Origin of the sequence: Fodinicurvata sp. EGI_FJ10296 (assembly GCF_040712075.1) — a bacterium.
GTDB lineage: Bacteria > Pseudomonadota > Alphaproteobacteria > DSM-16000 > Inquilinaceae > JBFCVL01.
Genome location: NZ_JBFCVL010000008.1, coordinates 57,672 through 288,357 on the forward strand (window position 1 = coordinate 57,672; position 230,686 = coordinate 288,357).

Sequence of the window (230,686 nt, forward strand, 5' to 3'; positions counted from 1 at the left end):
CGGCGCCAATACCGATCCCTATCAGCCGATCGAGCGGCGCCTGGAACTGACGCGCGGCTGTCTGGCGGTTCTCAGCGATTGCCGGCATCCGGTTTCCGTCATCACCAAATCAGCCCTCGTCGAGCGCGATATCGATCTGCTCTGCGAACTGGCACGCGACGATCTGGCGACTGTCTGCCTATCGATCACGACGCTGGATCGGTCGCTGGCGCGCATCATGGAACCGCGGGCTGCGACCCCGGCACGGCGGATCGAAACGGTCCGGCGGCTTTCTGCTGCGGGGATACCCGTTTTCGTGCTGGTGTCGCCGATCATCCCCTTCATCAACGACCATGAAATCGAAGCGATCGTCCGCGAGGCCAGCGCGGCCGGTGCGGTTGGCGCGAACGCGCTTCTCGTCAGGCTGCCCCATGAGGTCGCACCGATTATGGAGGCGTGGCTGCGTCAGCATTTTCCCGATCGGGCGGATCGGGTCCTGAACACACTGCGCGGCGCGCGCGGCGGCCGATTGAACGACCCGCGCTTCGGCAGTCGGATGCGCGGCGAGGGTCCGATGGCGGAAATGATCATGGCGCGCTTTCGCAAGGCCCGCGACAAGTCGGGCCTCGGCACCCGGCGCTGGGAACTGCGCACGGATCTGTTCACACCGCCGGGCAGCCAGAGCCAGTTGTCATTGTTCTGATGGGGTGGGCGGATTCCGGGCGCTGCGGCTACAGGTCCGACGGCGCCAGGGTCAGCTTCAGGCCGTTCAACTCCGGGTTGAACAGCAACTGGCAGGAGAGCCTGGAACTGTCCTCGACCTCGAACGCATCGTCGAGCCGCTCCAGTTCCTCGTCGCGCGGCTCAAACAGGCGCCCGGTCCATTCGTCATCGACATAGACGTGGCAGGTTGCGCAGGCGCAGGCGCCGCCGCATTCGGCCTTTATCGCCAGGCCATGGTCGCGGATGATTTCCATGACCCGCCAGCCCTCGACCGCCGCCAGCTTGTGTTCAACACCTTCATGGTCGGTGACCATGATGAAATAGTCTTGCTCTGCACTCATGTCCGCACCCTGCGCCCGGCCGTGATCCGGCCTATGCAACCCCCAGCTTTTTCTGAAGGTTGGTGGACGACGTCGTATATTCGAATCGCAGGCGCTTGTCGGGATGGATGAGGCGGAATGCGGCCTGCGCCATCAGCGCCCCTTCGTGGAATCCGGAAAGGATGAGCTTCAGCTTGCCGGGATAGCTGTTGATGTCGCCGATGGCAAAAATACCCGGTACATCGGTTTCGAACTTCTCGGTATCCACCGGGATCAGATTCTCATTCAGATTGATCCCGAAATCGGCCACCGGCCCCAGTTTCATGGTCAGCCCGTAAAACGGAAGCAGGGCCTCGCAGTCAACCGAATATTCGCCGTCTTCCTTGCTCTTGAGCCGGACGCCGCTCAACCGGCCGTCCGCCCCCTCAAGGTCGGTAATCTGGGCGACCTTGAAGTCCATTCTTCCGGCCGCGACGAGATCGCGCATCTTGTTGACCGAATCCGGCGCCGCGCGGAAATCGTCCCGCCGATGCACAAGAGTGACGTGTTTTGCTACGTCATTCAGTGCCACCGTCCAGTCGAGGGCGCTGTCACCGCCACCGGCGATCACGATCTTCTTGTCGCGGAATTTTTCCACCCTCCTGACCGCATAGAAGACGCTCTCGTCTTCGTATTCCTCGATCCCCTTGATCGGCGGCCGCTTTGGCTGGAAGCTGCCGCCGCCGGCGGCGATCACCAGGACCGGCGCCGTCAGCGTGGTGCCCTCGTCCGTCGTCAATTGCCACCGGCCGTCGTCGCGTTTGATCAGCGAGATTGCCATCTGACCCAGATGGAACGTTGGCGAGAACGGCTTGATCTGTTCCAGCAGCCGGTCGGTCAGTTCCTGGCCGGTGCAATAAGGCAGGGCCGGAATGTCGTAGATCGGCTTTTCCGGATAAAGCTCGGCGCATTGTCCGCCCGGCTTGTCCAGGATATCGACCAGATGCGATTTCAGATCGAGCAACCCCAGTTCAAACACCGCAAACAGGCCCACCGGCCCGGCGCCGACAATGATGACATCCGTCTCGTGCTCGCCACCCGGTTCGGTGGCAGGAACCGGCGACTGGCTGAGTGACTGTGGGTCGATCTGGCTGTTCATTATTCGAAATCGTCCATATTGCGACACGTTACAGGGTGAAACAGGAACCCGGGCTTTTGTGGATACCGACACCCGAACGCTAACCGTCGGCGGATAAAACGGCAAGGAATGGCCGACCTGCAGTCAGCGGATACGTACAAAGCGTGGTGTGTATAAACTACATATTTCCAGTCTTCAACGGTAAATTATCCAATTCCATCACGCGAACACCGGAATTGGGGCCTGCGACAGGCGGACGGTTTGACCCCGGTGCCGGAGGACGGCATATAAGCAGCCGGGCGGCGCGTTTAAACCCGCAGGCTTGCCCCCAACAACGCGCCCGCCAGGAACGAAGGGACATTCGACCGTGGCCACTATCGAACGCCGCTCCCTGATGCCCATCGCCGCCGATGCGCAAGGTGAAGCTCTCTCGACCGGCACGCGCCGCGCGATCACTGCGTGGCTGCTGGTTACCGCCGCTGCGGTGCTGATCATGGCCGTGATCGGCGCGATCACGCGGCTGACCGGCAGTGGCCTCAGCATGGTCGAATGGCGCCCGCTGATCGGCGCCATTCCGCCCCTGACCGATGCCGAGTGGCAACGGGTATTCGATCTCTACCGACAGTCGCCGGAATATCGCGTCGTCAATGCCGGAATGTCGCTGGACGATTTCAAGTTCATCTTCTTCTGGGAATGGTTTCATCGATTGTGGGGCCGGATGATCGGCGTCATCTTCGCAGTTCCGCTGGCATTCTTCTGGCTGACCGGACGTTTGAACGGACGACTGAAATGGGCCTTGAGCGGGCTGTTGGTACTGGGCGCGCTCCAGGGTGTCATGGGATGGGTCATGGTAATGAGCGGCCTGGTCGACCGGCCGTCGGTGAGCCACTATCGCCTTGCCGCTCATCTCGGCCTCGCCTTCGCCGTCTTCGGCCTGCTGCTGGCGCTGGCGCTATCAGTGCTTCGGGGTCAACGGCGAATCGGCGTCGACGAGACGGGTCTGCTGGGTCATGCCTGGACGGCGCTGGCGCTGCTGAGCATTACCATTGTCTATGGCGCGTTCGTCGCCGGCATGGATGCGGGGCTTTCCTATAACACCTTCCCCCTGATGCAGGGCCGGATCCTGGCCGGCGACGCCCTCGCTTACAGCCCGCTCTGGGTCAATTTCTTCGAGAACATGGCGATGGTGCAATTCGTCCATCGCTGGCTGGCGGTCGGCACCGGGATTGTGATTATCGCCTTGTGGTGGCGCGGGAGGACAAGACCGCTGAATTCGGCAAGCCGCACCGCACTCGGGTTGTCAGCAGCCACGGTTGCCGTTCAGATCGCCCTCGGCATCACGACGCTGTTGCTTGTCGTGCCGCTGACCATCGCCACGCTACATCAGGCCGTCGCCTTTGTACTGGTCGGCGCCCTAGTCTGGACCGTGTTCGAGCTGACCCACGACCGGACGGCGATGCTGGCCCATACCGTCGCCGACCACGCCGCCCCTGCGACAAGGGCGGTGTGAGCCTCTCGTCTTCTTTTGGAAGGGACCAGAGGACAGCGCCGCAGAGCCCCAAGCCCCGGACGCTATGCGGCTGCTTTGCGGGCCGAGACTCATAACCAGTAGCTGGCAATGGCGGCAATCTGGACGGCAGCCAGAAAGTTGACGGCGAGGCGATCGTATCGAGAGGCAATGCGGCGGAAATCCTTCAACCGCCCGAACAAGCGCTCCACAGCGTTGCGGCTGCGGCACAGGTAGGGCGAGAAGCAGCTTTTCCAACGGCGATTGACCCTGGACGGGATGTTGGGCGCCGCGCCTCTGGCTTCGATTTTCCGTCGCACGGCGTTGGTGTCGTAGCCCTTGTCCCCGTGCACCAGGTCGACGGTCGTCATCTCGTCCAGCAGCCTGTCGGCGGCCCTGCAATCAGCCACTTGCCCACCGGTCAGCAGAAAGGCGACGGGGCGGCAGGCCGTGTCGGTCAGGGCGTGGATCCTGGTGGTCCGCCCGCCGCGCGACCGACCGATTGCCTGACTCCGCTCCCCCCTTTTCCGCCGGAGGCGCAGCGGTGCGCCCTCACGGCTGAACTGTCGATCAGTAACTCGGCCGGTGGGCCATCGGCTGTCGCCAGCGCATGGAACATGTTGGCCCAGACGCCTTCGGCGGCCCACCGCTGAAACCGGTTGTAGAGGGTCTTGCGCGGGCCGTAGAGCACGGGTGCATCCTTCCATCGACAGCCGGAGATCAGCACATGGATAATCCCGCCGATCACCCGCCGGTCATCGACTCGCGGCTTGCCTCGGGTATCCCGTGGCAACAGCGGTTCAAGCCGCGAAAACTGCTCGTCGCTCAGCCAGAAATAGCCTTGATCCATCAATGATCTCCCTTCGGAGTCATTGAATCAAAACATCGCCGCCGGGGGAATCCCCTTTATGGGTCCTGGCCCTAGGAGAAAGTTGTATGCGCTGCCGTAGCAATTGCAAAGACAATCATTGCCAACCCACTGAGTACAGTAATGAGTCTTCCACCAGGAGAGTCCTCCCTACACCCTGCTATGCGAATAGCAATGTAGCCATATGCCGCCATTATGAAAATTCCTATCAAGCACTGAATGGAAAATAATAATAGAAACTGTTGATATATATAGATAGAATACAATGAATTGGGTGTAGAACGACGTATAAAATACGATCATTTTAGGGTTCAGTATGTCGATTATAAATCCCTCTGCAAAGCGACTATTTAGGATTACTTCATTATCTCTAGTGGTTTTTGACCCTATCACCCTTATTGCAGATATTAACATTTGATATCCAAGGTAGATCAGGTAGATGGCGCCTGCCATCTGGATCGGAGATTTCAAAGTCGGGAATGAATCAAAGAAGGCCGAAACACCTAACCACGCTGCAAGCGCCCAGATTAGATTGGCAACCACTGCGCCAAGATAGGTTGGAAACACTGAGCTATAACCATATCGGACAGCATTTCTCATGGTTAACGCCATAAGGGGGCCAGGCGTCGCAATTAAAAGCGATATTATCACAACATAAGTGAGCAACAGTGAAATAATCATGATAGTTTCCGTGGTCATCGTTGAGAATGGCGATCTTTTCTTTTTTCTTCTCAAACTAGTTCCGCGATTGAAGCAATCTTCGGCCGGCGCCAAAGCAGATCCACCTGACGATTTAACTCGAAGGTTTTGTTAATCGCTTGGACGATTAAGATCTATTGAATAGAATGGCTCATGATGGCAAATAAATTAGAAATCTGTGCAAGTTTTTCTTCTTTAAAAATATTATTCCAAATATATACTATGTTGTTCGATAATTTTCCGTCGCTGCATATTTAAAGTTTATCTGACTCATTCGTCTTGTGCGAGAACTAACGTAGCATCCTCACATCAGCCTTACCGTTGCTGCTCTTAGGAATTTCTTCAAGAAACTTAAAATCCCTTGGTACCGCAATAGCGGGTAGGCAATCAAGCATAAAGGTGCGAATTTTGGCAGTCATCTGAGTTGTGTTCAAATTTCATACACCATTGGTGAGTAGACAATAAGCAATTAGATTGAAAGAATCTCGTGTGGGCCGCATTACGTCAATGACGCAACTTTGAATAAGAGGATGGGGCCGGACGGCTTCCGCAACTTCAGCGACCTGGACACGCTCGCCGCCCAGATTGAGGCAATCGTCTCCACGGCCTAGGGCCGAGACTCATAACCAGTAGCTGGCAATGGCGGCAATCTGGACGGCAACCAGAAAGTTGACGGCGAGGCGATCGTATCGAGAGGCAATGCGGCGGAAATCCTTCAACCGCCCTAACATGCGCTCCACAGCGTTGCGGCTGCGGTACAGGTAGGGCGAGAAGCAGCTTTTCCAACGGCGATTGACCCTGGACGGGATGTTGGGCGCCGCGCCTCTGGCTTCGATTTTCCGTCGCACGGCGTTGGTGTCGTAACCCTTGTCCCCGTGCACCAGGTCGACGGTCGTCATCTCGTCCAGCAGCCTGTCGGCGGCCCTGCAATCAGCCACTTGCCCACCGGTCAGCAGAAAGGCGATGGGGCGGCAGGCCGTGTCGGTCAGGACGTGGATCCTGGTGGTCCGCCCGCCGCGCGACCGGCCGATTGCCTGACTCCGCCCCCCTTTTCCGCCGGAGGCGCAGCGGTGCGCCCTCACGGCTGAACTGTCGATCAGTAACTCGGCCGGTGGGCCATCGGCTGTCGCCAGCGCATGGAACATGTTGGCCCAGACGCCTTCGGCGGCCCACCGCTGAAACCGGTTGTAGAGGGTCTTGCGCGGGCCGTAGAGCACGGGTGCATCCTTCCATCGACAGCCGGAGATCAGCACATGGATAATCCCGCCGATCACCCGCCGGTCATCGACTCGCGGCTTGCCTCGGGTATCCCGTGGCAACAGCGGTTCAAGCCGCGAAAACTGCTCGTCGCTCAGCCAGAAATAGCCTTGATCCATCAATGATCTCCCTTCGGAGTCATTGAATCAAAACATCGCCGCCGGGGGAATCCCCTTTATGGGTCCTGGCCCTACTCCGGGGCTCACAATTCCCACGATCTCGTTGCCCGTGTGGACCCCTGTGTGTCGCGCTTTTGCTATCATGATGGGAGCGGGCGGGAGATCGTTGGACCCCTGGTCATCAAGACCGTTATCCGGCACTGATCCCCGCCGGATGTCGCTGCGCTCCTCCGGGGATGGGATTGGGGGCGGATGCTGCATCAATAAACACAGTTGCCCGATCGATGCCGGGGGCGATCCGTAGATGGGACTCGCCGTCCAACCGCCTGTCACCGAAAAAACCGCGGATCTGAATACGTGGGTCAGCGTCCGGCCACGGTCATACCGTCGACGCGAAGGGTCGGTGCGTCGACACCGGTGCGCAATTCCAGGTCGTCGGCCGGCGTGATCGCCTTGAACATGTCCTTCAGGTTGCCAGCGATCGTGACCTCGTTGACCGGATACGCGATCTGCCCATTCTCGATCCAGAACCCCGAAGCGCCACGGCTGTAGTCGCCCGTCGTCATGGAAATGCTCGAACCCAGCATCTGGGTGACCAGCAGCCCCTGCTCGACGCCGCCGATCAGATCGCTGCGGGTCGTCTTTCCTGCGGCCATATGAAAATTCGCCGGTGACGGGCTCGGTGGGGAGCCCGCGCCGCGCCCGGCATGGCCGGTGGGGGCGAGCGAAAGCTGGCGGGCGGACCGCAGGCTGAGCAGCCACGATGTCAGGACGCCGTCGTCGACGATCGACATCTTGCGCGGCGCCAGCCCCTCGCCGTCAAACGGCCTCGACCGATGGCCGCGGGGAATGAAGGGATCGTCGATGATGGTAATGCCGGGCGCAAAAACCGGCTGGCCGAGCCGGTCGATCAGAAAGCTCGTGCCCCGGGCGACCGCGGCGCCGTTGATGGCGCCGAGCAGGTGGCCGAGCAGGCTGCTGGAAACCCGCCGATCAAAGATGATGGGCACACGGTTGGTGTTTACCTTCCGCCCGCCGACACGGCTGACAGCGCGCTCGCCCGCCCGCCGTCCGACATCTTCCGCCGGATCCAGGTCTTCTGCGTAGACGGCCGTCGTATAGTCGTAGTCGACCTCCATCGCAGTGCCTTCTCCGGCGATGACGGCACAACTCAATCCCCGCGAAGACCGTGTATAGGCGCCGCTGAACCCGTTCGAGGCCGCCAGGGATATGCCGGTACGGCCCCATGACATTTCGGCACCCTCGGAATTGGTGACACCGCTGACGGCCAGTGCGGCTTCCTCGGCCCGGCGCGCATAGTCGATCATACCCTCCGCCTCGGGTTCGGCGGCGTCGTTCAGGTCGAGATCAGGGAAGGACGAGGCGATCTGCTCCGGATCCGCCAAACCGCTATAGGGGTCTTCCGGGACCGAGCGCGCCATGGAAATTGCCCGGTCGACCAACTCGGCTATGGTCGCCTCGCGGCGGTCGGATGTGGAGACGATGGCGGCTTGCCGGCCTATGAGCACCCGGAGTTCGACGTCGGAGGATTCGGCCCGCTCAAGCTTTTCCGGTTTGCCGAGGCGCTGCGACACCGAAAGCGCCACGCTGTCGGCAACGATGGCATCGGCGGAATCGGCGCCGGCTTTTAACGCCCTGTCGATCAGGTCGCCCAGAAATCCCAGATTATCCGACGTCGCTGGCGCCATTGCCTTCTCCCACCTACAAATAATTGTATTGCGGCGTTCCACCGCGCGTTCCCGATACGATATCCCCGACTATCAGACTCCGGCGACCGCGCCAAGCCCTCGATAGCGGGTTGACGTGACGGGTTACCGTACCGGTCTGGCAGAACCCGGCCTGACTGTGCCGTTTCACCAGCGGGCGCCTGACGAGACCCCGTCCGCCGGAGGTTCGGCCGTGTCGGCCTGCCTTCCCTGAGCCTTACGGGTGTGGATGTGGGCGCCGACGGCGCCAAGGGAAACCGCAACGATGACAATAAGCATCGGCAGCGCGCTGGTCGTAACGAGGATACCGACGATGACGCTGACCGCTGCGCCGATGCCCATCTGGATGAAGCCCGAAAGCCCGCTCGCGGACCCGGTCAGGCCAGGGCTGACGCTGATCGCGCCCGCCATGCCGTTGGGCAGCACCAGACCGTTGCCAAATGTCATCATCACCATCGGCAGAAAAAGGGCCAGCGGATGGTTCATTCCGGCCAGCGCCGGCAGCAGCATCAACACCGCGCCGGAAAGCGTCACCGCCACACCCCACGCCATCATGCGATCGACGCCCAGACGCTGCGAAATGCGACCGGCGGTGAAATTTCCAGCCATATAGCCGATCGCCGTCATGATGAAATAGAGGCCATAGGTGCCGGGCGACCGGTCCATCAGTTCGACCACGACATAGGGCGCGCCCCCGAGGAACGCGAAGAAGCCGGCCGTCATCGCCGCCGTCTGCGCGGTATAGCCGAGGAATACGGGGTTGCGCAGCAGTTTGGCATAGGTAGCGGCCATCCGGCCGATTCCCGGCAACATGATACGCTCGTGGTTGGTCTCAGGCAGGCGCCGCCAGGTGAGAGCAAGGACAGCGCAGGCAGCAACGAGCAGCAATGCGAAGCTGGCCCGCCAGCCGAATGCCGTGTCGATGAATCCCCCCATCAGCGGAGCGACCATGGGCGCGACGACCATCGCCATGGTGACATAGGCAATCATGCTGGCGGCTTTGTCCCGCTCATACAGATCTCTTACAATGGCGCGCCCCAGAACGATGCCGGCCGAGCCACCGATGGCCTGCAGGAAACGCGCTGCGATCAGGATTTCGATCGTCGGCGCCAGAAAGGCCGCAAGCGTTCCGGCGAGATAGACCGCCAATCCGGCGAGCACCAGCGGCCGGCGCCCGAAGCGATCCGAGAGCGGACCGTAGATGAGCTGGGATACCGCCATCCCGACCAGATAAACCGACAGCGTCAGTTGTACGGCGCCATAGGGAGCGCCGAAATATTCGCCCAGCCCGGGCATCGACGGCATGAAGATATTCAGGGCCAGCGGCCCCAATGCCGTCATCGAGACCAGAAGGAACAGCGAAGGCCGGCGAACGCCGTTGGTGCCGGCCCCGACCCCGGCTCCGGATGTGCCGCCGGCGCTCACGCGCTTGCCACCGCTGCTGCCCGACGCTGCTGTTTGGATCTGGGGCATTGGGTCGACACCGTTTCTGACATCGATGGAGGGCGCACCGGAGGTTGATCGGGAAAGCTTCTTAGCATAGATAGTTAGAAAAATGATTAGCTGAAAACACATTCTATTACAACCAAGGATTTTTAATCAGGCCGGGTTTCTGCGGATGCGATAGCGGCGCCGGCACTGGTTCGTGCGCCCGGCATGGGATATAGCCACCCTGCACAGCCCATTGCGCCGCTGACCCCGCGGCTGCCGGCAATCCTGAGCCGCGCAGCCGGCAACCCTGAAAGGCAACGCCGACCCCATGACGTCAACTGACCATTGGTCCCGCCATGCTCCCGAACTCCTGAACAGGGACGGGCCTGAACACCGGCCGGAAGAACGGCAGAACCGGCTTGACCGGGCGTTCGGCTATCCCTATCCGGCACCGGAACACAGCTATCTGTTCGTCGATGGTAACGCCCAGCCGCTGGCCGCTCATTTTCAGGCAGACATCGAGCGCGACGGCCGCATTCCCGTGCTGGCATTCGGGTCTAATCGGGCGCCGGCCCAACTGGCGCGGAAATACCAGGGTTGGCCCACCGGCACGACAATCCCGGTGACACGGGCGCTGATAACCGGTTGGGACGTCGTCTACGGCAGCCATATCGCGAGCTACGGTTCCCTTCCGGCCTGCCTGTACCCGTCGCCGGGAACCATGGCCACCATCGCTGTCAACTGGCTGACGCCGTCGCAACTGGATCGCATGCACGAGACCGAAGGGCCGCACGACTATGCGTTCTCCAGTGTGGAAGCCGTCGATCTCGCCATCGACGCCCTGCCGACACCGGAAACCGTCTATTACTATCGCCCGCTGCACACGCCGTTCATGCATGAAGGTGCCCCGGTCGCGTTGTCCGCCGTTAGCGCGCGCGGCCGGCGCTGGCGCGAAAGCGACCAGCGCGGCGCCCAGATGCTGCTTCGCGACGTGCTGGCACCCGACTCGACCCTGGAAGATTTCGTTTGGGCGGGCATCACTGATGCCGAGGTCCGGCGCGACAGAACCCGGCGGCTCAGAGCGAAGCCGATCAAGTAGCTGACTGGTGACCGGAAGCGGAATCGACCGCTTGCCGAAAGCGACATTCGATGCCAGTTATTGGCCTGCTAATTAGTAGCTCGCTAATAATATTGGAATAAGCAATGTCGGATTCACCTGGCATCGGGTTCCTGCTGAACGACATCGCCCGGCTGATGCGGTTGTCGTTCGAGCGCAAGGCCGGCCCCGGCAGCCTCAGCCGCGCCCAATGGTCCGTGCTGGCCAATCTCGATCGTAATGACGGCATCAGCCAGGCCGAACTGGCCTGCCTGCTTGAAGTCGATCCGGTGACGGTCACCCGGCTGGTGGATCGGTTGGTCGCGGCCGAACTGGTGGTAAGATCGCCGGACCCCGACGACCGGCGGGTTCACAGGCTGTCGCTCACGGCCCATGCGCAACCGCATCTGGCGAGAATGGCGGAAATCGCCGGCATCGTGCGCTCCGAGGCGCTGGACGGCCTGGAGCCGGAGGAAGTCGAGCGTTTCACCCGCGTCGCCGACCATATCCGCAGCAATCTGTCCCGAGCCAGAACCCAGCATGCTGGGCGCGAGAAGGCAGCCGGCCGATGACCCCGGGGACCCGGTCCGATCGCGACGCCGCATCGGCGGCGGATCAGGACCTTTTGTCGCGCCACGGTCTGACAGTGGGCGGCATCACGGCGTTGACGACACTGTTCACGGCCCTCGGCCCGATTTCCATGTCCATGTACGCCCCGGCGATGCCGGCTCTGGCCCGGACACTGGACACGACCGTGGGCATGGTCCAGCTGACGCTGACGATCTATCTGATCGCCTTTGCTGTCGCCCAGCTGGTCCACGGCCCGCTGTCGGACCGGTTCGGACGCAAGCCGGTGTTGATGGCAGGGCTGGCCATTTTCGTCACCGGCAGCCTGGCCGCGGCCCTGGCACCGAGCATCGGATGGCTGATCGCGGCCCGGTTCGTTCAGGCAATCGGGGTGTGCGCCGGTGCGGTCATCGCGCGTGCCATCGTGCGCGACCTGTTCGACGGCGCGGCCGCCGCGCGGGTCATGGCCGCGATCGGCATGGCGCTGACCATCGCGCCGGCAATCGGCCCGATCCTGGGCGGCTATCTGACCGCCTGGCTCGATTGGCGGGCGATTTTCGTTTTCCACACGTTATGCGGCCTGCTGCTTGCCGCGCTGACTTATCGGTCGCTGCCTGAAACCAATGTCCACAAGGACCCCGGCGCCCTGGACCCCACACGCATGGCCGGAAATTTCGCCACCATGCTGGTGACGCCGCAATTCGTCGGCTTCGCCGTCATCAACGCCTGCATGCTGGCCGGATTGTTCCTGTTCGCCGCGGTCGGTCCATTCGTGTTCATCGATGTGCTGGGCGTCCATACCGCCAATTACGGCTGGCTGACCCTGCTGACGACCAGCGCTTATTTCGCCGGGGCGACGATCGCGCGGCGGCAATCCGGCCGATGGGGCATGCGCAGGATGGTGCTGATCGGCGCCGGCTGTTCGTGTCTCGGCTGCGCCCTCCTGGTCGGCGCCGTCGCCACCGGAATCGTTACGGTCGTATCGATGATCACGCCGATGATGATGTTGACGCTCGGTATCGGCCTGTCGATGCCGGGCGCGATGGCCGGTGCGCTGACACCGTTTCCGCATATCGCCGGCTCGGCCTCGGCATTGCTGGGTTTCCTGCAGATGGGTCTGGGCTCGGTCGCACTGGTGATCGCCGGGATCATGGGCCAGAACACCGTGCTCGCGCTTGCCGCCATTCCCACCGGGGCAATGATCATCGGTCTGACCGTTTTTCTGACCATGGTACCGGCGTCGGCCGATCTGGAGAAGTCCGCCTCGTGACGGACCCGATCGCCTCTTCCGGTAGCGACCGGCGTATCTCTCCGGGCGCCCGGCTGGCGCTTTTCGGCTGGCCCGGTATCGGCGTTCTGGCAGCGCTGACGCTGGCCGGGGCCTGGTATGGCATGACGGCGGTGACACTGCTGGGGGCGCTGGTCGCCGGTACCGGTCTGATCGCCCGCGGCTGGGCCGCCCTGGCACTGACCGGCCTTACCGCCGAACGCAGCCTCTCCGGCCGGCGCGCGTTTCCCGGCGACACTGTCACGCTGACAATCACTCTGGACAACGCCAAGCCGTTGCCGCTCAGTTGGGTGCGCGCGGAACAGATCCTGCCGCGCGCGCTCTCGCCCGCCCCGATCCCCGGCAAGGACGACACTGGCCCCGATCCTGCCCTGACCGACGGTCCGACGGCCGAGACGCGGCGACTGACGGTGGAGACACCTCTGGGGTGGTATCAGACGGCGACCTTGACCCGCAGGTTCGCGTGCCACAAGCGCGGCTGGTATCCGCTGCCGGGTCTGGAAGTCGCCAGCGCCGACGTATTCGGCCTGTTCGTGCGCAGCCGCACCACGACCGGCGACGACGCCGTTATTGTCTATCCGCGCATTCAGGCACTGGGCGATCTGGGCCTGCCTGCGCGCCATCCGCTGGGCAACACGCGCGACCCGCGCCGACTGTTCGAAGATCCCAGCCGCCCCATGGGCATTCGCGAATATGGGCCGGAAACGCCGTTCAAGGCGATTCACTGGAAAGCGTCGGCACGTACCGGCCAGCTTCAGGCGACGGTGTTCGAGCCGACCGTCGCGCTGGAAACGGTGGTGCTGCTGGCAGCCGACGGCTTCGCCGGTCCGGAGGCCGATCGCGCCTTCGAGATCGGCGTAAGCGCAGCGGCCTCGCTGGCGCATCGCGAACTCGGCCGCCGACGCGCCGTCGGGCTCTATTCCAACGGCCATCAGGCACCCGACCGGGGCGCGATCCTGATCCCGCCCGGCCGCGAAGCCGACCGCGAAATGATGCTGCTGGAGGCCCTGGCCCGCCTGCAGCGCCGACCGACCGAACCGCTGGCCGCGTTTCTGGATGAACGCGTCGGGCGATTCGGCGCCGGTGCGACGCTGGCGGTGATCGCCGACACGCTGCCGATCGCGGCCCTTGCCCGGCTGGACGCGATCAATCGCCGCGGACGACCGGTCGTGCTGCTCCGGACCGGTGACGGCACTATCCCGGCGGTCTCGTTTCCGGTCCGCCAACTGTCGCTCGATACCGGCAACGGAGTGGCCGCATGATCGGGCTGGCGCTGTTCATCGCAATGGAAATGGCCTGGATCGCCGCCGTCGCCCTTTTGACGGACGGCTTCATTACCGGCACGCCTCACACGATGCTTGCCGCCGTGGTACTGGCTTATCCGGTGGCGACCGCGGCCAGTGGGCAGATCGACCGCCTGAACCGCCCGGTCTGGCGCGTCGCCGCTACCACCCTGGCATACGCAGTTGTGGCGTCCGGCGCCATCGCCTTGCTGGTTCCCGATCTCACCGCCCCGGCATCGCTGCGGCTCGGATCGATCGGATCGTGGCTGGCTGACGACCGCGCGGCCCATCGCTCCATTGCCATCGCGGCCATTGTCGGTTTCTGCTGGGTTCGCGGCACCATGCTCGCCGGCCGGCAGATCGACGGCTATGTCGTCGGATTGGGCTTCCAGATCGGGCTGGCCGCCCTGCTTGCCGTCCACGGGCTGGCGGCACTGCGCGGCATCGACCTGCCCGGCGCTGTGGCGGTGACCGTCGTCTTCGTCTGCACCGGGCTTCTGGCGCTCTGGCACACGCGGGCGGGCAGCCGCGACGGTCGCCGCCGCGACCCCGCCGGCGCCATTCTGGGCCTGGCGCTGGTGCTGATTTTCGCCGGCGCGGTCATGGTCGCCCTCAACCCGGCGGTGCTGCAGGCCGGGCTCGACCTGCTCGCCCGGTTGTGGTCGGCCGTCGTAGCCGTTGTTATCTGGTTTCTATCGTTGTTCCCGGACCCCGACACCGAACCGATGGACCTGCCGCCGCCGGACGCGGCGCCAATGTCAGGCCGACCCGAACCACAGGCGCCGGTCTTTCAACCCATGGCCTGGATGCGCACGCTGTTCGGCATTATGTTCTTCGGCGGCTTCGCCGTAATGATCGCCTTGATGCTGCTGGTCAATCTGCGCGACCTGATCGCTTGGCTGCGCCAGCGGATCCAGCGCACGCCGGGATTGGCCTATGACCGATCCCGACGCCGCTTCGGTGCCACATTCCTGGCCATATGTGCGGCACTGATCGAGGGGCTTGCGGCGTGGGCGCGGCGCTGGCGCCAACGGCTCACGTTCGGCTGGACGCGCAGCGAACGGCCGACGGCCGAGCGGCGCTTGTATCGAACGCTCCTGGCCCGACTGACGGCACGCGGTTGGCCCCGGCGGGCCAGCGAAACGCCGCTGGAATATGCCGGCCGGATGAAGGGCACCTGGCCCGGCACCGGCGGCGACATGCATGTGCTGACCCGGCGTTTCATGGCCGATCGCTATGGCGCCGTCACCCGGCATCCGAGCGCCCGTCTTGATCGTCTGTGGAAGAAGATCCGGCGCTCCCTCGACAAGGTACCCTATCGCCCCGATTCCCCGCCAACTGACCAGCCATCCGGCCAGCCAACCAATATGGACCAAGACGATGCCCGACGCCGATGACCTGACGCACCGAGCCGCCGCCGAAATGCCGACCGGCGAGGACGCCGCGGCGGCCGTGAAACCCGCGGCGCACCAACTGATCGATGCCGTTGGCCAGGTCATCGTCGGCCGGCGCGACACCATCACGCTGGTGGTCGTTGCCCTGCTATGCGAGGGGCATGTGGCACTGGAAGATATTCCCGGCATGGGCAAGACCCTGCTGGCCAAGGCCGTGGCCCGGTGCCTGGACGGCAGCTTCAAGCGCATCCAGTTCACGCCCGATCTGCTGCCGTCCGACGTGACCGGCATCAATGTCTACGATCAGCGCGACGGCGCGTTCAAATTCCGCCCCGGCCCGGTGATCGCAAACATCGTGCTCGCCGACGAAATCAACCGCGCGACACCCCGCACCCAGGCCTGCCTGCTGGAAGCAATGGAGGAGCGCCAGGTGACGGTCGACGACACCACACACACGCTGCCCCGCCCGTTCCTGGTCATGGCAACCCAGAACCCGGCGGAACAGGAAGGCACGTTCCCGCTGCCCGAAGCCCAGCTCGACCGCTTCCTCGTTACACTCGGCCACGGTTACCCGACCGAGGAGGAGGAAGAAGAGATCATCCTGAGATTCGAACGCACCAACCCGCTGGACGGCCTGTCGCCGGTGATGACGGGGGAAACGCTGCTGCGCCTGCGCGAACTCTGCCGGTATGTGCGGGTCGAGGAAACCATCCGCCGCTATCTGGTCCGCGTCGTGCGCGCCACCCGCGAGCATCCCGCCATACGCCTTGGTGCCAGCCCGCGCGCCGCCCAAAGGCTTTATACCGCCTGCCAGGCGCTGGCCGCCATCCGCGGGCGCGGCTATGTGATCCCGGACGACGTCAAGGATCTGGCCGTTCCCGTGATGGCCCACCGTATTATTCCCGGCGCCGAGGCAGGACTGAAGGGCATCACCCGCCCCGACCTCGTCCGCGCCGCCGTCGACACCGTGGCGGTCCCTGTAAACTGAACAGCGCCGTCAGAACCGCAGTGTTGCCTGCGCCGAAAGGCCGTGGTCGGTCTCTTCGGCGTTGAAGCGGCCGCGATAGCTGGCGCCGATATCCGCGATTCCTTCCCATCTCCAGGTCAGATCCAGGTCGAATGCCGCCGTATCGGGCGAGCGTTCAGATCCGCGCACCGCGAACCCGCTGCCGGGCATGGCGGCGAAGGCGGCATCGAAGCTGTCGGGATCGCCGTTGAGGTCGCGCAGCCAGGCGACACGCCCCGACGCCCGCAGGCTCTGGCCGTTGCCCCAGTCGACCCGTTCCTCGATCCGGAGACCGATATCCGATGTCAGACGCTCCGAGCCACCGCTGATGCGCAGTGCCGCCCCGGTGCCCGCGTCCCGTTCCTCGAACGCCTGATACCGGCCGCTGGCAAAGCTCAGCCCGGCATAGGGGGTGGTGATCGTCGTCGCGGTCAGCGCCAGCTCGTGACCGGCCTCGGCGCCGACCGACCAGGCATCGGCATCGAATTCGCCCGTCAGGACGCCTTCTGCCTGCCCGGCATCGATCGCGCGATGCGCACTGCCCCGATAGCTGCCATAGCCCGCCATGGCGCGCAGATAGCTGGCGCCGAGATCCATCTGCCCGAAAATGCCCAACTGAGGGCCGTCATAGGACAGCGACCCGCCGTCATCGATGAAATCCAGATCCGCCGAATAGTACCCACCAACAAATCCGGCCCGGATCGACGGGGTGAATTGATGCTCCACGCCGGCTTGCAGCCCGAAGCGGGCGTGATCGAAGCCGGGCGCCTCGACATCGCCATCGATCTCGGCCCACGACCCCTGGGGCGCGATCCACATGGCGCTGAGCCCGTCGCGGCTGGTTGCGGTCGTGCTACCGCTGTCGTCCCGCGCCTCGTCGCCAGGCGGGGTCGCTGTCAGCGGCCCGCGATCCAGACGGTTGGCCGCCGCACCGGCAAGCAGGTCCAGCGACGTCGCGATCGAGTACATGCCCTGCGCATACTGCGACCCATGCAAATCGTCGATCGCCTCGCGGTACTGGTCGGCATCGAGTTCGAACAGGCCCGCCACCAATGCCGCATAGTCCGAGGCGGCGTTCGCCCCGGACAGCAGTTGGCCGTAGCTGCCCTCCAGCCCCTGGCCCGCGGCCCGCTGGTTGCGGGTCAGGCCATCGACCGCGTCGAATCCGACACGATCCAGACTCAGGATAAGGTTTCCAGCCGATCGGCCGCCCCTGTTATCGCGGGCGACAAGCAACGGCGTCGCTGAGGTGATCGACTGCCAGCGCCCGGTCAGGGCACCGGTGGCGGTAACGACGTTCTGATAGCTGACGACGTTGCCATACAAACCGGCGCGGGGTCTGATCTGAGCGGCGCCGTCCAGCGAGACGGTATTGGCGTTGATCTGGCCGATGACATTGCCCGGCGGACCGGCAGCGGCGCTGCCGGCCGCCGGTGCGATCTCGAATATCACGGTGCCGTCGGGACCCTGCTCGAAACGGTCGACATTGATTTGCGACGCACCGTTGACGTCGTCCAACGACAGAAGGAACGCACCACCATCGCCGATGGCCATCGTGCCCCGCCTTACCGGATTGTTCACCACGCCGCCGAACTGCGTCAGCCCATTGGTGACCTCGATACGGTCCTGCGGCCGGATATTGATCTTGCCGAAGATCGTTGCCGGACCCTCGGACCCCATCAGCCTGATCGTGGCGGGCGCGCCGGGAAGCGGGTCGCCGTCAGAATCGATCAGGGTTATCGCGATGCCATGACGCACCGCTTCGCCCGGTCCGTCGGATCGTCCGGCGATCAAGCGTGCACTGTCGTTTACGATCATCGTACCGGCACCGATCTCCGTGTCGTCGGCAAAGCCGATGGCGACCGACTCCGTGGTCGCCCCCTCGGCAAGGGTTAACAGACTTGCGCCCGCGCCTTCGTTTCGGATCTCGCCAGCAAACAAGTCCAGATCGATATGGATGCCCTGTGCCGCGCCCCCGCCGTCCGCCGCGCGGGCTTCGACCCACAATTCACCGGTATTTCCGATGTCACTGTCCGCATCGGCCGCATCGCCTTCGACGACAATACCGCGCGCCGCTGCCACGGCGTTCGCCGCCCCGGTCGTCGAGCTCTCAGCATCGGCGCTGACGGACAGGAAACCGCTGTTGAGGAACCGGGCCGTGCCGGTGCCCATGGATTGCCGGACGCCCGTGGCGCCGGCCACGGCGATTGCTGGACCTTCGGAGATCGCCCGCGACGACGCAGCGATCGTCATCCGGCCGGAGTTGGCGCCGCGTATCGAGACACCGTCGCCAAACGCGTCCTGGTTGATACCATACACTTCTGCATCCGCCGCGGCCGCCATGGCGCCGCCGAACGCCCCATCCGTCTCGGCTCGGGCCCGGCCTTCGACGAAAAGAATGCCGCTGTTGTCGAGGGTTGCCGAAGCCCCGTTCGACGAATCGGCGATCTGGTCGATGCCGAAGATGGCGTCGGCTCCGGCTGCAGCCAGTGCGCCGTCCGTGACGGCGTCGGATTGGGCCGTTGCCTGCGCGTCGAGATCGGCACGAACGGTCAGCCGGCCGCTATTCTCTGCGACGGCCACGGCCCTGCCTGTTTCGGTAGAGGCTTCCTGCCGGATGCCCGCACTGGAGGAGACAACAGCGCCCGTTGCCGAGCCGGCATCGTCGCCCCTTACCAGGGACCGCGCCACGGCGGAAAGGTCGAGAGCGAGCGACCCGGAATTGACCACGGATCCGACGCTGTCGCCGTTTTCAGACTCCGACAATTGCGCAAGGGCCCAGGCATCGAAAATTGTGGCGACCGATTGCGCGCCCGAAAACTCGGCATCTGCCTGGGTTCTGGCGTCGGCCATGGCCGAGACCCGGACCGACGCCAGGCCGGCATTGTCGATGGCGGCGAACGTATCGCCGTCCTCGGACAGGGACGATTGACCGATACCGAAAATCCGTCTGGAAATCGCCGCTGCGGTTGCTTCGGCGTCGGCGCCCCCGGCCAGGGCCTGTGCCCGGCTGTCGAGTTCCACCTCGACACGGCCGCTGTTCGAGACAACCGCAAGTCCGTGGGCGTCGAGTGATTCCGCCCGCTGGGCAATACCGCCGAATTCCCGAATGGTCGCGATCGCGGTCGCCGTAGAAAGATCGCCGTCGGTGGCCGCCGCATCCGACCCGGCCGTCGCCCCGGCAGCCACACGGCCGCTGTTGTCGACATTGGCAATACTGTCGCCGGCCCCGGTTGCGGCTACCTGCCCGGTTGCGGCTACCTGATTGATCCCGCTGCTCGCAGCGATCAACGAACGGGCCCTACCAGTCACCTCGTCGTCCGAACCGCCAAGCCCCCTGGCATCGGCGGCGGCGTCGGCAATGATCTGCGTCTCGACAGTGCCGGTGTTGTCCAGCTGCGCGAGGCTGTCGCCGTTTTCGCTCTCGACTCTCTGGCGCGTACCCCGGATTCCCCCATGCAACGATGCCGCCACCGCCCGGGCAGTGGTCGCTTCTGCCCCGGCCGTGGCCGATCCCGCATTCACGGCCCGAACGACGCCACGGTTGTCGAGGATGGCAATACTATCCCCGCTTTCCGAAAGAGAGAGTTGGCGAATGGCATGAATGCCCGCGGCGCCGGCGATTGCCCGTGCGCGCGCGAACCCGATCGGGCCGCTTCTCGTCGCGACTGAACTGCTGACGGAGGTTGTCTCCACACCGATCACGCCATTATTCAGCAATGCGCTCAGGCTCAGACCGGTTTCCGAGTGCGCATACTGGTGCAATGACCGGACGTTGAATAACTGGGCAGCATCGTCGATTGTCCGGGCCTTGGCAACCAAGCGCAATTCGGCTGAATTCCGGATCGTACCGGAGGCCACGTCATCGGCGGAAAGAGATTGGCAGAATGCAAACGCCTCGTCCCAAACAGAATGGTCGTGGGAAATGATCACTGAAACGACTTGATCCGGGCCGCCAGACGTCCGGTCTGCGCATACCCCATCGCCGGGGGCTGCGTCGGCATTCCGGGTACTGCCGACGGCGGCCAGGGCGAGCGCCATCGCAGACCCCGCCAGAAGGAACCGAGACACAAAGGTCGTTTTTTTCATGGGAGGACTGCCGCGTTCCGGGTCGGGCAATACCTCCTTGTTCTCGTCATTGTGGAAGCGTGCTGCCCATCACGGCGAACACTCGCACGCGGCCATCAAATTTTACAACTACTTTTTAAATCAAATCCATTGGAACTGAAGGATCCCGTCAGAGTTCTCCGACGAGCACTTCGGTATTTGCGAACACATGCCCGGTCAACCGGTACAGAAAGTTGCCGTGGCCGACTACGGCGATGCGCTGCTCGGGCCGCGCCTTGAGCCAGAGCGCGAACGCCTCGATTCGCCGGGCGTAGACATCCTGCGGCTCTTTCTCATAGGGGGCCGTGCTTGCGGAATCGACATACCACCAGGGATTCGGCAGATGATCGAACGCCAGCATCCCGAACTCGGCCGCAAGTTCGGCAGGCGCCCGGCCGACGTCGCAGTAATTGTCCAGATACTCCCGATGCGTATCGATGATCAGTTTCGGCGCCGAGTGACCATCGAAGGCACAGAGTGCTGTCTGAATCGCCCGCGTAAGGGGAGAGATGACGACGAGTTCAATATCATCGACGCCGCAGAAGCGTTCCTGCAACGCCCGTGCCTGCTCGTGACCGAGATCGGTCAGCGGCGCATCGCGGACCATCGGATCGCCGATCGACGACTCGGCCAGAGCGTTGTGCATGGACTGTGCATGACGAATGAAATGGAATCTTTGCCGGGACAAGGGGACGCCTGTATCTGCGAAAGTCAAAGGTGACGCTAGCATACCGACTTCCGCATCTCCACCACCGTGCCGCCGCCGTCCCCCTTCCGCTCGGGCACTGATGTGACCGGAGCACCCGTCAGGCCGTCTCCGGTTTGACAGAGGTGTGGTTTTTTGGATCCGATCGCGCATGCGCCTCCCGGAACGACACCAGACGGCGCTCATCCTCGTCCCAAAGCACGAGCCGGACGCACCGGAAGCTCTCCATCATGGTAAGGCGGCCGATCGAGCGCAGTTCGGCGTGATCGCGCATGACGTCGGGAAGACGGTAATACGGAATCCGGCTCGACAGGTGGTGGACGTGGTGGACGCCGATATTGGCCGTGAACCACCGTAGAATGCCCGGCAGTTCGTAGTAGGAACTGCCATGCAGCGCGGCGTCATGAAAACGCCAGTTCTCGTCGTGCTCCCAGAACGTCTCCTCGAACTGGTGCTGAACATAGAACAGCCAGACGCCGATGGAGGCGGCGAGCAGCGTGATCGGCACCTGAACCATCAGGAAGGTCGCCGCCCCGCCGAACCACATGACCGCCCCCGCCAGCAGGGCGATCGATGCATTGGTTGTCATCGCGCTTATCAGCACACGCCGATCGCTGTTCATCGAGCCTGTCGGCAGCCGGTGGCTGAACACGAAGAGATAGGCCGGTCCGATGCCGAACATGACGAACGGATGCCGGTAAAGCCGATAGTAAAGTCGCCGCAGAGGCGTACGGGCCTCGTACTCGCGCACCGTCAGGGTATCGATATCCCCGATGCCCCGGTGATCCAGATTGCCGGAATTCGCATGATGCAGGGCATGCGACCGCCGCCAGAAATCATATGGTGTCAGTGTCAGGACGCCGATGATCCGGCCAACCCAGTCGTTGGCCCGTCGGTTCCGGAAAAAGGAGCCGTGCCCGCAGTCATGCTGGATCATGAACAGGCGCACCAGAAAGCCGGCTGCCGGTATCGTCAGCAGAAAGCCTGCCCAGTACCCCGCATCCAGGGCGGCCCACATGAGCGCCCATAAAAGCACGAAGGGTATGAAGGTGATCGCCAGTTCGACGAGGCTGCGGGTGTTGCTGGAAACCCGATAGGGGGCAAGGGCACGGATGAGTTGACGGGGGTCGGGCGCTACCTGGTCACTCGACACTTGTTCAGACATTCACGGTTTCCTCAGTGACCGCACCGACCGGCTTGCTACTGCAGAACCGGCGATCGGCCACTCGTCAAGGTTTGCAGGGACGACGCTGCATACTGTCACCATAGTATGACCATGGTATGATAAGGGAGCGTAGGGTGTGCGGTGTGAACCTACCCATCCTGCAGTATGCCAAAACCGAATCCCAATGGTCGGAAAGCCGAAATCGCGGATTCGGGAGCGGGAACAAACCACGGGCGCGCGGAGATGTCTGAGCAATATTGAACACTTTCCCCAGACCGGCAACTTATTAGCATCCGAGCAGCCGGATTGAAAGGATCGACGACCATGCCGACAGACCCTGGCCGGGATTTCGATGCCAAAACGTTTCTTGCCAAGGTGGGGGACGGCCGCAGCGTTGCCGACTATCGAAAGGACGAGACCGTCTTTTCTCAGGGGGACGCCTGCGATGCGGTCTATTTCATCCAGCAGGGACAGATCAAGATCAGCGTCGTGTCGGAACAGGGCAAGGAAGCCGTGGTCGCCATGCTCGGCCGGGACGATTTCTTCGGCGAAGGCTGTCTCGCCGGGCAGCATCAGCGCATCGCTACGGCCCGCGCCATGACCGAAGCCGTCGTAACCCGCATCGAGAAGGAGACCATTCTTCGCCTGATCCGGAACGATCCGGCGGTCTCGGAACTGTTCACCGCCCATCTGCTTGGCCGGGCGGCCCGGGTCGAGGCGGACCTCGTCGATCAGCTCTTCAATTCCAGCGAAAAGCGCCTGGCCCGGACACTGCTGCTACTCGCGAAATTCGGCCAGGAAGGAAAGCCCGAGCCGGTCATCGCGAAGATCAGCCAGGAGACGCTGGCCCAGATGATCGGAACGACACGGGCGCGGGTCAGCTATTTCATGAACAAATTCAGGAAGCTCGGCCTGATTTCGTACAATGGCGGGATCGAAGTGCACAGCTCGCTGTTGAACGTGATCCTCTATGATCAGCCGCCCGATGATGTCTCTCCGGACTCCTGAACCGCTTGCCGCCCCCGGCCGGAATCAGGCCGTAGCCGCGAGCGGGAAAAACCGGATCTGCGGCACGCCGTCGCCCCCGGCGATCACGTCGGCCCCGACCTCGTAAACCTCGGCGATTCGCTCGGCGGTAAGCACTTCCGTCGGCGTCCCGGCGGCCACGACCCGACCGTCGCTGAGCATGACGATCCGGTCGCAATAGCGCGCCGCCAGGTTCAAATCGTGCAGCGCCGCCAGCGCGGTCACGTCCAGACGCCGTATCAGCCCCAGAAGATCGAGCTGATAGCGGATATCCAGGTGATTGGTCGGTTCATCCAGGACCATGAACCGGGCGCGCTGCGCCAGGGCCCGCGCCATCAGCACGCGCTGCTTCTCACCCCCGGACAGACTCATGAATTGCCGGTGCCGCCGGTCGTGCATACTGACGAGATCAAGACAGCGATCAACGATCTGCTGATCCTCGGCCGTGTCTGAGTCGAACATCCCCTGGTGGGGATGCCGCCCCATGAGAACCAGTTCCCCGACGGTGAAATCGAATTCGCCCATGCGTTCCTGTGCGACGACGGCCACGCGCTGGGCAGTTTCCCGGGCGCTGAGGGCCCAGATATCCTCGCCATCAACGGTCACTCGGCCGGTGCGCGGCTTCAATACACGATAGATCGTGCGCAGCAGGCTCGATTTGCCGCTGCCGTTGGGACCGACCAATCCGACGAAGGTGCCGGACTCGACGTCGAGATCGACGGCGTCGACGATCCGCTGACCGTCGATGTCGATGGAGATATTCTGAGCAGAGACGCGGCTCATGACGTCCCCTTTGGCTGCCAGCGGCGCGTGGCGAGCATCCAGATGAAGAACGGCCCGCCGAGCAGCGCCGTGATGACACCGACCGGCAATTCGACCGGCGCGAATACCATCCGCGCGCCGACATCGACCCAGACCAGGAAGATCGCCCCGACCAGAATTGCCACCGGCACCACGCGCCGATGATCCGACCCTACCAGCATGCGCGCCATGTGCGGGATGACGAGGCCGACGAACCCGATCGCACCGCTGACCGCGACCATGATTCCGGTCAGCAGCGACAGGACGACGAAAAGGACCCGCCGCAGGCTGTGGACGTCGACCCCCAGCGTCGCCGCCGTCTCGTCGCCCATCAGCAGGGCGTTCAGCGATCGCGCCGAAAATCGCAGATAGATGGTCCCGGCGATCAGAACAATGGCTGGCAGTCCCAGATCGGCCCATCGGGCGCCGCCGAGACTGCCCAGCAGCCACTCCATCGCCGCCCGCGCCAGTTCGCGGTTGTCCGATGTCAACACGATCAGACTGGTCAGGCCGGCAAGTGTATAGGAACACGCCATACCCGCCAGGATCAGCCGCAGCGGCGACATCTGGCCACCGGCATTCGCCACCAGAAAAACGAGGACGAAAGCGGCAATCGCGCCCAGAAAAGCACCGACGGAAACCCCGTAGAGCCCCAGCGCCGAAAGCCAGCCCAGACCCAGCACGGCCACCGCACCCACCGAAGCCCCGGATGAGATGCCCAGAATATAGGGGTCGGCCAGCGGGTTGCGCACCACGGCCTGCATCGCGACCCCGACCGCCGCCAATCCGGCGCCGACCACCGCCGCCAGCAGCACACGCGGCAAGCGCAGCATCATGACGATGTTGGCCTCGGCCGTGCTCCAGTCGCCTGCTTCGCCGGTGATCCTGGCCAGCGCGATCCGCCAGACCGTTGTCATCGGTACCTGGACCGGCCCGATCGTGACCGCCAGTGTGATCGACAGAAACAACACAGCGGCGAGCGCCGGCACGACGAACGAGATCGGGACAGTCTGGACACGCGCCCACGCCGGGCGCCCCGCTGCCGGTGTCTGTGCCGCCGTTGTCGGTGCTGCCGCCGTTCCTGCGGTCACCGGAACAGGTCCGGATAGAAGCCCTCGGCAAGGGTGCGCACTGCATCGGCATTGCGCACGCCTTCGAATGCGCCGGGAAGCGGCAGCACAACGAAGCGGTCGTTTTCTATGGCGGGAATACTCGCCAATGCCGGGCGGTCCTTGAGCATGGCGATCTTGGCTTCGGCGCTGGTCTCGCCATAGTCGTTGATTACGATGACCTCCGGATTGCGCACGACAGCCTCTTCCCAGCTCACCATGGCCCAGGTGTCATCGATGTCGTCGAAAATGTTGCGGCCGCCGGCAAGCTCGATCAACGCGGTCTGAAGCGCCTGTCCGGTAGTGTAGATGCCGTCATGACCGCTGTCGTAAACCAGAACGTCGACGGGGTCCGCTACCTCGGCGAGCGTTGCCTGCACCGCGCTGATTTCTCCTTCGATGCTGTCGATCAGCGCCGTCGCGCGCGGCTGAACATCGAATATCAGTCCCAGATTTCGGATATCCTCGTATACGTCGTCCATCGTCGCGCCGTGGATCACGGTGCCCTTGACGACATAGGCGTTTATGCCGACAGCACCGAGGCGCTCGACCGAACCGACAGCCGTGTCGCGATAGGCACTGTCGCGGCCATAGGTAAAGTCGGCGCCGGCCCCGAGCAGGACTTCCAGCGATGGATAGCCGGTACCGTCGGAAAGCACCGGGACTTCGTCATAGGCGGCTTCGAGCGGTTCAAGTACGGGATAGTTCATATAGGCGGTGCCGACCATCCGGTCGCCGAGACCGAGCGTCAGCATCAGCTCGGTCGTATGGCCGTTGAGGCTGACCGCCCGTTCCGGCGGTGCGTCGATGATCAAGGTATGATCGCCGTTCTGGATGGTGACCGGGTAGTCGGTTTCCTGCGCGTCGGCGGGCACGGCGGCAGAGATGGCAATGGTGAGAGCGCCGGCACCGATAGCGGCCAACCCGGCCATGGAACCTGAGGACATGGAAGGTATCTCCGTCAGCATTCGATTGAAGAATGAAAATGAATTGTTCGGGTGTCGGCTGGATCACCGGACCGGCACTGTCGCCGGTGTCGCCGGTGTCGCCGCCCGGATCGCCGCCCGTCCCGTCTCTGGCGGCTGCGCGGCTGGCTCCGGCGGCGGCACTGTATGGATCAGAAGATCGTCCAGCGACTCTCCCGCCACCAGAACCCGCGAAACGAACCGTTCCACCGATTGCTGATCAGGCAGACGATACCACTCGCCGCGCGGATAAACGGCCACGATAGGGCCCCGATTGCAGGGAAAAAGACAGCCGGTCGTTGCAAGCAGGCAGTCCCGGTCGGCACCAGCCGCTATCAGCGCCTCCTTCAGCATCGTGCGGAGATCAGCGGCATCGCGAAAATGGCAGCGCGGGCCCGAGCACACCAGCAGGTGATGCTTGAACGCCGGTGGCTCCTGCCAGCCGGGCTTGCCAAGCCGTGCTTCGGCGGGATCGATCCGCCTTGCCGTTTCGCCAGCGGTCGCGACGTCGCTTATGACGCCGGCCATGACGGCCTCGCTGCCACTCTGATCGTCGCCAAGCAGTACCCGGGGACAGCGGTCCGCCCTGTGCTCCCGCTCCTGCAGCCAGTGTGCGAGTGCGCCTGGCAGCCATGCGGCCAGACTTTGGGAGAACGGCAGGCCCAGCGGCTGGACCAGGATGACACCGTGGCCCTCCGCTGCAACGTCGTCCAGCACCCGGCCCAGCGCCTGCCCGGTCCCCTGCAGTCGGACCAGCCGCCATGGCGGCCCCCCGGCGGCATCGATGGACGCGGCGAGTCGGCGCTGTTGTGCTGAATTCAGGTGAAGTTCGTTGATTGTATAGATTATGGCGTCAGGCTGCATTTCCCTCTCTCCTGTCAGGAGAGGGCCACACAAAGCCATCGGCCACGAATGTCGATTCGCGAGTCATTACTGCCCCCTGCCGGAACCCCTCGTCCGGCGCAATGGTCCTGGGTCGCGGCAGGTCTCCTGGCTTGCGGTTCGAACGTGGCGCTGCCGCCTTCCCGGCTCGATCGGCCAGTGGCGTTGGCAGCGGCACTCACCGCTCACAGTTGCGAGGGCAGCCACGGCATTGTCCCCTGATGGGTAATCCGCACCGTGTTCCCTATTAATCCGTCCCAATGGCGGAACCGCGACAGGCCCAGACTTACCTGAGAGCGGTTCTGCGGGCAAGCGCCGCGTTCGCCGGCATCCACCTTCGGGGTGGCCGCGCAATCGGGCATTGCAATAAGGCAAAGGATTCGCATATTAGTTTAATTTGAGGAAAATTATGCTCAACAGCACGGAGGGGGCGGCCGCCGTGCGATCATCATTGCAACCCAACAACACCTAGGGGCGAATATCCATCGGCAGACCCCTTGTATTCCTGTACTGGAACGCTGCTATCGGACCACCGCCCAGCCGGAGCCGTCGAATGAGTCAGAATGGTTTTGGCCGCCGAATCCGCCCACTCGGGGGGCTGGCGGCGTCCGGCATGGCACTGGTCGCGGCCGGATCTCTGGCGATGTCCGCTTCCGCCCAACCGCTGCAGGCGCGGCCCGACGCCGGAACACTGCTGCGCGACGGACTGCAAACGGAACCAGCCCACCCTGAATCTGAAATCGACGACCATCAAACCCCCGATTCCAGCCCCCCCGACTCTCACGCGCCCACCTCTCCAGCAGGCCAGTCCACCGACCGGGCGCGAATTGCAATCACCTCGATCTCGATCGCCGGCAATAGCGTCTTCGACGACCAGACGCTGCTGGCGGAACTGGAAGGCTATCAGCATCGGCGATACGAGCTTGCGGGCCTGCAAGCCCTGGCCGGCCAGATTGCCGCCCATTACCGCGACAACGGCTATCCGTTCGTTCGTGCGATGCTGCCACCACAGGAAATCGGCGACGGCAGCCTGACGATCGAGGTCGTTGAAGGCCGGTATGGGCAGGTACGCGCCACCGGGGACGACGCGGCGCTCGCCCGCGCGGCCCAACGTTATCTGGACGGCCTGAGACCGGGCGCCGTCATTGCCGAAACCGGCCTGGAGCGGGCAACGCGGATTCTCGACGACCTGCCGGGAATGGATATCGCGCCGGTGCTGCGGCCCGGCCAGTCACCGGGTACCGGCGATCTGGAGGTCGAGGTCGAACCCGGCCGCCGCTGGGCCGCCGTTGTCTCCGCCGACAATTACGGCAACCGCTATTCGGGTCCCCATCGGGCACGCATCGCACTGACCGCCAACAGGCTATTGATGGTTGGCGACGAAATCGCCTTTTCGGCCGTCTATACCGACGAAGACCTTTGGCTCGGGAGTCTCGACTATAGTGTGCCGGTAGGGATCTCGGGCCTCAGGGCGTCGGCCGGGTTCGCCCGCACCGAATATCGGCTGGGCGACACATTCAGCGGATTCACCGGCACCGCGACCGTTGGCTCGTTGGGGCTGAGCCATCCCGTCATCCGGCGCCAGTCCGGCAATCTGACGGTTTCGGCAGAAGCACGCTACAAGGTCCTGGAGGACCAGCTCTTCGGTCGCACTTTCGACCGCAAGGACGCCTATACCGGAACGCTGGGATTGACTTTCGATCGGCGCGACCGGATGGCGGGCGGCGGCGTCACCTACGGCGGCCTGTCCGCGACCGGCGGCGTCATCGACAACAAGCTGCCGGGACGCGACGGCGGGGCCTTCCTCAAACTGAACGGCAGAGTGGCACGGCTGCAGCACCTGCCCGGCCGGTTCTCGCTGCAGGGTTCCGTCCGATTTCAGGCCGGCGATGACCTGGATGGATCGGAGAGCTTCTCCCTCGGCGGACCGAACGCCGTCCGCAGTCACCCGGCGGGCGAAGCATCGGCCAGTGCCGGAATCCTCGGGCGGACCGAGTTGCGTTATACCATGGAGACTCTTGCACCGTACCTGTTCGCCGATTTCGGCCACAGCACGGGCCTGGGTTCGGGGAGCCCCCGCAGCCTGGCGGGCGCCGGCTTTGGCATCCGGGCAACCCACGAAAGCGGCATCGAAGCAGACGCCGCCGTCGCCTGGCAGATCGGGAGCGACGATGCCGTCTCTGATGACCGTCAGCATCCACGTGTGTGGCTGTCGGTACGCTATCGGTTCTGACCGCGCATTGCGCCCGACGGCAGCGGCGCTTGCCGGAATTTCCCACAATGGACCCAAATTCCACGTCAAATGTTCATCAAGAGGGCGTGAATCACTGCTGATCGACGGCTACCATTGGCGAAAGGCGCGCGCCCGGTCGTCAACATGAGCAGCGCTCTTCGATTTCTGCTGGAGCCGGCGTAATGAATATATTGATGGTCACGAATTCGTTTGCCCCATTGGTCAGCGGGGTCGCCCGCTCGGTAGCGGATTATGCCCGAGAGTATCGCCACCGGGGACACGGGGTGCTCGTCGTCGCGCCGGAATTCGATAACCAATCCGAGGACGAAGCCGGCGTCATGCGCCTGCCCGCCATTCAGCATTTCAACGGCAGCGATTTCTCCGTCGCACTGCCGTTCTCACGCCTTGTCAGATCCGAGATCGACGAATTCCGGCCGCAGATCGTCCATTCACACCATCCGTTCCTGCTGGGCGCGACCGCGGTCCGCATCGCCCACCATTTCGACTGCCCGCTGGTCTTTACCCATCACACCATGTACGAGCAGTACACGCACTATGTTCCCGGCGATTCGCCGCCCCTGAAAAGGTTCGTCATCGATCTCGCCACCCATTACGCCAATCTCTGCGATCAGGTAATCGCGCCGAGCGAGAGCATCGCGGCGATCCTTCACCGCCGCGGCGTCCACACACCGGTGGACGTCGTTCCGACGGGAATTCGAGTGCGGGACTTCGCCGACGGGGACGGCGCGCAGTTCCGCAAGGCGTATGCCATTCCCGAGGATGCGCCCGTATTCGGCCATGTCGGAAGACTGGCGCCGGAGAAAAATCTGGGTTTCCTGTCCAGAGCCGTCGCCCTGGTTCTCGCCAACCACCCCGATGCCCATTTTCTGGTCGTCGGCTCCGGCCCGAGCCGTGTTGAACTGGAACGCCTTTTCAGCGAGCGGGGGCTGTCGGGACGTGTTCATGCGACCGGCACGCTCGAAGGCAGAAAGCTGGCCGACGCCTATCACGCCATGGATGCGTTCGTCTTCGCATCGTCGAGCGAGACGCAGGGGCTCGTCCTGGTCGAAGCGATGGCCGCCCGGCTGCCGGTCATCGCCATCGACGGCACAGGCGTCCGGGAAACCGTCGTCGATCAATACAATGGCCGCCTTGTTCCCGATGACGTGAGCGAGCAGGACTTCGCCGACGCGATGAAATGGCTTCTGGCGCAACCGCCGGCCGAGCGCAATCGCCTTTCAAACGGCGCTTTCGAAACGGCAGACCGGCTGTCGATCGAACGGTCGGCGGCGCGCTGTCTGGAGCTTTATCATCGGCTCCTGGACCGCGACGGCAGCGATCGGAATGCCGAGGCCTATCGGCTCTGGGCAGCGACGCGGCGCCGCGTGGCCACCGAATGGGCCTTGTTGCGAAGCCTATCGGAATCGATGCAGTCGGCGCTTCAATCGCGTCAGTTCACCCATGATGATGAACCGTGAGGCGGAACCGTGCGCCGCTGCAACAGTTAGGAGCAGGACCGGAGGCGGGAACGACCCGAAAGGGCGAAACGGTCTCCGCCGCATGACGCCAATCGGAGGTCGCAGAATTGTTCAAATTTATCGGCGGTACGGCCCTGATCATCTTTCTGATCGGCCTTCTTGTGGTAATCGGAATCCTTTCTCTGATTTTCTGATGACCGACAGTCTGCAGGCGGCCGGGCCGTTTGTGCCTATCTGGCCAGCTAGTCCCGACAAGCGCGCCAGATTGTCGTCTGCTTGACGACGGTCGTTTCCAGATCGAGCGACGTTTCCAGACTGTACGTGACGACCGGCTCGAACCCGGAGGCACTGCCGTCGGCCACGGGGCCGAATTTTCGGCTCGGATCGGCCAGATAGACGGCTTTGCCCAGGCGGGCAAGCGCCTTCAGCCAGTCCTTGAACCTGTTGGCGGTGTCGAACTCGTAGCAGACATCGCCAATCAGGACGACCTCGGCCGTTACCCGTTCCGGCGGCCAATCCGTCAGATCGCCTTCCAGCAGATTGACCACCAGACCGTTGAGCTCGGCCGCCAGCCGGATCGCCGTCAGCGCATGAGGATCGATGTCGTTGGCGCTGACCGCCGCTGCCCCGGCCCGGGCTGCGACCAGCGCCGCCAGACCGCAACCGCTTGCCACATCCAGCACCCGCTTGCCCGCCACGATGGCCGGATCGTCACGCAGCAGCAGCGCGAAGGCGCGGCTTCCGGGCCAGGCAAAGGCCCAGTATGGCGGCGCCACTCCGCCCTCGGTCAGGGCGCTGTCGGTCACTTCCCACAGCGGCGTGATTTCGTCAGCCAGGTAGAGCGTGATATCCGGTGCTTCGGCCACGGTGAGCGGCCGGGTGTTGTCCAGCACGAAGGCCGTCGCGGTCATGTTCAGCCGACACCAGCGCCTGCGGCGCCCCCCACACCGGCGGCACCAACGAGAATCGCCACCAGTACCAGCGCGGCGAACCAGCCATTGGCCTTGAAGGCGGTCAGGCAGCTCCGGGGGTCCTCCGGGCGCCATCGGGCGATCACCACGGCCAGAAACCCGCCTGCGACCGCAAGACCGATCAGATATACCACGCCAAGATCGGCACTGAGTCCGGCGGCCGCAAGACCGGACAATGCCAGCCCCGCGAAGACCCCGATCATGGGTTTGCTGTGATCGCCGAGACGCCGGGCTGCGGATTTCACGCCGACCTTGATGTCGTCCTCGATATCCTGATGCGCATAGATGGTATCATAGGCGAGCGTCCAGGCGATGCCGGCGGCATACAGGATGACCGGCGGCAGGGCGAGCGATCCTTCGGCGGCGGCCCACCCGACCAGCGCGCCCCAGTTGAAGGTCAGCCCGAGGAACGCCTGCGGCCACCACGTCACCCGCTTCATCAGCGGATAGACGATGACCAGCCCCATGGCGGCCAAAGCCATCACGACCGCTACCACATTGAACTGGACCAGAACGATCAGCGCCAGCCCCAGAACCCCGCCGAGCAGCGCAAAGGCACCGGAAAGCGAGACCGCGCCGCTGGCAAGCGGCCGGCCAGCCGTGCGCTCGACCCTGCGGTCGATATCGCGATCCCACATATCGTTTATGATGCAGCCGGCGCCGCGCATCAGCAGACCGCCGATCAGGAACAGCACACCGTACCAGACCGCTCTGACCGGGTCGGATACCGGCAAACCCGACAGCGCCAGCGACCACAGGCACGGGAACACCAGCAGCCATGTGCCGATCGGCCGGTCCAGACGCATCAGGCGTATGTAGGGTTGCAAACTCGCGCGCCATGCCTCCGGCGTCAGACGGTCGATCAGCGGCGTCTTGCGAATGTCGGTATGGGCTTGCCGGGTCATCGGGCGGTAGATCACACTTGCCGTTTCACGTTATTCATCCATCGTCTGACTTACACCGTCCCTCCTTCACCGGTTAAGGTACACGGGTTGGAATTCACTGGGGGGAGCTTATCCCAGAGATCATGGAAACGACCAAGTCCAAATGCCGTCTTTTCGTCGCGGCCGAGCTAGACGCCGGCGCCACGATCGAAACCGACCCCGGCCACGCACATTACCTCCGCGCCGTGCTTCGCGGCAAACCCGGGGATCCGGTGACCCTGTTCAACGGACGCGACGGCGAGTGGTCGGCCGAGATCGCCGCGCTGGCGAAGACATCCGCGCAACTGACAGTCCGTGCCCAGCGACGACCGCAAACTGTTTCCCCGGATTTGACACTGTGTTTCGCGCCGCTGAAGAAGGCCGCTCTGGACGTGTTGATCGTCAAGGCCACGGAACTCGGCGCCACACGACTGAAACCGGTTTTCACCGACCACACCGACGTCACGCGGCTCAACACCGAGCGCATCGCCGCCAATCTTCGTGAAGCCGCCGAGCAGTGTGAACGCCTGGATGTCCCGGCAATAGACGATGGGCGGCGCCTGGAGGATCTGCTTCGGGACTGGCCACGGGAGCGGCCGCTGCTGGCCTGCGCGGCCCGGCGCGAGGCGCCGTCGATCGGAACCGTCGCGAGCGAAGTCGGCGCGCCGGCGGCGATCCTGGTGGGACCGGAAGGCGGCTTCGCCGAGCGGGAGCTTGACCTTCTTGCCGAACTGCCCTTTGTTCACCCTGTCGGCCTCGGGCCGCGAATCCTCCGCGCCGAAACGGCGGCGATCACGGCTCTTGCCTGCTGGCAGGCCGTCGCCGGCGACTTCCGATAAGAGGACCCGCGCCCGAAAGCCGACACGGCTTGCAACTTATGCCCCTTCAACTGATTACGGACCGGCGCCATGTCCGCCCCGCCGATTGCTTCGACCGAACCGGTCACCTCGAAGGATGATCTGGTTGCCCATCTGGATTCCGGCAACAAACCGCGCGAGCGGTGGCGAATCGGTACCGAGCACGAGAAATTCGCGTTCGACCGCGACACGCTGCGGCCATTGCCCTTCGACGGCGATCGCGGAATCGAAGCACTGCTGAAGGGCATGACCCGCTTTGGCTGGATTCCGATCGAAGAAGGCGGCCGGACCATTGCGCTCAAGGACGATGCCGGCGGCTCGGTCACGCTCGAACCGGGCGGACAGCTCGAACTTTCCGGCGCCGCGCTGCAGACGATTCACCAGACCTGCGCCGAGGTGCAGGAGCATCTGCGTCAGGTGCGGACCGTCAACCGCGACATCGGTGCCGGCATGCTTGGGCTTGGTTTTCAACCGAAATGGCGCCGCGACGAAATCCCGTGGATGCCCAAGGAACGCTACGGCATCATGGGGCGCTATATGCCCAGGCGCGGCAATCTCGGCCTCGACATGATGACCCGGACCTGCACGGTCCAGGTGAACCTGGATTTCGCCAGCGAAGCCGACATGGTGCGGAAATTTCGCGTCAGTCTGGCGCTGCAGCCGATCGCGACCGCTCTTTTCGCCAATTCGCCCTTTACCGAAGGCCGCCCGAACGATTTCATGTCCTATCGCAGCCATATCTGGACCGACACGGATCCAGACCGCTGCGGCGACCTGCCGTTCGTCTTCGAGGACGGTTTCGGCTTCGAGCGCTATGTCGACTATGCGCTCGACGCCCCGATGTATTTCATCTATCGCGACGGCCGCTATATCGATTGTGCGGGCGAAAGCTTCCGGGCCTTCATGGACGGCAAGCTGCCGCAGCGTCCGGGCGAGCGCCCGCTGATGTCGGATTGGAGCGACCATCTGACCACGCTGTTCCCCGAAGTCCGGCTCAAGAAGTTTCTGGAGATGCGCGGCGCCGATGGCGGACCGTGGCGCCGGCTGTGCGCCTTGCCCGCCTATTGGGTCGGCCTTCTCTATGACGACGACGCCCTGTCAGCGGCTGAGGACCTGGTCCGCGACTGGAGCGCCGAGGAACGCGCCCATCTCCGGGCCGAGGTGCCGCGCCGGGCGCTGCAGACGCCGTTCCGCGACAGGTCGGTCCGCGAGATCGCCCTGGAAACGCTGAAGATCGCCGAGACGGGCCTGCAGAACCGCGCCCGGATCGACGGTTTCGGCGAGTCCGAGGCCCATTTCCTCAGCGCGCTCTGGACCATCGCAGAGACCGGCCGCACGCCGGCGCAGGAACTGCTGGAGAAATACCACGGCGCCTGGGGCGGGTCGGTCGATCCGGTGTTTACCGAATACGCCTATTGATCGGCTTGTGATCCGCTTGATCGGCCCCGGAGAGAGGTAGTGACGATGTTCGAGCACACAAACTGGCCATGGGTCCGGTCATGGGCGCAACGTCTGTTCGCCGCCGTGTTCCTGCTGATGGTGTTCACCTTCATGACCGCGTCACCCGTGCTGCGGCCGGGCGGCGCGATTGCGACCCTGCCGGACGCGTTGTGGTTCGCCAGTCTGGTTTCGCTCGGCGTCACGCTGGCGGCCGGGGTCGCGCTGGCAGCTTATTCCCATCAAAAGGGCGGCCGGCACCAGAACCACTGACCGCCGGGTTCAGCCGTGGATGAGTTTCCTCGCCCCACCACCACAGCGCGGCGCCCGACAGAAACATCGAGATCGCGACAAACCAGAACGCCGCCTCGGTCGCGCCGGCGACATGCGCCGCGATGCCAAGGCCGAGCGCGCCGATTCCGTAGCCCAGATCGCGCCAGAACCGGTATATGCCGATCGCCGAACCACGCCAGTTTGGCGGCGTAATATCGGCCACTGCAGCCGACAGGTTGGGATAGAGCAACGCCATCCCGAACCCGATGATGCCGGCAGAGAGCGACCACCACAGGACGCCGCTGCCCAGCACCACGAGCGCCACGCCCGCGCCACAGATCCACATGCCGAGCACATTGAGCCGGAATCGCCCGACGTGATCGGAAAGCCGCCCGGTGAAAAGCTGCGCCCCGCCCCAGACGAATCCATAGACGCCGACGATCCAGCCAATCTCGGTCAGGCTGGCGTCCCGGCCGATCAGGAACACCGGAAACATGACCCAAACCAGAGCGTCGACGAATTTCTCAACGAGGCCTGCCTGAGACACCGCAGCCAGACGGGGGTCGCGCCATGACATGACGGCGAACACTTCCCAGGTTCCCGGCGTATCGGACACACCCGGCGGATACCGGGGGCGAAAGGCGTCGTCGCCAGCGGCGCGACTGCTGGCGGCGGCCTCGGCCCTGGCCCAGGGCAGCGTGTCGCGGCCCCAGAGCAGGGTCAGCACGATCCCGGCGGCAACGACAGCCACGCCGAAAATCAGCAGGCCCACCCGGGGACCAAGCAGGCTCGCCGCATAGGCGGTGACGATCCCGGCGAGCGCCACCCCGACATAGCCCGAGAACTCGTTCAGGCCCAGGGTGAGACCACGCTGATCGGCCCGCGTGATGTCGAGCTTCGAGGTCTGCGTCATCGACCATGCCAGGCCCTGATTGATACCCAGCAGCACCGTCGCCGCCACGATCCAGCCCCAGCCCGGCGCAAACCAGATCATGAAGGGGATCGGAATCGCGACGACCCAGCCGATCAGAAGAACGTTCTGCCGGCCGATCCGTTCGGACAGCCGTCCGGCAACGAAGTTCAGGACGCCCTTGACGACACCGAAAGCCACCACGAACGAGGTCAGCAGTATGAACGACCCCTCGGCCACGCCGAATTCGCTCTCGGCCAGGGCGGGAACGACGGTCCGCATCATACCGATGGCAAAGCCGACCAGCAGCACCTGCACGAGCTGGTGAATGAACTGACTCATGTTCTCGCGGATGCCGAGGGAATAGGCAGGCGTGGAACGCTCTTTCCGGCCCTCAAGGGTCATGGGTTCATCCTTTTCGACGCTATCGCATTTTCTCGCCGGTCTCGCCCCCGCGCAAGAGGTCCCGGCCTTCAGCCGCCTCGTCCGCATAGCCGGCTTCATGACAGGGCAGGATTCGTTTTCCGGCTTCATTTCTGCCGAGTCGGGAATTTTTATTGACGCCGATTCGACCCATGCGCCACTTTGAGCCGGTGAGTCGAGAAACCCGGAACGCCAAATCCACAATGCTGGCCGAAGACCGAATCCTGGTCGGGGATTGCATCGCTGCGATGCAGTCGCTTGAGCCTGGCTCGATCGATTGCGTCTTTGCGGACCCGCCCTACAACCTGCAGCTCGGCGGTGATCTGCATCGGCCGAACAATTCGCGCGTCGACGGCGTGGACGAGGATTGGGACCGGTTCGAGAATATCGGCGCCTATGACAAGTTCACACGCGAATGGCTGTCCGCCGCAGCGAACGCTCTCAAGGCCGACGGCACGCTCTGGACCATCGGCTCCTATCACAACATTTTTCGCGTCGGGGCCATTCTTCAGGATCTGGGCTTCTGGATTCTGAACGATGTCATCTGGCGCAAGACCAACCCGATGCCGAACTTTCGCGGCACCCGCTTTACCAATGCGCACGAGACCCTTATCTGGGCCGCCAAGTCACCGAACGCCCGTTACACGTTCAACTACGAAGCGATGAAGAACCTCAACGAGGATCTTCAGATGCGCAGCGACTGGCTGCTGCCGGTCTGTTCGGGCGGCGAGCGCCTGAAAACCGACGCCGGTTCAAAGGCACACCCGACGCAAAAGCCGGAATCGCTGCTATACCGGGTCATTCTGGCGTCGACCCGGCCGGGCGAAACCATCCTCGACCCGTTCTTCGGCACCGGAACGACCGGCGCCGTCGCGCGCCGGACCGGACGCCGGTTCGTGGGTATCGAGCGCGATGACGACTATGCCGCCGTGGCGCGGGCACGCATCGAGGCGATCACCGAGCCGGCGGACCTGACGCTCTATCAGACATCGGGCCGTCGGCAGGCGCAGCGCATCCCCTTCGGGACCGTGGTCGAACGCGGACTGATCCGCCCCGGCACCGTCGTAACCGATCAACGCCGCCGGTATACCGCGCGGGTCAAGGCCGACGGCACCCTGATCTCGGTATCGGAATACGGCCACCACAAGGGCTCCATCCATCAGGTCGGCGCTGCGCTGCAACAGGCGCCAAGCTGCAACGGCTGGACATTCTGGCATGTGGAAGACGAAGACGGCAGCCTGCTATCGATCGATATCTATCGCCAGCGCGTGCGCAGCGAGTTGGACGGCGCCGCACTCTGATTTGCCGTAACGGCGCCTTCCGCGCCACGCGGAGCGCGGGTCAAAGCCGGCGACGAAATCAGTTCATTCCGCGATGCGGGTGCCATGGGCCAGAGCGTGGCGCACGACCTTGCGCATGACCGTCGGCAGGGCTTCGTCGCCCAGAGCCTCCAGGGCAACCCACCGGCCATTGGCGACCGGCGCATAGGGAATCCGCGCGACGGCGACCTTCAGTTCCAGATGGAAATGGGTAAAGGTATGCCGGACCATGCCGGGCAGCAGCCGCCATCCCGCCGGCAGCGGTGCCTGCTTTGCGGCGGCATCCAGAGCCGGAAAATCCGCCTCTGCCAACCATTCGCTGCTCGGCACCTCCATCATGCCGCCCAGCAGACCCTTTTCCGCCCGGCGGCGCAGGAACACGTCGCCTTTGCCGTTGACCGCCCAGAAGACGATTCCCCGGCGGACAGGTTTGGGCGGCTTGGCCTTTTTCGCCGGCAGGCCGGCTTCGGTTCCGGCCAGTCGCGCCGCGCATTCCGCCGACAACGGGCATAGAATGCAGCGCGGCTTGCGCGGCGTGCAGATCGTCGCGCCGAGATCCATGAGCGCCTGGGCGACATCGCCGGGGCGCTCGCCCGGACTGTCGGGAAAGAACGCCCCCGCAAGCCGTTTGAGTTCGGGCTTGGCCCGGGGCAGCGGCGTGGCGACATTGAACAGCCGGGCCACGACCCGCTCGATATTGCCGTCGACCACCGTGGCCGGCCGGCCGAACGCGATCGCCGCTACTGCAGCGGCCGTATAGTCGCCGACGCCTGGAAGCTGCCGCAATTCCTCGACAGTATTCGGGAATACGCCGTCATGGCGCTCGACAACTGTACCGGCGCAGCGATGAAGGTTACGAGCCCGTGCATAATAGCCCAGTCCGGCCCAGGCTTGGAGAACCGAGTCCAGTTCGGCGGCGGCCAGCCCCTCGACCGTGGGCCAGCGCGACACGAACGCTTCGAAATACGATTTCACCGTCGCAACCGTCGTCTGCTGGAGCATGATCTCGCTCAGCCAGACGTGATACGGGTCGGGATAACCGCCGGGCAGCGCGCGCCAGGGCAACGCCCGCCGGTGATGGTCGTACCATGTCAGCAACCGGACACGCCGGTCGCGCGCCACAGCCTGGTCCACCGCCCCGGCATCCTCGTCCTGCGCGCTCTCGACCGTGTTTCCCATCGTTCCCGGCACTATCTCCTCCCTTACCGCGCCGACCGTCGGCGTATGGATCGTCACGGCCCGTTGGCGGCGGCACGACGATCATGCTATCGGATCGGCGTCGGATTCGGACCGTCCCTTGCTGCCGCCGACGGCTCCGGCTGTCCACATACGAGGTATCCATGGCCGGCCCCCGCTCGCTGACCTATATAGCGCATCCGATCGCCAGACGCGCCCTCGGTAAAAAGCATGCCGATCTGGGATTGCTGCTGGACCACTGGGACGATATCGTCGGCGGCGACCTGGCACGATATGCGGTTCCCGACCGCATCGCCAAGGGTCGCAAAGGCGGCGCGACGCTCCATGTGCGCGTTGCCCCCGGCGCGGCATCCCGTTTGCAGCACGACATCCCGCGCCTGATCGAGCGACTGAACGCGGTCCTGGGAACCGGCGCGGTCGAAAGCGTCCGACTCACACAAACGAATGTCGGCGCCGGCCCCAAACGCAGCCGGCGCCCGCCGCCGTTACCGGCGCAAGAGGCCGCGACGCTGGACAGTCTGATGCTCAGCGTTCAGGACCCGTCCCTGCGTGCGGCACTGAGCGCGCTGGGCGAAGGCATCTTTCGCCGGTCCGCAACCGCGCAAAGGCCGGAGACCGCTCGAAACGCCCCGCGAAAAACACAATGACTTGACAGACAGACCATTGAAACCCCAACATTTTGTGCGAGGAGACAGACATGCAACGACGTAGCCTTCTGAGAACGGCCGGTCTGGCCACCGGCACCGCAGCATTCGGCGGGTTGGCCGGGGTATCCGGTATTGTCGGGCGGCAGCCCGTGGGCCTGATCGGCTCCGCCGCCGCGTCCGACGCCTGGCCGCCGGCCGTCGGCGAATACGACATGGTACTGGGCGATGACGACGCGCCGGTCACGATGATCGAATACGCGTCGTTCACCTGCGGCCATTGTGCCAATTTCCACACCGAAAGCCTGCCAACGATCAAGGAAGACTACATCGACCAGGGCCATGTTCGGCTGATCTTCCGTGATTTCCCGCTCGACGGGATGGCGCTGCGGGCGGGGCTGATTGCCCGGGCCGCCCCGAAAAGCCGCTATTTCAGTGTCGTCGACGTCATGTTCCAGCAGCAGTCGCGCTGGGTTCAGGCCTCCGATCCGATCGCGGCCCTGTCGAATATCGCATTGATGGCTGGCGCCAGTCAGGAAGACATCGACGCCAACCTGCAGAACGAGCCGCTCGCGGACGCCCTGATCACGCTTCGAACCGAGGGCGAGTCGCGGTATCAGGTCAGCGCGACGCCGACCTTCGTGATCGAAGGAGAGGTGATCTCCGGCAACATGCCGCTGGCCGACATGCAAAGCACGCTGGACAGTCATATTTAGCACCGGCCGCGGCTTATCAGCCCCCGGCTTTACGCCTGCGGCCTAACGAGCAAGGTGGTCGCCGTTGCGCTTTTTGAAATTGCGGCTTTCCGGTTTCAAGTCCTTCGTCGATCCGACGGAATTGGCGTTGGAACAGGGAATTACGGCGATCGTCGGCCCGAATGGCTGCGGCAAATCGAACCTCGTCGAAGCGCTGCGCTGGGTCATGGGCGAAAGCTCGGCCCGGCGTCTGCGCGGCGGCGATATGGACGATGTGATTTTCGGTGGAACGGTGTCGCGTCCGGCCCGCAACATCGCCGAAGTCTCGCTGCAGATCGACAACAGCGCCCGCACCGCGCCGGCCGGATTCAATACCGACGACACGCTTCAGGTCGTCCGGCGCATCGAGCGTGACAAAGGCTCGGACTACCGTCTCAACAATCGCTCGGTCCGGGCGCGCGACATTCAGACGCTGTTCCAGGACAACGGCGCCGGCGCATCGTCCGTTGCACTGGTCAGCCAGGGCAGCGTCGGCGCCCTGATCGCCGCCCGCCCCGGTGAGCGGCGCCGCATCCTTGAGGAAGCGGCCGGCGTCGCCGGCCTTCATTCGCGCCGGCAAGAGGCCGAGGGCCGGCTGAAAGCGGCGGAAGACAACCTTTCTCGCACCGAAGATGTCCTGAACGCGGCCAGATCGCGCATCGATGGACTCCGCCGTCAGGCTCGCCAGGCCGAGAAATACCGCCAGATATCAGAGCGAATTCGCCATCTCGATCACCTGTTGATCCATCGCCGCTGGCGCGACGCGACCGAGGCCCTGAATGCCGCCCGCCGGTCATACGAGGCGAACGAGCGCTCGATCGGCGAAGCCATGGTTGCCCTGGACCGGGCCGACGCAGCCCACAAGGCTGCCGAGAACGCCGTTGCGCCGGTCAAAAAGCGCGAGGCCGATACGGGAGCCACTGTTCAACGTCTGGTGGTCGACTCCGACCGCCTGGACCGGGAAGCCGAGAAGGTCGGGGAGACCCGCCGTGACATGGAAGCCCGTCTGAAGCAGATCGACCGCGACGCCGAGCGCGAAAAGAGCCTGATGGCGGATGCCGATACCGCGACCGCAGTTCTGCTCCGCGAACGCGATCAACTTCAGAACGAACTGGCCGGGTTGCCGGACGAGCGCGATCAGGCCGACGCCGCGCTCCAGAGCGCCCGAAATGCGCTCGCAGCCGAGGAAGAGGCCGTCGGCGCCTTGACGGCACAAGCCGCCGCCGCCGACGCCTCGGTGACGGCGGCCGATCGCCGGATCAAGGAACGCGACGCCGAGGCCGCCCGTCTGGCGACCCGGCTTCAGGCCGCGCAGAAGGCGCTGGCCGATGCCGAAGCAGCGGCCGGCGAACTGGCCGATCCCGAGCCATTAACCGCCCGTGCCGAAGAGGCCGAAGCGGCCATCGATCAGGCGCGCCGCGATGCCGAAACCGCTCGTCAGGAGACCGAGGCCGCCGAAGCCGAGCGGCGGCGCGCCGACGACGATGCCGCCGCAGCCGCCGGACCGGTCCAGAAGCTCGAATCCGAAGCCGCCGGCCTGCGCTCGATCCTCGACCGGCCAAGCGCCGGAAAGGGCGGCAGCAAGACCTCGGCCCAACCCGGTCCGGACGCGGGCGGCGCCATCGTCTTCGACCGATTGAGCGTTGCGCCGGGATACGAATCGGCGGCGCCTGCCGCCTTGGGCGATGGTATTCGCGCCGTGCTGGGGGATGGCGGACCGTGCTTCTGGCGCGACCTGTGCGCCGGCGGATCGGGCAATGACCCATCGGACGGTTCAGGGACGGACGCCCCGCCCGCTCCGGACGGCGACAGCGGCCAGCTCCGGCCTCTGAAGATGGTCGTCGACGGACCCGAGGCCATTCGGCGGCGGCTGTCGGCGACCTGGGCGGCGGAGACACTGGACGCTGCGCTTTCCTGGCAACCGGCGCTGAAGCCCGGTCAGCGGATCGTGACCATGGACGGGGCCGTCATCGACTGGGACGGTTATGTTCGAGCCGCCGACGCCCCCGCGCCCGAAGCGGCACTGCTCAGGCACCGGAATCGATTGGCCGAAATCGATGACGAACTGGCGGCGGCACGACAGGTGCTGGCCACCTCGCGCACACGTCAGGACACAGCGCGCACCTCCCTGGCCGACGCCAAAAGCCGCGAACAGGCCACACGCGAAGCAGCGGCGCGATCGGAAGCCGAGGCTCGCGCAGCGCGTGACGCCGCCGCGGAGGCCGTCCGCGAGGACGATCGCCAGCGCGCCCGCATCGACGCGGCCCGCACGGCGCTGGAAAACACCGACGAGGCTGCCGCCGAAGCCCGGCGCGCGGCAACGGCGGCACACAGCGAACGCCAGGGGCTGGAGGATCCGGCAGCCTTGCGCCGGGATCTCGACGCCCGGCGCAAGGCCCGCGACGCCGCGCGGCGGGATGAAGAACATCGGCGCGAGTCCGTTCAGACGCTCGAACGGCGGATCGGTGGCAAAAAACGGCGTCTTGCAGCGATTGCCGAGGAATTGGAAGGCTGGAACAAACGCCGCGCCACGGCAACAGAACGGGTCGCCGATGTCGACCGGCGGGCCGGTGGATGCCGCAAGACCCTGGCGGATCTTGAGGGGCGACCGGAAGCGATCGCCGCGGAGCGCACCGCGATTGCCGACCGGCTGGAAGCCGCCCGCGCCGATCAGCGGGACGCCGCCGACGCCGCGGCAAAGGCGGAAGATACCGTCCGCGAAACGGCCAGGGCCCATCGCGATGCGGAGCACCACCTGGCCGGCCTGAAGGAAACACGCGCGAGGCTCGAAGGCGATGTCCGCCACGCCCGTGACCTGCTCGCCGCGATCCGCGACCAGTCCGAAGAGAAAATGGGCGCGCCGCCGGAGTCGCTACCCGAACCGGCTTCGATGCTGCGAAACGACGGCAGCACGCCGTCTGGCGAATCACCCGCCAGCGACGTCCCCGAAAGTGTCGAAGCAATCGCAGCCGAAGGTGAAACGCTGCGCCGGTCCCGCGATGCGTTGGGGCCAGTCAACCTGCGCGCCGAGCAGGACCTGGCCGAAGCCCTGCAGTCGATCGAAACCATGGAAGCGGACCGGCAGGACATCATGGACGCCATCGCGCGACTGCGCGACGGAATAGCCAGCCTCGACCGTGACGCCCGCACGCGTCTGACGGCGGCCTTCAAGGAGGTCGACGCCCATTTTCAGTCCCTCTTTTCACGGCTGTTCGGCGGCGGCAGCGCGGCGCTGAAGCTGACCGACATGGACGACCCGCTGTCATCGGGGCTGGAAATCCTCGCCAGCCCGCCGGGCAAACGGCTGCAGCACCTGTCGCTGCTGTCCGGCGGCGAGCAGGCGCTGGCGGCCCTGGCGCTGCTGTTCTCGGTGTTCCTGACCCGGCCATCGCCGATATGTGTGCTGGACGAGGTCGATGCGCCGCTGGATGACGCCAATGTCGACAGGCTCTGTTCGCTGCTGGAAGAGCTTGCCGATCAGGACATTTCGCGGTTCGTCATGGTGACCCACCACCGGCTTTCCATGGCCCGCGCCCACCGCCTCTATGGCGTCACGATGCGCGAACAGGGCATCTCCAACCTGGTATCGCTCGATCTCGGCCGGGCCGAGGCGCTGCGGCAACCGGAACTCGCCCTGGCCTGAGGGCGCTGCTGCTGTTTCTCTTTCCTTGACATTTCGTCGGGTGTCTCACTAATTTGCGGCGCTTCTCCGACCCAGGCATGGGATGGGGATACGAGATTATCATGAGCAACGGGGTACTGCACCACCGTGGCAGACAATGGCCGGGGTCCGGGCGACCATAGCCGGGGCGACCAGAATCCAGGCAACCCGGATCCGGTTGACCCAAATCCGGGTGATCGGGATCCGGGCGACGGGTTGCGCAAGCTTGACCGCCGCCTTAGGGAAGTGCGGGCCCGCCGTTCTGCGGCGAGCGCGCCTTCCGCCTCCAACCGGGGGATGGGCGCCGGGATGCGGATCGCTGTCGAGTTGTCGGCCGCCATCGTGGTCGGTACGGCGATCGGTATCGGTCTGGACCGATGGCTGGGCACCACGCCGTTGTTCCTGATCGTGTTCTTTGTGCTCGGCTGCGGCGCCGGTTTTCGCAATGTCATGGCGACGGCGAAGGAACTGGACCGACGGGCGCGTGAAGATCGGGCCGGCCAAAAAGGGTCGGAGCCGAATGTCGAGCGGTCCCGCGTCAATGATGGCGATCGGGATCAAGGCTGAACGAAAACGGGAGATGCCCCGTGGCGGGTCCTTTGGAGCAGTTCGAGGTCGAGCCGATCGTCCCTATTCAGGTCGGCACGTTGGATCTGTCTTTTACGAATGCGAGCTTGTGGATGGTCATTTCGGTGGTTCTCATCACCGGAATGCTGACCGTTTGCATGCGCGGACGGGCTCTCGTGCCCACGCGAATGCAATCACTTGCGGAAATGTTCTACGAAGTCATCGCGAACATGATCCGTGACAGTGTCGGCAATGACGGCCGCAAATATTTCCCCTTCGTGTTTTCGCTGTTCATGTTCATCCTGTTCGGCAATCTGCTGGGGATGATACCAGGCAGCTTTACGTATACCAGCCATATCATCGTAACATTCGGTCTTGCGGCGGTCGTCTTCATCGGCGTCACCGTGATCGGTCTGGTACGGCACAAGGCCAGGTTCTTCACCCTGTTTTTCCCCCATGGTGCGCCCGTCTGGACGGCGATCATTCTCGTTCCGATCGAATTGATCTCCTATCTGTCCCGGCCGATCAGCCTTTCGGTGCGGCTTTTCGCCAATATGACCGTGGGCCACCTGATGCTGAAGGTGATCGCCGGATTCGTCGCGGCCATGGGCGTTTTCGGAATTCTGCCGATCGCCGGTCTGGTCGCCGTAACGGCGCTGGAGTTCCTGATCGCCGCCATTCAGGCATATGTTTTCGCGATCTTGACTTGCATCTATCTCCACGATGCGCTTCACCTTCACTAGCCAACCACCCATGGGGGCTGCTGATGGCGTCTATCCAGGGCGCTTGAGCGGTTCCCTATCCTGCCCCTACCAGTCACCACCTTCAGAAACCACCTCCTAGCAACCGACGTAAAAAGGATTTCGTCTCATGGAAGCAGAAGCTGCACGCTTTATCGGCGCCGGTCTGGCCGCCATTGGTATGATCGGCGCCGGCCTGGGTGTCGGTAACGTCTGGTCGTCCTACTTCCAGGCCATTGCACGGAACCCGGCCGCCAAGGAAGACATTGGACCGAGCGTCTTCATCGGCTTCGCCGTTACCGAGGCCATCGCGCTGTTCGCCCTGATCATCGGTCTGATCGCGCTGTATGGATAACATTCCGGTTTGGCCGGATTTCCGGACGGACCGCCGGACGGAACCACGTCAGGTGCGATGAGGAATCACCGCCCGAGGGCCACATATGTCTTCGGGCGGCCCCCCTTCGACCGCCCCAGCTACCGGAAGACGGCGTCCGGATCCTCCCCGTGCCAGCCCTTGGCAGTCGGAGACCAGGCTCTATCCGTACGACGAGGAGCGCATCATGCCTCAATTCGACCCGTCATCCTTCATCAGCCAACTGTTCTGGCTGGCGGTGACGTTCGTCGCTCTCTATTTCCTTATGAGCCGTATTGCCCTTCCCCGCATTGCGGAAGTTCTCGAGGAACGTTCGGAGCGTATTGCCGACGACCTCGATCGCGCCGAGAACCTGCGCAGCGAGGCTGAAACCGTGATCACCCAATACGAGGCGGCTCTGACCAAAGCCCGGTCTGAGGCAACCTCGATGATCGTCGGCACCCAGCATGACATCGACAAGACGATCGAAGAGCGCACGCGCGATTTTGATGCTCAGCTTGGCGCACGTCTGCGCGAGGCAGAAGAACGAATCGGCAAAGCCAAATCCGACGCACTTCAGCAAGTGCGGGATATCGCCGTCGACATTACCGGTGACATCACCACACGGTTGACCGGCGAAACCCCGGACTCGAAGGCTGTCGCCGCCGCCGTGGACGCCAGAATGGGTGGAGTGCCTCAATAATGGAGATCACCAATCTTTGGCTTCTGATCGCGCTTGTCATTTTCCTGGTCATCGCCTGGAAGCCTGCCAAGCGCGCCGTTCTCCAGATGCTCGACAGCCGCTCGGATCGTATTCGCGCGGAATTGGAAGAGGCTCAGCGCCTGCGGGAGGAAGCCCAGGCGGAATTGGCGAATGTTCAGCGGCGTCATCGGGATTCTCTCGCCGAGGCCGAGGACATCATCGCCCATGCCAGGGTTGAGGCCGAACGCATCCGTGAACGATCCATGGCCGATCTCGAACGGGCCATGGAACGCCGCGAAAGCCAGGCCATGGACCGCATTGCTCAGGCCGAGGCAGCGGCCACGTCGGAAGTACGGACAGTCGCCGTCGATACGGCCATTGCCGCCGCCGAACAGGTGCTACGCGATGGGCTGACCGACGCCACCCGCCAGAAACTCATCGACTCGGCAATCGAAGACCTTCCCAACCGGCTGAACTGATCTTTCTGATCAACTCCCGCCCTCTACAATTCCCGGTCGCCGCGCGGCACTATGTGACGCGCCGCTGACCCGGGATTGCGCAGCAACTCTCGATCGTTATACATGGACAGGCACATCCGGATCGGGGCCCCTGATCATGTATGGACGGCCCCGTTGCAAGGGTTTTCTGCAGCATGGCTTTGTCGAGGCATTCGCTTGCGGTCATGTATCCGGCCTGTTTGTGCGGTCGGAATGACCGCTGGCCAATAAGGCGGCCGCGACATGGGTCCCATTCAAGTCATCGCTCTGGCTGAGCGTTGATCCGGTCGGGTTTGGCCCGCGTCGTGGCGCGATGCACGTGACCGCCATGCTGTCATCGTCCCTCGCAATCTCAGCGGCCGCGCCGGCTTCAGGCGCGGGCCGGGCGCGGCGGTAGGTCTCTCCCCGGCTCATGACAACCCAGGCTATGCGGGCAGCCTTGTTGGCCAGAGCGGTCGCCGCAACGGGGGTTGGCCGGCGCTGCTGCAAGGCGGCAAGCCAGGGGTCGGTGCCGCCTTGGCTTGTCTTGTGATGGCGCAGCGAGGTGGCGCCCGGTCTTGAAGTTGCGGGCATCACCAATGGTCGCAGGTAGGGCCGCGAAAAATCGAATCACAGCATCGCGCCGCAACCGTTTGATCAGCAAAGCCTCTCCAGTATCGTCGACGCCCTGAACCTGAAATACGCGCTTGGCAATATCCAGCCCGATCAGCTTGACTTCCATCGTGGACGGCTCCTCTCGTATGCGGTTGGACCACAACCACATTGGCACATTGCGATGCCGTAGAGGTGGGGCCGTCCACACCTTCAAGTCAGGGGCGATCAGGTGGGGGCGATCAGGTGGGGGCGATCAGGAGGGGTGGCGCGTTTCCACCTATTCCAATTCCCGGGTCAGCAGTTATCGGCGGGCAATATGCGAACCTCCATGGAAATCGCGGGCGCCATTCTTACCCTTCCACCTACTCCAATTCCCGTGCGCGGTGCGGCACGCAGTGACGCGCTGCAGGCCCGGGATCGCGCGCAGTAACTTCCCACGGGCGAAACGGGAACCGGGCTCAGCAGCATCCGGAACCGGAAACCCGGGGCGTCGACCCTACCGTCGATCCAGATCCGATTTCAGCGCCAGAAAGTTCATGAGATCGCGAAGCGACAGAATGCCGACCAGTTCGATCTGGCTGCCATTGTGTCTCTTTGCCACAAGCAGGCGCGACTTTCCGGTACGCTGCATCTGCATCAGGGCAGCGGCTGCGTCCTCGTTCGGGGCGATGAGCGCATCCTCGGTCACCGGCACCATGACCGCACTGACGGACTTCCCGACAGCATCGTCCCGGTCACCCAGTTGCTCTGTTCCCAGCACGCCGACAAGGCTGCCGCCGTCCATTACCGGAAATGTCTTGTAGAAATACCGGTAGAAATAGTCGTCGATCGCTTGCGGGACCGGCAGGTCGGCCGGCACTGCCACGATGTTGCGCCGCATGAACCTGCTTACCGGCTGGCCCGACAGGATCGATTGCGTCATCTGGTGGCGAACCTGCCCCTGAGCGGCAGCATGAACGAACAGTCCCAGAATGAAGTACCAGACACCGCCGATGACATTGCCGCCGATAAAGGATGCCAGCCCCAGGCCCATCAGAATCGCGGCAAACACGCTGCCGGCGGAGGCTGCGATCCGCGTCGCCCAGATCAGGTCGCCTTTCCAGGCCCAGAGTGCCGAGCGCAGCACGCGGCCGCCGTCGAGCGGAAAGGCCGGAACCATGTTGAAGACGGCCAGCAGAAGATTGATGAATGCGACATAGCCAAGAACCAGACCGATCGGCGAAACGCCTGGTTGCCCGGTGAGCGTTTCGGAGGACCCTGCACCCGATAGGCCGCCCCCTGAGAAGCCGGCCGCCGCCCAGAACAGGAACGCCACCACGAGCGACATGATCGGGCCCGCGATCGCCATGAGGAATTCTCCCTTGGCCGTCGGCGGTTCGCGCTCCATTTCCGCAACACCACCGAAAATGAACAGGGTGATACTCCTGATCGGCATGTCATAGCGCCTGGCAACGACGGCATGAGCGAGTTCATGGGCGACGATCGACGCCGCCAGGCCGAACAGACCGATGACGCCCATGGACCAGTATGTGCCGGCACTCTGGCCGGGAAGCAGGACTGGAAAGAGTCCCGTGGACAGGCTCCAGACGATAAGAACCGCCAGCAACAGCCAGCTTGCGTCCACCATGATTCTGAAGCCGAACAGTGTGAACAGGGTCAATCGGTTCGCGAACATTTCTTGCGCCTTATGACGTGGATCTACACCACGTCGGTATGCTGTCCGGCCGATCAAGGGGGGACTGTGCCAATGCCCTCACCACCCTGCCCGTCCGGACAATCATAAATCTCGTTAAAGTTGTATATAATTCGGTTTATGCTATTAATAGCGGAACATCGAAATCGGAAGTGCAACGAAGGACCGAAGAGCCATGTCGCTTGGCGGGACATCATTGAACCTGCACACGCTGGGACCGGAGGGAACGAATTGCGCCGAGGCTGCGCGATTCTGGCTGTCGCGGTCGTCACCAGCCGCGAGATCTGCCGAGGACCGGATCGTCCTGCACCCCACGCTGGAGCTGGCTTCATTGGAACTGGCCGACCCCGAGCGCGATCGACTGCTTAGCTGTGCGGCCTATCCGGAATTGCATACTTTCATCTTCTCCAGACTCGATCGGCTCGTGATGACGGATGCTTTCGTCATGCCGACCCATGCCATGGTGCTTGCCCGCCAGCAAACCGTGGCGCCCGATAGCGGTCGGGCTCCGGTAATTGCCACTCATCCCGCCCCCCGGCATCTGGCAGAATCCTGCGCCGCAGAAGGAGCTGAATTCATCGTTGCGACCAGCAATGCCGATGCGGCCGTCCGATGCGCAAAGGGTGAGGCGGATATTTGCGTGACGACTACCGCCGCCGCGCGGATATATGATCTTGCCGTGCTTCAGGACTTCGGCCCCGTGCCTATGGCGTTCCTCATCCATGCCATGCTGCCATGACCACGTCGGGAGGCAGTTCCATGCCGGTCGATCGGAACGACGCTCCACCATCGATCCTGTTGCGCATCATCGACATGGTCGACAGTGTGCGGCCCTATCAGGGTGTGGACGGGACGATCGCAAACCACCCGCCACAGGCCTATCGGCTGATCCAGGCACTGGTCGACATACTGGAACATGACTACGAGGAAGTCCCGGGACTCACGCGGCCGCTGGCGCTTGCGACATCGGGCGATTTGCGGCGGTGGCTTGAATCGGGACTGAATACGCCGCCGGCCTTCGATGCCACGATCGCGGCCTTCCCCCCACCGGAGAACGGTTCGCCGATCTTTCTGTTGGCCTGCATGATCGCAACCAACGGACCGCAACCGACAGGGCGCTTCCTTGAGGCCGTGTTCGGCTATCGGCGGGAATCGCAAATATTGGCCGAGGCCGAAAGCTATTGCGGCGGCTACGAAAAGGCCTTCGACTGCATCCAGCTGACCGAGGCGTCGGCCGGATTTCGACAGGGCAACTGCATCGTTCTGTTTCCGGAATCCGTCGCCCGCGCCAAACGGGTCGAGCGCCAGACCTTTGCGCTTTTCTTCTTCAACAAGTTCAGACGAATCTATCACGAACTCACCATGCCGGAAGTACGCCGCCTGTTCGGCCCCGAAGACCAGTGCTTTCCAGGCTCCGGACGTTGGCTGAGCGCCGACATGACCGAATCGGCAATGTACGACGCCCGCTGTCTCTGGGGCTACTTGCACGACTATGCGCACCACACCGGGCCTCGCCCGCTCGATCAGTCCCTTTCCCTGAAGATCGGCTGGCATACCGGTTTGTTGGAGGAACTGAAATGCGATCTGATCGGCGCCCTGGTCATGGCGCGCAAGCAACCCCGCTATTGGCGCGAGATCATCGAGTTCATCATCTGGGAGCGGATGCTGCGCTATCCCCGGGCCTGGCGCGATCGCAATACCTTCGACGCCGGCACCGGCGTGCTGCTGTTCGGTGAACTCTGGCGGTCCGGCGCCATCCGGCCCGGCCGAGAGTCGTATCTCGCCGTGAATCTGGCCGGCGTTCTGGAGACGGCAGACGCACTCGTTCGCGAGATCGAGGATCTGGAGCGGCTCGACGATACCGCCTATCCCGACGCCGCCCGTGCTTTCGTCGAGGCGCGCCTTGGCGCCCCATCGCCGCCGGACCGATACGACCGCGCAGGAACGATACACGCGGATGTTGTTTTCAGCGCGGATATCATGCAATCATAAGAAGCAGGGGCATCGGTTCTCGGGATGACAATGCGTCTATCGATCTACACTTTTCTGATTCTGGGGCTATTCTCGGCCAGTTGGATCGTGTCCAAGGATATCGTCTCGGACCTGCCCGCCGCGCACGCAACGGGGCTGAGGCTCACGGCGACCGCAGTGGCGCTATGGATCATCGTTGCCATTCACAAGCCGGGACGATTCCCGCTCGCCGATCTTCCCCGGGCGCTGATCGGGTTCGTCATTCTGGCCGTCCTCGGTTTCGCCGGGTATTTCCTCCTGTCGTTCGGGGCATTGATCCCGCTTCAGGCCAGCCAGTTGAGCATGGTCCTGTCGTCGATTCCGGCCATCACCTATCTGATCGCCCTGGCGCTCGACCTGGATAAACCCAATGCCCTGAAATTCGTGGGTGTACCCCTGGTCACGATCGGCGCCGTCTGGTTCAATCTGGCCGACGCGCGTGGTCTGTCGGTCGAGCAGGTGACCGGGCTCGCGATGGCTGCGACCGCGGCACTGTCCTATGCGCTTTATGGCCTGGCCTCGAAAAAGCTTCTCGCCGGGCGTCCGCTTCTGGGCAGTCTTGCCTGGATCACGACCTTTGCCGCCCTGATGTTCGTGCCCGTCTATATCGCCGATCCACTGCCGCTGCAGACCCTGGTGCCCGCTGATATCATCAAGCTCGCACTTCTGGGCGCGATCCTTTCCGCCCCGATCTATGTCCTGTATCAGATCGTGCTGGCGGCCGGCGGCGTCGTTTACGCCAACTCGATCGGGGTCATGGCCCCCTTTGTGATCCTTGCGGCCGAACTTGGTGTCGGGTTCCGCAACGACGTGACACTGCCGGAAATCGTGGCGATGATGATCGGTGCCGTCGGTGTCGCCCTGCTGTTCATTGACGCCATGCGCGGCGAACTGCGGCAGGCTCCGCCGCCGGACACGGCCGCCCTGGCCCGCAGCGAGTTGCGCCGCGCACGCGCGTCGCGATCGGCGACGCGATGACGAGTGCAACGAAGATGTCGGGGGGACCGGTACTGCTGGTCTGTCAGCGCAGCGCGAAACTGCCCTTCGTTTTCGAGGCGGCGTCGCGCGCGGGGATCGACCTGATCGCCCTTCACGACAGCGGCGAACCGGCGCCCCTTGGCGTGCCGGCCGTCGTCGACACCCTGGCCTTGCCGGTGTTCACCGACCCGGAACGCGCCCTGGACGAATTGGCCGAACAGGCCGGACGGCTGGGACTTGCCGGCGTGTTTACGGTTCGCGAAGAAGCCGTCGTGTGGACAGCCAATGCTGCCGCCCGTCTTTGCCTGCCGGCGCTGTCGCCCAAGGCGGCCGCGCTGACCCGGGACAAGGGCGCGATGCGCCGGGCTTTTCAGGCCGCCGGCCTTCCGGTTCCCGGTTTCGTCAGCCTGAACGGCCCGGAGAACATTGACGCCGCGCGGCATCTAAGCCCGCCCCTGGTCGTCAAACCGTCCGGCGGATGGTCATCGACCGGCGTCATCCGCGTCGACAGCCAGGATGCGCTGCCTGGCGCCATGTCGGCGGTCGCCGCAATCCAGAAGCGCGATCTCAATCGATACTATGGCGGCATGGCGCCCCGGATCATCGTCGAGGAATATCTCGACGGCGCCGAGTTCGTGGTCGAGTGCTTTGTGCGCGCGGGCAACGTCCATGTTCTGGCTGTCGGGGACAAGGGATGTCCGACGGGCCCCTGGTTCGAGGAAACCGTCTACGCCGTTCGCAACGACCTGGACGATCCGGCCATTGCCGCCCTGATCGAAGCCGCAGCGAACGGCATCCGGGCCATAGGCCTCACCACCGGACCGGCCCATGTCGAATTACGCCAGGACCGGCATGGCCGGCCCCATCTGTTGGAGATCGGCGCGCGAATCGGCGGTTCCGGCGTTTCCGATTTCATTGTGGAAGAAGCGACAGGCCTGTCGTTCACCGGCCTTTGTCTGGACGCCGCTCGCGGTCGGCAGATGCCGGAATTACCGCCGGTTTCGTGGCCGACCCGCATACCGGGCAACTATATCATTCCGCTGGCGGGGCATGGCCGGTTCGACGGCATAGACGGACTGGAGACTGCCCTTGCACATCCGGATACACGCCGGGTTGTGCCTTTGCTGCCCGAGGGGACCCAGGTTCCGGCCCCGCCCGCCTTTGCCGGATATCCGGGCTTCATATTTTCGGTGCACGATACACCCGATGACGCCCGCGCTTATCACCAATGGCTCGACCAAATGGTACGCCCGCGCTGGCGCTGATCAGCGCAAGCCAGCTTACCGGTCCGGAACAGGCGCAGTCACGCCGCCTTTCGGTCAGCGCCCTCGGCATGCTTGGCAAGGGCCAGATGGAAAAGCTTTCCGCGGCCTTCGACGAAATGCCAGGTCAGCCGGGCGCCGGAAAGAACGGCCAACCGGTCGGCGAGCAGCAGCGAAATCGAAACGCTGGTCGCATCGCCGACCCCTTCGGGAGAGTTGGTGGCTTCGCGTTCCGCCACGAAACCGCGATCGGCAAGGCCTGCGGGAACATCGTTGCGATCCAGTGCGCGCCCGTTATCGGCGATCGACAGTGTCACGCCTTCCGCGTCCGTCGTGGCCGAGACCGTCACGCGCCCGGCTTTCTGTTCATTGGACGCCGTCGTCTCGATCGCCACGCCAATGACGTTCATAATCGACTGAATCAGGGCGGAGCGATCGGCCAGCACACATGCCGAGCCGGCCATCGTGGCGGAGATATCAACCCCGGCGGCGCCCGCGTGCAGATGCTTGGCCCGCACCGCTTCGTCAACAGCCTGATCGAGCGACACCGATTCCATCGCCAGTGACAGGTCCCCGGATTCCATCTGGCTGAGGTCCAGGATTCGCTGTATCCGGTCGAGAAGCTGCTGACTGCTGGTTTCGATATCGCGGGCATAACCGCGATAGGCCTTGGTACCGAGCGGGCCGAGCATTTCGTTGTGCATCATCTGGGAAAAGCCGACGATGGCGTTCAGCGGCGTTCTGAGGTCATGCGACAGGCGGGACAGCATGCCGAAGACCTCTTTCTTTTCCGCCGTTGTCGCTTCCCTGGCCGCTTTGGATGCCGCCAGCGCATAGTCGAGCCGGGTCAGCCCCTCCTGGATATCGGCCATCAGCCGTGCGGCCGCATCGACGTCGTCTCCGGATTCCGACGGCAGACGCGGCAGTACCCCTGTTTCAAGGTATTGGCGGATCGCGGCCGACGACGCCCGGACGGGCGCAAGCAGGGCATAGAGCGCCGCGAATGTCGCCACGGTGCCTCCCACTGTGGCCACCAGAAGCACGACCACCACCGGCAACACCGTGGTCATGGCGATGTCGGAAAGGAGCAGGAGATACAATATCAGGGCGATGAGCGGTATATGGACGCCGACAAAACTTACGAACAGAATTTTGCCGATATAGCTCCTCGGGCGCGGCAATCTGGACAGCAGGCGATAAAAGCGCATGGGGTATCTCCAGCGGGATAAACGGTGCGGCAACGACATAGCCGATCCAGATTAATATTCCCCTATATCCAGATCCCCGGCAGGCCGGCAGGCATCCTTTTATTCCGCGCCACAACCTACGGCAACGGGCGACAGGCACGCGCCATTGCTGTACGCTGAAACAACCTCACCGAGCCCAACGACGGCGTTTCTTAACCCGCAACAGAACCGAGGGAGACGTAACCATGTTCAAGACAATCATGGTGCCGGTGGACCTTTTCCATGCCGGCACTCTCGACAAAGCACTCGCCACCGCTGCGGGCCTGGCCAGGCAGTTCGACGCAACTGCAGTCTATGTCGGCGTCACCAGCAGCGCACCCAGCGAGGTCGCGCACAATCCGCAGGAATTTCAGGCAAAGCTGGACGCCTTCGCCGCAGAACAGGCCGCAAAGCACGGCATTTCGGCAAAGGCACAGGCCTTGGTCAGCCATGACCCGACGACCGATCTGGACCGGACCCTGGCGAAGGCCGTTGGCGACATCGGGGCGGATCTCGTGGTGATGGCCTCGCATGTGCCGGGGATGACCGAACATCTGATCAATTCCAACGCCGGATGGATGGCGGCCCATCTCGACGTTTCGGTTTTCGTCGTTCGTTAGGACACCGTCGCCCGCCCCGCATCGAAGGCCAGCGGGTTCAGGTGTCGTCGACAATCGCCATGAACCCGCAGTCGGTGGGAGCCGAATTCGACAGAATGCTGCCACTTGACGCGGCGGGAGATGCAGCAAGACTGCCGAAAACGGAATCGGTCCCGGCCACCGACAAGCCCTGCGCGGCGCCGGGCGTGGGCGCCGCCGGGACGGTACCGGTACAGAAAACGCCATAAAGCGCCCGGATCACCGGCACGACCTTGGGATCGCGAAGCTGGTAGAACACGACCTTCGCCTGACGGCGTGATTGTCCGATCAGCCTTGCTTCGCGCAGGATCGCGATCTGCTGCGACAAGGTCGGCTGACGGATTCCCAGCATCTCTTCCATCTGTCCGACCGACCGTTCGCCCTCCAGCAGAAAGCACAGGATCATCAGGCGATTGGGATTGGCCAGCAGACGAAGCAGCCCACTTGCCTCGGCCGCCGCGGAAGCCATGGCCGCCGCGTCCATTCCGTCAGCTGCCCTGGGCTCCATGACCGCCGCTGTTGCCTGCGGTATCTTACCGGCCTGCTCTGTCATTGTTTCAAAGTTCCCGTCTTGCGGTTCAGTCATGTCATGAAAATTGGTCATGTCACCGGACGCATATACCAGAAGTCTCGATCGCCGCCCGCCGATTCCGCGGTCGGATCGGCATCTTCGACGGCCAATTCAATTGGCTTCAGCACCGCGTCACCTGGAACCCAACCCTCGGGCGTGCAAACCGAAGTCTGGCGGACCGCCTGAAGCGCGCGAACCAGGCGAAGCAATTCCTGCACATTGCGGCCTACGGCCATCGGATAGAACTGCATCGCCTGAATGACGCCGTCCGGATCGATCGCAAACACCCCACGCACCGTTGCCGTCGATGCCGAACCGTCATGAATCATGCCGTAGGCTCTGGCTATGGAGAGCCCGATATCTTCGACCACCGGGAAGTCGATTTTCCTGCCGGTATTGGTCTCGATCGATCGGATCCAGGCGAAATGAGCCGGCAAACTGTCAATGGAATGGGCGACGATCTCGCACCCGATCGCATCGAACTCCGGCTTCGCCGCCGCCAGGGCAATGAATTCACTGGTGCAGACCGGCGTGAAATCGGCCGGATGGGTGAACAGCAGCACCCAGCGGCCGCGCCGGTCCGAGAGCCGCACCGGTCCCATGGTCGACCGCGCCGTAAAATCAGGCGCCATGTCGCCAAGTCCGGGCCGGGCCCGCACCGGCGATCCGGCTCCCTGCATCGTACCCTCTGACACCGCTTTCTCATCCCTTTCGAAAACCGGGCAAATCGGCCAATCCTGATTGCCCGATTGGATACAATCAATCGACTATCCGTGCAAAGGCGGCGTTCGCATCGCCTTACAACGGCTCCGTCAGCGCCACATCCGCAACATCCAATCCGTCAATTAATATAGTGATTAAGTTTACCCGATAAAGGGTCCTGGTTCCATGGCGGCCATTGGGCGGCACGGCCACGCGGCCGGAGCCGCCCCCTGCTCTTGTACCCGGGGGGGCATGCCGGATACGATCCGTTCAAATGCACGGCCAACAGCCATAACAACAGCAAACGGGGGCGGCAATGACCCATCCCGCGGCGGCGCGACGCCGGACCATCCTTGTAACGGCGACAATGCTCCTTCTGCCGGGCGTCGTGTTGGCGCAAGACCGGTTCTGCGATCCGGTCCCCATCCCGGAGATCGCCGGATGCTCGCCCGCCGCCATGCTCGACGCGCTCAACGGCGACCAGATCATCACCGGGCCCCGTTCGCCGCAGGTGGTATTCGCCGAAGGGCAGACGCGGCCCGGCCAGGGCTATCTCGACATTTCCGGACTGGTGGGCGAGTTTGGCTCCGTCTGCGCTCAACCGGTCTCCGCCCTGACGACGGACGGCCTGATCATGTCGGGCGCACTGCGCGACATCTCACCTCGGGATCTGCTGGGCGACGGCGACGTGACCGGCGGCATCGGAACGGTCATGGAATTCATGAGCCGAATGTCGGCGGGCGAAGCGCCGTCGGGCAACATGGACGCCGATATGCTCAATGTCCTGATCCCGCCGGATTCCGATATGCGCGATGTCGTGTTCGAACTCTCCAGCCCGAATGCCTTCACGCTGGAAAGCGGGGTCCTGGGCAATCCGATATGGATCGAACACAGCGGCGCCACCGGGTGGAGTCCCCGCTCGGCCAGTCACTTCGTGGTCCAGCTTCCGGACACCACGCCTGCCGATCTGCAGCCCGGCGAAGTTTACCGCGCCATCGCCACCGCCCCACGCGACGGTGATGGCGCATCCGGAGCGATGCCGACGCTGGCGGCGTTCTACACGACCTGGGACGGCAGGTTCCGACGTTTCAGCCAGCCGGACCAGGCCGCCCCGCCGATGGCCGTGCCGTTTCTCAGGGACATTCAGCGCAATCTGGAACTTCCTGACGGAATCGGCGGTCTGGACATCGCGCAGATGGCAATCTCCGGCGAGGGCCAGGCCTTCGCCGGCGAAATCACCATGGTCGGCGGCCGGCTGAACGGCACCGTAACGATCGATGAGATCACCGATACCACGGTTTACGGACGGCTAGAGCTTTCCGGCGACGCCTGGGCCGAGACCGATACGCGGGAATTCACCTATGACGACGAGGGCCAACTCGATGGCAGCCGGCGGGTCGATATCTCGCAACAGGATGCATCGCTGACGGTCTACGGCGGGTTTGCGGCCCCCAATCAGGGCAGCATGACCCATATCGGCCACAGTGCCGTCGCGATCGACGGACGCGGCGGCGACCGCCCGCCGGTTCTCGGCGTCGAAGCGAATTTTCCCGCCTCCGGGGCGAAGAACCTCGACTTCGACGACCCGCGCCTTGAGGTCGTTTTCGACCGCGCCATCGACCCGGCGAGTATCGGCCCGGGGACGGCCTATCTCGAATACCGCAGCGCCAGCGGCGGCATGGCGCGGGTCGATGTCACCGCCGACGTTGACGACGATACGCTGCACTTCCATCCGGTTGATGCGCTGCCGCCCGGCGCCTGGTACCGCCTGATCGTCGAAGGCGGCCAGACGGGGCCGGCAGGCCGTGACGGCGCGGTATTGCCGGGCCCTTTCGGGCTGACATTCGCGACGGTCCCGGACGAGTTCGAGATCACGCCCGTCGTTATTCAGGTCGCGCGCGACGCGCCGCTGGTCGCCGGCAAGACCACCCTGACGCGGCTTTATATTGACTGGGAACGCCCGGAAGGCACCGTCCACGAATCCTGGCACGTCCGCGACATTCCGGCCAATGCATGGGTCACGGACGAACGTGAGGGGCAGCTTTACGAGACGAAAGAGGACGTGCCCGTGCCGAACGAGGATCTGGCCACCCCCGATCAGCAGCGGGTCGCGAACAACACCGTGAACTTCTTCGGCTGGGACCCGATGCTGCGCGAAACGCGCGAAGTGCTGGGCTTCATCGAGCCTCTCGATCCGTGCGACCAACCGCTGGGCGAAGAAGACGGCAAGACCGGTGTGACCTGGACGGATCTGCAGCGCGACCTCACCTTCGATTATTACATGATGCGGGTTGGCCCCTGGGCGGACGGCATTTCGCCCGCCGCACGGGGTGCGCTGCGATCGGTCGCGCACAACGCCGCTCGTTTTACCCAGCAGACCTTTCCGGTGACCGGCGTCTCCGGGCGCTTTGCCGGCGACTATACCCCGACACGCGACTGGCAGGAACGGTATGGCGACAACCTTCCCGACAGCTATTCCGGCGACGCCGAACTCATGTTGATGAGTGAGCTTCACGATGCGGTCGCCCAGTTCAGCAACGCTGACATGATCGTGGCGTTCCTGCCCACCGAAGTCAGCCAGGGCGGGTCCTCTTACGGGCCGGTACCCTTGGCGGACGGGGGCAACGAGTTCCGCTGGTCCCAGCCGGTCCGATTCCGAACACCCACTGTTGCCATGCAAGGCGTGGCGCGCGGCGCCATGGTGCCCGCCATCACTCATGAATTCGGTCATGGCTTCGGATTACGGCACGTCCCGGACGTCGCGAATGTGGGCGAACGACAGGCAGAGTGCGACTCGGGCCGGACCGAAATGGCGGGCATCGAAGGATTTCGCCTGTCGTTGGACGGCAGTGGCGGCAACAACAAGTCGTTCGAGGAAGGCAACGGTGAAACGACCTGGGGGCTGTTGCCGTTGATGTATCCATGCGCCGAGGAATATTCGAAGCACTTCATCCTGCGTGACTATTATTTGCAGCTGATTGATGGCATTCGCACACATGCGGCCGCAGAAACCCCGGAGAATACCGGTCCAAGCTATGCGCAGTCTCTGCAATCGATACTGGTCGGCGGCCCGGCTCAAGCTGCGGACGGGTGGTCCGACGGGGGTCCACAGCAATTCGTCGTCGTCGGAACCCTCGGCGAAACGACGGCGACCGCCAGCATAGACCGGATGGCGCCAGCCCTGCGGCGCTTCCGCGATACCGGGCCCGAGGGCGACTTCACGCTGATCGCGCGCGACCGAAGCGGCAGCATCCTCGCCCAACGCCCGCTCGGCGCCGACATGACGGGTGAGAACGGAAGTCCGTTCTTCTCGGTCATCTCAACGTCGCGGCCGCCTTTCAGCCTCGAAATCCGTCACGGCGAAAAGACGGTCGCCCAACGGCGCCGATCGCTGTCGCCGCCCCAAATCCACGGCTTTCGGCTGGCGGACAGCGGCGGCGATATTGCGCGGCTGCGCTGGGAGGCTGAGGACAGCGACGACGATCCGTTGCGCTATACCGTGCTGTTCCGCAGCGCAGAGGATGACGGCTGGCGCGTGGTGGCCGTTGCTGGGGACGGCGCCACTGCCGCCGTTCACCGCGCCGCCCTGCCGGCCGGACCCGACCCGACGTTTCGGCTGATCGCCAGTGACGGAATGGATCAGGCGACCGCCGACATTTCCGCCGCAGCCGCCGCGCGGCCTCCGGAATTGTTACCAGAGGCCGACACTGCTGAAGACGGGTCGGACGCCGCCGGCGAAGCCGATTTTGTGCCCGACCCCGGCCCGCCACGCCTCGGCGGCGGCTTGGCCGAGACGGATCCCACGAGCGAGGCGGACGCCGCAGACGACACGCGAGAAACCGGGAACGTTGATGCGCCGGAGCCGCGCTCCGGCAGTGCAGCCGGCGGTTCCAATCTTGGCACGATCGCTTTCGGTGGCGAGAGCCACGAATTCGCCCTGCGCGCATGCACCCGGACGACAGTCGGTCCCGACACCCGGCTCATCGACATCTCCGGCGCGACGGCACCTGAGGGCCAGACGCGGCTGGTCGTCAGCGCTACCATCGCCGACTTGCCCGGCGGCGGCAATCAGGTGGTCGAGGCCCGCCGGGTCGATGCCGGCGGCGATGAAATCGCGGTCTACGTCGCGATGCGCACGAACCAGGGCGGCGAATGGGTGACCGGCCTGGGCGATCCCGCCAATGGCCCGCTTCTGACCGTCGATGGCACGACGATCAGCGGGTCGGGCGAGTTCCTCGACCGCACCGGCATGCCGGAATCCTTGGGAACCGGCCGGTTCGAAGCGCATTGCCAGTCCTTTTCGGATGGATGACACCCCCGGCGGCATCGCCGGGGCCGCATCACCGCTCGCTGAGGGCGCGGCGCAGCCGCCTTAGCAGCGCGTTTCGAGCCCGTTCATCCGCCAAGCGATCCAGCGCGTCGTGGATATCGATGGCAAGCTGCGCATAGTCGTTGTGCCAATCCTCGCGCCCCATCGCTTCTTTGGGCAGCCTTGGATGCGGTACGGCAGGCGGGGCCGGAGGGGCACGCGGCGCCTCTCGCGGTCCGGCCAGGTCAACCACGGAATCAAGCTCGGGACAGGAAATCCGGTCGATCGCCAGCCCTGCCGCCCCCAGACGCTCGACCATGGCGCTGCGGGCATCGTCTTCGCCATGGACCAGAAAAATCGTGCCGCCGACCGGCAGCCGGCCGGTTACCCAGTCGATCAATTCCGCTGAATCAGCATGGCCGCTATAGCCGTCGAGCGTGCGGATCCGGGCGGCGACGGCGGTTTCCTCGCCATGGATGCGCACGACCTTGCGGCCTTCCTGCAACAAGCGCCCCATCGTGCCAACCGCCTGAAATCCGGTCAGCAACACCGTGCAGTCCGAGCGCCACAAATGCGCCTTCAGGTGATGGCGGATGCGCCCGGCGTCGCACATGCCGCTGCCGGCCATGATGATGGCGCCGCCCCTGATCCGGCCGATCGCCTTGCTTTGTTCCACCGTCTCGGTGATTTTCAGGTTGCGCAAGGTGAACGGATCGACCCCGCGGGGCATGTTTTCCAGCTCGTGGGCGTGTTTGGCAAAGACGGCCGTCGCCCGTGCGGCCAACGGCGAATCAAGGAACACTGGAATCGATTTCAGGGCACCGGACACGAACAGGGCAGCAAGATCGACCAGAATTTCCTGGGTACGCTCCACAGCAAAGGCCGGAATGAGCAGATTGCCACCTCGATCGATGGCCGTTTGCACCTCGTCCCGCAGCACCTCGCGCCGCTCGGCAACGTCAAGACGCACCCGGTCCCGCGCGCCATAGGTGGACTCGCAGATCAGATGATCGATCCCCGACGGCGCCGCCGGGTCGGGGTGAAACAGCTTGTGGCCGGGACCAATATCGCCGGAGAACAGCAACCGCGTCCGGTCTCCGCCCGTCGTGCCCGCCTCCTCGACCGCGAGTTCGACCGAGGCTGAACCCAGCATATGCCCGGCATTCCAGAATCGCGCCGAAACGCCGGCTCCCGGCTCGATCCAGGCGTCATAGTCGACGGGCCGCAACCGGTCCAGCGTATGGTCGGCATCCTCGGCCGAATAGATTGGCGTCACCGGCTCCTGGCCGCGCTGCCGCCTGCGGCGATTCAGGCGTTCGACCTCCGAGGCCTGAACATTGGCTGAGTCGGGCAGAACGAATTGCAGCAGATCGCAGGTCGCGGTCGTGGCGTAAATAGGCCCCTTGAATCCGGCGGCGACCAGTTTGGGCAGCAGCCCGGCGTGGTCGATATGGGCATGCGTCAGCAGAACGAATTCCAGCGCAGCGGGGTCGAAGGGAAACCCCTGATAATTCAGTTCCTTAACTGTTTTCGTGCCCTGAAACATGCCGCAGTCGATGAGAAACGCACCGGCCGGCGTGGCGAGGCGAAAGCAAGATCCGGTGACGGTGCCGGCCGCCCCGTAGAACCCCAATTCGACCGTCACCTCAACCCCCTATGCCTGTCCGTCGACGCCCGGTGCACAGCGACGGCTTCCATCATAGACGGATCGCGTCACGCGGTCGAATGTTCAAGCGATAGGCGGCCCTCGGCATTGACGACAACCGGAACCGGATCGGCGATCGCGCCGACAAACGGTTCGTCGCCTACGGTCTGAAGAAAGCCCAGCAGAACCAGCCCCTCGTCCGTGGCGACAATCTTACCGGCATAACGACGGCAGGGATCGGCGCCGTCGAGGAACGGCCCCGGTGCGACCGTCCAGGGACCGCGCGGGTCGGGCGCAGTCAGATAATGGGTGCCCGTAACCGGCACCCCGGGATAGGCGTCGCGCCATGCGCGCGACCAATGCGCATGCTCGTTGCAGAACAGGCAGTACCAGCGCTCCCGCCACCGGAAGACCTGCGGCACTTCCATCTGGCCGAACATGCCACCGCGATAGACCGGCGGCTGCAGCGTCCAGTCATAAAGATCGGGCGACGTCGCAAAGCCGATGGTGCCGCCGGCATTGGCCTCGGCGGTGCTCGGCTCCCGCGCGGTGAAATACATCAGCCAACCGTCGCTATCGGGATCGCAGATAACCCAGGGGTCGCGCATCGCCCGGTCGTGCCAATGGCCGGGGCTGTATTCCTCATAGTCGGGATGCAGCACGCCATTGTCGTCGACGATATCCAGCGCCGGTTCGGTGCCGACACGCACCCAATTGTGCAAATCGGTCGACACGGCATGGCCGATGCGTTGCTTCATACCGTTATCGGCCCGAGACGTGCCGGTATAGAACAGATGCCAGCGTCCGTCCTCCGCTCCGCCATGCACGACCGATCCGGTCCAGGTCGTCAGATCGTCGAAAGCCGGGCCGCCGGATGGCCGAAAACAGGTTCCAAGCGGCGTCCAGGCCCGCAGGTCCCGGCTGACCGCATGTCCGACAGAAACATTCCAATGGCGAAGATCCGGATCTCCCAGCGCCTTGTCCGCCTGAAGAAAAAAGACGTGCCAGTCGGCCCCGTCGCGGGCGAGCCAGAAATCCCATATCCATTTGTCGTCGAGTGCGAGTACCACGAAGCCCCGTTCCTTTGACTGTTACTATCCCTTGATGCCGCTGCCGACGACCGATTGCACGAATTGCCGCTGAAACAACAGGAAAAGTGCGAGAATCGGCAGCGTGATCAAGGCGGCATAGGCCATGATTTGCCCCCATTCGACGGTGCGGCCGAAGAAGATCTGGATGCCCGGCATGACCGGCCGCGCGCCTTCGCCCTGCACCACCATGACCGGCCAGAGATACTGATTCCACATCGCCATCAACAGGATAATCGCGACGGTCGAAATGATTGGCTTGGCGTTCGGCATGACGATCCGCCAGTAAATGTCCCACGGCGTGGCGCCGTCGACGGTGGCGGCTTCATCCAGTTCGCGCGGGATATCCCGAAAGAACTGATAGAAGAGATAGACCGAGAACGCATGGCCGATGAAGGGAATGATCTGGACGTGATGGGTATTGAACCATCCCCAATCCAGGACCGGCCAGCCGCCGGACAGGCCAATCGACGGCAGTTTCGACACCAGCACCAGCAGGGGAATGGCGATGGCTTCGAACGGAATGATCAAAAGCGCGATCACGCCGACCAGCACCATTTCACGGCCGCGCCAGCGCATACGCTGCAGCGAGAACGCCAGCATCGAGTTGACGATTACACCGGCCCCGACGGTGATCAACGAAATCAGAAGTGAATTGGCGAGGTAATAGATGAAGCTCGTCTCGAACAGAACATAGCGGAAGTTCTCAAGCCCGATATCGCCCACGGGCAGAAACGCCCAGATCGAACGGGCGTCGGCCAGGATCGAATTACGATCCTTCAGCGCGGACATGAACATGAAAACGATCGGAAAGGCGAAATAGCACCCCACGAGACCCATGACGGCATAGATCCGGACGCGGCTTGAGCTTTTCTTCGTCATCACTCGCCCCCCTTGTCGATCAGACGCCGCTGAATCAGTGCAACTCCAAGAACCAGCAGGAAATAGACCAGCGTGATGGTGGATCCGTATGCGATGTTCTGTTCGCGAAAGCCGGTGCGCACGGCATGGTACACGACCGTGGAACTGGCGCCGCTGGGGCCACCGCCGGTCATCACATCGATCTGCGTGAACAGGCCAAAGGCCAGGATGGTGGTCGATATGACCACGAATACTGTCGTGTTGCGTAATCCCGGTAGAGTAACATGGCGGAATTTCTGCCAGGGCGTTGCGCCGTCAACCGATGCGGCGTCGTACAGGTCACGGTTGATGCCCTGCAATCCCGCGAGAAAGATCAACATCTGAAAGCCGGCGCCCTGCCATGCGGACATTACGGCAATGGCTGGAATCACCAGCGCCTCCGACCCCAGAAAGTTGAACGGTCCGAGCGTGCCGAGACTGAGAAATCCGACGAAGCCGTTGATCATGCCGTGGTTGGGGTCGAGCAGGAAAGTCCAGATGATGGAAACCACGACCATCGAGGTAACGACCGGCATGAAGTAGACGAGGCGAAAAAAGGTTCGCCCTGGAATCATTCGATTGACCAGCAGAGCCAGAGCCAACGCCGACCCGCACTGAAGCGGAACGACCAGAAAGGCAAACAGGAATGTGTTGAACAACGACTGCCAGAACATCGGGTCCTGGCTGAGCAATACGTATTTCCGCTCAAAGACCTCAACTTCGATCATCGGCCGGTACCGGCGAAGATCGGGATCGGCGCGAAGGATGCCGCGCAGGGCCGGAAAAACAGCCTGGCCCTGTTCGTCGGTCACGGTCGCGCCGGTTTCGGTCGTGTCGGGATCGACGGCAATGACCGACAGCCCCAGAAGACGCTCGTAATTCTGCAGTCCGACGAAACTGGTCGGATTGGGCGAAATCAGTCGCTGGTCGGTAAAGGTCAGGACGAGCGCCAGAAAGAACGGCACGATCACGAACAGCGTGATCAGTGCCGCCCCCGGCCCGGCCATCATGGCGACCGAGGTCCAGCGGGCCGTCGTCAGCGATCGCGATGTGCCGGACATTCCGCGCTCCGCTCAGGTTCCCGGTGGTTGGCCGAAAACCGGCCGGTGGCGGCGCCCCCGGCCGATCATCGATGCAGGCTATTCGAAGCCATAGCCCTGATTGTCAGCGATGTTGATTTCGACCGCATCGACATAGCCATCGAGCGCGGATTGAACGTCAGCGCCATTCATGATGTCACGGAAGACCCGCTCGAACGTCGAACTGATAAAGGGATATCCCGGCGTTTCCGGCCGCAGCATTGCGAAGCGGTCGGCGAACTCGAAGAATATCCGGGCTTCCTGGCCCTCCTGATAGTAATCCGACATGGGCAGCGCATCGGCGGATACCGGGATGAGACTGGTCGCGTTCGACGCTTCTGCGATCTTCTCCGGCGTCATCAGCATGGCGATGAAATCGGCGGCGGCTTCGGGATGCTCGCAACTGGCGGAAACGCCCCACTGCCAGGAAGCAGCACCGATCACGGGGCCATTGCCCATATCAGGCAATGGCATCACGACAAGATCGTCGCCGAATTGTTCCTTTAGTGGCCCGTAATTCCACGATCCGGAATAATGAAATGCCGTCTCACCGTTCGCCAGACCGCCGCCGCCGGAATTGGTCGAGGCATGGCCGTCGGTGAACAGGGATTGAAACCACGTCGCCGCTTCGACGGCTTCCGGACCGTTAGCCACGCCTTCGGCAGTCAGGAACGTCGAGCGATCGATCAGATCGCCCCCCGCCGACTGAATCAACGGCGCGAAGGCATAAGCGAACCACTCACCCTGTGTGCCGGATTCAACGTCGATGGCGAAATTGAAGTCGCCGCTTGCCGTGATCGTCTCAAGGATTTCCGACAATTCGTCGGCGGTATAGGGCTCCTCGACCGTTGCGGCGCGGAATCCATATTCATCCAGCGTCGATTGTGTCGAATAAAGCGTCAGCGCTGCGTCCCAAAGCCCCACCGAATACAGGCTGTCCTGATAGGTCCCGCGGGCGCCGGTCGTAAACGCATCGGCGAAGTCTTCGCCCAGATAGGGCGTCAGTTCGGCAACATGGCCACCCCATGCAAAGCTGGGCACGACCGGCTGATCCATATCGAAAACACACGGCAAGGTGCCCGCCGCAGCAGCCGCCTGAATTGTATTGGTATAGCTGCCTTCGGGTATCAACTCGCGCACGATCCGGAATTCGGACTGGCTGGCATTGAACTCGGCGATGGCGTCGGCGAAAAAGTCCAGTTCGGCCTGGTTGGCCGTTTCATGCTCCCAGAGCAGCAGTTCGGTCTGAGCCATGGCTGGCGCGAACAGAGCCGGCGTCAGGGTCAATATGGCAGCCGCGCTGCCGAACAGGATTCCTCTTTTCATTCGTGCTTCCTCCCTCTGGTTCGTTGAATCGTCCCGGTCGGTCGACACCGATTCATGACCGTGGCCGTACAGCCTCCCATCACCACGCGACGGAGCCGCGGATCCGGGTCCACCGTCGGCACGATTCGAGAGTGCTGTCGGGCTGGAATCGGATGCCGACGCCCACACCGATCAGGACGAGGAGGCTTTGGAAGGGGCCACAGGACCTGAGTTCGCCGCAGAAGGGCGCTGGATGTCGGCACCGGGCGGATATCCCGGGTGACACCAGCGTTATACCTTCTGACAGAGTGAGTCGGCAACCCCTGGATGAGGAATACGAAAATTATTTAATCAAAAGATGCATTTCAGCTTGTCGATTGCGGGGTTCCGGCCTCAGGGTCGCCGAAACGTGCCCATCCCGGCGCGGTCAAAGAACTCCACCCGAAGACTTCCCATCGCTTCAGTCTCATCCAACGAGAAATCGACCGCCGAGATGGTTCCGATCGGTGCATTTTCGTTCTGGATATCGAACACGAACCGGTCGCCCGACCAATGGCGCAGGGGATAGACCTGCGGTTCCGGGCCGATCGACAGATGGAGTCGGTCACCCTCGACCCCGATCTCGACGGGCCCGAAATAGGCGTTGTCGTAGGTGCCGGCATAGGCGTCAGCGGTACGAGCCGGTTCGGGATCGACAGGCGGTTCGGTGCCGACGAGGCTGCCGATCGGTTCGCTGATCGATGCCATCATCGGCTGATAACCGGCCAGCCAGTCGCGCGTGACTTCTCCGAACTGGACCAGATCGGCAAAGGCGGCGCCGATGGTCTCGACCGCCCCGACCGGCGCCGCATTGCTGAGGACCACGATGCCGGTATCCGCAGAGGGGATGATCGAATAATGTGTCGCCCAGCCCAGGGCAAAAGCGCCGGAATGACTGAGCACGACCCGTCCGGAGGGTTGATAGCCGACGCCGAAGCCAAAGCCGTAAAAGCCCGCCCGGGCATCGACAGTCCGGGGTGGCGACGAGATCGCCTGCGGACTGGTCGCGGCAAGCAATGCCTCGGCATCGATGATCGGCGTGCCGTCGATGCTGCCGTCATCGAGTACCATGATCATCCAGCGGGCCATGTCGATCGCGGTTGAGTTGACGCCGCCCGCCGCCGTCTGGGCATCCGGCCGGCGCTCGAACCGCGCTTCGTAGCTGCCGTCGACCAACACATGTCCGGCGGCACGGTTGGACCGGGCGAGAAAATCGTCATGGCGCGAACTCGTCCGGGTCATCCCGGCCGGCTCATACAGAACGGTCTCGGACAAGGCTTCCCACTGCGTGCCCGACGCGGCGGCAACCGCCTCGGCCGCAGCCATCAGACCGAAGTTCGTATAGGCATAATCATCGCGAAACGCGGCGAGCGGCAGGTGGCGCAGCCGCTCCAGCGTCGTGCGCCGGTCGAAGCCGAGATCCTCCAGATCGTCACCGGCGTGTCCGGGAAGGCCCGTCCGGTGTGCAAACAGATCACCGATGGTGACGGCCCCGGTCACCCACGGATCGGCCAGTTCGAACCAGGGCAGATGCTCGGCCACCGGCGTATCCCAGGCTATCACGCCCTCGCCCACCTGACCGGCCACGACGCTCGCCGCCAGGGACTTCGACAGCGACGCGATCTGGAAGACCGTCTCCGGCGTCACTGGTGCATCCTCGCCAATCCGGCGCAGGCCATAGCCCTCGGCCAGCACGACCCGGCCCTCGTGGACGACCGCAACCGCCAGCCCGGGCACACCGGTCGCCGCCATGACGTCGCCGATCACGTCGTCCAGGGCCGCGACGGCCATTTCCACCCGGCCCTCGGGTATCGGCACGCCGGCGGTCTCGGCCGGAGATAGCGGCTGGCCGACGGCAGCGGAGGACATCACGACGCTGGCGATCGCCATCACGACCGGTCCGCCCCACATTGAAATTCCGCGCTGCTTGAATGAATCCATTGTCACGATGCCGCCCCGGTCGTTGATTCTTCTATCCGCGATGATACCGATTTCCGGCCCGGTCGACGGCAGATTCGCAGCAGCTGTATGCTATCGATCGGTCCGTGGCGCCTGACGGCGGCGCCAGAACGGTGAGTGGCCGAACCGGCGCTCCAGCGCATAGATCGCAGCCCGCTGTTCGGCAAACCGCTGCGCGCCCGCCCGAACCGCACCCGCATAGGCATCGAGCGAAGCGCCATCGCCGCCGAGCCAGTCGGCCGCAGCCGTGCCAGCCCGGGCGCCGGTCCAGAGTGCGGTGGTGATGCCATGCGACGACAGCGGATCGAAGGCCGCGGCGGCATCGCCAACCGCGGCCCAGCCCGATTGCGCGTCTGCAGCCGGTTCCAGCCGGGTAACACCCGCACTGGCCAGCCGAGGGGCCGTCTCGACAGAAAAACCGGCATCATCGATCCAGCGGCCGACATGCGCGGTTCCGGCAAGCAGGTTGCGCCAGGCGGTCGTGTCATGCGACAGCCCGGCCGGCAGCAGGTCCGGGTCGGAAAACCAGGCAACCGAAAGCCGCCCATCGGGCAAAAGCGCCGCGTAGAACCAGCCATGCTCGGCCGATTCGATCAGCGTGGCCGGGGTTGGCTGAACGCTGTCGTCGCGATGCGGCAGGATCGAACAGGCGGCCACCATTTGGTCGGTCCGGCAATAGTCAGCCCGCTGGCGACCGAACACTGCGGATCGGCCGCTGGCGTCGATGACCATACGCGCCTCGATCGCGCGGCTGCCTTCGCTGCCAACGACCGACAGATGCCAGAGGCCGTCGCGCGCCGCTGCCGTCTTGAGCGGCCAGGTTCGCCGGTCGCTGACATGGTCGGCCGCAGCAGCGAGATCGTCTTCGAAGCGGCCCCTGTCCAGCACACGCCCGGGGCCTTCGAGATGAATGGCGGCGTTGCGCTCAACGAGATGCGCCGACCCCCAGGCCGAAAACGTCGCATTCGACGGCCGGTGGGGCGGTGACGCGAGCAGGTCCTCAAGGCCGAGAGAGGCGAGGACCGGCTGCGCGGCCGGCGAAAGCGACTCACCGACCGGCTCGACGCGTCGATCGCGCTCCGGCGCCAGCCAGAGCGCGCGGATACCCCGCCGGGCGACCGCCACGCAGGCGGCAGCGCCAGCAACCCCGCCGCCGACCACCGCGACATCAACGCGCTCAGCGGTTTCCGTCACCCAGGCAGGTCTCCGTCAGCGGGCCGCCAGTCGAAGCGCAGTTCCATGTTGCCACGGCCGGTCTCAACGAACATTTCCGCCGGAATCGCGGCTGGTCGGTCCGGATCGTCCGGGCCCGGGCGTTTCTCAATGAAGCCCATGCGCTGCCACAGCCGGATCATGTTGGTGATGCCGTCCCAGTAGCTGGCATTGGCGTGATAGCCGATGCCGGCCACCCCGCGCGACCAGGCGACGCGGTTTTCGAAGGAGCGCACCCGTTGATCCGGCGCCAGATCGGGGCGCATGACCTGCTCGTAATGGGCTTCCGGCAGCACGTCGATCGGCAGCAGCGCCGGCCACCAGACGGCGGTCGGGAAATCCTCCTGCATTTCCACCTGCTGGCAACTGAACGCGTCACACTGCCAGGGCAATCCCATCCAGCGGGTCAGATCGCCCGGCATCTGCGGGCCGATCGGCGGCGGCGCGCCGTTGCCACCGTCGAAAGCCGTTTCGGGCGTGAGCAGCCGGCCGATATTCTGAATCAGGCTGTCGCGGTCGCCGAGCGCGATGCGGAACGGCTCCGTGCTTTGGCCATGCGCCCGCGCGTACATGGCCTTCAGGCGCAGATAATAGGTCAGCTCGACACCCGGATGGAACGCACCGCCGGAACAGGGTTCAAGCGCCGCCTCGGTCAACGCCGCCGGCTGGTTGGCCGGATCGATGTCGTCGAGACGTGTGATTGCGTCGGTTTCGGCATCGTCAAAGTCGTTAACGAAATCGCCCGCCGCCCAATGCTCAAGGAATGAATACTGCAGCTTGGGAAACTGGAACCATTGCAACGGACTGCCGTCATAGTTGATCCCGTCGCCCAGCATATAGGGCATTTTCAGTTGTTCTTCCCGGAACGCCTCGGGTCCGAGATTGTCGGGATCGCGGAATTTCTCGAACACAGAGCGGCGGAACTCGGCGTTGTCGGCACCGGGATCGGCGAGCCGCGCCAGATAAGCCGGATCGGCGAAGTCGCCGACATCGAGCCAGCCCTGGCGCAGGTTCGCCGCCGCAGCCACCCATTCCATCAGCGCGAGGCGGCGAAAGGTTGGGTAAATGTGCCGGCGGAACGACAGCGGCAGTTCCGGCGCCTCGCTCCAGCCTTCGCTGACATTGAGATCCTCGATCACGTCGAAAAGCGTGGTGATCGGCGGAATCTCCGGGGCGAAATTCGGGCCGACACTGGCGACCCAGCCGTGGTCGGCGTCCATGGTGCGGCCGTTCGGCATTGTGATGCGCGCCCGCACCGGGCCGTCGCACCAGTCGTCGTGCCATCCGTCATTGTCGGCAAAGCTTGTGATCGGGCTGTTGACCGGGCTGTGAGAAACGCCGTCCGGCGGAAAAACCAGAAGCCGCCCCCGGTCGTCGGTGCGCAGATGACCCAGGCCGACGGACTCGGAGCCGTAAAAGACCCCACCCATCGCATAGCGTGACTGGTCGCCGTCGGTATTGGTGCCGGCGCCCCCGATCGTCGTCTCGCCGCCGTCGATGACCAGCATGCGCTCGCGCTCGGCGTCGTCGACGAAATACTGATTGCGCCGCTGCCCGGGCAGGCCGGGGGCGGCGTCGCCGTTGTCGAGCGGATTGTTGAAGCCGTACCAGGCGGCCTTCGTGTTGGCGACGTGGACGCTCCAGGAGATGTCGGCGTCATCGGCGGTCACTTCGCCGATCACCCGGTCCTGATCGTCGAACGCATAGACGCGGAACCGCTGGACCTGCTTCTTGATGAGCTGCTCGCCGTCCTTGAAGCCGCCGTCGGCCTGCGGCGGCAGGCCGGGCACTTCGGGGGCAAGAAACCACCGCGGGCTGCCGCCAACGCGCGAAATGCCGATGGCGGGGTAAATTCCCAGCCGCGCGACCTCTGCCCCCTCCGGCGCCAGCCCGGCACTGGCCCGCGCGATGGTTGGTTTCGCCAGAAAGGGAAAAGCGGCAGCAACAGCGCCGGCCCCGGCACCGGCCCCGGCACCGGCCAGGAAATCGCGGCGTCGCAGAACGTTCGTCGGCTTGAAGGTGGAGTCGTCCATGCAGGCACCCTTGCAGATCAGAAAATCGTTGCGAAAGATATCAGACCCGCCATACCGCGAAAAGACAACCCCGAGACTTGCACTCACTGATTTTCAAGGATAAATTCCTTAACCAACTTACCGAAGGCGGCTGCGCCGCGCAGCTGATCCGTAGAAGTGCTTAGTATTATCTTAATGGTTTTTATCGCCACCCTCTATACCATGCTCCATATTCATGCCAGCTTCATGAAAGTATAGCGGAACCGGTTGAATTGGCGCGACACGCTCCGGTATCAACGATTTCACGAGTGATGGCAGCAGACGGCATCTCCCACCTTCCTGGCCGAACAGGCTCCAACGGGTGAACTGACGCCTCCTCTTGCCGCTCTCGCTGCCGCCGATGGAGAAAATACCGATGAGATCCGATAAATTCGTATTCATGAGCGCGTCAGGCCATGAACTGGCTGCCCGGATGGAGCAGCCGGCGGAGCAGCCGCGCGCCTACGCATTGTTCGCCCACTGCTTTACCTGCGGCAAGGACAGTCTCGCGGCCAGCCGAATCGCCAGGGCGCTGACCGAGCACGATATTGCCGTACTGCGTTTCGACTTTACCGGCATCGGCGGCAGCGACGGCGAATTCGCCAACAGCAACTTTTCGTCCAATGTCGAGGATCTCGTCGCCGCCGCCGACCATCTGCGGGATCGGTTCTCTGCCCCCGCCATCCTGATCGGCCACAGCCTTGGCGGCGCGGCCATGCTCGCCGCAGCCGGGCGGATTCCCGAAGCGCAGGCCGTCGCCACGATCGGTGCGCCCTACCAGCCCCGGCACGTGGCCCATCTTTTCGCCGATCACCTGCCGGAGATCGAGAGCGAGGGCCACAGCCAGGTCACGCTGGCAAGCGGCCGGTTCGAGATCAACAGACAGTTTGTGGACGACCTCGACCGGCACGACCCGGCGGAATCCATCGGTAATCTCCGCAAGGCGCTGCTGGTCCTCCATTCCCCGACCGACGAATTCGTCGGCATCGACAATGCCGCGTCGATCTTCCAGGCTGCCCGCCATCCCAAAAGCTTCATCTCGCTCGATTCGGCCGATCATCTGCTGACGGCGAAACGCGACGCCGCATATTGTGCTGCCGTGCTTTCGGCCTGGGCGTCGCGCTATATCGGCATGGATGCCAGGGACGAACCGCGGGAAGACAGATCAGCGGAAAAGGATGTGGTCACCGTCTCGGAAACCGGCGACGGCAAGTTCCAGCAGCGCGTCGTTGCCGGTCGGCATTATCTGACGGCCGACGAACCGGAAAGCGTCGGCGGCACGGACACCGGCCCCTCACCCTATGACCTGCTGCTGGCCGGACTCGGCGCTTGCACGGGGATGACCATTCGAATGTATGCAGATCGGAAGGCCATCACGCTCGACCGGGTCTCCGTCACGCTGCGCCACGACCGGATTCATGCCGAAGACTGCGCCGACTGCGAGACGACAACCGGCACGGTCGACAGGATAACCCGCACGATCGTTCTCGACGGCGTGGAAAGCGACGAAGACCGTGCGCGGTTGATGGCCATCGCGGACAAATGCCCGGTTCACAAGACCCTGACGAACGAAATCGATATCGTCACCATCGGCGGCGCGTAGCGATCGGTCGGCATTGCAGGCACCGTAATCAAGCCGGATCGGAGTGGCGCGGCCAGTTCAGCGTGACGGTCGTTCCGGCATTGACTTCACTCTCGATATGGAGTTCGCCGGCCATACCCTGCATCAGCCGCTTCGAGAGCGCCAGGCCCAGCCCGCTGCCCGGCGTCGCGCTTTTCTCCGCCGACAGCGCCCGGGTGAACGGCTCACCGATCATCTGCAACGTTTCATCGTCGATGCCCACGCCGGTATCGGCGATCGCGATTGCCGCATGGTCTTCATGCACTCCACCGGAAAGGGCAACGACCCCACCTGTCGGCGTGTATTTGACCGCATTGCCAAGAATATTCAGCAGCACCTGACGGCATCGCTGCCGATCGGCCACGACCGGCAGCGGATCGTCGCCGATGGCGTCATTGATGGTAATCCGGTTGGCCGCGGCTTTGGTGCGCAACAGATGCAGGCACCAGAGGGCTTCGTCGCCGAGGTCGATCGGCTCCGGATGGAAATCGGGTCCGTCGGCGTCGATCCTGGAAATCGCCAGGATGTCTTCGATCAGCCCAAGAAGGTGGCGGCTGCTTTCAAGGATGTCGGCGGTATAGGCCTTGTACCGGATATTGCCGAGCGGACCGAAAAGCTCCGCGTCGAGAATTTCCGTGAATCCGATGACAGCGTTGAGCGGGGTACGCAGCTCGTGGCTCATGGTCGCAATGAAGACCGATTTTGCCCGGCTCGCGGCTTCGGCCTGGTGCTGCTTTTCCAGCGCGCTCCTTCGCGCTTCGTCCGACCGGATGTGATCACTGATGATACGGCCGGCGGCCTGGGCCAGATTGGCCAGAATCTTGAGCATATCCGGCGAAAAATCATGCCGGGGCTGCACATCGAGGACGCATACCGATCCGGTCCGCTGACCACTGTCGAGCACGATCGGTGCGCCCGCGTAGAACTGGAATCCGGGCTCCCCGACAACCATCGGGTTGTTCCTGAAGCGGTGATCCAGGCGTGAGTCCGGAACCACCAGCGGCGCGTCCAGTCCCACCGTCGTCACGCAGAACGCCTGGTCCACCGGGGTTCCCGTCATGGCGGTACCGTGTCGGCCCAGGAACAACTGGCGATGCCGCGTAAGATAGGTCACCAGCCCGATGGGCAACGCGGTGGTCTGCGCGGCAACTTCGGCGATAGCACTCAAGGCGGCATCAGCATTCAAATTCTGGGGAACTGAAATTCCGCTGCTTTTAAACGAAATGCTATCTTCTGTTGTGGGTACCAACGATAGAGATCCTGGGTAATTTTGCGCGCAGAATACAGGGTTGTTATTCGCGTATTCTGAAGCACAAGTCCATCAATGATTTCCCTTGTGACTGAATCGCAATGCTTGACCTGTACCCGAGAATCCGATCGTTCGATCCACACGCCCTCAGCACAACAGATCGCCATTCGGCGTCAGTGCGTTCCACGCTTCCACGAATCGGCGCGCCGAGGTCGAGACCGCCGCCGGTGTGCGTCCGGGCTTGTAAAGCGCCGATCCGAGCCCGAAACCCGATGCGCCCGCAGCCACATATTCAGCCATGCTTTCCGGCCGGATGCCGCCGACCGGCAGTAGCGGCGTTCCCGGCGGGATGACGGCCGTCATCGCCTTGACCACGACTGGCGGCAAAATTTCGGCCGGGAACAGCTTCAGCCCGTCCGCGCCGGCCTTGAGACAGGCGAAGGCTTCCGTTGGCGTCGCGATACCCGGTATGCACCAAAGACCGCTGTCGACGGCGGCACGCACGATCTCGACATCGCCATGGGGCGTAACGATCAGGCGCCCGCCAGCGGTGGCCACTTCGCCCACATCGCTTGGCGTCATGACCGTCCCGGCCCCGATGACGCAGCTGTCGCCGAAACGGTCGGAAAGCTGCGAAATCGCTTCCAGCGCCCCGGGCCGGTTCAGCGGCACCTCGATGATGCGAAAACCGCTGTCGACCAGTGCCTGACCGATCGGCAACGCCGCCTCCGGCATGATCCCGCGCAGAATCGCGATCAGCGGAAGTTCCCTCATGGCTTGGTCGAGTTGTGTGGCCATTCGACGTCCCCTTGTTGATAGTGCAGCAAACCGGGTTCGTTAACGCAGCAATCCGGCCGCCCGGGCAATGCGCTCCAGACCGGCAAAGGCGCTGTCATGCGACCAGGGCTCGGGCGTCCAACCCTGCACCGCGCCCTGGGCCTCCAGTGCACCCTGGTAGAGACCGACCAGCGGCCCGTCGCCGAGAATGACGACGCGCGCGCCGTCCAGGGTTCCCGACGTGCGGGCATTCAGCGCAGCCGTCGCTTCCCGCGCTTCCGATCCGATCACCAGACCGGACAGAAACGCCTCCTGGTCGCTGCCGCCGAGCCGGTCGAAAAGCCCACGGGTGCGAACCCCGAACAGCCGGTGCAAAAGCCCCCCGGCGGCCGGATCGGGGTCGATGCCCGCCGCCGCACCGGCGGCGAACGACGGGTCCTCTGGCGCCGGCGGGGTGGCGCGGCGTTCGATCGTCCGGGACAGCAGGCTATGGTCGCGCATCGCGGCAAATACCTCGCCGGACATGAAGGTCATGAACGACGTCAGCCGCCCTTCCTCGACCAGCGCCCATTTGCTGTGAGTGCCGGGCAGGACGAACAGCCCCGATCCCGACGGATCGTCCAGCGCCCCCAGTATCTGGGTTTCCTCGCCGCGCATGACATCGGGCATGCCGCCGTCGTCGCGGCAAACGCCGGGCACAAGCTGGACCGGACGGTCGAAAGGGACCGGCGTCAACTGCCGCGCGAGCCCCGCCAGCGGCGCGGGGCAGCGGGCATAAGGCGCCTCGACCCAGCCCTGCCGGCTGCCGATCATGCCCGACATCAGGATCGGCGCAACGCCGCCGGCCCTTTGTTCCCGACCCCACATTTCTTTCTCACCCAGCGCCGACAGGACACGACGAAGGACGCCGGCGAAATCACCGTCGGTAACCGATGCAATTCCCCATGGCTCTGATACGCGGGGGGCCCCGTCCCGCTCACCTTCGGCCCCCTCACTTTCAGTCGCACCGGATTGAAGAACCCGCGCCCGCAAACGGGTCGTGCCCCAATCCACCGCGATCAACCGCCCGTTCGGCTCCGACAACGCCATGATCCGTTTCCCTCGGTTCCTGTCTGCTCGCATACGAAAGTCGGCCGACACACCTCCGGCGAAGGCGGGAGGGCCCCGTTGACATCGGGATTGGCAACGCGTTTAGTGCCTGCCTACCCCGACGGTCAGCCGGTGCTTTTGCCGTTTGCCTATCGTCATACACCAACCTCGACGCGACGGGCCAGTGGCGCGACCATACCACGGCAATCGACCTGCCACTCAATAGCGGACGCAATACAATGATATCGCCCTTGATGCCCACCTACGCCCGTGCAGACGTATCGTTCGAACGGGGCGACGGCCCCTGGCTGTTCGCGGCAGATGGGCGACGATATCTGGATTTCGCCTCCGGCATCGCGGTGACCGGCCTGGGGCATTGCCACCCGCATCTGGTCAAGGCGCTGACCGACCAGGCGGGCAAACTGTGGCACACCTCCAACCTGTTCCGCATACCCGGGCAGGAGCGTCTGGCCGAGCGGCTGGTCGCCAACACCTTCGCCGACACGGTATTCTTCACCAACTCCGGTGTCGAGGCGTGGGAGTGCGGCGTCAAGCTGGTTCGCAAGTACCAGTACGAACGGGGACAGCCCAAACGCTGGCGGGTCATCACCGCGACCGGTTCGTTCCATGGCCGGACGCTGGCCGCCATCGCCGCCGCCAAGGGCGAGAAACTGACCAAGGGCTTCGGTCCGATGGTCGACGGCTTCGATCAGGTCGCATTCGGCAACACCAACGAACTGCGCGCCGCCATCACCGATGAAACCGCCGCCATCCATGTCGAGCCGGTTCAGGGCGAAGGCGGGGTTCGCCCGGCCGACCCGGAATATCTGCGCCACATCCGCGCGATTTGCGACGAATACGGCCTGCTGCTGTATCTGGACGAGATCCAGTCGGGCTATGGCCGCACCGGGAAATTCTTTGCCCATGAGTGGAGCGGCGTTCAGCCGGACGTCGTCTGCGCCGCCAAGGGGATCGGCGGCGGATTCCCGCTCGGCGCCTGTCTGGCGACCGAAGCCGCCGCCGCCGGCATGACGGCCGGCAGCCACGGCACGACCTATGGCGGCAACCCCCTGGCCATGGCTGTCGGCAATGCCGTTCTCGACGTGCTGCTGGAACCGGGATTCCTCGATCACGTCCAGACCATCGCGGCACGGCTCCGCGGTAAGCTTGACGAGCTGGCGGCTCGCTATCCAACGGTGATCGAAGAGGTGCGCGGCACGGGTCTGCTGCTCGGCCTGAAGGCACGCGTGCCCAATGCCGATCTGATCACGGCCCTGCGCGAAGCCGGCATGCTGACGGCGCCGGCGGGCGAGAACGTCGTGAGACTGCTGCCTCCGATGATCATCGACGACGAACACGTCGAGCGGGCGATCGAGATCCTGTCCGGCGTCGCGGCCGAATTCGCATCAGGAAGGGCCGACTGATGACCGAGCCGAAACATTTTCTGGGTCTGAACCTTCCCCCCGCTTCGGCCTTGCGGTCGATGCTGGACAATGCCGCCGCCATGAAGGCGGGCCTGAAGAAGCCGCAGTCCGGCGCCCCTGTACCGAACGGCGATCGCCCGCTGGCCGGCAAGACGCTGGCCATGATCTTCGAGAAGCCCTCGACCCGTACCCGGGTGTCGTTCGAGGTCGGCATGCGCCAGCTTGGCGGCGATGTCGTGATGCTGTCGGGCGACGAGATCCAGCTGGGCAGGGGCGAGACGATCGCCGATACCGCCCGCGTCCTGTCGCGTTATGTCGATGTCATCATGATCCGCACCGGCAGCGAGGCGCGTCTCGCCGAGATGGCCGCCAACGCCACCGTCCCGGTCATTAACGGCCTGACCGACGACAGCCATCCCTGCCAGCTCATGGCCGATGTGATGACATTTGAGGAACACAAGGGCCCGATCGCCGGCCGTGTCGTCGCCTGGTCGGGTGACGGCAACAATGTCGCCCGTTCATGGATCAGGGCGGCGGTCGCCTTCGGTTTCGAGCTGCGTCTGGCCTGCCCGGAAAGCCTGAAGCCGCCCGCCGATCTCGTCCAATGGGCATTGAAACAGGGCGCCCGGATCTCGGTCGGCACCGATCCGGAATCGACGGTTGCCGGCGCCGACTGCATCGTGACCGACACCTGGGTATCGATGGGCGACAAGGAAGCGCCGTCCCGCCACAATCTCTTGCGACCCTATCAGGTCGATTCCAAACTTATGGCGCGGGCGGCGCCCGATGCGATCTTCATGCATTGCCTGCCCGCCCATCGCGGCGAAGAAGTCTCCGACGACGTCATCGACGGGCCGCAATCGGTCGTCTGGGACGAAGCTGAAAACCGCCTTCATGCTCAAAAGGGTATATTGCACTGGTGTCTGACCTAAGCACGACCGCGCCAGCCGGCAACGACGCCGGCGGCGACGATATCGTCCAGCCTTTCATGATCGAACTGTCGGGCCTTCGCGGACGAATGCTCCGGCTGGGCCCGATGCTCGACGACATTCTGGGGCGGCACGACTATCCGCTCCCGGTCGCCCGGCTGCTGGGCGAGACGGTGGCGCTTGCCTGCCTGCTGTCGTCGGGCCTCAAATACGAGGGGATATTCACGCTGCAGATCAGCGGCGACGGACCGGTCAGTCTGGTCGTTGCCGACGTTACCTCTGCCGGTCAGGTGCGTGGCTATGCGCGCTATTCCGGGCAGCCGGTGCCGGTCGATCCGGATTCCCCGCTGTCGCTGGTCGGCGACGGCCGCATGGCGTTCACCGTCGATCAGGGCGAAGACACCGACCGCTATCAGGGCATTGTGGCGCTGACCGGACCGACGCTGGCCGATTCCTTCCGTCACTATTTCAAGCAGTCCGAACAACTGGAAGTCGGGGTCGCGCTGTCGGTCGGACCGGCAGCGGTCAGTCCCGGAACCGGCCGGTCGGATGGCCAGTCGGTCGGACAGTCGGATGACCGCGCAACCGGCTCGTGGCGGGCGGGCGCGATCATGATCCAGCGCCTGCCGGATCAGGAACGCATCGTTCCCGCCGTCGATCGCGACGAGCTCTGGTCGCGGGCGATGATCTTCATGGAGTCCGCGACGCAGCAGGAACTGCTCGACCCCGGCCTCAAGACGACGGACCTGCTGTTGCGGCTGTTCCACGAAGACGGTGTCCGGGTGTTCGAGCCGCTGGCCTATCATCGCGGGTGCCGGTGCTCGCGCGAGCGCATACTCACGACCCTTGCCTCATTCCAGCCCGAAGAGCGTGAAAGCCTGCAGACCGATGGCCGCATCGAAGTCGTGTGCGAGTTCTGCAACACGGCCTATGAGATCGACGCGGACGAAATCGCCGATGGCCCGCCAGAGGCCGGTTCGACGCATTGATCGGATGATCGCTGGCGGCAGGAACAACGGGAATATGACTGTGACCGCAGCCTTGAATCCGGACCGCCCGATAATGCCTCTGAAACGGAACCGCTCCCATCCGGTGCGCATTCTTGCGGTTGCACTGCTGACCCTGACGACCGCGCTGGTCGCCGCCTGCGATACCACGGCGCCACCGGGCCGGCCGGGACCGTTGACCTTTGACACGATGACGCCGATCGCGCTCGACGTCGCCCGGCTCGAAGTCGTCGATGTTTATCAGGCGCCGATGCAGGACCCGAACATCGATCACACCTTTCCGCAGACACCGACGGACGCCATGCGGGCCTGGGCACAGAACCGCTTCCGGCCTGAGGGATCATCCGGCACGGCGCGGCTGATTATTCAGGATGCGTCGGTCAGGAAAGAAGAACTGCCGCGCACCGGCGGCATTGCGGGCATCTTCACGCGCGATCAGTCCGAACGGCTGACCGCGGCGATGCGCGTGCGGCTCGAAATCGAAGGCGCGGCCCGGGGCGGCTATGCAGAGGCACGCGCCCGGCGCTCGGTAACCCTGGCCGAGGACATCAGCGTTGCCGAGCGCGAGGCCGCCTGGGCATCGCTGACCCGCGATACGCTGCAGGCGCTCGACGAACAGTTCGTGGAAACCGTCAATCGCGAATTGGCGCCGATTCTAAGGTAGACATATCATCAATTCCACATTGAGGCCGGAAATATAGGGCACCGTCCTAGGGACCGACCTCGGAAACGATGGCGTCGAGAAGAGTTCCCTCATCAGCTCCCAGTTGCCAGATCACCACCCCTCCAAGTTGCTCGCGGCGCGCGAAATCTGCCTTCAACCCTATTGACCGCGCATCGTCGTAGGTCACCCATATGCCGCTCTCGACGCCGTAAAGATACGGCACACGCGCCCCTTCGTGCCAGTGCGGAACAAGATCGGGATAAACAGCACGAAGGCGGTCAAGCTGGCGGTGGTTGACCGTATCGCTTTGCCAATGCGGGCCTCCGCCCGGCGTGCCGGGCTGGAAAAGACCGTCGTCCGGTCCTGTTACGCCGGAAAATACCCTGCCGTAGAAGGGAATACCGAGTACAAGGCGTTCGCCACGCACGCCGGCAGCGCGCAGAGCACTGATGCTTGCCTCGGCGCTACCGGACGGTGCCGACTCCGCTGAAGCCTGGTGAAGGGGAGAATTGAACCCCGTGACGTTCCTCCCCGCGATGTAGTCGTAGGTCATCACGTTGATCCAGTCCACCACGGCACCGAGGGCCGCAGGCTCTATATTGCCAAGCATTGGCACACTGGCCGAAACCGCCACGGAGAGTTGATAGCGCTCGCCCTGGGGATGGGTCAGTGTGTCTAGCTGTCTGCGGAATTCCACCATCAGTTTCGTGAAATTGCTGCGATCCGAAGGGTTGTAGACGTTGTCCGGCAAACCACCCGAAACAGGGTATTCCCAGTCGATATCGATCCCGTCGAAGATCGTCGGATACCCTTTGATGAAGAGATCGATCGCCGAGCGGACAAAGCGCTCGCGGCTTTCGGGTGTACGAGCCACCTCGGAAAAGTGGGTGGAACCGGTCCAGCCGCCGATGGAGATCATGACACGAAGATGCGGATACCGATGCTTGAGCGCGGCCAGCGCTGCGAAGTTGCCGCCGGTCGGCACCGTGGCATTATCGCCGCAGGCGCCGATATCGGCGCACGGATCTCCCAGCTCGGCATGCCCTTCCCGGGATACAGCGCCGAAGGCGTAATAGATGTGCGTGAGCGCATCGCCATCGATCGCGGAAATCTCCGGCGCATCACCGTATATGTCCCAGGAGGTGACGTATCCCTTCACTGCCAGGAGCGGATCGGGTGACCGATCGCCCACACCGGCACCAGCGGGCACGCCAACCAGAAACGCCACGACTGCGGCTGCCCAGAGTACCGCGCCTTGGCGGCCCTTATAAAGAAAGATATGCATACCTACCACCCGACCTGGGCTTTACATCAAGAATGTCGCCCGGTTGCAACGGTGTGTAGAGATCAGCCTCCAGCCGCTCGATACCTGCGGGCGTTCGCCGGACGATCTCAAACTCGAGGTCATGCTCCGACTCACCACCAGCACCGAACGGAGGACGCGCGCCGAGCATGGGGGCCAGGCTTTCCAGCACCTGTTCCTCCTGAGCGATCGCGGCGCGCAGTGACTGAATCTCCTGCTCCTGGTCGACGATACGTTCCAACTCGATGCGGATAGCCGTCTGGCGAACCTCTGCCAGGTTGCGTTCAAGGCGGCTGCGCGTCGCGCGCATGGAATTCCAGCGATTGATCGCCTCGGCACGCTCATTGCGAACGATTTGAACATGATTATCGCTCGTCAGGCCACTCGCGAGATGCGCTTCGAATTGGCTGGCACGCTCCGATTTCAGCCGCATGTCGGCTTCCGCGTCGCCGAGACCCTCCGTGACGATCCCGAGTTCTTCCCCAATCATTTCAGCGCTCTGCTCTGCCGCTCTTATCTCGGCCGTTCGGTGTGCATCCTCAAGTTCGAATACCCGCCGCGCCTCGGCGAGCCGCCTCTCTGCCTCCTGCTGCCCGACTTGCGCGGCGAGCATGTCGGACGCCGTGTCCGGGCGGCCCGCGTTCGTCAGCAGAACACTTGCTCGCCCCAGCAGATCGACCAGCCGCGCCCGCGCTTGATGCATGCGGACGCGCTCGCGCGCAAGATCGAGTCGCTGCCAATCATCGACGCCTGCCCGCTGGTCCGTGCCTGTTACAGCAATGGCATGCATCACGATCATGTTCGGCCGATAATCCAGCGCGGCGGAGCTTGGGATGGCTCCGGTGACATAGACGGGTTCGCGTTCCACGACGCGCACGACCACCGAGATTTCGCCGCCAAGGACGGCGGCGTATTCCTCCGCAAGGAGCGCCTCGAAGGCTGTGGCACTCATCGACGCCGCGGGCAAGGCGCCGATAAAGGGCGCCATTACAGTGCCGTCAGCCTGTATTGTCTGTTCGCCGCTTATTTCCGAACGCTCGACGAGGGTGGCAAGCGCCGCACCTTGTTCGGCCTGCTCCATCGTCGTGTATTTCTCGAAAACACCAATCCCGAGCCGATCGCCTACTACGAGCCGGCTACCGACTGCGGGCGGATTGCCCACTTCGGACCGATAGCCGACGTCGATCCGGTCGCCGACTGCGGTCCGGTCGCCAACTGCGGGTTGGTCGCCGACCACGGTCGTTGCGCGCGCCTCAGCATCACGGCTTATGTCAGCGTGCGCCAAAATGGGGACAAGCGCGGCACCCCTCACCGGGAGTAATACTGTCATCGCAAGTAAAAATATCACCCCACCCACGATCAATGCCGCCCAGCAGGGCGCCATCATGCGACGGCGCCAATCCGCTTTTGCCGTCGTGGAATACTGGGCCATGAACATCGCGGTCTTCCCTAGTTCCGCATGGATTTCGATAACGACGCCGCGCCGACCACCAGACCCGTGCGCATCAGTTTACCCCAACCGACGAGATTGCCGCGAACCGCGGCCAGCAGCGCCCGGATCGCGATAACGTATAGAAGCTGTCGATACGTAAACCGCTGTATCATCAAGAGAGGCAGCAGACGCCACGCCCTGCGATCTCCGTGCAGCGCCAGCCCAACACCCGCCGCGAAGAGATCAAACGCCTGAAATACTGCCCAGTAGAGCGCGAGCACAACCAATGTTTCATTGTCGATTCCCGCACCCGGCGCCATAATCGAGAATAGAAGCGACAGTAACGAGATCACTAATACAAGATCCATGAGCGGCGCGATCAACGTGAAAGCGTATTGGAACATGACGTTTGGGAGAGTTACGAGCGACACGCCGCCCGGGCGGGCCAGGAATGCGCCGCGGTGCTTGAATGTGACCTGAAGTGTTCCGAACAGCCAGCGGAATCGCTGCTTCATGAAACTGCCCAGAGTTTGCGGCGCCTCGGTCAACGCCACTGCGGCCGGGGCATTGCAAACGCGCCAGCCCGCCCGTTGGAGTGCAATGGTCAGGTCGCCGTCTTCGGCGAGCGTATCGCTCGCGTAGCCCCCGACCGAGACGACGGCGGTGCGCCGCCAAGCCCCGATCGCACCCGGCACCACACCGATCGCACTGTAGAGTTCGAACGCGGTCCGCTCGAGATTCTGGCCAACAATGTATTCAAGGGCCTGAAAGCGTGTCAGCAGATTCATTGTGTTTCCGACAAGAACGGTACCGGCGACGGCACCGACCTCCGGATCTTTGAACGGCGCCAGAAGGTGGCCGATCGCGTCGGGCCTCAATACGGTGTCGCCATCGATGGCAACGATGACATCGGCATCGCACATTGCAAAGCCGTGGTTCAGTGCGCTCGCCTTGCCGCCATTTGGCTTGCGCAGCACCTTTACGCGTGCATCCGCGGCAAACGTTTCCTCCACGACAGCCGCGGTGCGGTCGGTCGATCCGTCATCAATAACGGTGATGACGAGCTGGTTGGCGACCGTAGCCTCGAGCAGCCCCAGAACCGTGTCGCAGATAACCGTCTCTTCGTTGTAAGCGGGCACGAGGACCGCGACACTCCCCTGGAAACCGGCCTGGCACGACCGATCCTGGCGCCTGCGCTGCACGATGGCTGAGCCTGCGATGAGCACAAGCCGGGCCATTCCGAAGAGGGCCGTGGCAATGAATAGCGTTGGCAGGACGGCAAAGAGGCCGCGAAATACCCGAATTGCCCCGTCGCGGAGCATCGTGGCGCCCTCAGCCAGAATCGAACCCTCGACCAGCGGCGGCATCAGTGCATCGCGCGGCAGACCGACGAGTTCGTGGGTGGTGACAAACCGGTATCCTTCAGCACGCAGTGTGTCGATTATGATCGGCAACGCTTCTACTGTGGGTGTACGATTTCCGCCCGAATCATGCAGCAGGATCGCTTGGCCCTGCCCGCGACGCACACCATTGACAACCCGTTCCGCGATCTGTTCGGGCGACCATGAGTAGTAATCGTATGCACTAATATCGATGCCGCCGAACAGGTATCCCATCTCCGATACCGTTGCCCAAAGCGTCGGCGATCGTTCCAGATACTGGTATTGGGTACTCGCGAAGGGGGGCCGGAACAGCAGCGATCCGCGCCCCAACTGCGCTTCGAACAGCCGCTGGGTTGCTGTGATCTCCGCCGCAATCAACTCAGCGCCGCGATGGGTGAGATCCGGATGGAAGAACGTATGATTGCCGAAATCGTGGCCCTCGGCGACTATGCGCGCCATCAGGTCGGGGTGCGCGAAAGCCGGCGTTCCAACCACGTAGAATGTCGCCTTGACGTCTTTCTGCGCCAGGACGTCGAGGATCCGGGGCGTGAAAACCGGATCCGGACCATCGTCGAAAGTGAGCGCCAACACCCTGTCATCGATCGCGGTGTACTGCGCCAGCCTCGCTTGAAGCGGGACATCTGCCATGACCTGCCCGACGATGAGTCCGAGTCCGTTATGATAGGTCGTGGTTCGGCGACCCTGCGCCCCGGGCCGGGCCGACAGCAGCGCGCCGCGTGCCGCATCGAGCATACCGTACCCCGCCGGAACCACATTGAGCGACGCCATGCCTTGCGCATCGGGAAGGGCATCGCGGCCAGCGACGTCCCAGATCCCCTGGTCTTCGAGGCCAAGCCGCCAAACGGCAATTCCCGCCGGTGGCTCGGCAAATACCGCCTTGAGGTGATTGAAGGCGGTCACCGCATCGAGGTACCAGACGGTACGCGCACCATCCGATGTCGTCCGATATCGAAATCCCGGATTCAGCGTCGCCGGGTCGAAAGATATCGAGGCACCATGGTCATCCGCTCTCTGCCAGGCCTGCTGCACGGAAATCAGTTCGTCTATTCCGGCCTCTGTCCACTCGCGGCCATAGGATCCAACGGACACGATCAGTTTCTCGCGCGCGACCCCGGACCGGTAGTGGGCCAGTTCAGCCTCGAAACGCCCTTGGCTTGCGATCGGACCCGTTCGATCCGAGCCGGCCTGTCCGTGCGTCGGAACGATGACGTAGTCGACGGCTCTGGAAAGCTCGCGCAAGTGGCCGGTCGTGGCGAGCGGTGGGGCCATCAGGACCAACCGGCGCCCCTCGGGCGCAAGTGCCCGCCTGAGCTGGTCCAGAAACATCACTAATGACCTGTGCCCGATACGAGGCGAGTATGGCATCGAAATCGCCACGCCATCGAAATCACCAGCGCGCAGATGCTCCGCTGTGTCAGCGATGATGCCTGCACGGCGGTCAGGCAATGCCAGCAGCCTGTGCACCTCGTGCGCCGGCAATGCCGTGGACATCACTGGAAAAATCTCCGGCGGGTCGCGCTCCTGTTGCACCCAGGCATGCGCGTTGCTTGCGCCCGCCGAAGAGCGCAAACCACTCCGCTCCAGTTCGAACCAATCCGGCAGTAGGATATCAATCCGCGCCGCATTTCGCTTGAGCGACGGAAAGGCTTCAACATCGGCTTCCGAATAGAACGCGAGCCGCAAGGCACCGCGCGCCGCATTTTGCACCCCGCGTTCCCGGCCCGGGACCAAAGCAGGTTCGTCTGGGCTGCCACGCAGAGGAAAATTCGAATGCATCTCGCCCGAGCTATTATCTCTATGTTGCATCTCGGGGAAATTCGGTCCATAAATCACGCCGATCACAATTGCCGAAATGCCAAAAATAATCAGCATCACAAAAAATGCTATAACGATATTTGTCACTCTCGTGCGAATACCAGACCTATCAATAAATACTGGCAGTTTCTCTCGCACTACACACCACCAATATTCTGTATCCTCGATTATAATGATTACAAAATTTTATTACTTTCACATGATATTATCCTTAGTACACAAAACTGTCCGTCAACGACAAATTTCTTGAACTCTAAAAAATAATTTCAATGAATTTACGCCAGTTATTAAAAAGCGTTCGCAGTATGACAATATGCCCGATATTGAGGGCACGATCCGACAAAGATGGAACGACACCTTAAATACGACCAAAACGCGTGCCCCTCGGAATGCAGTCAATTTTTTTGCATAGTTCGTTAGTAAACTATTAGATATTCCATTAAAGTGCAATATATTTATCCGAAGCGCAGATCCCCGCCAGCCTTGTTAACTGTAACCACTTAACGCCCGAGCAGTTTGAAAATTATAAATAAATAATGAACTTTATAACAATATACTTCTGCAATCGGCACAAGACGCACTCGCGTCAAGATCCGCATGGGATCGGGCGCCAAAAGAAATGCAGCATTCTGATATCACCACTACCGGGCGGCCGGTTCTTCCCGCGCGCCCCCGACGATGCGTTCAAGCATCACCGATGCAAGGTCTGCACGAGCTTGCGGCGTTTTCTCGACCAGATCGAGCAGCACCTGACGGGAGATGACGAGCAGGTCGACGGCCTCGCCGGTCGCAGCGGTTACCGTCGCAGTGCGCGGCCGGGATTCCAGGATGCCGATCTCGCCGAAGAATTCGCCAGGGCCCAGCGTCGCGACGACTTCGGCGGTGCTTGGCCCGGGGCCAATCCCGGCCCCGGCCTCTGGGGCGACCGAAACGTCGACGCGGCCGGTCAGGACGATATAGAAGTTCTCCGCCTCGTCGCCCTGGCGGATGATCACCTCGCCCGCGGGAACGGTCTGGATATCGCCGGCGCCGATCAGCGACTTGACCTTGTCGGCGCCAAGGCTGGGTAGCGCCTGCTGCGCGCGGTCGGCCAGATAGCGCTGGCGGACGCTGGCCGCGATTTCGCCGGGCACCAGATCGCTGTCGCGCACGATCGCCATAAAGTCGTCGCGCTGCATTTCCAGCACAACGACATCGCTTGACGCCCGACAATTCGCAGTGCGCCGTCCCTCGCCCAGCAGTCCGATTTCACCGAACGCCGCACCGGCCGACAATACAGCCAGCGGCCGCTCCTCGCGTCCGGCCGAGACCTTAATGGTGCCGTCGACCAGAACATAGAACGCCTCGGCAGTGTCGCCCTGCCGCAGGATCAGGCTGCCGGAATTGAACCGCCGCTCCTGCACCCGGCCGAGCCGCTCGCGCAGCAGCGGATCGCGCAACCGGTCGCCGCCGAACAGCTCCTCCAGAGCATTGGCCGCCAGTTTCCAACGGTCGGCGCCGCCGGATTCCTGGTCGGTGCGTTCCTCGGTGAACCGAATGCGAAAGCGATTGTCCGGACCGGGAAGCGGCGACAGCACCGTGCGCAGCGGATCGCCTTCCGGCACCATCACCATTTCGCGGCGATGGATGATCCGGCTGACCGTGCACAGCACCAGCGTTTCGACCAGCCCGACCGCCGGACAGAGCCGTCGGCCGAAACCATAGGGTGCATAGGCGCCGCGTTGCTTGTGCTCGTTGCGGGGCGCGCGGCAGCGGTCCGGTTCGAAGCGGTCGGGTTGCGGATAGAAGTTGGGCGCATAATGGGCGGGCACCCCGGTATAGACGCAGAACAACCCCTTTTCGACGGCGTGACCGTTGAAGGCGAAGGATTCGTCGACCATGAACGGCATGCCCAGGGAAACCGGGTGAAGCCGCATGGACTCCTTCAGCGCGCCACGCAGGACACTCATTCCGCGCAGGCCGAGGCTGTCCGGCGGTCCGGCGGCATAGATGCTCGCGACTTCCTCGCGCACCCGGGCATAGGCTTCGGGATTCGACAACAGGTCGTGAAGCAGGAACGAGATCGTCCGGTTCATGTAAATGATCGTGCCGATGATGCCATACTGGATCGTCGCGATCAGATCGTTGCGGGCCAGCGGTTCGCCGTCATCGGTTCGGGCGTCCATCAGGGCATCCAGGATCGTATAGGGCATGCCGTGATCGGCCGGACGGCGTTCATAGCTGTCCAGTACGCTCTCGATCATCGCGATTACCTCGGCCCGCGCCTTTTTGTAGGCCGGCAGCCGGGCCGACCATTTCGGCCATTTCTTGACGCCAATATTCATGACCCAATGTGCATATTTCTGTGCCGACTCGTAGTGTGCGGCCAGGCTTTCCCCGCACATCAGACGGCTGTATTCGTCAAAGGCGATTCGGGTCGTGAAGTCCATGACCGAGACTTCGGCGGCCTTACCCCGGCCGGGCGGGTGTTGGTCGAGCGCCGTATCGACGGCGGCGATGATCTGCCCAATGAACTCCGACGCCAGTTGGCGCGAGAACGCGATCCGGGCCTGCCCTCGCAGATGCTGAAACGTGCCAAGCGGCTCGCTGAGCAGCACGACGCCGCCCACTTCCTCGTCCATCGCACCGAAAAAGGCCCGTCGGCTGAGCCCCTTCTCGTTCGATTTGGTGAAATGGTCCAGCGCCTCGGCCCCGGCAAGGACGGTGTAGTCCTTGAACAGGAAATTGATCTTGAACACCGGGCCGTGTTGGCGATAGGCATCGATGAAATAGGTTTTCGTGTCTTTGGTCAGCAGGTCCAGCGTATTGCCGAGCAGCGGCAGGCCGGGCAGACGGGGCGGCGGCGGAAGATCGGCGGCGGTTTGCGGCTTTGACATAGTGTCTCCTTCATCCTGAACAGGCCGCCGATACGGCCGCGCGACATCCCATCCCAACCAGAAAAGATTCCGCAATTCAACCAAATATGCTTGAATGCTCTGCATAATGAGAGCAATTACAGCGCGTTAAATGGCCGCCCCCGGCTTTCACCAATTCTTCACCTGGCTGGATTATGCTCCGCCCTGATCTTTTCGATTAAGTGAATATCTGCAATGGCCTCTTCTGCCCCCTCATCCTCCACCGGTCACCCGGCGACGCTTCGCCCCGGCACCGAAGGCGAATGGGCGGCTCTGATCGAGGCACAGATCGGCGAGGGTCAGTTCTTCCTTGCCTACGACACCTACCGCGAGGCCGTCCACCACTGGCCAGACAGTCTGCGTCTGAGGCTTCAGGGAGTGCTGGCGCTGCTGCGCGGCGGGGCGATCGAAGAGGCTCAGCGGGCGCTCCAGCCACTGGAAATGCGGCTGGAAACCCGTCGCCAGCGACAGCGCCGCGTCGCTGTCGCCCTTCGCCGGGCATTGGCGGATCCGCACGACGACGAAGGCATTGCGCTGACGATCGCGGAGCTGCAAGCGGCCGCCCGCCCCGACGCGCCCGATCTCGAAACGCCGGAAACGCTGCGCCTGATCATCGAGATCCAGATCGAAATCTGGGTGCGGCTGGGCGAGCGCCACCATATCGAACATGGCCGCGACATTGCCGAAGACGCCTATCAGACAACCGGATCGGCCTATGACGGCATCACGGCCGCCGTCCTCATGGCGATGACCGGCGACGTCGACAAGGCGCGCACGCTGGCGGCGCGGGTCCGCGACGAGGATGCTCCGGCCGACGGCGGCGATGCCGAGTTTCTGCGCTATCACATCACGCGCGGCACGGCGTCCCTCGTTCTGGGCGAGACCGATGCCGCCGTGGCGGCCTTCGGCCGCGCCGTGGACGAAACGGCGCGCCATTATCCGACCGTCATCGGTCTGCTGGACCGCCTGGACCTGATCGCCCATGCCGGCATCGACGTCCCCAGGGCCGTTACTGATCTGTTGCGGCTCCCCCGGACGGCAATTTTCGCCGGGCAGCCGCTGGATCATCCCGATGCGGAGACACCCACCTTCCCGGTCTGGGCCGAAAACCGCGTCGCCGAAGCAATCCGCGAACGGCTCGCCGCGCTCGACATCGAAGTCGGCTACTGCGGTGCAAGCGCCGGATCGGATCTGCTGTTCATCGAGGCCATGCTCGATCGCGGCGCAGAGGTCCATGTCTTCCTGCCTTTTGCCTTCGATGATTTCGTCGCCCACCGCGTTGCCTATGCCGGCGGAACCTGGGAACGCCGGTTTCGCAATGCGATGAAGCTGGTGACGTCGGTCACCTACGCGACCGAAGAGCCGTATCTGGGCCACGATGTTCTGCTGCGATACAACAACACACTGATCGAGGGGGTGGCGCGGGTTCAGTCCATCATGCGCCGCACCCAGCCGGAGCTGATCGTCGTCTGGGATCACGAAGCGTCGACCGGCCCCGGCAGCACCGCCGATTTCATGGACGGCTGGCCCGACATCACCCGCCTTCACCTGATCGACCTGGACGATGCGCGCGCGGCCGCCGAACCGCCGATGGCGCCGCCGCCAGCCCGGCCCGGCTTCAAGACCGGCCGTCAGTCCGGCACAAGTGACCGGCGCGTGGCGGGCGAGCCGCCGGCCGGCCCCCACCGCGTCATCCGGACCATGCTGTTCGCCGACATGGCCGGCTATAGCCGGATGGGCGACGGCGAATTGCCGGGATTGTGGGAGGGTCTTGGCGGCATTGCCGACGCGGTCGGCCATCACGCCCGGTCGCTGACCCTGATCGAAAGCTGGGGCGACGCGATCTATGCAGTTATGCAGACGGCCACCGCCCTGGCCGATTATGCCTTCGCGCTACTGATGGCCATCGACGCCCACCGCCGCAAGCACCAGGACGAAGCGGACACCATTCCGCTGCTGGAACTCCGGGTGGCCCTGCATGCCGGGCCGGTCTACCAGGGCATAAACCCGTTGACCGGGCGCGATATCGTCTATGGCAGCCAGGTCAGCCGCGCAGCACGGATCGAGCCGGTTTCGCTGGCCGGCCATGTCTATGCCTCGCAGCAGTTCGTGGCGATGCTGGTGTCCGAGCAGAACGCCGAGCGTCATGCCGCCGAAGCGACCGGCGGCACCTTCCGCGACAGCTATGCCTGCGAGTATATCGGCAACCTGTCGCTGGCCAAGAACTATGGCCGCCAGCCTATCTACCGGATACGGCGGCTGGCGGAATAGCGCACCCGTTACATGAATTTTTCTTCGATATCGGTCGATGACTCGACGCCGACCTTGTCGAAATGAGCCGACAGGAACACATCGGCCTGCTCGCGGCCCCGTTCGAACAGGCCGCCGATGAATTTGCGGTCGAGATTGGCCTGACTGGAGGCGCCGAGCTTGTTCATCGTCTCTTCGGTGTCGATCGTATGGATGAAGACTTCCTTCAGGCGACCGCCATCGTCGATCCCGCGCCGAACGAGGTCGGAAATGAAATTCACGACCCGCATTTCGCGCATGAGCGAGGAATTGAAGCTCAACCCGTTGATGCGGTCGAAGATCGAGGTCGAGTCGGTGGGCAGTTCCGACAGGTTGATCGGTGTGATCTGAACGACGAGAACGTCGCGGCAATCGCAGTTGTAGAAGATCGGGAACAATGGCGGATTGCCCATATAGCCGCCATCCCAGTAATATTCGCCGTCGATTTCGACAGCATGATACATAAAGGGCAGACAGGCCGACGCCAGAACGGACTCGACCGACAGTTCGTCGCCCTGGAAAACCTTGACCCTGCCGTTCATGACATTGGTGGCGCACAGGAAAAGTTTGGGGCCCGGACCGGATGCCCGCAACGCGTCGAAATCCACGACCTTCGAGATAATCGGCTCGATCGGATTATAGCCGAGCGGGTTGAGCGCGTAAGGCGACATGACCTTGGTCAACGCATCGCTGAAGGCAAAGGCCGGCGAGTATTTGATATTCCCGTCGCCGATCATCCGGTCGATCATCGATGGCCAGGGCGCAAAGGCGCCGACCTTCATCATGGCTTCCCAATAGGCCGTCAGCGCCTCTCGGGCCTTTTCGGGACCGCCGGTCTTCAGGCCATAAGCCAGGGCCGCGGCGTTCATGGCCCCGGCGCTGGTCCCGACGATACCTTCGAAGTCGAAACAGTCGGCTTCCAGGAACCGGTCAAGAACGCCCCAGGTAAAGGCTCCATGTGATCCGCCGCCCTGCAGGGCGATGTTCAGCGGCTTGCGGTCAACCGATTTCATAACTTCCCACACATTCTTTGACTGACAGGATTAGGCGGCCGACGAGACCATTCGGCCAGGTTCGAGTGTCCCGATAGGCTAAGCGGAATCGACCGTTGTGGCCGTGACCATAGCGCAAAGGAACCGGTACCGACATGGTGATCGGCGACGGAACCGGCATTGCCCCTGGTCTTTCTGCTTCTCCGGTCCGATCGTGGCAGCTAGGGTAGCGCTTCCCGTCCGATCAGAAACAAGCGAGGCAAAATCGCCATGGTCGACTCCGACAGCAGCACCAGCAAGCCCGACCTGAACAACCCGGATTCCAGTCGGAATTCCGGCAATCAGGCCGGGACGCTGCCGGCGCCGGCCACGGCACCCGCGCATCCTGGCGCACGAAATGGTGACATTCGGTTATTCGCTCTCGCAGATCTGCACTCACCCTATCGAACGCTTTCCCGACTGCTGCGGGCCGTCCGCGATGCCATCGCGGACCGCGATAAGCCCACAGCGATCGTCATCAACGGCGACATCTTCGAGCGCGGCAATGCCGCCGCCCTCAGATCCGCGGGCGCCGCCGACTGGCAGTTCGTCGAGGCGCTGTCGGCACTGGCCCCCCTGATCATCAATATCGGCAATCATGAAACGGCGATCGTTGACGACCTGGCCGATTTCGTCGCGCGGGCCGAGACGATTGGCGCAACGGTCATTGGCAATATCGTCGACCGGCGCACCGGCAGCCTGTTCGCGCGCCCGTCGGCCCGGCTGACACTGGCCGGACACCGGATCGCCTTTATGGGATTGGCGGCGACCAACCCGTTCGTCTATCGCGATGCCGTCCGCCATACGCTGGGACTGGTCGAGCCGGTCGGCTATGCCCGCTCCGTCTTCGACGCATGCATGGCCGATGCAGATGTGCCCGTGGTGGTCAGTCATGCCGGTATCGTCGCCGACCGCGCCATTCTGCCAACGCTACCTGACGGCACGCTTGTGATCGGCGGCCACGACCATCTCTGTCTCGATTACCGCCAGTCCCGCTCCCGCTATCTTCATGGCGGATCGTGGGGCAATGCCCTGAGTGTGATCGATATCGCGGTTGACGCGAGCGGCCCCCGCTACGACGCCCACCTGATCCCGATCACCGCCGATATGCCGGCCGACGACGCGCTGGAAACCGCGATTGCCGACATTCTGGCGACCCATCTGAGCGCTTCGGACCGGGAGATCATCGCAAGGATGCCGGTTTCGCGAAATCTGGCGGAAAGCGCGCTGATGGCAACCCGGGCAGTACGCCAGACGGCCGGTGCCGATATCGCCTTTCTCGGCCACACCACCTTCGGGGCCGGACTGGCCGCCGGGCCGCTCACCCGCTACGACTTCGATACGTTCGTGCGGTTCGATGGTGCGATCCTGACCGCCGACATCTCCGGGCGAACACTCGCCGGCATCATGGATGGCGCCAACCAGCATCGCGCCACCGCGCTCGATGCGTTTACCGGCGATTTCGTCTATGCCGAGTCGATCGACGTCGATCCGTCGGCGCGCTATCGCATCGCCACAAACGATTGGATCGCCACCAATCAGCGGGCCTATCTCGGCACCGACGGCATCGCGTTTCAGCCGCTCGACGACGTCCGGCTGAAGGAAAGCGTGGAACGGTTCGTTGCGACACAGGCAGCTGCCCAGACCTGAAACTGCGGGGAAGCCTACCCCTCCGCCTCGGCGTTGAGCCAGCCGCCATCGGTCAGGAACCCCTCAAGCGCCAGCGCAATACCGCCCATGGGCACACTGTCGGCGCCCAGCGGCGAGGTCAGCACCCGGACATGCCGGCCTATCGGTGCAATGGTGTTCGCCTGGATGCTGGCGGCAAGCGGCATCTCCAGGAATGGCGCAATCGGCGCGAAATTTCCGGCCAGCACCACGCATTCCGGATCGATGACATGCAGCAGATTGGAGATCGCCACGCCCAGATGTCCCGCCGCCTCGGCGAGCACCGCCAGCGTCTCGGGGTCGCCCCGACACGCGCGCGCGGCCACGGCTTCGGCATCGGGGGCCAAGATGCCCCTGTCGGCAAGCATCGACACGATCGCCTGTTCCGACGCATAGGCATCCAGGCATCCCAGCGCCCCGCAGCCGCACCGTCGTCCGCCGGCCACGACCTTGATGTGGCCGATCTCGCCGGCATAACCGTGACCGCCGCGATAGAGATCACCGTTCAGATACAGGCCGCCGCCGACGCCCGAATGCCCGGTAACGAACAGGAATGTGCGCGAATCCTGGCACACACCGAACCGGCGTTCGGCCAGAGCGCCGGCGTTGGCTTCGTTGTCCAGGAATACCGGCACCGGGCCCAACCGGCGCCGAAGCCGCGCGCCAAGTGGCACGTCACGCCAGCCGAGATTGGGTGCGAACACAACCCTTCCCGACTCATCGAGCAGGCCGGGAACACCGATACCGATGCCGCGGCAGGGCGGCTGACCGTGCGTTCCGTTCGGCGCCATATCGTCGATGATCGACACGAGGCGGTCGACCAGTGCATCGACGTCGCGTTCTCCCGGCCATTCCCGTACGGCAATGACGGTGCCGTCGAGATTGGTCACGACGGCACGGGTGGTGGCGACTTCGACCCGGATGCCGATGAAGGTCCCCGCGCTGGCGGCAATCCGCAAGCCCACCTGCGGCCGCCCGACACTGCGTTGGCCGAGGCGTCCCGCGCGGGGCACGCGTTCCAGCAGTCCGGCCGCTTCCAGGTCCGCAACCACGGCTGAAATCGTCGCCTTGTCGACCCCGGTCAGGGTGTGGACGTCCCGTTGCGACGCGAGCGGTGATCGCTGCACGGCCTGAAAGATCCGCGCCGTGTTCAGCCGCCGGATCATGGCCGTGTTGCGCGGCTTCGTCATGCCGAACCGACGGGCCGCTGGTATCGGACCCGGTATCTACGGTGGCATCTCTGTCGACGAAGACAATTCATGGCATCCTTGATTAACTTGACATCGCACCATAGGCACCACAGAATTAATTTGATAGTCAATTAAAACGACGGCGGGGTCAACGCGCCGTCGATACCGGGGGAAACGGCGAATGGCTGGTCACACGATCGCCATGCAGGGAATCGTAAAGGAATTCGGCGATGTCCGGGTTCTGCACGGCGTCGATTTCGATATCGCGTCCGGCGAGATCCATGCCCTGATCGGCGAGAACGGGGCCGGCAAATCCACGCTGATGAAGATCCTGAGCGGAATCGAACAGCCGACTCAGGGACGACTGGTCGTCGACGGCGAAACCGTCAGATTGCGCAACACCGCCACGGCGGAATCCCACGGCATCGTCCTGATCCACCAGGAGTTCAACCTGGCCGACCATCTGACCGCGGAAGAGAACATCTTTCTCGGCCGGGAACTGCAGTGGCGCAACACGCCGTTCATCGATAAACGCCGGATGCGCGACGCCGCCCGCGAGGCCTTGCTCGAACTCGATTGCCGCGTCGACCCCGACACGCGGGTCCGCGACATGCCGGTATCCGACCGCCAGATGGTGGAAATCGCCAAGGCCATCACCCACGATGTCCGCTTCCTGGTGATGGACGAACCGACCGCCGTTCTGACACCCAACGAAGCCCGGTCGCTTTTCACCCTGATGCGCAAGCTCAAGGCGCAGGGCGTCGGCATCGTCTATATCTCTCACAAGCTGGACGAGGTGAAGTCCATCGCCGACCGTGTCACGGTCCTGCGCGACGGACAGCACATTGCCACGCAGCTGGCGGAAAGCCTGACCCAGGACGCCATGGCCAGCCTTATGGTCGGCCGCGACATCACTCAGATGTACCCTGAAAAACCGCCCATCGCCGACGACGCCGATATCGTGCTCAGCGCGCGCGGCATCTCGGTCGAAGGCGGCATCCATGACGCCAGTTTCGAGTTGCGCCGCGGCGAGATTCTGGGATTTGCCGGACTGATCGGCGCCGGGCGCACCGAACTGATGGAGGGACTGGTCGGCCTGCGTCGGCGACTGGGCGGCACGATCGAGCGCAATGGCCGACCGGTCGGGTATTCGCGCTATGCCGACGCCGTCAACGACGGCATCGTCTATCTCAGCGAAGACCGCAAAGGCAAAGGCCTGCTGGTCCGGATGACCATGCGCCCGAACCTGACCCTTTTGGCGCTGGATCGGTATTGCAAGCCGTTCATCGACTTCCAGGCCGAGCGCGAGGCTCTGTCACGCGCGGTCAAGACTTACGATATTCGCGCCGGATCGGACGACATGTTGGTGGCGTCGCTGTCCGGCGGCAACCAGCAAAAGCTGGCCATGGCCAAGATCATGGAAATCGACCCCGACATCATTATCCTCGACGAACCCACCCGCGGGATCGATGTCGGAACGAAACGCGACATCTATTTCCTGATCAAACGGCTGGTCGAGGCCGGCAAGGCGTGCATCGTCGTCTCGTCCGAATTGCCGGAGATCATCGGCCTGTCGAACCGCGTCGCCGTCATGCACGCCGGAACCATCACCGGCATTCTGGAGGGCAGCGACATCTCCGAAGACGTCATCGTCAGATACGCCACTGGCCTCGAAGGCCGGAACAACGCCAAAGCGGAGGATCATGCCCGTGTCGTCAGTGCCTGAGACCCTTCGCCGGCCGATGGCCACATGGAGCCTGAAGAAGCTGGGGCCGTTGATTGCGCTGGTCGCCCTGATCATCCTTGGCACCATCGTCAATCCGGCCTTTCTGGATCCGGCGAACATCACCAATGTCCTGACGCGAACGGCCTTTATCGGGATCATCGCGGTGGGCATGACCTTCGTCATCACGGCGGGCGGGCTCGACCTGTCGGTCGGATCCATGGCGGCCTTCATATCCGGCGTCATGATCATCTCCCTCAACGGCCTGATGGACACGATCGGCCTGAACTGGATGCTGATCGCCGCCGGCATGTTGATCGCACTGGCGGTCGGTCTTCTGGCCGGCCTGATCAACGGCCTGATCACGACCAAGGGCCGGATCGACGCCTTCATCGTGACGCTGGGCACGATGAGCATCTATCGCTCGCTGGTGACCTATCTGGCCGACGGCGGCACGCTATCGCTGGATTTCGGCATCCGCGGCGTCTATCGGCCGGTCTATTACGACGCATTTCTCGGCATTCCCATTCCGATCTGGGTGTTCGCCGCCGTCGCCGCCATCGGCGCGGTGCTGCTGAACCGGACCCGGTTCGGGCGCCAGGTGTTCGCGATCGGATCGAACGAGGATGTGGCGCGCTATTCGGCGATCAATGTCGACCGGACGAAAACGCTGACCTATGTGCTGCTCGGCCTGTGTGTCGCCATCGCGACCATGGTCTATGTGCCCCGACTGGGCTCGGCCTCGGCGACGACGGGCCTGATGTGGGAGCTGGAGGCGATCGCGGCCGTCATCATCGGCGGCACACTGCTGAAGGGCGGCTATGGCCGCATCTGGGGCACCGTGGTCGGCGCCATCATCCTGAGCATGATCGGCAACATCCTCAACCTCACGGGCGCCATCAGCTCCTATCTGAACGGCGCCGTGCAGGGAATCATCATCATCGTCGCCGTCCTGATGCAGGGCGGGCTCAAACGGCGCTGACGGCCGGACGGGACTGTCGACGGTTCCCGCCCGCCAAGGCTATCGAAAACACGAAACGGGAGGAAACACCATGACAGGAAAAGCGATACTGGCGACAGCGGTCGCGATACCGGCGATGCTGGCGGCCGGGGCCGCAGCGGCACAGGACGTCACCATCGGCGTCTCGATCCCGGCGGCGACCCACGGCTGGACCGGTGGCGTCAACTATCACGCCAACCAGGCCGCCGAAGCCCTCGAAGCCAAATATGACGGTCTTGAGATCGTGCTTGTGACCGCCGGCAGCGCCAGCGAGCAGGCCAACAGCCTGGAAGACCTGCTGATCGTCCACGAGATCGATGCGCTGGTGGTGCTGCCGTTCGAAAGCGATCCGCTGACCGATCCGGTGCGTCAGGTTGCCGACCAGGGCGTGTTCGTCACCGTGGTCGACCGTGGCCTTGCGGAAGACGGCATCGAGGACATCTATGTCGCCGGCAACAACCCCGAAATGGGCCGCATTTCCGCCGAGTACATGATCGACGCGCTCGACGGCAGCGGCGAGATCGTCGTCCTGCGGGGCATCCCGACCGTAATCGACGATCAGCGGGTCGAAGCCTTCATGGGCGAGATCGAGGATACCGACATCGAGGTTCTGGGCATGGAATATGCCAACTGGAACCGCGACGACGGGTTCGAGGTCATGCAGGACTTCCTGTCCCGCTTCGACAATATCGACGCGGTCTGGGCGCAGGACGACGACATCGCGATCGGTGTCATCGAGGCGGTTCGTCAGGCCGAGCGCGAGGACGAGATGTTCATCGTCGGCGGCGCCGGCATGAAGGAGATCATCCAGCGCGTGATGGAAGGTGACGACCTGACACCGGTCAACGTGCTCTATCCGCCGGCAATGATCGCCACGGCCATGGAAGTGACGGCCCTGCACTTCTACACCAACGCGCCGGTGCTGGGTGAATACATCCTGGGCTCGCCGCTGATCACGCAGGAAAACGCCGAGCAGTACTACTTCCCCGACTCGCCGTTCTGATCGACCACCGGTAGCGCGCACGGTCCGGCGGCGGCGACATCCGCCGGGCCATGCGGTCCGGATTTCAGCCGCCGACGGCGTGACCCGCGAGACAATCCATGGAGGACGACCAGTCATGGGACGTTCGGTAACACTCTTCACCGGCCAGTGGGCCGACATGCCGATCGCCGAGTTGGCGCCGGCCGCGCGGCGGATGGGCTATGACGGCCTGGAACTGGCCTGCTGGGGCGATCACTTCGACGTCGACAAGGCCAACGACGATCCCGGCTATATCGACCGCCTGAAGACGCTTCTCGCCGACAACGGGCTGAAATGCTTCGCCATCGGCAACCACCTGATGGGCCAGGCGGTCTGCGACCCGATCGATGAGCGTCACAAGGGCGTTCTGCCGCCCGCGATCTGGGGCGACGGCGATCCCGAAGGCGTCCGCCGCCGCGCGGCGGAACAGATGAAGGCAACCGCCCGTGCCGCGAAAAAACTCGGTGTCGACGTGGTGACCGGTTTCACCGGCTCCAGCATCTGGAACAGGATCTATTTCTTTCCGCCCATGGGCCAGGATGTCGTGGACGCCGGGTTCAAGGACTTCGCCGACCGCTGGAACCCGATTCTGGATGTATTCGACGAGGTCGGCGTGCGGTTCGCGCTGGAAGTCCATCCGACCGAGATCGCCTATGACATCCATACCGCCGAACGGGCACTGGACGCGATCGGCCGTCGGCCGGCATTCGGGTTCAATTTCGATCCCAGCCACCTGATCTGGCAGGGGCTCGACCCGGTCAAGCTGATCAACCGATTTCCCGACCGTATCTTCCACGTCCACATGAAGGACGCCGCCCGCAATCTCGATGGCGAGACGTCGATCCTGGCATCGCATCTGAGTTTCGGCGACCACCGCCGGGGCTGGGATTTCCGCTCTGTCGGTCGGGGCGAGATCGATTTCCAGGCCATCATCCGCGCGCTCAACCGGATCGGCTATCAGGGCCCGCTGTCGATCGAGTGGGAAGACAGCGGCATGGATCGCATCCATGGCGCCACGGAGTCTGCCACCTATACCCGCAACGTCGATTTCCCTGCGTCGGATGTCCAGTTCGACGCCGCCTTCGAAAAGGAGTAGCGCCATGGAACCGAAGATGGGGCGCAAGCTGAAGATGGGCATGGTCGGCGGCGGCAAGGATGCCTTTATCGGCGGCGTTCACCGCACCGCCGCGATCATGGACGGCACGACGGAATTCGCCGCCGGCGCCCTGTCATCCACGCCGGAGAAGGCCAAGGAGTCCGGCCGCGCGCTGGCCCTTCCCGACGACCGGAACTATGGCTCGTGGGAGGAAATGATCGAGCGGGAACTCGCCCGCCCGGCCGGTGACCGGATCGATTTCGTCAGCATCGTCACGCCCAATCATATGCATTTTCCGGTCGCCAAGGCGTTCGTCGAGGCCGGATTCAATGTCGTCCTCGACAAGCCGATGGTGCAAACCGGCGAGCAGGCGGCCGAGCTGATCAAGGCTGTCGACAAGAGCGACGCGGTCTTTGCCGTCACCTATAACTATGGCGGCTATCCGATGATCAAGCAGGCCCGCGCCCTGGTGCGCGAGGGCCGGCTGGGCAAGATTCGCAAGGTCATCGTCGAATACAGCCAGGGCTGGCTGGCACGCAAGATCGAGGACGAAGGCGCCAAGCAGGCCGAGTGGCGGACCGACCCGGCGCGCTCCGGCATCGCCGGCGCGATCGGCGATATCGGCTCTCATGCCGAGAATCTGGCCCATGCCGTGACCGGACTGGACATCACCGATATCTGCGCCGACCTGACGACTTTCGTGCCGGGACGGCGGCTCGATGACGATGGCAATCTGCTGCTGCGCTTCGAGAACGACGCCCGCGGCATCCTGATCGCCTCGCAGATTTCCGCCGGCGAGGAGAACAATCTCCGCTTGCGCGTCTATGGCAGCGAAGCCGGGCTGGAATGGCATCAGGAGAACCCGAACTATTTGTATTTCCGACCGCTCGATGCCCCGGAACAGGTGTTCAAGCGCGGCAATCCTTACGTCGCCGACGACGCCAGCCGGTTGACGCGCACGCCGTTCGGCCATCCCGAAGCCTTCTTCGAAGCCTTCGCGAATATTTATCGCAATGTCACCGACACCATTCGGGCGCGGAGCGACGGCCGCCAGCCGACGGACCAGGAACTCGATTTCCCGACTGTTCGCGATGGCGCGCGGGGCGTCCACTTCATCGAGAAGACAGTCGAAAGCAGCCGCAGCGAAAAGAAATGGCTGCCCGCGCGCTGGTCCGAGCCCGCTGCAGGTAAAGGCACAGACAAGAAGGACCACGGCTGATGGACGCGTATCTGCCGAAACCGGAAGACAAGTTCACCTTCGGCCTGTGGACCGTCGGCAATCCGGGCCGCGATCCGTTTGGCGAGCCGACACGCTCGCGCATGGACCCGGTTCATACCGTCAGGAAACTTTCCGAACTCGGGGCCTGGGGCGTCAACTTCCACGATAACGACCTCGTCCCGATCGACGCCAGCACCGCTGAGCGCGACCGCATCGTGGCCGATTTCAAGAAGGCGCTCGGCGACCACAACATGGTCGTGCCGATGGCCACCACCAATTTGTTCGGCGATCCGGCGTTCAAGGATGGGGCCTTTACCTCGGCCGACAGCCGGGTGCGGGCCTATGCCCTGCAGAAGACCATGCAGGCGATGGATCTGGGGGCGGAATTCGGCGCGAAGACCTATGTCTTCTGGGGCGGCCGCGAAGGCGCCGAGGTCGATGCCGGCGGCGTCATGAATGACGGCCTGAAACGGTTCCGCGACGCCATCAACTTCCTGTGCGACTACAATCACGACCAGGGATACGGCTATCGCTTTGCACTGGAGCCCAAGCCGAACGAACCGCGCGGCGACCTGTTCCTGCCGACCGCCGGCGCCATGCTGGGTTTCATCGCGACGCTGGATCAGCCGGACATGGTCGGCGTGAACCCGGAATTCGCCCATGACACCATGGCGGGGCTGAATTTCGCCCATGCGCTGGCCCAGATCATCGATGCCGGCAAGTTGTTCCATGTCGATCTGAACGACCAGAAGATGGGACGGTTCGACCAGGACCTGCGGTTCGGCGCGGAGAATTTGAAAACGGCTTTCTTCACCGTCAAGCTGCTGGAAGAAAGCGGTTATGACGGCCCCCGGCATTTCGACGCCCATGCGCTGAGGACGGAGGACGAGGACGGCGTCTGGGCCTTTGCCGCCGGTTGTATGCGGACATACCTGATCCTGAAGGACAAGGTCGCGCGTTTCGCCGCCGACACCGAGATCCAGGACATGATCCGGGCCTACACTGTGACCGAGCCGGATCTCGACGGGCTGGGCCAAGGCTACAGCGCGGACAAGGCGGCCCGGCTGAAGTCGATGACCTTCGACCGCCACGCGCTCGGCAGCCGGCGCGTCGATCTGGAGCGGCTGGACCAGTTGACGGTGGAAATCCTGATGGGCGTCCGATAGCCGAATGGTGTTGGCGGCACGCATCGCGTTGCCGCCGGCGCCGATGATGGTATGGTCGGAGCCATCATGAACCAACCGGGCCGACCTTTCACATGTCCCAGAACAGCTCGCTACCGCCCAACGCGAATTCCGAAACCGACCGCCGCATTCAGAAGCCGAACCGGTCGCCGCATCTTTTCCAGCCAATCGACTTTCGCGCCGTCACAGCCCGCAACCGGATCATGGTCTCGCCCATGTGCCAGTATTCGGCGGAAGACGGCGTGGTCAACGATTGGCATCTGGCCCATCTGCTGACCCGCGCCGCCGGCGGGGCCGGCATCGTGTGCGTGGAAGCCACTCATGTGACGGCCCAGGGCCGCATCACGCCGGGGTGTCTGGGATTGTGGAACGACCGCCAGCGCGACGGGCTGGCCCGCATTGCCGCGGCCATCGACGGTCAGGGCGCGGTTCCGGCGATCCAGATCGGTCATGCCGGCCGCAAGGCATCGACGTCGAGGCCGTGGGAGGGCACGCGCCCGTTAGCGCCGTCGGACGGCGGCTGGGAGACCATCGCGCCGTCTCCGATCGCGCAGACCGACGCGACCCCGACGCCGCGAGAAATGACTGCCGGCGACATCGAGCAGGTCGTGGACGACTTCCGATCCGCCGCCCGCCGGGCCCGCGAGGCCGGTTTCCGGATTCTGGAAATCCACGGCGCGCATGGCTATCTGATCCACTCGTTTCTGTCGCCGATTTCCAATCTCCGCACCGACGAATTCGGCGGTCCGCTCGACAACCGCATGCGGCTGCTGAATGCGGTTCTGGACGCCGTGCGTACCGAATGGCCCGATGACCTGCCGCTGTTCGTCAGGCTGTCGGTGACCGATTGGGTCGAAGGCGGGCTGGATGTCGACGCCTCGGTGACGATTGCCAAACGCCTGGCAGCGCGCGGCGACGTCGATCTGATCGATTGCTCCTCGGGCGGCGTCGATCCGCGCCAATCGGTCAAACCGTATCCCGGCTATCAGGTCGGATTTGCCGAACGCCTCCGCCGCGAGGCCGATATCGCCACCGGCGCCGTCGGCCTGATCTCGGCCCCGGAGCATGCCGAGGAAATTCTGGCGAACGGCCGGGCTGATCTCGTCCTGCTCGGCCGCGTTCTGCTGTTCAATCCGCATTGGCCGCTGCACGCCGCCAAAACGCTGCACGCCGACGGCCCGCCGTGGCCGCTGCAATACGAGCGGGGCAATATCTACTGACGAGTTGCCATGCGGCATTAATGGGCACGCGGCAAAAAGCGGGCGTCGGATTAGCCGTCGCCCGCCAAATTCATTTATTTATTGCTTATAGAATTACTTCTTTTTCGGCGCGTTGATCGCGGAAAGTGTCCGTGCGCCTGCATCGACTTTGGTACCCGCAAGCGGTGCCGCCGGCTTTTCCGCCTTCGGCTTCTTGATTTCCTTGTTGCCGCGTTTCTGACCCTTGGCCATGATTTTTGCTTTCGCAGTGCGGGCGCGGTGAACGCAAGCCCGCCTCGTCGCTGCCGGATGAATGTATGAGACCCGCCGCGCCATCCGGCCGAACGCGCGCTGTCGGCGATCACCGCCCCTGAATCGGGGCCGCCAAACGCCGACTCTGAATATTGCGTGTGCCCGATGTCGATACAAGGCGCCATCTTCGAATTTACCAGATTTCAATAAATCGGCCCCTATGAATGCCAATGACCGAACCCAACACTGCCTTGCGTCTGAATGTCGGGGCCATGTGCGAGAAAGCAGCCTGAAATGAGCGAAGTGAACGAATTTACAACCCGATCTGCACGTACGGGCGAGGACGACAATACGTGCTTCGTGAAATTCCGGCGGCCGACCCGGGCAGCCCGACGCAGCCGCATGGCCCTGCCGGTCGCCGCCGCAATCGCGGCCGGCACCTCGGCCGCGGAGCCCGCGATCGCCGCACCGGATGCGCACTATTGGAGCAGCAACACGTCGACCACGTGGAATGATGACAACAACTGGGGTTATCACGGTGCGCCCGATGTCAAGTCGACATTGGATATCGTAATCGACCAGACCGATGCTGTTCCGGCCATAGTTGACTCTACCGAAAATTCGGGCTCAGGCTTTGTCCTGGTCGGGAGAGATGATGGACATACTGGCCGATTGGACATCAACAGTTCCGGCGGATCGGGTACAGTCGGGTTGACCTCCCTGGGCGCTCGCATCGGGCAGGGCGGGTCCGGCGAGGTCAATGTCAGCGGTCAGGGCGCGACATGGACACTGCACAATAATTTCGGCGGCCTCGTGGTAGGCGACGCGGGCACGGGCGTCTTGCGGATCGATGATGGCGCGACGGTTTCCGTCGCTGACGGAAAGGGGACGATCGATCTCGGCCGCCAAAATACTGGCAGCGGGACGATCGCCATCGGCGGCATGGCCGGCCAGACGGCGTCAGCCCCCGGTACACTGAACGCCGATCGGTTGCAGATGAACACCGGCAGCGGCCAACTGGTTTTTAACCATACCGGTGATGACTACGAATTCGACGCGCAGATCGTCAGCGAACTGAACCCTCCGCGCAGCGTACCCGATCACCACATCAGGCATCTGGCGGGCGTTACGCGACTGACCGCAGACAGCAACGGCTTTCTGGGGGCCACAAGCGTCGACGGTGGAACGCTGATCGTCGGCAACCGGCTGGGCGGGACGATGACCGTCGGCGCGAACGGCACATTGCGCGGCACCGGCACCATCGGTCCCCTTACCCTGAACGGGGTTCTTGAACCCGGCAACCCGGGCGGCACCATGACCGTCAATGGCAACGCCACGTTCAACAGTGGCTCCACCTATCGGGTTCATGTCGATCGCAACGGCACCAGCCGGACAAATGTCAACGGCAATGCTGTGATCGAGGGCGGAACGGTGGATGTCATCAGCCTGGAAGCCGACGGCGACGAGAGTGTGGTTGGCACGCACGAGATTCTGCAGGCGGCCACCCGCACCGGTGAATTCGACGACGTTGTGGCCAATTATGCCTTTCTCGACCCATCGCTCAGCTATGACGATAGCCGTGTCTTTCTGACCCTGGCGCTACGGGAAGTTCCAGATCCCGGACCTGATCCGGAGACGACCCCGGATCCGGTAATGACTCACTTGCAAGCGCTGGCCCGGCCTTTTGCGGGCAATGCCAATCAGCAGGGGCTGGTGGCGATCCTTGACAGCCTGGATCAGAGCGATCCGCGCTATCAGGCCTTTGTCGAGGAGTTCCGCAAACTATCCGACGACGAGGTCTCCGCCGTTCTGGAAGAACTCAGCGGCAGCCGGTCGGCCGGGACATCGGGCATTTCGGTCACGTTCTCCACCGCCCTGATGGATTTCGTCCAGATGGCGAATGGTTTCGGCGGGTTCGGGGGAACCGGGGCTCAGACCGCTTCGGCCCTGACACCGGGCACGATCCAGTTCGCCAGTGCCGAACCGCTGGCCCGTAGCGAGTACGATGAAGTCGCGCAGGCACCGGCTCCGGCAGGTGCCGGCCGCGCCGACGGCCCGGCAAGCTGGGTCCGCCTCGTCGGCCAGACCGGCCGACAGGGCAGCGCCGACGGCATGCCCGGCAGCGACAGCCGATCCGGCGGTCTGCATGCCGGGATCGACATGCCGGTGAACGATGCCGTTTCGGTCGGTGCGGCGATCGGCTATGAACAGGGCCGCGTCACCTCCGGCGGCATGCTGGGCGTCGACACCGAGAGTTACAGCGGCGCGGTCTATGGCCGTTATCAACGGGACGATCTGCGCCTGTCGGGCGCGTTCAGCTATTCCCGGATCGACTATGACAGCAGCCGGGATGTGCCCCAATTCGGCCGGCAGTCGGCCGAGTATCACGCCGACGCCTGGAACATCGATGCCCAGGCGGCTTACGATTTCCGGCCCGGCCCCGATGGCCTCACCGTCTCGCCGCTGGTTGGCGTCCGCTATATCGGCATGCGTCAGGAAGGCTACGAGGAAAGCGGCGATGCCGGTCTGTCGGTCGACGGGCTGACCAGCGACAGCCTGCGCGCCAGACTGGGCGCGGAAACACGGTTCGAAAGCACCACGGCCGCGGGCACGACCGTCGCCCTGACCGCCCGCGCCGCCTGGAGCCGCGAGATCGGCTCGCCGGAAACCGCGCTCAGGGCCTCGCTTTTGGGCAGCGACAGCTTTGCCATCCAGGGTCAGGGCCTGCCGCGCGACATCGCCGAATTGGGCGTCACGCTGGATGTGGGCGTCACCGACAACGTTGATCTGTTCGCCGCCTATGACGGCAGCCTCGGCGACAACTACGCCGACCATCGCGGACAGGCCGGGCTTCGTTTCACCTGGTGACCGGGGCGGTACCCGGTTTAACCGCGCCGGGCATTGGGGCGGGTGGCAACGCCCTCCCCTCCTGATCGCTCCTGACTTGGGCCACGGAAATCACAAATTGTCGGTGCAGTGCCAACTGTACTTGATAAGCCGAAATCCGTTTCCTATCCCTTCCTCGGCAACTGTGTTTATCAACACAGCATCCGCCCCTGTCTCCTCCCCGGAGACGCGAAGCGTCATCCGGGGTCCACGCGTTCGGCGAGAGCGCTGATAGTGTGGGCCCCGGATCAGCGAAGCACCATTTCATGGTGCATCGCGTCCGGGGCAGGGGAATTCTTTGGGCGCTGTCCCCTTGTCCATTCGCCAGGAAACGGGACGGTCAGGGGGCTGACGATCGGCTTGAGATTTTACCCCACCCTGATCGCCCCTGACACCGATCAGGGGCCTCGATCCGCATGCACCCGGTTCGCTGCTTCAAGCTCCAGATATCGGCCACGCGTTCCTACGCCGCCTTGGCCTGGCGTACCAGCCGATCGGCTTCATCGACGCCCAGTGGTTTCGCGAACAGATAGCCTTGCGCGTACAAACAGCCGATCGAAACCAGATAGGCCCGCTGGGCATCGGTTTCGACACCTTCCGCGACGACGTCCATGCTCAGTCGCCGGGCGATGTCGACGATAGCGTCGACAATGTCGCTGCCTTCGATGTCCTGACCAATGCGCGAGACGAACGACCGGTCGATCTTCAGGGTATGGAACGGCAGTTTGTGCAATTGATTCAGCGACGAGTAACCCGTACCGAAATCGTCGATCGCCAGCCGGACCCCGAGATCGCCCAGCTCTTCCAGCATGGCGGTCGCGGTCTCGGGATTCTGGGCCGCAAGACTTTCGGTCACTTCGAGCTTGAGCTGCGCGGGTGGCAATCCCGCCTGCCTGACCGCAGTCGCCACGGTCTCGGCCAATCCTGCCCCACGCTCGAACTGGCGAGCGGACACGTTGACGGTCACGAACAGCGGCGGAATCCCGTCACCGCTCAGCCATTCGGCCAGTTTCCGGGTCGCCGTCTCGATCACCCATCGGCCGATTGGCACGATCAGGCCAGTCTCTTCAGCGATCGGAATGAAATCGGCTGGCGAGATGATGCCCCGTTCGGGGTGGCGCCAGCGCAGCAGTGCCTCGAAACCGACCAGATCGCGGCTCGCGACATCGACGATCGGCTGATAGACGAGAAACAGTTCGCGGCGCGACAGCGCGTCGCGCAATTCGCTTTCGATCCGAAGGCGCTGATGAGCAGCCGCGCGCAACGTCTTTTCGAACACCGCATGACTTCCGCGTTCCTCGGCCTTCGCGCGGTACATGGCGAGATCGGCGTCACGCAGGATGTCTTCGGGCGACAGATCCGGCTCGGTCGGCACCACGATTCCGATGGACGACATGCAGGAAACCGTCTGACCGTGCAGCGTCATCGGTTCGGCCAGCGAGGCGCGCACGACCGACGCGAGATCTTCAGCCGCCGCCATCGGATCGACCCGCTCGGCAAGGACGACGAACTCGTCGCCGCCCAGGCGCGCGACGGTGTCGTCCGGTCCCGCGATGCGCTCAAGTCGCTGGCCGACCGCGGTCAGCATCTCGTCGCCGATGGTATGGCCCAGGCTGTCGTTGATCGTCTTGAAATTGTCGATATCCATCGACAGCACCAGAAACGATCGATTGCGCTGCATGAGATGGCGAAGCCGTTCGATCAGCAGCGTGCGATTGGCCAGCCCCGTCAGACGGTCGCGCAAGGCATCGTTGACCAATTGTTCTTCGTAGCGTTTGCGTTCGGTGATGTCGCCCACCGACCCTACGATGCGATAGGGCTCGCCACTGCCGTCATAAACGATCGCGGCACGAATATCGCCCCAGAGAACCGTGCCCAGGGCCGACCGGAGTCGAAGCTCGCAATCAAAGACGTCCTTGCCGCCCACGACCGCTTCCTCGAACGCCCGAGCCAGAGCGAATTCGTCCTCCGGTACCAGGCAGGGCAGTATATCGGCCTTGATCTCGGCCAGATCGCCCTCGGTCAGGCCGAGCAATTCATGGGCCCGCGGCGAAAAATAGCGGTCCCCGGTTCTGAAATCGACGTCGAATATACCATCGCGCGAGCCTTCGATCACCAGCCGGTGCCGGTCGCGGGTCGCCAGCAGCGCGGATGAAAGATCGGCGTTATCCCGCGCGGTGGAAATCTGATGAGCCACCAGCCCGCGCCCGCGTGAGACTGCGACTGCCAGCACCAGGGTCACCGCCAGTATGGTGGCGATCTTGCCGACCTCCGCGCCGATCAGAATGTTATTCGAGGTCAGGTGAACGACATAATCTCGCGTCCGTCCGGCTTCACCGGCATTGTTCAGCAACGCATATCCCACCAGTGCCGCCCAGCCGGCGGCGGCCGTCAACCCCGTGATCACCAGATGGCGCGGATCGAACCGCAATGCCCTCAGGGCGATGAAAATGAAGATAAAGAAGAACTCCGGGGCCTTCAGGGAAAAGGCCGGCGGCTGCTGATACTGGATATGGAAGCTCCAGATCAGCCCGAGCAGCAACAGCATATCCGCCGCCACGGACAGCACCGTAAACCAACCCGGCAAACGGCCCCGATAGGCGAGCGCCAGACGGATGACCGTAAACACGAGATACGCGGCCAGCGCCCAGGGCACCGGCTGAAAGTCGGATTCGACTACCGATTGTCTCGATCCGACCGAATACAGCACGGCGAACCCGGCCAGCAGAATCATTTGCGACCAGCCGACCAGAATCTCGCTCCGGCTCTGGTCGGCTTCCACGGCCTTCTGAACCACATCGGAAGCGCGCCTTAGCGGAAACACCTGATCTCTGAGATGATCGAACAGCCCCACTCATATCCCCTTGCGCAGACCTATACCGCCAATTCCCTCAAGGGTGGCGTCCAGCCCATAAGGTCAATCTAGAGATAAATCGTTAATACCTGGTTTGAGCTTTTGCACAATCGGCAGGCACGGTCACCGATCCGCCCCAGTGGGTCGATCATGCCTGGTCGGTCGCTTTTGCCGAATGGTTCGTTTGTTCCAGACAATTCGTTTGTGAATGACTGCTTGTCAGGCAGGCCATGCGCTGTACACTTCCGCGCCTCGGGTGACGGAACCGGGCGACGAAGCACTCGTCGAATCAAGAAATGCCTTTAGGGAGACCCATCGTGAAATATCTCGTTTCCGCAGCCGCGATCGCGCTCGTCGCCGCAGCACCCGCCGCCATGGCCGAGTTTCCGGAGCGCGAGTTGCGCGGTGCGATCATGTGGGGCGAAGGCGGCGCGACCGACAATGTCGCCCGCGCCCTGACGCCTCATGTCGAAGACGCCCTGGGGCAGGATATCGTGCTTCAGAACCGGACCGGCGGTGTTGGGGCGATCGCGACGCAGTATGTCCATTCCCAGCCGGCGGATGGCTATAACCTGCTCTACGGCGCGGAAAACCCGCAACTATACCGGGTTCTGGGTCTGTCAGACCTCGACTACCGCAATTTCGAGCCGGTCAGCATCATCGCCCAGGGGCCGGCGGTGATCGTGACGCATCCGGACTCGCCCTACGAAACGCTGGAAGATCTGGTCGCTGCGGCCCAGGAAAACCCCGGCGGCATCACCATGGGCTCGACCGGCCCGGGCGGCATCACCGACGTCATCGACGCCATGATGCAGAGCATCACCGGCACCGAGTTCAATGCCGTCGTGTTCGATGGCGAAGGCCCGGGGCTGACCGATCTTCAGGGCGGCCACCTTGATTTCATGACCGTTGGACTGACGGCGGCCCGCGACACGATCGAGGCTGGCGCTGTCCGCGCGCTCGCCGTCGTTGCCGAGGAACCGATCGAAGGTATGGACGCACCGCCGATCACGGATATCTATCCGGAATTCGAGCGCTACCTGCCATGGGGACCGTTCTATGGTGTCTTCGTCCATGCCGATACGCCGACCGAGACGGTCGATACTCTGGCCGAGGCCTTTTCCGAAGGCGTCAATAATCCGGAATTTCAGAGTTTCATCAATGATTTCGGCGCCGTGATCCTCGATCTCAGCGGCGAGGAAGCTCGTGAGTATCTGGACAACTGGCAGTCAACCACGACCTGGCTGATGCACGAGCAGGGCGCCACCGAGGTCTCGCCGGAAGAGTTCGACATACCTCGTCCGTAATAAGGGCCCCTGATCTGGACGCACCGGCACTGCGGGGCAGCTTTACAAGCTGTCCCGGTACCGTCGAATCCGGTCGAACAGCCGAACGAGAGTTGGTTCATGGCACAACGCGGCGAAGCCGTCTTTTCGCTACTCCTGCTCGCCGCCGCAATATTCCTGTCGGCTGAGGCCTACGGCATCGACGGCATCGGCAACTGGGACTCCGCAGGCTCGATCCCGCTGATCTCAACGGCGGCGATGGTGCTGACAGCCGGCTTCGTTGCCGTTCGGTCGCTGGTGGGCCAGCGAACCGGTGATGCTGGCGGGCTCAAAACGTCAGGCGAGCCCGATAGCGCGACCGACAGCGGCACTGGGGCCAGCGCCTACGGCGCGGACACCTCTGCGCCTCTGCTGTCGATCGACCTGATCGGGGTCCTGATGCTGCTGTTCGCCTATGTCGTCGCGATCGGCTATACCGGCTTTTATCCGGCCTCGCTGGTGTTCGTCGCCGCCACCATCTGGTTCCTGCAGCGGGGCCGGCCTGTTCAGGCAACGGCGATCGCCCTGCTGTGCGTGGTCGCGATTTATGCCGCCTTCGAGACCTTCTTTCAGGTCCGACTACCCTGACGCTGCACCTCCAGCGCCCCCAATTAGCACAGTGAGCCACGATGGACGGGTCCGCCCTCAGCTATTTCTTCATGGCCTGGACCGATCCGATGCTGCTGGGCACGGCCGCCGCCGGCGTGTTCTTCGGCATCTATGTCGGCGCGATTCCCGGTCTGTCGGTGACGATGGCGGTGTCGATCCTGATTTCGTTCACCTTCTCGTGGGACGTCAACGCGGCCCTGGCGCTGATCGTCGGCGTGTTCTGCGGCGGTGTCTACGGCGGCGCCCGTTCCGCCGTCCTGCTCAACATCCCCGGATCGCCGGCCGCGGTCGCGACAGCTTTCGACGGATACCCTTTGGCAAGGCGCGGCGAAGCCGGTCAGGCGATCGGCATCAGTACCGTCGTTTCGGCCATCGGCGGCGTCTTTGGCGTCGTCATTCTGGCGGTCGGCGCCCCCGCCCTGTCGCAGTTCGCCCTGATGTTCGCCCAGCGCGACTATCTGATCCTGGCCCTGATCGGCTTGCTGCTGGTCGCCAGCCTGTCGGGCACCTCGATGGCCAAGGGGCTGTTCGCCGGCGCCCTCGGCGTCATGATCGGCACCATCGGCATGGATCCGATGACCGCGACGCAGCGGTTTACCTTCGACAATGTCTATCTGCTGAACGGGGTCCATTTCGTCGTCGCCATGATCGGGTTCTTCGGCGTGGCCGAAGCCCTGTTCCAGATCCGCACCTTGAACGCGCCGGTAATCAAGCAGGACGTCTCGCGGATCATCCCCTCCTGGTCCATCGTCCGGCGTTTCATTCCGCTGTCGATCAGGTCGTCGGCCATTGGCGCGTTCATCGGCATGCTGCCCGGCGCCGGCGGCGATATCGCGTCGCTGTTGGCCTATGGCGACGCCAAGCGGTCGGTCCGAAATCCCACGCGACCGTTCGGAACCGGCGCATACGAGGGTCTCGTGGCGCCAGAATCGGCCAACAGTGCAGCGGTGGGCGGTGCCTTCATTCCGATGCTGACGCTGGGCGTTCCCGGCGACGCCGTGACCGCCGTGATCATCGGCGCGCTTTTCATCCACGGTCTGCAGCCCGGGCCGCTGCTGATGACGCAGACCCCCCACCTGTTCTGGTTCACCGTCGGCACGCTGACGCTGGCCAATATTTTCCTGCTGATTTTCGGCCTGACCGGCATTCGGCTGTTCACCCGCATCGTCGAAGTTCCGAAACGAATCCTCATTCCGATCATCATCGTGCTTTCAATGGTCGGCGCCTACACGATCAACAACAACATTTACGACGTCTATCTGATGCTGGGCTTCGGGGTTCTGGGCTATTTCTTCAAGATCTACGGTTACCCCGTCGGCCCGATCATTCTGGGCGTCATCCTGGGGCCGCTGATGGAGCGCTCGTTCCGCCGATCAATGCAATACGCGCGCGACGACCTCGGAGACTTTTTCGCGGCGTTCTTCGTCAATCCCATCTCGCTGGTGCTGACAGTCGCGTTTCTGGCGATGCTGCTGGCCCGAACGCCGTTGGCAAAAACCTTGCGATCCGCCAGACAGAAACGGCCCCGGCGCGGCGGCCACTGATTTTGTCATGGCGCGATGTTTGGCGCCGCCGCATTCATGCCCTGGGCTGGTGGCCACGGCCCAGTGATTGAACGACATAAACCAGGATCGATAGGCCGATCGCGCCCATGGCGGCCACACCCAGCATGACGATCCAATCGATCGCGCCACCCAGATCGCGCAGGCTGGAATTGGTGATCCACAGCACGAAGGCGACCGCCGCGACGGCACCGAACGGCATGGAAATCTGTGCAATCAGGTATTTGCGCATCGACATCGACCGGTCGCGGATCAGCACATAGATCCAGGCTGCGGTGACCACGGCGGCTGCGGCAACCATCGCCCAGAACAGGCCGCGCCCGAAGATCTCTTCGAAAACGGCCAGAATCGTGCGCAGGCTGAACTCTTCCATCGGTCTGCTCCCCCTTTCTCTTCAGGCATTCCTCAGGCCAAACCGCGCAGCATGGCGTTATAGGTCGCCTTCAAGGCCACTTCTTTCATCAGCCAGGAAATCCACAGCTCTTCCAGGGGCGCAACGACGCCGGGAAAAGAGGGGACGAGGTTGTCGTTATAGTCGAATTCGATCAACATCGCGCGGCCGATCCGGGTAATCATCGGGCACGACGTATAGCCGTTGAACTGCCGAGTCCCTTCGCGGCCCTGAATTTCACTGATCAAGTGATCCTCGACCACGGGCAAATGCCATTTGACGCTGGCGGCCGTCTTGCCTTTCGGCACGCCGTTGATGTCGCCGATACCGAATACATTGGCATAGCGGTTGTGGCGCAGGGTCGCCATGTCAACATCGAGCCAGCCCTGATCGGTCCAGCGGTCGGCCCAGCTCAGGCCGGATTGGCGAACCACCTGTGGCGCGCGCTGGGGAGGAATGACGTTGATGAAATCATAATCCGTTTCAACGTCGCCGTCGGGCGTTGCATATGTGGCTACCTTTCGCTCCGCATCGATGGCCCTCAGCACATGGTCGTAGCGGGTCTCGATCCCGCGTTCATCGAAGATCTGGCGCAGGCGATGATGGACGATGGGCACCCCGAACAGCGACGGGTTGTGCGCATTGTAAACGAACTGCGTGCCTGAGCGCGTGCCTTTGCGGGTGGCAATGTCTTCCGCGATCATGGTGATTTTCAGCGGCGCGCCTGCGCATTTCATTTCGGTCGCCGGTCGGCCGAACAGGCCAATACCGCCCTGATCGGTGAAGCGGTCGAGCGCACGCCAACTCCGCTCGGCATAATCCGGGCCAGCGTAGTGCGCACTGATTCCGTTCTCGCCGACCATGTCGAGGGAAAACCCCTCCACCGCACCCCAGTCGAGGGACAGACCCGTGGCAACAATCAGGTAATCGTAGTCAAGGCGCTCGCCGCCGGTTGTCGTGACGCTGTTCGCTTCGGGATCGATCTCGGCGGCAAAATCCTGAATCCAGCGCACCGCGCCCGGCAGCCACGCCCCCGTTTCGCTGATCGAATAGGAGGCAGGCTTCAGGCCGCTGGCGATCAGGGTGAAGCCGGGCTGATACCAATGCACCCGGTGTCCGTCGAGGATGGTGATCTCGGCTCCATCCAATCGGGCGGCCAGGCGGTTGGCGATGGCGGTTCCACCGGCCCCGGCACCAACGATGACGATGCGCGCTTGCGTTGCGACGCGCTGGGCCCGCCCTTCCGGCGCAAGAGCGGCGAACGCCGCACCCCCTGCGGCCAGCCCCAGAAACCCCCGACGTGTTGCGGAGAACTCGAACGGATCACCCATGGCCCACACACCCTCTGCGCATATTGCGACATTCATTTTTCAAGGTGGGGTGCGTTCATCATGGTACGGGGCCAAGCTGCCGATCAAGCGGCATTTCGCCGCCCTTAAGGGCGGCGGCACAACCCTTGTCCCGTCAGTCCCCGGCCTTCCCGGCGAATGCCGCAACATGACGGGCAATGGCCAGACTGGCCGTCAGTCCGGGCGATTCGATGCCATACAGCGCGACATAGCCGGGCACGCCGGTCTCGTCCGGTCCCTGAATAACGAAATCGCCCGGCCCCTCGCCTCGTCCGGCGATCTTGGGGCGAACCCCGCTATAGGCCGGCTCCAGCGCCGATTGCGGAAGGTCCGGCCAATAGCGCCGGATCGCGGCGTGGAAACGCTCGGATCGCGCCGGGTCGACATCATAATCGATGCTGAGCCCGTCGGCATTGGAATGATCCGCGTCCAGCCATTCGACATCCGGGCCGAACCGCGCCTGGCCGCCAAGATCCAGCGTCAGGTGGACGCCGAGACCGCCGGGCTCGGGCACCGGATAGATAAGGCGCGAGAACGGCGACCGTCCGGCCAGCGAAAAATAGTTTCCCTTGGCCAGATGCCTTTTCGGGATGGTTCGGCCGGGCACCCCGGCGATCCGGCCCGACACCGACCAGGCGCCCAGGCCGGCGGCGTTGATCACCGTATCCGCCACTATCTGCATCGGGCTTTCGCCGCCGGTTTCCAGGACGATGCCGGCATCCCCCGCCTCGCCGCGAATAACGGGCGTGTTGAACGCGATCATGGCGCCGGCCGCTTCGGCGTCGCCCTGATAGGCGAGCATCAGGCCGTGGCTGTCGATGATCCCGGTCGACGGCGACAACAGCGCGCCGACACCGGCGAGGGACGGCTCCATCGCGCGCATCTCGTCGCCGTCGATCAACCGGACATCGGTGACGCCGTTGGCCATCGCCCGCTGGCGCAGCCCGGTCAGATAGTCGAGATCCGTCTCGTCAGCGGCAACGACGAGTTTGCCGCAACGCCGATGGCCGATGGCGCGTTCGGCGCAATAGGCATAAAGGTCTTCGCGGCCTTCGACGCACAGCCGGGCCTTCGCGCTGCCCGTCGGATAATAGAGGCCCGCATGAATGACCTCGGAATTGCGCGACGATGTCGCGGTGCCGATGGCATCGGCGGCTTCGAGAACGACCACCTCCCGGCCGCACTCGGCCAGGGAGCGGGCAATTGCCAGACCAACGACGCCGGCCCCGACGACGACGCATTCGACCCTGTCCATGAGGTTCCTTTCCTCCAACCCTGATCCTGTAAAGTCGAATGCGACGGTACCACAAGCGGCACCGGGGTTCATGTCCCCGCTGGCCGCGCGCCCGCGCCAATGATACGACCCAGTAGCACGACACGAGACCCGGCCGACAAACACCTGACAGAGCCCGCATGAGCCAAACCCTGATTCAATTCGCCCTGATTGCCGCCGGCGGCGCGGTCGGCGGTATCGGACGGGTCGCTGTCGCATCGGCCTTCGACCGCCGCACCGGCGCGCGGTTTCCATGGGGGACGCTGGTGGTCAATGTCACCGGTTCGGCGGCGATCGGCGTCGGCTGGGCTTTGTCGGCCGGAGGCGGCATGCTGGCCGATGCTCTGTTCGTCGGCGTTATCGGAAGCTTCACGACCGTTTCCACTTTCGCCCTGCAAACCCTGTCGCTGGGCCAATCGGGACGGGTCGGCGCCGCCATCGCGAATGCCGGGTTGTCTGTCGGGCTTTGCCTGATTGCCGCTGCCGCCGGCCTGAAAATCGGCAGCCTGATGATCGGCGGCCCATGAGACGCATCCCTGTTTCCTCCGCCATCAGGCTTTATGCCGCCGTCGGCGCCGGCAGCGCGCTCGGGGCCGTGGCGCGCCATGCCTGCGCCGTCGCTTTTGCCACCGCGCCGGGCGCCTTTCCCTGGACGACACTTGGCGTCAATGGGCTCGGCGCCTTTCTGATCGGCGCCATAGCCGCCGCAACCGCCGATGGCGCACGATTTCCGGCATCGCCGGCGCTGCGGCAATTCCTCGTCGCCGGATTCTGCGGCGGCTTCACCACATTTTCGATCTTCAGCCTGGAGACCATCCGGCTGGCCCAGACAGGCCATACGGACCGCGCAGCCCTTTACGTCACGCTGTCACTCGTTGTCTGGATGGTGGCCGTCCGGGCCGGATACCGCACCGTCGTCCGGACCGGGGCCAGCCGAGGTCGGTGACGACCGTATTGCCGGATTGACGCACCCCCTAGCTCATGCCAAACTAAAATTAGACCGACCGGTCTATTCGTCGCGAAGAGGTCCGCTGCCTCCGCGATTTTCTACCATTCAGAAAGCAGAGTGGAGATGATGTCATGGTTACAGCAATCGAGACCCGGCGTTTTGAGAAACCCGACGACCTGCTCGACATGAAAGAACGCGGTGGCATCGCCATCATCAATATGGGAACCGGCGCGACCGGCATGCACGCCGTGTTCGAGCCGGGCTGGACCTGGGAAAAGGACGAGAAGCCTCTGCTCGGCAACCCGGACACCTGCCCGATGCACCACACCGGTTATTGCATCTCCGGCACACTGGTCGTTCGCATGCTCGATAGCGGAGCGAGCACAACGATCGCGCCCGGCGATTTTTTCGAGATCCCGCCCGGCCATGACGCCCATGTCGAAGGCAACGAGCGCGTAGAACTGATCCTCTTCTCGCCGCCCGAGCACAAGCACTGACCGACGGCGCACCGGTGCCCAGCCGGGCGCCGGTGCCGCAGCCGCCTCGCGTTGATTGGACCGACCTTGACCTTGTGCATCCGGCGGCCGATGTTCGGTCCTGAAGCATCATGAACCGGAAATATAATCGATGAGCGATTCGACCAGGGAACGCATGCTCGATGCGGGGCTGAGCATGCTTCTGCGTCACGGCTACAACGATCTCGGCATCCAGGCCGTGCTCAAGGAGACGGGCATGCCGAAGGGTTCGTTCTATCATCACTTCGCCAGCAAGGAGGATTTCGCCCTCCAGGTGATCGACCGGTACATGGACGAGGTCCACAACGGTCTCGACGGGACGTTGGGCGACCCCTCCCTGCCGCCGCTCGACCGCGTGCGCAAGTTCTTCGAGGCGACGCGCGACAAGTATCGCGACGACGGCTATCTCGGCTGCATGCTCGGCGGGCTTGGCCAGGAGCTTTCCGGCGTAAGCCCGGTCTTTCAGGAAAAGATCGAGGCGTGCCTGAGCGCGATCGGCACACGGATCGCCGCCTGCATGGAAGAGGCAAAGGCGGCCGGCGACCTGCCGCCCCACGCGGATCCGGTTCACATGGCGAATCTGATGCTGAATTGCTGGGAGGGCGCTGCACTGCGCAGCCGCCTCTGGCGCGACCCGGCACCGCTCGACTCGATGCTCGACTTCTATTTTTCAGCTGTCGTTGCGGCACCGAAACCCCCGATCGACGCGTCCGCGAACTAGGCCGACCCGGCGGCAAGACCTGTAAAATTCATACGATCGAGCGTGTTTCGTTGCCGGATCGGCGGCAATCCCCCATCATGGCCCCATCAAAAGACGATTCCCCGGATGACGAGGGCCCGAATGGACAGCACCCCCACTGCCGACGCGCATACCGAAAACTGGCCGGATGCCGTGTTCGGTATTCTGAAATCCCACAACATAAAACAGGTCGCGATCGTGCCGGATGCCGGACATTCGCGATTGATCCGCCTTTGCGAAGCCGATCCCGACATGACGGTGGTCAGGCTGACGACCGAGGAAGAAGGCATCGCGCTGCTCGGCGGCGCGTGGCTGGGCGGACAGCGCGGCGTTCTGCTGATGCAAAGCAGCGGCGTCGGCAACTGCATCAACATGCTGTCGCTGCCCAATACCTATCAGTTTCCGCTGCTGATGCTGGTCACGATGCGCGGCGATTGGGGCGAGTTCAACCCGATGCAGGTGTATATGGGCGCGGCGACCCGACCCAGCCTGGAAAGCATGAATGTCTTTGTCCAGCGTGCCGATCGGCCCGGCGACGTGGCGGAAACGGTCGAATCCACGCTCAAGATCGCTTTCAATACCTGTCGATCCGCAGCCACGCTGATCGGACAGCGGGTCATCGGCGCCAAGGATTTCAGAGAGTTGACGAAATGACTGCATCGAACGGAAAACTTCGGCGGCGGGCGGTCGTCGAAAACCTGCTGGCCGACCGCCAGGACATGCTCGTTGTCGCCGGTCTCGGCTCGACCGCCTGGGACATCACCGCCGCCGGCGATCACGACCTGTCCCTGCCGCTCTGGGGCGCCATGGGCGGTGCCGCCATGATGGGCCTGGGGCTGGCGCTGGCGCAGCCCGCGCGCCGCGTCCTCGTCGTCACCGGCGACGGCGAAATGCTGATGGGGCTGGGCTCGCTCGCGACCATCGCCGTTCAGGCACCGGCCAATCTGTCGATCGTGGTCATCGACAACGAACATTACGGCGAAACCGGCATGCAGCGCACCCACACGGGATACGGCGTCGACCTTGCCAGAATGGCCGAAGGCGCCGGCATTCCACGTGTTCTGTCCGTCAACGACGACGCCGGTGTGGATGCCTTGTGCAAGGCGGCGCGGGAGACGAGCGGTACGTTGTTCGCAACGGTCAAGGTCGATCCGGAAAAGCTGCCGCTCGTGCTGCCGCCCAGCGAAGGCGCACATTTGAAGAACCGCTTTCGCAAAGCGCTGCTGGGCGAGCAGGCGTTCTACGACTGACGCCATAAGCACGAGCCCGAACGAAGAGCCTTCTCCGCCATGGCCGGTTTCGATTCACCAACACTGACGCCGACTGCGACCATCGGCGGCGAGCAGGTCGCGTCGACACGCCTGACCGTCGCCGGCATCCCGATGGATGCCGGCGCCGATGGCGCCCTGTGGGTGCCGGGCCTGCGTCTGTTGGTGGTATCGGATCTGCATCTTGAAAAGGGGTCGAGCTACGCCCGGCGGGGCCGCTTTCTGCCACCTTACGACACCGCCGCGACGCTCGCCCGGCTCGAAGCGGCCATGGCGCGGTGGAACCCGCAGACCGTCATCGCCCTGGGCGACAGCTTCCACGATGTCGAGGCACCGGACCGGTTGTCCACGGCCGAGGGCGCCCGCCTCGGCCGCCTGGCAGCCAACAGCCGATGGATCTGGATCGCCGGCAATCACGACCCGAAAATCAACCACACACGCTCCGCAGCGTTCGGCGGCGAGGTCATGGCCGAGATCTGCACCGGCGGGCTGACCTTCCGTCACGAGCCGCATGGGAAGACCGCCCCCGGCGAGATCGCCGGGCATTTTCACCCCAAGACGACGGTGCACACACGGCTGGCCCGATTCTCGGGTCGGTGCTTCGTCACCGATCACGCGCGCCTCGTTATGCCCGCGTTCGGCGCCTTCACCGGCGGGCTGAACATCGGCGACCCGGCGATCCGCGCTCACTTCCCCAGTGGTGGATTCGCCCATGCGCTGATCCGCGGCCGCATCGTCGCCCAAAGCTTTACCTGAAAGTGCGGCCTCTATAAGAACGCGATGAGCAGAACGAGGCCAAGCACGATCCGGTAAACCACGAACGGCTGCATGCCGATCCGCTTTATGAAAAGCAGAAAATAGTGAATGCAAAGATAAGCGCTGATGCCGGAAAGTAGCGCGCCCAGCCCCAGCGTCCCCCACGAGACATCCGTTCCGCTGGAGATCAGGTCGATAGCCAGCAGACCGCCGGCAAGAATGATGACCGGGATCGAAAGCAGGAACGAAAACCGCGCCGCCGCCTCACGGCTCAGGCCCAGGAACAGCGCCGCGGTGATCGTGATGCCCGAGCGCGAGGTTCCAGGGATCAATGCCAGCGCCTGCGCGCAGCCGATGACGACAACGTCCCGCCATCCCAACTGGTACTCGTCGCGGTCGCCGCGATGACGCCAGTCGGCCCATCCGAGCAGCACCCCGAACCCGATCAGCGTTGCTGCCATGACGACGGCTGCGATTTCCGGGGTTCGCATTGTCGTCTCGACCAGATCCTTGAGGGCCAGTCCGGCCAGCCCGACCGGGATCGTCCCCAGCAAAACTGCCCAACCCAGCCGGGCATTCGCCGTCGCGCCGCCGGTTGCCAGCGACCGCAACCAGTCCACGACGACGGCGGCGATTTCGTGCCGGAAATAGATCAGCACCGCCGCCAGCGAACCGACATGCACGGCCAGATCGAATTCCAGCCCCTGATCGCGCCACCCCGTCACGATGGGGACGAGCAGCAAATGGGCCGCGCTGGAAACGGGCAGAAATTCTGTTACCCCCTGAACGACGGAGAGAACGAAGATTTCGATAAAACTCATCGCACAGTCCTGGTTGGGCAGGTGATTGGACCGGGAGCCCCGGGGCACACGGTCAGGCAGGTCATGCCACGATTGGCCGGGACCGGAAACCCCCTCGCAAGCGATACGGGTCATCCAACCACCGCTGGCCCGCGTATGAAGGGCGCTACAGGGTCCGGTTCAACAAGTCAGAAAGCTTCACCTAAATGCGGATTGCCATCATCGGTACGGGAATCGCCGGCCTCGGGGCGGCATGGGCGCTGAACCGGCGTCATGACATCACCGTCTTCGAAGCAGACCAGCGCATTGGCGGACACGCCAACACGGTCGACATCGAGACCCCGGATGGCAGGGTCGCCGTGGACACCGGGTTCATCGTCTTCAACGACCGTACCTACCCCAATTTGAATACCCTGTTCGACCGGCTCGACGTTCCGATCAAACCGAGTAACATGTCGTTCTCGGTCAGCATCCGCGATGGAGGGCTGGAATATGCGGGTGACCGGCTTTCGAGCCTGTTCGCCCAGCGGCGCAATCTTCTGCGGCCGGGGCATTATCGGATGATCAACGATATCCTGCGGTTCTACAGGACCTCGGTGGCTATGGTCGCCAACGACCGCATTCCCGAAGGAACCCTTGGGCGCCTCCTGTCCGACGGCGGGTACTGCCGGGCGTTCGTCTACGATCACATCCTGCCGATGGGTGCCGCGATCTGGTCGGCGGATATCCGGACGATGCTGGATTTTCCGGCCGCCACTTTTCTGCGTTTCTTCAGCAATCACGGACTGCTGACCGTCAATGACCAGCCCCAGTGGCTGACGATCGACGGCGGATCGCGGGCCTATACCGAACGCCTGGCCAACTCGTTCAGGAACCGGATTCGCACCGCCACGCCAGTGCGCGCGGTCACGCGCGTCGACGGCGGCGCGATCGTCGAAACCGACGCCGACGCCCCGGAAAGGTTCGATCAGGTCGTCTTCGCCACCCATGGCGATACGACCCTGTCGCTGCTGCGCGACGCCGACGCCGAAGAAACCGACGTGCTGGGCAGGTTCGCCTTTCAGCCGAATACGGCCATCCTGCATGCCGATCCGGCGCTGATGCCCAAACGCCGGCGCGCCTGGGCCAGCTGGAACTATATCGCACCGGACGGCGTGACCGCCGGCAGCCGGGTTGCCGTCACCTATTGGATGAACAGATTGCAATCGCTGCCCTGCGACCAGGACATCTTCGTCTCCGTCAACCCGGTGACCGCGCCCGCCCCGCACCGAACCTTCGGCACCTTCACCTACGATCATCCGGTTTTCGATGCCGGTGCGATCGCCGCCCAGTCGCGGATCAGCAGCATACAGGGACGCCGAAACACCTGGATTTGCGGCGCCTGGACAGGGTACGGGTTTCACGAGGACGGCCTGTCGTCGGCTCTGGCCGTGGCCGACGCCCTGGGATCTCCAGCGCCGTGGCGCGTGGACGAGGTCAGCACGGCCGCCGCCAACTGCCGGCCGCAGAACCTGCCCGAGGACGCGGATGAAACGTCCTACAACCTGGAGGCGGCGGAATAACGATGGCGGCAAATACGCAGCACGCTCAGCGACCGACGGCAGAGCCGCCTGCCGTGCTTTATGTCGGCCGGGTCATGCATCGGCGGCTGCGACCGTTCGGACACCGGTTCAGCTATCGCGTGTTCTCGATGCTGATCGACATTGACCGGATCGCCGAAGCGGCGTCGGGCAGCCGGATATTCTCGTACAACCGGTTCAATCTGTTCGGCTACGACGATCGCGACCACGGTCCGCGTCGGCGATCGGATCCCTCGGCCCCGTCGCTGCGCGACTGGGTCGAGCAGCAGTTGGCGGCCGCAGGCATAGAGATTGACGGAGGCCGCATCCGGCTGCTTTGCTTCCCGCGTGTTCTGGGGTATGTTTTCAATCCACTGAGCATTTTTTTCTGTCATCGCCATGACGGGGAGCTTGCTGCTATTTTATACGAAGTTCACAACACTTTCGGCGAAAGCCATGTCTACGCCTTCCGCATCGATCCGGCACCGTCAGTGGACGACCGGACAGGCGGCTCCCGGCCTGCGGTGCTCACGCATGCCGCCGACAAGGCGTTTCATGTTTCGCCCTTCATCGACATGACGCCGCGCTATCGGTTTCGCCTTCGTCCACCGGGCGATCGGCTGTCGATCCTTATCCGTGAAGGCGATGCAAAGGGCGATCTGCTGCTCGCCACCCTTCACGGGACGGCCGCTCCGTTCGGCGATAAAACGCTGACCAGGCTGTTCCTCACCCATCCCTTGATGTCGCTGAAAGTAATCGGGGCTATCCATTGGCAGGCGCTGAAATTATGGTCGAAAGGTGCGCGGTACCATCCCCGTCCGCGCTCCACGGCCGACGAACGCCACCAAACCTGATCGCAAAAACCGACGCAGATCCACGCCAATGTTCGCCATGTCGACCACCTCTCATCGTCCATACAAGCCGTCTCGCGGCATGCGGTTTCTGCTGTCCATGGCGCGCTCGCTGCGGGCCGGCGACCTGACTGTCGTACTGCCCTCGGGCGACGAGCACCGGTTTGCCGGCAGCGAGCCGGGACCCGCTGCCCGCCTCGTCGTGCATGACGATGCCATGGCGCGGCGGCTTCTGACCGGCGGCACTCTGGGATTCTGTGAAGCGTATCTCGACGGCCAATGGTCCAGCCCGGACATCGAGGCGCTGTTCATCCTGGCATTGGTCAACGAACAGGCGCTGGGCGATGTTCTCGACGGCCGGCCGATGGTGCGCGCGATCGCCCATTTCCTTCATCGCCTGCGCCCAAATACGCGCCGGGGTTCGCGCCGTAACATCAGCTATCACTACGATCTGGGCAATGCCTTTTACGAACGCTGGCTCGACCCGACCATGACCTATTCATCCGCCATCTTCGCCGCCGAGGGTCAGGAGGACGAAACCCGGACCGGCACGGACCTGCTGACGGCGGGCCAGCAGCGCAAATATGCCGAGATCGCGCGGCGCATGGGGCTCGGCCCGAACGACCATGTATTGGAAATCGGATGCGGCTGGGGCGGTTTCGCGGCCTTCGCCGCCGCAGAGATCGGCGCCCGCGTCACCGGCATCACGATCAGCCGCGAGCAGTACGACTTCGCCAGCCGCCGCATCCAGTCCCTGGGTCTGAACGACCGCGTGACCATCGAAATGCGCGATTACCGCGATACCGAGGGACGCTTCGACCGGGTCGCCTCGATCGAGATGATCGAAGCGGTCGGCGAACAGTACTGGCCGACCTATTTCAATACCATCCGCGAGCGACTCTGCGAGGGCGGAAGCGCGGCGCTGCAGGTGATCACCATCGACGACCGGTACTATGATTCCTATCGGCGCGGTGCCGACTATATCCAGAAATACATATTTCCCGGCGGCATGCTGCCCAGCATGACCGCCCTCAGGGACGAAGTCGCGCGGGCCGGCATGCGGGTGACCGACGCCGCCGGATACCGCAAGGACTATGCCCGAACCCTGCGGGAATGGAACCACCGCTTCCAGGCCGTTTGGCCCGAATTGCACACTATGGGATTCGACGACCGGTTCAAGCGGATGTGGGAACAGTATTTCGCGTATTGTGCGGCGGGATTCGAGGTTGGATGTATCGACGTCCGACAAGTCGCGATTGCCCGGGACTGACACTGGCGCCCGACCCGAAACGCACCCTCTGATCAGAACTGGCGCAAGCGACAATGGCCGTCAATCGAACCACGAACGCGGCCCCGCGCCTTTCCGGCCGGGTGCTTGCCGCCTATGGCGCTCCGGCCCTGCCGCTTGCGGCGCTGGGACTGCCGGTATTCATCCATCTTCCGACCTTCTATGCGACCACCATGGGGCTCGGCCTCACCGCCGTCGGGGCGATCCTGCTGTTCGCCCGGCTCTGGGATGTGATAACCGACCCGCTGATCGGATTTCTGAGCGACCGGACGACCGGGCGCTTCGGACGGCGGCGGCCCTGGATCGTCGCGGGAACGCCGCTGGTCCTGACGGCGACATGGTTTCTGTTCGTGCCACCTGACGGCGCCGGCGGCTGGCATCTTCTGGTCTGGTCGCTGGTGCTGTATCTGGGCTGGACCATGATGATCCTGCCGCTCAGCGCATGGGGGGCCGAACTCTCGCCGGACTATCACGAGCGCTCGCGCATCTCCGCCTGGCGCGAAGGCTTTCTCGTCGTCGGAACGATGCTGGCCCTGGCGCTGCCGGTTGCGTTCGGCTACGTTGACGCCCAGGACGCTGGCGGGGCCCTGACCGTCATCGCGGTCATGATCGTCGTGCTGCTTCCAGCCTCCGTCATCCTGCTGTTGGCCGTCACGCCGGATTCCCGCTTCCGCTCAACCGCCGGTGCTGCGGGATTTCTGCCGGGGCTGAAGGTCCTGCGCCGCAATGCCGGATTCCGCCGCCTGATCGCCGCCTATCTGATCAACGGCATCGCCAACGGTCTGCCCGCCACACTTTTCCTCTTGTTCGTCACACATCGTCTGGAAATTCCCGGCCAGGCCGGCAGCCTGCTGGCGATGTATTTCTTCTGCGGCATTCTGGCCGTACCGATGTGGCTGAAGCTCAGCTACCGCTACGGCAAACATACCGTGTGGTGTGCGGCCATGGTGTGGGCCTGCATCTGGTTCGCCATGGTGCCGTTCCTGGGTCCCGGCGATTTCTGGGCCTTCCTGGCCATCTGCATTCTCACCGGCATCCCGCTGGGCGCGGATCTCGTCCTTCCGGCGTCGATGCAGGCCGATGTCATCGACGCCGACACCATCGAGACCGGCGAACGGCGCGCCGGCCTGTTCTTCGCCCTTTGGGGCATGGCGACGAAACTGGCGCTCGCGCTGGCGGTCGGTATGGCGTTTCCGATCCTGAACCTGGCCGGGTTCAGCGAAGACGGGGGCAACGGCGCGCCGGCCCTCATCACTCTTGTCGTTCTTTATTCGCTGCTGCCGGTGATCTTCAAGGTTGGCGCCATCGTACTAATGGCAGGATTTCCGATCACGGCGGAACGGCAGTACGAGATGCGGCGCCGTCTGGAGGAGCGAGACAATGACGAGAGTGAAGCCGCGGCGCCCTGAACCCGGCGATGTCCCGACCGAACCCGGAACCCGCCCCGGGCCGCGCCGACGATCCCTGTTGGTCGCGGGGTTCGGATCGGTCGTTTTGATGGGCGTGTTGACGGGGTGCAGTAGCATGAAGCCAGAAGACTTCGCCGGAACAGAGCCGCGATTCCGACTGGAAGAATTTTTCGAGGGACAGACGCGCGCCTGGGGAATCTTCGAGGATCGCTTCTCGAATCTGCGGCGCCAGTTCACGGTCGACATCGACGGCGAGTGGGACGGCCAGACCCTGACCCTGGTGGAAGATTTCGTCTATGCCGACGGCGAGACCGAACAGCGCATCTGGACGATCCGGCCCGACGGCGAGAACGGCTACGTGGGCGAAGCGGGGAACGTGGTCGGGACAGCCAGCGGCGCCGCATACGGAAATGCGCTCAACTGGCAATATTACTTCGATCTGGACATCGGTGACCGCACGATCAATGTCCATTTCGACGACTGGATGTTCCTTCAGCCCGACGGCGAAAGCATGATCAACCGGGCACATGTAACGAAATGGGGCATCGAGATCGGCTCGGCGTTCATCTTCTTCCGCAAGGCTGACGACGAACTGGCGCTGGAAATGGATCAGGAGACGGTCGAGCAGGCGATCGACCAGGGTCTGGCACCGGGTTCCGCCGCGGCCCAGTGAAGGGGCGCAGTGACGGGGCACGACAACTCCCGTCACGTCCGCCGTCAGGTGCTGAACTTCAGCCCGATGATGCCGGTGACGATCAGGCCGATGCAGACCAGCCTATTGATCGATGCCGCCTCCCCGAAGACGATGATGCCGAATATCACCGTGCCCACAGTGCCGATGCCGGTCCAGATGGCATAGCCCGTGCCAAGCGGAAGCGATTTCAGTGCGAGCCCGAGCAGCACCACGCTGATTGCCATACTTACGAGCGTCAGCACGGTCGGAACCGGCCGCGTAAAGCCGTCGGTGAACTTCAGGCCGGCCGCCCAGCCGATCTCGAACAATCCCGCAGCGAATAGATAGATCCAGGCCATTCACAACCCTTTCCGGTCGGTTTTCCGGCTGGGTCGTCCCGGCCACAACTGCAGGCGAAAACGCGCCTGCCAAACACCATCCCAAGGATCTTCCCCCCGGGTTGTCCACTGGGGTCGTCCCCGAATGCACAGAAACTGGTCCGAATGGCGCCGCAGATCAAGCCCGTACCCGCCGGGAACCATCACTCCCGGGCAATTGAAAATTCAATCTCCGACAAATCGGCACGCTGCATTGTCTTGTTAAGGCAGTGATGAGATAATTGGATTATCTGCGCGGCCGAATGCGCGGCAATATAAAAAAACAGGGTGGGCGATGGCGAGCAGGGTCTCCAGTGAAGATTGGACAACGGAGCAAAAGCTCCGGATTCTCGACCGGCTACCCGCCCGAATCGCCATCGCCTATGCCGTCATCGGCGCTTTCTGGATTCTGATCTCGGACCTGGCCCTCGGCACCCAGTTCGATGACCTCACACGCCCACCGATCATTGCACAGATCGTCAAGGGCTGGTTGTTTGTCGTGGTGACCGCAGCGTGCCTTTATCTGGTCACCAACCATCTGACCCGGCAAGCATCGGGCGCCACGCGATCCATGCTGGCCGCCGATCGAACCCGCGACCGGCTGGCCGCCATCGTCGATGCCGCACCGGACCTCGTGGCAACAGCCACTGTGGACGGCAGGCTGCTCTCGATGAACGGCGCAGGGCGCGAGATGACCGGGGCAGGTCCCGCATCCGACATATCGCGATGGCATATTTCCGATTTGCATCCTGCCGACACGGGCCGTTTCCTCCGGGATCAGGCAGTTCCAGCTGCCATCGAGAACGGACAATGGTCCGGCGAGACCGAATTGTCCGGATCTGCGGGCCCGCCCCGGCCGATTTTCCAGACGATTCTGGTACACCGGGGCGAGGATGGACGACCCGCTTTTCTGTCGACGATCGGCCGCGACCTTTCGGAGCGCAAACGAACGGAAGACCGGCTGAGGATGCTGCAGAAGCTCGAACTGCTCGGCCAACTGACGGGCAGCGTTGCCCACGATTTCAACAACCTTCTGGGTATTGTCATCGGCAATGCCGAAGCACTGGAATCGCGGCTCGTTGCAGACCCGCAGTCCAAACGCCTGCTCGGCCTGATCCTGCGCGCCGGCGACCGCGGAACCGAACTGACCCAGAGATTGCTCTCGGTCTCGCGCCAGCAATCGCTCAGGCCAGAACCCGCGGACGTCAACCTGCTCATACAAGCCGCCCTGCCCCTGATCCAGCAGGCCGTCGGTCGCGGCATCGACGTCGACACCCGCCTCTGTGGCAGTGCCCGGAGCGCGACTCTCGATACGGCAGAGTTCGAAACCTGTCTTCTGAATCTGGCGATCAATGCACGCGACGCCCTGTCCGGTGGTGGCATGATCACGGTGTCGACACAGAACGTCGACCTGGCGCCATCGGACGTTGCGGGCCACACCGGCGCCCGACCCGGATCCTACGTTCTCGTTGAAGTCAGGGACACCGGCTGCGGCATGCCCGATAGTGTGGCTGCGCGCATTTTCGATCCTTTCTTCACGACCAAGGACCCCGGCAAAGGCACGGGTCTGGGCCTCAGCATGGTGGCCGGTTTCGTGGCCCATTCCGGCGGCCACGCGACGGTCGAATCGCAGCCCGGCTCAGGCACCACCATCGGGCTTTATTTGCCGGCCACGCCGTCTGCGGCCGTCGCCTGTTGATACTTTTTTTGATGCATATCGTTTACATCATTTGGCGGTCTTGCTATACGGTCGCTACGTTGTTTCGGTCAATCGGACCGGCACGGCGAAGACGTGGAAACAGGAGACGCCCATGCCATCCCCCCTCAGCAGCCGGACTGTCGAGATCATAAAGGCGACAGCACCGGTGCTTGAAACGCACGGGTTGGACATTGTGCACGCCATGTATGGCCGCATGTTTAAAAATCCGGAAATTCGGGATATGTTCAATCAGAGCCACCAGGGCGACGATAGTCAACCCCGAGCTTTGACCGGCGCGATACTGGCCTATGCACAAAACATCGACAATCTGGACGCGCTGGTGCCGGTGGTCGAGCGTATTGCCCAGAAGCATGTCGGACTTCAGATCCTGCCCGAACATTATCCGCATGTCGGTCAGGCGCTGCTCGACGGCATGACCGATGTCCTTGGCGACGCTGCGACCGAGGAAATCATCGGCGCGTGGCACGAGGCCTATTGGTTCCTTGCGAACATTCTGATCGAGCGCGAACGCAAACTCTACGAAGACATCGCCGGGGCTGATGGCGGCTGGACCGGATGGCGCGCGTTCGTAATCGAGGCAAGTCGCCGGGAAAGCGACGTAATCCGGTCGTTCCAGCTGCGTCCGGTCGACGGCATGCCGGTGTTGCGTCACAAAGCCGGTCAGTACCTGACCTTCGCCTTCGACATACCTGAAAGCGGTACGGTCAAGCGCAACTACAGCATTTCAACGGCCCCGAATGGCGAGACGTATCGGATTTCGGTCAAACGGGAATCCGGCGGATTGGCGTCGAACTGGCTGCACGACCAGGCGCTGCCGGGAACCGTTCTGAACGCCGCCCCGCCGGCCGGCGATTTTTTTCTGCCGGACACGCCGGCCGATCCCATCGTTTTGCTGTCGGGGGGTGTCGGCCTGACGCCGATGGTCGCCATGCTTGAAACCGTCGCCAAGGATCATCCGGGTACCCCGGTGCATTTCGTTCACGGCGCCATCGACGGATCGACTCACGCCATGGGCGACCATGTCAGGGCGTTGGCCAGCGATCAGCCCGGATTGACGACGACCGTCTTTTATCAGAGCCCCCGCCCTGAAGACATCAGCGAGCAGCGCTTTGACCAGCAGGGGCTGATCGACCGGAATTGGCTGGCGGCCAACACCGACATCAAGCGGGCTTCGTATTTCGTTTGCGGCCCGCGCGCGTTCATGCAGGCCATGATCAACCACCTGACCGCGCTGGGCGTGCCGGCCTCTCGGATTCATTACGAGTTCTTCGGTCCTGCCGACGCGTTGCTGGCGGCGTGATCAGCCGGCCAGCCGGCGCCGGATGGCAGCGATGAGGCGGCCCAGTATCGGAACATGCATATAGACCTGGGTCGCTGAATCCCAGTGATCCAGATGCACCGACACCAGGCCGTCGCCGTCGAAATGAACCTCGCTGACGCCATCGATGGTGTGGGGGCGCTGCCGATAGAGAAAGGTGAACCGCCATCTGAGATAGGCGACGTTTTCGTTTCCCGCCTCACCGACCGCGACATCGGTCACCGCAAAGGCCGGCGCCGTCAGGCCGTCGAACATGTGCCGGAACACGGCCGCCAACCGGTCCCGTCCGCGAAATTCGTTGAAGGGATCGCTGAAACGCACATTCGCGGCCGCAAGGTCGGTAAGAGCCGGGATCGTCCCGGGCGTCAGCGCCTCGTAGGCGGCGGCATAGCGCCGGGCCAGCCGCAACGTCTCGTCCCGCTCCATCATTGTCACCCTGTCGATGTCAGACGCCCGTCATCCGGCGCACGATCGGAAAATATAAAGCGTAGGGCAGACACCGAAGGACCTTCAGCAGAAATGTGAACCGGCGCGGAAATGTCACCTCGAACGACCTTTTTGCGGCGCCCGCGACGATGCGGTCGGCGGCTTTCTCGGCCGAGATCAGAAACGGCATGGGAAAATCGTTCCGGTCGGTCAGCGGCGTCTTGACGAAGCCGGGATTGACCAGTTGCAATGTCAGCCCGAACCGGTCGAAGTCAAGCTTCAGGCTTTCGGCCAGATTGATCAGTGCCGCCTTGGTTGCGCCATACGACGCCGCGTTGGGAAGGCCGCGATACCCGCTGACCGAGGACACGACCTGAACATGGCCCTTGCCCACCGCGCGCATCGGGCCGAGCAGTGCTTGCAGGCATCTGGCCACGGAAACGAAATTCAGGTCTACCGTCGGCACCAGCGTCTCGGCGGAAAGCGTCTCGGCATTGTCGGCCAGATAGGTTCCGGCATTGAGCACGGCCAGAGCGATCGGACCGTGATGGGCAATGATCCGGTCGACGGCCCGATCCACGGCAGGCCCGTCGGTCACATCCAGCGCCATGGCGACGATGCGTCCGGGACCGATATCGGACCGTCCGGCAAGGGCATCGAGCTTATCCGCCGACCGGGCGCTCGCGACCACGGTCCAGCCGTCGCGGGCGAGGCGCAGGCACACGGCTTCCCCGATGCCCTGGCTGGCACCGGTTACCCAGGCGACCCCATCGCTGTGTCTTGCCGGCATTTCAACCGTCCGCCAATGTCGAGGCGCCGCCGGCGCCTGCATTCAGAAGATACGACACCTCGGATCCCTGAGCGTCGAAGGCCAGTTTCACCCACTGGCCGGCGCCGCTGTACCAGATACTGAGAGGCGCCAGCCCGCCGATATCGTAGCGGGTGGCCGCGATATCGCGGCCGGCGGCCCGAATGGTTTCGTCGGTGCGACCCTCGATCGAGACCGGCATGAACCGTCCGTCCTGCGTGTTGATGATCCGGTCGCGGTCGAGAAAGGCGCGGTTCCAGTAGCTGCTGGGTATTGCCGTCGACGGCGCTTCGTAGCTGCCGGATGTGGACTCGACACGGATCGAATCGCCGTTGGCCTGTGCCGTCACGAAAAAAGAGTCGCCGTTATCGTCGGTCGTCGTCTCCATCGACACGAGACGGCCATCGACCCAGATTTCCCGATTGCGATGACGATATTCATAGGCCGTGATGAAAGCAAAACTCACAGACAGGTCAATCTCGATATCAACCGTCAGCCGCTCGCCATCACCGGAACGGTCTCTGACAAAACTGACGACATGCCGGCCGATCTCGCTGCCGCCTCTGGAAACGGTAAACGGAAGGCGGGCTGCCGGTGGGATCGTTGCCGCGCTGGCTGACCCGATCAGCGCCTTCATGAATGGACCTCGCGGCATCAGCGCGCCCAGCGTACCGCCGCAAATCAGGGCTCCGGCCAGGCAGAGTGTGGATCGTCGTGTCGTATTGTCCATTGGCATCTCGTCCTGGCCATCGTTGTTCAGCCGCAAGCGGCTATCGCGCTTCTTACGCATGCCGGGACCAATTGGATTGCCGCAGTCCGACCGGGGTGGGCGCCCGTCATTGGCAGTCAAACCCATTGCGCGGGCCTTTGCGATTGCCTAGAACCGGTGTGGCAAGGAACCGGCACCGCGCCGGACGTCAAACCCTCGCCGTCCGGCGGGGCACCTCGGACCGCGCATGCCATCGGACTGCGTATCAATGAAAGGACCGGCAATGAGCTTCCGTCGCTGGCTCTCGATCGCCGTTGTTTTCGGCATCGGTTTGTTTGGCCTGTTCGGAGCGGCCGAGGCGGCCACTGCCACCGGCCGCACAATGGGGGTCGGGCTGGCGGTCGCGTGCGTTCTGGCCGGCTTCATCGTACTCAAGCAGCATTTCGATGGCGCGCCTGACAATCGATTCCTTTCGGTGATGCCGCAACAGCCCGCCAATGCCCTCCGTCTGCTCGTCATCCTGGGCATCCTCGCCCTCGCGGGCCTTTTTGGTGCCACCTCCAGCGATCCTTATCTGTACTGGGCCGGCCTGACACTGACCGCGGTGTCGATCATCCTTGGTTTCCGCGCCATTCGCGCCTATTTTGATGGCAGGGAACGGTCGATAGACAGGCACGTCGAATAGCCCGACCGTGCCGGGTGCAGGAGGTTGAGTGGCGAGCCGATCACCACCGAACACAGATGCAGAAACGGATTCTGACGCGAGCATGGCCGACTGGCCATCAACGGATCACGACCACGGCCTCTGTGTCTCCGACGCCCTGATCCGCGCCGAAGCGATCTGCGACGAGCAAGGCGTCCGGCTGACCGACATTCGCCGTCAGGTGCTGGAACTGCTGTGGAAGGAACACCGGCCTCGGGGCGCTTATGACATTCTCAACGAATTGGCATCCCAGGGTCGCAAGACAGCGCCACTAACCGTCTACCGCGCGCTGGATTTTCTGGTCGCCAATGGCCTCGCCCACCGAATCGAAAGCCTCAACGCCTTTATCGGCTGCACCCAGCCGGAAAACTATCATGCCACCCAGTTCCTGGTCTGCACGCGGTGCGGCGCCACGACCGAGCTGACCGACAGCGGCTTGTCCGCCGCCATTCGCGCGGCTGCCGACGCCGCGCGGTTCTCGGTTACCCGGCCCGTGGTCGAGCTGCAGGGTCTTTGCCCCGCATGCCAGGCAAATAATGTCGCAGAGATTGGCAGCGAATGACGACGCACAGTAACGATGCCGGAGACAACGCCGGCAGCGGCCCGCGCGAACGGTTGCCGATTTCGGTGCTCACGGGGTTCCTGGGCAGCGGCAAGACGACGCTTCTGTCACGGCTGATCCGGCACGACGGCATGGATCGCACGGCCGTTATCGTGAACGAATTCGGCGATGTCGGCCTTGACCACGTGCTGGTCGAGAAAACCGGCGAGAACACGGTTCTCATGGACAGTGGCTGTCTGTGCTGCACGATCCGCAACGATCTCAGCGATACGCTGCGCGATCTGTTCCTGCGCCGCGTGCGCGGCGACGTTCCGGAATTCGACCGCGTCGTCATCGAAACCACGGGACTGGCCGACCCGGCGCCGATCCTGCACACGCTGATGTCGGATCCGTTGATCGTCGCACAATTCCGGATGGATGGCGTGATCACGACTGTCGATACCGTGAACGGTGGCGGCCAGCTCGACGCCAATCCCGAAAGCGTCAAGCAGGCGGCGGTCGCCGACCGGATCGTCCTGACCAAGACCGACATGGCGGCAGCCGACGATATCGACGCCCTGCAGCAACGTCTGGCCGCGATCAATCCAGCCGCGCCGATCCTGCGTGCCGAGCATGGCCGCATCGAGCCCGCCGAGATCCTGAACTGCGGCCTTTATAATCCCGCGACCAAATCGCTGGATGTTCAGAATTGGCTGAAGACGGAAGCCTATGCCGACAATGGGCACGGCAACGGGCATGGCCCGGAACCTGACCGGGAATCTGGCCCAGACCACAACCCGGACCACAACCCGGACCACAACAACGACGATGCCCGTCACGACCGGTCCCACGACAGGCCGCATTCCGATCACGGATCGCACGCGGCCAGCGGTGGCCACCACCATCACGACGTCAATCGCCACGATGCCCGCATCGCATCGTTCTGTCTGACGGTGGAGCAGCCGACCCCGTGGGAGGATTTCGCCGACTGGATGGAGGCGATGTTGCGCATGCGGGGCGAGGATATCCTGCGCGTCAAAGGCGTCGTGTGGACCACCCAGATCGACGATCCGGTCGCCATACACGGCGTTCAGCACGTCTTTCACCCGCCCGTCCGGCTGAAGACCTGGCCCGCCGGACGCCCGCTGACACAGATCGTGTTCATCACGCGCGACCTGTCCCGCAAGACCGTCGAGGGACTGTACCTCGCCTATATGGAAAGCCTGCGCCAGGCACCGGAAACGGGCGGCTGACCCATCCGGACAACACTGCACAACAATGACCCGGCTAACGGAGGCGCGAGCATGAATCCCAGCAATGAGCCGGCGCGGATTGCGCATCGACGCGGCACGGCGATGACGATGATCGGCGGCGCTGTCCTTGTGGCAGCCGGATGCGGTGGCAGCAGCGTCGATCTGGCGGAAAGTGCTGTCTGCGACGGTGGTGTTCCCGGCGATCTGGCCGTGGCCCCTTCTCCCGACGGCAATGGCGACCGCCTTTTCGCGATCTGCTGGCAGGACACCACCCACGCCGATCCGGGGCGCATAGCCGTCTACGAGACCTCGGACGACGGCACTGCACTCTCGCCGTCTGCGTCGTATCCGGTCGGGCGGCAGGCCAGCGACCTGACGGTAACCGACCTTGACGGCGACGGCATTGCCGACCTCCTCGCCGCCAACACCGGCGGCCTCTCCGAAGACCATCATGTATCCTTCCTGAAGGGCAACGACGACGGCAGCTACGAAGACGCCCGGCGTCTTCCGGCCGTTCGGTCCGGGTTCGTTGTCAACGACATCGATGGCGACGGGCGCAATGACCTCGTCATTCCCGATGAAACCGCGGCCCTCGTGGCCCAGACCTCGATCGGCGATATGGACGCTGACGCCGATCTGACCGGCACATTCCGCCGCGGCCGACTGCCCGGGGTCGAGACGCAGTCGCGCAGCGGCGATGTCGTCCGCGGCCTGAATGGACACGACCGCCTCGCCGTCGTGCTGGACCGCGAAGGCGGGCTGGTCCATGTCTACGCCGAGGGGGGCGAAGGGAAAACCGACATTACGCTGCCGGCGGAGGCGCCGTCGATTCACAGCGTGCTGGCGGTGGCCGACCTGAACGCGGACGAGCGCCCCGATCTTGTCGCATCGGTTCAGACGGCGGATGACCCGCTTGTGCACACGGTGCATCTTGTTCTCAGCACGGCCGACGGCGCGTGGGCGGTGTCGGAGATAGACGGCGTATCTTCCGCCCCATCGGCGGAAATGGCGCTGGCCGCAGACGGCGATGGCACGGCGCATGCGTTTCTGGCGGCCCGGGACAACACCGACGGTAGCGACAGCGAACTGGCGCATTTCACCATCAATGCCGATGGAGAAGCCACTGTCGAGAGCACGATAGCGGTTCCGCACTTCCCGTATTCGATGGCTGTCGCCGATCTCGATGGCGACGACACCGACGCCGTCATCATCCGCGATATGGACGGACAGCGGCTTTCGTGGTTCTCCATGGAAGCATTCAGCGAAAGCTGACAGCGGCGGACGGGACGATGATGGTACCGACAGGGACTGCGGCACAGCGGATTCGTAACGAAAATACGCGGACCACCGGGTCCTTCCATACACGAAAGGCATTTCCGCAGTGGACATCCCCCGGATTTTCAACGTAACCGAAAGCGCTCACCGCATCCACAACCCGTTCACACCCGACAACCTCGCCACTCTCGGCGCGGCGTTGCGCCTGGAGCCAGAGACCCGTGTACTGGATCTTGGCAGCGGTTCGGGCGAGATGCTTTGCACCTGGGCCCGCGATCACGGGATTGGCGGCACCGGTATTGACATGAGCCAGTTATTCACCGAGCAAGCGGAACTGCGCGCTGAAGAACTCGGGGTCGCCGGTCGGGTCGAATTCATTCACGGCGACGCGGCCGGCTATGTAGCCGACGAAAAGGTCGGTGTAGCAGCCTGTCTCGGTGCCACGTGGATCGGCGGGGGAGTCGCCGGGACGATCGGGCTGCTGGCGCAGAGCCTCCGCACCGGCGGGATTATCCTCATCGGCGAGCCGTACTGGCGCAAGTTGCCGCCCACGCAGGACGTTGCCAAGGGATGCCTCGCTGGGGCGATCTCGGACTTTCTCACGCTTCCAGGGCTACTCGCGTCTTTCGGCGACCTTGACTATGACCTCGTGGAAATGGTGCTGGCGAACCAGGACGGCTGGGACAGGTACGAGGCGGCCAAGTGGCTCACAATGCGCCGGTGGCTCGACGCCAATCCCGACGACGATTTCGCGAAAGAGGTTCGAGCCCAATTGACCTCGGAACCCGAACGCTACGCCACGTTCACGCGCGAATACCTGGGCTGGGGCGTGTTCGCACTGATGGCGCGGTGATGTGAGACAGGCAGCATCCGGCGGATCGTCAATGCCGGTACCCGGGGACGGTACTCGGGGGCGGCACAACCTTCGCGGCACCGCCCATTCCGCCACCGCCAAACGACATGCCTTTTTTTGCCACTCCCTGAAAAGAGCAACTTCGCATTTCCGTCGACCTCGGAAACCACTCGTCACCAAAACCTAGTGATTGAAGGCCCGGCGCTTTTAACGCATCGTTCTAAAATGCCCTCGTTGGGAGACGGGAACGGCAGACAATACGGAAAAATCGCGACAGGAGCATTCGATGGCCCCTAACACCGATAAGAACGAGGGCACGTCGGAGCCCCGCGATCGCATCAACCCCATTGTCTTCTTCGGATCGGCCATCGGTATCGTGGTCTTCACGCTGTGGACCATGGTCTTCACCGACACGGCCAGCGCCGCGATCAACGCAGTTCTGGCCTGGATTTCAGACAGTTTCGGCTGGTTCTACTTCGTCGCCGTCGTCGTCTATCTGGTCTTTGTCATCGCGATCGGTCTGTCGCGCTATGGCAAGATCCGGCTTGGCCCGGACCATTCCACGCCAGAATTCAACGTCGTAACCTGGGCCGCCATGTTGTTCGCGGCCGGCATCGGCATCGACCTGCTGTTTTTTTCGGTCGCCGAACCGGTCAGCCATTTCCTGGCCCCGCCCGACGGCGAGCCCGGAACCGTCGAAGCCGCCCGCCGAGCCATGCAACTGACCTTTCTGCACTGGGGTCTTTCAGGGTGGGGAATCTACACCCTTGTCGGCATGTCGCTGGCCTATTTCAGCTACCGCCACGGGCTTCCGCTCACGATCCGCTCGGCGCTCTATCCGATCTTCGGCCGGCGCATCGAGGGCGCGATCGGGCACACCGTAGACATCGCTGCCGTGCTGGGCACCGTTTTCGGCATCGCCACCAGTCTGGGTATCGGCATCATCCAGTTGAATTTCGGCCTGAACTATATGTTCGGCATTCCGGAAAGCACGCTGACCCAGGCGACTCTGGCCGTCGTCATCGTGGTCTTCGCCGCCATTTCGGCCGTGACCGGCGTCGACAGGGGCATTCGCCGGCTGTCAGAATTCAATATGCTGCTTGCCCTGCTGTTGCTGATCTTCATTCTGGTCACGGGCAAGACCCTGTTTCTGCTCAATACCCTCGTGACCAATGTCGGCGACTACCTTTCCAACTTCGTCAGCTTGTCCTTCAACACCTACGCTTTTGAGCCGCCCACTGACTGGCTGAATGCCTGGACGGTGTTCTTCTGGGCGTGGTGGATCGCCTGGGGGCCCTTCGTCGGCCTGTTCCTGGCCCGCATCTCGCGGGGGCGTACGATTCGCCAATTCGTGGCCGGCACTCTGATCCTGCCACTCGCCTTCATGATGGCGTGGATGTCGACCATCGGAAACAGTGCCATAGACATGGTCATGTTCGGCACCAACGTCGCCGATTTCGGCGAGCAGGCCATGAACAACCCCGGTTCGGCCATCTATCTTTTCCTGGAAGGGGTCCCCTGGTTCGGCCTGACGGCAGTGGTGGTGACGATCCTGGCCATCGTGTTTTTCGTCACCTCCGGCGACTCCGGGTCGCTTGTTCTTTCCAACCTGACATCCGTGCTCACCGACCCTAACCATGACGCGCCCTCGTGGATGCGGATCACATGGGCGGCGATCATTGGGTTGCTGACGCTGGCGCTGCTGCTCGCCGGCGGTCTGGGCGCGCTTCAGAGTACCGTTGTCATCATGGGCTTGCCGTTTGCCTTTGTCCTGTTTGCGATGATGGCGGGGCTCTATCGGGCACTGAAGGTCGAGGGTCTGAAGGAAGACAGTCACCGAAACAGCATGGCCGGACAGCTATCGGGAAGGATCGCGCCGGGCGAGACGGCAGCCGGCAACTGGCGCCAGCGTCTGCTCCGGGCCATGACATTCCCCGATCAACGGCAGGCCGTCCGGTTCCTGCGCGAGACTGGCAGACCGGCCATGAACCAGATTGCCAGCGTTCTGGAGGAAAAAGGGTACCGTGCGGAGATTGGCGGCGGTACGGGCGGCGCCACCCCGAACGAGGATCATCTCGCGCTGAACGTACCGCTCGGCGACGAACAGGATTTCACCTATCAGATCTGGCCGCTGCCTTGCGCCATGCCCGCCTTCTCGGTTCGCGACACGCATGCCGGGACCCGGTACTACCGTCTGGAAGTGCACATCAATGAAGGAAGCCAGGGCTACGACGTATACGGCTATACGCAGGGCCAGCTGATCGCGGACATCCTGGACCAGTTCGAACGGCACCTTCATTTCCTGCACGCACAGCGGGAAACACCGGGCCGCAACGCCATCATGCCCGACGATCCAGCCACCGCGGGCCGGTAACGGAAACACTCATGCAGGTCTCGCAGCCATGAAGATTACCGCCCTGAGGACGTTCATACTGCATGTCCCGGTCACCCGGGGCGGCATTGCCGACAGCCTTCACAGCCTGACCCACTGGGGGGCGCCGGGCGTCATGATCGAGACCGATGCCGGCATCACCGGTTACGGCTATTCCGGAACCCACGCGCATCTGGCGTCCGACCGCCTGATCACGCAATGCATCGAGACCTGCCTGGCCGAGGTTGTCCTGGGCCGCAATCCGCTGGAAGTGACGGCCCTATGGCGGGCGATGGAACGATTCCCGCCCATTCAGTGGGTGGGGCGCGGCGGCATTACCCAACTGGCTATAGGCGCAATCGATGTCGCGCTTTGGGATATCAAGGCCAAGGCCGCCAGCCAGCCGCTCTGGCAGCATCTCGGCGGGCGAGCCCGGTCAATCCGGGCCTACAACAGCGATGGCGGCTGGATGAACTGGCCGATCGAGACGCTGGTATCCGACTGCCGGAAGCTGGTCGAAGAGGACGGCTTCACCGGCCTGAAACTCAAGGTCGGGCACGATCTGCTGTCCGACGACATCAGGCGCCTGGAAGCCGTTCGTGATGCGATCGGCGAAGCCCCGACCCTTGCCGTCGACGCCAATGGCCGCATGGACCTGCCAACCGCCATCCGTTTCGGCCGGGCGATGCAGGATAACGACGTCCTGTGGTTCGAAGAGCCGCTCTGGTACGACGATGTTGCGAGCCACAAGCGGCTTGCGGAGTCGATCGCAACACCCATCGCGCTCGGCGAGCAGTTATACCTGCCGCACAATTTCCAGACATTCTTCGATGCCGGGGCCCTCCACTTCGCGCAGCCAGACGTCGCAAGACTGGGCGGCGTAACACCCTGGCTGCAGGTTGCGGACATGGCGCTGAACCGCGGACTGCCGGTCGTCTCCCATGTCGGCGACATGATGCAGACGCACATCCACACGGCCATCGGCCATCCGGCCTGCACGATGCTGGAATACATTCCGTGGATGCAGGATTGCTTCGTCGAACCGGCCACCGTCGAAGATGGCTATTTCCTGGTGCCGCAGGAACCGGGCGCGGGAACGACACTGCGCCCGGATGCGCTGGAACGGTTCGGCGTGCCCTAGAGCCGTTGTGACGACGCCAGATCCTCATCCATCCGGGCCGCCAGCGCCTGATACAGCTGCGGCGAAGTGCTGAACACGCCGCTTTCAAGGTTCAGCCTGCAACTGAGCAGGTCGAGGTTGAAACTGCTGACCGACGACCAGTGCCCATCGATCAGGGCGACCTTGGCGTGAAGCATGCCGGCTGTATAGCCGCGCACTTCGACACCCCGGCGCTGCAGGGCGTGGGCGAACCGATGACCGATCGTGTCCACGACGCGATGATCGCTTCTGGCCGGCATCAGGATCGATACCTTGACGCCCCGCCGGGCGGCCCCGGTCAACGCCCGCCAGAGTCGCCGGTCGGGAAACAGATAGGGGGTGGTCAGGTACACGCTTTGTTGCGCGCCTGAAATCTTCTTCGGCACTGTCTCGCGCAGATTGGGCTCCGACCGCACGAACGGGCCACTTACGGCATAGGACCAGCGGTGCTCCAGGGATGCACCTTCATCGATTTCCGGCGGCGCGTTGTCGATCACGCCGTCATGGGCATCCAGCCAGGCGCGCTCGAACTCTGATGCGATCGCCCATGGAAGAGGCCCGTCGATGCGTATCACCGTGTCGCGCCAGTTGGTCATGCGGTCGGCATAGCACGAACCGCCGACCATGACCTGCGCGCGGTCGCAGATCAGCGTCTTGCGATGCAGACGGCGGGCACTCCTGATCGGCCGGCGCAGAAAGCGGCCCGCCCCGTTATAAAGCGCGATCTGCCCCCCGGCGCGGCACACCCGGCGCCCGGCATCGCTGCGGGGCAGGCCATGACTGCCGAACGCGTCGGCCAGAATCCGGACATCGACGCCCTTGCGCGCCTTCGCCGCCAGCAGGTCCAGCAGGCGACCGCCCACGCCCTTCGTTTCAAAGATGTACTGTTCCAGTTCGATGCTGCGCTCGGCGGCATCGCACTGCTCGAACACCGCCTGCCATATGGAATCGTTGTTCTGATACAGGTCCCATCGGGGCTCCGGAACGCTCCAATGTGAACGATGGACAAAGGGATCTGGGATATCGGGCATTCTTGATGAACACAGAGAAAGCGGCGATTGTTCCCGCGACCGTCGTTACCTTTTCAACCACGAGATTGACAATACCGGCCCGCCTCGCCCACTGTCTGAAGTCCCGGCGTCGCGGGCGGATCCGGGTGAGGATAGCACTGTCCGACTCCCCTTTGTCCGCGCCGCTGCGATCATGCCACAACCCGTTCGCGGTCGAAACGCCGACCGCTGCGATTGCCGTGCGGAGCGAGTGCCCCCCGTGAGCGTATCCGAAAAGCCAGACTCAAAGCCGAAATCCGCCCCGCTATCCGGTGATGCCCTGGCCGCAACAGCGGTTCCGGATCAGCCGGACGGATCCAGCCCGCCGCCCTTCGTCACTGACATGCGTGCCCGTCTTTCCCCCGATGACGACGCGCTGCGGGGGCCAGCCCTTTTCCCGAAAAAGGAAAGCGGCGAGCGGTTGTCGCCGTTGGTCGCGGAACTGACCGAAACGCTGGAGAAGCTCGAACTGGGCCGATCGACCGACCCGTTCACCAACCCGGTTCTGCTGCTGTCGCTCGACCTGTCCAAACGGCTGGAAAGGGGCCAGATCAGCTATGGCGATCTGGAGCAACTGACCCAGTATCTCAGCACCGACGGCATGCTGGAACGGGCTGCCCGGCTGCGACGCTATCTGGGCGAGACCGACCCGGATCAGAACCGTCGGCATCTGAGCACCATCCTGCAGACGCTAAGCCGTGCTGCCGGCGTTGATGGCGGCGAACGGGTCCCGTTCGAGCAGTTCAAGGCCCTTGCCGAACGTGAATACTTCGGTCTGGTCATCACGGCCCACCCGACATTCAATCTGTCCACGCCGCTGATGCGGGCGCTGGCCGATCTGGCGGTCGGCCGGGGCGGCGACGGCGCACCGCTTACTGCCGATCAGGCGGACAAACTGCTGACGCTGGCCTGCAGGTCCGAGCACAGCCCCGACGCCGACATCAGCCTGTCGCGCGAACATGCCCTGTCGATGGAAGCAATCGTCAACATCCAGTCGGCACTGCGCGAGGTTTATGACGGCTTCTACCGCGTCGCGGCCGAGTCCTATCCCGACCGCTGGACCGAAGCCTCGCCGCGTCTGATGACGATCGCGAGCTGGGTCGGCTACGATCTGGACGGCCGCTCGGACATCCTCTGGAGCGATTCACTGCAGAAGCGCCTCAAGCTTCAGGCCTTGCAATTCCAGCATTATCTGGAGGAGGTGCGCGCCCTGCATTCCATGGCCGGCCCCGAGGCCCGCGATCTGCTTGACACGCTCGACCTGATCGAAAGCCGGATTGCGCTGGCGCTGAGTCAGGTCACGGATGAAATTGCGGCATTGGACGCGGCGGCGGCCGACCCGGCGAACGAGCGTGCCCGCATCCGCGCCCTGTCGAAACGCATGTACGACAGCCGCGCTCTGCGCCTGACCGATGCCCGTAGCCTGATCGACATGGCCGACCGCGCCATCCTCAAGGCCCGCGAGCGCCTGAACGAGGGGGGCCAGAACGGGGCTCCGACCGATCCGGATGCCGCGGGCATGGTTCTGATCCGGCGGCTGTGCATCCTGCGCGCGGAATTCGCCAATCACGGTCTGGGTCTCGCCCACACGCATGTGCGGATCAACTCGACCCAGATGCACAACTCGATCCGCAAGGCGGTCGGACTGGTGACGGACCCCAATGACCCCCGCTACCGGGTTTCCTATCTCGACAAGATCAACGCCCTGCTGGCCGACGCCAAGCCGGTCAGCATCAATTTCGGATCGGTCGTGGCCGAACGAACCTCGGCAAAGCGGCTGTTCATGGTCCTGGCGCAGATGCTGAAATACTGCGACAGCACCGCGCCGATCCGGTTCCTGATCGCCGAAAGCGAAAGCGCCTTTACCTGTCTGGCGGCGCTTTATTACGCCAAACTGTTCGGCGTCGAGGAACACATCGACATTTCACCGCTGTTCGAAACGGAAAAGGCGCTGGAAGCCGGCAGCCGGATGATCGAGCAGTTGCTCGATAATCCCCACTATCTGGCCTATGTAAAGCAGCGCGGCCGCATCTGCATCCAGACCGGTTACTCCGATGCGGGCCGCTATCTCGGTCAGACGCCTGCCGCCGCCTCGATCGAACGGCTGCGCCTGCGACTGGTCACGGTCATGGCCCGGCGCGGCCTGCACGACATCCAGTTGCTGATCTTCGACACCCACGGCGAAAGCATCGGCCGCGGCGGACACCCGGCGGGGTTCGAGGACCGCCTGTCCTATATCGATACCGCCGCCTCGCGCGGCTATATGGCCGACAAGAATGTCGCCTTCAAACAGGAAATGAGCTTTCAGGGCGGCGACGGCTATCTGATGTTCGTCAACCCGACCAGCGCACTCGCCGCCGTGACACGGATCCTGGAGCATTCGCTGCGGACCGGCGACAACTCCAACGACGATCCGTTCTATGACGAGTCCGCCTATATCCGCGAGTTCTTCACGACGGTAAAGGAATTCCAGGTCGGCCTGATGAAAGACGGCAACTATGGCGTGTTGCTGTCGGCTTTCGGCGCCAATCTGCTGTTCCAGTCGGGGAGCCGGGCATTCAAACGCCAGCACGAAGACCCTTCCAAGGTCGATGAAGCCCATCCCAGTCAGTTCCGGGCAATCCCCCATAATGGCGTTCTGCAGCAACTCGGCCTGCTGGCGAACTCGATCGGCGGGGTCGGCGCCGCAATCGCCAAGGACCCGGAGAAGTTCGCCGACCTCTATCCCCGCTCGCCGCGCCTTCGCCAGTTGATGGGGATCGTGGAATACGGCTGCGCGGCCAGCGACCCCGACGTGATGAAGGCCTATATCGACAGCCTCGATCCGGGGTTGTGGCTCCTGCTGGCCGCCAGCACCGGCCCGCGCGAACGTCAGGAGCGTTTGCTGCGGCTCGCCGGCCATCTGGAACAGACGACGCTGCACGAACGCAAGAACCGCGTGTTCCGCCAGTTGTACCAGGATTTCACGGTGCTGGAACGATCGCTCGGGCTGGTCGACACCGGCTATGAAGGATGCGGCCCCGAGGGGTGCGGCGGCCTGATCTCCACCCGCTCCAGGTTGCATATGCGGTTGCTGCATGCAATTAGGCTGACGGCGATCCACGAGATATTCGTGCTGGCCATGCAGATCCCGGAGTTCTCCAGCCGGCATGCGATCACTCCGCAGGAAGTCGTCATTCGGCTGCTTCATCTTGACGTTCCGGCCGTGGTCGAATTGCTGCGCGAGGTCTTCCCCCTGACCAGCGACGATGACGACCGGGCGTCGGACTATGGCGAGCCGGCGACTTATGCGGCCGACGACAGCCAGGACTATCAGTACGAAAACGATGTCCTGTTCGGGCCGATGGAAGGACTGCATCGGCTGATCCGCCGCATTTCGTCGGCGACGACCCAGCACATCGGGTTTCTGGGCTAGCACGAGACCCGACAGGTCAATAAGCGGAGAGTACGATGAGCGATGCGGTGGCGGCTGAAGGCCAGGACGCGGTTTCCCGATCATTCGAACCGGTTCGCCTGTCGGACTATCGGCCGCCGGACCATCTGATCGACACCATCGATCTGGTTTTCCATCTGGAACCGACAGCAACCCGCGTCATGGCGCGCATGGCGGTCAGGCGCAATCCTGCCGGCACGGCGCCGGCCGATGCGCCGCTGGTACTGGACGGCGACGCGGACAGCCTGACGCTGACCTCGATCCGCCTGGACGGCGAACCGCTTGATGAAAACCGCTACGTCACCGACGACTCCTCGCTGACCGTTCAGGATGTGCCGGAGACTTTCGTTCTCGACATCGAAACGCGGATCGATCCCCAGGCCAATACCGAGCTTTCCGGCCTGTACCGTTCCGGCGGCATCTATTGCACCCAGTGCGAGGCGCAGGGGTTCCGGCGCATCACCTACTATCCGGACCGGCCGGACGTGCTGGCCGTGTTCACCGTGACGCTCATGGGCGACAGGAGCAGTTGCCCATTGTTGCTATCCAACGGCAACCCCGTCGATCGTGGCGATGCCGGCCCGGACCGGCACTGGGCGACGTGGCATGACCCGCATCCCAAGCCCGCCTATCTTTTCGCTCTGGTCGCCGGCGATCTGGCAACGCTGACCGACACCTACACGACCCGGTCAGGGCGCGCGGTTACGCTCAACATCCATGTGCTGCCGCGCGACGCCGACAAATCGGCATTCGCGCTCGAGGCGCTGAAGAAATCGATGAAGTGGGACGAGGACCGGTTCGGTCTCGAATACGATCTGGATGTCTATTCGATCGTCGCCGTCCCGGATTTCAATATGGGGGCTATGGAGAACAAGGGCCTCAACGTCTTCAACACCAAATACGTCCTTGCCCGCCCCGATACCGCGACCGACAGCGACTATCACGGCGTTGAATCGGTGATCGCCCACGAATATTTTCACAACTGGACCGGCAACCGGGTCACCTTGCGCGACTGGTTTCAGCTCAGCCTGAAAGAAGGGCTGACGGTGTGGCGCGATCAGGAATTCAGCTCCGACACCGGCAGCCGGGCGGTCGAGCGGATCAAGGCCGTGCGGCGCTTGCGCAGTGTCCAGTTCCCGGAAGACGCCGGCCCGACGGCCCACCCGATCCGGCCGGACAGCTATATCGAGATCAACAACTTCTATACGCCCACCGTCTACGAAAAGGGCGCCGAAGTGGTGCGCATGCTGCACACGCTGATCGGCGACGACGCCTTTACGCGCGGACTCAAGCTCTATCTCGAACGCCACGACAATGGCGCCGCCACGGTCGAGGACTGGCTGGCAGCCATGCAGGAAGTTTCCGGCGCCGATCTCTCCCATTTCAAATTGTGGTACGAACAGGCGGGAACGCCCCGGATCGGGGTCGAGGAAAGCCACGACGCGGCAAATCGGCAACTGACGCTGACGATCACCCAGGAGACCGCGCCGACGCCCGGCCAGCCCGACAAACGGCCGTTGCACATTCCATTTTCGATCGGCCTGCTCGACCCTTCCGGCAGGCCGCTTCCCGTGACCATTGACGGCGACGCCGCCAACGCCGAACGCGAGACCGCCGTCGTCTCGTTGACACGCGCGCGGCAAACGGTCGTGCTCAACGATGTGCCTGAGAATGCCGCCGTCTCGCTGTTGCGCGGGTTTTCCGCACCGGTCAATCTGGCCCCGCGCGGGCGTGAGCGGCTGCTGTTCCTGATGGCGCACGACCCCGACACATTCAGCCGCTGGGATGCCGGTCAGGACCTGATGAGCGGCATTCTGATCGACCATGCGGCAACGATTCGCGACGGCGGCACCGCCGACCTCGACGACCGGGTGATCGAGGCGGTGGAACGGATCGTGTCGGACGAGACGCTGGACCCGGCCCTGGTGGCTGAAATGCTCGTGCTGCCGTCGGAAACCGATCTGGCACAGCATATCAGGCCGATCCCCGTCGAGGCGATCCATGCCGCCCGCACCGGGGCGCGGTCGCGGATCGCAGCCCGACTGCGCGACCGGCTGGTTTCCCGCTATCAGGCTCTCGGCGGCCCCAGCGCCGATGCCAATCTGGATGCCGCGCAGATGGCGCGGCGCGCGCTGAAGAACACGATCCTGGCATTGCTCAACGCCGATACCACCGACGCCACCGGCCGCGATCTGGCCGCCGCCCAGGCAGAAAACGCGACGACGATGACCGACAGCATCGCCGCGCTGATCGCCCTGAACGAGACCGACGGGCCGCAACGCGATCGCCACCAGGCCGAGTTCCTGGACCGCTGGCGGGACGAGGCGCTGGTCGTCGACAAATGGTTCTCGCTGCAGGCGATGCGGCTGTCCCCGGCCACCGTCGAGGCCGTCTCTGCCTTGCGCGGCCATGACCTGTACGCACGGACCAATCCGAACCGCGTCCGCTCGCTGATCGGCGTCTTCGCGGCGGCCAATCCGGTGGCCTTTCATCGGCAGGACGGCGCCGGTCACCGACTGCTGGCCGAGGAAATCAAGGCCATCAACCGCGCGAACCCGCAACTGGCAGCCGCCCTGACAAAACCGCTGACCCGTTGGCAGCATCACGACGCCACCCGGGCCGAAAGCATGAAGTCCGCTTTGCGTGATATCTCGGCGATCCCCGATCTGTCCCGCAACGTGTTCGAGCTGGTCAAGCGCGGGCTGGACGACGCCGATGCCAACGGTGACGCCCGGCCTCCGGCCTGACCCCGGCTCCTCCCCCCCCCTCCCCCTTGCCCGGTCCTGCCATGGATGTCGCGACTCTCGTCACGACGCGAACGGTTCTGGAGGCGCGCGGCATCCGCCCGGCGGCCCGGCGTCTCGACAAGGCGCCGGGCACCGTCGCCACGGCTCTCGACCGGGTAGAGGCCGAACTGTCCATCGCCCTGGCCGTGCGTGCCGGCGCGGAACTGGTTCTGACGCTAGAGGCCGAACGACTGTTGCCAGACCTGAACCGTGCGGCGGATCTGGCCGTCGGTATTGCCTGTCTGGCGCATGGCTTGGCGGAAGAGACGCCAGAAGACATCGTTCATCGTGCCGCCCGGCTGCCGATCGGCCTGATCGCACTGTCCCGCTTCGTTGGGGTGGTCGCCGTCGGCAGCATACGCGGTGCGGCACAGGCGCTGGACGTGGGCCAGCCCCAGCTTACGCGGCAAATGGGCCAGCTGGAATCGGCGATCGGCCGGCCGCTTCTCGACCGCTTGCCGACCGGTACCGTGCCGACACCGGCCGGCGAAAGACTGCGCGATCTTGCCGTCGCTCTCGATGCGCTATGGATGCGGCTCAGCCGCAATTCCGGGGCCCGGCACCGATCGGCAGAGCGCACGATACGGCTGGGCACGGTGATGCCGCTCGGCCATGAAAGCCCGATTGCCCGACACCTCGCCCATCTCGCCGCCGTCTGGCCGCAAAAGCACCCGCGCCACCCGCTGTTCATTCAGTCGACGACGGCGGAGGAACTGATCCGCGGGCTGAAAACCGGCATGTTCGACGTCGCCCTGCTCGACACGCCCGGCACCGCAACATCCCGACCGGCGACGAATGCCGGGAAGGAAGCTACCGAGCCGCAGAACATGGAGAGCATTCCGGTGTCGAGCGGGACGCTGGCACTGGTCGGCTTTGCCGTAGATCGTATTGCGGCCTCACGACCACGCACGCCATTCGTCGTGCCGAGCGCACGCAGCGGCCTTCGCCAGTGTATCAACGCCTGGCTTTCGGACGTATTGGACGATACCGGCCGCGACGCCCTGGACATTACCGAGGTGGACTCGATTCCGGTGATCCTGAACATGGTCATGGATCACGGATTCATGTCGGTGCTGCCCCTGTCCTCGGTGACCATGGTCGCACCGGATTTGCCTCACATGCCGCTCGCCCCGCGCTATGACCTGCCGTTGCGCCTGGTCTGGCATCGCCGGCCGGGGGCAGAAGAGGCCGGAAGGGCACTGGCGGCGCTTTTGCGAACCTGACACCTGCGCGCCATGGAGAGCGGGAACCAATCGGACATGGCTCAGTTTCCCAACCGGGAAGAAAAAGGAAAGTTGCCATGGCACCAAAATCGTTCTGGAAAGGATATCTGAAACTTTCGCTCGTGACCTGCCGCGTCTCCATGACGCCGGCGACCACGGACAACGAGAAAATTCAGTTTCACACCCTGAACAGAAAAACCCACAACAGGCTCACCAGCCGCTATGTCGATGCCGAAACCGGCGATGTGGTGGACGACGACGATGAAGTAAAAGGCTATGAACGGGCCGACGGCGACTACGTTCTTCTTGAGGATGACGAAATCGACGCCGTTGCGCTGGAGAGCACCCGGACCATCGACATCGAAATGTTCGTTCCCGACGATAGCGTTCGGTGGATCTGGTATGACCGGCCGCACTATCTTCTGCCAGACGACGCCGTCGGCGAAGAAGCTTTCTCCGTCATCCGCGAGGCGATGCGATCGACCGGGAAATTCGGCATCGCCCGGCTGGTCATGTATCGCCGGGAACGCGCGGTCATGCTGGTACCAAGCGGGCGGGGCATCATTTTGTGGACACTGCGCTATGGCGACGAAGTGCGCGACCCGGCGGAATATTTCGGCGACATCGACCGGGAAAAGGCAGACAGCAAACTGCTGAAGCTGGTCAAGGAGGTGATCGAGGAACGCTCGACCTCCTGGGATCCGGACATGGTGACCGACCCGGTTCAGGAAAAGCTGGCCGATATCATCGCGGCCAAGAAGAAGGGCCGAAAACGCCCGGCCAAAGTCAAAGCGCAGACAGAGGCCCCGGCGGTGGACAACGTCATCGACATCATGGACGCTCTGCGCAAGAGCATCGCGTCGGAGAAGAAGTCCGGCAAACGGTGAACGGTAACTGCGTGTTTTGGCATTGGACGACTCTTGCCGCCTCCCCGGAAGCACGAAGCGCTGTGAGGAGTTCACACATTCCGCGAGTATGCAGACAGTGTGGGGCCCGGCTTGGCACAGCGTCACTGTCGCGCCGCAGCGCGTCCGGGACTGGGACGTTTTCGGGAAGGGTTAGTTTTTCCTACCTCAACGTCGGCAGTGGCCGGGCGGCCGCGCGAAAACCCTCCCAGGGATCGTCCGATTGTCCGTGCACCCGTGTCGGCGCATTTTGCACCGTGAACTGGGCCGGTCCGACCGACCCGATCTCGCTCCAGTCGACCGGCATCGATACCGGCGCGCCGGCACGGGCACGCGTGGAATAAGCGGCGACAGCCGTAGCGCCGCGGCCGTTGCGCAGATAGTCGATCAGGATCTTGCCGCGCCGCTTCGCCTTGGAGACCGTCGAGACATAGAGATCCGGACTGTCCTTTGCCATCCGATCGGCCATGGCCTTGGCGAAACCCTTCACGTCCGTCCAGCCGGCTGCCGGGATCAACGGGGCGACAACATGAAGGCCCTTGCCGCCCGATGTCTTGACAAAGGTTGCCAAGCCGGCCTCCTGCAGCCGCCGGCCGACCTCGCGCGCCGCATCGACCACCGCATCCCAGGTCACCCCCTCGCCCGGATCGAGATCCATGACGATCATGTCCGGGCGTTCCCAGTCGTCAAGCGCCGCCCCCCATGGGTGGATCTCCAGCACGCCGGCCTGCACCAGTCCGAGCAACCCGTCAAAATCCTCGATCGACACCAGCGGCTCGCCGCTCTTGTCCCTGGGATCACGGATGGTTTTGATATTCTTGTTCAGACCTTTCCAGGCATGCTTCTGGAAGAAGCAACTGCCCCGGATACCGCTGGCGATGCCTCCGGGGCACCGCAGCAGTGACAACGGCCGGGCGACGATCAGCGGTCCGATCCATCGCCACATATCCGCGTAGTAATCCGCGAGACCTTCTTTCGTCACCCCGGCATCGGGCCAGTAGACTCGATCGGGATGCGACAGCTTCACGGTCCGGCGCGGCTCGCCCACCGGTTCATCCGCGCCGGTATCCTCGCGCACCACCTCGTCGGCCGGCTTGTCGTCCCGAAGGCCTCGAAACGAGGCGTGCCTCAGGTTGGCTTCGCCGGTCCAGCCCCGGAATTCGACTTCGGCGACAAGTTCCGGCCGCACGAATTGCACCTTGCGTCCGGCTTCGGCCGACAGCCGATCGGCAAACGGGCTCTTATCGACAGCAATCTCGTCCAGGCGGCGATAAAGATCGCGGGCGACGGCGGCGCTGAACCCGGTCCCGACCCGGCCGACGTGGCGCAGTGACTTCCCCTCATAGACACCCAGAACCAGCGAACCGATCGCGCTCTGCGTTGTCGTGGAGGGAACGAAGCCTGCAATCACAAACTCCTGACGCAACGCGCATTTCGACTTGATCCAGCCCTTGCCCCGGCCGGACCGATACGCCTGGTCGCGAAGCTTCGACACCACCCCTTCCAGACTCAGCCGGCAGGCATGGCGCAGCACCAGATCGCCGCCCTCGTCGAAATGCTCGCTGTAGTGAAGCGACGGCGGCGGATCGTCCATGATCTTGCGGAGCGCTGCCTTTCGGTCGACCAGCGAGGCGGCGCGCCAGTCGACGCCATCCAGATAGAGCAGATCAAAGCCGTAATAGACGAAACGGTCGACGCGCTCTTCGGACAGATCGGCCTGCAGCGCAGAAAAATCCGACGCGCCACTGGCCGTCTCCACTATTAGTTCGCCGTCGATGATGGCGGTGTCGACCGGTAGGGATTTGAGCGCCTCCGGCACTGCATTCCCGAACCGCGCCGTCCAGTCATGGCCCCGCCAGGTCAGCAGTTTCACGCGGCCGGACTCGATCCGGGCCTGCAGACGATAGCCGTCAAACTTGATTTCATGCAGCCATCGCTTGCCGGTCGGCGCCCTGGAGGAAAGCGTCGCCAGTGTCGGCTCTACGAAATCCGGCATCTTCGCCTTTTTGGCCTTCGCCGGAACCTTGATCGTGGCTTTTTCGGCCTTTGCTTTCCCGGCATCAGTGCCGTTCGCGTCATCCTCGCTGAGCGTTTCGGCCTCAGGGTCGGCGCCGACGGCCTCGATCGTCATCCCGCTCTTTACCGATTCCGGTCGTTCGCTGAGGATGTCGGGGTCGTCGGCCGTCCGGGCGTCATCGTCTTCGCCCTTGATCAGCAGCCAGTTCTCGCGCTTCTCGCGGGGCTTGCCGGCCATCCGCACCAGATGCCACCGGCCCCCCAGCTTCTCGCCCGACAGTTCGAACTCGATGTGGCCCTTCTTGTAGGCCGCTTCGGGTTTCGGAGCGGACTTCCCCGCCGTTCTGGCCACGGGCGCCCAGGTGCCGCGATCCCAGACGATGACGGTGCCGGCGCCATAGGCGCCCTTGGGTATCGTGCCTTCGAAATCGCCGTATTCCAGCGGATGGTCCTCGACATGCACGGCCAGCCGCTTTTCGCCGGGTACGAGGCTCGGGCCCCGCGTGACCGCCCAGCTTTTCAGAACGCCACCCATCTCCAGCCGCAGATCATAGTGCAGGCGTCGCGCGGCGTGCTTCTGGATGACGAAACCGTTTCCCGACGCTGCCCCCTCCTTACCGACTGGCTTCCCGGGAGGTTCGCGCGTCGAACCGAAATCGCGCCGCTTTCGATAGGGCTCAAGGCTCATCAGCCCGCCTTGCGGCGCGGCTGCCGCTTCTTGGACGCTGGTCGGGACGGCTTCGATCCATCGGCGGCCCTGGCGCTCTGCCGCAGCGCCTCCATGAGGTCGACGGTCTTATCGTCCTTCTGCAATTTGGGCGGTTTGATCTTCCGGCCCTCGGCCTTGGCCTTGACCATTTCGGCCAGGGCCGCGTCGTAGCGGTCGTCGAATTCGGCCGGATCGAACTCCCCCGCCTTGGTGGCGATGATATGCTTGGCCAGTTGCAGCATCTCGTCCTGAATTCTGACGTCGGCAATGGGCTCGAAGGCTTCCGCCGCCGACCGGACCTCGTAGTCGAAATTCAGGGTGTTGGCGATCAGCCCTTCGCCGTGCGGGCGGATCAGCACCGTGCGGCAACGCCGGAACAAGACCGTACGCGCCAGGGCGGCGACATTCTTAGCGCGCATGCCCTCGCGGATCAGCACATAGGCTTCTTCCGCTGTCCTGTCGCCGGGCGCCAGATAATAGGGTTTGTCAAAGTAGACCGTATCGATTTCGCCGCAGGGCAGAAATCCTCTGACGTTCAGGATCTTGTCGCTTTCCGGCACCGCAGCGGATATCTCTTCGGGCTCCAGAACGATGTATTCGTCCTTGCCGATCTCATAGCCCTTGACCTGGTCGTCGCGATCGACCGTTTTCCCGGTCCCGCTGTCGATGAATTCGCGCTGAACCCGATTCCCGGTACGGCGATTGATCGTGTGAAAGGCGACGCGCTCGGAAGTCGACGCGGCCGTGAACAAGCCGACCGCGCAACTCAGCTCCGCCACTTTCAGATGTCCGCGCCAGTTCGCCCTCGGCGCCATAGCGTTGCCCATTCCCCTCGTGTCGATGCGCAATCAACATTTCCGAGGGGCACAGAGTTCCAGAACCACGGTCAAGGCGCGTGATTCAGGCCATCGCTGACCATTCGGCCATGGCAATCAGTCGGGCAGCGCGGCGGCTCCGCTTTCGACAAGGCCGGCGATTTCGGCGTCGGAGAGGCCCGCCGCCGACAGCACGGCCCGTCCCTGCTGGCCCACACGCGGCGGCTGGGCGGTTTCCGGGCGATCGGGCGGTGGCGGCAGACCGGGAAGACGCGCGGCTGGCATCGACCCCAGACCCTCGATCTGTGACCAGGTGATGGCCTGAATCTCGCGCACCTGTTCGTCTTCCATCAGGTCGCCATAGTCGAAGACGGGCGCGTGCAGAATGTCGGCACTCGACAGGATATCGGCCCAATAGCGCGTCGGCTGCGCCTTGATCAGCGGCTCGACAAGTGCATTCAGGGCTTCGGCGTGGCTCAGGCGCGACTGCTCGCTGCCGAATCGCTCATCCGCCAGCCATTCCGTCCGCTCCAGCAGTTTGCAAAGTGCTTCGAAGTGGTTGTCTCGCCGCGCGTTCAGACTGAGATAACCATCGGCCGTCTCGAACGTGCCGACCGGGGCGCCGACGGCTTTGACGCCCGGCCCCTCCAGCGCGTATTCGACGATCCGCGATTCCTGGAACGCCATCGCGCATTCCAGCAGGCTGGTACGGATATGCTGACCGACGCCGTGCACCGCCCGGCGATAAAGAGCGGCGGATACGGCCTGTGACAGATAAAGCCCAGTGGACACGTCGATGGCCAGCATGTTGACCCGCCGTGGGATGCCGGCGGCATCGCGGTTGATCGACATGAACCCGGTATAGCCCTGCATCACGGTGTCGGTCGCCGGATGGTTCCGGCGCGGTCCGATCGGCCCGAACCCGGTGACGGAGGCATAAACGACCGACGGGTTTTTGGCGCGAACGGCTTCATAGTCGAGGCCGAGGCGTTCGGTCACGCCCGGGCGGTAATTCTCGATGACGACATCGGCCTGTGTGGCCAGCCGGAAGGCGAGATCGCGGCCTTCCGGCTTTTTCAGGTCGAGCGCGAGGCTGTTCTTGCCGCGGTTGAGGACGATCGATTCCGAGGAAAAATCACCGCGCCGGCGGCCGAGCCCCCGGCTCCAGTCGCCATAGCCGATCGGCTCGATCTTGGTGACGTCGGCACCGTGTTGCGCCAGCAACATGCCGCAATAGGGTGCGGCGACGCCTTGCGCCAGTTCCAGCACCTTCAGACCGGTGAAGGCCGGCATCACGTCCGGCGTCGCGCTCTCATCGGCGGCGCTCATGACTGCTCACCCTTTTTGGCCTTGCTTCCCTTGTCGAGGAACTGCTGGATCGAATCACGATGTTCATCGGTCGTATAGCAGATCGACTGCGCTTCGCCGCCAAGGGCAAATACCTGCTCCACCGGCAGATCGAGCGACCGGTTCAGGATCGATTTCGCCAGCGACAGGGCGATCGGCGATCCGACGGACAATTCCGCCGCCCAGGCTTTCGCCTCGCCCAGCAGGTCCTCGCTCTCGGCCAGACGATCGGCCAGTCCGATCGCCAGCGCCTCGTTGGCGCCGACCTTGCGCGCGGAATAGATCAGCTCCTTGGCGCGCGCCAGACCGACCCGTCGGGGCAGGAAATACAGCCCGCCGCCATCGGGAATCAGCCCGCGCTTCAGATAGGCCATGGTGAAGGATGCTGCGTTCGACGCCATGACGAAATCGCAGGCGAAGGCCAGATCGCAGCCAAGGCCCGAGGCGGCGCCGTTGACCGCCGCGATGGTCGGCTTGTCGAGATTGTGCAGGGCGTTGATGGCGCGATGGGTCGATTTCTGGCGCTTCCAGCCGTTATAGCCGACCCGGCCGATCGGCGCGTCCAGACGCTGGCGCATGCCCCTGATGTCGCCCCCGGCACAAAAAGCCGTGCCCGCACCGGTGAGGATAACGGCGCGGATATCCTCGTCGGCACCCAGACCCTCGATCGTGTCGATCAGCGTGGTCCGCGTGGCATCGTCGATGGCGTTGCGCACATCGGGCCGGTTCAGGGTAACGATGGCGACATTGTCGTCGATCGTCGTGGTGACGGCCGCATCCCCGGCCGAAGGCGCTGTGCTCTGCATTGTCGGCAATCCATCGGAACGAAAAATTGCCGACAACCAAGGATGCCGGCAATCTTTATCTACGAGATCGCCGGGCGCGGGCCGTCAGACGGGCCGAAACCCGCCTGCCTGACCCGACTGCCCGACGCTTGGATCAACGGGCCCCGCTCAGCTTGCCCAGGGATTTTCGTCCCAGATGGCCTGCATCTCGTCCAGCGTGCTCTGCATCTGCTCGCGATAGGCATCCGGCGCCATGTAGTTCAGCGGCAGCACCTGATCGCGCGCATCCTGACGGAAATCTTCATCCTCGATCATCTGCGCGACCGCCTCGACCAGCTTGTCACGGACGTCGTCCGGAATACCGGCCGGCGCAGCCAGACCGCGGTCGGAACCGGCGACGATGGGATAGCCCAGCTCGCTGAACGTCGGCACTTCAGGAACTTCTTCCCAACGCTCGGCGGCCATGGTGCCGAGAATGCGCAGATCGCCCTCAAGGTGGTACGGGCCGGCTTCGCCGATGCCCATGACGCTGGCCGCGACGTGGCCGCCGAGGAGGGCCGTACGGCTCGGTGCCGCGCCCGGGAACGGCACATGCGTAACCTGGAGGTCTTCGGCGTGCAGGAAGCGCAGGAAGCTGGTGTGGGTCGCGCCGCCGAGCGAGGAGTTGCCGACTGGCATCGCGCCGGGATTGGCTTCGACATAGTCGATGAAGTCTTCCAGTGTCTCGAACTCGCTGTCGGCGCGGACGACGACCGAGGTCGCATCGGTGACGATGTTGCCGATCGGCTGGAAGCTGTCGAGCGTGTAGTCCGGATCCCGCTGGATGATCGGATTGATGAACGACGGGATGTTCAGCATGCCGATCGTGTATCCGTCGGGCTCAGCCTGCGCAATCGCGGTGAAACCGAGTTCGCCGCCGGCACCGGGACGGTTTTCGACCGTGATGTTGACGTTGCCGCCGAGATATTCCTCAAGGTACGGAGCCACGGTACGCGCCATGACGTCCGTTCCGCCGCCGGCGGAATACCCGACGAGCATCGTGATATCGCGGTTTGGATAATCGCTGTCGGCATAAACGGCCGGCGCGGCCAGGATGGACGAGGCCATCAGGGCGGCCGTAATAGCCTGTGTATTCATTTTCATTGGTCGTTCCTCCTAAGCTGGGCTCTTTAATGCGGCGTGCATCGCCTGAATTGATGAGCAGAAACCAGCCGATTCAGGCAGTTCCGTACGGCGGATTGCATACCAGACTCGCGTCATCATAGGGGGTTCGGACCCCACAATACAATAGTATACATTGCCTCTATGGGAATTTGCTCGTTGCCGGTCGCACATCAGGCGGCCCTCCGCTCCTTCGCCGCACGCCGGGCACACAGTCAGAGAACCGCGTCCAACGTCCGGTCAGGCAAATGGGAAAGGTAGGGGCTTGCATTCTGTGCGCAACTGCATACAATTGCGAGGCGAAAATATATGTCGTTTTGGCGATGACCCGGGCCATTTACGACCGGCGCAGCACCGGTGTTATTGGCTGCGCGACCCTGACCCCGTAGTCTCTTGTATTCGAAACTCGGGAAAAAACCGAGACAGTCATCCGCCCGGACGTGCCCACTGATGCAGCGGCAGAACGGCACTATGGTGGCTGAATGATGAAAGGGGAGGCATCCGACTTGCTGGTTTCATCAGCGCAACCGGCACCAATGCCCGCTACGGGGCCGAGGTGTGCGGCAGGCCGAAAAATCCTGGCCCTTCAGCGAAACGGGCGGAGCCGCGGCCCCGCCCATCCCGTGATCAACCATCGTCGCCGTGGATCAATCGGCCCAGGGCGCGACTTCCCAGACTTCCTGCATCTGGGTCAAGGTCGATTCCATATGCGCCTTGTAGTCGTCCGGGGCCATATAGGAAAGCGGCAGAACCTGCTCGCGCGCCTCTTCCCGGAATTCCGGATCTTCGACGGTCTGACGCAGCGCCTCGACCAGCACTTCGGTGATTTCGTCGGGAATGCCGGCCGGTGCCGCCATGCCGCGGTCGGAACCCGAGACAATATCATAGCCGAGTTCGCGGAACGTCGGCACGTCGGGCACTTCCTCCCAGCGATCGGCCGCCATCGTCGCCAGAATGCGCAAATCGCCTTCCAGGTGATAGGGACCCGCTTCGCCGAGACCCATGACCGACGCGGCGACGTGACCACCCAGCAATGCGGTCCGGCTGGGCGCGGAGCCCGGGAACGGCACATGGGTGACTTCCATCCCTTCCGCCGTCAGGAACCGCAGCAGACTGGTGTGCATCGACCCGCCAACGGCGGAATTGCCGATCGGGAGGGCGCCGGGGTTTTCCTCGATATAGGTGAGGAAATCCTCGAGGTCTTCAAAGTCGCTGTCGGCCCGCACCACGATCGAGGCCGGATCGGAAACCACGTTGCCAATCGGCTGATAGCTGTCGAGTGTGTAAGCCGGATCGCGCTGAATCAGCGGTGTGATGAAGGCCGGGATGTTCAGCATGCCGATGGTGTAGCCGTCGGGCTCGGCTTCTGCCAATGCCGTGAAACCGATCTCGCCGCCGGCGCCCGGACGGTTGTCGACAGTCACATTGACGTTGCCGCCGAGATACTCCTCGAAGTATGGAACCATCGTCCGCGCCATGACGTCGGTACCGCCGCCCGCGGAATAGGCGATCACCATGGTGATGTCCCGTTCCGGATACTCGGCCTGCGCCGCGCCGGCGACGGCAACCAGCGCCGTGGCCGAAACGACCGAGCCGATAATGCTCTTGAACGTGTTCATAAGAGCGTTCTCCCTGAAAATTCTTCGCAGAAAAGCCGCAGTACACCTGCGTGCTTGCAAAACGATATGCATCCGATGATGGTTATGTCAAGATACAAATGTATACAACCAAGACCGATATGGCTGAACGTATGACTCTATTAATTAAAAATATTTCGCCCTATCGTAGTAAAAAAGTACGACAATTAAATTTGTTGTGTTGACACGCGATTTTCAATATGTGCAGACACTCCAACGGCTGCGGATTGTCGCTAATGTGGACGATGATACGGATGAGCGCCTGAAGTGGCCCGAAAGTGGGAGGAGACGTAAACGTGCCTTACGCAAAAGACCGAATCGCATCGGCGATATTATTATGTTTTGCTATTGGAGTTTTCATCGCCAGTGGCAACTTTAGATTCGAGTCTTCAATTTTTCCTCGGATGGTATCGCTTATCATGGCGATCTCGTCGATCATGATGTTTCTGAGGACAGTATCCTTTAACAAGGATCTGGAGCCTCAGGCCGCCAAGGACCCCAACGTCGACAGCCCCTTCTTCCGGAATCCGGTGAACTTCTTCATCGCGTCGTTCGGATTCATCATCTATCTCGTTGCGATCGGGATACTGGGCTACTTCGTTTCGACGGCGATCATGATCGTATCGATCGTTCTGCTGCTTGGATTCCGGGATTACAGGATGATCGCAATTTCTGGCGCGGCCTTCATGCTGCTCGTCTATGTCGTATTCCGACTTATATTCGAAAGACCGCTTCCACGCGGGCTCTTTTTCTAGAGGTCTATTTCATTGATAACATATATCGGACTATTTATTAATCTGAAACCGCCCCAGTGTGCCAATCCATTGGAGAAATCAGGTGTTTGAACCCCTACTGCACGCACTGCCCATCGTCTTTCAGCCGATGAACTTGTTAGCGATGATCGCCGGCGTCGCCATGGGCATCGCGATCGGTGCGCTGCCGGGGCTGAGCGCGACAATGGGCATCGCGGTCCTGATCCCCCTGACCTTCGGCCTGGATCCGCTGGTCGGACTGGGCATGATGGCAGGGATCTATAACGGCGCGATGTATGGCGGCGCAATACCAGCGGTTCTGCTCAGAATCCCCGGAACGCCCGCATCGATCGTCACGACATTCGACGGCCACGCCATGGCCAAGAAAGGCGAGGCCGGGCGTGCGTTGCAAATCGCTGTCGTATCGTCTGCCATCGGCGGTATGGCCAGCGCCGTCGCCCTGATGGCCTTTGCGCCGCCACTATCCCGGGTGACACTGGCGTTCGGACCGGCGGAATATTTCTGGGTCGGCGTTTTCGGCCTGTCCAGCATATCGGTCTTTCTGGGCAAGAGCCCGATCAAGGGAATCCTGTCGGCGTGCATGGGCCTGATGATCGGCATGGTCGGCATCGACCAGATCACCGGCGGTCAGCGCTTCACCTTCGGCACGGTCAACCTCGTCGATGGCTTCCACATTGTCGTGCTGCTGACCGGCCTCTATGCCCTGCCACCGGCGATCGGCATGGCAGAGGAGGCGATCAAGACCGGCATCAGCAGTGCGGAACTGAAGATCGGCAAATCCCGGCACATCTTCTCCGACTGGCGCATTCTGTGGCGCACCTGGGTCCGGTCCTCCGGCCTCGGCATTCTGGTCGGTCTGCTGCCGGGCGCCGGCGGGAACATCGCCGCTTTTCTCAGCTATAACGAAGCCAAGCGCGCCTCGAAACACCCGGAGACCTTCGGCCATGGCGCGCCTGAGGGTGTCGCCGCCGGCGAATGCGGCAACAACGCCGACAATTCCGCCGCTCTCGTGCCTGCCCTGACACTGGGCGTTCCCGGCAGTTCGGTGGCCGCGGTCATTCTGGGCGGTCTGCTCATCCACGGTCTGCGCCCCGGACCGGCGCTGTTCCGCGATCACGCCGACATCGTCTACGGCTTCATGATCCAGATGTTCGCCACATCGTTCCTGCTGATCGTGATCGGCGGCTTCCTTGGGGCGAAGGTCTTCGTGCACCTGCTCAGGCTGCCCCGCGTCATGCTCGTGCCGCTGATCGTCGGCCTGACCGCCGTCGGCGTCTACTCGATCAACAACAACATGTTCGATCTCTACATGATGTTCGCGTTCGGGATGCTGGGCTATGCCATGGAGCGGCTGGACTTCCCGCTCGCGCCAGCGGTGCTCGGCCTGATCCTGGGGTCGATGTCCGAAGAGAACATGCGCCTGGCGTTGCTTATTTCTCAGGGCGACTGGACGGTGTTCTTCACCCGGCCGATCTCGCTGACCATCGCAATCCTCACGGCCGTGGTGCTGCTGTTCCCGGTGGTACGCACCATCCGCGACCGGCGGCGCGAAGCACGCGAGGCCGCAACGGCCTGATCCGTCATCCGATTTGACGGGACCATCGGCAAAAAAGCGCCGGGAGACGAAAGCCGTCTCCCGGCGCTTTTGCGTTCGGCCGACGGCGATACAGGCGGGATTTGCGAGCACTACCCTCCCGATCGTCCCCGCCTCGAGCGGGGACCTCGCGCGGTGGCTCCCGGCGGGCTGAAACGCAAACCGGGCTTATCCGTCTCGGGGCTCCCGATCGACGTCGGGAGCGGTCAGGCCGGGGGTCATACGGTCAATGATCTCGCTTAGGTTGTGGACCCCGGACAACGCTTCGCGTTTCCGGGGAAGGAATAAAGAACTGATATCGCAACAAAAAACCCCTTCCCCGGACGCGCTGCGGCACGAAGTGACGCTGCGCAGAGCCGGGGTCCACACCATCAACGCTCTCGCGGCACGTGTGGACCCCGGACAACGTTTTGCGTTTCCGGGGAAGGGATTAGGGGTGTAAGGGACAATGCCGGGGGGCGATCAAAACGTCACGGGCGTGTCGAGACAGCCTAACCCCGCTGAATGGTGACGATCCGCTCTGCCGACATTTCCCGGATCGCGTAATGCGGTCCTTCGCGGCCGTTGCCGGAGTCCTTCACGCCGCCATACGGCATCAGGTCGACGCGCGACGAGCTGGTGTCATTGATATGCACGCCACCGACCTGCATACGTTCGGCCAGGTCCAGCGCGTGGTTCAGGTCGCGGGTAAAGATGCCCGAGGCCAGCCCATACGGCGTTGCGTTCGCATCGTCGATCGCCGCCGACAGATCGTCGAACGGCACGATGTTGACCACCGGCCCGAAGATCTCCTCGCACATGACGTTCATCGAGGCATCGACGCCGGTCAGCACCGTCGGCTGGACGACCGCCCCTTCGCGGGTGCCGCCGGCCAGCAGGGTTGCACCACCGCTCACCGCGTCCTTGATCCAGGAGTCTGCGCGTTCGGCTTCGGCCGGGGCGATCATGGGTCCGACGACCGTGCCGGCGGCAAACGGATCGCCGACACCAAGCTTTGCGGTCAGTGCCAGAAAGCGCTCGGTGAATTCTTCCAGAACAGGACGGGCGACATAGAGCCGCTGGATCGAGGTGCAGACCTGCCCGGCCTTGCGGAACGCCGCCGGCACGCATTTCGCCGCCGCGCGATCGAGATCGGCATCCGCCGCGACGAAAGTCGTCGCGATGCTGCCCAGTTCCAGCGACGTCTTGCGCAGCCCCGCCCGGTCCTGGATCAGACGTCCGACGCCGGTCGACCCGGTGAAGCCGAAGAACGCAATATCGGGGTGCGAGAGCAGCGCGTCGCCGGCCTCCGACCCGCTGCCATGCACGACGCTGAGCAATCCCGGCGGCAATCCGGCATCGAGCAGGCATTCCGCCAGCAGCGTCGCGGCCAGCGGCGTATAGGTCGCCGGCTTCAGCACCACGGCATTGCCCGCGGCAAGTGCCGGCGCGATCTTGTGGGCCACGGTGTTCAGCGGCGAGTTGAACGGCGTGATGGCGCAGACGACGCCCAGCGGCACGCGCAGGGTAAAAGCCAGCCGCCCGGACTGGCCCGGCGCGCCGGCGATCGGAACCATATGCCCGACCAGCCGGCACGCTTCTTCACCGGACAGCCGCAGCGTCTCGGTGGCGCGATCGACTTCGCCCAGCGCGTCGCCGATGGTAAAGCCCGTTTCCACCGCGATCGTGCTGGCAATTTTGGCACGGCGCTCGCCGACCAGACGCGCGGTTTCACGCAGAATGCGACCCCGCTCGGCCGGTTCCGGTGTGCCCGCCAGAAAGGCGCGCCGCGCCGCCTTGACGGCGGCATCCACATCGTCCCGGTCGGCCATGTCGATGACGGCGGCGACCTCGCGCGTGTACTTGTCGTGGACCTCCGACGTCTTCCGGCCGGCGCGCCACTCGCCGTCGATCAGCAAGCGTGCGCGATCGGGTACGAGATTCCGGCCAGTTTGTTCCGTCATGATTTCCGTGCCTCCAGGATCGCTTTGACCACGTCGCTATAAGATTTCGGGGGGTTCTGCTGGAATTGGGCCTGTACGCCCAGATCGGCGACTTCCTGAATCCGGTGCGCCGACGCCAGCGCCATAAAGGGTTCCAGGTTGACGGCGCGCAGCGTGTCGGCGACCTCTTCCATTTCATGTGCCCGCCGCTCGGCATGCATGGCCGTGCGGCTGGTGACCCTGTCGGCGAATTTCTGCCAGTCGATCTCGGGAATGCTTTCCTGAACCGATTGCAGCACGCGGTCTTCCATGCCGTAGCTGCCGGCGCCCAGCAGGCATTCCAGCACGATCGCCTCCAGCCCCTTCATGATGATGCTGCGGAACATCTTGGTCGCCGATGCCTGACCCGTTTCAGGGCCCAGCACCTCGATCGCCATGCCGTACGGCGTCATGTGCTCGGCAAAGGCCGAGGCACCCGGCCCCGAGGCCAGCAGCGGCACCTTGTGGCCGTGCGGCGGCACCGCCGCCATGACCGCCACGTCGACATAGGCCGCGCCCGTTGCAGCGACATGCTTTTCCGCCGCCAGCTTGATCTGCGGCGAGGCCGAGTTGATGTCGAGAAAGAGGTGGCGGTTCTTGAGCCACGGCGCCGTCGCAGCCGCGACTTTTTCCGCCACAGACGACACGACCGCCGATACGACGATGTCGCAGCCGCTGACCAGGGATTCGGTGCTGCCGGCAACCGCGATCCCGGCCGAGGCGACCTTTTCCTTCAGCGCCGCGCCGTGTTCAGGGTCGGTAAAGCGCAGATCGAAGGCCGAGACCGTGGCACCCTGGGCGGCGAGGCCGGCGGCGATGGCAAAGCCCGCTTCGCCTTGTCCGATGAAGCCGATCCGCCGGGTCATGCCGACACCCCTTCCAGCGCCGCGACGGCACCCGGGAGATGAAGGTCGGCGACGGTTTCCAGGCTCCAGAGTGCGGATAGCAGCGCCTTCGCATCGGCCTGCGGGAGTACCGCCCCGGCCAGTTCGCTGAACTTGTCGGCCAGCTCGTCGTCCGTCAGCGGCTGATCGGGATCACCCTTGCGCGTCGGCTGCAGGAAGGTCAGTTCCTCGCCATCGGTGGTGACGATCGTCACCCGCGCCGCACGTTGGGCCGGGAAAGCCGCATCCAGTTCCGCATCGACCGACTGGGTAAAGCGCTTCATCAGATCGCGCACAGCCGGATCGTTACGACGCTCGGGCTCGAACGCTGCCAGGCGCACCTTGCCGTAAACAAGCCCCGTGCAGACCGTATAGGGCATGCTGAACCGGCATTCGAACTGCGACTGCGGGTCGGGCTTGTAACAGATATCATAGGCTGGCTGATAGGACCCGACATGGATCGACTTGATCTTGTCCGGTGTCAGGTTGTGGCGCTTTTTCAGCTCCAGCGCTCCGTCGATGGCGGCGAAGTTGTGGCCGCAACATCCGTGGTTCTTGAAGGTCATGGCCTTGATATTGTACTGACTGCCCAGCCCCGCGGTGGCCTTCGACCAGTCGGCGCTGCCGCTCATCGCCACACCCATGCCGGCAGGCCCTTCAAGCACATCGATGGCGCCGGTCACGCCCTTTTCCGCAACCATGGCGCTCAATAGTCCGGCATCGGCGGCATGGCCGGAATGGATCGGCTTGCTCATCCCGTCGGAGCGGAACGCCTGCTGAAGTCCGGCCGCCATGGTGGCCGCCGTCGCCAGAGCATCGGCGGTCTGATCCCGGTTCAGCCCCATGATCAGCGCCGAGGCCGCCGAGGCGCCGAATGTCGCCATGGTCGCCGTCGTGTGCCAGAGCTTGTAGTGCGGCTTGCCCATGGCCAGGGCGATGCGGGTACAGACCTCGAACCCGGCGATGATGCCGCGCAGCACGGTGTCGCCGTCAGCGCCCCGTGCCTGACCCACGGCAAGCGCCGCGGCGATCGTGGCGCAACCGGGATGGACCGACGCATCGCGGAAGATGTCGTCGAATTCAGCGGTGTGGGCCGAGGCGGCATTCAGGAACGCCGCCGCCCGCATGGTCGCCCTGGTGCCCGACGGGTAGACCACCGCGCTGCCGTGGCCGAGATCCTCCTCGAACGCTGCGCGCAGCATCGGATTGGGATCCTGAACGCTGCCCGGATACATGGCAGCGAACCAGTCGATGACCGCGCGCTTGGCGTGATGGATCGTGTCCGGGTCGAACTTGTTGGTCCGCTCGCCGACAACGTAGTCGGCTATCTGGTGCATCAACATCCTGAGCTCCTTCCCTTGCTATGGCCCGCTATCGGAACGGAGTCCGATCAGAATTGGGCCACATACTGAGCCGGATCGACGACTGCCTGAACGACCAGCGGCCGGGTCAGGCCGGGCGCCTTGGCAACCACATCGGCAAGCGCCGCCGCCGTCTCGACCTTGACGCCATCGCAATCCATGGCCTCGGCCAGCTTGACGATGTCCGTCGGTTCGATGCGGGTCAGTTCGCTTGGGTATTGCTTGTTCATCTGCTTCAACTCGATCCGGTTGAGGCTGTTGTCGCAGAACACGATGACCATGATACCCAAGCCGCGGCTGGCCGCGAAGCGCAGTTCGCCCTGGACCATCGAGAAGCCGCCGTCGCCCGTGGTGCAGACGACCGGCTGATCCGGACGGACGATCTTGGCGGCGATGGCGGCCGGCAGGGAAAAGCCCATGCTGGAAAGGCCATTCGTCATCAGGAAGTTCTTCGGCTGGCGGGCCTGCCAGCCCTGCCCGACCAGAATCTTGTGCGATCCGACATCGGTGGAAACAATGGTATCGGCGGGCAGCGTGCCGTTCATGGCGTCGACCACGTCGGTCGGATTGATGCGCCCCTCGACCCGGCCGGCGTAAAAGCCCTCGGTCAGTTTCGCCCGGTGCGTCCTGACCCGCGCTTCGCCATCCTTGGCCGAACCATTGCCGTAGTCGCCGGTCAGCGCATCCAGGATGTTGGGAATGTTGCCGACCACTTCGGTATCGGCGGCGTAGATCTGGTCCGTGTTCGGTGTGCTGTCGATGTGAACGGACGGAACGTTCAGCTTCCACGGCTTGATCAGTTCCACGGCATCAAAGCCGACGATGACCAGCAGGTCGGCCTCGGCCAGGAAGTCCCACACCACCTTGTTGCACGCCATGTCGACGGTGCTGGCATAGAGCGGATGATCTTCGGGAAACACGCCCTTGGACATCGGCGACACGACGACCGGCGCGCCGGTGGCTTCGGCAAACCGCTTCAGCGCGGGCGTTGCGCCGGCGCGAAGGGCGGAAATGCCGGTCAGGATGACGGGCTTCCGGGCGTTCCTGATCCGCCGCGCGACATCGGCATTGGCGGGGTCGGTCGCGAAGACCTGCGGGGTCTGCGTCTCGGTCATCGGCGGCAGGAACACCTCGGAATCTTCCGACGGCGCCCCGACCACATCGGCTGGCGTCGTGATATGGACGGGGCCCGGGCGTTCGGAGACGGCGACCCTCAGCGCCTTGCGCATGATCTGACCGGCTGAGCCCGGGACCATGTTGACGGTCCATTTGCTGATACTGGAGAATATCTGATTGTGGTCGGCGACCTGGTGCGTGAAATACGGCTCCATGCGCGTGTTCACCTGCCCGGAAATGGCCAGCATCGGCACGCGGTCGAGATGGGCGTTGGCCACGGCATTGACCATCGACGTCGATCCCGGGCCGAGCGTCGACATGCACACGCCGGGACGGCCCGTCAGCATGCCATAGGCTTCGGCCATGAATCCGATCGTGCCCTCCCGGCTACCAAGGACGAGCTTCATTTCACGGCGGCGGGCGGCCTCGATGAAATCGATGTTCGGATCACCAGGGTATCCGAAGATGCAATCGATGCCGGCAGCCACCAGATAGTCAACCATGACTTCGGACGTATTTTTGATCTCAGACACGTTTCCTCCAAACCTTCGATTTCGGCCGGCACAGCCGCCCTGGCAGGGTCGGATGATCGGCGCCGATTGCTCACGCTACGCGAGCCGGGTGCCCGATGCCCCCGACTGTTTTTCCCAGGGCCGCCGCCGTCAATCGTGACGGAATCGCGATCCCGATATCGACCAATCTCTGTCGACTCTTGTATACTCATTAAACGCCGGATTAACATGTCTGGTCAACCGGACATTTGTCCGGATGTATGGCCGAGGACCGATGCGGGGCCGGTGAAGACGTCAGAACGAATGCTCTACGGGTCGACAAGACCCGGGGCGGTAGAAAAATTGGAAGGAATACACCATGAAGCTCCTGGTATTGCCGGGCGACGGAATCGGACCGGACATCGCCGAGGCAACACGGCTGGCGCTGGCGGCGCTCGACCGGAAATTCTCACTCGGACTTGAGATCGAGGAAGTGCCGATCGGCCTCGCCAGCCTGAAGACCGAGGGCACCACCTGGCCGTCGCTGGCCAACGACCGCCTCCACACGGCCGACGGCGTCGTCATGGCGCCGGTCGATACCTATGAATACCCCGAGGGTCAGGTTAATCCGTCATCGATGGTGCGCCGCTCGCTCGATCTCTATGCCAATATCCGCCCTGCCCGCCGGCGACTCCCCGCCCAGCCCGGCGAAAAGCCGATCGACCTCGTACTCGTGCGCGAGAACACCGAGGGCTTCTATGCCGACCGCAACATGGCCATGGGGTCGGGTGAATTCCGCCCGACGGAAGATGTCGCCCTGGCGGTCCGCAAGATCACCCGTTCCGCCAGCACGCGGATTGCCCGGACGGCATTCGAAGCGGCCCGCAAGCGCCGCAGTCATGTTACGGCGGTCCACAAGGCCAACGTGCTCAAGCTCAGTGACGGTCTGTTCCTGGAAGCCGTCCGCGCGGTCGCAAAAGAGTACCCCGACGTGGAACTGGACGAGGTCATCATCGACGCCATGGCGGCGCTGCTGGTGCGCGATCCCGGCCGCTTCGACGTCGTGGTAACGACCAATATGTACGGCGACATCCTGTCCGACGAGGCGGGCGAGATCGCCGGCGGCCTGGGCATTGCGCCGGCCCTGAACGCCGGCGCCGATCATGCCGTCGCTCAGGCCGTCCACGGCTCTGCGCCCGACATCGCCGGCCAGGGCATCGCAAACCCCTCCGCCCTGATGCTGTCGACGGCGATGCTGCTGACCTGGCTCGGCGATCGCCACGGCAAGTCGGCCTTCACCGAAGCAGCCCAGGCGCTCGATCAGGCCGTCGATATGGCCCTGGCAAATCCGGCCACGCGCACGCGCGATCTCGGCGGCAGTGCCGGGACCATGGCGTTCGCCGAAACGGTGGCAACGGCCGTCTCAGGGGGCTGACCCCGGGATAAGCCGTGCACGAGCCCGCGACAGCGTTGCGGGCTCAACGCGGCATTGAGGAACAGCGGCGCCCGACGCCGATGACGGGAAATGACTTGACGGGCGTCACCGATTTGGCGATCCAGTCGTTGCGGACAAAGCCCATCCGGCCGGAACGTAAGGATACGCCACGACATGCCCCTGGACAGACCAGCGCTCGTCGCCGATCTCGGCGCCACCAACGCCCGCTTCGCCCTGGTGTCATCGGCAGGGGTGGCGGATATCCGCATTCTTCCGTGCCGGGACTTCCCGTCGCTGGAAGCCGCGATCGAAAGCTATCTCGATCAGGTGGCCCCGCCGGCGCGGCCGGCGGCGGCGGCAATCGCCATCGCCTCGCCGATTACCGGCGATCAGGTGACCATGACCAATCAGGCATGGACCTTCTCTATTTCCGGCATGAAGGCCCAGTTCGGTTTCGACCGGCTCGAAGTCGTCAACGATTTCACCGCCGCCGCCTTGTCGGTGCCGCAGCTCGGCCCCGGCGACTTTCGTCAGGTTGGCGACGGCAAGCCCCTGCCCGGCCGCGCCGTCGGCGTCATCGGGCCGGGCACCGGTTTGGGGGTTTCAGGTCTTGTCCCGACGCGCGAGGCGTGGCAACCGCTGGCCGGTGAAGGCGGGCACGTCACCATGGCGGCGGTCACCGCGCGCGAAGAAGCCGTCCTGACATGGCTGCGCCAGAAGCACCGGCATGTCTCCGCCGAGCGTGTGCTGTCCGGCATGGGGCTGACCAACCTTTACGAGGCCATCGCGGCGCTGGAGGGCGAAGAAGACGCGCCCATGCGCGACCCGCCCGGCGTGACCGAGGCCGGGGTCGCCGGCCGGGACCCGATCTGCCGGGAAGCGGTGGATATGTTCTGCGGCATGCTGGGAACGGTGGCCGGCAACCTTGCCCTGACCATCGGGGCGTTCGGCGGCATCTATATCGCCGGCGGTATCGTGCCCAAGCTCGGCCCCTATTTCGATCAGTCGCCATTCCGCGAGCGCTTCATCGACAAGGGCCGGTTCCGGTCCTATCTTGACGAGATTCCCACCTATGTGATCACCCACCCGACCCCGGCGTTTCTGGGCCTGAAGCTGGTGCTGGAGCGTCCTTGAGGAACGTGCCCAGCAGGGTATCGGCCGCCCCCGACGGCGTTATCGTGCCGTCGGCGACGGCCTGCTCGATCTCGGCCAGCCGCGCGCGGACACCGGCATCGGCGCGGAACCGCTCCAGCAGCGTGTCGCGGATTTCCGACCACATCCAGGACAGCGCCTGACGCTCGCGGTTCTTATGGAACAGTCCGGCGGAGATCCGCGCCTCCCGGAAGGCGGCGACGCTCTCCCAGACGCGGTCGAGCCCGCGCTCCTCAAGGGCTGAACATTGCAGCACCGGCACCTTCCAGCCATCCTGACGGCCGCGCAGGAAGGTCAGCGCCCGGCGGTATTCCGACGTGGCCTCGTTCGCCGCAGCCGTCATCGCGCCATCGGCCTTGTTGACGATGACGATGTCGGCCAGTTCGACGATGCCGCGTTTGATGCCCTGCAGTTCGTCGCCGCCGCCGGGCAACAGCAGCAGCAGAAAGGCGTCGACCATGTCGGCGACCGCCGTTTCGGACTGTCCGACGCCGACCGTTTCCACGATCACGACATCATAGCCGGCCGCCTCGCACGCGAGAATACTTTCACGCGTCCGGCGCGCGACACCGCCCAGATTGCCGCCGGTCGGCGACGGTCTGATGAAGGCGTCCGGGTTGCGGGCCAGATGCTCCATTCGCGTCTTGTCGCCCAGAATGCTGCCGCCGCTGCGCGCCGAGCTGGGATCGACCGCCAGTATGGCGACCTTGTGCCCCTGCTCGATCAGGGCCGTGCCAAAGCTTTCGATGAAGGTCGATTTGCCGACACCGGGAACGCCGGTGATGCCCAGCCGCATCGTCTCCGGCGACCCGGCCTCGGCGTCGGCGGCGGCCTGTTCCAGCACCGCGCGGGCCTGTGCCCGCTGATCGGCGCGCGTGGACTCGATCAGCGTGATGGTCCGCGCCAAAGCCCGGCGATTGCCGGCGCGAAGGCCGCGGGCGAGGGTTTCCGGGTCGTTCTGAGCGGGCATGGACTGGATCGGGCCTGAAGGTCGTGCAGTGGATGATCGAATAGGAGCTGATCGGGACCGTCAGCCTATCAGGCCGGCGTCGTAGGGGCTATCCCCCCCCACCCGGAGACGCCGGACCATTCCCCGACCGGCGATCGGCGGCTCTCGCTCATGAAAGGATGGACGGCAGGAACGTGACCAGTGACGGGAACAGGATCAGCAGTGCGATCACGACAAAGATCGGGATCAGGAACGGCGCCACGGCCTGCACCACCTCTTCGAACGGCATACCGGCGATGCCGACCAGCACATAGAGGACGTTGCCGAAGGGCGGTGTGATCACGCCGACGGAAAGCGTCAGAACCATGAGCACACCGAAGAACACAGGGTCGATGCCCAGAAACTGGATCGACAGCATGAAGATCGGTGTGAATATCAGCACCGCTTCGACGACGCTCATGAAACAGCCGATGATCAGGAAGAATAGGGCGATGCAGAACAGGATTCCGGTCACGCCGATGTTCAGATCGGTCAGCATCACCGCCAGTTCCTGGGGGATGCGCAGCCGCACCAGCAGCCAGCCGTAGAACGTGGCGATGGCGATGATGAACATGATGATGGCGGTGAAGGAAACCGTCCGCTGCAGCACGGTCACCAGATCGCGCACGCCGACATCGCGATAGACGACCGTGCCCAGCAAGAAGGCATAGATGCAGGCGATCGCCCCGGCCTCGGTCGGCGTGAAGAATCCCGTCCAGATGCCGCCGATGATGATCACCGGCGTCAACAGCGGGAAGAACGCCCTGAGGAACAGCCGCCGGAGTTCCCCCAGGCGCGCGCGTGGCGACAGCGGCAGGTCCAGCCAGTAGGAGGCGATGAAGCTCGTCGCCATCAGGCTGAGGCCGAGAAGAACACCCGGTACGACGCCGGCAACGAACAGCGCGGCAATGCTGGTGCCCGACAGCCAGCCATAGACGACCATGGCGATCGACGGCGGGATCACCGGGCTGATGATCGACGCCGCGCCGGTGATGCCAACGGCGAACCGCATGGGATAGCCGCGATCGCGCATCGCCTTGATCTCGAGCTGGCCGATGCCCGCGGCATCGGCGACCGCGGTTGCCGACATGCCGGCGAACAGCATGCTGGCCACGACATTCACATGCCCCAGCCCGCCACGGATATGCCCGACCAGCCCGTTGGCGAAGTCGAAGATCCGGGTCGCCGCCGAGCCGACATTCATCAGCGACGCCGCCAGTATGAAAAACGGTATCGCCAGGATCGGAAAGCTGTTCAGCCCGCTCAGCATCTGAAAGGCGAACAACTCGACCGGAATGGCCGACAAGCCGCCGTCGATGACCAGCACCGCCAGACAGGTCAGCCCGATCGACACCGCGATCGGAAAGCCCAGCGCGAAGAGCACGACCATCAGGCCTAGGAAGACGACAAGGTACTCCATTCACCCCCCTCGCGGCCATCGTCAAGCGGTCCGCCGGCCCGGATCAGGCGGACGAGATGCGCAATGCTGAACAGGATCATCGACCCGACGCCGACGACGAGGGCGAGATAGAGATAGCTGTAGCTGATCCCGAGCGCGGTCGTTGCGTTGTTCGCGCTGACGAACATCATCGAGAACGACCCGGCGAAGATCAGGACGAAGAGCAGCAGCGACGCCAGTTCGATCGCGATCAGCGCACCGAACCGGATCCTGACCGACATGCGTTTGAGCAACACATCAATGGCGATGTGCCCGCGCCGATACCATGCGGCAGCGGCGCCAAGAGACACCATCCAGAGCAGCAGGCCGGCGCCGACCTCCTCGGACCATGGGACCGAGATGCGCAGCACCTGCCGGGCGAACACGGAATAGCCGATGACGACCACGAGGGTCGCCATCATGGCCAGGGCGATGCCGTCGAGCAGGCGGGACCAGAGCCGCTCCGCCCGATCCACGAACGCGCCCATCAGCCCGCTACTCCGGTTGGCACCGTTACAATCGCGATCCGCCTGACTGGCATCAATCGGCGGTCGCTTCGATGGCGGCGTCGATATCTTCGGCAACACCGTCGGCCATGTCGGCCAGCGCCCGATCGATGGCCGGCTGCGCCGCTTCCCGGAACGGAGCGGTATCGACCTCGATGAACTCCATTCCGTTTTCGGTCAGGGCTTCGCGATAATAGGCGTCGTTCTCGTCCTCGACCTGCATCCCGTGCTGGCGGGCTTCCTCGACCGCCTCGGTGATCAAGGTCTGCTGATCTTCGCTCAGCGTCTCCCACCACTGTGCGGAGGCGACCCAATGCCAGGGGAAGGACAGATGGTTGGTCATGATGATGTAATCCTGGACCTCCCACATCTGCCGGGTATAGGGCGAGGCAAGGCTGTTCTCGTGAGCTTCGACCTGTCCGGTGCGCATGGCCAGATAGATATCGGGAGCCGGAATGACCACGGCCTGAACGCCCAGTTCCTCCCAGACATCGACCCAGACAGGAAGCTGGGGCAGACGCATGGTCAGACCTTCCAGATCTTCCGGGCCGTGGATCTCGCGATTTGACGTCATCTGGCGAAAAGCGCGTTTCTGCGGCGCCAGATAGACCAGCCCGCCGTCTTCGCGCGCGATTTCCTGCATTGCCTGACCGGAATCGCTGTCCAGGTAGTGTTCTACCGCTTCAAAACTCGGAAACACGAAGGGCACGCCCACGGCGTCGTATTCCGGCGCGTACTGGCTCATGAACAATCCGCCGGTGAGTGCCATCTGCGTCTGCCCCAGATTGAGCAATTCCAGAATTTCGGTCTCGTCGCCGAGCTGGCCGCCAAGATAAGGCCGGACCTCGAATTCGCCTTCGGCCCGCTCGGCCAGTATCTCCTGGAAACGCTCCAGCGCCGCGGCTTCGGCGCCGCCTTCGCTCATGGTGTTGTGGACTTCGATTACAGTCTGCGCCTGCGTGGCACCGGCGAGACCGATGACGGCGGCCGTGGTCAACAGGACAAAGCCGGTCCGGCCCCCGCGTGTGAACATCTTCATCTCGTTTTCCTCCCTATTGTTATACTGATTGTCTCGATGGGCGCCGTCAGCCAATGATCCCCCGCTCGCGGTACGCGCGCAAAGTATCGGCCGAGATGCCGATCCCGCTCAAAACGTCGTCCGTATCCGCCCCCAACTCGGGCGCTGGCCGGACAATTCTGCACGGCGTTCCCGACATCTTGATCGGGAATCCCGTCATCTGCACACTACCATGTCCTGGATGCTCGACATCAAGCACCATCTCCTGCGCGGCGATCTGTGGATCGGCCGTCACCTCGGCCAGATCCATGACCCGGCCGCATGGCACGCCGGCACCGTTAAGCAACTCGATCCAGTGATCGCGCGTTCCCGTGGCGATCCGGTCGGAGACGATGCCGTTGATCTCGCCCCGCCGCGCCACGCGCTTGTCGTTGGTGTCGAATTTCGGGTCCGACATCACCCATGGCAGATCCAGGGCATTGAACAAGCGGGTCAGAAGCGTGTCGTTGCTGGGGGCGATGGCGACCGGCCCGTCGGAGGCCTGGAACAGGCCATAGGGCGCGACCAGCGGATGGTCGTTGCCGCTGCGCGGCGGCGCCTTTCCGGCCGCGAAATATTCCGAGGCCATATAGGCCATCATCGCGAACATCGAGTTAACCAGGCTGGCCTCGATCCGCTGGCCGGTGCCGGTCCGCTCGCGCCCGACCAGCGCCGAGACGACGGCAAAGGCCGCGTTGGTTCCGGCGATCAGATCGGTCAGCGGCAGGGCGCTGCGCATCGGTTCCTGATCGGCGTCGCCATTGACGCTCATGAACCCGCTCATCGCCTGCGCGACGAAATCCACGGCAGGCCGCTGGGCATAGGGGCCGGTACTGCCGAATCCGTTGACGCTCGCCACGACCAGACGGGGATTCAGGCTTTCCAGCCGCTCGGCGCCCAACCCCATGACGTCGAGCACGCCGGGGCGGAAATTCTCCACCAATACATCGGCGCCCCGGATCAGGTCGTCCAGGATGGCCCGCCCCTCGTCGGTGCGCAGATCCAGCGCGACCGAGCGCTTGTTGCGGTTGAAGGCGGCGAAATACCAGGACAGGCCGTCGCGGATCGTCCCCTGCGCGCGGACCGGATCGCCCTTGCCGGGAGTTTCGATCTTGATGACGTCCGCACCCATGTCGGCCAGCAGCATGGTGCAGTACGGTCCCGCCAATACGCGGGTCAAATCGACCACCCGCACTCCCGATAACGCCACGCTCGCCCCCTGCATACGGATTGTCACATACGAATCGTCGATCGAGCATTAGAGGGCGAAGTACCGCTTGTAAAGAAACCAGCCCTCTCTGACGGGCCGGAAGCCGAATCCGGTGCCCAAGGCGCTGGACCCCTGGTTGATATGCGGCATATCATAGCACTCGAACATCCGTCGGGAGAGCAGAATGACAACATTGAACTCCTTGCTGGTTGCGCCGTTCAGCCAGGCGTCTCTGCTCGGCCGGCACTATTCGGACGAAGACGCTTCGCTGGCGCAGCGGCAGGCGGAACGGGGCGTATGCTACGCACTCACCGCCAAATGGATAGCGCGCCACCGCGCTTTCAAATCCGAGGGCCCAACCAGGCGGATCGAATTTCTGTCGACGGAAGACTCGATCGTCGACGCCATGCAAACACAGATTTTCGCATTCCAGAACAAGACGGCATTATTGCTGGTTCAGGACGAGGCGGCCGAAGTGATGGAACGCGGACGGAGTGGTATTGCGCCACCGCCGGGATTTGTCCCCAGGGTCAGGGGCCTGATGGCGAGAATGGGGACCGACCGCGGAGAGGCCATGATGTCCCAGGCGTTCGAAATGCACGGGTTGGCGCGCACGCCGACGCTCGTCGACGGCGCCGCCCTTACCGATACCTCGCTGACAGACCGCGTCCGCGACGTTCTGGCCAGGACGAACAGTGTCCACACGTACCACCAGATCAGCGTCGAAGGACCGGGAAAGGGCCACGCCATCTGTTGCTACAAGTCCGGCGGCGGCTTCATCAGTTCAGCGCATCTCTATTTGTTCGATCCGAACTACGGCGAGTACAAAATCAAGGAAAGTCTGATCCAGGGCGCGCTCAAAGTGATTCTTGAGCGTTTCAGCACAAACGGCTATGACAAAGTCTCCGTGGCCCAGATTAATTGACCAGATAACTTGAACTGCTGCCTGCATTGCCGGCACGGCCATATGCTGGTACGAATGTTTCAATGCTAATCGATAATACGCAAAAGATCGCGCGACGGCGCGACGGCAAGGGAGCACGCATTCATGGACTACAGACGCATTCGCGGCACGGATCTCGACGTATCGACCGTTTGCTTCGGCCCCATGCGGTCGGCCGGCGCGGACGACAGCGACCCGCGCTCGGCCAAGGGTCGCGCCGCGCTGTCGGCAGCCCTGGATGCCGGCATCAATTTCGTCCATTCCAGCTATGAATACGGCGTCCGCTGGATGATGAACGAAGTGCTGCGCGACCACCCCAAGCGCCACGACATCCATCACGTCATCAAGGTGCCGGTACCCGACTGGGACGATGAAGGACGCTTCGATCCCGACAAGGTGCGCGGCATGATCGACGAGGCGCTGCGCGATCTGGCGGCGGACCGCATTGCGCTGGTGCAGTGGATGTGGCGGACCCGCCCGCACGAGGACGGCCCACGTCAGGAGACGCTGGCGGCAATCCGTGACGACGTCGGGGAAACCTTTGGCCGCCTGCGCGACGAGGGCAAGATCGGTTACGTCGGCGTCTTTCCCTACACCTCGGCCTCGGCCCGCGCCGCCATCGATACCGGCAATTTCACCAGCGTGATTGCCTATTACAATCCGCTGGAAATGGAGATGGCCGAACTGTTCGGCGCGATGGACCAGCGCGAAATGAGCCTGCTGGCGATCCGGCCGCTTTATCAGGGCGTTCTGACCGACAGCCGGCCGAGCTGGGAGGCTCTGCCGGCCGGCGACCGGCTCAAGGCGGAAAAGCACAAGGACCTGTTCCGCCACCGGGCGGGCATGGCCGAGGCGCTGGCCGACGCGATCGAGGCCGAAGGATCGATGACCCGCTTCGCCATGCGCTTTCCGCTTTATGCCGAGGCCGTGGCCAGCATCATCGTCGGGCTGAATACGCCTGAACAGGTGCATCAGGTCGTCGAGCAGACCGACAATGTACCCTATAAGCCGGATGTCGTCGCCCGGGCATTGTCCTATTGGCAACAATCCATCGACGGCGGATCGTCAGGCTGACTTTTCCTTCCCCGCCCCCTTGTTCACCGGCCGGCTCGCCAGCGCGACGCCAGCGGCGGCGAGCGCCATGCCCGCCCAGGCCAACGGCGGCATGGTCTCGCCGATCAGGATCCAGGCCAGCACGGCAGCGGTTGGCGGGACAAGGTAGAACAGCGCCGACACCCGCGACGCTTCGCCGTGGCGGATCATGGCGAGCAACAGCGTGATCGCGATCAGGGAATTGCCGATCACCAGATAGGCCAGCGCCCCGGCAAGCGCCGGCGACCATGTCACGGCCATACCCTCAAGCACGAGGGCGACCGGCAGTGTCGCCGCCAGCCCGACGGCATATTGAACCAGATTGGACGTCACCGGGTGGTGGCCGCGGCCGAAACGTTTTTCGTACAGTGTCGCCGTGCACATCCCCATCAAGGCCCCGACGGCGCACAGAACGCCGATCGCCGAGGTGCCGTCGACCTCGGATCGGGCGGCGATGACAATCACCGCACCGCTCAGCCCCAGAATCAGCCCGACCCACCGGCGGCGTCCGATCGCCTCGCCGACGACGCTGGGCGCCAGCAACGCTACGACGATCGGCTGCAGCGAGACGATAAGCGCCACGGCACCTGCCGACGCGCCAAAGGAAAACGCCACATAGCACAGACCGAAATAGACCGCCTGGATCAGAAATCCGACGATTGCCAGATCCGCCCAATCGCGTCCCCGCACCGGCAGCGGCGGCCGCAGCCAGAACGCCAGCGGCACCAGCACGGCCAATACGCAGACGAACCGCAGCACCAGCAGGGTCATCGGCTCTGCATAGCGCACGCCGATCACCGCAACCGGAAACCCCAACGACCACAGCAGCAGGAATATTCCCGGCGCGCCGCGCAGCCAGACCGGCTTTGCCTCGCCGTTTTGCGGGTTCGACAGGCTCATTCGACCTCGCCGTTCGCCGCACCGCTTTGCTGACGCTGCCACAGCGTGTAATACGTTCCTTCCCTGGCGATCAGGTCGCCATGAGTGCCGCGCTCAACGACCCGTCCATCCATCAGCACGACGATCTCGTCGGCATCGACCACGGTCGACAGCCGGTGTGCGATGACCAGCGTTGTACGCCCCTCGGCCACCTCGCGCAGATTGGCCTGGATTTCCTGCTCGGTCCGCGTATCCAGCGCCGATGTCGCCTCGTCGAAGATCAGGATCTGCGGCTGTTTCAGGATCGTGCGGGCAATGGCGACCCGTTGCTTTTCGCCGCCCGACAGCTTCAGCCCGCGCTCGCCGACCATGGTTTCATAGCCGTCGGGCAGGCTGGACACGAAGTCGTGAATTCGGGCCATACGGGCGGCTTCCTCGATCGCAGCCCGATCCGCCCCCGGCCGGCCATAGGCAATGTTGTAGGCGATGGAATCGTTGAACAGCACAGTGTCCTGCGGCACGATTCCGATCGCCGCCCGCAGGCTCTCCTGCGTAACGGTGCGGATGTCCTGACCGTCGATCACGATGGCCCCGCCGCTCTCGGCATCGACATCGTAGAACCGATACAGCAAGCGGCTTATGGTCGATTTTCCGGCCCCCGTCGGGCCGACGATCGCCACCGTCTTGCCCGGCGGCACGTTGATATCGACGCCTTTCAGGATTTCCCGCCGGCGATCATAGCTGAAATGGACATTGTCGAACCGAACCGCACCGCCGTGAACGACCAGCGGCTTTGCGCCGGGCTGGTCCCTGACTTCACGGTCGACGGCCAGCAGGTCGAACATCGCGCGCATGTCGACCAGACCCTGCTTGATCTCGCGATAGACGAAGCCGAAGAAGTTGAGCGGCTGATAAAGCTGGATCAGATACGTGTTGACCAGCACGAAGTCGCCGACCGTCATCGAGCCGTCGACGATCCCGGCCGCCGCCATATACATGATCAGGGCAAGCCCTGCGGAAATGATCGATGCCTGGCCGATATTCAGCAGGGACAGCGACGTGCGCGACCGTACCGCCGCCGTCTCATAGAGGCCGAGCGCCCGGTCGAAACGGTCGATCTCGTGGCGCTCGTTGCCGAAATACTTCACGGTTTCATAGTTGATCAGGCTGTCGATGGCCTTTGTGTTGGCCTCCTGATCGTTCTTGTTCATGGCCCGGCGAAAGCTGAGCCGCCACTCGGTCACCCACATGGTGAACGCGATGTAAGAGATCACCACCGTCAGGGTGACGGCGGCGAATCGGAAGTCGAACATGTACCAGAGGATACCGGCCACCAGCGTGATCTCGACCAGGGTCGGAACGATGTTGAACAGCATGAAGCTCAACATCGTTTCGATGGCGCGGGTGCCGCGCTCGATCACCCGCGCGAGGCCACCCGTTTGGCGGTCGAGATGAAACCGCAGCGCCAGCGCATGCAGATGCTCGAATACCGTAACGCCGGCGCGGCGGATGGCCCGCTGCGCGACCTTGGCAAACACGCCGTCGCGCAGCTCCGAAAATGCCAGTGACAGCACCCGCGCCAGCCCATAAGCAAGAATCGCCGCTACGGGAATCGCCAGAGCCGCCGAGACCTCTGCGCCCTCGCCGGACAATGCGTCGACCGCGTCACGATAGAACAGTGGTACATAGACGGTCGCGATCTTGGCGCCGATCAACAGCGCAAGCGCGACGATCACGCGCGCCCGCAACCCCCACTCTCCCGGCGGCCAAAGATAGGGCAACAGCGTGCGAACGACGGCGGCATCATCGCGCAGGTTCGACGGCGGCGGTGCTTCGGTGGGGCGGGAGGCTCTGACCATGCTGGCGAAGCTAGATCAAACGGCGGGCGAGGGAAACCGGTTTACCGCATTCATCTGCCTCGTTATTCCCCACCGGTCGAGGGGGGCGATCGAGGGGGGCGATCGAGGGGCCTGATCGAGGGGCCCGATCGAGGGGCCCGATCGAGGGGGGCGAGTGCGTGCGTTGGCTTCGGCTAGCGCCGCGCGCGGTCGATAGCGCGGCGCTGTTGATAGTCCTCGCGCAGCAGGCCGAAAAGCAGATGATCGCGCCACGCGCCGTTGATTTTCAGATAGGCGCGGGCATAGCCCTCCTGCTCGAAGCCGGACCCGAGTAGCAGTAATCGGCTTGCCTCGTTCTGCGGCAGGCAGGCGGCTTCAACGCGGTGAAGGCGAAGATCGGCGAAGGCAAAGCCCAGTATGGCGGCGACCGCTTCCGTCATATAGCCGCAACGGGTGAATCGCTCACCGATCCAGTATCCCAGGCTCGCCGTCTGAGCCACGCCGCGACGCAAATTCGACAGACCGATCCCGCCCATGACGGCCTCGTCACTCGCCCGGAACACCAGGAACGAATAGGCCTCGTCTTCACGCCATTCCAGCGCCTGGCGCCGAACGCGGCGAAGAAACAGCCCGCGCGACAAGGCTTCCGGCGGCCAGGTCGGTTCCCAAGGCGTCAGGAAAGCCCTGCTTTCTTCTCGAATAGCCGCCCAGTCGCGCCAGTCAGACGGGCGAGGCGGTCGAAGGAACACCCGCCTTCCCGGCAGCACCACCGTCGGGAAACCCCGCATGCCGGTGGCCAGGAAACCGATCATTCTCGTACCCGCCGCCCGATCACCCCGACGCTCCCGCTCTGCTACGCCGCATGACGCAGGCGGCCGGCAATGCCGTCATACGACTCCAGTGCCGACGCCGGGCCCAGCGCTCCCAGCGTCGGCCGCGACGACAGAAGACGTGTTGCCACCCGGCGCACCGCGGTCGCATCGACCGCCGCCAGCGATTCCAGCTGCTCCTCCATGCTCAGCACGCGGCCATAGATCAGCATCTGCTGGCCGGCCTGTTCGCATCGGGCCATCGTGCTTTCCATGCCCATAACAAGTCCGGCACGGAGTTGCGCGCGGGCCCGCTCGACCTCTTCGTCGGTCACTTCGCCGGTGACCGCCATGAGCTGGTCGCACAGCACCGGCACCAATTCTGTCGCATCCTCACCGCCGGTACCGGCATAGACGCCGAACAATCCCGAATCGCAATAGGACGAACTGAAACTGTGAATGGTGTAGACGAGGCCGCGCTTCTCGCGGATCTCCTGAAACAGACGCGACGACATTCCGCCGCCGAGCAGCGTCGCCAGCACGTTCATCGCGTGGAAGTCGGGATCGTGGTAGCCGACCCCGTCGAAGCCGAGCAGCAAATGAAGCTGCTCCAGATCCTTGTTCTCGCGATATTCGCCGCCACCGTAGCGGGCCGGCGTATCGGGGACAGCCGGCGTTGACGGCAGATCGCCGAACAGGGCCGCCGCCTGTTCCACGATCCGATCGTGCTCGACCAGCCCTGACGCTGACAGGACCATGTTGGGTCCGGCATAATGCTGGCGCAGATAGGCAATGATCGCCTCGCGCGGCAGGCTCGAAACGACATCCGGCAACCCCAGCACCGGTCGTCCAAGCCCCTGATCCGGGAATGCCGCCGTCTGGAAATGATCGAATATGATATCGTCGGGCGTGTCGTTCGCCTGGCCAATTTCCTGCAGCACGACGGAGCGTTCGCGCGCCAGTTCCTCGGCGTCGAATAGCGAATTCTGCAGAATGTCAGCCGTCACATCCATGGCCAGGGGTACGTCTTCGGCCAGAACCCGCGAATAGAACGCCGTCACCTCACGGCTGGTAAAGGCGTTCATATGGCCGCCGACGGTCTCCAGCGCCTCGGCGATCGCCGCCGCGTTGCGGCGCTCGGTCCCTTTGAAGACCATATGCTCCAGCAAATGGGCCACGCCGTTGACCTCGGGCGCCTCGTTGCGGGTCCCGGCCCCGACCCAGAGTCCGACGCTGGCGCTGCGCACGGTCTCGATGTGGTCGGTGACGACGCGCAGCCCGCTCGGTAATGTCGTAACTTTGATATCCGTCAACACGATCGTATCGTCTTCCTTTCGCAACGATGACTGACGCCAACGGCGCTGGTTTCAGGCGAACACGCGCCCATGCTGCTTGATATGGGATTGCAGCACCGCAAGATCAGCCGGCAATACCGCCGATCGCTCCTCGCGATCGAAAAGATCGGCCAGACGGGGCGGCAACGACGGGCGGAAACCCGTCGCGCGTTCCACGGCGTCCGGGAACTTGGCCGGGTGGGCGCAAGCCAGGGCGACGATGGGTGTCGGGTCCGGGATGTCGGCTTGCATTGCCGCATTCACGCCGACAGCCGTGTGCGGATCGATCACCTGCCCGGTCCGCTCATGGATGCCGCGTATGGTCGCGATAATGCCGTCGTCGTCCAGCTTGTGGCTTGTGAACAGCCGCTCAGCACGCTCCATCTGCGATCGGCCCAGATTGAAACGACCCGTGCTGCGGAACGATTCCATGTCGTCCCGTACCTTTGCGCCGTCACGGTCGTGCAGGTCGAACAGCAGGCGCTCGAAATTCGACGATACCTGGATATCCATGGACGGGCTGAGCGTCGGAACCACGGCGCTCGTTTCCATGGCCCCGGACCGGAAAAAGCGGTCCAGAATGTCATTCGTATTCGACCCGATGATCAGCTTTTCGACCGGCAACCCCATCTGTATGGCGGCATAGGCGGCATAGACATTGCCGAAATTTCCGGTCGGCACACTGAATGCGACGCGGCGGTCGGGCGCACCCAGCGCCAGTCCGGCGGCGAAGTAATAGACCGTCTGGGCCATGATCCGGGCCCAGTTGATACTGTTGACAGCGGACAGTCCGGCGGCGTCCCGGAAAGAACTGTCGTTGAACATCGCCTTGACCAGCGCCTGACAGTCGTCGAACGACCCCTTGACGGCTATGGTGTGGACGTTTTCCGACGCCACGGTCGTCATCTGGCGGCGCTGGACGTCGGATACCCGGCCTTCGGGATAGAGAATGAAAATATCCAGGTTGTCGCGATCGCGGCAGGCCTCGATCGCCGCCGATCCCGTGTCGCCGGAGGTCGCGCCGACGATCGTGATCTTTTCGCCGCGCTGCGCCAGCACATGATCGAACAACCGCCCCAGCAACTGAAGCGCGTAATCCTTGAAGGCGATGGTCGGGCCATGAAAAAGCTCCATCAGCCAGAGCCGATGGTCAAGTTGAACCAGCGGGGCTACCGCCTGATGAAGGAAGCCGCGGTCGGGATCGTCGCCGTACGTTTCGTCTGCGATCCGCTGGAGCGTATCGTCGTCGATCGTACCACCCACGAATGGTCTGATCAGGCGCGCCGCAAGCCGGGGATACGGCAAGCCGGCCAGTTCGCGCAGATCCTGTGCCGTCAGGAACGGCCATTCCTCGGGTACGTACAATCCGCCGTCGCGGGCGAGTCCCGCGAGCAGAACGTCGTCGAACGACAATGCGGGGCCCGTGCCCCGGGTGCTGATGTATCGCACTGTGTTGCCGCTTTCGTATGCCAGAGTCTCTAGAGACGGGGTGTCGAATTCCCTCTACCGTATACGACGGGGGCGTTGCGCGGCAACCGCTGGCAACGCGCCACACCCGCATGCCTGCCCGCCAGTCGATTCCGGCTCGCTGGCGCAGCCAGCGCGACCGTCACGCCGTGGTACGAGCCGGGGCGTGGTATCGCCGCTGAAGATGCACCTTGAAAGCGGTCGCATTTAGCGGACGTCCGGTTGCCCGCTGAATGATGCCGCCCGTACTGTCGGAAGCGCCGACGCTGTGAATGTTCGACCGCAACCACTGGACGATCGGCGCGAACCGTCCCTCGGCGACCAGTTCTTCAATGCTGCAACCCTCGGATTGCCGCAGTGACTCGTCGGCCGCCTCGGCAAACTGTGCGGCGGCCAGGGCGCCGAGGGTATAGGTCGGGAAGTACCCCCAGATACCCGCCGGCCAATGAATGTCTTGCAAGCACCCCAGGGTATCGTTCGGCGGCACCAGCCCCAGCAGGTCGCGCATGCCGTCGTTCCAGGCACCCGGCAGGTCGCCCAGCGCGAGATCGCCCGCCAGCATCGCCTGTTCCAGGCGGTACCGAAGGATCACGTGCAGCGGGTACGTCACTTCGTCGGCATCGACGCGGATATGACCGGGTTCGACCCTGATCGCACGACGGTACAACGTCTCCTCGTCCCAATCGCCACCCCGTCCACCGAAAGTGTCGATCAAGAGCGGCCGAACGAATGTCTGGAACGCGCGGCTTCGGCTGATCTGCATCTCGATGAACAGCGACTGGCTCTCGTGCAGGGTCATTCCCCGCGATTCGCCGACCGGCTGGTCGAGCCAGCCTGTCGGGCGACCCTGTTCATACAGCGCATGACCGGTTTCATGGAGTACGCCCATCAGGGCGGCGCTGAAATCGTTTTCGTCATACCGGGTGGTGATGCGGACATCGTTCGTCGATCCCCCGCAGAACGGATGGATGCTGGTATCCAGCCGGCCCCGCTCGAAGTCGAACCCGAGCCGAGCCATCAAAGTCTCGGCGATGTCCTTCTGAGAGGGTAAAGCGAAGGGTCCCGGAGGCGCCGGCGCGTCGGCCGTTTGCCGTTGCGCCTCCAACACCGTGGGCAAGATCTCGGGTATATAACCGGCCAGATCGGCAAAAACCGGATCGATGGCCGCCGCCCGCATGCCGGGGTCGTGCCGGTCCAGCAGGGCATCGTATAGCGGCAGATCCAGGGCAGCGCCGACCGCCGCGCCAATTTCCCGCTGATGATCCAGGACCGACTGCAAATATGGTTTGAGCGTTTTGAAGTCAGCATCACACCGGGCCGATCGCCATGCCATTTCGGCAGCGGAGACCGCTCGCGAACTGGCTGCGACGAGATCGGCGGGCACGGCCGTCTCGTGACTGTGAATCCGGCGCATTTCGGCCAGATTGGCACGATCTCGGGCGTCGAGATCGCGCTGATCGGCTTCGGCACGATCCAGGTCGTCAGCCAGCGCCGGTTCCGACAGGATTTCATGCGCCACGACCCGCAACGTGGCCATCGACTGGGAGCGCCGGTCCGCCGCGCCGGTGGGCATCATCGACTCGGTATCCCAGTGAAGTGTTCCCAATGCATCGGAAAGCGCGGCATGGCGGGCAAAGGCCGCTTTCAGCCGGCCATAGGGCGACGCCGGATCGTCTGCTCGGTCTGTCGTCATCGGGAGTCCTCGGGCTCGTCGCCGGGTTCCCGACGCAGAAAGGTGACGAAATAAACGCCGATCATCGTCAGCGCCAGCGCATACCAGGTCAGCGCGTATTCAAGGTGATTGTTGGGGATGTTCATCCTGGTCTGCCCGGCTATCGGCAGCGCCCCGTCCGGCATGGATGGCGAGTCCCGCACTTCGAATATCAGCGGTCCGGGATTATCGATGCCGGCTTCGCGGGCCATGGCCGCGAGGTCGGGCCAGAACCAGTCGTTGCGTTCCGGGTCGTTGTCAGGCTGCATCCATGCCTGATCGCCCGGCACACGGGCAATGGCCGTGAGCGACACCGGGCCGTCGACCAGCCCCTCTACCCTATCGCTTTGCGGGCGGCGATCGATCGGCACCCAGCCACGATTGACCAGGACGAACGAACCGTCGGGGCGTTCCAGCGGCGTAACGACATGAACGCCGGTCTGGCCGTCCCTGGTTCGGGCAACCAGATGCATTTCGAGATCATGGAGATAGCGCCCAGCCAGCCGGACGGGGCGGTAGTCCCAGTCGTCGGCTTCGCCCTCCGGGACCGTCGCCGGCAATTCGACGGGCTCGGCGCCGGCCCGTTCCTCGATTCGGTCCAGCAGATCAGACTTCCAGTCCAGTCGGTAGACCTGCCATGTTCCGAGCCCGATCAGGATGACAAGCGCAACGATGACCGAAATCGTGGCCGAGATCGGTGGCCGGAATCTATGTCCCATCATCGTCGCCCGCACCCCGTTCGAATTCGGACCGGCGATAGCGAAACTGAAGCGCCGTCATATAGGCCTTTATCGGCCGCAGCAGGACCGCCGTCAGACCGAAGACCAGACCGCCTCCGGCAAGGGCGTGAACCCAAATCGCCGGCGCCCATCGGGCCTCGATCCAGAGAACGAAGGGCACTGCCAGAAAGCCGAGAATGAAGATCATGAAAACGGCCGGCCCGTCGCCGCTGTCGTTTTCGGCCAGTCGCAGACCGCAATGGTCGCAGCGGTCGACGACCGTCAAATAGCCCCGGAACAACGAGCCGACACCGCAGCGCGGGCATTTGGCGCCCAGCGCTGCGGATATGGGAGAAACCGTGTCGTGATACGCCATCCGCTATCCGACCGCTGCCGGGATCAATGGGCCAGATCGCCGCCGCCCCACCAATAGACCGAAACGAAGAGGAACAGCCAGACGACGTCGACGAAATGCCAGTACCAGGCGGCCGCCTCGAATCCGAAATGGCTGTCTTTGGTGAAATGGCCCGGTCGGGTCGTACGCCACCAGCACACCGCCAGAAAGATCGTCCCGATGATCACATGGAACCCGTGAAATCCGGTCGCCATGTAAAAGGTCGACGAATAGATGCCGTCCGCAAATCCGAAGGTCGCGTGGCTGTACTCGTATGCCTGGAGACATGTGAAAATGACGCCGAGCAGCACCGTTATCCCGAGAGCCTGGCTGGCCTCGCGATTGTGACCTTCGAGCAGGGCATGGTGCGCCCATGTGACCGTGCATCCGGAGAGCAGCAGCACCAGCGTCATCATGAACGGCAACGAAAAGGGGTCAAAGGTTGCAACGCCTTCCGGCGGCCACACACCGTCGGCCGGATAAAGCGCAGCCCCGAAGAAGGCCCAGAAGAACGCGGCGAAGAACATCACTTCGGACGCGATAAACAGCAGCATACCGTACCGCAGCCCCAGCTTGACGACGCTGGTGTGTGCCCGCTCGTGAACCGATTCCTTGATGACGTCGGCCCACCATCCCGCCATGCAGACAAGAACCGCGACAAAGCCGAGGACCAGTAACCACGTCCCCATGTCGTGCATCCACATCACGCCGCCGGTCGCCATGATGCCCGCTGCCATCGCGGTCACGAGCGGCCAGGCGCTTGGGCTCAGCAGGTGATATGGATGGGGTGGGCCGGATTCCATGTCCGGTCCGCTGCCGTCCTGATGGTGGGCGGTGGTCTCGCTCATATCCCGTTCAACCCCGATACAGTTTAGGTTCGCGGCTCCGGCGCCGTCGCCGAAGCCGATTGTTCGACCGATTGATAATAGCCTTCAACCGCGTCGTCCAGTTCCTCGCTCTCGGTCGGATAGAATGTGTAGGAAAGGGTCACCGATGTGACGTCGTCAAGCGTGCGTTCGTCGGCGATGGCCGCGTCAATATAGAAGTAGACCGGGAGCTCCATCGTTTCGCCCGGCTGGAGCGTCTGCTCGCCGAAGCAGAAGCATTCCATCTTCTGGAAATAGGCACCGACCTGGAACGGCGAGACATTGTAAACGGCCATTCCCGTAACCGGCCGATCGGAAGTATTCTCAACGCGGTAGTATGCGAGATTGGGTTCTCCGACCCGGACCGTCATGCGCCCTGTCTCGGAAGTGAACTCCCACGGCAATGCGGCGTCGGCCCGCGCCACGAAACGCACTTGTATTTCGCGGTCCAGGATCTCGGTTGAGTATCCCTCGGCGACCTGAGTCGTGCCGCCATATCCTGTGACCCTGCAGAACAGATCGTACAGCGGCACGGCGGCAAAACTGACCCCGACCATGCCAAATACGAGTCCGAACAGCGACACCATGACGGTTTTGTTGCGGCGGCGCAGGCGATCGGACATGGCGACTACAGACCGCTTTCGAAATTGACCATGGTGATGATCCAGACCAACGCCACCCAAGCCGCCAGGGCGAGCGCAAGGGCAGTGTTCTTGCCGCGTCGGCGCCGCTCCATGGCATCGCGCTCCGATTCGGCATTCATTTCGATACTCCGACCATCAGACATTCAAACCAGTCCCCGCATCCAGATGATATTGTCGGCGATCAAGAGACCGAAAACGCCGAACAGATAAATGATGGAATACCCGAACATGCGGCGGGCGGCTTTGTGGTTCGTTGTCGCGCCGTTCTCAAGAAAAACCGCCAGCGCATACCGGATGAAAACCAGGCTCAGCGCGGCAGCGCCGACTCCGTAAATGGGGCCGGTTGCGCCAAGCAGCCACGGGGCGACGGCGACCGGCGCCAGTGCGACCGTATAGCCCAGAATTTGCCGGCGTGTCGCGCTTTCTCCGGCGACCACGGGCAGCATCGGGATGCCGGCTCGGCGGTAGTCGCTGCTGCGATAGAGGCTCAGGGCCCAGAAATGCGGTGGCGTCCAAAGAAAGATGATCGCGAAGAGCAAGAGCGGAACGACCGTTGCATCACCGGTAACCGCCGCCCAGCCGATCATTGGCGGAAAGGCGCCGGCTGCACCACCAATAACGATATTCTGCGGCGTCCTGCGCTTCAGCCACATCGTGTAGACGAAAACATAAAAGCCCGAGGCAAACGCCAGTATGGCCGCGGCAAACCAGTTGACAGACAACCCCAGCAACAGGATCGACGCCACTGTCAATATAACCCCGAACGCCAGCGCATCATCGGGCGAAATTTTTCCGGTCACGATCGGTCGACGTTGCGTTCGCGACATGACGGCATCGATGTCGCGGTCGAACCACATATTGATGCAGCCGGCCGCACCGGCGCCGACGGCGATGCAAAGGATTGCCGTCACCGCCAGAACCGGATGGATCGAGCCGGGCGCGGCGATCAACCCCGCAATGCCGGAAAATACCACAAGCGACATGACACGGGGCTTGAGCAGTGCGACGTAGTCGCGCCAGGTGCCGTCGCCGGGGATTGGACCGCTGTCAGGAGAATTCCCGAGAGTCGACGCGGGGGACGATCCGGCGGATGATCCCACGGGCGAAAAGCCGGTCGGCGCCGTCGCGCCGCTGTCGATCACGATATCGGACATCGAAGTCATCTCATCCGTCAAAAGGTGAAGCCGCCTGCACCGCAAGAATGCGGTGCAGCGGCGGCTTCGCCGGTTTGCTGCCCCAATCCCGGGGTCTTTATCGGCCAAAGCCGAATGGGAGCAGGCGAGATCGATACCGACCGCCCCCGCTCCCGTGCACAGATCCGGATCAGCGGATACGGGGCAGCGTCTCGAACTGGTGGTACGGTGGCGGCGACGTCAGCGACCATTCCAGAGATGTCGCACCCTCACCCCAATAATTGCTGGCCACGCGCTTGCCCCAGACAAGGGTATAAATCGCGATGCCCACGAACAGGAACGCCGCAGCCACGGAGATATAGGCGCCGATGGAAGAGACATAGTTCCAGCCGGCATAGGCATCGGGATAATCCGGAATCCGCCGCGGCATCCCGGCCAATCCGAGGAAGTGCATCGGGAAGAACAGCAGGTTGACACCGATGAACGTCATATAGAAATGCACCTGCCCCCAGAACTCAGGGTATTGCCGGCCCGACATCTTCCCGACCCAGTAGTAAAAGCCGGCGAACATGGCAAACATGGCGCCCATCGAAAGCACGTAGTGGAAATGCGCCACCACGTAGTAGGTGTCATGGAGAACAGTGGTCACGCCCGCATTCGCCAGCACGACGCCCGTGACACCGCCGACGGTGAACAGGAAGATGAATCCGACCGCCCACAGCATCGGCGTCTTGAATTCGATCGAACCACCCCACATCGTCGCGATCCAGCTGAAGATCTTGATGCCGGTCGGCACTGCGATGATCAGGGTCGCGGCGGTAAAGTAGGCTTTGGTGTCCACCGACAGTCCCACCGTGAACATGTGGTGAGCCCAGACGATGAATCCGACGACACCGATCGAAATCATCGCATAGACCATACCCAGATAACCGAACACGGGCTTGCGCGAGAAGGTCGCGACGATGTGGCTGATGATGCCGAAGGCCGGCAGGATCATGATGTAGACTTCGGGATGGCCGAAGAACCAGAACAGATGCTGGAACAGGACCGGATCACCGCCGCCGGCCGGATCGAAGAACGCCGTGCCGAAGTTGCGGTCGGTGAGCAGCATAGTGATGGCGCCGCCCAGCACCGGGACTGCGAGCAGCAGCAGGAAGGCCGTCACCAGCATCGACCAGACGAACAGAGGCATCTTGTGGAGCGTCATTCCCGGCGCACGCATGTTGAAGATCGTCGTGATGAAATTCACGGCACCCAGGATGGACGATGCCCCGGCAAGGTGAAGTGCGAAGATCGCCATATCCACCGAAGGCCCCGGATGACCCAGTGACGACGACAGAGGCGGGTAGATGACCCAGCTCGTTCCGGCACCGGGTCCGACGAAGGCCGAGCTGATCAGCAGCAGGAACGCCGGCGTGAGCAGCCAGAACGAAATGTTGTTCAGACGCGGGAAGGCCATATCCGGCGCCCCGATCATGATCGGCACGAACCAGTTGCCGAAACCGCCGATCAGGGCCGGCATGACGACGAAGAACACCATGATCAGGCCATGGGCCGTGATATAGACGTTCCACTGCTGACCGTCAGAGAAGATGGTCATGCCGGGATTGGCCAATTCCATCCTCATGATCAGCGAAAAGATGCCGCCGATCAGACCCGCAATGATCGCGAAAATAAGATAAAGCGTGCCGATATCTTTGTGGTTCGTCGAAAACAGCCACCGCGCCACGAAACCGGGCTTGTGATCGTGATGGTCGTCGTGGGCGTGCGCACCGGCATTAGCCATGGCTGGTCCCTCTCACTTTCTTTGGGTTGCTCTGCCCGAACGGGGGGTCAGTTCGCCAACTCGGCGACCTGACGCCGAGCAACCGCTTCTTCATACGTACCGGTCAAAAGCACCGGTGGATTTTCCGGATCGATGTCCGCATCAGCGGTCTGCTCGATCACCCAGTCATCGAATTCCTCGCGGCTGACGGCGCGGACCTCCACCGGCATGAAGCCGTGGCCCGTCCCGCAGATCTCCGAGCACATTCCATAGTAGGTGCCCTCTTCCTCGATTCGAACCCAGGTCTCGTTCATGCGGCCGGGAATGGCATCCTGTTTCACGCCGAAGGCCGGCACGGCCCAGCTATGGAGAACATCACCCGCCGAAACAAGAATCTGGATGTTCGTGTCGACCGGAAGGACAACGGCATTGTCAACCGACAGCATCCGGGTCTGATCGGGACCGATTTCCTCGTCCGGGACCATATAGCTGGAATATTCGCCGATTTGCTGATCGGGATATTCGTAGCCCCAGTACCATTGATAGCCATTGGCGATCAGCGTCATTTCCGGGTCCGTCGTGCGATCCATGAAGTAGAGGACCCGGAACGAGGGAACGGCAATCACGAGCAGGATCAGGACCGGCACGATCGTCCAGACGACCTCGATCACCGTGTTGTGTGATGTCCTGGACGGTGTCGGATTGGCCGACGCCCGGAACCGCCAGCCCACATAGATCAGCAGTGCCAGAACGAACAGCGTGATCGCGGTGATGATGACGAGCAGAAGATTGTGGAAATCGTTCAGCTCGGCCATGACCGGTGACGCCGCTTCCTGAAACCCCATTTGCCAGCCTTCCGGCATCTGGGCCACCGCCGGCGCAGCAATACCCGCCAGGCCCAGGCCGGCTAAGGCAGCGGCGGCTTTTACGGCTCGATTGTTCAGTCGCATACCCCTGACCACTCTCGTTCGTTTTCCGTTGCCGGCGTTCCGGCACCCCAATCGATTCACGCCTTCCTATCAGGCCGCTGCCGCCCTGTCCTGCGAAAGAAGCAGCGCACCAAGGACAACCCCTCCACCCGGGAAAGGATATCCGGAGCAAAGGGGCGGTCCCTTTCGCGGCAGCGACCGGCCGATATCCGGCCAACGGCGCATGGCGGCGGTTATAAACGCCATAGCCCCCATGGGAGAAGCACATTTCTGCCCAGATTGCCGATAGCGGCCCAAAGGATGGCCATTTTTCCGTGTCAGTTCTACACGATCGGCTTGTGGGGAAGACACCGCCGCCTTGCCGCAGGCCGGGCGCAAATCGTCGCAGAACCGCCCTTCCCTGAGGCCGCCATCTCGCATAGGTTACAATACGGGCAAACTGGTGCCCGGCCGGCGGAGGGTTCCGGTGCACCGCTCGGCCGCGCCCCGATGCCGGCCGGCGGAGTGCCGGAAAGGTTCGTGAGTATATAGCGCCCGCTCTGGAAATGGAGGATGACGATGACCGCGCCCACCCAAACCGACAGTCTGTTTTTCGGCGCCGCCGGACTGGATCCGGATCGTGCCGCCAGGCATGTCGGCGGCGCCCTTGCGGGTTGCGACGACGGTGAACTCTTTCTGGAGTACAAGCAGTCCGAGCGTCTCGGTTGGGACGACGGACAGCTGAAATCCGCAAGCTTCGATATTTCTCAGGGCTTCGGCCTGCGTGCCGTCGCCGGCGAATCCAGCGGCTACTGCCATGCTTCGGAACTGAGTGACGAAGCCCTGAAACGGGCGGCGGACACTGTGCAGGCCGCTCGCCATGGTCATAGCGGGACACTGGCACTGGCGCCGCGCGGCACCAACCGCCACCTGTATACGAGCGCCAATCCCCTGGAAGGTGTCGCTTTCGAACAGAAGGTTCGCCTGCTTCAGGACATCGACACCTACGCCCGCGCGGCCTCCCCCAAGGTCAGGCAGGTGTCCGCTGCGATTTCCGGAGAATGGCAAGCCGTGCGCATCATGCGGGCCGATGGGTCGACCGCAGAGGACATCAGGCCTCTGGTTCAGTTGGTGGTCACGGTCGTTTGCGCGGACGGCGATCGAATGGAGACCGGCTTTTTCGGCACCGGCGGCCGTGACCTATATGATTCCTTCATTGCCGAATCGGCCTGGAAGGATGCCGTCGACAAAGCCCTGCGCGAGGCCGAAATCAAACTCGCCGCGGTCGACGCCCCGGCGGGAGAGATGACGGTCGTGCTCGGCTCCGGGTGGCCGGGCATCCTTCTTCACGAGGCCATCGGCCACGGCCTGGAAGGCGACTTCAATCGAAAGAAGACATCCGCATTCTCCGGCCTGATGGGCCAACGCGTCGCAGCGCCGGGAGTAACGGTCGTGGATGACGGCACCCTGCCGGACCGCCGCGGGTCGCTGACCATCGACGACGAGGGAACGCCCAGCGGCCGGACCACACTGATAGAAGACGGCATTCTGGTCGGATATATGCAGGACCGCATGAATGCGCGGCTTATGGGCATGGAACCGACGGGCAACGGCCGACGGGAAAGCTATGCCCACCACCCCATGCCGCGCATGACCAACACCGTAATGGAACCTGGACCTTACGCCCCGGAAGAAATCCTCGCATCGGTGTCGAACGGCCTCTATGCCGTAAATTTCGGTGGCGGCCAGGTCGACATCACCAACGGCAAATTCGTCTTTTCGGCCTCGGAAGCCTATCTGATCGAGAATGGCAAGGTGACTCGCCCCGTGAAGGGCGCCACGCTTATCGGCAATGGCCCGGATGCGCTGACCCGAGTCGGTATGGTCGGCAACGATCTGGCCCTGGATCGCGGCATCGGCACCTGTGGCAAAGAGGGGCAGGGTGTGCCCGTGGGGGTCGGTCAGCCGACGCTTCGAATCGATGGCCTGACCGTCGGCGGCACGGCTTCGGGCTGACCGCGTCGGCGTTAGCGGCAATAATCGTCTGCGGCTCAGATTGACTTGTCCGGCAATCGGGGATAAAAGCCCGGCACTGTGAAGATTTCGGCCGCCGAACGGCCATGACTGGGAACGGAGCAAAGCCGTGAAACGCACCTACCAACCGAGCAAGCTTGTCAGAAAACGCCGCCATGGCTTTCGCAGCCGAATGGCGACCGTCGGCGGACGTCGCGTCATTCAGAACCGGCGTGCCAAGGGCCGCAAGCGCCTGAGCGCCTGATCCGGCGGCTCTCGGCACCCCGGCCAAAGGAACGCGCTGCGGTCTCGGGTTTACCCGAGGCCGACATTGCACGTACCAGCTTTCGGCGGATCGATGACCACGAATAACCAACCGCTCGAGCGTGACGATGGGGCCGCCAGGCGCGCCCGCAGGGAGCGGAAGCGGTGGCATCGAACCCTTGATACCGCTGCCCTGCTCGATCGGCGGGACTTCGTCGCTGCCACGCGATTTGGTGTCAAGCAGGCCCGCCCGGGCATCGTCTTGCAGGCGCGCCCGAATGGTCGCCGCGAAAATGCGATCCGTTGTGATATGACGGCTTGTGATAATGCGGCCGGCGAAACCAACGACGACAAGTTGTTGGCCGAGCAGAGGCCTCCTTGCCAGCCGTCTATTCGTGTCGGACTAACCGCAAGCCGAAAGGTCGGCAATGCTGTCGCACGCAACCGCGCAAAGCGGCGGCTTCGGGCTTTGGCCCGCGATATTTTGAGCAACGAGGCCGCGCCGGCGCATGACTATGTGCTGATCGCCCGGGGTGCGACTGTCGATCGGCCGTTCTCCCGCTTGGCTGCGGATTTGCGCGGCTGCCTCAAGAAACTCGGGTTGCAGCGATCCTCCCGGCAATCGGTCACCACGCATGCCGACTCCAGCGACCGCGACCGGACCATGCGGAAGAATTGGGGACCATGAGCCCGCTCGCTCACGCAATGCGAGCCGCCATTCTGGTGTATCGCTATACTTTCTCAGCATTCCTTGGTAACGCGTGCCGGTTCCGTCCGACGTGTTCTGAATATGCGCTGGAAGCGGTCGGCAGGCATGGCGCATTGCGGGGCGGCAGTCTCGCTGTGCGCCGGTTGTGCCAATGCCACCCCTGGGGTTCTTCAGGCTTCGATCCTGTTCCCGGCACGGGCGAATCACCGGAAGGGATAGACCCATCGCATGGCTCGGCATCGGGCCGTCGACCGAACGAAGGATGTCGGTGCCGTGACTGAATACTGATCGACGTCACGCCCCAATACTGCGCCGCGCTCGTATAGGGCGGGCGATACATAGGGTTGTTGTCCATTTCGGATTGGGACATCAACCTGCTCACTGTTTCAAATCCTCAGCCGGAGCAAGGCATGCAGGACCAGAGAAATCTTCTTCTGGCGATCGTCATTTCGATAGCGATTTTGTTGGGGTTCCAGTTCTTCATTGCCCAACCGGACCTTGAAGACCAGCCGAGGGAGCTTGCCCAGACCGAGTCGTCCGGCACCGGCGATTCCGATCCTGCGGCCGACGGCGGCGCGACGCCCGAAGGCGTGGCGCCTCTCGCGGGCAATCAGTCCGCCGAGGAACTGCGCCAATCACTGCTCGAACCGGCAACACGGTCTGAAGCACTGGCCCAGAGCGACCGGGTTGAGATCAACACCGGCCGCGTGAGCGGGTCGATCAATCTGACGGGCGCACGCCTGGATGACCTGACGCTGCTCGATTACCGCGAGTCTCCGGACCCGGAAAGCCGAGAGATCGTATTACTGTCGCCGCGCAACGCCCCGGCGCCCTACTACGCCGACTTCGGTTGGCTTGCGCAGGCGGGAATGGATGTGCCGGACACGCAGACGGTGTGGTCGGCCGATGGCGAGGAACTGACAGCCGACAATCCCATCACGCTGACCTGGGCGAATGATTCGGGCCTTACCTTCGAAAAGACGATTTCCATCGACGAAGATTTCATGGTCTCCGTCACCCAGCGAGTCACGAATGAGTCCGGTGACCCAGTGACGATATCGCCCTATGGCCGGGTCGTCCGGATGGGAACACCGGAAACGCTGGGATTCTTCATTCTCCATGAAGGCCCATATGGCGTCTTCAATGAGACGCTGCAGGAATACAATTACGATGATCTCCGTGAAGAAGGGCGCACCGAGCACGAGACGACCGGTGGCTGGCTGGGATTCACGGATAAATACTGGCTGGTCGCACTTGCTCCGGACCAATCGATGTCTTTTGACGGCGCCTTCATCCATCAGGCGGCCGAAAATCGGGACCAGTATTTCGCCACTTTCCAGCATGAAAGTCGCGTCATTGCAGCCGGTGAGTCTTTCGAAGAAACAACGAATCTGTTTGCTGGCGCCAAGGAAGTTCGGCTCATGGATCAGTATCGTGATCAATACGGGATCACGATGTTCGATCGGACGATTGATTTCGGCTGGTTCTACTTCCTTACGAAGCCCATTTTCTATGCGCTTGCCTGGATTAACGAAGTCGTCGGCAATTTCGGCGTAGCTATCCTGGTACTTACCGTCTTCATCAAGCTGCTCTTCTTCCCGCTGGCCAACAAAAGCTATAAGGCCATGTCGCGAATGAAGGCACTTCAGCCCGATATGATGAGCATACGGGAGCGCTTTCAGGACGACCGCCAGAAGATGAACATGGAGCTGATGGAGCTCTATAAACGGGAGAAGGTAAACCCGGCCGCAGGCTGCCTGCCGATTCTGGTGCAGATTCCGGTTTTCTTCGCGCTCTACAAGGTGCTGTTCGTCACCATCGAGATGCGCCATGCGCCGTTTTTCGGCTGGATCCGCGACCTTTCCGCACCTGATCCGACATCGATCTTCAATCTCTTTGGCCTGCTGCCCTATGACGTTCCCGGCATCCTGACGATTGGAGTTTGGCCACTCATCATGGGTCTGACGATGTTCGCTCAGCAGAAGCTGAATCCGGCGCCGGCCGACCCGATGCAGCAGAAGATATTCATGTTCCTTCCGGTCGTATTCACGATCCTGCTGGCCGGCTTCCCGGCGGGTCTGGTGATCTATTGGGCATGGAACAACTCGCTGTCCGTACTTCAGCAGTACGTCATCATGCGCCGCATGGGCGTCCCGATCGGTGGGGGTGCGGCGACGCCGGCACATGCACCGCCGTCGGCTGAAAGAAAGAAACTGAAGGGCGAGAGCACCGAGGGCAAGCCGGAGCACAGCGGCGAAGAAGCCGACGAACCGGAAAGCGCGGCCGATGCCGATTCCGACTCATCCAGAGCCGCCACAGGAGGTGACGGCGCGGCAGGCCAGCCGGCGAGCGCTCCGGCAACCGGCGCGCCGGTCAAACGGTCCGGCGGCAAGAAGCGCAGCAGCCGCAGCGGCCGCAAACGCCCCGCTAGACGCGCGACTTGACAATGACCATGGAAATCGCCGTCGGCGCCTCGGCGCCGGCGGCCCACAAGGATCAAACCGTATGAACGACGACACAGGCTCCGGCGATACCAGTGGCGAGGCTCTTGCCTTCGGACACTGGCTGTTTGCGCAGGAGTGTGTATTCGAACGTGCCGTCGCTGTTCTCGACCAGTTGCCGGGAGAAGGGGCGCCGGAAGTCGCTTTTGCCGGCCGATCCAATGTTGGAAAATCCAGTCTGGTCAACGCCCTTACCGGGCGCAACACCCTGGCCAAAACCTCCAACACGCCGGGCCGCACCCAACAACTCATCTTCTTTTGCCTGGGCGAGCGGCTGCGCCTCGTCGATATGCCCGGCTATGGCTACGCGAAGGTTCCCAAACCCGTAACCGAAGCCTGGACCCAGATGCTTCGGACGTTTCTGCGGGGTCGCGTCCCGCTGCGGCGCGCCTGCGTGCTCGTCGACTCCCGTCACGGCGTGAAGGAGAGCGACCTGGATATCATGAAGCTTCTCGACAAGGCGGGCGTGGCTTATCAGCTCGTTTTAACGAAGGCGGACAAGGTACGGCCGGCAACACTCGAAACCGTTGTCGAGGGCTGCAAGGCCGCATTGGTGAAGCGCGCGGCCGCCTTTCCGGATATCCACGTCACCAGCGCTGAAACGGGTCTCGGCATCGCAGAATTGCGGGCAAGTCTCGCCGCGCTGGCCCGGGAAAACGAAACCTGACCTGATGGGCCTGCTTTCGAAGCGGGTAACCGCAGACGGACTCACAGCATTCTGGCGGGCGTCCGATGATTTGGTTATGGTTTCTCTCCAGGAACATCTTATTGTTCCGCACCTGGAATTTCATTGTCCGACTGCCGGAATGCAGGCGGACAGTATATCGGCCCCACGATAGATGACGGATGCTCATGTCCAGCAAAGACGTCGCCGACGGCAGCTTCGAATTGACGCGCGAGGAATGGCTCGCGAAGGCCACCACACTTTCCGAGGCCCTTCCCTATATGCGGCGCTATCACGGCGCCACCTTTGTGGTGAAATATGGCGGCCATGCCATGGGCGACGAAAAGCTGGCTGAAAAATTTGCGCGCGACATCGTTTTGATGAAGCATGTCGGCATCAATCCGGTCGTCGTGCATGGTGGCGGACCGCAGATCGGCCGCATGCTTGAGCGATTGAAGATTCAGTCCGAATTCATCGACGGTCTCAGGAAGACGGATCGCGATACCGTCGACGTCGTCGAGATGGTCTTGTCCGGATCGATCAACAAGGCGATCGTCACGGCCATACAATCGGTCGGCGGGCGCGCCATCGGATTGAGCGGCAAAGATGGCGCTTTGATCCAGGCCCGAAAACTCCGCCGCACGAAACGCGACCCGGAAAGTAATATCGAGAAGATCCTCGACCTCGGATTCGTGGGCGAGCCGGTCGCGATCGATCCCGGTATCCTGGAAGAGTTCGAGGACTCCAGTTACATCCCGGTCATCGCTCCGATCGGCGTTGGCGCCAACGGTGAGACGCTCAATATCAATGCCGATACGGCCGCCGGTGCGATAGCGGGCGCCCTGCAGGCCAGCCGTCTGTTCCTGCTGACCGATGTCGCCGGCGTCATGGATTCCAGCGGCTCTTTGATGCCGTCGCTGTCAGCCGGAGAAGCCCGGGCACTGATCGCCAATGGCACTATCTCAGGCGGAATGATCCCGAAGATTGAAACCTGCCTCAGTGCCGTCGACGCGGGGGTCGAAGCTTCGGTGATTCTGGACGGACGCGTGCCGCATGCATTGCTGCTGGAAGTGTTTACTGCCGGTGGCGTCGGAACGATGATCGGGAGCCCGGGCGACACGCCCATGCCCGGCGACGAAGCGGACCTCGACTAAGCGTCATCCAGTGCTGCGCTTTGAGGTCGCGATCGGCGAATGCCGGTCTACTGATTAGACTTCTGGATCAATCAGGCCGGCTCTCGGTTCGAAAACGACGCAAGGCGGCACCGACTCTGCGACCGGCCATTCGACCGAAGCCCGCCGGATCCTTCGCCGGCGGCGAATCTTTCACTGACTGAGAAACGGTCCGACCTATTGCGGCAACCTTCGGCGCCACGCGGCGATAGGTGTTGACCGCTCCATCGCGAAAGGCCGGATCCGAAATCAGGCGGCGTGCGGCTTCAGACATCATGTAACGTGCGAACCACATCGTATTGACTTCCCGGCTGACCTCTACAGCCGGATCGCCTTCAACGACCGGCCTGACACCATAAGATATGAGGTGCCGTCGGTTCGTACAAGGATATCCAGCCTAAGCGCGTGCCCCAGCCCGCTCGACGGCGGTCTTCTTGGCCTTCGCAATTGTCAGCAGGCCTGAAACCCGGACCATTTCTTCATCCGACTTGGCATCGGCCAGATCTTCTTCAAGGTCGCGGATTTCCTGATCGACTTGCGCCTGATCGATATCCTCCAGAGGAATGGCACTTTCCGCCAGAATTACGCATCGATCTGCCGTCACTTCGGCAAAGCCGCCTGCAACGAACAGGCGCTGAGAAATCGTCGGTCGGGTTTCGTAAACATCGATAACGCCGGGCAAAACCGTGGAGAGGAGCGGCGCGTGCCCCTTGAGAACGCCGAAATAACCATCGCCGCCCGGCACAACCACCATTTCCACGTCTTCTGACAGCAACACCCGCTCCGGAGAAACGAGGTCGAAGGCGGTCTTTTCAGCCATGGGGAACTTCCTTGCAGTGCAAAGCCGGGCCCGAAGGCCCGGTCAATATCCCATCGGTACGAATGAGCGGCCTAACGCCGCCGCTGCTGGATCAGGCCGCTTCCTGCGCCATTTTGCGGGCTTTTTCGACCGCGTCGTCGATGGTGCCAACCATGTAGAAAGCCGCTTCGGGAAGGTGGTCGTAATCACCCGCGCAGATGCCCTTGAAGCCACGGACCGTCTCCTCGACCGTGACGAAGACACCGGGCGTCCCGGTGAACACTTCGGCGACGTGGAACGGCTGGCTGAGGAAGCGCTGGATCTTGCGGGCACGGGCCACGACCAACTTGTCGTCTTCTGACAGTTCGTCCATGCCGAGAATGGCGATGATATCCTGAAGCGACTTGTAAGTCTGAAGAATGCGCTGCACTTCACGGGCCGTGTTATAGTGCTCCTCACCGAGAATGCGCGGATCCAGAATTCGGCTTGTGCTATCGAGCGGATCGACGGCCGGGAAAATCGCCTGCTCGGCTATGGAGCGGTTCAAAACCGTTGTTGCGTCAAGGTGCGCGAATGATGTCGCCGGCGCCGGGTCAGTCAAATCATCGGCCGGAACATAAATTGCCTGAACCGACGTGATCGAGCCTTTGTTGGTCGATGTAATGCGCTCCTGCAGGCCACCCATATCGGTCGCCAGCGTCGGCTGATAGCCAACCGCCGATGGAATACGGCCCAGAAGAGCGGAGACTTCGGCGCCGGCCTGCGTGAAACGGAAAATGTTGTCGACGAAGAACAGCACGTCCTGGCTTTCCTCGTCACGGAAATATTCGGCCAGCGTCAGACCTGTCAGGCCCACCCGAGCACGGGCACCGGGCGGCTCGTTCATCTGTCCATAAACAAGCGCCGCCTTCGATCCGGGCCCATCAACGTTGATAACACCGGAGTCGATCATCTCGTGATAGAGGTCATTACCCTCGCGCGTTCGCTCGCCGACGCCAGCGAAGACCGAGTAACCGCCATGGGCCTTCGCAATATTGTTGATCAGTTCCATGATCGTAACGGTCTTGCCAACCCCGGCACCACCGAACAGCCCGATCTTGCCCCCCTTCGCGTATGGGGCCAGCATGTCCACGACCTTGATGCCAGTGACCAGCATCTGGGTTTCCGTGGACTGATCGATATAGGCCGGCGCTTCCCGGTGGATTGGCGATTTCTTCTTCGTTTCGACCGGGCCCAGCTCGTCGATCGGATCGCCGACGACGTTCAGAATGCGTCCCAGTGTTTCCGGTCCAACCGGCACGGTGATGGATGCCCCGGTATCGCTGACTTCCTGACCGCGGACCATGCCGTCGGTCGCATCCATGGCGATGGTTCGAACGGTGTTTTCGCCAAGGTGCTGAGCCACCTCGAGCACGAGCGTCTTACCGTCGAGCTGTGTGTGCAGGGCGTTGAGAATCGGCGGCAACTCGCCGTCGAACTTAACGTCGACCACGGCACCCAGGACCTGGGTGACCTTGCCGACAGAGTTGGTTGACGATGCCGTGTTGGCCGGTTTCTTAGCCATGATTCGCTCCTGAAGCGCTCGAATTGCTTACTCTAATCGTGTCTCTGTCACGGTGCCCTATGAGACGGATCTCATCGACGCCGGTTCCGCGCCGGAACGGCGCTACAGCGCCTCGGCCCCGGAAATGATCTCGATCAGTTCCTTGGTGATCGTGGCCTGCCGCGTGCGGTTGTAGACCAGTGACAGATCATTGATCATATCCCCGGCGTTGCGCGTCGCGTTGTCCATCGCGGTCATCCGCGCGCCATGCTCGCCGGCCGCGCTTTCCATCAGTGCCTTGTATATCTGGACGGCCAGATTGCGAGGCAGCAGCTGGGTCAGAATCGTTTCTTCGTCGGGTTCGAATTCATAAGGCGCGGTGCTCTTCGTCGAACCGCCGACGCCCGCCGTCCTGCCGCCCGCTCGATCGCCCGTGGTTCCTGTAGCCGGCGCGGCCTCAGCAGCCTGACCAGGCTCGGGAAGTGCCACGGGAACGAGTTGTTCGACCGTCGGAATCTGGGTGATGGCTGATCTGAACCGGCTGTAAACCATGGTGCAGCGGTCGAAATCACCGTTGTCGTAGCCGACAAGGATCTTACGCGCGATGTTGTCAGCGGCGCCGAATGTCAGCCGGGGCTTGTCCACCTCGGTGACATGATCCGCCAGCTTGTCGGCAAAATCGCGGCGGAGATTGTCGCGGCCCTTCCGGCCCACTGTGAGGATTTTCACAGTCTTGCCATCATCGAGCAAAGACCGGATATGCCCGCGGGCCCGCCTCAGAATCGAGGCATTGAACCCGCCACACAGTCCCTTGTCCGACGTCACGACGACGACCAGATGGACATCGTCCTTGCCGGTGCCGGTCAGAAGCTTGGGCCCCTGCCCGGTCGTGCCGACGCTGGCCGCGACGCTCTCCAGCATGCGTTCCATACGCTCTGCATAGGGACGTCCGGCTTCTGCCTGGTCCTGGGCACGGCGCAGCTTGCTGGCCGCAACCATCTTCATGGCCGAAGTGATCTTTTGCGTCGACTTGACGCTGGCGATCCTGTTTCGGAGTTCCTTGAGACTAGCCATTCCCGCCCGCGTAATTTGTCTTCAACGGTCGGCCGGACGGCGTCGAACGCCCCCCGGCCCCTGTTTCAATCGGCGTCAGACGAAGGTCTTCGCGAAACCACCGACCAGGTCATGAAGCCGCTTTTCGATGTCATCGTTCAGCGCCTTCTTTTCCCGGATCTCGTTCAGCAAATCGCTGCCCTTCACCCGGGCTTCCTCAAGAAGTCTGTGCTCGAACTCGTTCACCCGGTCAGCGTCGATATTATCCAGATAACCGCGGACACCGGCAAACAGCGACAGCACCTGCTCCTCGACAGGCAGCGGGCTCCGCTCACCCTGCTTGAGCAGCTGGGTCAGACGGGCGCCACGGGCGAGCAGCTTCTGCGTCGACGCGTCGAGATCCGAAGCAAACTGTGCGAACGCTTCCATCTCGCGGTACTGTGCCAGTTCGAGCTTGATGGAACCGGCCACCTGTTTCATCGCCTTGATCTGGGCCGAAGAGCCGACCCGCGAGACGGACAGCCCGACGTTAATGGCCGGCCGGATGCCCTTATAGAACAGCCCGGTCTCTAGGAAGATCTGACCGTCGGTGATCGAGATGACATTGGTCGGAATATAGGCGGAGACGTCGCCGGCCTGGGTTTCGATGATCGGCAGCGCCGTCAGCGATCCCGCACCATGCTCGTCATTCAGCTTCGCGGCACGCTCAAGAAGGCGGCTGTGAAGGTAGAAGACGTCACCCGGATAGGCTTCGCGGCCCGGCGGACGACGCAGCAGCAATGACATCTGGCGGTAAGCGACGGCCTGTTTGGAAAGATCGTCATACACGATCAGGCCGTGCATGCCATTGTCGCGGAAATATTCGCCCATGGCACAGCCGGCGTATGGAGCCAGGAACTGCAGCGGCGCCGGCTCGGAGGCCGTGGCGGCGACGACGATGGAATATTCCATCGCGCCGCTCTCTTCGAGCGACTTGACGATCTGCGCGACCGTCGACCGTTTCTGGCCGATCGCGACGTAGATGCAATAGAGTTTTTTGCTTTCGTCTTCGGCCTTGGCGTTAACGTCGCGCTGGTTGATGATCGTGTCGATCGCGACAGCCGTTTTACCGGTTTGACGGTCACCAATGATCAATTCGCGTTGTCCACGACCGATCGGCACGAGAGCGTCAACAGCCTTGATGCCTGTCTGCATCGGCTCGTGAACCGATTTGCGCGGAATAATGCCCGGCGCCTTGGCTTCGACCCGTGTCATCTTCACGTCGGTCAACGGACCCTTGCCGTCGATCGGCGTTCCGAGACCATCAACGACGCGCCCGAGCAGCCCCGGTCCGACAGGCACCTCGACGATTTCGCCGGTACGCTTGACGGTGTCGCCCTCTTTGATATCGCGGTCGGAGCCGAAAATCACGATGCCGACATTGTCCGTTTCGAGATTGAGGGCCATGCCCTTGATCCCGTTCGGAAATTCGACCATCTCGCCGGCCTTGACGTTGTCCATCCCGTAGACACGGGCAACGCCGTCACCGATCGACAGGACCTGACCCACCTCGGCGACGTCGGCCTCGGTCCCGAAATTGGCGATCTGGTCCTTGATGATCGCGGAAATTTCGGCGGCACGGATTTGCATCAACCAATCCCCTTCATGGCGAGTTGTAGTGTACTGAGCTTGGTGCGAAGCGAGAAATCGATCATCCGGGAGCCGATCTGGACGATCATTCCGCCCAGAATGTCCTTGTCGACGGTAACGTTGACAGACACATTCTGCCCGACCGCCTTCTTTATCTGATCGACCAATGCGTCGCGCTGGGTGTCGGACAGGTCGTTGGACGTGGTCACGTCGGCCACGATCTCGCCCCGGCGGCGCGCCAATTCCTCAAGATAGGTCTCGATCATCCTGGGAAGCGCGAACAATCGCCGGTTGGCAGCCACCACCCCGACGAAACGCCGGGTCAACTCGGAAACACCGGCCTTTTCCAGCACGGCGTCCATCACGTTGCGCTGGTCGTCGCGCGACAGGCCCGGCGCGGCGATGACACGGCGAAGATCGTCACTTTCGGCCATGGCCGCCTTGACGACCTTGAGATCGTCGGCAACCTGATCCAGGGCCTTGGACTCGTCGGCCAAGTCGAAAAGGGCTGTCGCATATCGCAGAGCGATGCTTGATGCCCCTGAACTCGAAGATGCCACCGGAAACCTCGAACAGTCAGGTTTGCGCCCGAAACGAAGAGGGCAGGAGAATGCGGATCCATTTAGACGGATACACGGATGATGCGCGACCCCTGGATGGGATCGCGAACGGGCGTCATCTAACACACCCATCAGGGCCGCGCAACAACCCAACCGCCCGAACCCTGCCACAATCCGCCCACCGCCCGTGAGCGGGTCGGCTAGAACATTGACGCGGGACGATGTCGGCGCGCTGTTTCCTGCTGGTAAACTGAGCATTCGAAAACGGAGGCGTCGTGACAGGATGACATGACGCACATAAAGGGCCACTTCAAGTTCCAACGCTGAACATGACGGGACAGGGAAGCCTTCGATGATGTTGCGCAACACCACCGATCGATGGGGCACCATCGCCCAGTTGCTCCACTGGGCGATCGCCGTCCTGATCATCGCGATGATCGGCCTCGGCTGGTATATGAACAGCCTGCCGCCCGGTCCCGAGCAATTTCAGTTGTATGCCCTACACAAGGCGACCGGGCTGATCATTCTGGCGCTGGTCGTTGTTCGAATCATCTGGCGGCTGATCAATCCGGCACCGGTTCTGCCAGATACGCTCAAGCCCCATGAGCGTGTCCTGGCCGGCGTTACCCACACCGGTCTTTACGTACTGATCCTGGCAATGCCCGTAACCGGATATATCATCAATTCGGCTTCCGGGTTTCCGATGACCCTCTACGGCCTCGTCACCGTGCCTAATCTGATCCCGAGTGACGGTGATCTGCAGGACCTGGCCGAGGTCGTGCACATTTGGCTTTCGCGCCTCCTGATCGCGGTGGTTTTCCTGCATGTCGGCGCAGCGCTGAAGCACCATTTCGTTTTGAAGGACGATACCCTGTTGCGAATGCTGCCGTTCGCACGCCAATCACCAAAACGGAGAAACTGAAATGTCGGTAACGAGAATCAGAATTTTCACCGCCGCCCTGGCGGCAATCGGCCTCAGCACCGCGCCCGCTGCCGCCGACAGCTGGACCGTCGACCACGATGAGAGCCGTCTGGGCGTTGTCGCAACGCAGATGGGAAGCGAGTTCACGGCCGCCTTCGAATCGTTCCGGGCCGACATCGAATTCGATCCCGACGCCCTGGACGATGCCCATGTCCGTGTCGTCATCGATGTTGCCAGCTTTACCAGCGACAGTCGCGACCGCGACGGGAACGTTACGAACTCGGAATGGTTTGCCGCCGGGAACCACCCCGAAGCGGTCTTCGAAACGACAGCTTTCCGGGAAACGGACCAGGGCTACGAAGCCGACGCCACGCTGAGGATCAAGGGCGTCAGCCGGGATGTGACCCTGCCGTTCACGCTGGAGATCGACGACGATCGCGCCCATATGCAAGGCGAACTCGACCTCGTCAGAACGGCCTTCAATGTCGGCGAGGGGCAGTGGGAGAGCGGCGACACCGTCGGCCTGGATGTCACCGTGACGGTGGATCTGGTCGCCAGCCGCGCCGACTGATCGGGATCACATAAATGAGTAAGGATCGACATCGACGGTGACCTTTACCGAAGCCGGAACGCTGACCTTGCCGATCCAGTCGTTCAGAACCTGCTGAATCGGCACCCGGCGGTCGGCGGTCATAAGCAGTCGGCGGCGATGCCGGCCGCGCAACAGAGCAAGGGGCGCTGGCGCCGGACCGACGACGGACACCGCCGGATCGCCAGCCGGCGCCGTCCGGCCGAGATCCCGGGCAACTCTGTCTGCGGTTGCTGCATCGGGACCGGAAACGATCACGGCGGCCATGCGGGTAAAGGGCGGCAATCCGTGCCGGCGCCGCTCCTCCAGCAGATCGTCGCGAAATCCGTCACGGTCACCGCTGGTAAGGGCGGCGATAACGGGATGCTCGGGAGCCCTTGTCTGCAACAGAACGGTTCCTGACGTCTCGGCCCGGCCGGATCGCCCGCCGACCTGGCTGAGTAGCTGATAGGTCCGCTCGAAGGCCCTGAAGTCGCCGCCCTCGAATCCGATATCGGAGTCAACGACGACGACCAGTGACAGCAGGGGGAAATTGTGCCCCTTGGCGACAAGTTGGGTGCCGATGACCAGATCGACATCCCGTGACTGGACCCTGGCGATCATATCAGCGGCCTGTGCCGCTGTGTGAATGACATCCGACGCCATGATAATCGAGCGCGCATCCGGGAACAGATCGGCGACTTCTTCGGCGATGCGCTCGACACCCGGACCGCAGGGCACGAAGCTTTCCTCGGCGCCGCAGCTTTCGCATTTCGGCGGCAACCGGCTGGAATGGCCGCAATGGTGACACATCAGGCGGCCGGAAAGCCGGTGCTCGACCAGCCAAGCAGTGCAATTCGGGCATTCGAGCCGATGTCCACAGGCGCTGCACAGCGTCAAGGGCGCATAGCCGCGGCGATTGAGGAATATCATCGCCTGCTCTTCGCGGGCCATGGTCTCGCGGATCGCGTCGACGACGCCGGGCGCGATGAAGCGGCCGCGCGGCGGCCTGTCGCGCCGCAGATCGACGGTCTCCACATGAGGCAATACCGCCTGCCCGTGCCGGTCGGGCAGCACGAGGTGACGATATCGCCCGGCCCTGGCATTGCCGAGCGTCTCAAGACTGGGGGTCGCGGAGGCCAGAACGACCGGACAGCCGACCATCTTGGCACGCACGACCGCCATATCGCGGGCATTGTAGACGACGCCGTCTTCCTGCTTGAACGCGCCGTCATGCTCCTCGTCGACCACGATCAGGCCGAGTTTCGGCAATGGCAGGAACAGGGCCGAACGTGCCCCGACCACGACGGACGCCGTTCCTGCGGCGGCCGCGCGCCACGTCTCCCGCCGACGCGCGCTGGTCACTTCGGAATGCCAGGCGCGGGGATCGAAACCGAATCGGTGGCGAAAGCGCTCCAGCCATTGTGTAGAAAGTGCGATTTCCGGCAACAGGACAAGGGCTTGGCGTCCCTGCCGCACGGCTTCGGCAATCGCCTCGAAATAAACCTCTGTCTTGCCGGAGCCGGTGACCCCGTCGAGAACGAAGGGCTGGAAGCCAGCCTCATCCTCGGCACCGGCATTATCGGCGCTGGCGGGGTCCGGGCGACGCCTTACGGCCTCGACCAGGGCATCGGCGCAGGCTTGCTGATCCGGGCCCAGCTCCGGACCCGGCGGCAGATCTGTTGGCGGGCCCTCAACCGCGCTTTGGGGCGTCCGGACGAGTCGCTGCAGCAGTCCGTGATCAGCCAGGCTTTTGATGACCCCTGCCCCGACCCCGGCTTCCGCCGCCAGATCGCTCGCGGTCAACGGCGGCAGACCCGCCGCTGCGGTCAGAACGCGTCGGCGCGCAGCGGTCAGCCGCACGCCCCCGACGTCGCTGGCCTCGCCATCGGGCGATGGCGACTCCTCCGGCAAAGCATACAAAGTTATGGGCCTTGGCGGATCCATGAGCGCCGGACTGCCGATCGCCAACCGGAGCACCGACCCCGGCGGCGCCATGACATATCGCGCCACCCAATCGATAAATGCACGGAACGAGCGCGTCAGCCGTGGCAGATCCAGAACGGCGACAATATCCTTGAGCCGGCCCGGGGCCACGTCGTCGCTTCCCGGCCCCCAGACGACACCGACCACTTCGCGCCGACCCAACGGCACGACGACGACGGTGCCGCTGGCAAGGGGGCTGATGCCGCCGTCGACGCCGGCCATGCCATCGGGCACACGATAGTCGAAGGCGCGCGGCAGAGGGGCAGCGACCAGCACCGAAACGCTCACGCCACTGCTTTCCGGGCAACTATCGAATAGCGGGGAGTCGATCATCGGTGACGGCCTCGGAGAACGGAATCCGGCATGGGCGGACACTGGCACGCGTCTGGCGCCAGAGGAATGCCTAACCGCCACCTTTTCAGCGATACGACCCATGGAAGCAAAAAACACCCTTGCCGTGACCGCCGCCAGGATGTTCATTGTCTGGATGGAACCCGACGGCTGGGACGAGGCGACGATCGTGAGCGAAAAGGCGAAATCACCGAGCGGCGGCAATGCCGACCCCAATTCCAGCGGCCAATCCGTCAGCAACGGAGGGGGCGGCGATGGGGGAAGCACGGAGAACGGGCTGGCCGGCAAAGGCGTCGCCAGGCAGGCTGAAACGGGCTCGACGTTGTCCACCGAAGAGGCCGTTGGCTTTTTTCTGCGGCGCAACCCGGACTTTCTGGCCGGTTTCCTGGACGAAAATCCGGACATGCTGCTGAAGATCCGGCCGCCGGAAGCCCCGAAATCTGACGGTGTTGTCGATCTTCGCCATGTGATGCTGGAGCGGCTCCGGGACGAAGTGACCCGCCTGAAAGAACAGCAGCGCGGTATCATCAGCGCATCGCGGGCCAATCTGACGATACAGAACCGGGTCCATTCTGCGGCGCTGCATCTGCTCGACGCCGACAGCTTTCAGCGGCTTATCGATACGATCGCGAACGACCTGCCGGCAATGCTCGACCTTGACATGGCCGCCCTCATCATCGAGCGGAGCGGCAATGATAGCGAACCGCATGTCGACGCCCCCGGCGTCCGCGTCGTCCCGCCGGATTTCATCGATAATCGGCTGGAAGGGCAGGAAATCCTCCTGCAATCGGAAATCGGCGGCGATGAACATCTGTATGGCGATTCCGGGAAGCAGGTGCGCAGCCAGGCGCTCATCCGGCTGACGGTTTCCTCCCAGACACCGCCTTGCCTTCTTGCCCTCGGGTCGAGCGAACCCGACATGTTTCAGGACGGCATGCGCACCGACCTGACCGCCTTTCTGGCGCGGATCATGGAGCGGTGCATACGACTGTGGCTGGACCTGCCGGAATGACGGGCCGGGCCGCGCCTCCCCCGGCCCGATCACCGGCCCAATCCCCGGCCCAATCCCCGGCCCCGCCAACGGATGAACGCACTTCCGCATCGCAGAATCCCGCCTCACACCCATCGACCAGAGAGAGCAGCGACGATTCGGCCGGGTATGCCCCGGACGTCGCGGCACCGGATCTGGCCGCCGCCCTCGGGCAGTGGCGTCGATGGCTGACAACGGAAAAGCAGTACGCCGACCATACGGTTCGAGCCTATTGCAGCGACTGCCGAAAATTCCTTTCATTCCTCATGGCCTATCGCGGCTGCCAGCCCTCCCTGGCGACATTGGCTGGTCTGTCGCTGACCGATTTCAGGGCGTATCTTGCCCGGCAGGCCGGCAGCGGTCTGGGCGCAGCCAGCCGGGCCCGCGGTTTGTCCGGCATACGAAGCCTGTTCTTCTATTTTGACCGCCGCGGCATTCTTCACAATCCGGCCATCGCGGCCCTCACGACCCCGCGCCACAAGCCGCCGCTACCCCGCCCGTTGACTGTCGCGGATGCACTGGAGACCATCGATCAGGCTCCTTGCCTGTCACGGATCGCCTGGATCGGCCAGCGCGACGTTGCGCTGCTCAGCCTGCTGTATGGGGCCGGACTGCGCCTGGGCGAGGCTCTGGCTCTCGATTGCCGGGCCTTCTCCGGATCCGACAACCTCGTCGTCGATGGCAAGGGCGGCCGCCAACGCGTGGTCCCGCTGCTGCAGACCATTGCACGGCGGGTGGATGTCTATCTGCACGCAAGGCCCTTTGCCCGAACACCGGAAAGCCCACTTTTCGTCGGCCTTCGGGGCGGACGGCTCAATCCGGGCGTCGCGGAGAGACAGGTCCGGCGGCTGCGGGAGGTACTGTCATTGCCGGATTCGGTGACACCGCACGCCATGCGCCACAGCTTTGCCAGCCATCTGCTGGCCTCTGGCGGTGATCTGCGCACGATCCAGGACCTGCTGGGCCACGCGTCGCTTTCGACGACGCAACGCTATACCGATGTCGATGACGCCCGCTTGCTGGAACTGCACGCTGCGACCCATCCTCGTGGCGGCGCAAAACGCAGGGGAGAGCCGGGAAAGTGACCGGCAAATTTCATGAGCACTTTTCTGAGCGCGCGTTATAGTGTAACAAGACAGGATCGGGCACGATGATCATTGCCGGGGCAATTCTGCTGCGTCAGGTATCATGCCCACCGCCGGGACGTTTTCAACCCGGTGCGGATTGAGCCCGGTTTGGGACGAGGACGGTACCATGTGCCACGAAAAACAGCTTGGCGAAAAGGAATGCCGGTGCCGGGCCGCCGTCGCTCAAGCCTATGATGGCATGAGGCGCAGCGGCGCACCGGAAATGGTGGCGCTCGACGTCGCCAGCCGCGTCTATCGGCATTATCATCCGGAAAAATGTCCAGCACAGTCCCGGCTTGAGGTCGAGCTCTGGGTGCTTGAAAAGACCATCCACTAATCACGTATCGCCAGGCGCCCCCTCGAGAGAGACCGGCAACGGGCACATGACCTGCCGACAACTCGATGCCACTGGTCAAAGCAACGATCGGAACGGCGCGTTCGGCCTCAGATCGATCAGCGACCGGGCATGGGCCGTGTGAGCCGGTGTCGTTGCCGGGCCGCCGCCGATGATCGACGCGCCGACATCCAGCCAATCCTCTATCCAGTACCCATACGCATCAGGCGCCGCAGCCGGACCGACGGGAAACGCGGCAGGCCCGTCGCCGTCGACACCGGCACGGCCGCCGAAACGCGTATCCGCCAGGGGTGCCAGACGTCGCAATTCAGGTGCCAGCCGGTCCGCGTCCGCCGACTGCAACAGGATCGCGTCAACGGGCAGCCCTTCGACGGCAGCGATGGCGTCGGCCAGAGGCTCGCCACCGGCCAGCGCTGCCGGGCGGCTGTCGTCGACAGCGAAACAAAGCCACACCGGCCGCCCGGTCATGGCCCCCGCCAGCGCCGCGGCCTCGGCCTCGCGGACCGACGTCATGCCGGTGCAGAAAATCAGATCGGATTCGGTCGCCATCATGTGCAGCAGATATTCGTAGACCCCAATCAGTTCAGTTATGGGTCCCTCGTAGCGCCGCGTATCGGCCACCAGCGGCCCGAGACACGCCGCAACGCGGATCTCCCTGGAGGCCGCATCGCGCGCGGCGCACGCAATCCCGCAGGCCGTGAGAAGCAGATCGTCGAGCCTGCTTTCAAGACCCAGATCGTAAAGGCGGGTCGGCGTCAAAGGCGCGGTCGCCATGGTGATAATGTCGGCCCCGGCGGCAATATATGCGTCATGCACCGCGCGCAGCCGATCGGTGTCGGACATCAGCACGTCGAGCAGCGACAGCGGCCCCGCCGACAGTCCGGCCGGATCGGGCGGCTCGCTGGCGGCCTCGGTGTTGCCACCGGACGGCCCGCCCCATTGGCTCCCCCGCCGCCCGCCCCATCGGGCGATATCGCTGGCCGGATCGCCGTCCATGACGAATATCTCCGTCAACGGCATGTCCTCCGCGTTCCTGACCTCCGGCCGATCATCAGATCACTCCGGTCGCTCAATCCGCCGCGTCCGTCGTCTGACTGGGATCGGATCTGAATGAATGGGCAGGATAGACACCCATGATGCGCACTGACTTGGTAAAGAAGTCCAATTCTTCGAAGGCACGGCGCATCGGCGGATCCTGGGGATGCCCTTCGACGTCAGCATAGAACTGTGCCTGCGAAAATCGTCCTTCGACCATATAACTTTCCAGCTTTGTCATATTGATGCCGTTGGTTGCGAAACCGCCGAGGGCCTTGTAGAGGGCAGCCGGTACGCTGCGCACCTCGAAGACGAAACTGGTCAACAGGCCGGCCGTCCCGGCCTCGGGCCATTTCGGCTCCGACGCCATGACAACGAACCGCGTGGTGTTGTGCTCGGCGTCCTCGATATCGCTTGCCAGGACCTCAAGACCGTAGATCTCGGCAGCCAGCGTCGATGCGATGGCCGCACGTCCGGGCTCGGCCGATTCCGAAATCATTCGTGCCGCGCCGGCGGTGTCGGCATGGACCACGGGCGTCAGTCCATGAGCGCGCAGAAACTCCTTGCACTGGCCGATGGCATGGACATGGCTGTGAACCTCGCGGATTTCGGCCAGACCCGTCCCCGGTCGGGCCAGCAGGTTATGGCGCACTCGCTGAAAATGCTCCCGGACGATGTGCAGACTGGAATGCGGAAGCAGATGATGAATGTCGGCGACACGCCCTGCGACCGAGTTGTCGATCGGTATCATCGCGAGATCGGCACGCCCTTCTTCAACGGCGCCGATCGTCTCCTCGAACGTGGGACAGGCGTGCGTCTGGTATCCGGGATAGAGCGTCCGACAGGCCATGTCGGAATTGGCTCCGGCCCAGCCCTGGAACGAAATGACGTTCGTTTTGCTATCCATGCTTTTCATCGTTCGAACTCAACACCGCTTTTCAACCTGGCCATTCTATCCGCCCCCGAACGCGCTATGTCGGAATTCGGTGCCGGGGGTCCAGCAGCACACGCACCCGGTCGAGATCCGCCGGCGTATCGACACCGATCGGGACGGTATCGACGAAGGCAACATCCAGTCGCATGCCGATTCCCAGCGCCCTGAGTTGTTCCAGCCGTTCGCGCTGCTCAAGATGGCCGGGCGGCGCGGCAACGAACCGCCGCAGAGAATCCCGCCGGTAAGCGTAGATGCCGATATGATGATACATCGGGCCGGATCCCGTCGGCACCGTTGCTCGCGAAAAATAAAGCGCCCTTCCGCCTGTCGCTCCGGGCGCCGCCTCGACCACGGCCTTGACGACATTGGGATTTTCACGTTCCGCCGGATCGACGATCGGCGCCGCGATCGTGGCAATATCGACGGCTGTATTCTCGAATGGTCTCAGAACCGCGCCGACCACGGCAGGATCGATGGTCGGTAGATCGCCCTGCAGATTGACGACGTCAGTGAAAGTCCCGTCAGGATCGATGATCTCAAGCGCCTGGTTGATCCGATCCGATCCGCTGGGCAGATCGGCCCGGGTCAGGACGGCTCGGCCGCCGGCCGCCTCGACCGCATCGGCGATGCGCCGATCATCGCAGGCGACGAACACGGGGCCGATATCGGCCTCCTCGGCCCGGCGCATGACATGCACGATCATCGGCTCGCCGCAGATGTCGGCGAGCGGTTTTCCCGGCAGGCGCGACGCCGCAAGCCGGGCGGGAATCAGAACACAGCAGCGGCTCATGACAAGGCGTTCCACCATCGTTGCAGGTGTCCACTGCCTGCAATTCCCATCACGCGTCAAGCGTCAATGCAGCGCGGACGTCGCGGGGGACTTGCCTTGACGTGCCAGACCGCATAGAAATCCGGGCGTAAAATGAATCCTGGGGCTACGCCGGTCAGTCCACTCAAGCCCCGCATCCAGGAACAAGGGTCCAGTCCGGTATGGAACTGAATAAGATTTTCGCCTCGGTGTTGCTGGCGGGCATTATTGCCATGGCTGCAGGCTTTATCGCAGATCTGCTTGTCGCCCCGGAGCAGCCGGCGCTCAGCGAACTGCAAATCGATACCGAATCCGGGCCGGCAGCACCGGCCGAAGAGGAGCCGGAAGGATTGCCGGATGTTCGGCCGCTGCTTGCCAGCGCCGATCCGTCGGCCGGTGAATCCCTGACCAGGGCATGCACCACCTGTCACACCTTCGAGGAAGGGGGACCCAACCGCGTCGGCCCGAATCTCTGGGGCGTCGTCGGCGGTGCAATGGCGCATGCGGCCGATTTCAATTATTCTTCTGCCGTGCAGTCGCGGGCAGACGAAGGCGGCGAGTGGACATTCGAGAATCTGAATGCCTTCATCGAAAATCCACGCGGCTATCTGCCGGGCACCAACATGTCCTATGCGGGCATGGGCGACGCCGAGGATCGGGCCAATCTGATCGCCTGGATGAACGAGCAAAGCAGCGACCCGTTGCCGCTTCCGAGTGCGGACGAGGTCGAGGCCGAATCGGCTGACGACGCTGAAAGTGGCGAAGGCGAAGCCGAAGATGCCGGTGGCGGCGAAACCGACGCCAGCGAAACCAACGACGGTGCCGAGGGTTCGGAAGCGGAAGACCCGGGTTCAGACGAGACCGAAGTCCAGAACAACGGCTGACCCGTCTTTCCGGCCATCCGCAGGGGAAACGGTCGTTCCGGGGGGCGCGCCAGGCACTGGGGCGTCCCCCTTTTTCGTGACAATAAGCCGATAGCACCCGAAGCATACTCGCGGGTTTTCACGGAGGGTCGGGCCACCATGGACAAATCCGCCGTGACGGGGGCGACCACGAATACCGCCACCTGGATCGGCTTTGCAGCGGTTCTGATGTGGGCTTTGCTGGCGATTCTGACCGCCGCGTCCGGTGCCGTACCACCATTCCAGCTCAATGCGCTTTCCTTTGCCGTCGGTACGGCTGTCGGCTTTCTGTGGATGGCCATGACCGGACGCTGGCGCGACCTCGTCCAGCCGCTTCGCGTCTGGGCGCTCGGCGTCGTTGGCCTTTTCGGCTATCACGCGTTGTATTTTACGGCCTTGCGCAACGCACCGCCGATCGAGGCGGGCCTGATTGCCTATCTCTGGCCGCTGCTGATCGTGATATTCTCTGCCGCCCTCCCAGGCGAACGATTGCGCTGGTTCCACATTGCTGGTGGGCTGCTGGGGTTTCTCGGGGCCGCCCTGATCGTGACGCGCGGGGCCTCGCTTTCGTTCGAGGCGCGTCACGGCGCCGGCTATCTGGCGGCCGTCGCCTGCGCGCTGACATGGTCCAGCTACTCCGTCCTGTCGCGGCGCAATGCGACCGTGCCAACCGGCGCGGTCGTCGGATTCTGCGCCGCCGCCGCGCTGTTGTCGGTCCCCTTTCATCTGGCCCTGGAGACGACCGTCTGGCCACGCGGCGGCGGAGAATGGGCAGCCGTGCTGGGCCTCGGCCTGATGCCGGTTGGCGCGGCGTTCTATGTCTGGGACATCGGGGTCAAGCGGGGCAACATCCAGCTTCTCGGCGTGCTGAGCTATGCAGCGCCGTTGCTGTCGACCGTGATCCTTATCCTGTTCGGCTATGGCGTGTTCACCTGGCAGGTCGCGGCGGCAGCGCTTCTGATTACCCTGGGGGCCCTGACGGCGTCACGAGCCCTGCGCATCCCGACCAGATCCGGAAAAGAGGCGTCGGCGGGACGCTGACCGGTGTTCCGACTGCATTGTCGTCATAAATCGACGCTAGCAAGGATCAAATTGGCGAATTTGGGATAAATCAGCAGAGATCGCGGTCGGTCGGGAGAGTGGATGCTGCGCAAAGCTATATTGATCGTGATTGCCCTTTGCTTTGGGTACGGCGGCTATGTCGTTTATTCGGAATACGCGTCCGCATTCTATTACCTCGCGGGCCGATACGATCGCATGATGAACCCTTATGGCCTCGACCCCGAGGCGCCGAAACCGACAGCGGATGAAACCGCCTTTCATGAATCCATGTTCGTCGCCGATCTTCACGTCGACACGTTGAAATGGGAACGCGACCTGTTGGAGCGTTCGACCTTTGGGCATACGGATATTCCCCGCATGCGCGAGGGCAATATTTCAATGCAGGTGTTCACGATCGTCACGAAAAGTCCAATCCGTTCGCCGTGGCGCGATTGCGTCAACGGCGGCAATCCGGACGCGAACACGTTGCTGTCGGCGATGCAGGGCCGCCCGACCTTCGATCTGCGGGCGCGGGCCTTTCACCAGATAGACCGGTTCAAGGACGCTGCCGCCCGATCCCTGGAATACGAGGGTCCGGAACTGCGGCTGATCGAATCCGCCGACGACCTTGAAACATTCCTGGCCGACTGGTCCGCCGGCGAAGAGATCGTTGCCGGTATCATCGGCATCGAGGGTGCGCATTGGATCGGCGGACGCGGTCGGAGCGATGACGACGTGAGAGCCGACGTCCGGGATCTTCACGATGCCGGCGTGCGGCTGTTCGGACCCGTTCACCGGTTCGACAATTCCCTCAGCGGATCGAGCGAAGGCTGTCAGGCCTATGGTCTGACCGGGCACGGACGTGCGGCCGTCACCGAGGCCCAGAATCTCGGAATGACGATCGACCTGGCGCACATGTCTCCGGCTGGCATTCACGATGCGGTGGAGATCCTGGAGAAGCCCTTCACCGTTTCGCATACCGGAATCAGGGCCGAATGCGAGGAGCCGTGCCGGCCCGACCGCAATCTCGGCGACGACGATGTCCGCCTGATCATCGAGAACGGCGGCCTGATCGGCGTCGGCTACTGGCCACAGGCGATCGGCCCCAGCATCTGGCGTCTGCCCGAGGTCATGGACCACATAAAGACCATTGCAGAGGACATCGGCCAGCAGCCGTCGCGGCATGTCGCGCTGGGGTCGGATTTCGATGGATCTGTCGCGCCGCTGATCGAAGTCAGCCGGCTCGATACACTCACCGCCCTGATGGAACGCGGCCCCGCCCCGTTCGATCGCGAGACGATTCGCGATATCAGCGGACGCAATGTCTGCCGAATGTTCGCCACCACTCTGCCGGGCGGCTACAGTGAACTGGGCTCGATGCTGTGCGACGATCTCGGCACGTCCGTAGAAACGCCCGTGGCGCTGCGCTAGCAAAGCGGCCGGACAGCCGTGACCCGAGTGGAGCGTTATGCCGGGTGTCGCAACGGCTGAACGGAAAGATGGGTCAGGCTGCGCCACACCCACTCGAACGGGCCATAGCGAAACCGCCGCAACCACGCATGACTGGCGGCCACCAATCCGGCATAGAGGCCGATGGTGATGGCGAGAACGGCCAGGTCCCCGACCGAGGCCAGCAGTCCGAAACCCCAGCCGTAGAAGATCGCTTCGCCGAAAAATCCGCCCAGCAGATACAGGGTCAGCGCCATCTGGCCAGCCGGCGCCATAACGGCCCGCAATCCTTCGCCCCACCCGCTGGTAAGGAACAGGGCCCCGACGGCGACATAGCCGATAGCAAGGATCGGCGTTCCGACGAGCAACGCCATCGACCATGGGCTCGTGCTTGGCACGAAAAATTCCACGGTGGAAAGCGACAGCCCGATCGGCAAGGCAATGCCGGCGATCCGGGCCAGTAGCGGACGATGGGCGGTTACGTTCCCGGCGATACCGGCCCTCCCGACCCAGAGTCCGAGCAGAAACAATCCGGTGATGGTCGCGTAGCGCCATATACCGACGGCGGTGCTCGCCCCTGCGGCATTCAGATAGCGATCGATGTTCACACCAATTGTCGCCCAGAACGAGGACTGGCTGAATCCGAAAAGCGTCGCAAAATCGCTTAGCGGACTGGCGAGCGCGCCCCGCACCTCGCCGAACATGGCCAGGATCAACGGCGTGCAGATGATCAGGCCGCCAGCAACGGCAAGAACGATGCGTTGTGAAAAGAAACTCGCCGGCAAAAGGACAAGCCCCAATACGGCATAAGTGACGAGGATATCACCCCAAAAGAATACTGCAATATTCAGGATGCCGAAGAGAAAAAGAACGAACAGCCGCCGCAAATAAAACGGGACGGTCGGTATATCGCGTCGGCGGCAACTTTCAATAATCAGGGTAAAACTTATCCCGAACAACAAAGAAAATGCCGATAGTGACTTCCAATCCACAAGTATTTCCAAAAGCGCCTCGACCAGAGCGTCGACCGGCGTCTGAAGACTTACACGTTCATAGGGACCGAGAAGCGTCAGCCCGCTGATGTCGCGCAGATTCATTACCAAAACGCCAAACAGCGCAATCGCCCTGACGGCATCGATCGCCAGCACCCGGTCGCCCTTGCCCGGCGCCCCGCGCGATTCGGTCAGCGGCGCGCGGGCGGCGTGACCCGCTTTTTCGGACGAAACAGTTTCTGTCATTTTGTCTTTGCCATGGCTACGGACAACGGACACCGCCACCGCCCCATTCTATCCCGCAAGTGCAGCAAAATCCCGATCGGCGAGAGCATCGTGGACGGCAATCTTGGGCTGGACGGAACAGATCCAGACAGACCCATTGGCCTCGAACTACTCTGCGGCTCAGCTCCTCTTCGCTATATAAAAGCCGTAGCCGACAAAGTCGGCATACCGTTCATAGAGCGCGATTTCATTTTCCTCTGCCGCCACGATGGCGGCTGCAGCCTCGGAGTTGCCGTTGCGCGAAAGGAATTCCGAGAAGCGCGCTTGCATCGGACGGTAGTAGTTTTCCAGCCAGCATCGCGGCGGAAGTGGGAAGTATCCGACAGGAGAATACCCGTTTTCTTCAAGAATCGCCATTTTGGCCGATGCGGTATCCACCTCCGGGTATTCCTGCATCCAATGCTGCTGCAGCTCGGCGGGTCTTTCATGCGTCAGCCAGGTCAGCTCGGACACGGCCAGGATACCGCCCGGCTTCAGAAAACGGCGCCAGGCCTTGATCCCGTTGGCAAACCCCATGCTGTAAATCGCTCCCTCCGACCAGATCGCGTCGAGGGAGTCCTCTTCGAACGGAAGCGCGTCCATCGACCCTGCCAGCGTCTCGATCCGGTCGCCAAGTCCCGCTTGAGCCGCGACGATTTCGAGTTGCTGCAAAAACTCCGGAATAAAATCGACGGCGGTTACCGAGGCATCGAGGGCTTGGGCCAGAACGAGCGTCGGGGCGCCGCTCCCGCAGCCAATGTCGGCAATTTTCAGGCCTTTCGCTGCGCCCAGACCAGACAACGTGACGGCAAGTCGCGTTTCATCGTCGCCGCCGGGCCCCTGGCGTTCGGCATTCCGATGCAAGTCGATGATAAGGTCGAGATCGTTCAATTGCCGGCTCCGATCGAGAATTCCTAGATGGTCCAGCCGTACCGCACGGCGTGAAAGAACACAGGCGCGGCGAAGACAACGGAATCCAGCCGATCCAGCATACCGCCATGCCCCTCGATCATCCGGCCCCAGTCCTTGACGCCGCGGTCACGCTTGATCGCCGACATTACCAGACCGCCGAAGAAGCCCATGATCGTCACGACAAGCGCCATGGCGGCCGCCTCGGCGATGGAGAACGGCGTGATCCACCAGAGCGCAGCGCCGATCGCGGTCGCGCTGGCAACACCGCCCACCAGTCCCTCCCAGGTCTTGGAGGGCGAAAGCGTGGGAGCCACCTTGTGCCGGCCGATCAGTTTCCCCCATACATATTGCAGAACGTCGCTTGCCTGAACAACCAGGACCAGAAACGCGACGAGCAAAAGATTGTTGCCGTCGAATTCCGGAATTTCAAGGGTCAGCAATGCGGGCACATGGGACAGGCAATAAACGGTGACCATGACGCCCCACTGCACTTCGGCCACCCGCAGCATGAAGCGGCCGGTATCGCCCCGCAGCGAGACGAGAATCGGTTGCAGCAGGAACACATAGACAGGGATGAAGATCGCATAGAGGCCGTACCACTCGATCCATATCAGCCAGTACTGGAGCGGCAGGACGACGAAGAACATGGCCGCCAACGCCATATGATCGCCCCGGCGCGTATCTGTCAGCGTCAGGAATTCGCGCAGCGCGGCAAACGACGCAAGCGCGAACAGGACGATCACGCCGCCCTCCCCGACCAGAAATGCCGCCGCGATGAAGGCGACCATCACCCACCAGGCCTTGATCCGGGCGTTGAGGTTTTCAACCGCGGGATTGCTGTCACCGCCGGGCGCCCTTGCCAGCCGGCGGCCGATCACGGATGCAACCGCCAGGGTGAGGGCGATGCCGCCGAACAGCCACACGGCCTGGTGTGTCGCACTCATACATGCCGCTCCGAATAACGGGTTCCCAGCGCCAGAAGCCCGTCGCGCGCGCGATCGAGGAACGCCGACTTTTCCTCGCCCGGCAAAAGCCGGATCGGGGCTCCGAAGGTCACGGTACACAACAACGGTACGGGAATGACTTCGCCCTTTGGCAGCACGCGGTTGAGGTGTTCGATCCAGACGGGCACGAATTCCACCTCGGGACATCGCCGGGCCAGATGATACAGCCCGCCCCTGAACGGCAGTAAACGCTCGTCCGTCGTGTTGCGTGTGCCTTCGGGAAAGAGAATGAGGCTGGATCCCGCCTGCAGCACGTCAGTCATTTGCTGAACGGGATCGGTGCTGCGCCCCGTTCGATCCCGCTCGATCAGCAGCGCATTGAAGACCGAAGCTCCGATGTACCGGCGCACCCAATCGCGCTGCCAGTAATCGGCCCCTGCCACGGGACGGGTCCGGCGGCGCAGCAAGGCCGGCAGAACCGACCATATCAGCACGAAGTCGCCATGGCTGCCGTGGTTGGCGAAATACACGCGGGGGCTGGCCGATGGCGTGCAGCCCTGCCAGTTGGCCGTTACACCGGTGACGACCCAAGCCATCGCCGTGATCAGTTTCGCGGTCGCGGCGGCGAGAAATCGCGCAATCATCATTGTTCATTTCCGGAGGCGCCTGCGGTAACGGCGCGCACCCGGTTGATCGTCGTCATCAGCAACAGAACAGCCATTGCGGGCATTATCCACCAGAGCCAGACCGGCAGGGCCCCGCCGACCCCGATCCACAATCCGAGCAACCCGAGGACCAGGGCACGGTCGCTTTTGCCGAATGGACCGTCATAGCGCCGCCCTGCGCCGACGGCCCAGCCCAGCACACCGGCATATTCGGCGACCAGGGTCATGACGATGACGAGACCAACCCAGAAGGCACCGAAAACGTGCAGCACCGCGAAAGGCAACAGCAGCGCGGCATCGGAAACAATATCGCCGATTTCATTCAGATAGACGCCCAGCGGGGTTGCCTGGTCGAACTCCCGGGCCAGCATGCCGTCGATGGCGTTCATCGCCATGCGCAGAAACAGCCACACCGGCAACAAAATGAACAGCGGATGCGGCTGGCCCAGCACGGCGAGCCACACGCCCAGCAGAACCGACAGGACCGCGGCCGCCACGGTCACATGATTGGCCCTGACCCCGGCTGCGGCCATCCGCGCGACCATGGGCCGCAGCATTGCCTGAAAACGCGGTTTCAGATCGTAGAGCGTCATATCCGATTCCCGCACCCGTTACGCAGGCGGTGCCCCGCCAGCCCACGATAAGCTCGTAACCGTGGCGACAGGAATGCTAATCTTGCCCGATGATAGAGTGCCTATCGAAATCGCGCTGCAGATCCGCGCAGCGCCACCGCAATGAGAGGCCGCCCTTGACTTCGCTTCCCGCCGGCACATCGCGCTGCCCCGACGCCCTGATCAATCTGGCCGATCGTCTCGCCGATGCGGCGGCGGCAGCGATCCGCCCCTATTGGCGGACACCCTTTCCCGTCGATATCAAGGCCGACGCCTCACCGGTTACGGCCGCCGACCGCGACGCCGAAATGGCAATGCGCCGAATCGTGGCGGCCGAACGACCGGACCACGGCATGATCGGTGAAGAATTCGGCGCCGAACGGGACGACGCCACCTATGTCTGGGTGTTCGATCCGATCGACGGCACCAAGGCGTTCATGACTGGCAAGCCTACCTTCGGCACATTGATCGCATTGCTTGAAGACGGCGTTCCAATTCTGGGTGTCATCGACCAGCCGATCGTGGGCGACCGCTGGATCGGGGCTGTCGGACATCGGACCCTGCTGAACGGCGTTGAGACCGGGCCGCGATCGTGCCCCACGCTGGCGCGCGCCGTCATTACGACAACGGCGCCCGATCTGTTCGACGACGCAGCCTATCGGGCTTTTCGCACGGTGGCCGATCAATGTGCCGTCAGGGTTTATGGCGGCGACTGCACGAATTACGGCTTGCTGGCCTCGGGATTTGTCGATGTCGTGATCGAAAACGGCCTCAAACTGCACGATTTTGCTGCCTTGGTGCCGGTCATCGACGGGGCCGGCGGTCTTCTTGTCGACTGGCAGGGGGCGCCGTTGCGCCGGGGTTCGGACGGCACGGTTCTGGCATTGGGCGATCGATCACTGCTGGCGCCGTGTCTGGAAATCCTGTCGCAATGATCGTTCGGGCATCCGGCGAGGCATTCGGCAAATGTCGCAGAAATTTCGCGTCTTGTAATCGTCTGCCCTTTTCAGGCCACTCTCCGATATCAATCATACTGGGCTTGGAGCCCCAATCGCAGTCGAGCAGGGAAGGCCAGATCGCGCAATGAACCGATTGCCCCTATCGAATCCATGGAAAACCGGCCCGGCGTCTGCGGGCGGCATAAGCTGCAACGCCGCCAATTCCGCGCGGGCCGCCGCCTTGATCGTCTTCGTGGCCATCCCGACCACGACACCCGCCGCGCTGGCCGATGTTTTCGAGGCTGAGGATGTCGACCGTGCGTATTACCTGTCCGAATTCGAAGAGCCGGGTTACGGCCCGGGTTTCGAGCATTTTGCCTATGCCGATCCGGATGCACCCAAAGGCGGCAGCATCGTGCTGTCGTCTATCGGCACTTTCGACAGCCTGAATTCCGTCCCGCTCGGCGGCGATTCGCCGCGCAATCTGGGACTCCTCCACAGCAGTCTGATGACCGGATCGCAGGACGAAATCGGGGTCGTATACGGCCTCATTGCGGAATCGGTGTCCTATCCGGCGGATCGCTCGTCAATTACCTTTCACCTGCGCGAAGAGGCCGTCTTTCACGACGGTGAGCCAATCACCGCCGACGATGTCGCCTGGACATTCGAGCAGGTCATGCAGGTCGGCCGCCCTTTCCTGAAATCGTTCTATGACGATGTCGAGGGCGTCGAGGTGCTGGACGACCAAACCGTCCGGTTCTCGTTCACGACCACGGATTCAATGAAGCCGCTGGCCCGAATAGCCGGGCTGACGGTCTATCCCCGCCACTGGTGGGAGGACGGCGACCGGGATATCGGATCCTCGACGCTTGAGATCCCCCTTGGCAGCGGTCCCTATGAACTGGTCGGCACCGAGACCGGGCGCAGCATGACCTTTGCGCGGGTCGACGACTGGTGGGGCGCCGATCTGCCTGTCAACCGGGGACACTATAACTTCGACCGCATACGTTATGATTTCTACCGCGACCCGACGATTGCCTTCGAGGCGTTTCTTGGGGGCGGATATGATTTCCGGTGGGAGAACTCGGCGCAGAATTGGGCGGTCGGCTATGACAGTCCGGCGGTCGATCGCGGCGAAATCGTCACCTACGAAATTCCCGAACGTCAGATCGGCGGCATGTACGGCCTGATGATGAACCATCGTCTCGACAGGTTCGAAGACCGGCGGGTGCGCCGGGCGCTGACCTGGCTGTTCGACTTCCAGTGGCTCAACGAGAACGTCTTCTACGATCAGTATGTCCGTCAGGAGACATATTTCGACGCCGAGGGATTCAGTGCCGAGGGCGTGCCCGAGGGGCGGGAACTGGAACTGCTTGAACCCTTCCGCGACGATCTGCCACCGGAACTGTTCGAGGAGCCATTCGAACTGCCGGTGACCGACGGCAGCGGCAATATCCGGACCGAAACCCGCCAGGCCCTGCGGCTGTTTCAGGAAGCCGGATGGGAGCCGCGAAACGGGCAGCTCGTGAATACGGAATCCGGCGAGCCGTTCGAATTCGAAGTGCTGATTCGAAGCAGCACGATGGAACGCGTCATTCAGCCCTATGCCCGCAACCTGGAGCGGATCGGAATTGATGTCTCGATAAGACTGATGGAGCCGGCGCAGTGGGAACGGCGGATGCGGTCACGCGAATTCGAAACCGCCGTGCTTGCCTATACCTTCTTTCCGCCGCCGGGCACCGAACTGTTTTCCTATTACGGCTCTGAAGCGGCGGAAGTCGAAGGGTCGGCGAATTACATGGGCATCGCCAGCGACGCCGTCGACAGCCTGATCCGCGAGGTTGTGGATGCCGGGAGCGCGGAAGATCTGCGGGCGGCGAGTGCCGCGCTCGATCGGGTCCTGTTGTGGGGGTATCATGTCGTGCCGTTTTTCGGGGCCGACATCGCCCGCATCGCAGCCTGGGACAAATTCGGCATGCCCGACACCCATCCGGACTATTCGATCGGGCTGCCGAACAGCATCGGATTTCAACCGACATGGTGGTATGACGAGAATGGCTCCGGAACCGACGGCTAACCTCTGGTTGCCGGCCACAGGGAAGGCCATGCATGCGAAAGACGGTGAGCGCGACAATGGGGAGGCAGGCGAAATGAACGGCCAATCACGCCGGCACGCATACGGCTTAGGGCGCGGCATTCAAAGGCGGCCATCCTGGATGCTCGCGGCAGCCATCGCGCTGACCGCGCCGCCGTCAATCGCGCTCAGCGACCAGAGCGGCAACGAAAGCGACGGCGCCGTTACGACCCACGGCCTGGCCATGCACGGCGACGTCAAATACGCACCGGATTTCGAGCACCTGGATTATGTCAATCCCGATGCGCCGGTCGGCGGATCGGTCCGGATGTCGGCGTTCGGCAGTTTCGATTCGCTGCATCCGTTCATCATTCGCGGACAGTCCGCCGCCGGGCTCGGCCTCATTTACGATAGCCTGACCGTCTCGACCAACGACGAGGCTTTTTCGCAATATGGGCTGGTTGCGGAATCAATGACCGTGCCCGAGGACCGGTCCTGGGTCTCGTTCACCTTGCGCCCGGAAGCCCGCTGGCAGGATGGCGAGCCGATCACCGCCGACGACGTCATCTGGACATTCAATACCCTGCTCGAAGATGGACCGCCATTCTACCAGTCTTATTACGGGGATGTGACCGAGGTCACCGCAACGGACGACCGCACCGTGCGGTTCGAATTCGGCAGCACCGACAATGCCGAGCTGCCTCTGATCATGGGCCAGATGCTGGTTCTGCCTCAGCATTACTGGGAAGACCGCGATTTTACCCAGACGACTCTGGAACCGCCGCTCGGCAGCGGTCCCTATCGGATCGCGTCGGTCGACCCGGGACGATCGATCACATACGAGCGCGTCGAGGACTGGTGGGCGGATGACCTCCCGATTACCCGCGGCCAATACAATTTCGGCGAGATCCGCTATGACTATTATCGCGACGATGCGGTGATGCTCGAAGCATTTCTGGCCGGGCGGTACGACTTTCGTCAGGAAAACACCGCCGCCAACTGGGCCACCGCCTACGATACCGAGGCGGTGCGCGACGGCCGCATCGTTCTGGAAGAACTACCGACGGAAGACCCGCGCGGCATGCAGGCTTTTGTCATGAACACCCGGCGCGACGTGTTCAGCGACCGCCGCGTCCGCGAAGCCATCAATCATCTGTTCGACTTCGAATTCCTGAATCGAACCATCTTCCATGGCGCTTACGAGCGATCCAACAGCTACTTTTCAAACTCCGAACTGGCGGCAACCGGTCTGCCCAGCGACGAGGAACTGGCGATCCTGGAGCCGTACCGGGATCAATTGCCCGAGGAAGTCTTCGAGCAACCTTTCCAGTCGCCGACCACCGACGGAAGCGGCCGCAGCCGCGACAACGTCCGCCATGCTCTCGGCCTGCTGCGAGAGGCCGGCTGGGTTCTTCGCGACGGTACGCTGGTCAACGAGGAAACGGGCCAGCCGTTCCGGTTCGAACTGCTGCTCGTTCAGGCCAATCTCGACCGGATCGCCAGTCCCTTTGCCCGCAATCTCGAACGGGCCGGCATCGACATGGATATCCGCATCGTCGATACGTCCCAGTATCTGGCCCGTATCGACAACTTCGATTTCGACATGGTTTCGACGACGTTTCGCCAATCCCTGTCGCCCGGCAATGAACAGCGCGACTTCTGGGGAAGCGACGTGGCCGACCAGCCCGGCAGCCGCAATCTGATCGGCGTCGAGGATCCGGTGGTCGACGCGCTGATCGGCCGGATCATCGCCGCAACCGATCGGGACGACCTGATAACCGCAACCCGCGCCCTCGACCGCGTCCTGCTTTGGAACTGGTACGTCGTGCCGCACTGGCATTCCGATACCTATCGGATCGCCTACTGGAACAAGTTCGGAAGTCCCGAGACCCCGCCACGGTACGGTTTGCCCTTCCTGACGACATGGTGGGTCGAGGAAAACTCCCAATGATCCCGCCCGTCCCGGCCGCCAAGGCGGCCGGCGCCGCAACCCTCCGGATCAAAAAGGACCGATAGCCGGCCCATGTTGTCCTACATCATCCGCCGCCTGATCCTGATGGTCCCGACCCTTTTCGGCATCATGGTCCTGACATTCGTCATTGTCCAATTCGCACCCGGCGGGCCGGTGGAACAGATGATCGCCCGCGTCCAGGGAACGGCGACCGATGCCACGGCGCGGTTCTCCGGCGGGGGCAGCGGCGATTTCGACGCCTCCAGCTTTGAGTCCGACGGCGGCTCGTCGAACTCCCGGTATCGAGGCGCGCAGGGCCTGGATCCGGCGTTCATCGCCGAACTGGAGGAAATGTTCGGCTTCGACCGCCCGGCGCATGAGCGCTTCTTCATGATGATAGGAAATTTCCTGAGATTCGATTTCGGCGAGAGTTATTTCCGGGACCGGAAGGTGGTCGATCTCGTCATCGACAAGTTACCGGTCTCGATCTCGCTCGGGCTCTGGACGACCGTCCTGACCTATCTGATCTCCATTCCCCTGGGCATCCGCAAAGCGGTAAAGGACGGGTCCCGCTTCGATGTCTGGACATCGGGTGTCGTGATCGTCGGCTACGCGATCCCCAACTTCCTGTTCGCGGTCCTGCTCATCGTCCTGTTCGCCGGCGGCCGCTATTTCGACCTGTTTCCGCTGCGCGGCCTGACATCCGAGGGCTTTGCCGACATGACGACGGCGCAGCAGATCGCCGACTATCTGTGGCACATCACGCTACCGGTCCTGGCGATGGTGATCAGCGGCTTCGCGACCCTGACATTGCTGACGAAGAACTCGTTCCTCGACGAAATCGGCAAGATGTACGTCATGACCGCCCGGGCCAAGGGCCTGACCGAGAATCGCGTTCTCTACGGCCACGTCTTCCGCAACGCGATGCTGATCGTGATCGCCGGCTTTCCCTCGGCGTTCATCGGCGTTCTGTTTACCGGGGCGCTGCTGATCGAGGTCATCTTCTCGCTCGACGGCCTGGGACTGCTTGGCTATGAGGCCGCCATCAACCGGGATTATCCGGTCATGTTCGCCACGCTTTACTTCTTCAGCCTAATCGGCCTGCTGCTCGGCCTCCTGGGCGACATCATGTACACCGTCATCGATCCGCGGATCGATTTCGAGTCCCAGAGGGTGTGAACCATGGCGCTCTTTTCCTCCCTCAGGTCCTCCCCCGGTGCTGAACGACGCGATGTCCGCAGGATCATGGGCATCCGCGTCACGCCGATCACATGGCGGCGCATCCAGAACTTCAAGGCCAACCGCCGTGGGTACTGGTCGCTGTGGATATTTCTCGTCCTGTTTTTCATATCGATGTTCGCCGAGTTCATCGCCAACGACAAACCGCTCCTGGTGAACTACGACGGGGGCTATTATGTCCCGGTGCTGGTGGACTATCCCGAAACGGCGTTCGGCGGCGAGTTCGCGACCACGGCCGATTATCGCGATCCTTTCGTCCAGGACCTGATCGAGGAGGACGGCTGGATCGTCTGGCCGCCGATCCCCTATAGCTACCAGACGATCAATTACGACCTTCCCTCGCCGGCGCCGTCGCCGCCATCTCTGGACAACTGGCTGGGGACCGACGATCAGGCCCGGGATGTTGCCGCCCGCGTCATCTACGGATTCCGGATTTCGGTGCTGTTCGGCCTGGTGCTGACGGCGGCAGCCAGCGTCATCGGCGTGGCATCCGGCGCGGTTCAAGGATATTTCGGCGGATGGACGGATCTGATCTTTCAGCGCTTCATCGAAATCTGGTCGTCCCTGCCACTGCTGTATCTGTTGATCATCATGGCCAGCGTCATAGAACCGGGGTTCTGGTCGCTGCTGATCATCATGCTGCTGTTCAGCTGGATGTCGCTGGTCGGCGTCGTCCGGGCGGAATTCCTGCGCGCCCGAAACTTCGATTACATTCGCGCGGCCCGGGCGCTGGGCCAGCCCAACCGGGTCATCATGTTCAAGCACACGCTGCCGAACGCGATGGTGGCAACGATAACCTTTCTGCCATTCATCCTGAACGGGTCGATCACGACGTTGACCAGCCTGGACTTTCTGGGATTCGGCATGCCCCCGGGTTCGCCCTCGCTCGGTGAATTGCTGCAACAGGGCAAATCGAACTTGCAGGCGCCGTGGCTGGGCTTTACTGGATTCTTTACAATCGCCGTAATGCTGAGTCTGCTGATATTTATCGGAGAAGCTGTGCGCGACGCCTTCGATCCGCGGAAATCCGCGGCGTCCCTGCCCGTCCCCGGCGCCAGTACGCTTCAGGCCCCGCAACAACAAAGCAGCAAGGCCACCGCCTGATGACCGTGACCGATATCGATCCATCCTTTGCTACGGCCGGCAATCCCAAGCGCATGACCGCGGATGCGCCGCTGCTGTCGGTCTCCGATCTGCATGTCAACTTTGCCGTGCCGGGCGGGAGCGCCCCCGCCGTGCGGGGGGTTTCGTTTCACATCGACAAGGGTGAGAGCGTGGCGCTGGTCGGCGAAAGTGGATCCGGCAAATCGGTCACGGCGCTGTCGATTCTTCAGCTACTGCCCTATCCATCGGCCAGCCACCCCAAAGGCTCGATCACGTATGACGGCACCCAGATGCTCGGCGCCCGGGAACCGGTCCTGAGAAAAATCCGGGGCAACAAGATCTCGATGGTATTCCAGGAGCCGATGACCTCGCTCAATCCGCTCCACACCGTCGAAAAGCAGATCAACGAAGTCCTGTTCATTCACAAGGGTCTGTCGAAAGCGGCGGCGCGCAGACGGGCGCTGGAACTCCTGCATCTTGTCGGCCTGCCCGAGGCCGAACGCCGCCTGAACGCCTTTCCGCACGAACTTTCGGGCGGCCAGCGCCAGCGCGTGATGATCGCCATGGCCCTGGCGAATGAACCCGACCTCCTGATCGCCGACGAGCCGACCACGGCGCTCGACGTGACCATCCAGGCACAGATCCTGGAACTGCTGAAATCGCTGCAACAGCGGTTCGGCATGGCACTCTTGCTGATCACCCACGATCTGGGCGTCGTTCGCCGGATGGCAGACCGGATCTGTGTCATGAACGATGGCCTGATCGTCGAGGAACAACCGACCGAGAAGCTGTTTACCGCGCCCCAACACGCCTATACGCGACGATTGCTCGAAGCCGAGCCGAAGGGGCTTCCCGCCCGCCCCCCCGAAGGTGCCGCAACCGTTCTTCAGGCCGATGACCTGAAGGTGTGGTTTCCGATCAAGAAGGGCCTGCTGAAACGGACGGTCGATCACGTCAAGGCGGTCGACGGGATCAGCCTTGCCGTCCGCGAGGGGCACACGGTCGGCGTCGTCGGCGAAAGCGGCTCGGGCAAGACGACGCTCGGGCTGGCGATCCTGCGCCTGATTTCCTCTGTCGGCTCGATCAGGTTCGACGGCCAGGAATTGCAGGGCCGGCAATTCAAGGAACTTCGTCCACTCCGGCGCCAGATGCAGATCGTCTTTCAGGATCCGTTCGGCTCCCTCAGCCCCCGCATGTCAATCTCCGAGATCGTGGAAGAAGGCCTGCATGTTCACCGCATCGGCCAGCCGGGCCGCGAGCGGGAGCAGATGATCATCGACGTCCTGACGGAAGTAGGCCTCGACCCCGACGCCCGGCACCGCTATCCCCACGAATTTTCCGGCGGTCAGCGCCAGCGCATCGCCATCGCCCGGGCAATGGTGCTGCGGCCGCGCTTCGTCGTTCTGGACGAACCGACCTCCGCGCTCGACATGTCGGTCCAGGCCCAGATCGTCGACCTGCTCCGCGATCTGCAGGAGCGCTACCGGCTGGCCTATCTGTTCATCAGCCATGACCTCCGGGTGGTCAAGGCGCTCTCCGACCATCTGATCGTCATGAAGGACGGTCTGGTGGTCGAGCAAGGCGCGGCGGCCACGATCTTCAACGCGCCGCAACACCCCTATACTCAGGCCCTGCTGAAAGCGGCCTTCGAGATCAAGGCCACCCACGCCCATGACATGGCGACCTGACGGGCAATCGCATTGTGTTGATTGATGATCATTTCTGCCGGCCCAGGGCTCCGGGGACGGCGCCGGGATTCGCACGGGGGTTCGCACCGGGAATGCCGTCTATGCCCTCGCGCTGCAGCCAGAGCTGAAAGTCCCGTTCGGCGATCTCCAGGCTCTCGACATTGATCGCCCGGATGCTCAGGGCC

At 63.3% G+C, this 230,686-nt stretch carries 191 protein-coding genes, 3 pseudogenes and 1 riboswitch (2 of these 195 only partly in view); of the genes and pseudogenes, 99 read left to right on the forward strand and 95 right to left on the reverse strand.

The window, feature by feature from the left end; all coding sequences use genetic code 11:
* A protein-coding gene (locus ABZ728_RS17535) for a PA0069 family radical SAM protein (RefSeq protein ID WP_366657538.1) crosses the window boundary here: on the forward strand, positions 1-682 show its 3' portion. It extends 422 nt beyond the left edge of the window; 682 of the gene's 1,104 nt are visible here — the last part of the coding sequence; its start codon lies off the left edge, out of view; the stop codon is at positions 680-682.
* A 28-nt stretch (positions 683-710) separates the two neighbouring features.
* On the opposite strand, the gene ABZ728_RS17540 is transcribed toward ABZ728_RS17535, so the two are convergent.
* Together ABZ728_RS17540 and ABZ728_RS17545 are read right to left on the reverse strand one after the other, a co-directional pair.
* Positions 711-1,043, reverse strand: coding sequence for a 2Fe-2S iron-sulfur cluster-binding protein (locus ABZ728_RS17540; RefSeq protein WP_366657539.1), 333 nt, complete (start codon positions 1,041-1,043; stop codon positions 711-713).
* Between the two features lie 31 nt (positions 1,044-1,074).
* On the reverse strand, positions 1,075-2,160 hold the full coding sequence (locus tag ABZ728_RS17545) for an NAD(P)/FAD-dependent oxidoreductase (RefSeq protein WP_366657540.1): 1,086 nt from the start codon (positions 2,158-2,160) through the stop codon (positions 1,075-1,077).
* 346 nt (positions 2,161-2,506) lie between these two features.
* On the opposite strand from ABZ728_RS17545, the gene ABZ728_RS17550 reads away from it, so the two are divergent.
* Positions 2,507-3,649: a COX15/CtaA family protein gene (locus ABZ728_RS17550; RefSeq protein WP_366657541.1), complete on the forward strand. Its 1,143-nt coding sequence runs from the start codon at positions 2,507-2,509 to the stop codon at positions 3,647-3,649.
* Positions 3,650-3,738: 89 nt separating this feature from the next.
* On the opposite strand, the pseudogene ABZ728_RS17555 reads toward ABZ728_RS17550, so the two are convergent.
* The 5 genes and pseudogenes from ABZ728_RS17555 to ABZ728_RS17575 all read right to left on the reverse strand — a co-directional run bounded on the left by ABZ728_RS17555 (position 3,739) and on the right by ABZ728_RS17575 (position 9,789).
* Positions 3,739-4,496: pseudogene (locus ABZ728_RS17555) on the reverse strand (IS5 family transposase).
* A gap of 168 nt (positions 4,497-4,664) precedes the next feature.
* Positions 4,665-5,195, reverse strand: coding sequence for a LysE family translocator (locus tag ABZ728_RS17560; protein WP_366657542.1), 531 nt, complete (start codon positions 5,193-5,195; stop codon positions 4,665-4,667).
* A gap of 638 nt (positions 5,196-5,833) precedes the next feature.
* Positions 5,834-6,589: an IS5 family transposase gene (locus tag ABZ728_RS17565; protein ID WP_366657543.1), complete on the reverse strand. Its 756-nt coding sequence runs from the start codon at positions 6,587-6,589 to the stop codon at positions 5,834-5,836.
* 362 nt (positions 6,590-6,951) lie between these two features.
* Positions 6,952-8,298 carry a TldD/PmbA family protein gene (locus ABZ728_RS17570; RefSeq protein WP_366657544.1) on the reverse strand — a complete coding sequence of 449 codons (1,347 nt, stop codon included), beginning with the start codon at positions 8,296-8,298 and terminating at the stop codon, positions 6,952-6,954.
* Positions 8,299-8,463: 165 nt separating this feature from the next.
* Positions 8,464-9,789, reverse strand: coding sequence for a multidrug effflux MFS transporter (locus ABZ728_RS17575; protein WP_366657545.1), 1,326 nt, complete (start codon positions 9,787-9,789; stop codon positions 8,464-8,466).
* 286 nt (positions 9,790-10,075) lie between these two features.
* Between ABZ728_RS17575 and ABZ728_RS17580 the strand changes: the two genes are divergently transcribed.
* The 6 genes from ABZ728_RS17580 (at position 10,076) to ABZ728_RS17605 (ending at position 16,363) form a co-directional block, all read left to right on the forward strand.
* Entirely contained in the window at positions 10,076-10,846 is a 771-nt protein-coding gene (locus ABZ728_RS17580) for a hypothetical protein (RefSeq protein WP_366657546.1), read from the forward strand.
* Positions 10,847-10,950: 104 nt separating this feature from the next.
* Positions 10,951-11,415, forward strand: a complete 465-nt coding sequence (locus tag ABZ728_RS17585; RefSeq protein WP_366657547.1) for a MarR family transcriptional regulator — start codon at positions 10,951-10,953, stop codon at positions 11,413-11,415.
* Positions 11,412-12,680 (forward strand): multidrug effflux MFS transporter, encoded by a 1,269-nt coding sequence (locus ABZ728_RS17590; protein ID WP_366657548.1) that lies wholly within the window; start codon positions 11,412-11,414, stop codon positions 12,678-12,680. The genes ABZ728_RS17585 and ABZ728_RS17590 overlap by 4 nt, the downstream gene beginning before the upstream one ends.
* Positions 12,677-13,960, forward strand: a complete 1,284-nt coding sequence (locus tag ABZ728_RS17595) for a DUF58 domain-containing protein (RefSeq protein WP_366657549.1) — start codon at positions 12,677-12,679, stop codon at positions 13,958-13,960. Before ABZ728_RS17590 ends, ABZ728_RS17595 begins: the two co-directional genes overlap by 4 nt.
* The gene (locus ABZ728_RS17600) at positions 13,957-15,378 is read left to right on the forward strand and encodes a DUF4129 domain-containing protein (protein WP_366657550.1); all 1,422 of its coding nucleotides are present in this window, start codon (positions 13,957-13,959) and stop codon (positions 15,376-15,378) included. Before ABZ728_RS17595 ends, ABZ728_RS17600 begins: the two co-directional genes overlap by 4 nt.
* A complete protein-coding gene (locus tag ABZ728_RS17605) occupies positions 15,362-16,363 on the forward strand; it encodes a MoxR family ATPase (RefSeq protein WP_366657551.1) in 1,002 nt (333 codons plus the stop codon). Before ABZ728_RS17600 ends, ABZ728_RS17605 begins: the two co-directional genes overlap by 17 nt.
* A 9-nt stretch (positions 16,364-16,372) precedes the next feature.
* On the opposite strand, the gene ABZ728_RS17610 is transcribed toward ABZ728_RS17605, so the two are convergent.
* The 3 genes from ABZ728_RS17610 to ABZ728_RS17620 form a co-directional block, all read right to left on the reverse strand.
* A complete protein-coding gene (locus ABZ728_RS17610; protein WP_366657552.1) occupies positions 16,373-20,470 on the reverse strand; it encodes an autotransporter outer membrane beta-barrel domain-containing protein in 4,098 nt (1,365 codons plus the stop codon).
* 148 nt (positions 20,471-20,618) lie between these two features.
* The gene (locus ABZ728_RS17615; protein WP_366657553.1) at positions 20,619-21,380 is read right to left on the reverse strand and encodes a histidine phosphatase family protein; all 762 of its coding nucleotides are present in this window, start codon (positions 21,378-21,380) and stop codon (positions 20,619-20,621) included.
* Complete coding sequence (locus ABZ728_RS17620; RefSeq protein WP_366657554.1) at positions 21,295-22,359, reverse strand: fatty acid desaturase; 1,065 nt, start codon at positions 22,357-22,359, stop codon at positions 21,295-21,297. Before ABZ728_RS17620 ends, ABZ728_RS17615 begins: the two co-directional genes overlap by 86 nt.
* Positions 22,360-22,683: 324 nt before the next feature.
* On the opposite strand from ABZ728_RS17620, the gene ABZ728_RS17625 reads away from it, so the two are divergent.
* Positions 22,684-23,367, forward strand: a complete 684-nt coding sequence (locus tag ABZ728_RS17625; protein WP_366657555.1) for a Crp/Fnr family transcriptional regulator — start codon at positions 22,684-22,686, stop codon at positions 23,365-23,367.
* A 24-nt stretch (positions 23,368-23,391) separates the two neighbouring features.
* Here ABZ728_RS17625 and ABZ728_RS17630 read toward each other — a convergent pair whose 3' ends face one another.
* From ABZ728_RS17630 to ABZ728_RS17645, 4 genes are all read right to left on the reverse strand, one after another.
* Positions 23,392-24,168, reverse strand: a complete 777-nt coding sequence (locus tag ABZ728_RS17630; RefSeq protein WP_366657556.1) for an ABC transporter ATP-binding protein — start codon at positions 24,166-24,168, stop codon at positions 23,392-23,394.
* Complete coding sequence (locus ABZ728_RS17635; RefSeq protein ID WP_366657557.1) at positions 24,165-25,277, reverse strand: iron ABC transporter permease; 1,113 nt, start codon at positions 25,275-25,277, stop codon at positions 24,165-24,167. Before ABZ728_RS17635 ends, ABZ728_RS17630 begins: the two co-directional genes overlap by 4 nt.
* Complete coding sequence (locus ABZ728_RS17640) at positions 25,274-26,242, reverse strand: ABC transporter substrate-binding protein (RefSeq protein WP_366657558.1); 969 nt, start codon at positions 26,240-26,242, stop codon at positions 25,274-25,276. Before ABZ728_RS17640 ends, ABZ728_RS17635 begins: the two co-directional genes overlap by 4 nt.
* Before the next feature lie 63 nt (positions 26,243-26,305).
* A complete protein-coding gene (locus ABZ728_RS17645; RefSeq protein ID WP_366657559.1) occupies positions 26,306-27,124 on the reverse strand; it encodes a (2Fe-2S) ferredoxin domain-containing protein in 819 nt (272 codons plus the stop codon).
* 98 nt (positions 27,125-27,222) lie between these two features.
* Positions 27,223-27,431, reverse strand: a riboswitch (cobalamin riboswitch).
* A 264-nt stretch (positions 27,432-27,695) separates the two neighbouring features.
* On the opposite strand from ABZ728_RS17645, the gene ABZ728_RS17650 reads away from it, so the two are divergent.
* Positions 27,696-29,375, forward strand: a complete 1,680-nt coding sequence (locus ABZ728_RS17650) for a ShlB/FhaC/HecB family hemolysin secretion/activation protein (protein WP_366657560.1) — start codon at positions 27,696-27,698, stop codon at positions 29,373-29,375.
* Positions 29,376-29,569: 194 nt separating this feature from the next.
* Positions 29,570-30,853 (forward strand): glycosyltransferase, encoded by a 1,284-nt coding sequence (locus ABZ728_RS17655; protein WP_366657561.1) that lies wholly within the window; start codon positions 29,570-29,572, stop codon positions 30,851-30,853.
* A 242-nt stretch (positions 30,854-31,095) separates the two neighbouring features.
* Here ABZ728_RS17655 and ABZ728_RS17660 read toward each other — a convergent pair whose 3' ends face one another.
* Complete coding sequence (locus tag ABZ728_RS17660) at positions 31,096-31,764, reverse strand: methyltransferase domain-containing protein (protein WP_366657562.1); 669 nt, start codon at positions 31,762-31,764, stop codon at positions 31,096-31,098.
* A gap of 2 nt (positions 31,765-31,766) precedes the next feature.
* Complete coding sequence (gene ubiA / locus ABZ728_RS17665) at positions 31,767-32,729, reverse strand: 4-hydroxybenzoate octaprenyltransferase (RefSeq protein ID WP_366657563.1); 963 nt, start codon at positions 32,727-32,729, stop codon at positions 31,767-31,769.
* Positions 32,730-32,851: 122 nt separating this feature from the next.
* On the opposite strand from ubiA, the gene ABZ728_RS17670 reads away from it, so the two are divergent.
* The 3 genes from ABZ728_RS17670 to ABZ728_RS17680 all read left to right on the forward strand — a co-directional run bounded on the left by ABZ728_RS17670 (position 32,852) and on the right by ABZ728_RS17680 (position 35,314).
* On the forward strand, positions 32,852-33,586 hold the full coding sequence (locus ABZ728_RS17670) for a 16S rRNA (uracil(1498)-N(3))-methyltransferase (protein WP_366657564.1): 735 nt from the start codon (positions 32,852-32,854) through the stop codon (positions 33,584-33,586).
* 69 nt (positions 33,587-33,655) lie between these two features.
* On the forward strand, positions 33,656-35,023 hold the full coding sequence (locus ABZ728_RS17675) for a glutamate--cysteine ligase (RefSeq protein WP_366657565.1): 1,368 nt from the start codon (positions 33,656-33,658) through the stop codon (positions 35,021-35,023).
* Positions 35,024-35,062: 39 nt separating this feature from the next.
* The gene (locus tag ABZ728_RS17680; protein WP_366657566.1) at positions 35,063-35,314 is read left to right on the forward strand and encodes a hypothetical protein; all 252 of its coding nucleotides are present in this window, start codon (positions 35,063-35,065) and stop codon (positions 35,312-35,314) included.
* Here ABZ728_RS17680 and ABZ728_RS17685 read toward each other — a convergent pair.
* Positions 35,244-36,629, reverse strand: a complete 1,386-nt coding sequence (locus ABZ728_RS17685) for an MFS transporter (protein WP_366657567.1) — start codon at positions 36,627-36,629, stop codon at positions 35,244-35,246. The genes ABZ728_RS17680 and ABZ728_RS17685 overlap by 71 nt on opposite strands.
* Before the next feature lie 221 nt (positions 36,630-36,850).
* Here ABZ728_RS17685 and ABZ728_RS17690 point away from each other — a divergent pair, with 221 nt between their 5' ends.
* Complete coding sequence (locus ABZ728_RS17690) at positions 36,851-37,948, forward strand: site-specific DNA-methyltransferase (RefSeq protein WP_366657568.1); 1,098 nt, start codon at positions 36,851-36,853, stop codon at positions 37,946-37,948.
* A 63-nt stretch (positions 37,949-38,011) separates the two neighbouring features.
* Here ABZ728_RS17690 and mutY read toward each other — a convergent pair whose 3' ends face one another.
* Entirely contained in the window at positions 38,012-39,157 is a 1,146-nt protein-coding gene (gene mutY / locus ABZ728_RS17695; RefSeq protein ID WP_366657569.1) for an A/G-specific adenine glycosylase, read from the reverse strand.
* Between the two features lie 149 nt (positions 39,158-39,306).
* On the opposite strand from mutY, the gene ABZ728_RS17700 reads away from it, so the two are divergent.
* The 8 genes and pseudogenes from ABZ728_RS17700 (at position 39,307) to ABZ728_RS17735 (ending at position 47,043) form a co-directional block, all read left to right on the forward strand.
* Complete coding sequence (locus tag ABZ728_RS17700; RefSeq protein ID WP_366657570.1) at positions 39,307-39,810, forward strand: DciA family protein; 504 nt, start codon at positions 39,307-39,309, stop codon at positions 39,808-39,810.
* A 50-nt stretch (positions 39,811-39,860) separates the two neighbouring features.
* Positions 39,861-40,523 carry a thioredoxin domain-containing protein gene (locus tag ABZ728_RS17705; RefSeq protein ID WP_366657571.1) on the forward strand — a complete coding sequence of 221 codons (663 nt, stop codon included), beginning with the start codon at positions 39,861-39,863 and terminating at the stop codon, positions 40,521-40,523.
* Between the two features lie 64 nt (positions 40,524-40,587).
* Positions 40,588-44,184 carry a chromosome segregation protein SMC gene (smc, locus tag ABZ728_RS17710; protein WP_366657572.1) on the forward strand — a complete coding sequence of 1,199 codons (3,597 nt, stop codon included), beginning with the start codon at positions 40,588-40,590 and terminating at the stop codon, positions 44,182-44,184.
* A 312-nt stretch (positions 44,185-44,496) separates the two neighbouring features.
* A pseudogene (locus tag ABZ728_RS17715) lies at positions 44,497-44,652 on the forward strand (AtpZ/AtpI family protein); the annotation flags it as partial.
* A gap of 137 nt (positions 44,653-44,789) precedes the next feature.
* On the forward strand, positions 44,790-45,512 hold the full coding sequence (locus ABZ728_RS17720) for a F0F1 ATP synthase subunit A (protein ID WP_366657573.1): 723 nt from the start codon (positions 44,790-44,792) through the stop codon (positions 45,510-45,512).
* 127 nt (positions 45,513-45,639) lie between these two features.
* Positions 45,640-45,864: a F0F1 ATP synthase subunit C gene (locus tag ABZ728_RS17725; protein WP_366657574.1), complete on the forward strand. Its 225-nt coding sequence runs from the start codon at positions 45,640-45,642 to the stop codon at positions 45,862-45,864.
* Between the two features lie 205 nt (positions 45,865-46,069).
* Positions 46,070-46,564: a F0F1 ATP synthase subunit B' gene (locus tag ABZ728_RS17730; protein WP_366657575.1), complete on the forward strand. Its 495-nt coding sequence runs from the start codon at positions 46,070-46,072 to the stop codon at positions 46,562-46,564.
* Positions 46,564-47,043 carry a F0F1 ATP synthase subunit B gene (locus tag ABZ728_RS17735; protein ID WP_366657576.1) on the forward strand — a complete coding sequence of 160 codons (480 nt, stop codon included), beginning with the start codon at positions 46,564-46,566 and terminating at the stop codon, positions 47,041-47,043. The genes ABZ728_RS17730 and ABZ728_RS17735 overlap by 1 nt, the downstream gene beginning before the upstream one ends.
* A gap of 411 nt (positions 47,044-47,454) precedes the next feature.
* Here ABZ728_RS17735 and ABZ728_RS17740 read toward each other — a convergent pair.
* Together ABZ728_RS17740 and ABZ728_RS17745 are read right to left on the reverse strand one after the other, a co-directional pair.
* Positions 47,455-47,562: pseudogene (locus ABZ728_RS17740) on the reverse strand (IS110 family transposase); the annotation flags it as partial.
* Between the two features lie 589 nt (positions 47,563-48,151).
* Positions 48,152-49,330, reverse strand: coding sequence for a site-2 protease family protein (locus ABZ728_RS17745; protein ID WP_366657577.1), 1,179 nt, complete (start codon positions 49,328-49,330; stop codon positions 48,152-48,154).
* 193 nt (positions 49,331-49,523) lie between these two features.
* Here ABZ728_RS17745 and ABZ728_RS17750 point away from each other — a divergent pair, with 193 nt between their 5' ends.
* From ABZ728_RS17750 to ABZ728_RS17765, 4 genes are read left to right on the forward strand one after another with little or no spacing between them, the layout of a single operon-like run.
* Positions 49,524-50,087 carry a hypothetical protein gene (locus tag ABZ728_RS17750; RefSeq protein WP_366657578.1) on the forward strand — a complete coding sequence of 188 codons (564 nt, stop codon included), beginning with the start codon at positions 49,524-49,526 and terminating at the stop codon, positions 50,085-50,087.
* Between the two features lie 20 nt (positions 50,088-50,107).
* Positions 50,108-51,340, forward strand: coding sequence for a DUF6421 family protein (locus ABZ728_RS17755; RefSeq protein ID WP_366657579.1), 1,233 nt, complete (start codon positions 50,108-50,110; stop codon positions 51,338-51,340).
* Between the two features lie 24 nt (positions 51,341-51,364).
* Positions 51,365-52,336, forward strand: coding sequence for a DMT family transporter (locus ABZ728_RS17760; protein ID WP_366657580.1), 972 nt, complete (start codon positions 51,365-51,367; stop codon positions 52,334-52,336).
* Entirely contained in the window at positions 52,333-53,601 is a 1,269-nt protein-coding gene (locus ABZ728_RS17765; protein WP_366657581.1) for an ATP-grasp domain-containing protein, read from the forward strand. Before ABZ728_RS17760 ends, ABZ728_RS17765 begins: the two co-directional genes overlap by 4 nt.
* A gap of 38 nt (positions 53,602-53,639) precedes the next feature.
* Here the strand turns inward: ABZ728_RS17765 and ABZ728_RS17770 are convergent, their stop codons facing one another.
* The gene (locus tag ABZ728_RS17770) at positions 53,640-54,806 is read right to left on the reverse strand and encodes a HAMP domain-containing sensor histidine kinase (protein ID WP_366657582.1); all 1,167 of its coding nucleotides are present in this window, start codon (positions 54,804-54,806) and stop codon (positions 53,640-53,642) included.
* 224 nt (positions 54,807-55,030) lie between these two features.
* Between ABZ728_RS17770 and ABZ728_RS17775 the strand changes: the two genes are divergently transcribed.
* Entirely contained in the window at positions 55,031-55,444 is a 414-nt protein-coding gene (locus tag ABZ728_RS17775) for a universal stress protein (protein ID WP_366657583.1), read from the forward strand.
* Positions 55,445-55,481: 37 nt separating this feature from the next.
* Here the strand turns inward: ABZ728_RS17775 and ABZ728_RS17780 are convergent, their stop codons facing one another.
* Positions 55,482-56,015: a metalloregulator ArsR/SmtB family transcription factor gene (locus ABZ728_RS17780; RefSeq protein WP_366657584.1), complete on the reverse strand. Its 534-nt coding sequence runs from the start codon at positions 56,013-56,015 to the stop codon at positions 55,482-55,484.
* Positions 56,016-56,062: 47 nt separating this feature from the next.
* Positions 56,063-56,728, reverse strand: a complete 666-nt coding sequence (locus ABZ728_RS17785; protein WP_366657585.1) for a peroxiredoxin — start codon at positions 56,726-56,728, stop codon at positions 56,063-56,065.
* A 323-nt stretch (positions 56,729-57,051) separates the two neighbouring features.
* On the opposite strand from ABZ728_RS17785, the gene ABZ728_RS17790 reads away from it, so the two are divergent.
* A complete protein-coding gene (locus ABZ728_RS17790) occupies positions 57,052-61,047 on the forward strand; it encodes an Ig-like domain-containing protein (RefSeq protein WP_366657586.1) in 3,996 nt (1,331 codons plus the stop codon).
* Positions 61,048-61,075: 28 nt separating this feature from the next.
* On the opposite strand, the gene ABZ728_RS17795 is transcribed toward ABZ728_RS17790, so the two are convergent.
* The 8 genes from ABZ728_RS17795 to goxA form a co-directional block, all read right to left on the reverse strand.
* Positions 61,076-62,689 carry an MBL fold metallo-hydrolase gene (locus ABZ728_RS17795; RefSeq protein WP_366657587.1) on the reverse strand — a complete coding sequence of 538 codons (1,614 nt, stop codon included), beginning with the start codon at positions 62,687-62,689 and terminating at the stop codon, positions 61,076-61,078.
* Positions 62,690-62,757: 68 nt separating this feature from the next.
* Positions 62,758-63,759 (reverse strand): hypothetical protein, encoded by a 1,002-nt coding sequence (locus tag ABZ728_RS17800; RefSeq protein WP_366657588.1) that lies wholly within the window; start codon positions 63,757-63,759, stop codon positions 62,758-62,760.
* A gap of 24 nt (positions 63,760-63,783) precedes the next feature.
* Positions 63,784-64,659 (reverse strand): carbohydrate ABC transporter permease, encoded by an 876-nt coding sequence (locus ABZ728_RS17805; protein ID WP_366657589.1) that lies wholly within the window; start codon positions 64,657-64,659, stop codon positions 63,784-63,786.
* Positions 64,659-65,738, reverse strand: a complete 1,080-nt coding sequence (locus tag ABZ728_RS17810; protein WP_366657590.1) for a sugar ABC transporter permease — start codon at positions 65,736-65,738, stop codon at positions 64,659-64,661. The genes ABZ728_RS17805 and ABZ728_RS17810 overlap by 1 nt, the downstream gene beginning before the upstream one ends.
* A gap of 78 nt (positions 65,739-65,816) precedes the next feature.
* Complete coding sequence (locus tag ABZ728_RS17815) at positions 65,817-67,082, reverse strand: extracellular solute-binding protein (RefSeq protein WP_366657591.1); 1,266 nt, start codon at positions 67,080-67,082, stop codon at positions 65,817-65,819.
* Between the two features lie 372 nt (positions 67,083-67,454).
* The gene (locus tag ABZ728_RS17820) at positions 67,455-69,041 is read right to left on the reverse strand and encodes a serine hydrolase (protein ID WP_366657592.1); all 1,587 of its coding nucleotides are present in this window, start codon (positions 69,039-69,041) and stop codon (positions 67,455-67,457) included.
* Between the two features lie 90 nt (positions 69,042-69,131).
* Positions 69,132-70,253: a glycine oxidase maturase GoxB gene (gene goxB, locus ABZ728_RS17825; RefSeq protein WP_366657593.1), complete on the reverse strand. Its 1,122-nt coding sequence runs from the start codon at positions 70,251-70,253 to the stop codon at positions 69,132-69,134.
* Complete coding sequence (gene goxA, locus ABZ728_RS17830) at positions 70,250-72,304, reverse strand: CTQ-dependent glycine oxidase GoxA (protein WP_366657594.1); 2,055 nt, start codon at positions 72,302-72,304, stop codon at positions 70,250-70,252. Before goxA ends, goxB begins: the two co-directional genes overlap by 4 nt.
* A gap of 394 nt (positions 72,305-72,698) precedes the next feature.
* On the opposite strand from goxA, the gene ABZ728_RS17835 reads away from it, so the two are divergent.
* Complete coding sequence (locus ABZ728_RS17835) at positions 72,699-73,925, forward strand: alpha/beta fold hydrolase (protein WP_366657595.1); 1,227 nt, start codon at positions 72,699-72,701, stop codon at positions 73,923-73,925.
* A 28-nt stretch (positions 73,926-73,953) separates the two neighbouring features.
* Here the strand turns inward: ABZ728_RS17835 and ABZ728_RS17840 are convergent, their stop codons facing one another.
* From ABZ728_RS17840 to ABZ728_RS17850, 3 genes are all read right to left on the reverse strand, one after another.
* Entirely contained in the window at positions 73,954-75,111 is a 1,158-nt protein-coding gene (locus ABZ728_RS17840; RefSeq protein WP_366657596.1) for a GAF domain-containing sensor histidine kinase, read from the reverse strand.
* A gap of 228 nt (positions 75,112-75,339) precedes the next feature.
* Complete coding sequence (locus ABZ728_RS17845) at positions 75,340-75,990, reverse strand: 2-dehydro-3-deoxy-6-phosphogalactonate aldolase (protein ID WP_366657597.1); 651 nt, start codon at positions 75,988-75,990, stop codon at positions 75,340-75,342.
* A 39-nt stretch (positions 75,991-76,029) separates the two neighbouring features.
* Positions 76,030-77,058 (reverse strand): 2-dehydro-3-deoxygalactonokinase, encoded by a 1,029-nt coding sequence (locus tag ABZ728_RS17850; RefSeq protein WP_366657598.1) that lies wholly within the window; start codon positions 77,056-77,058, stop codon positions 76,030-76,032.
* A 239-nt stretch (positions 77,059-77,297) separates the two neighbouring features.
* On the opposite strand from ABZ728_RS17850, the gene ABZ728_RS17855 reads away from it, so the two are divergent.
* From ABZ728_RS17855 to ABZ728_RS17870, 4 genes are all read left to right on the forward strand, one after another.
* Entirely contained in the window at positions 77,298-78,482 is a 1,185-nt protein-coding gene (locus ABZ728_RS17855; RefSeq protein ID WP_366657599.1) for an aspartate aminotransferase family protein, read from the forward strand.
* A complete protein-coding gene (argF, locus tag ABZ728_RS17860; RefSeq protein WP_366657600.1) occupies positions 78,482-79,414 on the forward strand; it encodes an ornithine carbamoyltransferase in 933 nt (310 codons plus the stop codon). Before ABZ728_RS17855 ends, argF begins: the two co-directional genes overlap by 1 nt.
* Entirely contained in the window at positions 79,402-80,400 is a 999-nt protein-coding gene (locus ABZ728_RS17865; protein WP_366657601.1) for an Hsp33 family molecular chaperone HslO, read from the forward strand. Before argF ends, ABZ728_RS17865 begins: the two co-directional genes overlap by 13 nt.
* Positions 80,401-80,473: 73 nt before the next feature.
* Positions 80,474-81,082: a hypothetical protein gene (locus tag ABZ728_RS17870; protein ID WP_366657602.1), complete on the forward strand. Its 609-nt coding sequence runs from the start codon at positions 80,474-80,476 to the stop codon at positions 81,080-81,082.
* Positions 81,083-81,128: 46 nt separating this feature from the next.
* Here the strand turns inward: ABZ728_RS17870 and ABZ728_RS17875 are convergent, their stop codons facing one another.
* From ABZ728_RS17875 to ABZ728_RS17890, 4 genes are all read right to left on the reverse strand, one after another.
* On the reverse strand, positions 81,129-82,310 hold the full coding sequence (locus ABZ728_RS17875; RefSeq protein WP_366657603.1) for a glycoside hydrolase family 18 protein: 1,182 nt from the start codon (positions 82,308-82,310) through the stop codon (positions 81,129-81,131).
* Between the two features lie 37 nt (positions 82,311-82,347).
* The gene (locus ABZ728_RS17880; RefSeq protein WP_366657604.1) at positions 82,348-83,823 is read right to left on the reverse strand and encodes a polysaccharide biosynthesis/export family protein; all 1,476 of its coding nucleotides are present in this window, start codon (positions 83,821-83,823) and stop codon (positions 82,348-82,350) included.
* Positions 83,824-83,834: 11 nt separating this feature from the next.
* Positions 83,835-86,927: a glycosyltransferase gene (locus ABZ728_RS17885; RefSeq protein WP_366657605.1), complete on the reverse strand. Its 3,093-nt coding sequence runs from the start codon at positions 86,925-86,927 to the stop codon at positions 83,835-83,837.
* 749 nt (positions 86,928-87,676) lie between these two features.
* Positions 87,677-89,911, reverse strand: a complete 2,235-nt coding sequence (locus ABZ728_RS17890; protein ID WP_366657606.1) for a cytochrome P450 — start codon at positions 89,909-89,911, stop codon at positions 87,677-87,679.
* A gap of 213 nt (positions 89,912-90,124) precedes the next feature.
* Here ABZ728_RS17890 and ABZ728_RS17895 point away from each other — a divergent pair, with 213 nt between their 5' ends.
* Positions 90,125-92,200 carry an adenylate/guanylate cyclase domain-containing protein gene (locus ABZ728_RS17895; protein ID WP_366657608.1) on the forward strand — a complete coding sequence of 692 codons (2,076 nt, stop codon included), beginning with the start codon at positions 90,125-90,127 and terminating at the stop codon, positions 92,198-92,200.
* 8 nt (positions 92,201-92,208) lie between these two features.
* On the opposite strand, the gene ABZ728_RS17900 is transcribed toward ABZ728_RS17895, so the two are convergent.
* A complete protein-coding gene (locus tag ABZ728_RS17900; protein ID WP_366657610.1) occupies positions 92,209-93,231 on the reverse strand; it encodes a patatin-like phospholipase family protein in 1,023 nt (340 codons plus the stop codon).
* Positions 93,232-93,480: 249 nt separating this feature from the next.
* On the opposite strand from ABZ728_RS17900, the gene ABZ728_RS17905 reads away from it, so the two are divergent.
* Complete coding sequence (locus ABZ728_RS17905) at positions 93,481-94,899, forward strand: metallophosphoesterase (protein WP_366657612.1); 1,419 nt, start codon at positions 93,481-93,483, stop codon at positions 94,897-94,899.
* A gap of 14 nt (positions 94,900-94,913) precedes the next feature.
* Here ABZ728_RS17905 and ABZ728_RS17910 read toward each other — a convergent pair whose 3' ends face one another.
* A complete protein-coding gene (locus tag ABZ728_RS17910; protein ID WP_366657613.1) occupies positions 94,914-96,107 on the reverse strand; it encodes an ROK family transcriptional regulator in 1,194 nt (397 codons plus the stop codon).
* A gap of 181 nt (positions 96,108-96,288) precedes the next feature.
* On the opposite strand from ABZ728_RS17910, the gene ABZ728_RS17915 reads away from it, so the two are divergent.
* The 7 genes from ABZ728_RS17915 to ABZ728_RS17945 all read left to right on the forward strand — a co-directional run bounded on the left by ABZ728_RS17915 (position 96,289) and on the right by ABZ728_RS17945 (position 104,570).
* A complete protein-coding gene (locus tag ABZ728_RS17915) occupies positions 96,289-97,833 on the forward strand; it encodes a sugar ABC transporter ATP-binding protein (protein WP_366657614.1) in 1,545 nt (514 codons plus the stop codon).
* Positions 97,811-98,812, forward strand: a complete 1,002-nt coding sequence (locus ABZ728_RS17920) for an ABC transporter permease (RefSeq protein ID WP_366657616.1) — start codon at positions 97,811-97,813, stop codon at positions 98,810-98,812. The genes ABZ728_RS17915 and ABZ728_RS17920 overlap by 23 nt, the downstream gene beginning before the upstream one ends.
* A gap of 70 nt (positions 98,813-98,882) precedes the next feature.
* Complete coding sequence (locus tag ABZ728_RS17925) at positions 98,883-99,833, forward strand: substrate-binding domain-containing protein (protein ID WP_366657617.1); 951 nt, start codon at positions 98,883-98,885, stop codon at positions 99,831-99,833.
* Between the two features lie 115 nt (positions 99,834-99,948).
* Entirely contained in the window at positions 99,949-100,947 is a 999-nt protein-coding gene (locus tag ABZ728_RS17930; RefSeq protein WP_366657618.1) for a sugar phosphate isomerase/epimerase family protein, read from the forward strand.
* Positions 100,948-100,951: 4 nt separating this feature from the next.
* A complete protein-coding gene (locus ABZ728_RS17935) occupies positions 100,952-102,166 on the forward strand; it encodes a Gfo/Idh/MocA family oxidoreductase (RefSeq protein WP_366657619.1) in 1,215 nt (404 codons plus the stop codon).
* Positions 102,166-103,332, forward strand: a complete 1,167-nt coding sequence (xylA, locus tag ABZ728_RS17940; RefSeq protein WP_366657620.1) for a xylose isomerase — start codon at positions 102,166-102,168, stop codon at positions 103,330-103,332. Before ABZ728_RS17935 ends, xylA begins: the two co-directional genes overlap by 1 nt.
* A 92-nt stretch (positions 103,333-103,424) precedes the next feature.
* Entirely contained in the window at positions 103,425-104,570 is a 1,146-nt protein-coding gene (locus ABZ728_RS17945) for an NADH:flavin oxidoreductase/NADH oxidase (protein ID WP_366657621.1), read from the forward strand.
* A 93-nt stretch (positions 104,571-104,663) separates the two neighbouring features.
* Here the strand turns inward: ABZ728_RS17945 and ABZ728_RS17950 are convergent, their stop codons facing one another.
* Positions 104,664-104,801 (reverse strand): hypothetical protein, encoded by a 138-nt coding sequence (locus ABZ728_RS17950; RefSeq protein WP_366657622.1) that lies wholly within the window; start codon positions 104,799-104,801, stop codon positions 104,664-104,666.
* A gap of 294 nt (positions 104,802-105,095) precedes the next feature.
* On the opposite strand from ABZ728_RS17950, the gene ABZ728_RS17955 reads away from it, so the two are divergent.
* Complete coding sequence (locus tag ABZ728_RS17955) at positions 105,096-107,669, forward strand: autotransporter domain-containing protein (protein ID WP_366657623.1); 2,574 nt, start codon at positions 105,096-105,098, stop codon at positions 107,667-107,669.
* Between the two features lie 481 nt (positions 107,670-108,150).
* Here the strand turns inward: ABZ728_RS17955 and ABZ728_RS17960 are convergent, their stop codons facing one another.
* Entirely contained in the window at positions 108,151-110,541 is a 2,391-nt protein-coding gene (locus ABZ728_RS17960) for an EAL domain-containing protein (protein WP_366657624.1), read from the reverse strand.
* A gap of 317 nt (positions 110,542-110,858) precedes the next feature.
* On the opposite strand from ABZ728_RS17960, the gene ABZ728_RS17965 reads away from it, so the two are divergent.
* The 3 genes from ABZ728_RS17965 to ABZ728_RS17975 all read left to right on the forward strand — a co-directional run bounded on the left by ABZ728_RS17965 (position 110,859) and on the right by ABZ728_RS17975 (position 114,019).
* On the forward strand, positions 110,859-111,848 hold the full coding sequence (locus tag ABZ728_RS17965; RefSeq protein ID WP_366657625.1) for a tripartite tricarboxylate transporter substrate binding protein: 990 nt from the start codon (positions 110,859-110,861) through the stop codon (positions 111,846-111,848).
* A 99-nt stretch (positions 111,849-111,947) separates the two neighbouring features.
* Entirely contained in the window at positions 111,948-112,454 is a 507-nt protein-coding gene (locus ABZ728_RS17970; RefSeq protein WP_366657626.1) for a tripartite tricarboxylate transporter TctB family protein, read from the forward strand.
* 41 nt (positions 112,455-112,495) lie between these two features.
* Positions 112,496-114,019 carry a tripartite tricarboxylate transporter permease gene (locus ABZ728_RS17975; RefSeq protein ID WP_366657627.1) on the forward strand — a complete coding sequence of 508 codons (1,524 nt, stop codon included), beginning with the start codon at positions 112,496-112,498 and terminating at the stop codon, positions 114,017-114,019.
* Between the two features lie 34 nt (positions 114,020-114,053).
* On the opposite strand, the gene ABZ728_RS17980 is transcribed toward ABZ728_RS17975, so the two are convergent.
* From ABZ728_RS17980 to ABZ728_RS17990, 3 genes are all read right to left on the reverse strand, one after another.
* Positions 114,054-114,410 carry a DUF5368 domain-containing protein gene (locus ABZ728_RS17980; RefSeq protein WP_366657628.1) on the reverse strand — a complete coding sequence of 119 codons (357 nt, stop codon included), beginning with the start codon at positions 114,408-114,410 and terminating at the stop codon, positions 114,054-114,056.
* Positions 114,411-114,442: 32 nt separating this feature from the next.
* A complete protein-coding gene (locus tag ABZ728_RS17985; RefSeq protein WP_366657629.1) occupies positions 114,443-115,759 on the reverse strand; it encodes an FAD/NAD(P)-binding oxidoreductase in 1,317 nt (438 codons plus the stop codon).
* A gap of 133 nt (positions 115,760-115,892) precedes the next feature.
* Positions 115,893-117,032 carry an NAD(P)/FAD-dependent oxidoreductase gene (locus ABZ728_RS17990; protein WP_366657630.1) on the reverse strand — a complete coding sequence of 380 codons (1,140 nt, stop codon included), beginning with the start codon at positions 117,030-117,032 and terminating at the stop codon, positions 115,893-115,895.
* A 158-nt stretch (positions 117,033-117,190) separates the two neighbouring features.
* Here ABZ728_RS17990 and ABZ728_RS17995 point away from each other — a divergent pair, with 158 nt between their 5' ends.
* The 7 genes from ABZ728_RS17995 (at position 117,191) to pdeM (ending at position 121,277) form a co-directional block, all read left to right on the forward strand.
* The gene (locus ABZ728_RS17995; RefSeq protein WP_366657631.1) at positions 117,191-117,577 is read left to right on the forward strand and encodes a CrcB family protein; all 387 of its coding nucleotides are present in this window, start codon (positions 117,191-117,193) and stop codon (positions 117,575-117,577) included.
* A complete protein-coding gene (locus ABZ728_RS18000; protein ID WP_366657632.1) occupies positions 117,574-117,996 on the forward strand; it encodes a CrcB family protein in 423 nt (140 codons plus the stop codon). Before ABZ728_RS17995 ends, ABZ728_RS18000 begins: the two co-directional genes overlap by 4 nt.
* Positions 117,997-118,130: 134 nt before the next feature.
* Positions 118,131-118,496, forward strand: coding sequence for a hypothetical protein (locus ABZ728_RS18005; RefSeq protein WP_366657633.1), 366 nt, complete (start codon positions 118,131-118,133; stop codon positions 118,494-118,496).
* A gap of 130 nt (positions 118,497-118,626) precedes the next feature.
* Positions 118,627-119,235, forward strand: a complete 609-nt coding sequence (locus tag ABZ728_RS18010) for a TetR family transcriptional regulator C-terminal domain-containing protein (RefSeq protein ID WP_366657634.1) — start codon at positions 118,627-118,629, stop codon at positions 119,233-119,235.
* Positions 119,236-119,355: 120 nt separating this feature from the next.
* Positions 119,356-119,907 carry a thiamine pyrophosphate-binding protein gene (locus ABZ728_RS18015; RefSeq protein ID WP_366657635.1) on the forward strand — a complete coding sequence of 184 codons (552 nt, stop codon included), beginning with the start codon at positions 119,356-119,358 and terminating at the stop codon, positions 119,905-119,907.
* On the forward strand, positions 119,904-120,503 hold the full coding sequence (locus tag ABZ728_RS18020; protein ID WP_366657636.1) for a thiamine pyrophosphate-dependent enzyme: 600 nt from the start codon (positions 119,904-119,906) through the stop codon (positions 120,501-120,503). Before ABZ728_RS18015 ends, ABZ728_RS18020 begins: the two co-directional genes overlap by 4 nt.
* A 39-nt stretch (positions 120,504-120,542) precedes the next feature.
* Entirely contained in the window at positions 120,543-121,277 is a 735-nt protein-coding gene (gene pdeM / locus ABZ728_RS18025) for a ligase-associated DNA damage response endonuclease PdeM (RefSeq protein WP_366657637.1), read from the forward strand.
* Between the two features lie 11 nt (positions 121,278-121,288).
* Here pdeM and ABZ728_RS18030 read toward each other — a convergent pair whose 3' ends face one another.
* Positions 121,289-122,098, reverse strand: a complete 810-nt coding sequence (locus ABZ728_RS18030; RefSeq protein ID WP_366657638.1) for an undecaprenyl-diphosphate phosphatase — start codon at positions 122,096-122,098, stop codon at positions 121,289-121,291.
* Positions 122,099-122,283: 185 nt separating this feature from the next.
* On the opposite strand from ABZ728_RS18030, the gene ABZ728_RS18035 reads away from it, so the two are divergent.
* The 5 genes from ABZ728_RS18035 (at position 122,284) to ABZ728_RS18055 (ending at position 127,857) form a co-directional block, all read left to right on the forward strand.
* Positions 122,284-123,639: an FAD-dependent oxidoreductase gene (locus ABZ728_RS18035; RefSeq protein ID WP_366657639.1), complete on the forward strand. Its 1,356-nt coding sequence runs from the start codon at positions 122,284-122,286 to the stop codon at positions 123,637-123,639.
* Between the two features lie 2 nt (positions 123,640-123,641).
* Positions 123,642-124,490: a DUF1365 domain-containing protein gene (locus ABZ728_RS18040; RefSeq protein ID WP_366657640.1), complete on the forward strand. Its 849-nt coding sequence runs from the start codon at positions 123,642-123,644 to the stop codon at positions 124,488-124,490.
* 28 nt (positions 124,491-124,518) lie between these two features.
* On the forward strand, positions 124,519-125,757 hold the full coding sequence (locus ABZ728_RS18045; RefSeq protein ID WP_366657641.1) for a cyclopropane-fatty-acyl-phospholipid synthase family protein: 1,239 nt from the start codon (positions 124,519-124,521) through the stop codon (positions 125,755-125,757).
* A 53-nt stretch (positions 125,758-125,810) separates the two neighbouring features.
* Complete coding sequence (locus ABZ728_RS18050) at positions 125,811-127,184, forward strand: MFS transporter (RefSeq protein ID WP_366657642.1); 1,374 nt, start codon at positions 125,811-125,813, stop codon at positions 127,182-127,184.
* Between the two features lie 88 nt (positions 127,185-127,272).
* On the forward strand, positions 127,273-127,857 hold the full coding sequence (locus ABZ728_RS18055; protein ID WP_366657757.1) for a DUF3833 domain-containing protein: 585 nt from the start codon (positions 127,273-127,275) through the stop codon (positions 127,855-127,857).
* 44 nt (positions 127,858-127,901) lie between these two features.
* Here the strand turns inward: ABZ728_RS18055 and sugE are convergent, their stop codons facing one another.
* Complete coding sequence (sugE, locus tag ABZ728_RS18060) at positions 127,902-128,216, reverse strand: quaternary ammonium compound efflux SMR transporter SugE (protein WP_366657643.1); 315 nt, start codon at positions 128,214-128,216, stop codon at positions 127,902-127,904.
* 313 nt (positions 128,217-128,529) lie between these two features.
* Between sugE and ABZ728_RS18065 the strand changes: the two genes are divergently transcribed.
* Both ABZ728_RS18065 and hmpA read left to right on the forward strand, forming a co-directional pair.
* Positions 128,530-129,933: an ATP-binding protein gene (locus ABZ728_RS18065; protein ID WP_366657644.1), complete on the forward strand. Its 1,404-nt coding sequence runs from the start codon at positions 128,530-128,532 to the stop codon at positions 129,931-129,933.
* Positions 129,934-130,045: 112 nt separating this feature from the next.
* Entirely contained in the window at positions 130,046-131,254 is a 1,209-nt protein-coding gene (hmpA, locus tag ABZ728_RS18070; RefSeq protein WP_366657645.1) for an NO-inducible flavohemoprotein, read from the forward strand.
* On the opposite strand, the gene ABZ728_RS18075 is transcribed toward hmpA, so the two are convergent.
* From ABZ728_RS18075 to ABZ728_RS18085, 3 genes are read right to left on the reverse strand one after another with little or no spacing between them, the layout of a single operon-like run.
* Positions 131,255-131,701, reverse strand: coding sequence for a nuclear transport factor 2 family protein (locus ABZ728_RS18075; RefSeq protein WP_366657646.1), 447 nt, complete (start codon positions 131,699-131,701; stop codon positions 131,255-131,257). It lies immediately after the preceding gene.
* Between the two features lie 16 nt (positions 131,702-131,717).
* Entirely contained in the window at positions 131,718-132,488 is a 771-nt protein-coding gene (locus ABZ728_RS18080; protein ID WP_366657647.1) for an SDR family NAD(P)-dependent oxidoreductase, read from the reverse strand.
* 1 nt (position 132,489) lies between these two features.
* Positions 132,490-133,296: a DUF6134 family protein gene (locus ABZ728_RS18085; protein ID WP_366657648.1), complete on the reverse strand. Its 807-nt coding sequence runs from the start codon at positions 133,294-133,296 to the stop codon at positions 132,490-132,492.
* A 202-nt stretch (positions 133,297-133,498) separates the two neighbouring features.
* On the opposite strand from ABZ728_RS18085, the gene ABZ728_RS18090 reads away from it, so the two are divergent.
* From ABZ728_RS18090 to ABZ728_RS18120, 7 genes are all read left to right on the forward strand, one after another.
* Positions 133,499-133,900 carry a hypothetical protein gene (locus ABZ728_RS18090; RefSeq protein ID WP_366657649.1) on the forward strand — a complete coding sequence of 134 codons (402 nt, stop codon included), beginning with the start codon at positions 133,499-133,501 and terminating at the stop codon, positions 133,898-133,900.
* Between the two features lie 82 nt (positions 133,901-133,982).
* Positions 133,983-134,480 carry a Fur family transcriptional regulator gene (locus ABZ728_RS18095; RefSeq protein ID WP_366657650.1) on the forward strand — a complete coding sequence of 166 codons (498 nt, stop codon included), beginning with the start codon at positions 133,983-133,985 and terminating at the stop codon, positions 134,478-134,480.
* A complete protein-coding gene (locus ABZ728_RS18100; protein WP_366657652.1) occupies positions 134,477-135,712 on the forward strand; it encodes a GTP-binding protein in 1,236 nt (411 codons plus the stop codon). The genes ABZ728_RS18095 and ABZ728_RS18100 overlap by 4 nt, the downstream gene beginning before the upstream one ends.
* 51 nt (positions 135,713-135,763) lie before the next feature.
* Positions 135,764-136,984, forward strand: coding sequence for a VCBS repeat-containing protein (locus tag ABZ728_RS18105; RefSeq protein ID WP_366657653.1), 1,221 nt, complete (start codon positions 135,764-135,766; stop codon positions 136,982-136,984).
* Between the two features lie 109 nt (positions 136,985-137,093).
* Positions 137,094-137,840: a class I SAM-dependent methyltransferase gene (locus ABZ728_RS18110; RefSeq protein WP_366657654.1), complete on the forward strand. Its 747-nt coding sequence runs from the start codon at positions 137,094-137,096 to the stop codon at positions 137,838-137,840.
* Between the two features lie 286 nt (positions 137,841-138,126).
* A complete protein-coding gene (gene betT, locus ABZ728_RS18115) occupies positions 138,127-140,214 on the forward strand; it encodes a choline BCCT transporter BetT (RefSeq protein WP_366657655.1) in 2,088 nt (695 codons plus the stop codon).
* A gap of 28 nt (positions 140,215-140,242) precedes the next feature.
* Positions 140,243-141,352: a mandelate racemase/muconate lactonizing enzyme family protein gene (locus ABZ728_RS18120; protein WP_366657656.1), complete on the forward strand. Its 1,110-nt coding sequence runs from the start codon at positions 140,243-140,245 to the stop codon at positions 141,350-141,352.
* Here the strand turns inward: ABZ728_RS18120 and ABZ728_RS18125 are convergent.
* Positions 141,349-142,401, reverse strand: a complete 1,053-nt coding sequence (locus tag ABZ728_RS18125) for a phosphatidylserine/phosphatidylglycerophosphate/cardiolipin synthase family protein (RefSeq protein ID WP_366657657.1) — start codon at positions 142,399-142,401, stop codon at positions 141,349-141,351. The genes ABZ728_RS18120 and ABZ728_RS18125 overlap by 4 nt on opposite strands.
* Before the next feature lie 238 nt (positions 142,402-142,639).
* Between ABZ728_RS18125 and ABZ728_RS18130 the strand changes: the two genes are divergently transcribed.
* The 4 genes from ABZ728_RS18130 (at position 142,640) to ABZ728_RS18145 (ending at position 150,748) form a co-directional block, all read left to right on the forward strand.
* On the forward strand, positions 142,640-145,834 hold the full coding sequence (locus ABZ728_RS18130) for a phosphoenolpyruvate carboxylase (protein ID WP_366657658.1): 3,195 nt from the start codon (positions 142,640-142,642) through the stop codon (positions 145,832-145,834).
* A 35-nt stretch (positions 145,835-145,869) separates the two neighbouring features.
* Complete coding sequence (pepN, locus tag ABZ728_RS18135) at positions 145,870-148,599, forward strand: aminopeptidase N (protein WP_366657659.1); 2,730 nt, start codon at positions 145,870-145,872, stop codon at positions 148,597-148,599.
* A gap of 41 nt (positions 148,600-148,640) precedes the next feature.
* Entirely contained in the window at positions 148,641-149,861 is a 1,221-nt protein-coding gene (locus ABZ728_RS18140; RefSeq protein ID WP_366657660.1) for a LysR family transcriptional regulator, read from the forward strand.
* Between the two features lie 77 nt (positions 149,862-149,938).
* Positions 149,939-150,748, forward strand: coding sequence for a Ku protein (locus ABZ728_RS18145; protein WP_366657662.1), 810 nt, complete (start codon positions 149,939-149,941; stop codon positions 150,746-150,748).
* A 181-nt stretch (positions 150,749-150,929) separates the two neighbouring features.
* Here ABZ728_RS18145 and ligD read toward each other — a convergent pair whose 3' ends face one another.
* The 6 genes from ligD to ABZ728_RS18175 all read right to left on the reverse strand — a co-directional run bounded on the left by ligD (position 150,930) and on the right by ABZ728_RS18175 (position 159,218).
* The gene (gene ligD, locus ABZ728_RS18150) at positions 150,930-153,470 is read right to left on the reverse strand and encodes a DNA ligase D (RefSeq protein ID WP_366657663.1); all 2,541 of its coding nucleotides are present in this window, start codon (positions 153,468-153,470) and stop codon (positions 150,930-150,932) included.
* The gene (locus tag ABZ728_RS18155) at positions 153,470-154,339 is read right to left on the reverse strand and encodes a Ku protein (protein WP_366657664.1); all 870 of its coding nucleotides are present in this window, start codon (positions 154,337-154,339) and stop codon (positions 153,470-153,472) included. The genes ligD and ABZ728_RS18155 overlap by 1 nt, the downstream gene beginning before the upstream one ends.
* An 84-nt stretch (positions 154,340-154,423) precedes the next feature.
* Positions 154,424-155,635 carry a CoA transferase gene (locus ABZ728_RS18160; protein WP_366657666.1) on the reverse strand — a complete coding sequence of 404 codons (1,212 nt, stop codon included), beginning with the start codon at positions 155,633-155,635 and terminating at the stop codon, positions 154,424-154,426.
* Entirely contained in the window at positions 155,632-156,459 is an 828-nt protein-coding gene (locus tag ABZ728_RS18165; protein ID WP_366657667.1) for an enoyl-CoA hydratase/isomerase family protein, read from the reverse strand. The genes ABZ728_RS18160 and ABZ728_RS18165 overlap by 4 nt, the downstream gene beginning before the upstream one ends.
* A 147-nt stretch (positions 156,460-156,606) precedes the next feature.
* Positions 156,607-157,581: a tripartite tricarboxylate transporter substrate binding protein gene (locus ABZ728_RS18170; RefSeq protein WP_366657668.1), complete on the reverse strand. Its 975-nt coding sequence runs from the start codon at positions 157,579-157,581 to the stop codon at positions 156,607-156,609.
* Positions 157,582-158,246: 665 nt separating this feature from the next.
* A complete protein-coding gene (locus ABZ728_RS18175; protein ID WP_366657669.1) occupies positions 158,247-159,218 on the reverse strand; it encodes a tripartite tricarboxylate transporter substrate binding protein in 972 nt (323 codons plus the stop codon).
* A 314-nt stretch (positions 159,219-159,532) separates the two neighbouring features.
* On the opposite strand from ABZ728_RS18175, the gene ABZ728_RS18180 reads away from it, so the two are divergent.
* Positions 159,533-159,991: a tripartite tricarboxylate transporter TctB family protein gene (locus ABZ728_RS18180; RefSeq protein ID WP_366657670.1), complete on the forward strand. Its 459-nt coding sequence runs from the start codon at positions 159,533-159,535 to the stop codon at positions 159,989-159,991.
* Between the two features lie 82 nt (positions 159,992-160,073).
* Entirely contained in the window at positions 160,074-161,585 is a 1,512-nt protein-coding gene (locus ABZ728_RS18185) for a tripartite tricarboxylate transporter permease (RefSeq protein WP_366657671.1), read from the forward strand.
* Positions 161,586-162,094: 509 nt separating this feature from the next.
* On the opposite strand, the gene ABZ728_RS18190 is transcribed toward ABZ728_RS18185, so the two are convergent.
* From ABZ728_RS18190 to ABZ728_RS18205, 4 genes are read right to left on the reverse strand one after another with little or no spacing between them, the layout of a single operon-like run.
* Positions 162,095-163,546, reverse strand: a complete 1,452-nt coding sequence (locus tag ABZ728_RS18190) for an aldehyde dehydrogenase family protein (protein ID WP_366657672.1) — start codon at positions 163,544-163,546, stop codon at positions 162,095-162,097.
* A complete protein-coding gene (locus ABZ728_RS18195) occupies positions 163,543-164,430 on the reverse strand; it encodes a DUF1932 domain-containing protein (RefSeq protein ID WP_366657673.1) in 888 nt (295 codons plus the stop codon). Before ABZ728_RS18195 ends, ABZ728_RS18190 begins: the two co-directional genes overlap by 4 nt.
* A complete protein-coding gene (locus tag ABZ728_RS18200; protein WP_366657674.1) occupies positions 164,427-165,791 on the reverse strand; it encodes an MmgE/PrpD family protein in 1,365 nt (454 codons plus the stop codon). Before ABZ728_RS18200 ends, ABZ728_RS18195 begins: the two co-directional genes overlap by 4 nt.
* Before the next feature lie 47 nt (positions 165,792-165,838).
* Positions 165,839-167,458 carry a thiamine pyrophosphate-binding protein gene (locus ABZ728_RS18205; RefSeq protein ID WP_366657676.1) on the reverse strand — a complete coding sequence of 540 codons (1,620 nt, stop codon included), beginning with the start codon at positions 167,456-167,458 and terminating at the stop codon, positions 165,839-165,841.
* 337 nt (positions 167,459-167,795) lie between these two features.
* On the opposite strand from ABZ728_RS18205, the gene ABZ728_RS18210 reads away from it, so the two are divergent.
* Entirely contained in the window at positions 167,796-168,851 is a 1,056-nt protein-coding gene (locus ABZ728_RS18210) for an isocitrate/isopropylmalate dehydrogenase family protein (protein ID WP_366657677.1), read from the forward strand.
* Positions 168,852-169,025: 174 nt separating this feature from the next.
* Positions 169,026-169,985 carry a glucokinase gene (locus tag ABZ728_RS18215; protein WP_366657678.1) on the forward strand — a complete coding sequence of 320 codons (960 nt, stop codon included), beginning with the start codon at positions 169,026-169,028 and terminating at the stop codon, positions 169,983-169,985.
* Here the strand turns inward: ABZ728_RS18215 and meaB are convergent.
* The 5 genes from meaB to ABZ728_RS18240 form a co-directional block, all read right to left on the reverse strand.
* Positions 169,930-170,973: a methylmalonyl Co-A mutase-associated GTPase MeaB gene (meaB, locus tag ABZ728_RS18220; RefSeq protein ID WP_366657679.1), complete on the reverse strand. Its 1,044-nt coding sequence runs from the start codon at positions 170,971-170,973 to the stop codon at positions 169,930-169,932. The two genes, ABZ728_RS18215 and meaB, sit on opposite strands and share 56 nt — an antisense overlap.
* Positions 170,974-171,121: 148 nt before the next feature.
* Positions 171,122-172,411: a TRAP transporter large permease gene (locus ABZ728_RS18225; protein WP_366657680.1), complete on the reverse strand. Its 1,290-nt coding sequence runs from the start codon at positions 172,409-172,411 to the stop codon at positions 171,122-171,124.
* Positions 172,387-172,917, reverse strand: a complete 531-nt coding sequence (locus tag ABZ728_RS18230) for a TRAP transporter small permease (RefSeq protein WP_366657681.1) — start codon at positions 172,915-172,917, stop codon at positions 172,387-172,389. The genes ABZ728_RS18225 and ABZ728_RS18230 overlap by 25 nt, the downstream gene beginning before the upstream one ends.
* A gap of 52 nt (positions 172,918-172,969) precedes the next feature.
* Complete coding sequence (locus ABZ728_RS18235) at positions 172,970-173,974, reverse strand: TRAP transporter substrate-binding protein (RefSeq protein WP_366657682.1); 1,005 nt, start codon at positions 173,972-173,974, stop codon at positions 172,970-172,972.
* Between the two features lie 46 nt (positions 173,975-174,020).
* Positions 174,021-175,217, reverse strand: a complete 1,197-nt coding sequence (locus ABZ728_RS18240; RefSeq protein ID WP_366657758.1) for a CoA transferase — start codon at positions 175,215-175,217, stop codon at positions 174,021-174,023.
* Positions 175,218-175,386: 169 nt separating this feature from the next.
* Here ABZ728_RS18240 and ABZ728_RS18245 point away from each other — a divergent pair, with 169 nt between their 5' ends.
* The gene (locus ABZ728_RS18245) at positions 175,387-176,127 is read left to right on the forward strand and encodes a YopT-type cysteine protease domain-containing protein (protein ID WP_366657683.1); all 741 of its coding nucleotides are present in this window, start codon (positions 175,387-175,389) and stop codon (positions 176,125-176,127) included.
* Between the two features lie 123 nt (positions 176,128-176,250).
* A complete protein-coding gene (locus tag ABZ728_RS18250; RefSeq protein ID WP_366657685.1) occupies positions 176,251-177,219 on the forward strand; it encodes an aldo/keto reductase in 969 nt (322 codons plus the stop codon).
* Here ABZ728_RS18250 and ABZ728_RS18255 read toward each other — a convergent pair.
* The 14 genes from ABZ728_RS18255 to coxB form a co-directional block, all read right to left on the reverse strand.
* The gene (locus tag ABZ728_RS18255; RefSeq protein WP_366657687.1) at positions 177,211-178,137 is read right to left on the reverse strand and encodes a DMT family transporter; all 927 of its coding nucleotides are present in this window, start codon (positions 178,135-178,137) and stop codon (positions 177,211-177,213) included. The genes ABZ728_RS18250 and ABZ728_RS18255 overlap by 9 nt on opposite strands.
* Positions 178,134-179,975: an ABC transporter ATP-binding protein/permease gene (locus ABZ728_RS18260; protein WP_366657688.1), complete on the reverse strand. Its 1,842-nt coding sequence runs from the start codon at positions 179,973-179,975 to the stop codon at positions 178,134-178,136. Before ABZ728_RS18260 ends, ABZ728_RS18255 begins: the two co-directional genes overlap by 4 nt.
* A gap of 173 nt (positions 179,976-180,148) precedes the next feature.
* On the reverse strand, positions 180,149-180,766 hold the full coding sequence (locus ABZ728_RS18265; protein WP_366657689.1) for a GNAT family protein: 618 nt from the start codon (positions 180,764-180,766) through the stop codon (positions 180,149-180,151).
* A 41-nt stretch (positions 180,767-180,807) separates the two neighbouring features.
* Positions 180,808-182,076: a pitrilysin family protein gene (locus ABZ728_RS18270; RefSeq protein ID WP_366657691.1), complete on the reverse strand. Its 1,269-nt coding sequence runs from the start codon at positions 182,074-182,076 to the stop codon at positions 180,808-180,810.
* A gap of 54 nt (positions 182,077-182,130) precedes the next feature.
* Positions 182,131-183,546 (reverse strand): threonine synthase, encoded by a 1,416-nt coding sequence (gene thrC / locus ABZ728_RS18275; protein WP_366657693.1) that lies wholly within the window; start codon positions 183,544-183,546, stop codon positions 182,131-182,133.
* A gap of 160 nt (positions 183,547-183,706) precedes the next feature.
* Positions 183,707-185,257, reverse strand: coding sequence for a carboxypeptidase M32 (locus tag ABZ728_RS18280; RefSeq protein WP_366657695.1), 1,551 nt, complete (start codon positions 185,255-185,257; stop codon positions 183,707-183,709).
* On the reverse strand, positions 185,254-185,997 hold the full coding sequence (locus tag ABZ728_RS18285) for an SURF1 family protein (RefSeq protein WP_366657696.1): 744 nt from the start codon (positions 185,995-185,997) through the stop codon (positions 185,254-185,256). Before ABZ728_RS18285 ends, ABZ728_RS18280 begins: the two co-directional genes overlap by 4 nt.
* Entirely contained in the window at positions 185,984-186,370 is a 387-nt protein-coding gene (locus tag ABZ728_RS18290; protein WP_366657697.1) for a DUF983 domain-containing protein, read from the reverse strand. Before ABZ728_RS18290 ends, ABZ728_RS18285 begins: the two co-directional genes overlap by 14 nt.
* Before the next feature lie 23 nt (positions 186,371-186,393).
* Positions 186,394-187,191 (reverse strand): cytochrome c oxidase subunit 3, encoded by a 798-nt coding sequence (locus tag ABZ728_RS18295; RefSeq protein ID WP_366657759.1) that lies wholly within the window; start codon positions 187,189-187,191, stop codon positions 186,394-186,396.
* A 68-nt stretch (positions 187,192-187,259) separates the two neighbouring features.
* Positions 187,260-187,877: a cytochrome c oxidase assembly protein gene (locus ABZ728_RS18300; RefSeq protein WP_366657698.1), complete on the reverse strand. Its 618-nt coding sequence runs from the start codon at positions 187,875-187,877 to the stop codon at positions 187,260-187,262.
* 5 nt (positions 187,878-187,882) lie between these two features.
* Positions 187,883-188,017: a hypothetical protein gene (locus tag ABZ728_RS18305; RefSeq protein WP_366657699.1), complete on the reverse strand. Its 135-nt coding sequence runs from the start codon at positions 188,015-188,017 to the stop codon at positions 187,883-187,885.
* A gap of 24 nt (positions 188,018-188,041) precedes the next feature.
* The gene (locus tag ABZ728_RS18310; RefSeq protein WP_366657700.1) at positions 188,042-189,052 is read right to left on the reverse strand and encodes a heme o synthase; all 1,011 of its coding nucleotides are present in this window, start codon (positions 189,050-189,052) and stop codon (positions 188,042-188,044) included.
* A 169-nt stretch (positions 189,053-189,221) separates the two neighbouring features.
* A complete protein-coding gene (gene ctaD, locus ABZ728_RS18315) occupies positions 189,222-190,817 on the reverse strand; it encodes a cytochrome c oxidase subunit I (protein WP_366657701.1) in 1,596 nt (531 codons plus the stop codon).
* 47 nt (positions 190,818-190,864) lie between these two features.
* Positions 190,865-191,746 carry a cytochrome c oxidase subunit II gene (coxB, locus tag ABZ728_RS18320; RefSeq protein WP_366657702.1) on the reverse strand — a complete coding sequence of 294 codons (882 nt, stop codon included), beginning with the start codon at positions 191,744-191,746 and terminating at the stop codon, positions 190,865-190,867.
* A gap of 537 nt (positions 191,747-192,283) precedes the next feature.
* Between coxB and tldD the strand changes: the two genes are divergently transcribed.
* The 7 genes from tldD to argB all read left to right on the forward strand — a co-directional run bounded on the left by tldD (position 192,284) and on the right by argB (position 199,009).
* A complete protein-coding gene (gene tldD, locus ABZ728_RS18325) occupies positions 192,284-193,720 on the forward strand; it encodes a metalloprotease TldD (RefSeq protein WP_366657703.1) in 1,437 nt (478 codons plus the stop codon).
* Positions 193,721-193,847: 127 nt separating this feature from the next.
* Complete coding sequence (gene rpmH / locus ABZ728_RS18330; RefSeq protein ID WP_366657704.1) at positions 193,848-193,982, forward strand: 50S ribosomal protein L34; 135 nt, start codon at positions 193,848-193,850, stop codon at positions 193,980-193,982.
* Positions 193,983-194,075: 93 nt separating this feature from the next.
* Positions 194,076-194,669: a ribonuclease P protein component gene (gene rnpA / locus ABZ728_RS18335; protein WP_366657705.1), complete on the forward strand. Its 594-nt coding sequence runs from the start codon at positions 194,076-194,078 to the stop codon at positions 194,667-194,669.
* A 17-nt stretch (positions 194,670-194,686) separates the two neighbouring features.
* Complete coding sequence (gene yidD / locus ABZ728_RS18340; protein WP_366657760.1) at positions 194,687-194,971, forward strand: membrane protein insertion efficiency factor YidD; 285 nt, start codon at positions 194,687-194,689, stop codon at positions 194,969-194,971.
* A 129-nt stretch (positions 194,972-195,100) separates the two neighbouring features.
* Complete coding sequence (gene yidC, locus ABZ728_RS18345) at positions 195,101-197,134, forward strand: membrane protein insertase YidC (protein WP_366657707.1); 2,034 nt, start codon at positions 195,101-195,103, stop codon at positions 197,132-197,134.
* A 61-nt stretch (positions 197,135-197,195) separates the two neighbouring features.
* A complete protein-coding gene (yihA, locus tag ABZ728_RS18350; protein ID WP_366657708.1) occupies positions 197,196-197,858 on the forward strand; it encodes a ribosome biogenesis GTP-binding protein YihA/YsxC in 663 nt (220 codons plus the stop codon).
* A 185-nt stretch (positions 197,859-198,043) separates the two neighbouring features.
* Entirely contained in the window at positions 198,044-199,009 is a 966-nt protein-coding gene (argB, locus tag ABZ728_RS18355; RefSeq protein ID WP_366657709.1) for an acetylglutamate kinase, read from the forward strand.
* 415 nt (positions 199,010-199,424) lie between these two features.
* Here the strand turns inward: argB and ABZ728_RS18360 are convergent, their stop codons facing one another.
* The 5 genes from ABZ728_RS18360 to ABZ728_RS18380 all read right to left on the reverse strand — a co-directional run bounded on the left by ABZ728_RS18360 (position 199,425) and on the right by ABZ728_RS18380 (position 204,611).
* Positions 199,425-199,847, reverse strand: a complete 423-nt coding sequence (locus tag ABZ728_RS18360; protein ID WP_366657710.1) for a F0F1 ATP synthase subunit epsilon — start codon at positions 199,845-199,847, stop codon at positions 199,425-199,427.
* Between the two features lie 91 nt (positions 199,848-199,938).
* Complete coding sequence (gene atpD / locus ABZ728_RS18365; RefSeq protein ID WP_366657711.1) at positions 199,939-201,390, reverse strand: F0F1 ATP synthase subunit beta; 1,452 nt, start codon at positions 201,388-201,390, stop codon at positions 199,939-199,941.
* A gap of 102 nt (positions 201,391-201,492) precedes the next feature.
* Positions 201,493-202,443 carry a F0F1 ATP synthase subunit gamma gene (locus ABZ728_RS18370; protein ID WP_366657712.1) on the reverse strand — a complete coding sequence of 317 codons (951 nt, stop codon included), beginning with the start codon at positions 202,441-202,443 and terminating at the stop codon, positions 201,493-201,495.
* 75 nt (positions 202,444-202,518) lie between these two features.
* Positions 202,519-204,051, reverse strand: coding sequence for a F0F1 ATP synthase subunit alpha (atpA, locus tag ABZ728_RS18375; protein ID WP_366657713.1), 1,533 nt, complete (start codon positions 204,049-204,051; stop codon positions 202,519-202,521).
* A complete protein-coding gene (locus tag ABZ728_RS18380; protein WP_366657714.1) occupies positions 204,051-204,611 on the reverse strand; it encodes a F0F1 ATP synthase subunit delta in 561 nt (186 codons plus the stop codon). The genes atpA and ABZ728_RS18380 overlap by 1 nt, the downstream gene beginning before the upstream one ends.
* 352 nt (positions 204,612-204,963) lie before the next feature.
* On the opposite strand from ABZ728_RS18380, the gene ABZ728_RS18385 reads away from it, so the two are divergent.
* Complete coding sequence (locus ABZ728_RS18385) at positions 204,964-205,533, forward strand: cytochrome b (protein WP_366657715.1); 570 nt, start codon at positions 204,964-204,966, stop codon at positions 205,531-205,533.
* Position 205,534: 1 nt separating this feature from the next.
* A complete protein-coding gene (locus ABZ728_RS18390) occupies positions 205,535-206,104 on the forward strand; it encodes a YceI family protein (protein WP_366657716.1) in 570 nt (189 codons plus the stop codon).
* A 6-nt stretch (positions 206,105-206,110) separates the two neighbouring features.
* Here the strand turns inward: ABZ728_RS18390 and ABZ728_RS18395 are convergent, their stop codons facing one another.
* A complete protein-coding gene (locus tag ABZ728_RS18395) occupies positions 206,111-208,375 on the reverse strand; it encodes a primosomal protein N' (RefSeq protein ID WP_366657717.1) in 2,265 nt (754 codons plus the stop codon).
* A gap of 145 nt (positions 208,376-208,520) precedes the next feature.
* On the opposite strand from ABZ728_RS18395, the gene ABZ728_RS18400 reads away from it, so the two are divergent.
* From ABZ728_RS18400 to ABZ728_RS18410, 3 genes are all read left to right on the forward strand, one after another.
* Positions 208,521-209,450 carry a DUF484 family protein gene (locus ABZ728_RS18400; RefSeq protein WP_366657718.1) on the forward strand — a complete coding sequence of 310 codons (930 nt, stop codon included), beginning with the start codon at positions 208,521-208,523 and terminating at the stop codon, positions 209,448-209,450.
* Positions 209,447-210,553: a tyrosine recombinase XerC gene (locus tag ABZ728_RS18405; RefSeq protein ID WP_366657719.1), complete on the forward strand. Its 1,107-nt coding sequence runs from the start codon at positions 209,447-209,449 to the stop codon at positions 210,551-210,553. Before ABZ728_RS18400 ends, ABZ728_RS18405 begins: the two co-directional genes overlap by 4 nt.
* A 169-nt stretch (positions 210,554-210,722) precedes the next feature.
* Positions 210,723-210,932: a hypothetical protein gene (locus tag ABZ728_RS18410; RefSeq protein WP_366657720.1), complete on the forward strand. Its 210-nt coding sequence runs from the start codon at positions 210,723-210,725 to the stop codon at positions 210,930-210,932.
* A 75-nt stretch (positions 210,933-211,007) separates the two neighbouring features.
* Here the strand turns inward: ABZ728_RS18410 and ABZ728_RS18415 are convergent, their stop codons facing one another.
* The 3 genes from ABZ728_RS18415 to ABZ728_RS18425 form a co-directional block, all read right to left on the reverse strand.
* Positions 211,008-211,970, reverse strand: coding sequence for a homocysteine S-methyltransferase family protein (locus ABZ728_RS18415; protein WP_366657721.1), 963 nt, complete (start codon positions 211,968-211,970; stop codon positions 211,008-211,010).
* Positions 211,971-212,019: 49 nt separating this feature from the next.
* Positions 212,020-212,892: a prephenate dehydratase gene (locus tag ABZ728_RS18420; RefSeq protein WP_366657722.1), complete on the reverse strand. Its 873-nt coding sequence runs from the start codon at positions 212,890-212,892 to the stop codon at positions 212,020-212,022.
* A gap of 64 nt (positions 212,893-212,956) precedes the next feature.
* Entirely contained in the window at positions 212,957-213,709 is a 753-nt protein-coding gene (locus ABZ728_RS18425) for a 3-deoxy-manno-octulosonate cytidylyltransferase (protein ID WP_366657761.1), read from the reverse strand.
* Positions 213,710-213,909: 200 nt separating this feature from the next.
* Between ABZ728_RS18425 and ABZ728_RS18430 the strand changes: the two genes are divergently transcribed.
* The 3 genes from ABZ728_RS18430 to ABZ728_RS18440 all read left to right on the forward strand — a co-directional run bounded on the left by ABZ728_RS18430 (position 213,910) and on the right by ABZ728_RS18440 (position 217,101).
* On the forward strand, positions 213,910-214,611 hold the full coding sequence (locus ABZ728_RS18430; protein WP_366657723.1) for a c-type cytochrome: 702 nt from the start codon (positions 213,910-213,912) through the stop codon (positions 214,609-214,611).
* Between the two features lie 138 nt (positions 214,612-214,749).
* Positions 214,750-215,670: a DMT family transporter gene (locus ABZ728_RS18435; RefSeq protein WP_366657724.1), complete on the forward strand. Its 921-nt coding sequence runs from the start codon at positions 214,750-214,752 to the stop codon at positions 215,668-215,670.
* Between the two features lie 102 nt (positions 215,671-215,772).
* Entirely contained in the window at positions 215,773-217,101 is a 1,329-nt protein-coding gene (locus tag ABZ728_RS18440; RefSeq protein WP_366657725.1) for a membrane dipeptidase, read from the forward strand.
* A gap of 35 nt (positions 217,102-217,136) precedes the next feature.
* On the opposite strand, the gene ABZ728_RS18445 is transcribed toward ABZ728_RS18440, so the two are convergent.
* The 5 genes from ABZ728_RS18445 to ABZ728_RS18465 form a co-directional block, all read right to left on the reverse strand.
* Positions 217,137-218,357 (reverse strand): DUF418 domain-containing protein, encoded by a 1,221-nt coding sequence (locus ABZ728_RS18445; RefSeq protein WP_366657726.1) that lies wholly within the window; start codon positions 218,355-218,357, stop codon positions 217,137-217,139.
* A gap of 159 nt (positions 218,358-218,516) precedes the next feature.
* On the reverse strand, positions 218,517-219,266 hold the full coding sequence (locus tag ABZ728_RS18450) for a class I SAM-dependent methyltransferase (RefSeq protein ID WP_366657727.1): 750 nt from the start codon (positions 219,264-219,266) through the stop codon (positions 218,517-218,519).
* Between the two features lie 23 nt (positions 219,267-219,289).
* Positions 219,290-220,231 carry a phosphatidate cytidylyltransferase gene (locus ABZ728_RS18455; RefSeq protein WP_366657728.1) on the reverse strand — a complete coding sequence of 314 codons (942 nt, stop codon included), beginning with the start codon at positions 220,229-220,231 and terminating at the stop codon, positions 219,290-219,292.
* Positions 220,228-220,878: a lysophospholipid acyltransferase family protein gene (locus ABZ728_RS18460; RefSeq protein WP_366657730.1), complete on the reverse strand. Its 651-nt coding sequence runs from the start codon at positions 220,876-220,878 to the stop codon at positions 220,228-220,230. Before ABZ728_RS18460 ends, ABZ728_RS18455 begins: the two co-directional genes overlap by 4 nt.
* Positions 220,875-221,489, reverse strand: coding sequence for a CDP-alcohol phosphatidyltransferase family protein (locus ABZ728_RS18465; RefSeq protein WP_366657731.1), 615 nt, complete (start codon positions 221,487-221,489; stop codon positions 220,875-220,877). The genes ABZ728_RS18460 and ABZ728_RS18465 overlap by 4 nt, the downstream gene beginning before the upstream one ends.
* Positions 221,490-221,644: 155 nt before the next feature.
* On the opposite strand from ABZ728_RS18465, the gene ABZ728_RS18470 reads away from it, so the two are divergent.
* The 6 genes from ABZ728_RS18470 to ABZ728_RS18495 all read left to right on the forward strand — a co-directional run bounded on the left by ABZ728_RS18470 (position 221,645) and on the right by ABZ728_RS18495 (position 230,501).
* A complete protein-coding gene (locus tag ABZ728_RS18470; protein WP_366657733.1) occupies positions 221,645-222,442 on the forward strand; it encodes an inositol monophosphatase family protein in 798 nt (265 codons plus the stop codon).
* Positions 222,443-222,590: 148 nt separating this feature from the next.
* Positions 222,591-224,522: an extracellular solute-binding protein gene (locus ABZ728_RS18475; RefSeq protein ID WP_366657734.1), complete on the forward strand. Its 1,932-nt coding sequence runs from the start codon at positions 222,591-222,593 to the stop codon at positions 224,520-224,522.
* A gap of 73 nt (positions 224,523-224,595) precedes the next feature.
* Complete coding sequence (locus ABZ728_RS18480) at positions 224,596-226,470, forward strand: extracellular solute-binding protein (protein WP_366657735.1); 1,875 nt, start codon at positions 224,596-224,598, stop codon at positions 226,468-226,470.
* A 72-nt stretch (positions 226,471-226,542) separates the two neighbouring features.
* Positions 226,543-227,649 (forward strand): microcin C ABC transporter permease YejB, encoded by a 1,107-nt coding sequence (gene yejB / locus ABZ728_RS18485; protein WP_366657736.1) that lies wholly within the window; start codon positions 226,543-226,545, stop codon positions 227,647-227,649.
* A 72-nt stretch (positions 227,650-227,721) separates the two neighbouring features.
* A complete protein-coding gene (locus ABZ728_RS18490) occupies positions 227,722-228,813 on the forward strand; it encodes an ABC transporter permease (RefSeq protein ID WP_366657762.1) in 1,092 nt (363 codons plus the stop codon).
* A gap of 53 nt (positions 228,814-228,866) precedes the next feature.
* Positions 228,867-230,501, forward strand: coding sequence for an ABC transporter ATP-binding protein (locus ABZ728_RS18495; protein ID WP_366657764.1), 1,635 nt, complete (start codon positions 228,867-228,869; stop codon positions 230,499-230,501).
* 28 nt (positions 230,502-230,529) lie between these two features.
* Here ABZ728_RS18495 and ABZ728_RS18500 read toward each other — a convergent pair whose 3' ends face one another.
* Positions 230,530-230,686, reverse strand: partial view of a response regulator transcription factor gene (locus tag ABZ728_RS18500; protein WP_366657737.1) — the end only. Its footprint extends 638 nt past the window's final position; the window shows 157 of its 795 coding nt (coding positions 639-795); the start codon falls outside the window, past its right edge; the stop codon is at positions 230,530-230,532.

Bases quoted from the DNA above. Each gene is read 5' to 3' on its own strand.
- ABZ728_RS17540 (WP_366657539.1), bottom strand. From the start codon at position 1,043: ATGAGTGCAGAGCAAGACTATTTCATCATGGTCACCGACCATGAAGGT.
- ABZ728_RS17545 (WP_366657540.1), bottom strand. From the start codon at position 2,160: ATGAACAGCCAGATCGACCCACAGTCACTCAGCCAGTCGCCGGTTCCT.
- ABZ728_RS17560 (WP_366657542.1), bottom strand. From the start codon at position 5,195: ATGATTATTTCACTGTTGCTCACTTATGTTGTGATAATATCGCTTTTA.
- ABZ728_RS17565 (WP_366657543.1), bottom strand. From the start codon at position 6,589: ATGGATCAAGGCTATTTCTGGCTGAGCGACGAGCAGTTTTCGCGGCTT.
- ABZ728_RS17570 (WP_366657544.1), bottom strand. From the start codon at position 8,298: ATGGCGCCAGCGACGTCGGATAATCTGGGATTTCTGGGCGACCTGATC.
- ABZ728_RS17575 (WP_366657545.1), bottom strand. From the start codon at position 9,789: ATGCCCCAGATCCAAACAGCAGCGTCGGGCAGCAGCGGTGGCAAGCGC.
- ABZ728_RS17580 (WP_366657546.1), top strand. From the start codon at position 10,076: ATGACGTCAACTGACCATTGGTCCCGCCATGCTCCCGAACTCCTGAAC.
- ABZ728_RS17585 (WP_366657547.1), top strand. From the start codon at position 10,951: ATGTCGGATTCACCTGGCATCGGGTTCCTGCTGAACGACATCGCCCGG.
- ABZ728_RS17590 (WP_366657548.1), top strand. From the start codon at position 11,412: ATGACCCCGGGGACCCGGTCCGATCGCGACGCCGCATCGGCGGCGGAT.
- ABZ728_RS17600 (WP_366657550.1), top strand. From the start codon at position 13,957: ATGATCGGGCTGGCGCTGTTCATCGCAATGGAAATGGCCTGGATCGCC.
- ABZ728_RS17605 (WP_366657551.1), top strand. From the start codon at position 15,362: ATGCCCGACGCCGATGACCTGACGCACCGAGCCGCCGCCGAAATGCCG.
- ABZ728_RS17610 (WP_366657552.1), bottom strand. From the start codon at position 20,470: ATGAAAAAAACGACCTTTGTGTCTCGGTTCCTTCTGGCGGGGTCTGCG.
- ABZ728_RS17615 (WP_366657553.1), bottom strand. From the start codon at position 21,380: ATGAGCGCCGTCTGGTGTCGTTCCGGGAGGCGCATGCGCGATCGGATC.
- ABZ728_RS17620 (WP_366657554.1), bottom strand. From the start codon at position 22,359: ATGTCTGAACAAGTGTCGAGTGACCAGGTAGCGCCCGACCCCCGTCAA.
- ABZ728_RS17625 (WP_366657555.1), top strand. From the start codon at position 22,684: ATGCCGACAGACCCTGGCCGGGATTTCGATGCCAAAACGTTTCTTGCC.
- ABZ728_RS17630 (WP_366657556.1), bottom strand. From the start codon at position 24,168: ATGAGCCGCGTCTCTGCTCAGAATATCTCCATCGACATCGACGGTCAG.
- ABZ728_RS17640 (WP_366657558.1), bottom strand. From the start codon at position 26,242: ATGTCCTCAGGTTCCATGGCCGGGTTGGCCGCTATCGGTGCCGGCGCT.
- ABZ728_RS17645 (WP_366657559.1), bottom strand. From the start codon at position 27,124: ATGCAGCCTGACGCCATAATCTATACAATCAACGAACTTCACCTGAAT.
- ABZ728_RS17650 (WP_366657560.1), top strand. From the start codon at position 27,696: ATGAGTCAGAATGGTTTTGGCCGCCGAATCCGCCCACTCGGGGGGCTG.
- ABZ728_RS17655 (WP_366657561.1), top strand. From the start codon at position 29,570: ATGGTCACGAATTCGTTTGCCCCATTGGTCAGCGGGGTCGCCCGCTCG.
- ABZ728_RS17660 (WP_366657562.1), bottom strand. From the start codon at position 31,764: ATGACCGCGACGGCCTTCGTGCTGGACAACACCCGGCCGCTCACCGTG.
- ubiA (WP_366657563.1), bottom strand. From the start codon at position 32,729: ATGACCCGGCAAGCCCATACCGACATTCGCAAGACGCCGCTGATCGAC.
- ABZ728_RS17670 (WP_366657564.1), top strand. From the start codon at position 32,852: ATGGAAACGACCAAGTCCAAATGCCGTCTTTTCGTCGCGGCCGAGCTA.
- ABZ728_RS17675 (WP_366657565.1), top strand. From the start codon at position 33,656: ATGTCCGCCCCGCCGATTGCTTCGACCGAACCGGTCACCTCGAAGGAT.
- ABZ728_RS17685 (WP_366657567.1), bottom strand. From the start codon at position 36,629: ATGACCCTTGAGGGCCGGAAAGAGCGTTCCACGCCTGCCTATTCCCTC.
- ABZ728_RS17690 (WP_366657568.1), top strand. From the start codon at position 36,851: ATGCTGGCCGAAGACCGAATCCTGGTCGGGGATTGCATCGCTGCGATG.
- ABZ728_RS17700 (WP_366657570.1), top strand. From the start codon at position 39,307: ATGGCCGGCCCCCGCTCGCTGACCTATATAGCGCATCCGATCGCCAGA.
- ABZ728_RS17705 (WP_366657571.1), top strand. From the start codon at position 39,861: ATGCAACGACGTAGCCTTCTGAGAACGGCCGGTCTGGCCACCGGCACC.
- ABZ728_RS17725 (WP_366657574.1), top strand. From the start codon at position 45,640: ATGGAAGCAGAAGCTGCACGCTTTATCGGCGCCGGTCTGGCCGCCATT.
- ABZ728_RS17730 (WP_366657575.1), top strand. From the start codon at position 46,070: ATGCCTCAATTCGACCCGTCATCCTTCATCAGCCAACTGTTCTGGCTG.
- ABZ728_RS17735 (WP_366657576.1), top strand. From the start codon at position 46,564: ATGGAGATCACCAATCTTTGGCTTCTGATCGCGCTTGTCATTTTCCTG.
- ABZ728_RS17745 (WP_366657577.1), bottom strand. From the start codon at position 49,330: ATGTTCGCGAACCGATTGACCCTGTTCACACTGTTCGGCTTCAGAATC.
- ABZ728_RS17750 (WP_366657578.1), top strand. From the start codon at position 49,524: ATGTCGCTTGGCGGGACATCATTGAACCTGCACACGCTGGGACCGGAG.
- ABZ728_RS17755 (WP_366657579.1), top strand. From the start codon at position 50,108: ATGCCGGTCGATCGGAACGACGCTCCACCATCGATCCTGTTGCGCATC.
- ABZ728_RS17760 (WP_366657580.1), top strand. From the start codon at position 51,365: ATGACAATGCGTCTATCGATCTACACTTTTCTGATTCTGGGGCTATTC.
- ABZ728_RS17765 (WP_366657581.1), top strand. From the start codon at position 52,333: ATGACGAGTGCAACGAAGATGTCGGGGGGACCGGTACTGCTGGTCTGT.
- ABZ728_RS17770 (WP_366657582.1), bottom strand. From the start codon at position 54,806: ATGCGCTTTTATCGCCTGCTGTCCAGATTGCCGCGCCCGAGGAGCTAT.
- ABZ728_RS17775 (WP_366657583.1), top strand. From the start codon at position 55,031: ATGTTCAAGACAATCATGGTGCCGGTGGACCTTTTCCATGCCGGCACT.
- ABZ728_RS17780 (WP_366657584.1), bottom strand. From the start codon at position 56,015: ATGACAGAGCAGGCCGGTAAGATACCGCAGGCAACAGCGGCGGTCATG.
- ABZ728_RS17790 (WP_366657586.1), top strand. From the start codon at position 57,052: ATGACCCATCCCGCGGCGGCGCGACGCCGGACCATCCTTGTAACGGCG.
- ABZ728_RS17805 (WP_366657589.1), bottom strand. From the start codon at position 64,659: ATGACGAAGAAAAGCTCAAGCCGCGTCCGGATCTATGCCGTCATGGGT.
- ABZ728_RS17810 (WP_366657590.1), bottom strand. From the start codon at position 65,738: ATGTCCGGCACATCGCGATCGCTGACGACGGCCCGCTGGACCTCGGTC.
- ABZ728_RS17815 (WP_366657591.1), bottom strand. From the start codon at position 67,082: ATGAAAAGAGGAATCCTGTTCGGCAGCGCGGCTGCCATATTGACCCTG.
- ABZ728_RS17820 (WP_366657592.1), bottom strand. From the start codon at position 69,041: ATGGATTCATTCAAGCAGCGCGGAATTTCAATGTGGGGCGGACCGGTC.
- goxA (WP_366657594.1), bottom strand. From the start codon at position 72,304: ATGGACGACTCCACCTTCAAGCCGACGAACGTTCTGCGACGCCGCGAT.
- ABZ728_RS17835 (WP_366657595.1), top strand. From the start codon at position 72,699: ATGAGATCCGATAAATTCGTATTCATGAGCGCGTCAGGCCATGAACTG.
- ABZ728_RS17845 (WP_366657597.1), bottom strand. From the start codon at position 75,990: ATGGCCACACAACTCGACCAAGCCATGAGGGAACTTCCGCTGATCGCG.
- ABZ728_RS17850 (WP_366657598.1), bottom strand. From the start codon at position 77,058: ATGGCGTTGTCGGAGCCGAACGGGCGGTTGATCGCGGTGGATTGGGGC.
- ABZ728_RS17855 (WP_366657599.1), top strand. From the start codon at position 77,298: ATGATATCGCCCTTGATGCCCACCTACGCCCGTGCAGACGTATCGTTC.
- argF (WP_366657600.1), top strand. From the start codon at position 78,482: ATGACCGAGCCGAAACATTTTCTGGGTCTGAACCTTCCCCCCGCTTCG.
- ABZ728_RS17870 (WP_366657602.1), top strand. From the start codon at position 80,474: ATGCCTCTGAAACGGAACCGCTCCCATCCGGTGCGCATTCTTGCGGTT.
- ABZ728_RS17880 (WP_366657604.1), bottom strand. From the start codon at position 83,823: ATGTTCATGGCCCAGTATTCCACGACGGCAAAAGCGGATTGGCGCCGT.
- ABZ728_RS17890 (WP_366657606.1), bottom strand. From the start codon at position 89,911: ATGTCAAAGCCGCAAACCGCCGCCGATCTTCCGCCGCCGCCCCGTCTG.
- ABZ728_RS17895 (WP_366657608.1), top strand. From the start codon at position 90,125: ATGGCCTCTTCTGCCCCCTCATCCTCCACCGGTCACCCGGCGACGCTT.
- ABZ728_RS17900 (WP_366657610.1), bottom strand. From the start codon at position 93,231: ATGAAATCGGTTGACCGCAAGCCGCTGAACATCGCCCTGCAGGGCGGC.
- ABZ728_RS17905 (WP_366657612.1), top strand. From the start codon at position 93,481: ATGGTCGACTCCGACAGCAGCACCAGCAAGCCCGACCTGAACAACCCG.
- ABZ728_RS17910 (WP_366657613.1), bottom strand. From the start codon at position 96,107: ATGACGAAGCCGCGCAACACGGCCATGATCCGGCGGCTGAACACGGCG.
- ABZ728_RS17915 (WP_366657614.1), top strand. From the start codon at position 96,289: ATGGCTGGTCACACGATCGCCATGCAGGGAATCGTAAAGGAATTCGGC.
- ABZ728_RS17920 (WP_366657616.1), top strand. From the start codon at position 97,811: ATGCCCGTGTCGTCAGTGCCTGAGACCCTTCGCCGGCCGATGGCCACA.
- ABZ728_RS17925 (WP_366657617.1), top strand. From the start codon at position 98,883: ATGACAGGAAAAGCGATACTGGCGACAGCGGTCGCGATACCGGCGATG.
- ABZ728_RS17930 (WP_366657618.1), top strand. From the start codon at position 99,949: ATGGGACGTTCGGTAACACTCTTCACCGGCCAGTGGGCCGACATGCCG.
- ABZ728_RS17935 (WP_366657619.1), top strand. From the start codon at position 100,952: ATGGAACCGAAGATGGGGCGCAAGCTGAAGATGGGCATGGTCGGCGGC.
- xylA (WP_366657620.1), top strand. From the start codon at position 102,166: ATGGACGCGTATCTGCCGAAACCGGAAGACAAGTTCACCTTCGGCCTG.
- ABZ728_RS17945 (WP_366657621.1), top strand. From the start codon at position 103,425: ATGTCCCAGAACAGCTCGCTACCGCCCAACGCGAATTCCGAAACCGAC.
- ABZ728_RS17950 (WP_366657622.1), bottom strand. From the start codon at position 104,801: ATGGCCAAGGGTCAGAAACGCGGCAACAAGGAAATCAAGAAGCCGAAG.
- ABZ728_RS17955 (WP_366657623.1), top strand. From the start codon at position 105,096: ATGAGCGAAGTGAACGAATTTACAACCCGATCTGCACGTACGGGCGAG.
- ABZ728_RS17970 (WP_366657626.1), top strand. From the start codon at position 111,948: ATGGCACAACGCGGCGAAGCCGTCTTTTCGCTACTCCTGCTCGCCGCC.
- ABZ728_RS17975 (WP_366657627.1), top strand. From the start codon at position 112,496: ATGGACGGGTCCGCCCTCAGCTATTTCTTCATGGCCTGGACCGATCCG.
- ABZ728_RS17980 (WP_366657628.1), bottom strand. From the start codon at position 114,410: ATGGAAGAGTTCAGCCTGCGCACGATTCTGGCCGTTTTCGAAGAGATC.
- ABZ728_RS17985 (WP_366657629.1), bottom strand. From the start codon at position 115,759: ATGGGTGATCCGTTCGAGTTCTCCGCAACACGTCGGGGGTTTCTGGGG.
- ABZ728_RS17990 (WP_366657630.1), bottom strand. From the start codon at position 117,032: ATGGACAGGGTCGAATGCGTCGTCGTCGGGGCCGGCGTCGTTGGTCTG.
- ABZ728_RS17995 (WP_366657631.1), top strand. From the start codon at position 117,191: ATGAGCCAAACCCTGATTCAATTCGCCCTGATTGCCGCCGGCGGCGCG.
- ABZ728_RS18000 (WP_366657632.1), top strand. From the start codon at position 117,574: ATGAGACGCATCCCTGTTTCCTCCGCCATCAGGCTTTATGCCGCCGTC.
- ABZ728_RS18005 (WP_366657633.1), top strand. From the start codon at position 118,131: ATGGTTACAGCAATCGAGACCCGGCGTTTTGAGAAACCCGACGACCTG.
- ABZ728_RS18010 (WP_366657634.1), top strand. From the start codon at position 118,627: ATGAGCGATTCGACCAGGGAACGCATGCTCGATGCGGGGCTGAGCATG.
- ABZ728_RS18015 (WP_366657635.1), top strand. From the start codon at position 119,356: ATGGACAGCACCCCCACTGCCGACGCGCATACCGAAAACTGGCCGGAT.
- ABZ728_RS18020 (WP_366657636.1), top strand. From the start codon at position 119,904: ATGACTGCATCGAACGGAAAACTTCGGCGGCGGGCGGTCGTCGAAAAC.
- pdeM (WP_366657637.1), top strand. From the start codon at position 120,543: ATGGCCGGTTTCGATTCACCAACACTGACGCCGACTGCGACCATCGGC.
- ABZ728_RS18030 (WP_366657638.1), bottom strand. From the start codon at position 122,098: ATGAGTTTTATCGAAATCTTCGTTCTCTCCGTCGTTCAGGGGGTAACA.
- ABZ728_RS18035 (WP_366657639.1), top strand. From the start codon at position 122,284: ATGCGGATTGCCATCATCGGTACGGGAATCGCCGGCCTCGGGGCGGCA.
- ABZ728_RS18040 (WP_366657640.1), top strand. From the start codon at position 123,642: ATGGCGGCAAATACGCAGCACGCTCAGCGACCGACGGCAGAGCCGCCT.
- ABZ728_RS18045 (WP_366657641.1), top strand. From the start codon at position 124,519: ATGTTCGCCATGTCGACCACCTCTCATCGTCCATACAAGCCGTCTCGC.
- ABZ728_RS18050 (WP_366657642.1), top strand. From the start codon at position 125,811: ATGGCCGTCAATCGAACCACGAACGCGGCCCCGCGCCTTTCCGGCCGG.
- ABZ728_RS18055 (WP_366657757.1), top strand. From the start codon at position 127,273: ATGGGCGTGTTGACGGGGTGCAGTAGCATGAAGCCAGAAGACTTCGCC.
- sugE (WP_366657643.1), bottom strand. From the start codon at position 128,216: ATGGCCTGGATCTATCTATTCGCTGCGGGATTGTTCGAGATCGGCTGG.
- ABZ728_RS18065 (WP_366657644.1), top strand. From the start codon at position 128,530: ATGGCGAGCAGGGTCTCCAGTGAAGATTGGACAACGGAGCAAAAGCTC.
- hmpA (WP_366657645.1), top strand. From the start codon at position 130,046: ATGCCATCCCCCCTCAGCAGCCGGACTGTCGAGATCATAAAGGCGACA.
- ABZ728_RS18075 (WP_366657646.1), bottom strand. From the start codon at position 131,701: ATGATGGAGCGGGACGAGACGTTGCGGCTGGCCCGGCGCTATGCCGCC.
- ABZ728_RS18080 (WP_366657647.1), bottom strand. From the start codon at position 132,488: ATGCCGGCAAGACACAGCGATGGGGTCGCCTGGGTAACCGGTGCCAGC.
- ABZ728_RS18085 (WP_366657648.1), bottom strand. From the start codon at position 133,296: ATGCGTAAGAAGCGCGATAGCCGCTTGCGGCTGAACAACGATGGCCAG.
- ABZ728_RS18090 (WP_366657649.1), top strand. From the start codon at position 133,499: ATGAGCTTCCGTCGCTGGCTCTCGATCGCCGTTGTTTTCGGCATCGGT.
- ABZ728_RS18095 (WP_366657650.1), top strand. From the start codon at position 133,983: ATGGCCGACTGGCCATCAACGGATCACGACCACGGCCTCTGTGTCTCC.
- ABZ728_RS18100 (WP_366657652.1), top strand. From the start codon at position 134,477: ATGACGACGCACAGTAACGATGCCGGAGACAACGCCGGCAGCGGCCCG.
- ABZ728_RS18105 (WP_366657653.1), top strand. From the start codon at position 135,764: ATGAATCCCAGCAATGAGCCGGCGCGGATTGCGCATCGACGCGGCACG.
- betT (WP_366657655.1), top strand. From the start codon at position 138,127: ATGGCCCCTAACACCGATAAGAACGAGGGCACGTCGGAGCCCCGCGAT.
- ABZ728_RS18120 (WP_366657656.1), top strand. From the start codon at position 140,243: ATGAAGATTACCGCCCTGAGGACGTTCATACTGCATGTCCCGGTCACC.
- ABZ728_RS18125 (WP_366657657.1), bottom strand. From the start codon at position 142,401: ATGCCCGATATCCCAGATCCCTTTGTCCATCGTTCACATTGGAGCGTT.
- pepN (WP_366657659.1), top strand. From the start codon at position 145,870: ATGAGCGATGCGGTGGCGGCTGAAGGCCAGGACGCGGTTTCCCGATCA.
- ABZ728_RS18140 (WP_366657660.1), top strand. From the start codon at position 148,641: ATGGATGTCGCGACTCTCGTCACGACGCGAACGGTTCTGGAGGCGCGC.
- ABZ728_RS18145 (WP_366657662.1), top strand. From the start codon at position 149,939: ATGGCACCAAAATCGTTCTGGAAAGGATATCTGAAACTTTCGCTCGTG.
- ligD (WP_366657663.1), bottom strand. From the start codon at position 153,470: ATGAGCCTTGAGCCCTATCGAAAGCGGCGCGATTTCGGTTCGACGCGC.
- ABZ728_RS18160 (WP_366657666.1), bottom strand. From the start codon at position 155,635: ATGAGCGCCGCCGATGAGAGCGCGACGCCGGACGTGATGCCGGCCTTC.
- ABZ728_RS18165 (WP_366657667.1), bottom strand. From the start codon at position 156,459: ATGCAGAGCACAGCGCCTTCGGCCGGGGATGCGGCCGTCACCACGACG.
- ABZ728_RS18170 (WP_366657668.1), bottom strand. From the start codon at position 157,581: ATGAAAATGAATACACAGGCTATTACGGCCGCCCTGATGGCCTCGTCC.
- ABZ728_RS18175 (WP_366657669.1), bottom strand. From the start codon at position 159,218: ATGAACACGTTCAAGAGCATTATCGGCTCGGTCGTTTCGGCCACGGCG.
- ABZ728_RS18190 (WP_366657672.1), bottom strand. From the start codon at position 163,546: ATGACGGAACAAACTGGCCGGAATCTCGTACCCGATCGCGCACGCTTG.
- ABZ728_RS18195 (WP_366657673.1), bottom strand. From the start codon at position 164,430: ATGACCCGGCGGATCGGCTTCATCGGACAAGGCGAAGCGGGCTTTGCC.
- ABZ728_RS18200 (WP_366657674.1), bottom strand. From the start codon at position 165,791: ATGTTGATGCACCAGATAGCCGACTACGTTGTCGGCGAGCGGACCAAC.
- ABZ728_RS18210 (WP_366657677.1), top strand. From the start codon at position 167,796: ATGAAGCTCCTGGTATTGCCGGGCGACGGAATCGGACCGGACATCGCC.
- ABZ728_RS18215 (WP_366657678.1), top strand. From the start codon at position 169,026: ATGCCCCTGGACAGACCAGCGCTCGTCGCCGATCTCGGCGCCACCAAC.
- meaB (WP_366657679.1), bottom strand. From the start codon at position 170,973: ATGCCCGCTCAGAACGACCCGGAAACCCTCGCCCGCGGCCTTCGCGCC.
- ABZ728_RS18225 (WP_366657680.1), bottom strand. From the start codon at position 172,411: ATGGAGTACCTTGTCGTCTTCCTAGGCCTGATGGTCGTGCTCTTCGCG.
- ABZ728_RS18230 (WP_366657681.1), bottom strand. From the start codon at position 172,917: ATGGGCGCGTTCGTGGATCGGGCGGAGCGGCTCTGGTCCCGCCTGCTC.
- ABZ728_RS18235 (WP_366657682.1), bottom strand. From the start codon at position 173,974: ATGAAGATGTTCACACGCGGGGGCCGGACCGGCTTTGTCCTGTTGACC.
- ABZ728_RS18240 (WP_366657758.1), bottom strand. From the start codon at position 175,217: ATGCAGGGGGCGAGCGTGGCGTTATCGGGAGTGCGGGTGGTCGATTTG.
- ABZ728_RS18245 (WP_366657683.1), top strand. From the start codon at position 175,387: ATGACAACATTGAACTCCTTGCTGGTTGCGCCGTTCAGCCAGGCGTCT.
- ABZ728_RS18250 (WP_366657685.1), top strand. From the start codon at position 176,251: ATGGACTACAGACGCATTCGCGGCACGGATCTCGACGTATCGACCGTT.
- ABZ728_RS18255 (WP_366657687.1), bottom strand. From the start codon at position 178,137: ATGAGCCTGTCGAACCCGCAAAACGGCGAGGCAAAGCCGGTCTGGCTG.
- ABZ728_RS18260 (WP_366657688.1), bottom strand. From the start codon at position 179,975: ATGGTCAGAGCCTCCCGCCCCACCGAAGCACCGCCGCCGTCGAACCTG.
- ABZ728_RS18265 (WP_366657689.1), bottom strand. From the start codon at position 180,766: ATGATCGGTTTCCTGGCCACCGGCATGCGGGGTTTCCCGACGGTGGTG.
- ABZ728_RS18280 (WP_366657695.1), bottom strand. From the start codon at position 185,257: ATGACGACAGACCGAGCAGACGATCCGGCGTCGCCCTATGGCCGGCTG.
- ABZ728_RS18285 (WP_366657696.1), bottom strand. From the start codon at position 185,997: ATGATGGGACATAGATTCCGGCCACCGATCTCGGCCACGATTTCGGTC.
- ABZ728_RS18290 (WP_366657697.1), bottom strand. From the start codon at position 186,370: ATGGCGTATCACGACACGGTTTCTCCCATATCCGCAGCGCTGGGCGCC.
- ABZ728_RS18295 (WP_366657759.1), bottom strand. From the start codon at position 187,191: ATGGAATCCGGCCCACCCCATCCATATCACCTGCTGAGCCCAAGCGCC.
- ABZ728_RS18300 (WP_366657698.1), bottom strand. From the start codon at position 187,877: ATGTCCGATCGCCTGCGCCGCCGCAACAAAACCGTCATGGTGTCGCTG.
- ABZ728_RS18305 (WP_366657699.1), bottom strand. From the start codon at position 188,017: ATGAATGCCGAATCGGAGCGCGATGCCATGGAGCGGCGCCGACGCGGC.
- ABZ728_RS18310 (WP_366657700.1), bottom strand. From the start codon at position 189,052: ATGTCCGATATCGTGATCGACAGCGGCGCGACGGCGCCGACCGGCTTT.
- ctaD (WP_366657701.1), bottom strand. From the start codon at position 190,817: ATGGCTAATGCCGGTGCGCACGCCCACGACGACCATCACGATCACAAG.
- coxB (WP_366657702.1), bottom strand. From the start codon at position 191,746: ATGCGACTGAACAATCGAGCCGTAAAAGCCGCCGCTGCCTTAGCCGGC.
- tldD (WP_366657703.1), top strand. From the start codon at position 192,284: ATGACCGCGCCCACCCAAACCGACAGTCTGTTTTTCGGCGCCGCCGGA.
- rnpA (WP_366657705.1), top strand. From the start codon at position 194,076: ATGACCACGAATAACCAACCGCTCGAGCGTGACGATGGGGCCGCCAGG.
- yidD (WP_366657760.1), top strand. From the start codon at position 194,687: ATGCGAGCCGCCATTCTGGTGTATCGCTATACTTTCTCAGCATTCCTT.
- yidC (WP_366657707.1), top strand. From the start codon at position 195,101: ATGCAGGACCAGAGAAATCTTCTTCTGGCGATCGTCATTTCGATAGCG.
- yihA (WP_366657708.1), top strand. From the start codon at position 197,196: ATGAACGACGACACAGGCTCCGGCGATACCAGTGGCGAGGCTCTTGCC.
- argB (WP_366657709.1), top strand. From the start codon at position 198,044: ATGTCCAGCAAAGACGTCGCCGACGGCAGCTTCGAATTGACGCGCGAG.
- ABZ728_RS18360 (WP_366657710.1), bottom strand. From the start codon at position 199,847: ATGGCTGAAAAGACCGCCTTCGACCTCGTTTCTCCGGAGCGGGTGTTG.
- atpD (WP_366657711.1), bottom strand. From the start codon at position 201,390: ATGGCTAAGAAACCGGCCAACACGGCATCGTCAACCAACTCTGTCGGC.
- ABZ728_RS18370 (WP_366657712.1), bottom strand. From the start codon at position 202,443: ATGGCTAGTCTCAAGGAACTCCGAAACAGGATCGCCAGCGTCAAGTCG.
- atpA (WP_366657713.1), bottom strand. From the start codon at position 204,051: ATGCAAATCCGTGCCGCCGAAATTTCCGCGATCATCAAGGACCAGATC.
- ABZ728_RS18385 (WP_366657715.1), top strand. From the start codon at position 204,964: ATGATGTTGCGCAACACCACCGATCGATGGGGCACCATCGCCCAGTTG.
- ABZ728_RS18390 (WP_366657716.1), top strand. From the start codon at position 205,535: ATGTCGGTAACGAGAATCAGAATTTTCACCGCCGCCCTGGCGGCAATC.
- ABZ728_RS18400 (WP_366657718.1), top strand. From the start codon at position 208,521: ATGGAAGCAAAAAACACCCTTGCCGTGACCGCCGCCAGGATGTTCATT.
- ABZ728_RS18405 (WP_366657719.1), top strand. From the start codon at position 209,447: ATGACGGGCCGGGCCGCGCCTCCCCCGGCCCGATCACCGGCCCAATCC.
- ABZ728_RS18410 (WP_366657720.1), top strand. From the start codon at position 210,723: ATGTGCCACGAAAAACAGCTTGGCGAAAAGGAATGCCGGTGCCGGGCC.
- ABZ728_RS18415 (WP_366657721.1), bottom strand. From the start codon at position 211,970: ATGCCGTTGACGGAGATATTCGTCATGGACGGCGATCCGGCCAGCGAT.
- ABZ728_RS18420 (WP_366657722.1), bottom strand. From the start codon at position 212,892: ATGGATAGCAAAACGAACGTCATTTCGTTCCAGGGCTGGGCCGGAGCC.
- ABZ728_RS18425 (WP_366657761.1), bottom strand. From the start codon at position 213,709: ATGAGCCGCTGCTGTGTTCTGATTCCCGCCCGGCTTGCGGCGTCGCGC.
- ABZ728_RS18430 (WP_366657723.1), top strand. From the start codon at position 213,910: ATGGAACTGAATAAGATTTTCGCCTCGGTGTTGCTGGCGGGCATTATT.
- ABZ728_RS18435 (WP_366657724.1), top strand. From the start codon at position 214,750: ATGGACAAATCCGCCGTGACGGGGGCGACCACGAATACCGCCACCTGG.
- ABZ728_RS18440 (WP_366657725.1), top strand. From the start codon at position 215,773: ATGCTGCGCAAAGCTATATTGATCGTGATTGCCCTTTGCTTTGGGTAC.
- ABZ728_RS18445 (WP_366657726.1), bottom strand. From the start codon at position 218,357: ATGACAGAAACTGTTTCGTCCGAAAAAGCGGGTCACGCCGCCCGCGCG.
- ABZ728_RS18455 (WP_366657728.1), bottom strand. From the start codon at position 220,231: ATGAGTGCGACACACCAGGCCGTGTGGCTGTTCGGCGGCATCGCCCTC.
- ABZ728_RS18460 (WP_366657730.1), bottom strand. From the start codon at position 220,878: ATGATGATTGCGCGATTTCTCGCCGCCGCGACCGCGAAACTGATCACG.
- ABZ728_RS18465 (WP_366657731.1), bottom strand. From the start codon at position 221,489: ATGACGCTCTACGATCTGAAACCGCGTTTTCAGGCAATGCTGCGGCCC.
- ABZ728_RS18475 (WP_366657734.1), top strand. From the start codon at position 222,591: ATGAACCGATTGCCCCTATCGAATCCATGGAAAACCGGCCCGGCGTCT.
- ABZ728_RS18480 (WP_366657735.1), top strand. From the start codon at position 224,596: ATGAACGGCCAATCACGCCGGCACGCATACGGCTTAGGGCGCGGCATT.
- yejB (WP_366657736.1), top strand. From the start codon at position 226,543: ATGTTGTCCTACATCATCCGCCGCCTGATCCTGATGGTCCCGACCCTT.
- ABZ728_RS18495 (WP_366657764.1), top strand. From the start codon at position 228,867: ATGACCGCGGATGCGCCGCTGCTGTCGGTCTCCGATCTGCATGTCAAC.